Source organism: Natronosalvus sp. KLKA75, assembly GCF_059736265.1.
This window is the reverse complement of sequence record NZ_CM185522.1, coordinates 227262-450001: the sequence shown is the minus strand read 5'-3', so window position 1 is coordinate 450001 and position 222740 is coordinate 227262. Positions and strand designations below refer to the sequence as shown.

General features: G+C 63.8%; 227 protein-coding genes, 5 tRNA genes and 1 pseudogene (2 of these 233 cut by a window edge). 120 read left to right on the top strand and 113 right to left on the bottom strand.

Annotated features, from left to right (window positions below):
• The 4 genes from hisG to AC6I65_RS02250 all read left to right on the top strand — a co-directional run.
• On the top strand, positions 1-572 hold the 3' portion of the coding sequence (gene hisG, locus AC6I65_RS02265) for an ATP phosphoribosyltransferase (protein ID WP_497902472.1). Its footprint begins 283 nt before the window's first position; the window shows 572 of its 855 coding nt (coding positions 284-855); the start codon falls outside the window, past its left edge; the stop codon is at positions 570-572.
• 108 nt (positions 573-680) lie between these two features.
• On the top strand, positions 681-2336 hold the full coding sequence (locus AC6I65_RS02260) for an MATE family efflux transporter (RefSeq protein ID WP_497902471.1): 1656 nt from the start codon (positions 681-683) through the stop codon (positions 2334-2336).
• Positions 2337-2381: 45 nt separating this feature from the next.
• Positions 2382-2454: transfer RNA gene (locus AC6I65_RS02255), tRNA-Arg, on the top strand.
• 286 nt (positions 2455-2740) lie between these two features.
• Positions 2741-3937: a sensor histidine kinase gene (locus AC6I65_RS02250; protein ID WP_497902470.1), complete on the top strand. Its 1197-nt coding sequence runs from the start codon at positions 2741-2743 to the stop codon at positions 3935-3937.
• 111 nt (positions 3938-4048) lie between these two features.
• On the opposite strand, the gene AC6I65_RS02245 is transcribed toward AC6I65_RS02250, so the two are convergent.
• Together AC6I65_RS02245 and AC6I65_RS02240 are read right to left on the bottom strand one after the other, a co-directional pair.
• Entirely contained in the window at positions 4049-4366 is a 318-nt protein-coding gene (locus AC6I65_RS02245) for an AzlD family protein (RefSeq protein ID WP_497902469.1), read from the bottom strand.
• On the bottom strand, positions 4359-5093 hold the full coding sequence (locus tag AC6I65_RS02240) for an AzlC family ABC transporter permease (protein ID WP_497902468.1): 735 nt from the start codon (positions 5091-5093) through the stop codon (positions 4359-4361). Before AC6I65_RS02240 ends, AC6I65_RS02245 begins: the two co-directional genes overlap by 8 nt.
• A gap of 312 nt (positions 5094-5405) precedes the next feature.
• Here AC6I65_RS02240 and AC6I65_RS02235 point away from each other — a divergent pair, with 312 nt between their 5' ends.
• From AC6I65_RS02235 to AC6I65_RS02220, 4 genes are read left to right on the top strand one after another with little or no spacing between them, the layout of a single operon-like run.
• Positions 5406-6044 carry an Era-like GTP-binding protein gene (locus tag AC6I65_RS02235; protein ID WP_253432329.1) on the top strand — a complete coding sequence of 213 codons (639 nt, stop codon included), beginning with the start codon at positions 5406-5408 and terminating at the stop codon, positions 6042-6044.
• 2 nt (positions 6045-6046) lie between these two features.
• A complete protein-coding gene (locus tag AC6I65_RS02230; protein ID WP_312911337.1) occupies positions 6047-6445 on the top strand; it encodes a DUF2073 domain-containing protein in 399 nt (132 codons plus the stop codon).
• A gap of 9 nt (positions 6446-6454) precedes the next feature.
• Positions 6455-7342: an OapC/ArvC family zinc-ribbon domain-containing protein gene (locus AC6I65_RS02225; protein WP_497902467.1), complete on the top strand. Its 888-nt coding sequence runs from the start codon at positions 6455-6457 to the stop codon at positions 7340-7342.
• 45 nt (positions 7343-7387) lie between these two features.
• The gene (locus tag AC6I65_RS02220; protein ID WP_497902466.1) at positions 7388-8203 is read left to right on the top strand and encodes a CPBP family intramembrane glutamic endopeptidase; all 816 of its coding nucleotides are present in this window, start codon (positions 7388-7390) and stop codon (positions 8201-8203) included.
• Positions 8204-8269: 66 nt separating this feature from the next.
• Here AC6I65_RS02220 and AC6I65_RS02215 read toward each other — a convergent pair whose 3' ends face one another.
• From AC6I65_RS02215 to AC6I65_RS02205, 3 genes are all read right to left on the bottom strand, one after another.
• Positions 8270-8896, bottom strand: coding sequence for a DUF7411 family protein (locus tag AC6I65_RS02215; protein ID WP_497902465.1), 627 nt, complete (start codon positions 8894-8896; stop codon positions 8270-8272).
• 1 nt (position 8897) lies between these two features.
• Positions 8898-9269, bottom strand: a complete 372-nt coding sequence (locus AC6I65_RS02210) for a DNA-binding protein (protein ID WP_497902464.1) — start codon at positions 9267-9269, stop codon at positions 8898-8900.
• A 168-nt stretch (positions 9270-9437) separates the two neighbouring features.
• Positions 9438-9893 carry a 30S ribosomal protein S19e gene (locus AC6I65_RS02205; RefSeq protein WP_312911332.1) on the bottom strand — a complete coding sequence of 152 codons (456 nt, stop codon included), beginning with the start codon at positions 9891-9893 and terminating at the stop codon, positions 9438-9440.
• A gap of 150 nt (positions 9894-10043) precedes the next feature.
• Between AC6I65_RS02205 and thiL the strand changes: the two genes are divergently transcribed.
• Positions 10044-11021 (top strand): thiamine-phosphate kinase, encoded by a 978-nt coding sequence (gene thiL / locus AC6I65_RS02200; RefSeq protein WP_497902463.1) that lies wholly within the window; start codon positions 10044-10046, stop codon positions 11019-11021.
• 94 nt (positions 11022-11115) lie between these two features.
• Here thiL and AC6I65_RS02195 read toward each other — a convergent pair whose 3' ends face one another.
• The 3 genes from AC6I65_RS02195 to AC6I65_RS02185 form a co-directional block, all read right to left on the bottom strand.
• On the bottom strand, positions 11116-12240 hold the full coding sequence (locus AC6I65_RS02195) for a site-2 protease family protein (protein ID WP_497902462.1): 1125 nt from the start codon (positions 12238-12240) through the stop codon (positions 11116-11118).
• A 406-nt stretch (positions 12241-12646) separates the two neighbouring features.
• Positions 12647-12886, bottom strand: coding sequence for a DUF7123 family protein (locus AC6I65_RS02190; protein WP_253432306.1), 240 nt, complete (start codon positions 12884-12886; stop codon positions 12647-12649).
• Between the two features lie 236 nt (positions 12887-13122).
• Positions 13123-13956 (bottom strand): molybdopterin synthase, encoded by an 834-nt coding sequence (locus AC6I65_RS02185; protein WP_497902461.1) that lies wholly within the window; start codon positions 13954-13956, stop codon positions 13123-13125.
• A gap of 107 nt (positions 13957-14063) precedes the next feature.
• On the opposite strand from AC6I65_RS02185, the gene pyrH reads away from it, so the two are divergent.
• The 6 genes from pyrH (at position 14064) to upp (ending at position 23339) form a co-directional block, all read left to right on the top strand.
• Positions 14064-14795 (top strand): UMP kinase, encoded by a 732-nt coding sequence (pyrH, locus tag AC6I65_RS02180; RefSeq protein ID WP_497902460.1) that lies wholly within the window; start codon positions 14064-14066, stop codon positions 14793-14795.
• The gene (lysS, locus tag AC6I65_RS02175) at positions 14785-16530 is read left to right on the top strand and encodes a lysine--tRNA ligase (RefSeq protein WP_497902459.1); all 1746 of its coding nucleotides are present in this window, start codon (positions 14785-14787) and stop codon (positions 16528-16530) included. Before pyrH ends, lysS begins: the two co-directional genes overlap by 11 nt.
• 139 nt (positions 16531-16669) lie before the next feature.
• Entirely contained in the window at positions 16670-18499 is a 1830-nt protein-coding gene (locus AC6I65_RS02170; RefSeq protein WP_497902458.1) for a site-2 protease family protein, read from the top strand.
• A 452-nt stretch (positions 18500-18951) separates the two neighbouring features.
• Complete coding sequence (locus AC6I65_RS02165) at positions 18952-20694, top strand: nitrite/sulfite reductase (protein WP_497902457.1); 1743 nt, start codon at positions 18952-18954, stop codon at positions 20692-20694.
• Positions 20687-22357 carry a Coenzyme F420 hydrogenase/dehydrogenase, beta subunit C-terminal domain gene (locus AC6I65_RS02160; protein WP_497902456.1) on the top strand — a complete coding sequence of 557 codons (1671 nt, stop codon included), beginning with the start codon at positions 20687-20689 and terminating at the stop codon, positions 22355-22357. The genes AC6I65_RS02165 and AC6I65_RS02160 overlap by 8 nt, the downstream gene beginning before the upstream one ends.
• A gap of 304 nt (positions 22358-22661) precedes the next feature.
• On the top strand, positions 22662-23339 hold the full coding sequence (gene upp / locus AC6I65_RS02155; RefSeq protein WP_497902455.1) for a uracil phosphoribosyltransferase: 678 nt from the start codon (positions 22662-22664) through the stop codon (positions 23337-23339).
• 106 nt (positions 23340-23445) lie between these two features.
• Here upp and AC6I65_RS02150 read toward each other — a convergent pair whose 3' ends face one another.
• On the bottom strand, positions 23446-24045 hold the full coding sequence (locus AC6I65_RS02150) for an alpha/beta hydrolase (RefSeq protein ID WP_497902454.1): 600 nt from the start codon (positions 24043-24045) through the stop codon (positions 23446-23448).
• Positions 24046-24166: 121 nt separating this feature from the next.
• Here AC6I65_RS02150 and AC6I65_RS02145 point away from each other — a divergent pair, with 121 nt between their 5' ends.
• The gene (locus tag AC6I65_RS02145) at positions 24167-26032 is read left to right on the top strand and encodes a S9 family peptidase (RefSeq protein WP_497902453.1); all 1866 of its coding nucleotides are present in this window, start codon (positions 24167-24169) and stop codon (positions 26030-26032) included.
• A gap of 51 nt (positions 26033-26083) precedes the next feature.
• Here the strand turns inward: AC6I65_RS02145 and AC6I65_RS02140 are convergent, their stop codons facing one another.
• Complete coding sequence (locus AC6I65_RS02140) at positions 26084-26710, bottom strand: methyltransferase domain-containing protein (RefSeq protein ID WP_497902452.1); 627 nt, start codon at positions 26708-26710, stop codon at positions 26084-26086.
• Between the two features lie 217 nt (positions 26711-26927).
• Here AC6I65_RS02140 and ahaH point away from each other — a divergent pair, with 217 nt between their 5' ends.
• From ahaH to AC6I65_RS02095, 9 genes are all read left to right on the top strand, one after another.
• Positions 26928-27260, top strand: a complete 333-nt coding sequence (ahaH, locus tag AC6I65_RS02135) for an ATP synthase archaeal subunit H (protein ID WP_497902451.1) — start codon at positions 26928-26930, stop codon at positions 27258-27260.
• Positions 27247-29514, top strand: coding sequence for a V-type ATP synthase subunit I (locus tag AC6I65_RS02130; protein ID WP_497902450.1), 2268 nt, complete (start codon positions 27247-27249; stop codon positions 29512-29514). The genes ahaH and AC6I65_RS02130 overlap by 14 nt, the downstream gene beginning before the upstream one ends.
• A 6-nt stretch (positions 29515-29520) precedes the next feature.
• On the top strand, positions 29521-29760 hold the full coding sequence (locus AC6I65_RS02125; protein WP_253432253.1) for an ATP synthase subunit C-like protein: 240 nt from the start codon (positions 29521-29523) through the stop codon (positions 29758-29760).
• A gap of 22 nt (positions 29761-29782) precedes the next feature.
• Positions 29783-30364: a V-type ATP synthase subunit E gene (locus AC6I65_RS02120; RefSeq protein WP_497902449.1), complete on the top strand. Its 582-nt coding sequence runs from the start codon at positions 29783-29785 to the stop codon at positions 30362-30364.
• A 70-nt stretch (positions 30365-30434) separates the two neighbouring features.
• A complete protein-coding gene (locus AC6I65_RS02115; protein ID WP_497902448.1) occupies positions 30435-31511 on the top strand; it encodes a V-type ATP synthase subunit C in 1077 nt (358 codons plus the stop codon).
• Entirely contained in the window at positions 31508-31852 is a 345-nt protein-coding gene (locus tag AC6I65_RS02110) for a V-type ATP synthase subunit F (protein WP_497902447.1), read from the top strand. Before AC6I65_RS02115 ends, AC6I65_RS02110 begins: the two co-directional genes overlap by 4 nt.
• 3 nt (positions 31853-31855) lie before the next feature.
• Positions 31856-33613: an ATP synthase subunit A gene (locus AC6I65_RS02105; protein WP_497902446.1), complete on the top strand. Its 1758-nt coding sequence runs from the start codon at positions 31856-31858 to the stop codon at positions 33611-33613.
• Between the two features lie 6 nt (positions 33614-33619).
• On the top strand, positions 33620-35035 hold the full coding sequence (locus AC6I65_RS02100) for an ATP synthase subunit B (protein ID WP_254159239.1): 1416 nt from the start codon (positions 33620-33622) through the stop codon (positions 35033-35035).
• Positions 35036-35205: 170 nt separating this feature from the next.
• Entirely contained in the window at positions 35206-35406 is a 201-nt protein-coding gene (locus AC6I65_RS02095; RefSeq protein WP_497902445.1) for a hypothetical protein, read from the top strand.
• Positions 35407-35433: 27 nt separating this feature from the next.
• Here AC6I65_RS02095 and AC6I65_RS02090 read toward each other — a convergent pair whose 3' ends face one another.
• The 5 genes from AC6I65_RS02090 to AC6I65_RS02070 form a co-directional block, all read right to left on the bottom strand.
• Entirely contained in the window at positions 35434-36234 is an 801-nt protein-coding gene (locus AC6I65_RS02090; protein WP_497902444.1) for a hypothetical protein, read from the bottom strand.
• A gap of 114 nt (positions 36235-36348) precedes the next feature.
• A complete protein-coding gene (gene pdxS, locus AC6I65_RS02085; RefSeq protein ID WP_497902443.1) occupies positions 36349-37257 on the bottom strand; it encodes a pyridoxal 5'-phosphate synthase lyase subunit PdxS in 909 nt (302 codons plus the stop codon).
• Positions 37258-37335: 78 nt separating this feature from the next.
• Positions 37336-37992 carry a DUF6517 family protein gene (locus AC6I65_RS02080; RefSeq protein ID WP_497902442.1) on the bottom strand — a complete coding sequence of 219 codons (657 nt, stop codon included), beginning with the start codon at positions 37990-37992 and terminating at the stop codon, positions 37336-37338.
• 47 nt (positions 37993-38039) lie between these two features.
• The gene (locus AC6I65_RS02075) at positions 38040-39524 is read right to left on the bottom strand and encodes a sodium:solute symporter family protein (RefSeq protein ID WP_497902441.1); all 1485 of its coding nucleotides are present in this window, start codon (positions 39522-39524) and stop codon (positions 38040-38042) included.
• Positions 39521-39781 carry a DUF3311 domain-containing protein gene (locus AC6I65_RS02070; protein WP_497902440.1) on the bottom strand — a complete coding sequence of 87 codons (261 nt, stop codon included), beginning with the start codon at positions 39779-39781 and terminating at the stop codon, positions 39521-39523. Before AC6I65_RS02070 ends, AC6I65_RS02075 begins: the two co-directional genes overlap by 4 nt.
• 174 nt (positions 39782-39955) lie before the next feature.
• Here AC6I65_RS02070 and AC6I65_RS02065 point away from each other — a divergent pair, with 174 nt between their 5' ends.
• A complete protein-coding gene (locus tag AC6I65_RS02065; RefSeq protein WP_497902439.1) occupies positions 39956-41005 on the top strand; it encodes an ArsR/SmtB family transcription factor in 1050 nt (349 codons plus the stop codon).
• Positions 41006-41054: 49 nt separating this feature from the next.
• Here AC6I65_RS02065 and AC6I65_RS02060 read toward each other — a convergent pair whose 3' ends face one another.
• Together AC6I65_RS02060 and AC6I65_RS02055 are read right to left on the bottom strand one after the other, a co-directional pair.
• A complete protein-coding gene (locus AC6I65_RS02060; protein ID WP_497902438.1) occupies positions 41055-42167 on the bottom strand; it encodes a CPBP family intramembrane glutamic endopeptidase in 1113 nt (370 codons plus the stop codon).
• Positions 42168-42363: 196 nt separating this feature from the next.
• Positions 42364-43668: a phosphoglucose isomerase-related protein gene (locus tag AC6I65_RS02055; RefSeq protein WP_497902437.1), complete on the bottom strand. Its 1305-nt coding sequence runs from the start codon at positions 43666-43668 to the stop codon at positions 42364-42366.
• 124 nt (positions 43669-43792) lie between these two features.
• Here AC6I65_RS02055 and AC6I65_RS02050 point away from each other — a divergent pair, with 124 nt between their 5' ends.
• Together AC6I65_RS02050 and AC6I65_RS02045 are read left to right on the top strand one after the other, a co-directional pair.
• Positions 43793-44344 (top strand): DUF8056 family protein, encoded by a 552-nt coding sequence (locus AC6I65_RS02050; protein ID WP_497902436.1) that lies wholly within the window; start codon positions 43793-43795, stop codon positions 44342-44344.
• Between the two features lie 92 nt (positions 44345-44436).
• The gene (locus AC6I65_RS02045; protein ID WP_497902435.1) at positions 44437-44916 is read left to right on the top strand and encodes a DUF5812 family protein; all 480 of its coding nucleotides are present in this window, start codon (positions 44437-44439) and stop codon (positions 44914-44916) included.
• A 263-nt stretch (positions 44917-45179) separates the two neighbouring features.
• Here the strand turns inward: AC6I65_RS02045 and AC6I65_RS02040 are convergent, their stop codons facing one another.
• The gene (locus AC6I65_RS02040) at positions 45180-45980 is read right to left on the bottom strand and encodes an Ig-like domain-containing protein (RefSeq protein ID WP_497902434.1); all 801 of its coding nucleotides are present in this window, start codon (positions 45978-45980) and stop codon (positions 45180-45182) included.
• A 119-nt stretch (positions 45981-46099) separates the two neighbouring features.
• On the opposite strand from AC6I65_RS02040, the gene AC6I65_RS02035 reads away from it, so the two are divergent.
• On the top strand, positions 46100-46270 hold the full coding sequence (locus AC6I65_RS02035; protein WP_497902433.1) for a hypothetical protein: 171 nt from the start codon (positions 46100-46102) through the stop codon (positions 46268-46270).
• 142 nt (positions 46271-46412) lie between these two features.
• Positions 46413-47345, top strand: coding sequence for an HFX_2341 family transcriptional regulator (locus tag AC6I65_RS02030; RefSeq protein ID WP_497902432.1), 933 nt, complete (start codon positions 46413-46415; stop codon positions 47343-47345).
• A 16-nt stretch (positions 47346-47361) separates the two neighbouring features.
• Here the strand turns inward: AC6I65_RS02030 and AC6I65_RS02025 are convergent, their stop codons facing one another.
• The 3 genes and pseudogenes from AC6I65_RS02025 to AC6I65_RS02015 form a co-directional block, all read right to left on the bottom strand.
• Complete coding sequence (locus tag AC6I65_RS02025; protein ID WP_497902431.1) at positions 47362-48084, bottom strand: Yip1 family protein; 723 nt, start codon at positions 48082-48084, stop codon at positions 47362-47364.
• An 86-nt stretch (positions 48085-48170) separates the two neighbouring features.
• Positions 48171-48860, bottom strand: a complete 690-nt coding sequence (locus tag AC6I65_RS02020; RefSeq protein ID WP_497902430.1) for a hypothetical protein — start codon at positions 48858-48860, stop codon at positions 48171-48173.
• A gap of 26 nt (positions 48861-48886) precedes the next feature.
• Positions 48887-49264, bottom strand: a pseudogene (locus AC6I65_RS02015) (MMPL family transporter); the annotation flags it as partial.
• A gap of 27 nt (positions 49265-49291) precedes the next feature.
• On the opposite strand from AC6I65_RS02015, the gene AC6I65_RS02010 reads away from it, so the two are divergent.
• The 3 genes from AC6I65_RS02010 to AC6I65_RS02000 all read left to right on the top strand — a co-directional run bounded on the left by AC6I65_RS02010 (position 49292) and on the right by AC6I65_RS02000 (position 52915).
• Positions 49292-49570, top strand: a complete 279-nt coding sequence (locus tag AC6I65_RS02010; protein WP_497902429.1) for a DUF8102 family protein — start codon at positions 49292-49294, stop codon at positions 49568-49570.
• A gap of 176 nt (positions 49571-49746) precedes the next feature.
• Positions 49747-52548, top strand: a complete 2802-nt coding sequence (locus AC6I65_RS02005) for a valine--tRNA ligase (protein ID WP_497902428.1) — start codon at positions 49747-49749, stop codon at positions 52546-52548.
• Between the two features lie 70 nt (positions 52549-52618).
• Entirely contained in the window at positions 52619-52915 is a 297-nt protein-coding gene (locus AC6I65_RS02000) for a DUF7344 domain-containing protein (RefSeq protein ID WP_497903146.1), read from the top strand.
• 19 nt (positions 52916-52934) lie between these two features.
• On the opposite strand, the gene AC6I65_RS01995 is transcribed toward AC6I65_RS02000, so the two are convergent.
• Complete coding sequence (locus AC6I65_RS01995) at positions 52935-53630, bottom strand: DUF1405 domain-containing protein (protein WP_497902427.1); 696 nt, start codon at positions 53628-53630, stop codon at positions 52935-52937.
• 244 nt (positions 53631-53874) lie between these two features.
• Here AC6I65_RS01995 and AC6I65_RS01990 point away from each other — a divergent pair, with 244 nt between their 5' ends.
• A complete protein-coding gene (locus tag AC6I65_RS01990) occupies positions 53875-54021 on the top strand; it encodes a hypothetical protein (RefSeq protein ID WP_253432202.1) in 147 nt (48 codons plus the stop codon).
• Between the two features lie 102 nt (positions 54022-54123).
• On the opposite strand, the gene AC6I65_RS01985 is transcribed toward AC6I65_RS01990, so the two are convergent.
• The gene (locus AC6I65_RS01985; protein WP_497902426.1) at positions 54124-54276 is read right to left on the bottom strand and encodes a hypothetical protein; all 153 of its coding nucleotides are present in this window, start codon (positions 54274-54276) and stop codon (positions 54124-54126) included.
• Between the two features lie 196 nt (positions 54277-54472).
• On the opposite strand from AC6I65_RS01985, the gene AC6I65_RS01980 reads away from it, so the two are divergent.
• Positions 54473-55267 carry a YqcI/YcgG family protein gene (locus AC6I65_RS01980; RefSeq protein ID WP_497902425.1) on the top strand — a complete coding sequence of 265 codons (795 nt, stop codon included), beginning with the start codon at positions 54473-54475 and terminating at the stop codon, positions 55265-55267.
• Between the two features lie 105 nt (positions 55268-55372).
• On the opposite strand, the gene AC6I65_RS01975 is transcribed toward AC6I65_RS01980, so the two are convergent.
• The gene (locus AC6I65_RS01975) at positions 55373-55906 is read right to left on the bottom strand and encodes a hypothetical protein (RefSeq protein WP_497902424.1); all 534 of its coding nucleotides are present in this window, start codon (positions 55904-55906) and stop codon (positions 55373-55375) included.
• 68 nt (positions 55907-55974) lie between these two features.
• Between AC6I65_RS01975 and ileS the strand changes: the two genes are divergently transcribed.
• A complete protein-coding gene (gene ileS / locus AC6I65_RS01970; protein WP_497902423.1) occupies positions 55975-59184 on the top strand; it encodes an isoleucine--tRNA ligase in 3210 nt (1069 codons plus the stop codon).
• A 15-nt stretch (positions 59185-59199) separates the two neighbouring features.
• On the opposite strand, the gene AC6I65_RS01965 is transcribed toward ileS, so the two are convergent.
• A complete protein-coding gene (locus AC6I65_RS01965; RefSeq protein WP_497902422.1) occupies positions 59200-59988 on the bottom strand; it encodes a hypothetical protein in 789 nt (262 codons plus the stop codon).
• 177 nt (positions 59989-60165) lie between these two features.
• On the opposite strand from AC6I65_RS01965, the gene surE reads away from it, so the two are divergent.
• A complete protein-coding gene (gene surE / locus AC6I65_RS01960; RefSeq protein ID WP_497902421.1) occupies positions 60166-60966 on the top strand; it encodes a 5'/3'-nucleotidase SurE in 801 nt (266 codons plus the stop codon).
• 92 nt (positions 60967-61058) lie between these two features.
• Here the strand turns inward: surE and samp2 are convergent, their stop codons facing one another.
• Both samp2 and AC6I65_RS01950 read right to left on the bottom strand, forming a co-directional pair.
• Complete coding sequence (gene samp2, locus AC6I65_RS01955; protein WP_497902420.1) at positions 61059-61283, bottom strand: ubiquitin-like small modifier protein SAMP2; 225 nt, start codon at positions 61281-61283, stop codon at positions 61059-61061.
• A 61-nt stretch (positions 61284-61344) separates the two neighbouring features.
• Entirely contained in the window at positions 61345-62436 is a 1092-nt protein-coding gene (locus AC6I65_RS01950; protein WP_497902419.1) for a bactofilin family protein, read from the bottom strand.
• A 220-nt stretch (positions 62437-62656) separates the two neighbouring features.
• Between AC6I65_RS01950 and AC6I65_RS01945 the strand changes: the two genes are divergently transcribed.
• The 3 genes from AC6I65_RS01945 (at position 62657) to AC6I65_RS01935 (ending at position 65023) form a co-directional block, all read left to right on the top strand.
• Complete coding sequence (locus AC6I65_RS01945; RefSeq protein ID WP_497902418.1) at positions 62657-63673, top strand: replication factor C small subunit; 1017 nt, start codon at positions 62657-62659, stop codon at positions 63671-63673.
• Between the two features lie 192 nt (positions 63674-63865).
• Complete coding sequence (locus AC6I65_RS01940; RefSeq protein ID WP_497902417.1) at positions 63866-64393, top strand: hypothetical protein; 528 nt, start codon at positions 63866-63868, stop codon at positions 64391-64393.
• A gap of 138 nt (positions 64394-64531) precedes the next feature.
• Positions 64532-65023 (top strand): hypothetical protein, encoded by a 492-nt coding sequence (locus AC6I65_RS01935; RefSeq protein ID WP_497902416.1) that lies wholly within the window; start codon positions 64532-64534, stop codon positions 65021-65023.
• On the opposite strand, the gene AC6I65_RS01930 is transcribed toward AC6I65_RS01935, so the two are convergent.
• From AC6I65_RS01930 to AC6I65_RS01920, 3 genes are all read right to left on the bottom strand, one after another.
• Positions 65024-67606 carry a GAF domain-containing protein gene (locus tag AC6I65_RS01930; RefSeq protein ID WP_497902415.1) on the bottom strand — a complete coding sequence of 861 codons (2583 nt, stop codon included), beginning with the start codon at positions 67604-67606 and terminating at the stop codon, positions 65024-65026. It lies immediately after the preceding gene.
• A gap of 137 nt (positions 67607-67743) precedes the next feature.
• Positions 67744-68481 (bottom strand): hypothetical protein, encoded by a 738-nt coding sequence (locus tag AC6I65_RS01925; RefSeq protein WP_497902414.1) that lies wholly within the window; start codon positions 68479-68481, stop codon positions 67744-67746.
• On the bottom strand, positions 68478-69134 hold the full coding sequence (locus AC6I65_RS01920) for a hypothetical protein (protein WP_497902413.1): 657 nt from the start codon (positions 69132-69134) through the stop codon (positions 68478-68480). The genes AC6I65_RS01925 and AC6I65_RS01920 overlap by 4 nt, the downstream gene beginning before the upstream one ends.
• 342 nt (positions 69135-69476) lie before the next feature.
• Here AC6I65_RS01920 and alaS point away from each other — a divergent pair, with 342 nt between their 5' ends.
• Positions 69477-72248 (top strand): alanine--tRNA ligase, encoded by a 2772-nt coding sequence (gene alaS, locus AC6I65_RS01915; protein ID WP_497902412.1) that lies wholly within the window; start codon positions 69477-69479, stop codon positions 72246-72248.
• 107 nt (positions 72249-72355) lie between these two features.
• Positions 72356-73015: a helix-turn-helix domain-containing protein gene (locus AC6I65_RS01910; protein WP_497902411.1), complete on the top strand. Its 660-nt coding sequence runs from the start codon at positions 72356-72358 to the stop codon at positions 73013-73015.
• Between the two features lie 42 nt (positions 73016-73057).
• Here the strand turns inward: AC6I65_RS01910 and AC6I65_RS01905 are convergent, their stop codons facing one another.
• Entirely contained in the window at positions 73058-73447 is a 390-nt protein-coding gene (locus AC6I65_RS01905; RefSeq protein ID WP_425494450.1) for a hypothetical protein, read from the bottom strand.
• Between the two features lie 70 nt (positions 73448-73517).
• Here AC6I65_RS01905 and AC6I65_RS01900 point away from each other — a divergent pair, with 70 nt between their 5' ends.
• Positions 73518-74654: a tRNA (guanine(26)-N(2))-dimethyltransferase gene (locus tag AC6I65_RS01900; protein ID WP_497902410.1), complete on the top strand. Its 1137-nt coding sequence runs from the start codon at positions 73518-73520 to the stop codon at positions 74652-74654.
• 36 nt (positions 74655-74690) lie between these two features.
• Here AC6I65_RS01900 and AC6I65_RS01895 read toward each other — a convergent pair whose 3' ends face one another.
• The gene (locus AC6I65_RS01895) at positions 74691-74948 is read right to left on the bottom strand and encodes a hypothetical protein (protein WP_497902409.1); all 258 of its coding nucleotides are present in this window, start codon (positions 74946-74948) and stop codon (positions 74691-74693) included.
• A gap of 127 nt (positions 74949-75075) precedes the next feature.
• Here AC6I65_RS01895 and AC6I65_RS01890 point away from each other — a divergent pair, with 127 nt between their 5' ends.
• Entirely contained in the window at positions 75076-76389 is a 1314-nt protein-coding gene (locus tag AC6I65_RS01890) for a YihY/virulence factor BrkB family protein (RefSeq protein ID WP_497902408.1), read from the top strand.
• Between the two features lie 118 nt (positions 76390-76507).
• Here AC6I65_RS01890 and glnA read toward each other — a convergent pair whose 3' ends face one another.
• Complete coding sequence (glnA, locus tag AC6I65_RS01885; RefSeq protein WP_497903145.1) at positions 76508-77863, bottom strand: type I glutamate--ammonia ligase; 1356 nt, start codon at positions 77861-77863, stop codon at positions 76508-76510.
• Positions 77864-77988: 125 nt separating this feature from the next.
• On the opposite strand from glnA, the gene lrp reads away from it, so the two are divergent.
• A complete protein-coding gene (lrp, locus tag AC6I65_RS01880; protein ID WP_497902407.1) occupies positions 77989-78447 on the top strand; it encodes an HTH-type transcriptional regulator Lrp in 459 nt (152 codons plus the stop codon).
• Positions 78448-78459: 12 nt separating this feature from the next.
• On the opposite strand, the gene AC6I65_RS01875 is transcribed toward lrp, so the two are convergent.
• A complete protein-coding gene (locus AC6I65_RS01875) occupies positions 78460-79305 on the bottom strand; it encodes a hypothetical protein (RefSeq protein ID WP_497902406.1) in 846 nt (281 codons plus the stop codon).
• A 189-nt stretch (positions 79306-79494) separates the two neighbouring features.
• Here AC6I65_RS01875 and AC6I65_RS01870 point away from each other — a divergent pair, with 189 nt between their 5' ends.
• The 5 genes from AC6I65_RS01870 to AC6I65_RS01850 all read left to right on the top strand — a co-directional run bounded on the left by AC6I65_RS01870 (position 79495) and on the right by AC6I65_RS01850 (position 81957).
• Complete coding sequence (locus AC6I65_RS01870) at positions 79495-79875, top strand: Rid family detoxifying hydrolase (RefSeq protein ID WP_497902405.1); 381 nt, start codon at positions 79495-79497, stop codon at positions 79873-79875.
• A 25-nt stretch (positions 79876-79900) separates the two neighbouring features.
• Complete coding sequence (locus AC6I65_RS01865; protein ID WP_497903144.1) at positions 79901-80140, top strand: DUF7981 family protein; 240 nt, start codon at positions 79901-79903, stop codon at positions 80138-80140.
• A gap of 56 nt (positions 80141-80196) precedes the next feature.
• Positions 80197-80278: transfer RNA gene (locus AC6I65_RS01860), tRNA-Ser, on the top strand.
• 340 nt (positions 80279-80618) lie between these two features.
• Complete coding sequence (locus tag AC6I65_RS01855) at positions 80619-81401, top strand: SAM-dependent methyltransferase (RefSeq protein WP_497902404.1); 783 nt, start codon at positions 80619-80621, stop codon at positions 81399-81401.
• A 253-nt stretch (positions 81402-81654) separates the two neighbouring features.
• On the top strand, positions 81655-81957 hold the full coding sequence (locus AC6I65_RS01850) for a hypothetical protein (protein ID WP_497902403.1): 303 nt from the start codon (positions 81655-81657) through the stop codon (positions 81955-81957).
• A 48-nt stretch (positions 81958-82005) separates the two neighbouring features.
• Here the strand turns inward: AC6I65_RS01850 and AC6I65_RS01845 are convergent, their stop codons facing one another.
• Positions 82006-82998, bottom strand: coding sequence for an ornithine cyclodeaminase family protein (locus tag AC6I65_RS01845; protein ID WP_497902402.1), 993 nt, complete (start codon positions 82996-82998; stop codon positions 82006-82008).
• A gap of 123 nt (positions 82999-83121) precedes the next feature.
• On the opposite strand from AC6I65_RS01845, the gene AC6I65_RS01840 reads away from it, so the two are divergent.
• Positions 83122-83919 (top strand): tetratricopeptide repeat protein, encoded by a 798-nt coding sequence (locus AC6I65_RS01840; protein WP_254159184.1) that lies wholly within the window; start codon positions 83122-83124, stop codon positions 83917-83919.
• Positions 83920-84134: 215 nt separating this feature from the next.
• Positions 84135-84437, top strand: coding sequence for a DUF424 domain-containing protein (locus AC6I65_RS01835; RefSeq protein ID WP_497903143.1), 303 nt, complete (start codon positions 84135-84137; stop codon positions 84435-84437).
• Positions 84438-84493: 56 nt separating this feature from the next.
• On the opposite strand, the gene azf is transcribed toward AC6I65_RS01835, so the two are convergent.
• The 3 genes from azf to cofH form a co-directional block, all read right to left on the bottom strand.
• Positions 84494-85243 carry an NAD-dependent glucose-6-phosphate dehydrogenase Azf gene (gene azf, locus AC6I65_RS01830; protein ID WP_497902401.1) on the bottom strand — a complete coding sequence of 250 codons (750 nt, stop codon included), beginning with the start codon at positions 85241-85243 and terminating at the stop codon, positions 84494-84496.
• Between the two features lie 229 nt (positions 85244-85472).
• Complete coding sequence (locus tag AC6I65_RS01825) at positions 85473-85757, bottom strand: hypothetical protein (protein WP_497902400.1); 285 nt, start codon at positions 85755-85757, stop codon at positions 85473-85475.
• 250 nt (positions 85758-86007) lie between these two features.
• Positions 86008-87393: a 7,8-didemethyl-8-hydroxy-5-deazariboflavin synthase subunit CofH gene (gene cofH / locus AC6I65_RS01820; RefSeq protein ID WP_497902399.1), complete on the bottom strand. Its 1386-nt coding sequence runs from the start codon at positions 87391-87393 to the stop codon at positions 86008-86010.
• A gap of 197 nt (positions 87394-87590) precedes the next feature.
• Between cofH and AC6I65_RS01815 the strand changes: the two genes are divergently transcribed.
• From AC6I65_RS01815 to AC6I65_RS01785, 7 genes are all read left to right on the top strand, one after another.
• Positions 87591-89711: a hydantoinase/oxoprolinase family protein gene (locus AC6I65_RS01815; RefSeq protein WP_497902398.1), complete on the top strand. Its 2121-nt coding sequence runs from the start codon at positions 87591-87593 to the stop codon at positions 89709-89711.
• Complete coding sequence (locus AC6I65_RS01810; protein ID WP_497902397.1) at positions 89708-91309, top strand: hydantoinase B/oxoprolinase family protein; 1602 nt, start codon at positions 89708-89710, stop codon at positions 91307-91309. The genes AC6I65_RS01815 and AC6I65_RS01810 overlap by 4 nt, the downstream gene beginning before the upstream one ends.
• A 209-nt stretch (positions 91310-91518) precedes the next feature.
• Positions 91519-92538 carry a phosphoribosylaminoimidazolesuccinocarboxamide synthase gene (locus tag AC6I65_RS01805; RefSeq protein ID WP_497902396.1) on the top strand — a complete coding sequence of 340 codons (1020 nt, stop codon included), beginning with the start codon at positions 91519-91521 and terminating at the stop codon, positions 92536-92538.
• A gap of 194 nt (positions 92539-92732) precedes the next feature.
• On the top strand, positions 92733-92960 hold the full coding sequence (locus AC6I65_RS01800) for a hypothetical protein (RefSeq protein ID WP_497902395.1): 228 nt from the start codon (positions 92733-92735) through the stop codon (positions 92958-92960).
• A gap of 102 nt (positions 92961-93062) precedes the next feature.
• Positions 93063-93494, top strand: coding sequence for a DUF5807 family protein (locus AC6I65_RS01795; protein ID WP_497902394.1), 432 nt, complete (start codon positions 93063-93065; stop codon positions 93492-93494).
• 109 nt (positions 93495-93603) lie between these two features.
• Complete coding sequence (locus AC6I65_RS01790; protein WP_497902393.1) at positions 93604-94296, top strand: hypothetical protein; 693 nt, start codon at positions 93604-93606, stop codon at positions 94294-94296.
• A 164-nt stretch (positions 94297-94460) separates the two neighbouring features.
• Positions 94461-94853 carry a hypothetical protein gene (locus tag AC6I65_RS01785; RefSeq protein ID WP_497902392.1) on the top strand — a complete coding sequence of 131 codons (393 nt, stop codon included), beginning with the start codon at positions 94461-94463 and terminating at the stop codon, positions 94851-94853.
• A 39-nt stretch (positions 94854-94892) separates the two neighbouring features.
• On the opposite strand, the gene AC6I65_RS01780 is transcribed toward AC6I65_RS01785, so the two are convergent.
• Complete coding sequence (locus AC6I65_RS01780; protein ID WP_497902391.1) at positions 94893-96767, bottom strand: ATP-binding protein; 1875 nt, start codon at positions 96765-96767, stop codon at positions 94893-94895.
• A 338-nt stretch (positions 96768-97105) separates the two neighbouring features.
• On the opposite strand from AC6I65_RS01780, the gene AC6I65_RS01775 reads away from it, so the two are divergent.
• Positions 97106-98401: a tryptophan--tRNA ligase gene (locus AC6I65_RS01775; protein WP_497902390.1), complete on the top strand. Its 1296-nt coding sequence runs from the start codon at positions 97106-97108 to the stop codon at positions 98399-98401.
• Between the two features lies 1 nt (position 98402).
• Here AC6I65_RS01775 and AC6I65_RS01770 read toward each other — a convergent pair whose 3' ends face one another.
• Positions 98403-99302: an isoaspartyl peptidase/L-asparaginase gene (locus AC6I65_RS01770; protein ID WP_497903142.1), complete on the bottom strand. Its 900-nt coding sequence runs from the start codon at positions 99300-99302 to the stop codon at positions 98403-98405.
• Positions 99303-99442: 140 nt separating this feature from the next.
• Here AC6I65_RS01770 and AC6I65_RS01765 point away from each other — a divergent pair, with 140 nt between their 5' ends.
• Positions 99443-99742 carry a hypothetical protein gene (locus AC6I65_RS01765; RefSeq protein WP_497902389.1) on the top strand — a complete coding sequence of 100 codons (300 nt, stop codon included), beginning with the start codon at positions 99443-99445 and terminating at the stop codon, positions 99740-99742.
• Between the two features lie 59 nt (positions 99743-99801).
• Complete coding sequence (gene icd, locus AC6I65_RS01760; RefSeq protein WP_497902388.1) at positions 99802-101064, top strand: isocitrate dehydrogenase (NADP(+)); 1263 nt, start codon at positions 99802-99804, stop codon at positions 101062-101064.
• 150 nt (positions 101065-101214) lie between these two features.
• Here icd and AC6I65_RS01755 read toward each other — a convergent pair whose 3' ends face one another.
• The 4 genes from AC6I65_RS01755 to AC6I65_RS01740 all read right to left on the bottom strand — a co-directional run bounded on the left by AC6I65_RS01755 (position 101215) and on the right by AC6I65_RS01740 (position 104124).
• Positions 101215-101466, bottom strand: coding sequence for a lipoyl domain-containing protein (locus AC6I65_RS01755; protein WP_497902387.1), 252 nt, complete (start codon positions 101464-101466; stop codon positions 101215-101217).
• Entirely contained in the window at positions 101463-102497 is a 1035-nt protein-coding gene (locus AC6I65_RS01750) for an alpha-ketoacid dehydrogenase subunit beta (protein ID WP_497902386.1), read from the bottom strand. The genes AC6I65_RS01755 and AC6I65_RS01750 overlap by 4 nt, the downstream gene beginning before the upstream one ends.
• Positions 102497-103516 (bottom strand): thiamine pyrophosphate-dependent dehydrogenase E1 component subunit alpha, encoded by a 1020-nt coding sequence (locus AC6I65_RS01745; RefSeq protein WP_497903141.1) that lies wholly within the window; start codon positions 103514-103516, stop codon positions 102497-102499. The genes AC6I65_RS01750 and AC6I65_RS01745 overlap by 1 nt, the downstream gene beginning before the upstream one ends.
• 170 nt (positions 103517-103686) lie before the next feature.
• Positions 103687-104124 (bottom strand): ArsR/SmtB family transcription factor, encoded by a 438-nt coding sequence (locus AC6I65_RS01740; protein WP_497902385.1) that lies wholly within the window; start codon positions 104122-104124, stop codon positions 103687-103689.
• A gap of 97 nt (positions 104125-104221) precedes the next feature.
• On the opposite strand from AC6I65_RS01740, the gene AC6I65_RS01735 reads away from it, so the two are divergent.
• Positions 104222-104779 (top strand): DUF7509 family protein, encoded by a 558-nt coding sequence (locus tag AC6I65_RS01735; RefSeq protein ID WP_497902384.1) that lies wholly within the window; start codon positions 104222-104224, stop codon positions 104777-104779.
• A gap of 106 nt (positions 104780-104885) precedes the next feature.
• On the opposite strand, the gene AC6I65_RS01730 is transcribed toward AC6I65_RS01735, so the two are convergent.
• Together AC6I65_RS01730 and AC6I65_RS01725 are read right to left on the bottom strand one after the other, a co-directional pair.
• Complete coding sequence (locus tag AC6I65_RS01730; RefSeq protein WP_497902383.1) at positions 104886-105224, bottom strand: cupin domain-containing protein; 339 nt, start codon at positions 105222-105224, stop codon at positions 104886-104888.
• Between the two features lie 19 nt (positions 105225-105243).
• Entirely contained in the window at positions 105244-105738 is a 495-nt protein-coding gene (locus AC6I65_RS01725) for a hypothetical protein (RefSeq protein ID WP_497902382.1), read from the bottom strand.
• Between the two features lie 38 nt (positions 105739-105776).
• Here AC6I65_RS01725 and AC6I65_RS01720 point away from each other — a divergent pair, with 38 nt between their 5' ends.
• Together AC6I65_RS01720 and AC6I65_RS01715 are read left to right on the top strand one after the other, a co-directional pair.
• The gene (locus AC6I65_RS01720; protein ID WP_497902381.1) at positions 105777-106301 is read left to right on the top strand and encodes a DUF5817 domain-containing protein; all 525 of its coding nucleotides are present in this window, start codon (positions 105777-105779) and stop codon (positions 106299-106301) included.
• Positions 106298-106651, top strand: coding sequence for a hypothetical protein (locus tag AC6I65_RS01715; RefSeq protein ID WP_497902380.1), 354 nt, complete (start codon positions 106298-106300; stop codon positions 106649-106651). The genes AC6I65_RS01720 and AC6I65_RS01715 overlap by 4 nt, the downstream gene beginning before the upstream one ends.
• Positions 106652-106721: 70 nt before the next feature.
• On the opposite strand, the gene AC6I65_RS01710 is transcribed toward AC6I65_RS01715, so the two are convergent.
• The 3 genes from AC6I65_RS01710 to AC6I65_RS01700 form a co-directional block, all read right to left on the bottom strand.
• A complete protein-coding gene (locus tag AC6I65_RS01710; protein ID WP_497902379.1) occupies positions 106722-106850 on the bottom strand; it encodes a hypothetical protein in 129 nt (42 codons plus the stop codon).
• Between the two features lie 290 nt (positions 106851-107140).
• Positions 107141-107800 carry an ArsR/SmtB family transcription factor gene (locus AC6I65_RS01705; RefSeq protein ID WP_497902378.1) on the bottom strand — a complete coding sequence of 220 codons (660 nt, stop codon included), beginning with the start codon at positions 107798-107800 and terminating at the stop codon, positions 107141-107143.
• A gap of 165 nt (positions 107801-107965) precedes the next feature.
• Positions 107966-108886 (bottom strand): hypothetical protein, encoded by a 921-nt coding sequence (locus AC6I65_RS01700; protein WP_497902377.1) that lies wholly within the window; start codon positions 108884-108886, stop codon positions 107966-107968.
• Between the two features lie 271 nt (positions 108887-109157).
• Here AC6I65_RS01700 and AC6I65_RS01695 point away from each other — a divergent pair, with 271 nt between their 5' ends.
• The 5 genes from AC6I65_RS01695 to AC6I65_RS01675 all read left to right on the top strand — a co-directional run bounded on the left by AC6I65_RS01695 (position 109158) and on the right by AC6I65_RS01675 (position 113514).
• Positions 109158-109625 (top strand): DUF5802 family protein, encoded by a 468-nt coding sequence (locus AC6I65_RS01695; protein WP_497903140.1) that lies wholly within the window; start codon positions 109158-109160, stop codon positions 109623-109625.
• 28 nt (positions 109626-109653) lie between these two features.
• A complete protein-coding gene (locus AC6I65_RS01690) occupies positions 109654-110631 on the top strand; it encodes a Vms1/Ankzf1 family peptidyl-tRNA hydrolase (RefSeq protein WP_497902376.1) in 978 nt (325 codons plus the stop codon).
• A gap of 268 nt (positions 110632-110899) precedes the next feature.
• Positions 110900-111916 (top strand): N-acetyltransferase DgcN family protein, encoded by a 1017-nt coding sequence (locus tag AC6I65_RS01685; RefSeq protein ID WP_497902375.1) that lies wholly within the window; start codon positions 110900-110902, stop codon positions 111914-111916.
• A complete protein-coding gene (locus AC6I65_RS01680) occupies positions 111913-112953 on the top strand; it encodes a dipeptide epimerase (RefSeq protein WP_497902374.1) in 1041 nt (346 codons plus the stop codon). The genes AC6I65_RS01685 and AC6I65_RS01680 overlap by 4 nt, the downstream gene beginning before the upstream one ends.
• A gap of 138 nt (positions 112954-113091) precedes the next feature.
• Complete coding sequence (locus tag AC6I65_RS01675; RefSeq protein WP_497902373.1) at positions 113092-113514, top strand: hypothetical protein; 423 nt, start codon at positions 113092-113094, stop codon at positions 113512-113514.
• Positions 113515-113519: 5 nt separating this feature from the next.
• Here the strand turns inward: AC6I65_RS01675 and AC6I65_RS01670 are convergent, their stop codons facing one another.
• Positions 113520-114584, bottom strand: coding sequence for a DUF7972 family membrane protein (locus AC6I65_RS01670; RefSeq protein WP_497902372.1), 1065 nt, complete (start codon positions 114582-114584; stop codon positions 113520-113522).
• 252 nt (positions 114585-114836) lie between these two features.
• On the opposite strand from AC6I65_RS01670, the gene AC6I65_RS01665 reads away from it, so the two are divergent.
• The gene (locus tag AC6I65_RS01665; RefSeq protein WP_497902371.1) at positions 114837-115493 is read left to right on the top strand and encodes an FxLYD domain-containing protein; all 657 of its coding nucleotides are present in this window, start codon (positions 114837-114839) and stop codon (positions 115491-115493) included.
• 276 nt (positions 115494-115769) lie between these two features.
• On the opposite strand, the gene AC6I65_RS01660 is transcribed toward AC6I65_RS01665, so the two are convergent.
• A complete protein-coding gene (locus AC6I65_RS01660) occupies positions 115770-116609 on the bottom strand; it encodes a PspA/IM30 family protein (protein ID WP_497902370.1) in 840 nt (279 codons plus the stop codon).
• Positions 116610-116750: 141 nt separating this feature from the next.
• Here AC6I65_RS01660 and AC6I65_RS01655 point away from each other — a divergent pair, with 141 nt between their 5' ends.
• The 3 genes from AC6I65_RS01655 (at position 116751) to AC6I65_RS01645 (ending at position 118576) form a co-directional block, all read left to right on the top strand.
• Positions 116751-117128 carry a dihydroneopterin aldolase family protein gene (locus tag AC6I65_RS01655; protein ID WP_497903139.1) on the top strand — a complete coding sequence of 126 codons (378 nt, stop codon included), beginning with the start codon at positions 116751-116753 and terminating at the stop codon, positions 117126-117128.
• Between the two features lie 207 nt (positions 117129-117335).
• Positions 117336-117866 carry a hypothetical protein gene (locus tag AC6I65_RS01650; protein WP_497902369.1) on the top strand — a complete coding sequence of 177 codons (531 nt, stop codon included), beginning with the start codon at positions 117336-117338 and terminating at the stop codon, positions 117864-117866.
• Positions 117867-118135: 269 nt separating this feature from the next.
• Complete coding sequence (locus tag AC6I65_RS01645) at positions 118136-118576, top strand: DUF5790 family protein (RefSeq protein WP_497902368.1); 441 nt, start codon at positions 118136-118138, stop codon at positions 118574-118576.
• A gap of 58 nt (positions 118577-118634) precedes the next feature.
• Here AC6I65_RS01645 and AC6I65_RS01640 read toward each other — a convergent pair whose 3' ends face one another.
• Positions 118635-119372 carry a creatininase family protein gene (locus AC6I65_RS01640; RefSeq protein ID WP_497902367.1) on the bottom strand — a complete coding sequence of 246 codons (738 nt, stop codon included), beginning with the start codon at positions 119370-119372 and terminating at the stop codon, positions 118635-118637.
• 129 nt (positions 119373-119501) lie between these two features.
• Here AC6I65_RS01640 and AC6I65_RS01635 point away from each other — a divergent pair, with 129 nt between their 5' ends.
• Entirely contained in the window at positions 119502-119846 is a 345-nt protein-coding gene (locus AC6I65_RS01635) for a DUF5789 family protein (protein ID WP_497902366.1), read from the top strand.
• A 9-nt stretch (positions 119847-119855) separates the two neighbouring features.
• Here AC6I65_RS01635 and AC6I65_RS01630 read toward each other — a convergent pair whose 3' ends face one another.
• Positions 119856-121784 carry an ABC transporter ATP-binding protein gene (locus AC6I65_RS01630; RefSeq protein WP_497902365.1) on the bottom strand — a complete coding sequence of 643 codons (1929 nt, stop codon included), beginning with the start codon at positions 121782-121784 and terminating at the stop codon, positions 119856-119858.
• Positions 121785-121945: 161 nt separating this feature from the next.
• Positions 121946-122446 (bottom strand): DUF192 domain-containing protein, encoded by a 501-nt coding sequence (locus AC6I65_RS01625; RefSeq protein WP_497902364.1) that lies wholly within the window; start codon positions 122444-122446, stop codon positions 121946-121948.
• Positions 122447-122509: 63 nt separating this feature from the next.
• Between AC6I65_RS01625 and AC6I65_RS01620 the strand changes: the two genes are divergently transcribed.
• Positions 122510-122583 (top strand) — tRNA-Val (locus AC6I65_RS01620).
• A gap of 441 nt (positions 122584-123024) precedes the next feature.
• Here the strand turns inward: AC6I65_RS01620 and AC6I65_RS01615 are convergent.
• Together AC6I65_RS01615 and AC6I65_RS01610 are read right to left on the bottom strand one after the other, a co-directional pair.
• Complete coding sequence (locus tag AC6I65_RS01615; RefSeq protein ID WP_497902363.1) at positions 123025-123462, bottom strand: DUF7344 domain-containing protein; 438 nt, start codon at positions 123460-123462, stop codon at positions 123025-123027.
• 450 nt (positions 123463-123912) lie between these two features.
• The gene (locus AC6I65_RS01610) at positions 123913-124770 is read right to left on the bottom strand and encodes a DUF502 domain-containing protein (RefSeq protein WP_497902362.1); all 858 of its coding nucleotides are present in this window, start codon (positions 124768-124770) and stop codon (positions 123913-123915) included.
• A gap of 123 nt (positions 124771-124893) precedes the next feature.
• On the opposite strand from AC6I65_RS01610, the gene AC6I65_RS01605 reads away from it, so the two are divergent.
• The 3 genes from AC6I65_RS01605 to AC6I65_RS01595 all read left to right on the top strand — a co-directional run bounded on the left by AC6I65_RS01605 (position 124894) and on the right by AC6I65_RS01595 (position 127474).
• Positions 124894-124967, top strand: a tRNA-Phe gene (locus AC6I65_RS01605).
• Between the two features lie 282 nt (positions 124968-125249).
• The gene (locus AC6I65_RS01600) at positions 125250-126110 is read left to right on the top strand and encodes an aldo/keto reductase (RefSeq protein WP_497902361.1); all 861 of its coding nucleotides are present in this window, start codon (positions 125250-125252) and stop codon (positions 126108-126110) included.
• Positions 126111-126622: 512 nt separating this feature from the next.
• Complete coding sequence (locus tag AC6I65_RS01595; protein ID WP_497902360.1) at positions 126623-127474, top strand: hypothetical protein; 852 nt, start codon at positions 126623-126625, stop codon at positions 127472-127474.
• 333 nt (positions 127475-127807) lie between these two features.
• Here the strand turns inward: AC6I65_RS01595 and AC6I65_RS01590 are convergent, their stop codons facing one another.
• A complete protein-coding gene (locus AC6I65_RS01590; RefSeq protein ID WP_497902359.1) occupies positions 127808-128260 on the bottom strand; it encodes an RDD family protein in 453 nt (150 codons plus the stop codon).
• A 324-nt stretch (positions 128261-128584) separates the two neighbouring features.
• On the opposite strand from AC6I65_RS01590, the gene AC6I65_RS01585 reads away from it, so the two are divergent.
• A complete protein-coding gene (locus AC6I65_RS01585; RefSeq protein ID WP_497902358.1) occupies positions 128585-129166 on the top strand; it encodes an OB-like fold-containing membrane protein in 582 nt (193 codons plus the stop codon).
• Positions 129159-129677 (top strand): metal-dependent hydrolase, encoded by a 519-nt coding sequence (locus AC6I65_RS01580; protein WP_497902357.1) that lies wholly within the window; start codon positions 129159-129161, stop codon positions 129675-129677. The genes AC6I65_RS01585 and AC6I65_RS01580 overlap by 8 nt, the downstream gene beginning before the upstream one ends.
• On the opposite strand, the gene AC6I65_RS01575 is transcribed toward AC6I65_RS01580, so the two are convergent.
• The gene (locus AC6I65_RS01575; RefSeq protein ID WP_497902356.1) at positions 129589-131094 is read right to left on the bottom strand and encodes a PQQ-dependent sugar dehydrogenase; all 1506 of its coding nucleotides are present in this window, start codon (positions 131092-131094) and stop codon (positions 129589-129591) included. The two genes, AC6I65_RS01580 and AC6I65_RS01575, sit on opposite strands and share 89 nt — an antisense overlap.
• 147 nt (positions 131095-131241) lie before the next feature.
• A complete protein-coding gene (locus tag AC6I65_RS01570; protein ID WP_497902355.1) occupies positions 131242-132561 on the bottom strand; it encodes a DUF2238 domain-containing protein in 1320 nt (439 codons plus the stop codon).
• Positions 132562-132919: 358 nt separating this feature from the next.
• Here AC6I65_RS01570 and AC6I65_RS01565 point away from each other — a divergent pair, with 358 nt between their 5' ends.
• Both AC6I65_RS01565 and AC6I65_RS01560 read left to right on the top strand, forming a co-directional pair.
• Positions 132920-133462 (top strand): hypothetical protein, encoded by a 543-nt coding sequence (locus AC6I65_RS01565; RefSeq protein ID WP_497902354.1) that lies wholly within the window; start codon positions 132920-132922, stop codon positions 133460-133462.
• A 178-nt stretch (positions 133463-133640) separates the two neighbouring features.
• Positions 133641-134195: an NUDIX domain-containing protein gene (locus tag AC6I65_RS01560; RefSeq protein WP_497902353.1), complete on the top strand. Its 555-nt coding sequence runs from the start codon at positions 133641-133643 to the stop codon at positions 134193-134195.
• Positions 134196-134279: 84 nt separating this feature from the next.
• Here the strand turns inward: AC6I65_RS01560 and AC6I65_RS01555 are convergent, their stop codons facing one another.
• Positions 134280-135077 carry an alpha/beta fold hydrolase gene (locus AC6I65_RS01555; protein ID WP_497902352.1) on the bottom strand — a complete coding sequence of 266 codons (798 nt, stop codon included), beginning with the start codon at positions 135075-135077 and terminating at the stop codon, positions 134280-134282.
• A 539-nt stretch (positions 135078-135616) separates the two neighbouring features.
• Here AC6I65_RS01555 and AC6I65_RS01550 point away from each other — a divergent pair.
• Positions 135617-137188 carry a Cdc6/Cdc18 family protein gene (locus tag AC6I65_RS01550; protein ID WP_497902351.1) on the top strand — a complete coding sequence of 524 codons (1572 nt, stop codon included), beginning with the start codon at positions 135617-135619 and terminating at the stop codon, positions 137186-137188.
• 12 nt (positions 137189-137200) lie between these two features.
• Here the strand turns inward: AC6I65_RS01550 and AC6I65_RS01545 are convergent, their stop codons facing one another.
• The 3 genes from AC6I65_RS01545 to AC6I65_RS01535 form a co-directional block, all read right to left on the bottom strand.
• Positions 137201-137635 (bottom strand): hypothetical protein, encoded by a 435-nt coding sequence (locus tag AC6I65_RS01545; protein WP_497902350.1) that lies wholly within the window; start codon positions 137633-137635, stop codon positions 137201-137203.
• Between the two features lie 105 nt (positions 137636-137740).
• Positions 137741-138220: a copper resistance protein CopD gene (locus tag AC6I65_RS01540; RefSeq protein WP_497902349.1), complete on the bottom strand. Its 480-nt coding sequence runs from the start codon at positions 138218-138220 to the stop codon at positions 137741-137743.
• Positions 138221-138278: 58 nt separating this feature from the next.
• Complete coding sequence (locus AC6I65_RS01535) at positions 138279-138830, bottom strand: metal-dependent hydrolase (protein ID WP_497903138.1); 552 nt, start codon at positions 138828-138830, stop codon at positions 138279-138281.
• A gap of 142 nt (positions 138831-138972) precedes the next feature.
• Between AC6I65_RS01535 and AC6I65_RS01530 the strand changes: the two genes are divergently transcribed.
• Complete coding sequence (locus AC6I65_RS01530; RefSeq protein ID WP_497902348.1) at positions 138973-139854, top strand: hypothetical protein; 882 nt, start codon at positions 138973-138975, stop codon at positions 139852-139854.
• Positions 139855-139876: 22 nt separating this feature from the next.
• Here the strand turns inward: AC6I65_RS01530 and AC6I65_RS01525 are convergent, their stop codons facing one another.
• Both AC6I65_RS01525 and AC6I65_RS01520 read right to left on the bottom strand, forming a co-directional pair.
• Complete coding sequence (locus AC6I65_RS01525; RefSeq protein WP_497902347.1) at positions 139877-140458, bottom strand: deoxyuridine 5'-triphosphate nucleotidohydrolase; 582 nt, start codon at positions 140456-140458, stop codon at positions 139877-139879.
• A 43-nt stretch (positions 140459-140501) separates the two neighbouring features.
• Positions 140502-140708, bottom strand: a complete 207-nt coding sequence (locus tag AC6I65_RS01520; RefSeq protein ID WP_254159118.1) for a dodecin family protein — start codon at positions 140706-140708, stop codon at positions 140502-140504.
• A gap of 161 nt (positions 140709-140869) precedes the next feature.
• Here AC6I65_RS01520 and AC6I65_RS01515 point away from each other — a divergent pair, with 161 nt between their 5' ends.
• Positions 140870-141151, top strand: coding sequence for a hypothetical protein (locus AC6I65_RS01515; protein ID WP_497902346.1), 282 nt, complete (start codon positions 140870-140872; stop codon positions 141149-141151).
• Positions 141152-141392: 241 nt separating this feature from the next.
• On the opposite strand, the gene AC6I65_RS01510 is transcribed toward AC6I65_RS01515, so the two are convergent.
• Both AC6I65_RS01510 and AC6I65_RS01505 read right to left on the bottom strand, forming a co-directional pair.
• Positions 141393-141788, bottom strand: a complete 396-nt coding sequence (locus tag AC6I65_RS01510; protein WP_497902345.1) for a DUF7522 family protein — start codon at positions 141786-141788, stop codon at positions 141393-141395.
• Positions 141789-142131: 343 nt separating this feature from the next.
• The gene (locus AC6I65_RS01505) at positions 142132-143259 is read right to left on the bottom strand and encodes a tyrosine-type recombinase/integrase (RefSeq protein WP_497902344.1); all 1128 of its coding nucleotides are present in this window, start codon (positions 143257-143259) and stop codon (positions 142132-142134) included.
• 1056 nt (positions 143260-144315) lie between these two features.
• Between AC6I65_RS01505 and AC6I65_RS01500 the strand changes: the two genes are divergently transcribed.
• Together AC6I65_RS01500 and AC6I65_RS01495 are read left to right on the top strand one after the other, a co-directional pair.
• The gene (locus AC6I65_RS01500; protein ID WP_497902343.1) at positions 144316-144513 is read left to right on the top strand and encodes a hypothetical protein; all 198 of its coding nucleotides are present in this window, start codon (positions 144316-144318) and stop codon (positions 144511-144513) included.
• 162 nt (positions 144514-144675) lie between these two features.
• On the top strand, positions 144676-145554 hold the full coding sequence (locus tag AC6I65_RS01495) for a hypothetical protein (RefSeq protein WP_497902342.1): 879 nt from the start codon (positions 144676-144678) through the stop codon (positions 145552-145554).
• Positions 145555-145848: 294 nt separating this feature from the next.
• Here the strand turns inward: AC6I65_RS01495 and AC6I65_RS01490 are convergent, their stop codons facing one another.
• Complete coding sequence (locus AC6I65_RS01490) at positions 145849-146760, bottom strand: DUF7972 family membrane protein (protein WP_497902341.1); 912 nt, start codon at positions 146758-146760, stop codon at positions 145849-145851.
• A gap of 361 nt (positions 146761-147121) precedes the next feature.
• Between AC6I65_RS01490 and AC6I65_RS01485 the strand changes: the two genes are divergently transcribed.
• Together AC6I65_RS01485 and AC6I65_RS01480 are read left to right on the top strand one after the other, a co-directional pair.
• Positions 147122-147478, top strand: a complete 357-nt coding sequence (locus tag AC6I65_RS01485) for a hypothetical protein (protein WP_497902340.1) — start codon at positions 147122-147124, stop codon at positions 147476-147478.
• 698 nt (positions 147479-148176) lie between these two features.
• Positions 148177-148647 (top strand): DUF8162 family protein, encoded by a 471-nt coding sequence (locus AC6I65_RS01480; protein ID WP_497902339.1) that lies wholly within the window; start codon positions 148177-148179, stop codon positions 148645-148647.
• Positions 148648-148979: 332 nt separating this feature from the next.
• Here the strand turns inward: AC6I65_RS01480 and AC6I65_RS01475 are convergent, their stop codons facing one another.
• On the bottom strand, positions 148980-149537 hold the full coding sequence (locus tag AC6I65_RS01475) for a lamin tail domain-containing protein (RefSeq protein WP_497902338.1): 558 nt from the start codon (positions 149535-149537) through the stop codon (positions 148980-148982).
• A 452-nt stretch (positions 149538-149989) separates the two neighbouring features.
• Between AC6I65_RS01475 and AC6I65_RS01470 the strand changes: the two genes are divergently transcribed.
• On the top strand, positions 149990-150604 hold the full coding sequence (locus AC6I65_RS01470; protein ID WP_497902337.1) for a class I SAM-dependent methyltransferase: 615 nt from the start codon (positions 149990-149992) through the stop codon (positions 150602-150604).
• A 220-nt stretch (positions 150605-150824) separates the two neighbouring features.
• On the opposite strand, the gene AC6I65_RS01465 is transcribed toward AC6I65_RS01470, so the two are convergent.
• Positions 150825-151043: a hypothetical protein gene (locus tag AC6I65_RS01465; RefSeq protein ID WP_497902336.1), complete on the bottom strand. Its 219-nt coding sequence runs from the start codon at positions 151041-151043 to the stop codon at positions 150825-150827.
• A gap of 509 nt (positions 151044-151552) precedes the next feature.
• Here AC6I65_RS01465 and AC6I65_RS01460 point away from each other — a divergent pair.
• The 4 genes from AC6I65_RS01460 to AC6I65_RS01445 all read left to right on the top strand — a co-directional run bounded on the left by AC6I65_RS01460 (position 151553) and on the right by AC6I65_RS01445 (position 155610).
• Positions 151553-151960 carry a VOC family protein gene (locus AC6I65_RS01460; protein WP_497902335.1) on the top strand — a complete coding sequence of 136 codons (408 nt, stop codon included), beginning with the start codon at positions 151553-151555 and terminating at the stop codon, positions 151958-151960.
• Between the two features lie 223 nt (positions 151961-152183).
• Entirely contained in the window at positions 152184-153119 is a 936-nt protein-coding gene (locus tag AC6I65_RS01455) for an alpha/beta hydrolase (protein WP_497902334.1), read from the top strand.
• Between the two features lie 383 nt (positions 153120-153502).
• Positions 153503-154315 carry a helix-turn-helix transcriptional regulator gene (locus tag AC6I65_RS01450; protein ID WP_497902333.1) on the top strand — a complete coding sequence of 271 codons (813 nt, stop codon included), beginning with the start codon at positions 153503-153505 and terminating at the stop codon, positions 154313-154315.
• A 158-nt stretch (positions 154316-154473) separates the two neighbouring features.
• Complete coding sequence (locus AC6I65_RS01445; RefSeq protein ID WP_497902332.1) at positions 154474-155610, top strand: flavin-containing monooxygenase; 1137 nt, start codon at positions 154474-154476, stop codon at positions 155608-155610.
• Positions 155611-156032: 422 nt separating this feature from the next.
• On the opposite strand, the gene AC6I65_RS01440 is transcribed toward AC6I65_RS01445, so the two are convergent.
• Complete coding sequence (locus AC6I65_RS01440; protein WP_497902331.1) at positions 156033-156767, bottom strand: hypothetical protein; 735 nt, start codon at positions 156765-156767, stop codon at positions 156033-156035.
• Between the two features lie 442 nt (positions 156768-157209).
• Between AC6I65_RS01440 and AC6I65_RS01435 the strand changes: the two genes are divergently transcribed.
• The gene (locus AC6I65_RS01435; protein ID WP_497902330.1) at positions 157210-157938 is read left to right on the top strand and encodes a hypothetical protein; all 729 of its coding nucleotides are present in this window, start codon (positions 157210-157212) and stop codon (positions 157936-157938) included.
• A gap of 153 nt (positions 157939-158091) precedes the next feature.
• Here the strand turns inward: AC6I65_RS01435 and AC6I65_RS01430 are convergent, their stop codons facing one another.
• Both AC6I65_RS01430 and AC6I65_RS01425 read right to left on the bottom strand, forming a co-directional pair.
• Positions 158092-158895 carry an alpha/beta fold hydrolase gene (locus AC6I65_RS01430; protein ID WP_497902329.1) on the bottom strand — a complete coding sequence of 268 codons (804 nt, stop codon included), beginning with the start codon at positions 158893-158895 and terminating at the stop codon, positions 158092-158094.
• Between the two features lie 267 nt (positions 158896-159162).
• Positions 159163-159369, bottom strand: coding sequence for a cold-shock protein (locus AC6I65_RS01425; protein ID WP_004978121.1), 207 nt, complete (start codon positions 159367-159369; stop codon positions 159163-159165).
• 180 nt (positions 159370-159549) lie between these two features.
• Here AC6I65_RS01425 and AC6I65_RS01420 point away from each other — a divergent pair, with 180 nt between their 5' ends.
• The 3 genes from AC6I65_RS01420 (at position 159550) to AC6I65_RS01410 (ending at position 161230) form a co-directional block, all read left to right on the top strand.
• Positions 159550-159819, top strand: coding sequence for a DUF7571 family protein (locus AC6I65_RS01420; RefSeq protein ID WP_497902328.1), 270 nt, complete (start codon positions 159550-159552; stop codon positions 159817-159819).
• A gap of 316 nt (positions 159820-160135) precedes the next feature.
• Complete coding sequence (locus AC6I65_RS01415; RefSeq protein WP_497902327.1) at positions 160136-160801, top strand: helix-turn-helix domain-containing protein; 666 nt, start codon at positions 160136-160138, stop codon at positions 160799-160801.
• 75 nt (positions 160802-160876) lie between these two features.
• Positions 160877-161230, top strand: coding sequence for a DUF7344 domain-containing protein (locus AC6I65_RS01410; RefSeq protein WP_497902326.1), 354 nt, complete (start codon positions 160877-160879; stop codon positions 161228-161230).
• Between the two features lie 276 nt (positions 161231-161506).
• On the opposite strand, the gene AC6I65_RS01405 is transcribed toward AC6I65_RS01410, so the two are convergent.
• Entirely contained in the window at positions 161507-162061 is a 555-nt protein-coding gene (locus AC6I65_RS01405; RefSeq protein ID WP_497903137.1) for an OsmC family protein, read from the bottom strand.
• Positions 162062-162478: 417 nt separating this feature from the next.
• Between AC6I65_RS01405 and AC6I65_RS01400 the strand changes: the two genes are divergently transcribed.
• Positions 162479-162931 (top strand): methyltransferase family protein, encoded by a 453-nt coding sequence (locus tag AC6I65_RS01400; RefSeq protein ID WP_497902325.1) that lies wholly within the window; start codon positions 162479-162481, stop codon positions 162929-162931.
• Between the two features lie 369 nt (positions 162932-163300).
• Here the strand turns inward: AC6I65_RS01400 and AC6I65_RS01395 are convergent, their stop codons facing one another.
• Both AC6I65_RS01395 and AC6I65_RS01390 read right to left on the bottom strand, forming a co-directional pair.
• Positions 163301-164479: a calcium:cation antiporter family protein gene (locus AC6I65_RS01395; RefSeq protein ID WP_497902324.1), complete on the bottom strand. Its 1179-nt coding sequence runs from the start codon at positions 164477-164479 to the stop codon at positions 163301-163303.
• 347 nt (positions 164480-164826) lie between these two features.
• Positions 164827-165750, bottom strand: coding sequence for a DMT family transporter (locus tag AC6I65_RS01390; protein WP_497902323.1), 924 nt, complete (start codon positions 165748-165750; stop codon positions 164827-164829).
• Between the two features lie 352 nt (positions 165751-166102).
• Here AC6I65_RS01390 and AC6I65_RS01385 point away from each other — a divergent pair, with 352 nt between their 5' ends.
• Positions 166103-166810 carry a DUF2270 domain-containing protein gene (locus tag AC6I65_RS01385; RefSeq protein ID WP_497902322.1) on the top strand — a complete coding sequence of 236 codons (708 nt, stop codon included), beginning with the start codon at positions 166103-166105 and terminating at the stop codon, positions 166808-166810.
• Between the two features lie 13 nt (positions 166811-166823).
• On the opposite strand, the gene AC6I65_RS01380 is transcribed toward AC6I65_RS01385, so the two are convergent.
• Positions 166824-168119 carry a pentapeptide repeat-containing protein gene (locus AC6I65_RS01380; protein WP_497902321.1) on the bottom strand — a complete coding sequence of 432 codons (1296 nt, stop codon included), beginning with the start codon at positions 168117-168119 and terminating at the stop codon, positions 166824-166826.
• Positions 168120-168867: 748 nt separating this feature from the next.
• Between AC6I65_RS01380 and AC6I65_RS01375 the strand changes: the two genes are divergently transcribed.
• Positions 168868-169311, top strand: a complete 444-nt coding sequence (locus tag AC6I65_RS01375) for an SPW repeat domain-containing protein (protein WP_497902320.1) — start codon at positions 168868-168870, stop codon at positions 169309-169311.
• A 1059-nt stretch (positions 169312-170370) separates the two neighbouring features.
• On the opposite strand, the gene AC6I65_RS01370 is transcribed toward AC6I65_RS01375, so the two are convergent.
• The 4 genes from AC6I65_RS01370 to AC6I65_RS01355 all read right to left on the bottom strand — a co-directional run bounded on the left by AC6I65_RS01370 (position 170371) and on the right by AC6I65_RS01355 (position 175758).
• The gene (locus AC6I65_RS01370; RefSeq protein ID WP_497902319.1) at positions 170371-171702 is read right to left on the bottom strand and encodes a hemolysin family protein; all 1332 of its coding nucleotides are present in this window, start codon (positions 171700-171702) and stop codon (positions 170371-170373) included.
• Positions 171703-171817: 115 nt separating this feature from the next.
• Positions 171818-172537 carry a DUF2270 domain-containing protein gene (locus AC6I65_RS01365; protein ID WP_497902318.1) on the bottom strand — a complete coding sequence of 240 codons (720 nt, stop codon included), beginning with the start codon at positions 172535-172537 and terminating at the stop codon, positions 171818-171820.
• A gap of 499 nt (positions 172538-173036) precedes the next feature.
• Positions 173037-173222 (bottom strand): HalOD1 output domain-containing protein, encoded by a 186-nt coding sequence (locus AC6I65_RS01360; RefSeq protein WP_497902317.1) that lies wholly within the window; start codon positions 173220-173222, stop codon positions 173037-173039.
• Between the two features lie 196 nt (positions 173223-173418).
• Positions 173419-175758 (bottom strand): PAS domain S-box protein, encoded by a 2340-nt coding sequence (locus tag AC6I65_RS01355; protein WP_497902316.1) that lies wholly within the window; start codon positions 175756-175758, stop codon positions 173419-173421.
• A gap of 1174 nt (positions 175759-176932) precedes the next feature.
• Here AC6I65_RS01355 and AC6I65_RS01350 point away from each other — a divergent pair.
• Together AC6I65_RS01350 and AC6I65_RS01345 are read left to right on the top strand one after the other, a co-directional pair.
• Positions 176933-177280, top strand: coding sequence for a four-helix bundle copper-binding protein (locus AC6I65_RS01350; RefSeq protein ID WP_497902315.1), 348 nt, complete (start codon positions 176933-176935; stop codon positions 177278-177280).
• 94 nt (positions 177281-177374) lie between these two features.
• Positions 177375-177695, top strand: coding sequence for a hypothetical protein (locus tag AC6I65_RS01345; protein WP_497902314.1), 321 nt, complete (start codon positions 177375-177377; stop codon positions 177693-177695).
• Positions 177696-177865: 170 nt separating this feature from the next.
• Here the strand turns inward: AC6I65_RS01345 and AC6I65_RS01340 are convergent, their stop codons facing one another.
• Positions 177866-178087 (bottom strand): type II toxin-antitoxin system HicB family antitoxin, encoded by a 222-nt coding sequence (locus tag AC6I65_RS01340; RefSeq protein WP_497902313.1) that lies wholly within the window; start codon positions 178085-178087, stop codon positions 177866-177868.
• Between the two features lie 259 nt (positions 178088-178346).
• Complete coding sequence (locus AC6I65_RS01335) at positions 178347-180095, bottom strand: vWA domain-containing protein (RefSeq protein WP_497902312.1); 1749 nt, start codon at positions 180093-180095, stop codon at positions 178347-178349.
• A 146-nt stretch (positions 180096-180241) separates the two neighbouring features.
• On the opposite strand from AC6I65_RS01335, the gene AC6I65_RS01330 reads away from it, so the two are divergent.
• Positions 180242-180544 (top strand): helix-turn-helix domain-containing protein, encoded by a 303-nt coding sequence (locus AC6I65_RS01330; protein WP_497902311.1) that lies wholly within the window; start codon positions 180242-180244, stop codon positions 180542-180544.
• Between the two features lie 436 nt (positions 180545-180980).
• On the opposite strand, the gene AC6I65_RS01325 is transcribed toward AC6I65_RS01330, so the two are convergent.
• From AC6I65_RS01325 to AC6I65_RS01315, 3 genes are all read right to left on the bottom strand, one after another.
• Complete coding sequence (locus AC6I65_RS01325; protein ID WP_497902310.1) at positions 180981-181259, bottom strand: DUF3006 domain-containing protein; 279 nt, start codon at positions 181257-181259, stop codon at positions 180981-180983.
• A gap of 3 nt (positions 181260-181262) precedes the next feature.
• On the bottom strand, positions 181263-182966 hold the full coding sequence (locus AC6I65_RS01320; RefSeq protein ID WP_497902309.1) for a bifunctional DNA primase/polymerase: 1704 nt from the start codon (positions 182964-182966) through the stop codon (positions 181263-181265).
• A 194-nt stretch (positions 182967-183160) separates the two neighbouring features.
• Positions 183161-183233: transfer RNA gene (locus tag AC6I65_RS01315), tRNA-Pro, on the bottom strand.
• Between the two features lie 84 nt (positions 183234-183317).
• Between AC6I65_RS01315 and AC6I65_RS01310 the strand changes: the two genes are divergently transcribed.
• Positions 183318-183572 (top strand): pro-sigmaK processing inhibitor BofA family protein, encoded by a 255-nt coding sequence (locus tag AC6I65_RS01310; protein ID WP_253432005.1) that lies wholly within the window; start codon positions 183318-183320, stop codon positions 183570-183572.
• Positions 183573-183637: 65 nt separating this feature from the next.
• On the opposite strand, the gene AC6I65_RS01305 is transcribed toward AC6I65_RS01310, so the two are convergent.
• Positions 183638-184345: a DUF7504 family protein gene (locus tag AC6I65_RS01305; protein WP_497902308.1), complete on the bottom strand. Its 708-nt coding sequence runs from the start codon at positions 184343-184345 to the stop codon at positions 183638-183640.
• A gap of 155 nt (positions 184346-184500) precedes the next feature.
• On the opposite strand from AC6I65_RS01305, the gene AC6I65_RS01300 reads away from it, so the two are divergent.
• Positions 184501-185160, top strand: coding sequence for a metallophosphoesterase family protein (locus AC6I65_RS01300; protein WP_497902307.1), 660 nt, complete (start codon positions 184501-184503; stop codon positions 185158-185160).
• Positions 185161-185340: 180 nt separating this feature from the next.
• Here the strand turns inward: AC6I65_RS01300 and AC6I65_RS01295 are convergent, their stop codons facing one another.
• From AC6I65_RS01295 to AC6I65_RS01285, 3 genes are all read right to left on the bottom strand, one after another.
• A complete protein-coding gene (locus AC6I65_RS01295; RefSeq protein ID WP_497902306.1) occupies positions 185341-185703 on the bottom strand; it encodes a hypothetical protein in 363 nt (120 codons plus the stop codon).
• A 66-nt stretch (positions 185704-185769) separates the two neighbouring features.
• A complete protein-coding gene (locus AC6I65_RS01290; protein WP_497902305.1) occupies positions 185770-186021 on the bottom strand; it encodes an amphi-Trp domain-containing protein in 252 nt (83 codons plus the stop codon).
• 114 nt (positions 186022-186135) lie between these two features.
• Entirely contained in the window at positions 186136-187578 is a 1443-nt protein-coding gene (locus tag AC6I65_RS01285) for a phosphoglucomutase/phosphomannomutase family protein (protein WP_497902304.1), read from the bottom strand.
• Positions 187579-187822: 244 nt separating this feature from the next.
• On the opposite strand from AC6I65_RS01285, the gene AC6I65_RS01280 reads away from it, so the two are divergent.
• A complete protein-coding gene (locus AC6I65_RS01280) occupies positions 187823-188464 on the top strand; it encodes an NADPH-dependent FMN reductase (protein ID WP_497902303.1) in 642 nt (213 codons plus the stop codon).
• 26 nt (positions 188465-188490) lie between these two features.
• Here the strand turns inward: AC6I65_RS01280 and AC6I65_RS01275 are convergent, their stop codons facing one another.
• The 6 genes from AC6I65_RS01275 to glmM all read right to left on the bottom strand — a co-directional run bounded on the left by AC6I65_RS01275 (position 188491) and on the right by glmM (position 192183).
• A complete protein-coding gene (locus tag AC6I65_RS01275; RefSeq protein WP_497902302.1) occupies positions 188491-188664 on the bottom strand; it encodes a DUF1059 domain-containing protein in 174 nt (57 codons plus the stop codon).
• 30 nt (positions 188665-188694) lie between these two features.
• Positions 188695-189105, bottom strand: a complete 411-nt coding sequence (locus tag AC6I65_RS01270; RefSeq protein WP_497902301.1) for a carboxymuconolactone decarboxylase family protein — start codon at positions 189103-189105, stop codon at positions 188695-188697.
• A gap of 243 nt (positions 189106-189348) precedes the next feature.
• The gene (locus AC6I65_RS01265; RefSeq protein ID WP_497902300.1) at positions 189349-189615 is read right to left on the bottom strand and encodes a GIY-YIG nuclease family protein; all 267 of its coding nucleotides are present in this window, start codon (positions 189613-189615) and stop codon (positions 189349-189351) included.
• Between the two features lie 84 nt (positions 189616-189699).
• The gene (locus AC6I65_RS01260) at positions 189700-189849 is read right to left on the bottom strand and encodes a DUF7563 family protein (RefSeq protein WP_253431981.1); all 150 of its coding nucleotides are present in this window, start codon (positions 189847-189849) and stop codon (positions 189700-189702) included.
• A gap of 111 nt (positions 189850-189960) precedes the next feature.
• A complete protein-coding gene (gene larB / locus AC6I65_RS01255) occupies positions 189961-190728 on the bottom strand; it encodes a nickel pincer cofactor biosynthesis protein LarB (protein ID WP_497902299.1) in 768 nt (255 codons plus the stop codon).
• Positions 190729-190818: 90 nt separating this feature from the next.
• A complete protein-coding gene (gene glmM, locus AC6I65_RS01250; protein WP_497902298.1) occupies positions 190819-192183 on the bottom strand; it encodes a phosphoglucosamine mutase in 1365 nt (454 codons plus the stop codon).
• A 222-nt stretch (positions 192184-192405) separates the two neighbouring features.
• Between glmM and AC6I65_RS01245 the strand changes: the two genes are divergently transcribed.
• The 5 genes from AC6I65_RS01245 to AC6I65_RS01225 all read left to right on the top strand — a co-directional run bounded on the left by AC6I65_RS01245 (position 192406) and on the right by AC6I65_RS01225 (position 196337).
• The gene (locus AC6I65_RS01245) at positions 192406-193317 is read left to right on the top strand and encodes an HVO_0234 family beta-propeller protein (RefSeq protein ID WP_497902297.1); all 912 of its coding nucleotides are present in this window, start codon (positions 192406-192408) and stop codon (positions 193315-193317) included.
• A gap of 69 nt (positions 193318-193386) precedes the next feature.
• A complete protein-coding gene (locus AC6I65_RS01240; RefSeq protein ID WP_497902296.1) occupies positions 193387-193914 on the top strand; it encodes a hypothetical protein in 528 nt (175 codons plus the stop codon).
• A 95-nt stretch (positions 193915-194009) separates the two neighbouring features.
• Entirely contained in the window at positions 194010-194897 is an 888-nt protein-coding gene (locus AC6I65_RS01235) for a ribose-phosphate diphosphokinase (RefSeq protein WP_497902295.1), read from the top strand.
• A 195-nt stretch (positions 194898-195092) separates the two neighbouring features.
• Entirely contained in the window at positions 195093-195638 is a 546-nt protein-coding gene (locus AC6I65_RS01230) for a heme NO-binding domain-containing protein (RefSeq protein ID WP_497902294.1), read from the top strand.
• A gap of 135 nt (positions 195639-195773) precedes the next feature.
• The gene (locus AC6I65_RS01225; RefSeq protein WP_497902293.1) at positions 195774-196337 is read left to right on the top strand and encodes a hypothetical protein; all 564 of its coding nucleotides are present in this window, start codon (positions 195774-195776) and stop codon (positions 196335-196337) included.
• Positions 196338-196424: 87 nt separating this feature from the next.
• Here AC6I65_RS01225 and AC6I65_RS01220 read toward each other — a convergent pair whose 3' ends face one another.
• Positions 196425-197645, bottom strand: coding sequence for a S24/S26 family peptidase (locus tag AC6I65_RS01220; protein ID WP_497902292.1), 1221 nt, complete (start codon positions 197643-197645; stop codon positions 196425-196427).
• Positions 197646-197779: 134 nt separating this feature from the next.
• Here AC6I65_RS01220 and AC6I65_RS01215 point away from each other — a divergent pair, with 134 nt between their 5' ends.
• Positions 197780-199330, top strand: coding sequence for a DNA-directed DNA polymerase II small subunit (locus AC6I65_RS01215; RefSeq protein WP_497902291.1), 1551 nt, complete (start codon positions 197780-197782; stop codon positions 199328-199330).
• A 40-nt stretch (positions 199331-199370) separates the two neighbouring features.
• Here the strand turns inward: AC6I65_RS01215 and AC6I65_RS01210 are convergent, their stop codons facing one another.
• The 4 genes from AC6I65_RS01210 to serA all read right to left on the bottom strand — a co-directional run bounded on the left by AC6I65_RS01210 (position 199371) and on the right by serA (position 202626).
• Complete coding sequence (locus AC6I65_RS01210) at positions 199371-199877, bottom strand: hypothetical protein (protein ID WP_497902290.1); 507 nt, start codon at positions 199875-199877, stop codon at positions 199371-199373.
• Positions 199878-199954: 77 nt separating this feature from the next.
• Complete coding sequence (locus AC6I65_RS01205; RefSeq protein ID WP_497902289.1) at positions 199955-200119, bottom strand: hypothetical protein; 165 nt, start codon at positions 200117-200119, stop codon at positions 199955-199957.
• 70 nt (positions 200120-200189) lie between these two features.
• The gene (locus tag AC6I65_RS01200; RefSeq protein ID WP_497902288.1) at positions 200190-200957 is read right to left on the bottom strand and encodes a hypothetical protein; all 768 of its coding nucleotides are present in this window, start codon (positions 200955-200957) and stop codon (positions 200190-200192) included.
• A gap of 88 nt (positions 200958-201045) precedes the next feature.
• Complete coding sequence (gene serA / locus AC6I65_RS01195; protein WP_497902287.1) at positions 201046-202626, bottom strand: phosphoglycerate dehydrogenase; 1581 nt, start codon at positions 202624-202626, stop codon at positions 201046-201048.
• Positions 202627-202839: 213 nt separating this feature from the next.
• Here serA and AC6I65_RS01190 point away from each other — a divergent pair, with 213 nt between their 5' ends.
• Together AC6I65_RS01190 and AC6I65_RS01185 are read left to right on the top strand one after the other, a co-directional pair.
• Positions 202840-203313 (top strand): FlaD/FlaE family flagellar protein, encoded by a 474-nt coding sequence (locus AC6I65_RS01190; RefSeq protein ID WP_497902286.1) that lies wholly within the window; start codon positions 202840-202842, stop codon positions 203311-203313.
• 310 nt (positions 203314-203623) lie between these two features.
• Positions 203624-204124, top strand: a complete 501-nt coding sequence (locus AC6I65_RS01185; protein ID WP_497902285.1) for a helix-turn-helix transcriptional regulator — start codon at positions 203624-203626, stop codon at positions 204122-204124.
• Positions 204125-204231: 107 nt separating this feature from the next.
• Here the strand turns inward: AC6I65_RS01185 and AC6I65_RS01180 are convergent, their stop codons facing one another.
• The 6 genes from AC6I65_RS01180 to AC6I65_RS01155 form a co-directional block, all read right to left on the bottom strand.
• A complete protein-coding gene (locus AC6I65_RS01180) occupies positions 204232-204816 on the bottom strand; it encodes a hypothetical protein (protein ID WP_497902284.1) in 585 nt (194 codons plus the stop codon).
• A 90-nt stretch (positions 204817-204906) separates the two neighbouring features.
• A complete protein-coding gene (locus tag AC6I65_RS01175) occupies positions 204907-206460 on the bottom strand; it encodes a carboxypeptidase M32 (RefSeq protein WP_497902283.1) in 1554 nt (517 codons plus the stop codon).
• The gene (locus AC6I65_RS01170; RefSeq protein ID WP_497902282.1) at positions 206385-208955 is read right to left on the bottom strand and encodes a hypothetical protein; all 2571 of its coding nucleotides are present in this window, start codon (positions 208953-208955) and stop codon (positions 206385-206387) included. The genes AC6I65_RS01175 and AC6I65_RS01170 overlap by 76 nt, the downstream gene beginning before the upstream one ends.
• A 39-nt stretch (positions 208956-208994) precedes the next feature.
• Positions 208995-210059 carry a hypothetical protein gene (locus AC6I65_RS01165; protein ID WP_497902281.1) on the bottom strand — a complete coding sequence of 355 codons (1065 nt, stop codon included), beginning with the start codon at positions 210057-210059 and terminating at the stop codon, positions 208995-208997.
• Between the two features lie 217 nt (positions 210060-210276).
• Positions 210277-210879: a TIGR00296 family protein gene (locus AC6I65_RS01160; protein WP_253431914.1), complete on the bottom strand. Its 603-nt coding sequence runs from the start codon at positions 210877-210879 to the stop codon at positions 210277-210279.
• Positions 210880-211029: 150 nt separating this feature from the next.
• The gene (locus AC6I65_RS01155; protein ID WP_497902280.1) at positions 211030-212550 is read right to left on the bottom strand and encodes a carboxypeptidase M32; all 1521 of its coding nucleotides are present in this window, start codon (positions 212548-212550) and stop codon (positions 211030-211032) included.
• 163 nt (positions 212551-212713) lie between these two features.
• On the opposite strand from AC6I65_RS01155, the gene AC6I65_RS01150 reads away from it, so the two are divergent.
• A complete protein-coding gene (locus AC6I65_RS01150) occupies positions 212714-213256 on the top strand; it encodes a DoxX family protein (RefSeq protein ID WP_497902279.1) in 543 nt (180 codons plus the stop codon).
• Positions 213257-213308: 52 nt separating this feature from the next.
• On the opposite strand, the gene AC6I65_RS01145 is transcribed toward AC6I65_RS01150, so the two are convergent.
• Both AC6I65_RS01145 and AC6I65_RS01140 read right to left on the bottom strand, forming a co-directional pair.
• Positions 213309-214403: a M20 family metallopeptidase gene (locus AC6I65_RS01145; protein WP_497902278.1), complete on the bottom strand. Its 1095-nt coding sequence runs from the start codon at positions 214401-214403 to the stop codon at positions 213309-213311.
• Positions 214404-214539: 136 nt separating this feature from the next.
• On the bottom strand, positions 214540-215958 hold the full coding sequence (locus AC6I65_RS01140; protein WP_497902277.1) for an O-antigen ligase family protein: 1419 nt from the start codon (positions 215956-215958) through the stop codon (positions 214540-214542).
• 221 nt (positions 215959-216179) lie between these two features.
• Between AC6I65_RS01140 and AC6I65_RS01135 the strand changes: the two genes are divergently transcribed.
• Positions 216180-218066, top strand: a complete 1887-nt coding sequence (locus AC6I65_RS01135) for a PINc/VapC family ATPase (protein WP_497902276.1) — start codon at positions 216180-216182, stop codon at positions 218064-218066.
• A 105-nt stretch (positions 218067-218171) separates the two neighbouring features.
• On the opposite strand, the gene AC6I65_RS01130 is transcribed toward AC6I65_RS01135, so the two are convergent.
• A complete protein-coding gene (locus AC6I65_RS01130) occupies positions 218172-218489 on the bottom strand; it encodes a hypothetical protein (RefSeq protein ID WP_497902275.1) in 318 nt (105 codons plus the stop codon).
• On the opposite strand from AC6I65_RS01130, the gene AC6I65_RS01125 reads away from it, so the two are divergent.
• Complete coding sequence (locus AC6I65_RS01125) at positions 218473-218880, top strand: hypothetical protein (protein WP_497902274.1); 408 nt, start codon at positions 218473-218475, stop codon at positions 218878-218880. The two genes, AC6I65_RS01130 and AC6I65_RS01125, sit on opposite strands and share 17 nt — an antisense overlap.
• A gap of 139 nt (positions 218881-219019) precedes the next feature.
• Here AC6I65_RS01125 and AC6I65_RS01120 read toward each other — a convergent pair whose 3' ends face one another.
• Complete coding sequence (locus AC6I65_RS01120; RefSeq protein WP_497902273.1) at positions 219020-220894, bottom strand: PAS domain-containing protein; 1875 nt, start codon at positions 220892-220894, stop codon at positions 219020-219022.
• 358 nt (positions 220895-221252) lie between these two features.
• On the opposite strand from AC6I65_RS01120, the gene AC6I65_RS01115 reads away from it, so the two are divergent.
• Positions 221253-221996: a DNA polymerase sliding clamp gene (locus tag AC6I65_RS01115; protein WP_497902272.1), complete on the top strand. Its 744-nt coding sequence runs from the start codon at positions 221253-221255 to the stop codon at positions 221994-221996.
• 28 nt (positions 221997-222024) lie between these two features.
• Here AC6I65_RS01115 and AC6I65_RS01110 read toward each other — a convergent pair whose 3' ends face one another.
• Both AC6I65_RS01110 and AC6I65_RS01105 read right to left on the bottom strand, forming a co-directional pair.
• On the bottom strand, positions 222025-222732 hold the full coding sequence (locus AC6I65_RS01110; RefSeq protein WP_497902271.1) for a DUF2238 domain-containing protein: 708 nt from the start codon (positions 222730-222732) through the stop codon (positions 222025-222027).
• Positions 222725-222740, bottom strand: partial view of a hypothetical protein gene (locus tag AC6I65_RS01105; protein ID WP_497902270.1) — the final stretch only. The gene runs 599 nt beyond the window's last position; only the last 16 of its 615 coding nucleotides appear in the window; its start codon lies beyond the right edge, outside the window — the gene reads right to left on this strand; its stop codon occupies positions 222725-222727. The genes AC6I65_RS01110 and AC6I65_RS01105 overlap by 8 nt, the downstream gene beginning before the upstream one ends.

Sequence of the window (222740 nt, the reverse complement as noted above, 5' to 3'; positions counted from 1 at the left end):
TCGCGTCGCCCGAAGATGGCGACATCGACGCCGTCGAGGATCTGGCGGGCAAGACCGTCGCCACGGAGTTCCCGACCGTCACCCGGCAGTTCTTCGACGAGCGTGGACTCGAGCCCTCGATCGTCGAGGTCACGGGCGCGACGGAGTTGACGCCACACGTCGAGATGGCCGACGCCATCGTCGACATCACGAGCACGGGGACGACCCTGAAGATGAACCGCCTCGCCGTCATCGAGGAGGTCCTCTCGAGTTCCGTCCGCCTGTTCGCCCGCGACGACGTCCTCGAGGACCCCAAGGTTCAGGAGATTCGTACCGCGCTCTCGTCGGTGCTGGCCGCCGACGGCAAACGATACCTGATGATGAACGTTCCCAGCGATCGGCTCGAGGCCGTCCGCGAAGTCATCCCCGGCATGGGTGGCCCGACGATCATGGACATCGCCAACGGAGGCGGCGAGTCCGTCGCCGTCCACGCCGTCGTCGACGAGCGCGAGGTGTTCGAGACCATCACCGAAGTGAAGAACGCCGGTGCGAGCGACATCCTGGTCACCGAAATCGAGCGACTGGTCGAGTAGGGTTCCTCGAGCGAACCGATAGCGGGGACACCGCTCGAGGCGTGTGTCGACGGAGGATGCCGGGACAGGTTCAGAACGTTCATTGTCCCGCTCCTACATCCTCAACCAGTGAGCGACGAGTCAGACGCCTCGAGCGACCGGCCAGCCCCGGACGACGACGCTGGTGTGGACGGCGACGTCGATGGCAACGGCGACCCTCCAGCCGACTCCACGCCCGTCGACACCAGCGCCTCGATCACCGAGGGGAGCCTCGTCCGACCGCTCTTTCGCCTCGCCTGGCCCATCGTCGTCATCCAGTTGCTGCAGGTCACCTACAACGTCGTCGACACCCTCTACCTCGGGCGCCTCTCTGCCGAGGCCGTCGGCGCGATTAGCCTCGCCTTTCCGCTAATATTCTTGCTCATCGCCATCGCTGGCGGCTTCACCACCGCCGGTGCGATTCTCGTCGCCCAGTACACCGGCGCGAAAGGGAATCGATCCGCGGGCCTCGTCGCCGGCCAGACCCTCTCGTTCGTCGGCCTCCTCTCGGTGTTCATCGGCATCGGCGGCTACTTCTACACCCGCCCCGCCCTCGAGCTCCTGCCCAGCGACCAGGACACCGCCGCGACGGTGATTCCGCTGGCCGCCGACTACATGGAGGTCATCTTCCTGGGCATCCCCCTCATGTTCGGCTTCTTCGTCTTCTCGGCGCTCATGCGCGGCTACGGCGACACCCGAACCCCGATGCTCGTGATGGTCGTCTCCGTCTTCCTCAACGTCCTGCTCGACCCGTTCTTCATCTTCGGGTTCGCCGACAACCCCCTGTTCGTCTGGCTCAACCTCGAGGGCCTCGAAGCCGCCCTCTACGCCTGGACCGGCTTTTCTGGCCTGGGGATCCAGGGTGCCGCACTCGCGACGATCGCCGCCCGCGGCGTCGCGACCGTGATGGGCCTGTGGATCCTCTTCACCACCGCGAGCGGGCCGGCCGTGCGCCTCGAGCACCTCCCGCTCGACCTCGAGGTCATCGAGGACATCGTCCGCCTCGGCGTGCCGAGCACGGTCGAACAGACCACGAGCGCGATGGCGATGATCACGCTCACCGCCATGATCGTCACGTTCTCGCCGCCGGTGGTCGCCGCCTACGGGCTGGGCAACCGGCTGATCTCGCTCGTCTTCCTGCCCGCGATGGGGCTGGGTCGCGCCATCGACACCATGGTCGGCCAGAACCTCGGCGCCGACCGGAGCGACCGCGCCGAGCGCTCGGTCTGGCTCGCCGCCTCGACCGGCGCCGGGGTGATGCTCGTCGTCGCCGTGATCGCCGTCGCCTTCACCGAACCCATCGTCAGCGTCTTCCTCGGCGACGTCCCCGACGCTCCCGCGACCATCGCCTACGGCGTCGAGTACGTCCGCATCCGCTCCGTCGAGTTCGCCTTCATCGGCGTCTCGCAGGTCATCCTCGGCGCCTTCCGCGGCGCCGGAAACACGAAGACCGCGATGGTCATCTCGATGCTCACCCTCTGGGTCGGCCGCGTCGTGAGCGTCCTCGTGCTGGCGTTCTCCTGGTCGGTCACGATTCCCGGCGTCGAGATCACCCTCGCCGCCCTCGGCTGGGGCGAAACCGGCGTCTGGACCGGCATGGCCCTGGGGAACGTCCTCGGCGCCACCGTGGGGGTCGCCTGGTTCACTCGGGGTACCTGGAAGGAGAAGTACATCGACGACACGGACGTGGGCGATGTCGGAGAGGAACAGGACCTCGAGGCGCCGACCGCTCGAGGCGAAGACTAGCCACGACAGAAACGTTATACGGCCGTAGTCAATCTGTATCGACGAGGGCGCGTAGCTCAGTGGACAGAGTCCCTGGTTCCGGACCAGGATGTCGCGGGTTCAAATCCCGTCGCGCCCGCTACGTTTCGTCACGGTTCGAATCCACTAGCCGGCGGTATGGCATATATAAACCCACTGCCGCCACCTTGGCTGGAGCTCGTCACGATTCGTGTTCCAGTCGCCTCCGTCATGCGATTCGTTAGAGCCAATGATGCTTCGGGGCCAGCGTTCCTGATCCACACCATCATCTGCCAGTGTATCGAGAGCAGCGAAAAAGTAACAGTACGGATCACCGCCGGCCGTGAAATTGAACCCAATGTGTATTGGACAGAAACTTATGCGGGTTCAGAATAATGGCTGCCACGATGAGTTCATCGTCCGACTCGGAAACTGAACTTCACACCCGCATTCATCAGCAGAAAGTTATTTCTTCGCTGGGGAGACGGGCTCTCGAGACGGACGACATCGATCGACTCATGCACGACGCGGCGGCGACGGTCGCGGAGACCCTCGGCTGTGACTACTGCAAGGTACTCGAGTTGCTCCCCTCCGGGAACGTCTTCCTGCGACAGGGGGTCGGCTGGCAGGAGGGGATCGTCGGGGAGGCGGAGGTCCCGACGGATACGAACTCGCAAGCCGGGTACACGCTCCTCTCGGAGGAACCGGTCGTCGTCGACGACCTGCGGACCGAAGAGCGATTCAGTGGCCCGGACCTCCTCACCGATCACAACGTGGTGAGCGGCATCAGCGTCATCATCGGCACTGTCGACGATCCGTGGGGGATCCTGGGCGTCCATACGACGGACAAGATTGCGTTCACCGACCACGACGTCGACTTCGTCCAGAGCGTCGCCAACCTCCTCGCCGCGGCGATCGAGCGCCACACCTACCAGGACGAACTCGAGGAGACGGTCGCGGAACTCCAGGAGTTGAACACGCGCCTCGAGAAGTTCGCCAGCATGCTCGCCCACGAGCTCCGGAACCCGGTGACGATCGGCCAGATTTACGCCCAGCACCTGCCGGAGGAGGCCGCGCCGAAGGCGGTCGAAAACGTCGTGGAGTCGTTCGACCGGATCGAGAACATGATCGACGTGATGCTCGTGTTGACGCGCCGTGGGGACGCCGTCGGGGAGCGTGCACCCGTGTCACTCGCCGAGATGGCCCGAGACGTCTGGGAGGACGTGGAGACCCGAGAGGCAAGCCTGACGGTCGACGTCGACCTCGTGATCGAAGCGGACGAGGTGTACGTGCGACACCTCTTCAGGAACCTGTTCGAGAACGCGATTCGACACGGCGGGTCGGACGTGGTGATCGAGGTCGGAACGGTGGCGGGTGGGTTCTACGTGGCGGACGACGGGAACGGCATCCCACCCGAAGACAGGAAGCTGGTGTTCGAGCCGGGGTTCACGACGACTGCCGACACGGACGGGACCGGGCTGGGACTCGCGTTCGTCGACCGACTGGCCGGCATCTACGACTGGGACCTGCAGTTGACCGAGAGCGACGCCGGTGGGGCGCAATTTGAGTTTCGAAACGTGGCCGTGAGCGACCAGTCGGATTGACCGGCCTGGCTCGCGGGCGATGGGCCGTGAATCGGTGTGACTGCCCACTCACTGATGATAGTACTATGCTCGCAACTCGAGCGAGAAGCCTACACGTGTTTCGCCTCGACGCTACACCAATCCGCGAAACGCCACGACCGCGAGGATGCCACCACACAGCGCCAGGAGGATGTTCTCCGTTCGCCACGCGAGTGCCAGGACGACGGCTCCGGCGGCCCACTCGGGTGGCCCGCCCGACGCCAGTTCCGGGCCCAGGATCGCGATCACGATCGCCCCCGGGAGCACCGACAGTCCGGCCTCGAGGCGGTCGCTCACCTCGAGTCGGCTCAGGACCCAGAGCCCGCCGACTTTCGTGAGGTAGGTGAGGATGGCCATCGCGAGGACGAGGGCGACGACGAGCGGGTCGAGCGAGAGCCATCCCTCACGCATCGTAGCGGATCACCTCGAGGGCCGCCGCGGCGAGTCCGCCGAGGAGGATGTACCAGCGGCCAGGGAGTACCGACGAGGAGACCAGCGCCGTAGCGAGGGCGACAAGCCAGGGGACGAACGTCGACCGGCCGTCCCAGAGGTCGACCGCGAGCGCGAGGAAGACAGCGGCGAGGATGAAGTCGAAGCCGTACCTGGCTGGATCCCCGATGACGCCGCCGGCGAGGACGCCGACGACCGTCGAGGCGACCCAGAAGGTCCAGACCGCGATGCCGCTGCCGAGGAGGAAGGCGCCACGACCGCTTCCCGTTTTCAGGTCGCGAACGGTGAGCGCCCAGTTCTCGTCGGCCATCAAGAAGAGGCTACCGTAGACCTGGGTAGGCGAGAGGTGACGAAACCAGCGCTCGAGGGCGGCGCCCATGAGCGAGTACCGGAGGTTGACGGCGACGGTCGTTACGAGGATTGCGGTGACTGGAAGCGGATCAGCCCAGAGTTCGACCGCGATGAGCTGAGAAGCCCCGGCGACGACCGTCGCGCTCATCAGCGCGGCTTCCGCGACGCTGAGGCCGGCCTGGTTCGCGACGACGCCGAAGGCGACGCCGTAGCCGGCGACTCCGAGCGCGACCGGGATACAGGTCAGAAAGCCGGTTCGGACGCCCTCGAGGGAGAAACTGACGGTGGAATCGGGGGCGGGATCTGCCGATGTGGAGTGGTCGTGGGATGGAGCCATTGAGCAGTCTACTGTACGTTCGGGTAGAGGGTGCTGAGCGCGAAAACCGTCTCGGTTCCCCCAACAACTGACCGCTTTCTGTGAATCGGGAATCCGAACCGACGCCAGCGGTTCTCGAAGCGCCCAGACGTCCTCGAGCGGCTCGAGTCGACCCGAACTCGAGTCACCCACGGACAAAATCGCGGGAGAGGATACGGTCTCGTGGTCGAAACCGTCGCCCATGTGTGACAATCCCTCTGTCTGACGTAGACTTAAGTGAATTCGGTTCTGTAGTACGTTCAGACACACTCGCAAGTGTGGAGGATCTCCAGGATGGGATTGTTTACAGGACTCAAAGATAGCATCTCTCGCGCGACGGATCGGCTCTTCTCCGAGCAGGAGCCAAAGCGGATCGGCATCTACGGCCCTCCAAACGCCGGGAAGACGACCCTCGCGAACCGTATCGCCCGTGATTGGACCGGTGACGCCATCGGCACCGAAAGCCACATTCCTCACGAAACCCGGCGCGCTCGCCGGAAAGAAGACGTCGAAATCGAGCGCAACGGCAAGTCGGTGACCATCGACATCGTCGACACCCCCGGCGTGACGACGAAAGTCGACTACGAGGAGTTCACCGACGAGATGGAGAAAGACGACGCGATCAGGCGCTCTCGAGAGGCTACCGAGGGGGTCGCCGAGGCCATGCACTGGCTTCGCGAGGACGTCGACGGCGTCATCTACGTGCTCGACAGCGCCGAGGACCCGATTACGCAGGTCAACACGATGCTGATCGGTATCATCGAATCGCGCGACCTGCCCGTACTCATCTTCGCGAACAAGATCGACCTCCCCGAATCGAGCGTCAAACGGATCGAGGACGCCTTCCCCCAGCACAAGACGGTCCCGCTGTCGGCGAAAGAAGGAGAGAACATGGACGAAGTGTACGAGAACATCGCGGAGTACTTTGGATAACCATGCCTGAAGCAACCAAAGCCGACGACAACCGCCACGACGGCGTCCAGATCGACCTCATCAGCGGAGAGCGCATGGAGGGTCTGGCGAGCATGGAGAAGATCCGGATGATCCTCGACGGCGTCCACGACGGCAACATCGTCATTCTCGAGGAGGGACTCACCCCGGACGAGGAGAGTCGCCTGATCGAGGTGACGATGGCCGAGATCAGCCCCGACGAGTTCAACGGCATCGAAATCGAGACCTATCCGAAGTCCGGCACCCGCGACTCCTCGCTGCTCGGTCGGATCATGGGCAACGACGAGTCGCCGAAGAAACTCACCGTCATCGGGCCGGCGAACCAGATCGAGACCTTGCACAAAGACGAGACGCTCATCAGCGCACTCGTCTCCCGGAGCTAGCGACGACGAATGCCACACCAGTGTACCACCTGCGATCGGACGTTCCCCGACGGATCCAAAGAGATGCTCTCGGGGTGTCCGAACTGTGGCGGCAACAAGTTCCAGTTTGCGCCGGCGTCGTCCGACACCGCGACCTCGAGCGGGACCGATCCCAACACCGGGTCAGCCACCGGCGGTCAGTCCGGCGGTATCACGCGAGCGTCCGAGTCGGCGTCCTCGAGTGGGAGTGACGGCGATGGACGCGGTATTACGCAGTCGGGGCCGGGGTCAGTGTCCGAATCGGCATCCGGGCCCGAGTCCGGAGCCGAGTCCAGTTCTGGATCCAGGGCCACCTCGACGTCGGAATCGACGTCGACGAACCGCACCTGGCCCCAAACTGCGAGCGAACCCGCCTCGTCCGAGCAGGACGACGCGCCCGCAGAGTTCACCGAGTGGCCCGAGTCGGCACGACGACCCGACGACCGGGAGCGAGCGGAGAAACACACCGAACGATCCGCGCCTCGAGCAGACGACCCGACCGTCGAAGCCGGTGACACCCACACCGAACCCGAAGGAAGCGAGGGGGACGAGGACGCCGCCCAGGCGAGCGCGCGGAGCGACGTCGTCTCGAGCGACGAACTCCCCGCCTCGAGTGCGACCGATCCGGCCGACGAGAAGGCAGGCCCCGACGTCGATAACGGTCGCGTCGTCAGCGAACCGACCGACGACGACCGCCCCTCGCTCGAGGACCTCCGCGAGGAACTCAACGAGCAGTTCGAGAGCATCAAGATCCTCAAGCCCGGCCAGTACGAACTCAACCTGATGGAACTCTACGACCGCGAGGAGTACATCGTCTCCCTGCAGGAAGACGGCCGGTACGTGATCGACGTGCCGGACTCCTGGCGCGACGGCGAGTGAATCCGGGAAGGCAACGCCAAAGAGGTGGGACGCTAACACGTTACTATGGACACCGTGAATCGGACCAGCGGGTACACCCGATCCGTACTCGTCGCCGTTGGACTGATAATTGCCGGATTTATAGCACAAACGTTCGCTTCTCTACCGGCGGTACTCGTCGACCCACAGGTAGCCGAAGCGCCGCTGGAGACCTCCTACGAGGTCAGGGCGCTTTACCTGATCCCACAATTCATCGGATTCGTCGTCGTTGGTGGCGCGTATCTACAGTGGACTGGCCGCGGGCTGGGGTTCGTCGACCTCTCGATTCCGAGCATTCGCCAATCGATCATCGGCATCGTCGGCGTGGTCGGGAGCATCGCATTCGTGATGGTCGCAGGCGTCGTCATCCAGGTTATCGGAATTGAAGCGACGTCGAATCAAATTCTCCAGTTCGTCGGCGAAGATCCGACGATGGTACTCATCATGATCGTCATCGTCTTCCTGTTCAACGCTCCCGCCGAGGAGTTCCTCTTCCGGGGAATTATACAGAAGCGACTCTACGAAGCGTTCACGAAACCACAGGCGATCGTCGTGACGAGTGCCATCTTCGGCCTGGTCCACGTTCCAATCTACCTCGTCAGTGGACAGCCACTCGTGGGGACGTTCGCCTCGATACTGATCGTCGCCGGTGCGGCAGTCATCTTCGGCTACCTGTATGCGATCACCGACAATCTCTTCGTGCCGATCGCCGCCCACGCCGGGTACAACGCGTTCCAGTTCGGGCTCCTCTACCTCGCGCTCAAGTACGGTAACGAAGAACTGATCGAGGAGGCGACCTCGATCGTCGTAACCGTTCTCGAGACGGGCTCGATCCTCCTGTAACAGTCGAAACTCCTCTCCCGTCGATACGAAACGCCGCTCGAGTGACGCGCTCGAGTTGCTCGGGTTTCAGCGATCCCAGTCCTGGACACCCGTGACGTGCGTCTGTTCGTGAGCCGGGAAGATCGACCCGAGTGCCGCCTCACCGTCGCGCTCGGCGATGAGCGCTCGCAACTCGGCCTCGTAATCCGCCCGCGTGATCTCCTCGCTCGGCCCGACCGTCACGTCGAGGGTCGATTCGACCAGCCGGTCGACCGCCTGGCGACCGAACCCCGACAGCGGCGCGATGTAGTCGACGTCGTAGCGATCCTCGAGGCTCTGGGCCTGGGCACGCGAGACCGTCGGCACTCGATCGTCGCGTCGCGTTCCGTCGGCGATGGCGTCGAAGTCCATCCCCGCCAGGCGCTCGAGGGCGTGCTGGTGGACCCGCTGGATTCCGTTTCGCGGGAAGCCGTCGGTGCGAATCGTCTCGACGGCCTCGGTCGCGACGTCGGGATCGAGCTCGAGTTTCTCGAACGTAAAGCCGAGCGAGCGGGCGGTGTCTCGCGCGTAGGTCCAGTCGTCGGTGACGCCGAATGTGGCCGTCGTCAGCGTCACGTCGTAGAAGTCCTCGAGCAGCAGGGCGGCGAGCGTCGAGTCCTTGCCGCCGCTGTAGAGCAATCCGAGGCGGAGTGAGGCGGGCGTCAACTCGTCCATCCTAGCGGCGCTTGATGTCGAAGCTCTTCTTGTCGGGTTTGAGCTCCTTGAGCAACTGCTCCATCTTCTGGTCGTCGATCTTACCCTGGATGCGCCCGCTCTGGGCGAGGGCAACGACCTGGCGTTCGACCTGCTCGCCGAACTGCTGTTTGCTCATCTTGACGGTGTTCAGGCGCTTTCGCGCGTCGTCGGTGAGGTACTGGCGCAGGAGGGCCTGGCGCTGGGCGTCGGCCTGTTGCTGGGCGGCCTCCTGGGCCTCGGCGTTGGCCCGTCCCTGCCCCTGCCCACCCTGGGACTCGGCGCGGTCCTGTAGCTGCTCCAGTTTCTTCCGGCGCAGTTCCTCGAGGTCGTCGTCAGATTGTCCGCCGTTCATAGACGCGTGTTGTCGGCCGACGGAGAAAATGATTACGGACGCACGGTCTCGATTTCGAGTTTCGTCGGCCGTCGGCCGTCGGCCGTGGACCGTGGACCCGCTCACGAGCGACGGCCTCGTCACTCACCGTCTGAGATGGTGCAACGTCGAAGAACGTCGAAAACTGGTCTAGGCGTAGCGCTCGAGTTCCGGACGGTCGAGCTCCGAGAGGACCTCCCCGGCGGTTTCGTCGAGGCGGCTGCGTCCCTCGGCGGTGATACGGCGACCCTCGCCCTCGGCGGTCTCGACGAGGTCGAGCTCCTCGAGTTGCTGGAGGATCGTTCGAATCACGTTTCGCGAGCCGTCGGCGCGCTTGTCGGGGGCGACCTGGTAGCGGTTCGAGCCGCGTTTGGCGCCGCCGTACTCGGTCGCCAGGCGCTCGACGCCGATGGGACCGTTGTCGGCGATCTTGCGGAGCAGGCTTGCCGCGCGGACCGCCCAGAAGTTCTCCTGCTCTGGGGGAAGGTCTCGATTGACGCCGTTTTTCGCGAACGCTGCCCACTCCGGTTGCTCGAGGTCGTCTTCGAGGTCGTCGGCGAGCGCCTCGATGAGCGCTTCCGCCGGGACGTCGTACATCGTAGCCATTGGGTTCTGGTTCCCGCTTGCGCCATTTAAGCGCATCGTTGTCCCTTCGGCGGTTGACCGGCCAGCCTCGCCGGTTCCGGGTGTGAGAGCAACCCACGGGTCGAGCCAGGGATCCGGATGGTTTTTCGCCCCGCCGTCGAAAGGACCGGTATGGACGAACGGGCCGCGCTGGCGTTGCTCGAGAACCGGCTCGACCCGGTAGGCGACGACGCCGCCGTCGTGGACGATCTCATCATTACGACGGACATGCTCCACGAGACGACCGATTTTCCGCCGGGGACGACCCGGTACACCGTCGGCTGGCGGGCCGTCGGCGCCTCGCTCTCGGACGTCGCAGCCATGGGCGCTGAGGCGACGGCGGCCGTCGCCGCCTACGCGGCCCCCGAGTTCGACGCCGCAGACCTCGAGGCGTTCGTCGACGGCGCGAGTGCGGTCTGTGACCTCGTCGACGCGAAGTACGTCGGCGGGGACCTGGACACCCACCGGGAGTTTACGGTGGCGACGACCGCCGTCGGGCGAGCCGACGAGCCGGTGTTTCGCGACGGGGCCTCCCCCGGAGACGTCGTCTGCGTGACCGGCACGCTCGGACGGACCGCCGCCGCGTTGCAGTTGTTCGCGGAGGCTGGCGATGGCAAGGACGTCACCGGCAATGCTGGGGACGGCGCTGGTGGCAATGGAGGCGGCGATGATAGCGGAGACGGCGATACAGAGAGAAACAGCGCTCTCGAGCGAGCCAACGACCTCTTCCAGTTCGAGCCGCGCGTCCGTGAAGGGCGCGCCCTCGCCCCCCACGCGAGCGCGATGATGGACTCGAGCGACGGTCTCGCCCGATCGCTCCACCAGCTGGCCGAGGCCAGCGACTGCGGGTTCGCCATCGAACGCGAGTCGATCCCCGTCGCGCCCGAACTCGAGGCTGTGGTCGACGATCACGAAACCGCCCTCGAGCGAGCGATCACGACCGGCGAGGACTTCGAACTCGTCTGCACCCTGCCCGGGGCAGCCGTCGAACGCGTCCGGGACGACCTCGAGTGTTCGCTCACGGTCGTCGGACGGGTCGTGGACGCCGACGCGGGGGTCAGCCTCGACGACGAAGCGCTGGCCGATCGGGGGTACACACACGGCGAGTAGCCGTACGCACGGCGAGTGACCGCACACACAGTGATAAACGTACGGCGAGTGAGCGATCGTCTCCGGCGCCCTCGAGCCCGGCAGTCTCGAGCCGTCAGTTGATCACGGCGATCGGTGCCGGCATGAAACACAGCAACCCCAGCCCAAAGGTGACGACGCCGAGTGCGAACCGTTTGCGGTCGAGACGGTCGTCATCGATCGGGACCGCCGGTCCGACCGCCGCGAGCAACCCGGTGAATAGCCCCCAGAACACCCAGATGAACACCGAGTTTCCGCTGTAGTCGCCCACGTAATAGAGGTAGCCCGCGAGCGCGAACAGGACCCCTGGCACCAGCGCCGCGATGGTCTCCTGGAGGTCGCCGGCCATCGCCCGGAGAATGTGGCCGCCGTCGAGCTGGCCCACCGGGATCAGGTTCAGGAACGTGATGAACATCCCGACCCAGCCGCCGATGACGACCGGGTTGACGTTCCGCGTCGGATCGTCGGCGTACAGCGGCTGATCGACGGCGGCCGCGATCAGCTCGAGCATCGGCGGGAACCCCAGCCGAATCTGGGTCGCGTTCGGGTCGGTCGCCCCCTCGGGAACGGGCACCGGCGGGAGATGGAGGCCGACGACGGTGACGACGACGGTCGCGACGAGGCCGGCGATCGGGCCCGCGACGCCGATGTCGAACAGCGCCTTGCGGTCGGGCATCTGTCCTTTCATCTTGATCACGGCGCCCATCGTTCCGATGAGCGTCGGCACCGGCAGGAAGTACGGCAGTGAGGCGTCGACCCGGTGGTAGCGACTCAGTACGTAGTGCCCCATCTCGTGGACGCCGAGGACGCCGAGGATAGCGACGGTGAACGGCCAGGCGCGCCACATCTCGGCCGGGTTGGCGATCGGGTCGATGCCGTACCACATCGTCCCGGCGAACAGTGTCGAGACGACCGTGGCGAGCAGGAGAAAGACGTTCGTCCAGGGGACGCCGTCCGGGCCGAGCGAGAGCGGTTCCGCGACGAGCACGTACTCGCCGCGGCGAACCGTGAGTTGCACGTCGTAGCCGGCGTCTCGAAAGTCCCGCCAGAGTTCGCGCATCATCTGCTCGGGGGCCATTTGCGGCGTGCCGTAGTAGCGAATCTCATCGTCGTCGACAACGATCTCGTAGACCGAAAACGCCGGTTCGATCGACTTGAGGGGCGGGCCGTCGACGTGATCGGTCGGGTCCGCCGGATCCATTGCTGGTTCGTTGATCGCCTGTGCGTATAAATCGACTGTCGGCGGCGAGCGCTGGTGGGAATCGGGTGAATGGGAGTGGGAGTGGGAGTGGGAGAGGCTATTGCGGTCGTTTCTGACCCAGTCGACACTTCAGGTGTGGAGGCGATTGAACACCAGTCGCCACTCGAGACCTGGGGACAATGGAATGGAAACGCCCGGTACCGACGGGTACGACAGGGTCGGTGCCGGAACGTGTGTGCGTGTTGGGTGTCCGCTGTGCGTTCGATCACGCCCTCGTTCGGTCGGCGAGGGCGGCGGTTCGTGGGGGTGGGCGATACAGATCGCCCGGGTCCGATGGTGATCCGTGTGCGCCTTGGAGGAACGCACACGCGTCGGGGCCGTTCAGGGCGTCAATGGCACGACGCGATCAGGCGGGGGCGACGCGCCAGGTCGTCGCACTCGTGTACGACCACTTCTCGATCTCGAGGTCGGTCGCCGAGTCGGAGAGCTTGACCATCAGCGCGCCGATTTCCTTGGGGGAGAGGCCGACGTCGTCGGCGATGAACTTCCCTTTAAAGTACATCTCACCGTCTGCGGCACGGTCGCGCAGGTACTGCTTCAGGCGGAGTTCTTTGCGGTCGGTGGAGGGTTGGGCTGTCGTGCTCATCGACAACTCCCTCTACAGACCGGATACTGTTATAAAGGACAGTTACTTAGAACTGTTTCAAATCGCTTCAGGTAAACGAGGGGTAATCGTCGTTTTATCCGTGTTTTACGAACCGTTAAAGGCGCCACCAGATCCGATTAGACGTTTTAAAACAGCCGCTAACGTATTATTGGCCAAGCCTCATCGAGACCCGCGAACGGTCGCCCAAATGGCGTTTCAATGTCACTTTGAGAGTCTCACGAGCGTTCGTGAACCCAGAATTCGTCCTCGACCGTCACTTCCTTCTTGAACAGCGGCACTTCATCTTTGAGGCGATTGATCCCGTCCTCGACCGTCCGAAACGCCTCCTCGCGGTGGCCTGCGAGGACGACGACGTACACGATGTCCTCGCCGTCGCGAACGACGCCCGTCCGGTGGTGTAACTCGACGCCGAAGACCCCCTCGCGCGCCTCGAGTTCCGCCTGGATCGTCGCCATGCGCTGCTCGGCGACTCCTTCGTAGGTCTCGAACTCGAGGTACTCCGTTCGCTCGTCGTCCGGTGCGTCTTTCGCGCGGACGCGCCCGGTAAACGTCGCGATCGCTCCCGCCTGATCCGCTGCCGGCCGATCCCTGAGGCGATCCACGAGGGACTCGAGCGTCTCGTAGGGCTCGTGGGCCTCGAGTTCTGCAACGAGGGACTCGAGATCGAGGTCGCCGGGCGCGTCGACGCTCGCGAGAACCGGCGAGCGAGCGATCGCGGCGTCGCTGCCGACCACGACCGACGGGTGGCCGGGGATCTCGAGGCCGACGACGACCGCGAACGCGCAGTCGGTCGCGAGGGTGTCGAGGGCGTCGGTCACCGAGAGGCCAGTTCCCGTGGCCGTCCAGTCGCCGTCGGCGCCGAGGGCGTAGGTGACGTCGCCGCCGGGGGTGAGTCCCGAACCGTGGGCGTCCGCCAGTCCGTCCGCGATCGTCGCGTCGTAGCGGACGACGCCGACTCGGCCCGCCTGCGAGAGCCTGTCCACGGCCAGGTCGGCCGTTCGCTCGAGGACGTCGGCGGGCTCGTCGCCGATGATGCCGAGGACGTGCATACTCGATACTCGGCGTGGAGCGTTTTGTAGCTGTCGTCCGCGCGCGGAGCGGCCGCCGAACGGGGTTGACAACCCTTAAGATGGCAACCCGGTTAGACCGCGGTAGTATGAAAGTGGTCGTCTCAATCGGCGGGAGCGTGCTCGTGCCCGAGCCCGGCGCGGATCGGGTGCAGGCACACGCCGACGTCGTCGAAGACCTCGTCGAAGACGGGTGTCGAGTCGGGGCCGTCGTCGGGGGCGGCGGCGTCGCTCGCGAGTACATAAGCGCTGCCCGGGACCTGGGCGCCAACGAGATTGAACTCGACCAGCTGGGTATCGACGTCACCCGGCTCAACGCGCGCCTGCTCATCGCCGCCCTCGGCGAAGATGCCGTGACGGCGCCAGCTCGAGACTACGAGACCGCCGGCGACGCCCTCCGTCGCGGGGAGGTCTGCGTGATGGGTGGCGTCGCTCCAGCCCAGACGACCGACGCCGTGGGAGCGGCGCTGGCGGAGTACGTCGACGCCGACCTGCTCGTCTACGCTACGAGCGTCCCCGGCGTCTACTCCGACGACCCGAACGAGAACGATGGGGCGACGAAATACGGTGAACTGTCGGCCACGGAGCTAGTGGACGTCATCGCCGGCCTCGAGATGAACGCCGGCTCCTCGGCGCCCGTCGACTTGCTGGCCGCCAAGATCATCCAGCGCTCGGGCATGCGAACCATCGTCCTGGACGGGACGGACCCAGATCGGATCGCCCGGGCCGTTCGCTACGGCGACCACGACGGTACGGACGTCATTCCGGAGGGAGCGGGCGAGGAACCAACCTATTGGGCGGGCGAGACCGATGAGCACTGACGAGACGGACTCGAGTGGCGGCGAACGCGGTGAAGGCGGCGAGGCGGTAACGGGCGAAACGGAACACCCCTACACGCTCCAGCGCGAGCGCGACGAGGGGAGCGACGACGAGTACCACGTCTTCTGGGCCGACGAGATCGCCGATCGGATCGAGGCTCGAGACCCCGAGGAGCCGATCGTCGTCAAGGGCGGCATCTCCCCCTCCGGCGTCCCTCACCTCGGCAACATGAACGAGATCATGCGCGGCTACTACGTCGCCGAGGTCCTCCGCGAGCGCGGCCACGACGTCCACCAGGTGTTCACCAGCGACGACCGCGACCCCCTCAGAAAGCTTCCCCGCACGCTCTGTGACCTCGAGGGGAACCTCGTTGACCTCGGGGACATCGACGCGGGCGCGCTCGGTCGGAACCTGGGCGCCCCCTACACCGACATCCCGGATCCGTTCGGCTGCTGTGACTCCTACGGCGACCACTTCTCGACCATCATCCAGAACAGCGCGGACGCCCTCGAGGTGCCCATCGACCTCGTCTCGACGACCGACCTCTACCTCGACGGTGAGTTCGACGACATCGTCGAGTACGTCCTCGAGAACCGCGAACGCGCGGCCGAGGTGCTCTCGACCTACCAGGACAAGGTCGACAGCGATGGCGACTACGTCCCGTTCAATCCGATCTGCGAGGAGTGCGGCAAGGTGACCGAAACCGTCACCGGCGTCGACCTCGAAGCCGGCACCGTTGACTACGAGTGTACCGACATGGAGGCCGGCGACCAGACGATTTCGGGCTGTGGCCACGAGGGAACCGCCGAATTTAGCGAGGGCAAGATGCCCTGGCGCTTCGAGTGGCCCGGCCAGTGGCAGGTCCTGGGCGTCGACTTCGAGCCCTTCGGGAAGGACCACGCCGAGGGCTCCTGGCCCAGCGGGGAGGACATCGCTCGGAACGTCTTCGAGATCGAACCGCCCGTCCCGATGGTCTACGAGTGGTTCACCCTCGACGGCGAGCCCTTCTCGTCCTCGCAGGGCAACGTGATTCTGGTCTCGGACGTCCTCGAAGTGCTCGAGCCCGAAGTGCTGCGGTACTTCTTCGCGAAGGACCCGGCGAAAGCCCGGGACTTCAGCGTCGAGCGCCTCGACCTCCTGGTCGACGAGTTCGACCGATTCGAGGCGATCTACTTCGGCGACGTGGAGGCCAGCGAGGACGAGCAGGCGTTCGCCGAACGGGTGTATCCGCTGGTGGTCGGCGGTGTCGACGAACTCGAGGCCCGAGAAGATCGAATTCGCCTCCCCTACACCTTTGCCGCCGTCCTCGGCATGACCGAGGACCCCGAACTGCGCGAGGAGATTGCCCGTCGCGAGGGCCACATTTCGGACGACGCCCCCGAGTGGGCCGTCCAGGACGCCCTCGCCCGGGTCGAGCGCGCCCGCAACTGGGCCCGGCGCACCGAGAACGAGTTCGACTACGAACTCAAGCGCGAGGCGATCCCGGACCACGACTTCGACGCGGCGACGGAGGCGGCGCTCGAGGAACTGGCCGACTTCATCGAGGAAGGCCACGACCCCGACGAGATCCAGGGTGAGATCTACGAGACTGCGAAGCGCCACGACGTCGGCGTCGGCGACTTCTTCTCGGCTGGCTACCGCCTCTTCTTCGACGAGGAGCAGGGCCCGAAGCTCGGCCCGTTTCTCGCGAAGGTGGATCGAGCGTTCGTCGTGGATCGGCTTCGACGGGAGCGATAATCGGCTCGAGAAATGCTATAGAAAGTATAGTTATTGGGGCGCCAGCCGACGAGCCGACGGCTTCGAGTCGTTCGACCACCGTGGCGCTCGCTGTGACCAGACAAAACGCCTTTGGCCACGCCTCCCCCAGAGCATACCAATGCAGTCTTCCACGGTCGTCGCGTTCCTCCCCATCTCGGACACTCTCACGTGGATTCTCGCCGGGATCGCTGCCTACTGGCTCGCCATCATCGCCCTCCGCCAGCGCGGCCTCCTCCCAGACTACGTCAAGACCCAAGGGCCGATCCTGACGATTCACACGAAACGCGGGCGCGCCTTCCTCGACTGGCTCGCCGGGCCCAGACGGTTCTGGCGCGCCTGGGCGAACTTCGGCGTCGGCATCGCCATCGTCGTCATGGGCGCGATGTTCGTCTTCCTGCTCACCGCCGCGTTCGCCGCCGCGAACTCCCCCCAGCCCTCGAGCGTCCAGCAACCCTCGAACGTCCTCGTGATCCCGGGCGTCAACGAGTTCCTGCCGCTGTCGGCCACGCCGGGCATCGTCATCGGCCTCCTGGTCGGCCTGGTCGTCCACGAGGGCGGCCACGGCCTGCTCTGTCGCGTCGAGGACATCGACATCGACTCGATGGGCGTCGCCATGCTCGCCGTATTGCCCATCGGCGCGTTCGTCGAACCCGACCAGGAGAGCAGTCGAGCAGCCTCCCGCGGGGCGCAAACGCGGATGTTCGCTGCGGGCGTCACGTTCAACTTCGCGGTGACGATCCTCGCGTTCGCCCTGCTCTTCGGCCCGGTCGTCGGTTCGATCGGCGTCGCCCCAGGCGCCGCCGTCGGCGGGGTCGCCCCCGGTTCGCCCGCCGAAGCCGCGGGTATCCAGCCCAACGATCGCATCACCGCCATCGAGGGGCAGTCAGTCGAGTCGAACGACGACCTCTCGAAGACGCTCGAGGCCGCGGGGAGCGGCACCGTCACCGTCGAACTCAACGGCGACCGGACCGAGGAGATGGACCAGTCCCTGCCGGTGACCGCCGCGCTCGAAGACTCGCCGATCGACATCGAGCCCGGCGACCTCATCCTGGCCGTCGACGGCGACCCGGTCGTCACCGAGGCCGGCTTCCTCGAGGCCGTCGGCGACAGCGAAACGGTCGACCTGACGATCCAGCGCGACGGCGAGGAGCGAACGCTCGAGGCCGTCCCCATCGGGAGCGTCGTCCAGGTAGCCGACGACGGCCCGCTCACCGAGGCAGGAGCACCCGCCGGTGAGCGATTCGTCATCACCGAGTTCGACGGCGAGCGCACGCAGTCGTACGCCGACCTCGAGTCCCTGCTCGGCGACACCGATCCCGGCGACGAGGTGACCGTCGCGGGCTACCTCGGCGGCGAGCGCGTCAGCTACGACGTCACCCTCGGCGAACGCAGTCAGCTCACCGAGGGCGGAACCGTCGGCTTCTTCAGCGTCGGCGGCATCTCGGGCGTCCAGGTGAGCGACGCCGGCCTGGAGCTGTACCCGGTCGAGGAGTACCTGGCGGTCCTCGGTGGCGACGGCGACGCTCAGGGCAGTTACGGCCACATCACCGACAGCTTCCTCGGGAAGGTCGCGTTCGTGCTCTTCTTGCCGATCGTCTCCGTCGTCGGCCTCCTGCCGTACAACTTCGCCGGCTTCGCCGGCGGCATCGAGAACTTCTATCAGGCCCAGGGGCTGCTCGCCGGCCTGGGCGACTGGACCGTGTTCGCCATCGCCAACGCGCTGTTCTGGACCGGCTGGATCAACGTCCAGCTCGGCTTCTTCAACTGCATTCCGGCGTTCCCGCTCGACGGCGGGCACATCCTCCGGACGAGCACGGAGTCGGTCCTGTCGCGGCTCCCGCTCGAGGCGACCCGGGGGATGGTCCGGGTCGTGACGACGCTGGTCGGCGTCACGATGCTCGTGAGTTTCCTGTTCATGCTGTTCGGACCGCAGCTGTTGGCAGGCTGACCGACGAGGCTCGACTCGAGCGGGAGCCGCGAGAGGACGGCGTCGAGCGCTTACCGACGTTGCTTTTCGACCCGAATGCGGTCGGCCCAGTCGTCGCCACCGCTGACCGAAACCGGCAATTTTCACAACTTCGTGACGAACGACGAGTACCTGGCGCCGATCGGGACCGAGAGTGCGCCGGTCCAGACCGCTCGCGAGCGAAGGGACCGTCGGGCGGGCTCGGCCCCGGCGGGGTGGACGCTCGGGTAGGATCGACCTTTCGCTACTGATCTCGGTGGTGGACGCGTCACGGGTACCGGCAAGAATGTGAACGTTTCGCGCAGCGGGAGCAGTGTTGACCGTGATACCAAGAGGCATTGAACGGGACTCTGTAAGACATTCGCACGCTACTCGCGGCAGTGAATCACCATGAACGGTACAGACGATCCCCCGCACCAGAACCGGAGGACACGATGAACGCGGTCGAGGAGTGGAAACAGGAGAAACACCCGCTGGACGTGATCGAGGACGTCAAAGAGTACGCCGAAGAAGGACTGTCCTTCGACGAGATTGAGGAACGCGCCGGCGGCGGCGAGTGGGAACGGCTCAAGTGGGCCGGGATGTACAGCCACGGCGTCCAAGACGGCTACTTCATGATGCGGACGAAGGTTCCCGGCGGCTACCTCACGCCCGATCAGGCCGAGGTGATCGGCGAGGTCGTCGAGGAGTACGCCAGGGCACCCGAGGCGTACGGCGGCGAGAACCAGAACGAATGCTGGGGCGACGCCTACCTCGACATCACCACGCGTCAGGACGTCCAGAAACACTGGATCGAGGTCGAGGACGTCCCCGACGTCTGGGAGCGCTACGACGAGGTCGGCCTGACGACGATCCAGGGGTGCGGTGACGGCGCGCGGAACGTGCTCGGCTGTCCCGCCGCGGGGCTCGACGATCACGAGTGCTTCGACGCCCAGCCGGTCGTCGACGCCGTCTCCGACTACTTCACCGGCAATCGCGAGTACGCGAACCTCCCCCGGAAGTTCAAGATGACGATCACGGGGTGCAAACACGACTGCGCCCAGTCCCAGATCAACGACCTCGGACTGGTTCCCGCACGCAAGGAACTCGACGGTGAGGCGTACTACGGCTTCCACGTCCGCGTCGGCGGCGGCCTCTCGGACGGCCCGCGGATGGCCTCGAACCTCGACGTGTTCGTCCCGCCGGAGGACGCTGTCGAGTTCTGCCGGGCAGTCGCCCAGACGTTCAAGGAACTCGGCGACCGCAACAACCGCGGCGTCTGCCGGATGCGCTACCTCGTCGAGCAACTCGGCCCCGAGACGTTCGAGGAGGCGATCCGCGACCGCTGCACCGTCGACCTGCCCACCAGGGGCGTCGACCTCACCGAGGGGTACGCCGGCGACCACGTCGGCGTTCACGACCAGAAACAGGAGGGCCTGACCTACGTCGGCTTCAACGTGATCGCCGGGCGGATGGGCGGCGACGAGTTCGCCGAGGCGGCCCGCGCGGCCAGAACGTACGGCACCGAGGACGCCTCGATCCGGCTGGCGACCGACCAGAACTTCCTCATCACCCACGTTCCGGCGGAGAACGTCGAGGACCTGCTCGCAGAGCCGTTCGCCCGGAACCACCAGCCCGATCCGGGGCCGTTCTCGCGCGGCGCCGTCGGCTGCACCGGTTCGGAGTTCTGCAACTACGGCATCATCGAGACGAAAAAGCGCGTCAGGCGATGGGCCCGCGAACTCGACGAGCGCATCGACACGCCGGACGACCTCGAGGTCGTCCGGATGCACATGTCGGGCTGTTCCGCGTCGTGCGCCCAGCCCCAAATCGCGGACATCGGTTTCCGTGGCGAGACCGTCCAGGTCGAAACGGACGACGAGAGCGCGGAGCGAGGCTCCGCGGACGATTCGAGCGGGCAAAACCCGCGAGACGCTGACGACATCGTCGAGGGCATGGACTTCGGCCTCGGCGGCTCGCTCGGGTCCGACAACGAGTTCCTCGACTGGGTCGAGAACGCGGTCCCCGCCGAGGCGGTCATCCCCGCCCTCGAGCGGCTGTTCGAGGCCTACGCCGAGGGCCGGGCCGACGGCGAGCGGTTCTACGAGTGGTGTCGCCGGGTCGACAACGGGCGACTGCGCTCGATCATGAAGCGGGCCGACGCGCCCGTCACCGAGGGGGTGGCCGTCGATGACTGAGGAACACGACGAACGGACGACCGAGGAACGGGACAGCGACGTCGACGATACCCCCGCGTTCCCGGCAGTCCCCGAGACGGACGCCGACGATGACGAGGAGTCGGTCCCGATTGCCTCCGGCGCGCGGATCCACCGTCCCGACAGCGAACACGGCACGATTCCCGCCGACGGCGCCGGTCCCGGCGGCGAGGAACCCGAGTCGGCCACGGCGGCTACGGCGGAAATCGCCAACGAGGGCTCGTCGGAGATCCGTTCCGACGGCGTTCCCGTGAGTGAAACGAACAGGGGCAGGTCAGGGCTTCGCCCTGACGGTGGCGCTCGACCGGCCAACGTCGACGCCGACGGAACCCTCGGCGACGTGGAGTTCACCGAACCCGCCAAGGGGGTCAGCCAGGACGTCGACAGCGGCGCGCCCGACGAGCGCGTCGGCGTTCCCGAGGGCGTCGACCTCGAGACGCCGGGCTACGAGATCCGCTCGGAGATGAACGACATCGAGACGCCCGACGAGAAGACCTGGTTCATGGAACTGGACGAGGCCGTCATCGACGACGGCCGCTGTATCCAGTGTGGAACCTGCGTTTCGGCCTGTCCGTCGGACTCCATCGGCGTCGGTGACGACGACCTGCCGAAACTGGTCAAGATGTGCACCGGCTGTTCGCTCTGCTGGGACTTCTGTCCCCGCGGCGGCCTGCGCTACGAGCGCCAGTGGAAGATCACCGGCGGCGACGACAACGTCTCGGGCGCAGGCGACCCGATCACGGAGTTCTCCGCGAAGGTCGACGACGACTGGACCGGCGGGGCCCAGGACGGTGGCGTCGTCACCGGCATCCTCGCCACTCTGCTCGAGGCCGGCGAGATCGACGGCGCGCTCATCGCCACCGAGAGCGAGGAGGAGCCCTGGAAGGCCGAGAGCTACCTCGCCACCAGCCGCGAGGACCTGATCGAGAACGCGGGCACCATCTACAACCAGACGCTCGCGCTCGGCAACCTCGATCTCGGTCAGTGGGAGCACAAGCTTCCCGACGAGCCCTGGGAGGACATCTCGCTGGCGCTCGTGGGCACTCCCTGCGAGATCGAGGGCATCCGCGCCCTGCAGGACTTCGGCTGGGAGTACGGCGCCCAGGAGGAGGGCATCCGCGCGGTGGACTACACCATCGCGCTGATGTGCACCAAGAACTTCAACTACTACAGCCTCATGGGCGAACACCTCGAGGAACAACGGGGCATCTCGCCCGATGAGATCGGCAAGATGGACGTCCTCCACGGGAAGTTGATGGTCTACGACCACGACGGTCGGATGATGCTGGAGGAGGACATCGAGAACTTCCACGACGCCGCGCTCAAGGGCTGTGACGAGTGCGCCGACTTCACCGGCTACGCCGCCGACGTCACCGTCGGCTCCGTCGGCTCCGCCGACGAGTACTCGAGCGTCATCATCCGCACCGAGCAGGGACTGCAGGCGTGGGAACTCACCGAACCCGTTCTCGAGTACCACGACCTCGAGGACCGGTCGGCCATCGGCGGCCTCCAGAGCTGGGACAAGAAGAAGGCCTTCGAGAGCCTCGAGCGACCGTTTGACCCCGACGCGCCGCGGTTCATCGACTACGCCGACCACGCCGAAAACTACGGCACTGCGCTGAACCCGCACGACGCTGGGCACTGAATGGACTGATCCAAAACCGGACACCGGGCAGACGCCGAACGAACTTGCCCAAAACCGGACTGACGCCGGATGCCGAACGAACTTGGTCGGAACCGGACCAACGGCGGAAGACCAGCGAGCAGTCGGGCGGAATCTGCCTCTGTATCTGCACCTGCACCGGCCGCTGAAGCACCCCACCGACCGGCTCGAGGCACTGCCGCACGCGAACCGTTCGAGGCTCGAGTGGTGACGAGAGCGGGCGCTCGGAGGGAGGGTCGTCTCGAGCAATCGGTACAATAAATGTCACCGCCCGCGGAGTGCCGGTATGCCGATCGAAGACCGCGGTGACGCCTACCTCGTCACCCACGCGCTGGCGAAGGACACGCTCTCGCGCTTGCGAGACGTCAAAACCGAGCAGGTGAGCTTCCGGAAGGGACTCGTGAAACTCGGACGGATCTGTGGCTACGAGATCATCGACGGGCGCATGGAGACCGAGTACGTCGAGATCGAGACGCCCCTCGAGCCCACGATGGGCGAGCGGGTCAAGGGGCTCGACGACGTGGTCATCATCAATGTCCTCCGGGCCGCGACGCCGTTCGTCGAGGGATTGCTCAAGGCCTTCCCGCGCGCCCGCCAGGGCGTCATCAGTGCCAGTCGCGACGAGGAGGCCGGGCGCGACGAGAACGGCACCTTCCCGATCACCATCGACTACGTCAAACTCCCCGAGATCACCGAAGACGACACCGTCATCGTCGCGGATCCGATGCTCGCGACGGGCAGCACCATGAACGCCGTCCTCGAGCACGTGATCGCGAACTCGACCGATCCGGAACACCTGATCGTCCTCTCGGCAGTTTCGGCGCCAGAGGGGCTCCTCCGTGTGAGCGAGGCCGTCCCCGAGGCCGACCTCCTGACGGTGGCTATCGACGACCACCTCGACGAGAACGGGTTCATCGTCCCCGGCCTGGGCGATGCGGGCGATCGGGCGTTCCGGACGACCTGAGCGGTCGACGGGCCGTCTTTCTCTGGGCGTATTTCCACGAAAGGGTGTCGCTCGGGCGAGAGTCAGTGACCGAACCGGCGACTCAAGAGAGAGAGAGAGCGACACCTCACTCGAGCGTCTCGGCGAAGAACTCGGCAATCTCAGTCGCGACCGACTCGTGCTGGCCGACGAAGAAGTGGTCCGCCGAGAACTCGAGCACGCGGTCGCCCCGTTCCGTCGCCGCCTCGACGACCGGTTCCCAGTCGACGGTCGAATCCCGGGTCCCGTATCCGATCTGGACCGGAATCTCGAGCGACGCGAGCGCCGGCACCACCTCGAGATCCGGACCGAGGCTCGAGGGCGGCGCCAGCGCCGAGACCGCGTCGACGGCGGGGTCGTCAGCGCTCGCGAGCAGGGCCAGTCCGGAGCCGAAACTGAAGCCGAAGACGCCGACGCGGTCGTATCGTGGGCTCGCCCAGCGGATCGCGTTCCGGACGTCTTCACGCTCGCCATGGCCCTCGTCCCACTCCCCGTAGTCGATCCGCAGGCAGGCGATCCCTCGCTCGAGGAGGGCGTCGCTGACGGCGACCAGGCGGCGGTCCCCCCGGTTGCCGCCGTGCTGGGGGTGGGGCGGACAGGCGACGACGATGGCGGTCGGTTCCGTCGACGGTTCCTCGAGCGTGGCCCGGACGTCTCGCGCCCCGGGGACGACGATCGGCTGTGACACGGCCGGCGGTTCGGGCTCGAGAGGCTTGAAGCCACCATATCGCCCGCTGTCGATGGCATGGAAGGCGGAGAGACGTGACGCATTTCCAAGTATTGAAGAGCCCCCCGAGTCACGGTGTCGTATGGCACAATCTACCGACGCCGACGTTCTCGAGGAACTGGCGAGTCTGCCGACGATGGCCCACCCGACGGTGAGCCCGGACGGCGACGAGGTGGCGCTCTACTACGACGTGACGGGGCGAAACGAGCTCCACATCCTCGACGTCGAGAGCGGCGATCTCGAGCAGTGGTCCGACGGCGAAGTCCCCCGAAACGCCCGCTGGTACGTCACCTGGGGCGACGGCGACCGGGTGTTCTTCCACCTCGACGACGACGGCAACGAGCAGAACGACATCTACGCGCTCACCCGCGACGGCGAGGTCGAGTCCGTCCTCGAGATGGACGGCCAGGCCACGATTCAGGACGTGAGCGACGACGGCGAGACGCTGATCGTTGGCTCGACGCGAGACGGGCAGATGAACCTCTATCACCACGACCGCTCGAGTGGCGAGACGACCAAGGTTACCGACTACGAACGAGCCGCTGGCGGAGCGAAACTCTCGCCGGACGGTCAGCGGGTGGCGTTCTCGACGAACGAATCGGACGACCACAACAACAAGGACGTCTACGTGATGGACGTTGACGGCTCGAACCCCCGGAACCTCGAACTGGGCGAGGACGGCGCGGAGTCGATGCCCAACGACTGGAGCCCCGAGGGTGAACGCTTGCTCGTCAGCGACAACTCCGCGGACCTGGGGCGAATCGGCGTCTACGACCTCGAGTCGGACTCGGTCGAGTGGTACGACGACGGCGAGTACGAGGAACACGGCACCACCTTCCTCCCCGGCGGCGAGCGGGTACTCGCGATGCGGAGTCGCGACGCCGTCGCCGTCCCCGTCGTCTACGACCTCGAGACTGGCGAGAGCCGCGAGTTCGACGTCCCCGAGGGCGTCGCCGCCCTGGGCGGCTACGGTCCCGGCAGCGTCGTCATCGACGACGACCGGGTGCTCGTCCAGCACACGACGCCCACCCGACGCCCCGAACTGCTGGTCTACGACCTGTCCGAGGACAGCTACGAGACGCTGCTCGAGGCCGAGTACGGGCCGTTCGATCCCGAGGACTTCGCGGACGCGGAGTACCTCCGCGTGGACTCCGACGGCATCCCGGAGACGCCCCAGCGAGCCGTCGAACACGAGCCCTACGACGAACTCGAGATCGGCGCGCTCTTCTACGATTCGGGCGAGCGACCGTCGCCGCTGATCGTCAACCCCCACGGTGGCCCCCGCGCTCGAGACACCAAGTCGTTCAACCTCTACACCCAGGTGCTGGTCTCCCAGGGCTTCTCGGTGCTGCAGGTCAACTACCGCGGGTCCACCGGACGAGGCCGGGAGTTCGTCCGCGAACTCTACGACGACTGGGCGGGCGCCGAACAGGGCGACGTCGCCGTCGCGGCCGAGCACGTCCTCGAGACCTACGACTTCCTCGATTCGGATCGTGTCGTCGTCTTCGGCGGCTCCTACGGTGGCTACTCCGCCTACTGGCAGATGGTCCAGTACCCCGACCTCTACGCGGCGGGGGTCGCCTGGATCGGCCTCACCGACCTCGAGGACATGTTCGAGAACACGATGCCCCACTTCCGTACCGAGTTGATGGAGACCTACCTCGGGACGCCCGAGGAGAACCACGACCTCTACCGGGAACGCAGCCCCGTGACCCACGTCGAGAACGTCGAGGACCCGATCTTTCTCGTCCACGGCGTCAACGACCGCCGGGTACCGGTCTCGCAGGCTCGGATCTTCCGGGACGCCCTGCTCGAGAACGGCTACGAGGAGAGCGAGGACTTCGAGTACGAGGAACTCGGCGAGGAGGGCCACGCCTCCTCCGACCAGGCACAGAAACTGCGGATGTTCGAACTGCTGGCGGACTTCCTCGAGCGACGGGTGGAGTGACGGACTCGATATGGGCCAGCCAATGAATCGGCGTCAAACCGCGTCCCGAGGTTACTTCTCGGGCGCTCGAGCGACCGTCGTGATCGCCACCTCGGGTTCGTAGCTCGGCCCCTGGAACAGGTGCTTGACCTCCTCGAAGCCCGCCTCCTTGAACATGCGGTCGGCCTCGTACTCGTCGTAGAAGAGCATCATCGCGTCGGCCAGCACCTGGGCGATCCGGTTGTCCGGGTAGTTCGGCCCCACGACGAGCACCTGACCGCCCGGTTTCAGCACGCGGTTGAACTCCCGGAGGGCGAGGACGGGTTCGGGCCAGTACTCGATCGATCCCGACGACCAGATGATATCGAACGTGTCGGTCTTAAACGGGAGTCGCTCCGCGTCGCCCCGGTGAAAGTCGACCGGGCCGCCGGTCTTCCCGAACTTGGCGTAGGCCTTCTCGAGCTGGTGTTCGCTCTGGTCGAGTGCGTAGACGGTGTCGACGTGCTCGAGCAGACCCTCGGTCGCGAAGCCGGTTCCGCAGCCCACGTCGAGCACCATTTCGGCGTCCTCGAAGTCGAGCAGCGAGAGCGCCTCGGTTCGCATCTCCTCGTTCCAGATGAAGGGGTTGATCCGGTCGTAAATCGTCGAGAGGTACTTGTAGAACAGCCGCGCCCGCGCCTTGTTCTCGAGGATTCCCATTTGGCGCCGATTGGTCTTCTGCCGTGATAGGTCTGTCCATCCAGCGGGACTCGAGCGCCCCCGTTCGTCGGCAGGGCGGCTGTCGACACCGCTAGGGCAATTCGAGAGAGACCCTCTTCGGCAGTTCGTTCGCGACCGGAGCGAAACGCGAGGCCGCACGCCAGCCACTTTCGCAACTACCTTATACGCGCTCAAGCAAACGTCGGGTGCTTAGAGTATGCCGAGGCCACAGGTTCTACAAGAGATCAAGTCGGCAGAAGAGAAGGCCGACGAAATCGTCGCACAGGCGGAGAACGACCGCGACGAGCGCATCGCCGAGGCCCGGAAACGCGCCGAGGAGATACGCTCGGAAGCGGAAGCGGAGGCTCGAGACCTCAAGGAGCGCCGGCTCGAGGACGCTCGCGAGGAGATCGACGCCGAGTGTGAGCGCGTGCTCCGGGAGGGAACCGAGGATCGCGAGGCGCTCGAGAAACGCGCCACGACACGGGTCGACGAGGTGGCATCCCACGTCGTCGACCTGTTCCAGGAGGACGTCAATGCTCAGACCTGAACAGATGAGCAAGGTCTCGGTGACCGGCTCGAAGGGCGTTATGCCCACGGTCATCGAGGCAGTTTACGACCTGAACCTGGTACACCTCTCGGACTACGACGGCTCCTGGGCGGGCTTCGACAACGGCAACCCCATCGCGGGCGCCGACGAGGCCTCCGAGAAGCTCGTCACGGTCCGGGCCCTCGAGAGCACGCTCGACCTCGAGGACGACGACGTCGACGTCCAGTCCGGAAGGCTCGGCAAGGACTGGGAGCCCCGCCTCGAGTCCATCCGGACGCGGGTCAACGACCTCGACGACCGACGTACCGAGGTTCGCGACCAGTTGCGCCGCGTCAGGGAGCGACTCGACCGGATCGAACCCTTCGCGGACCTCGGGATCGACCTCGACTTGTTGTCGGGGTACGATACCGTCGAAGTCGTCGTCGGCGAGGGATCGCTGACTGAGGTCGAGGCTGTCCTCGATGCGTCCGACGACGTCCGCGCCTACGAGACGTTCACCGGCGACGGGGTCGTCGCAATCGTCGCGGCACCCGCCGACGGAGCCAACGAGGGATTCGTCGACGACGCCCTCGTCGGCGTCGACTTCAGCCGCTACCAGGTGCCCGAGACGGAGAAGGACCCCGAGTCCTACGTGTCCGATCTCGAGCGCGAGGAACGCGACCTCGAGGCCAAACTCGATGAGATCGACGCCGACCTCCAAACGATCAAGACCGAGGAGGGCGCGTTCCTGTTGCTCGCCGAGGAAAAGCTCACGGTCGAGGTCCAGCGCGCCGAGGCGCCGCTCCAGTTCGCGACGAGCGACCGGGCGTTCATCGCCGAGGGCTGGATTCCGACGACCGAGTACGACCGCCTCGTCGCCGCGCTGAACGACGCCGTCGGCGACAGCGTCGAGATCGAAGAACTCGAGCGCGCCGACTACGACCGTCACGGCGCCCACACGCACACCGAAGACGTCCAGAAGGGGGCGCCCGCCGCACAGGACGAGGACGGGCCGACCGCCAGCGAGGACGAGGAAGAGAGAGCCGAGCAGAAAGCCGTCACCGACGGCGGCTCGGCCGTCACGATGGACGACGAACCGCCGGTCATTCAGGACAACCCCGGGGTCGCGAAGCCGTTCGAGGCCCTGGTCAACGCGGTCAACAAACCGAAGTACAGCGAACTCGACCCGACGGTCTTCCTGTTCCTGACGTTCCCGGTCTTCTTCGGCTTCATGATCGGTGACGTCGGCTACGGGATCCTGTACGTCGCCATCGGCTACTACATGGCAACCAACTTCGAGAGCGACGGCATCTCGAGCCTGGGCGGCGTGGCCATCTGGGCCGGTGCGTTCACGATCATCTTCGGGTTCATCTACGGCGAGATATTCGGCCTACACGTTCTCGGCTCCATCGTCTGGGGCGACCTCCTGAACGTCGAACTGTTGCCGCTGAACAAGGGTCTCGAGCCCGGTGCGTCCGACTTCGCCATCGGCTGGATGGTCGTGAGCGTGCTCGCCGGCATCGTGCACCTGAACATCGGCTACCTGATCGACTTCGTCGAGAACCTGAGCCACGGCCTAAAAGATGCGCTCTTCCACAGCGGGTCGTGGATCCTGATGCTCAACGGCATTTGGATCTGGATCTTCTCGGCACAGGCCGAAGCGTCGAAGCCGGAGTTCCTGTTCACGACGTTCGCTAGCGATGGGCCGTTTCCCATCGGGTTCACCGGCTTCCCGGAGTGGGGACTGGTGACCATCCCGCTCCCTGCCGTCGGCGACTTCCTGTTGACGGCACCCCTGCTCGTCTTCCTGATCGGCCTCGTCATGCTGATCAGCAGCGAACCCGTCGAGGCCGTCGAAGCCCTCGACGTCGTCGTCAACGTCTTCTCGTACACCCGGATGGGCGCAGTGTTGCTCGCGAAGGCCGGCATGGCGTTCGTGGTCAACCTGCTGTTCTTCGGGGCCTACGAGGACCCCGACGGCGCGTTCCACTTCCTGGGCTCGGCCGGACACGACCCCAGCTACGTCGCCGAACACTACGACAGCGGGGCCACCGTAATCTTCGACGGCCTCATGCACATGGGCGGCATCGCCGGACTCGTCGGCGGGTTCGTCATTCTAGTCGTCGGACACGTCGTCGTGTTAGTCCTTGGCGTGACAAGCGCCGGCTTACAGGGAGTTCGACTCGAGTACGTCGAATTCTTTAACAAGTTTTATGAAGGCGGTGGAGCCAACTACGAACCGTTCGGACACGATCGAACCTACAGTCAGGAGTAATCAATAATGATGGAAACCCTCGAAGCCTCGAACGTTGCACTGCAGACCCTGAACGACCCCGGCGCGGCGGCCGCGATCGCAGTCGGTCTCGCAGCCCTCGCCTCTGGATACGCCGAGCGAGGTATCGGTGCGGCTGCCGTCGGCGCGATGGCCGAGGACGACGACATGTTCGTGCCAGGCCTGATCATGACCGTCCTCCCAGAGACGCTCGTGATCCTGGCACTGGTCGTCGTCTTCATCGCCTGAGCACCCCGTTCGCTTTTCCACAATGAGTTTGGATACAGTCGTAGAAGACATTCGAGAAGAAGCCCACGCGCGTGCGGAGGACATCCGCGCGGAAGGCGAGGCTCGCGCCGAGGAGATCGAGTCGGCGGCCGAGGACGACGCCGAGGACACCCTCGAGCGTGCCGAGACCGAGGTCGAACGCGAGATCGAGCAGTTGCGCGAACAGCGACTCTCCAGTGCGAAACTGGAGGCGAAACAGGAGCGCCTGGAGGCCCGACGGAACGTCCTCGGCGAGGTTCGCGAGCAGGTCGAAGCCGAACTGGTCGGCCTCGAGGGCGAGACCCGCGAGGACCTGACGCGGACGCTCATCGACGCGGCCGGCGAGGAGTTCGACGAGGGCGACGACGTCAGCGTCTACGGTCGTGCCGACGACCAGGTACTGATCGAGTCGATCCTCGCGGACTACGACGGCTACGCGTACGCTGGCGAGCGCGACTGCCTCGGCGGCGTCGTCGTCGAGAGCGAGCAGTCCCGCGTCCGGGTGAACAACACCTTCGACTCGGTGTTCGAGGACGTCTGGGAAGAGAACCTCCGGGAGATCAGTAACCGACTCTTCGAGCAATGAGCACGGTCGTTCCCACTCGCACGGCTCGCATCCCACTCTCTGCTCACACTCACCACACGGGGTGGTTCGCGTGAGCACGGGCGCCTCGAATCCGGAATACGTGAACGCTCGCGTGCGGTCGCGTCGAGCCTCGCTGTTCGCGGACGAAGACTATCGGAAGCTGGTCCGGATGGGGCCGAGCGAGATCGCGCGGTTCATGGAGGAGACGGAGTACGAACGCGAGATCAACGCCCTCGGCACCCGCTTTTCCGGCGTCGACCTGATCGAGTACGCGCTGAACCAGAACCTCGCCAGGCACTTCCACGACCTGCTGGACTGGTCGGACGGTCGCCTCTACGACCTCATCGCCCGCTACCTCCGGAAGTTCGACGTCTGGAACCTGAAGACGATCCTCCGGGGCATCTACACCGACTCCAACGCCGAGGAGGTTCGGACGGACCTGATCCGTGCCGGCGAACTCGACGAGCGAACCATCGACCGCTTACTCGAGGTCGACACCATCGAGGACGCAATCGAAGTGCTCGACCGGACGATCTACCACGACCCCCTCGAGGTCGCCTACGAGGAGTACGAGGAGAGCCACGCGCTGGTCCCCCTCGAGAACGCGCTCGATCGGGCGTTCTACGAACGGCTGCTGGCCGACATTCGGGGCCTCGACACGCCCGGGTCGGCCGGTCCACAGGAGGGCCCACGAGCGCTCTACGTCGAGTTCCTCCAGGCCGAGATCGACTTCCGGAACGCACGGAACGCCCTGCGACTCGCTCGCAGCGGCGCCGACCTCGACCCCGCGGCGTACTACATCGACGGCGGCGTGCTCTTCACCGAGAGCGAACTCCGCCAGCTGGTCAACCGCTACGACGACCTGGTCGATCACATCGCCGCCAACCGACGCTACGGTGACCGGCTCTCGAGCGCGCTCGACCGACTGCGCGACGCCGACAGCCTGATCCAGTTCGAGCACGCCGTCGACGCCGCGTTGCTCGAGTACGCGGACACGCTCTCGAGCATCTACCCGGTGTCGGTGTCGGCCGTGCTGTCGTACATCCTCGCGAAAGAGCGCGAGATTGAGAACATCCGCGCCATCGCCCGCGGTCGGGAGGTCGGTCTCTCGGAGAACGAAATCGAAGAGGAGCTGGTGATCCTATGAGCCAGGAAATCGCGGTCGTCGGCAGTCCGGAGTTCACCACGGGCTTTCGGCTCGCCGGCGTCAGACGGTTCGAGAACGTCCCCGACGACGAAAAGGCCGACACCCTCGACGACGCCGCTACGACCGTCCTCGAGGACGGCGACGTTGGCATCGTCATCATGCACGAGGGCGACCTCGAGTATCTCTCGCGAAACGTCCGCTCGGACGTCGAAACGAGCGTCGAACCGGTCGTCATCACCATCGGCGGCAGTGGCAGCGGTGGCGGCGGCCTTCGCGAGCAGATCAAACGCGCCATCGGGATCGACCTGATGGACGAGGACGAAGACCAAGACAGTGAGTAACCTATGAGCCAGGCACTAGAATCCGTCGACGAAGACGGTGTGATAGAAAGCGTGAGCGGTCCCGTCGTGACCGCCGCGGACCTCGACGCCCGAATGAACGACGTCGTCTACGTCGGCGACGAAGGGCTGATGGGCGAGGTCATCGAAATCGAAGGGAACCTGACCACGATTCAGGTCTACGAGGAGACCTCCGGCGTTAGCCCCGGCGAACCCGTCGAGAACACGGGCGAGCCCCTGAGCGTCGACCTTGGACCCGGCCTGCTGGACACCATCTACGACGGCGTCCAGCGCCCCCTCGACGAACTCGAGGAGAAGATGAACTCGGCGTTCCTCGACCGCGGGGTCGACGCGCCGGGCATCGACCTCGAGCGAACGTGGGAGTTTACCCCCACCGTCGAGGAGGGTGACGCGGTCGAACCCGGGGACGTCATCGGTGAGGTCCCCGAAACCGAGAGCATCACCCACAAGGTGATGGTCCCGCCGGACTACGAGGGCGGCGAGATCACCTCGATCGAGAGCGGCACGTTCACGGTCGACGAGGTCGTCGCCGAACTCGATTCCGACGAGGAGATCACGATGCACCAGGAGTGGCCGGTTCGATCGGCCCGCCCTGCCGATGAGAAGCAGACGCCAACGATTCCGCTCATCAGCGGCCAGCGCATCCTGGACGGCCTCTTCCCGATCGCCAAGGGCGGCACCGCGGCGATTCCGGGCCCCTTCGGCTCCGGAAAGACGGTCACCCAGCACCAGCTCGCGAAGTGGGCCGACGCGGACATCGTCGTCTACGTCGGCTGTGGCGAGCGTGGCAACGAGATGACCGAGGTCATCGAGGACTTCCCGGAACTGGAAGACCCCAAGACCGGGAAGCCGCTGATGAGCCGGACCTGCCTCATCGCGAACACCTCGAACATGCCCGTCGCAGCCCGCGAATCCTGCATTTACACGGGCATCACCATCGCGGAATACTTCCGCGACATGGGCTACGACGTCGCGCTGATGGCCGACTCCACCTCGCGGTGGGCAGAGGCCATGCGAGAGATTTCGAGCCGACTCGAGGAGATGCCCGGCGAGGAGGGCTACCCCGCCTACCTCGCCGCGTCGCTCTCCGAGTTCTACGAGCGCGCCGGCCTGTTCCAGAACGTCAACGGCACCCAGGGATCGGTGTCGGTCATCGGTGCAGTCTCGCCCCCGGGCGGCGACTTCTCCGAGCCCGTCACCCAGAACACCCTGCGTATCGTCAAGACGTTCTGGGCGCTGGACGCCGACCTCGCCGAGCGTCGGCACTTCCCCTCGATCAACTGGAACGAGTCGTACTCGCTGTACCGACAGCAACTCGACCCCTGGTACCGAGAGAACGTCGCAGAAGACTACCCCGAGATCCGCCAGTGGGCCGTCGACGTGCTCGACGAGGAAGACGAACTACAGGAGATCGTCCAGCTCGTCGGCAAGGACGCCCTGCCGGAAGACCAGCAGATGACTCTCGAGGTCGCACGCTACCTCCGGGAGGCGTGGCTCCAGCAGAACGCGTTCCACGACGTGGACACCTACTGCGAGCCCGAGAAGACCTACCGGATGCTCCAGGCGATTCGAACGTTCAACGACGAGGCCTTCGAGGCGCTCGACGCCGGCGTCCCGGTCGACGAGATCCAGGACGTCGACGCCGCGCCCCGACTCAACCGGATGGGCACCGCCGAGGACTGGCACGAATTTATCGACGAACTCGAGTCGGATCTCGAGTCCCAGATTAGGGCCCTATACTAGCCAATCATGAAAGAATATCAAACGATCACGGAAATCAGCGGTCCGCTGGTGTTTGCCGAGGTCGACGAACCCGTTGGCTACGACGAGATCGTCGAGATCGAAACGGAGGACGGCAAGACCCTGCGCGGACAGGTACTCGAATCGAGCGAAGGACTCGTCTCGATCCAGGTGTTCGAGGGGACGGGCGGCATCGACCGCAACGCCTCCGTTCGCTTCCTGGGCGAGACCATGAAGATGCCCGTCACGGAGGACCTGCTCGGTCGCGTCCTCGACGGGTCCGGGAACCCCATCGACGGCGGTCCCGAGATCGTTCCCGACGAGCGACTCGACATCGTCGGGGCGGCGATCAACCCCTACTCCCGGGAGTACCCCGAGGAGTTCATCCAGACGGGCGTCAGCTCCATCGACGGCATGAACACGCTCGTTCGCGGGCAGAAACTGCCGATTTTCTCCGGCTCCGGACTGCCGCACAACGATCTGGCGCTCCAGATTGCCCGGCAGGCGACGGTGCCGGAGGAAGAAGGAGAAAGCGACGAGGGCTCGGAGTTCGCCGTCATCTTCGGCGCGATGGGCATCACCCAGGAGGAAGCAAACGAGTTCATGCAGGACTTCGAACGCACCGGCGCGCTCGAGCGTTCGGTCGTCTTCATGAACCTGGCGGACGACCCCGCCGTCGAGCGGACGGTCACGCCGCGACTGGCCCTGACCACCGCTGAGTACCTCGCCTTCGAGAAGGACTACCACGTCCTCGTCATCCTCACGGACATCACGAACTACTGTGAGGCGCTGCGCGAGATCGGCGCGGCCCGCGAGGAGGTGCCGGGTCGACGTGGCTACCCCGGGTACATGTACACCGACCTGGCCCAGCTCTACGAGCGGGCGGGTCGAATCGAGGGCCGCGAGGGCTCGGTCACCCAGATTCCGATCCTGACGATGCCCTCCGACGACATCACCCACCCGATTCCGGACCTGACGGGCTACATTACCGAGGGTCAGATCATCGTCGACCGGTCCCTGAACAGTCAGGGGATCGAGCCTCCAATCAACGTCCTGCCCAGCCTGTCGCGGCTGATGGACGACGGGATCGGCGAGGGGCTAACCCGTGGAGACCACGCGGACGTCTCCGACCAGCTCTACGCCGCGTACGCAGAGGGTGAGGACCTGCGCGACCTCGTGAACATCGTCGGTCGCGAGGCGCTGACCGAACGGGACAACAAATTCCTCGACTTCGCCGACCGGTTCGAAAACGAGTTCGTCCAGCAGGGGTACGACACCGACCGGTCGATCGAGGACACCCTCGAGATTGGCTGGGACCTGCTCTCGACGCTGCCCAAAGAGGAACTCAACCGGATCGACGAGGACCTCATCGCGGAGCACTACCGCGAGTCCGAGGAGTCCGCGGAAGCCGTTCAGGCCGACTGATCGGTTCGATTCGACGATTTCTTCGATTTCGTGTGCTCGAGCGGTAGCTCCCTGGCTCGAGTTGTAATGGCTGGTGTTGTCGATTCGAGTTGTGGTGGACAGTCGGCTCGAGAGAGTCGTACTCAAGACAGTGATACAACATTTAATACACCAGGGTTATTTCACGTCGTATGGACAGAACCGAAATGTTCCTCGTCGTGATCGCGTGGGAGCTGGCGGCGATCGTGCTGACGACGGCCGGAGGAACGGAGTGGTTCATCATCCTGCCGTCGCTACTCCTGTTAATCGTACTGCCGATCTACCTGCTCGCGATGCTCGTCGTCGACAGCGTGTCTCAGCAGACACTCACCCGTCTGGTGCGTCTACGGTAACCCCTGGATCCCGGTGGACATTTCCGGCTACGAATGCCGGTTTCGAGCCAAATTGCGTCGCTTCTGCCAGCGGCGACCGTAGATCCGCGGAAGCGGGTCGATCGCCGCACCCCGGACGGCGGGCGGAACCGACGAATACCGCACGGAGGCACTGTCCGGCAGCGGACCGCCCGGGAGCAACGAGACGGCCGTCGGGTTTCGAGGCCCTTCTCGCCGTCTCTTGGAGGGGTTCGACCGATTCCCGGTGTACACCTCCTCGAGGGCCGCGTGTCCCTCGAGCACGCCACGTCGGGCCTGCTTCATCCGTTTCTTGGCCTGCTGCTGGAGCGCCACGTTGGGCGCCTCGGCCCGGATCTCGTCGCCGAACGCCTCGAGGTCGACTGCGACTCTCGAGTCGCCGTTCGAAGCCGCGGACAACCGATCGGGACCGACCACGTCCTCGATCTCTGCCCTGAGTCGGTGGCTCGCCTGCCGGAAGTCCACGAGGTCGACCGTATTCCAGAGTTCCCGCAACTTGATCGCGTGGCGGAGCTCGCTGAGATCGAGCCCCTCGCTCGCGTCGCGATCCCGGATCGTGTTTGGGAGGTTCTCGACGTCGATCAGGTCGGGGAGGTCGTCGGCGTCGACGGCGTCGGGCAGCCGTTCGAGGTCCACCGTCTCGAGCAGTCCTTCGGCCGCGTCGGTGATCTCCCACAGCTCCTTCGCCAGGCTCGACACCCGCTCGTCGGACGCGTCCCGTTCGATCGCCTGAAACAATCCGGTCGTTCCCCCAAGGACGCGTTCGGAGAGCTGCTCGAGTCCGTTCGTCTCGCTCGACGTACTGTTCATACCGTACAGAGGCGCCGAACGGAGAAAACGGGGCGCCTTACCAGGGAAAGGTCGCGAGGCAGGAATCGCGTTCGGGCCGCCGATTCGGTGACGAAGACGGGTTCGAGTCCTCGTTCAGACGCCTCGGCCCTGCATCCGCTCCTCCTCGGGCAGGTCGACGTTCGCGTCGCCCTTCATGCTCTTGCCCAGGTTCTTCGAGATTTCGGCGAGCGATTCGGGATCGTCCCAGTGATTGACCGCTTCGACGATGGCCTCGGCCATCTCCGGCGGGTTCTCCGCGCCGAAGATGCCGCTGCCGACGAAGATGCCGTCGCAGTCGTGGGTCATCATGAGCGCGGCGTCTGCCGGGGTGGCGATGCCGCCCGCGGCGAAGTTCACGACCGGGAGCCGCCCCATTTCCGCAGCCTCGTGGACCAGCTCGGCGTTCGCCTCGATCTCGCGGGCGTAGGCCTCTCGTTCCTCGTGGCTCATCCCCTCGAGTTTGCGAATCTCGCCCTTGATCGTGCGCTGGTGGTAGACCGCCTGGTTGACGTCGCCGGTGCCGGCCTCGCCCTTGGTGCGGATCATGGCCGCGCCCTCGTCGATTCGGCGCAGGGCCTCCCCGAGGTTGCGCGCGCCGCAGACGAACGGTGCGGTGAACGCGCGCTTGTCGATGTGGTAGTCGTTGTCCGCGGGCGTGAGCACCTCGCTCTCGTCGATCATGTCGACGCCAACGGCCTCGAGGATCTGTGCTTCGGTGCGGTGGCCGATACGGGCCTTTCCCATGACGGGGATCGAGACGGACTCGACGATTTCCTCGACGTCGGCGGGGTCAGCCATCCTGGCGACGCCGCCGCGCTTTCTGATGTCGGCGGGGACGGCCTCGAGCGCCATCACGGCGACGGCGCCGGCGTCCTCCGCAATCCGCGCCTGTTCGGGGTTCACGACATCCATGATGACGCCGCCTTTCTGCATACGGGCGAAGCCGCGCTTGACGAGATCGGTGCCGCGTCGGAGCTCCTCGAGATCGGTTGGCTCGGGCATGAGCGAGCGTTCGGAACCCCGGCACTTACGCGTGTCTGTTAGGCCTCGCGGCTCGAGTGTGTCTCGCGGATCGAACCGTCAGTCGAGGGCGGACTCGTTCGGTTCCGTCCCCGCGTCTATCCCCTCCAGACCTTCGATCGAGTCGACCGTCTCGCGAACGCGAGCGCGGACGAACGCGGCGATCGTCTCGCGGTCGGTCCCCGGATGGATCTCGATCTCTACCTCGTCGTCGACCCCGACCTCGAGGGCGTCCTCGAGCGGCGCCTCGAGCGGAATCGTGCCGCCCGCCATCGCGAACTGATCGCCCGCAGGCCAGACCGCGAGGTGCGTTTCGGTGTCGATCCGGGCGTCGCCGGCAGGATGGGTCGTCTCGAAGACGTACCACCGGCCGGCGGTACCGTCGCCGCGGTCAAACTCGGTGACCGAACGCTCGTCCTGAACGGTGATCCCCTCCTCGCCGAGCAGCGAGACGAACCGTTCTTTGGCCGGGTCCGCGGCCAGCGACATCACGTCCTCGACGGATTTTCCGAGCGCCGACAGCGACGGCGAGAGGTCGACGTCGATCCCGAGCAGCGACCGGGGCTGAATATCACAGTCGCCGATCGTCGGCGTCCCGGGGTGCTCGTAGACCGTCGTTTCGGCCGTGATCGACAGCAGCGAGATCGAAACGTCCTCGGTTCTCGAGCCGACGGACTCCCAGTTCTCGCGAAACGATGACGGCAACTCGGCGGGCATACCCCCCGCTTCGACGGCCGCCCTTTTTGCCGTAGCGGTCTCCCGACTCAGTCGGCCTCGAGCGCCTCGAAGTAGATCGCCCGCTGTTCGGCAGCCGCGGGGGCGGTGAGCCACGAGACGCCCACGGTGAGCGCGAGTCCGAGGCCCATTCCGACGAGGCCAGCCGACCAGCCGCCGTAGCTACCGGGGACGAACGGGAGAAAGACGCTCGCGAGGTAGAAGGCCTGGCTCCCCAGGATTCCTGCGATAATGCCGGCTCGAGTCGTCCCGCGCCAGTAGAGCGCGACCATCACGGGCAAGGCGAGCTGGGCGAATCCGCTGAATGCGGCGTTACCGAGTTCGAACAGCGTAGCCGCGTTGTAGAGGCTCGCGAGGAACGTCGAGACGGCGAAGACGACGACGCCGAGGCGAGCGATCGTGTCCTCACCGCGGTCCGAGAGCGTCGCGTCGACGAACGGGCGGTAGAGATCACGCGTGAAGTACGACGACCCCGACAGCAACATGGAATCTGAGGAAGACATCATCGCCGCCATCGCGCCCGCGATGACGAGCGCGGCGAACCACGTCGGAGTGAACTCGGCGAGAATCAGCGGGAGGACGTTCCCGCCGCCCTCGATTTCGGCGACCGCGATGCCGGTCTCGAGCCCGCGCGCCCAGGCGCCGAGCAGGAACGCGGGGACGAAGAGGAGCAGACAGAGGACGGGCCAGAGGGCGAACGACCGCTTGAGCACCGCTTTCGACCCTGCGGCGAAGAAGCGCTGGTTGACCTGCGGAAACATGGCGACGCCGAAGCCGATCGTGATCGCCGTCGAGAGTACGAACTGCGGGGTGTAGTAGGCCCCGCCCAGCGCGAGGTGACCGCTGGCGGCGGCCTCGAGTTCAGCCGTCGCCGCAGTCGGCCCACCGACGGCGGCGAGCACCCAGAGCAGGGCGACCCACGTGGTGACGAGCATGAACGCTCCCTGGAGCGTGTCGGTCCAGGCGATGCCTCGGAAGCCCGCGAGGACGACGTAGAGGATCATGAAGAGGGTGATGAGACCCGCGCCGCCGGCGTAGGGAATCGCACCGTCGGTCAGCGCCTCGAGGGCGGTCCCCGCGCCGACTTGCTGGAGCATGACGTACGGGAAGAGCCACATGAGGCTCACCCCGGCGACGAGGCCGCGGAGGCGTCTCGAGCCGAAGCGGTCGCCGAGCATCTCTCCGAGGGTGACGTAGCCGCGTTGCTGGCCGAGCAACCACTGTTTATAGCCGATGACGTACCAGAGAACGGCGAAGATGAGGCCGTCCATCACGCCCATGACGAGGATCCACTCGGGGCCGTGGAGGAAGGCCAGGTTCGGCCCGGCGAAGAAGGTGAACGCCGAGAGCAGGGTCGCGAAGGTGGTAAACAGCAGGACGACGGTTCCGAGCGTTCGGCTGGCGAGGTAGAAGTCCTCGGCCGTCCGCTCGGTGAGCCGGTAGGCGACGAGGCCGACGGCGAGCGCGAGCAGGAGGTAGCCGACGATGATGCCGAGCTGGAGCGCGAGGGTCACCGGCGATCACCCTCCGCTCGACCGCCCGACCGCGGCGACCGTGACTGCGGTCGGTCCGGTTCGATACCGACGCCCCAGGCGCGCTGGGCGAACGTCCAGAAGAGCGCGGAACACAGCGCCAACCAGCCGACGTGCCACCAGAGCCACAGCGGCAGGCCGAACGTTGTCGTCGCGTCCCCCCAGAGGAACCACGGGACCCCGAGGAGGCAGACGAGCACCGCCGCGAGGAGCCAGCCGATCCGTTCGAGTCGATTCATACGTCCCGTCGTCACTCGCCCTGGGTAATTGTTTCTATTCGACCCCGGTCTTTGAAGACGATCGTTCATCAATGGCGTTTCGGGCAGTTTCGAGCGGGTCTCCAGAAGGTAAAACGCCTCTTTTACGTAGGGAAAGGGGTATGTATGTCGGTGAGAATACCAGAATAGAGACCGATGGCCCGGCTGTTTCCCCTTCGCTCCGAGACGCCCGCCCAGGAGGGCCAGCCTCGAGTCGTCGACCTCGAGGACGAGGACGCCGACGCGGTGTTCGGTGCGCTGTCGTCGACGACGGCCCGCCGGATCTACAGTCACTTAAACGACGAACCCGGGACGCCGAGCGACGTCGCCGATGCAATCGACTCCTCGATCCAGAACGTCCGCTACCACCTCGAGAAACTCGAGGACGCGGGACTGGTCGAGGTCGTCGACACCTGGTACTCCTCGCGGGGCAACGAGATGAGCGTCTACGCGACGGCGGACGGGCCGCTGATCGTGACGAGCGACCGGTCAACGGCCGAGCGGTTGAAGACGGCGCTCTCGCGATTCATCGGGGGCGTCGCGGCCCTCGCCGGTGGAAGTTTGCTCGTCCAGTACGGGCTCTCGAGGTACGTGGGTCCGCAGGCGGGAACGGAAGGGACAGCGGGAACGGGCGGAACGACTGATGGTGGGGCTGCTGGGAACGGGAATGGAAACGGGAACGGGGCCAGCGACGAGGCTGGCAACGGAAACGGAGCGGCTACCGACGATAGCACAGACAGTTCCGAAACCGAAGATAGCGAGACGGCCGAAGAGGATACGGCCGACGGCGATGGGGCCGACGGAGCCGATAGCGGAGACAGTGGAACCGATGGCGGCGACGGCGGCGACATGGGTACCACCGACGTGGACGAAACCGACGATGCCCCGGAAGCCGACGACGACGCCTCGAGCGACGGCGGCGGTAACGACTCGGCCGCGGGAGACGACGACGCCGGCGCGGATGGCGCCAACTACAGCGACAACAGCACCGACGGCACCGACGGCGACGTCGCCACCGACGGCGGCAACGAATCGGTCGTCCCGTCGGGCGACGACAACGGTACCGTCGACGGCGTCACGGACGGCGCTGCAGAGGCTGCCGACGCCATCTTCGCGACGATTCCCCCAGGGGCGCTCTTCTTCCTCGGCGGTCTGGTCGTGCTGATCGCCGTCACCGTGTACTGGTACTGGGCGACCTCCTACTGAGCCGGTGTGTCCCCGGCTGGACTCGAGGGAGACATGGCGGGGTGCTTCGTTACAGGGCAATCGACGCGAAGATGACGGCGTTGTAGATGCCGTGGATGAGCGCCGGGACGACGAGGTTGTTCGTCACGAGATACACCGTTCCGAGCACGAGCGAGAGGCCGAAGACGATGGCCAGGCTGGCGATGAGCGCCTCCGGGCCTGCCGTTGCGTACGCAGCGGTGTGTATCGCCGTGAAGAGGACGCTCGAGACCAGGAGGGCCCCGACCGGGGAGAACACGTCGTACATCGACTTCTGGATAACGTTCCGGTACATCAGTTCCTCGAACGGGCCAGTGATGAGAATCGAGGCGGGGACCATTACGTAGAGCAGTTCGGGGTTTCGTTGTGCAGCCTGCGTCGCCGAGTGCTCGGCCCCTTCGATCCCGCCCGAGGAGAACAGTACCGAGATGGCGATATTGACGAGAAAGATGAGCGCCACGCCCCCGGCGATCCAGGCGACGGCCCGAAGACTCGGCTTCTCGAGGTCGAAATACGAGCGGTCGCGTCCCGTGTTGTAGACGTAGGCGACGGCGATCGCTGCCGTGCCGATGGCGACGCCAATCTGCATGACTGCCTGTCGCTGGATTTCAGACAACCCGCCGACGACGAGCACGACGGGAATCTCGAGGAGGATGCCGATCAACGGACTCACGATCCAGGCGACCAGTGCGAGCGCCGCGAGGCGGGCGGTTACGACGGTTCGCTGAAGCAGGCCGACGGTGGGAACCGATCCGTACTCGGCGAGTGCGATGCCGATAGCCGTTCCGGCCGCGAGAAACGACACGAAGACGGTCGGGATCCGCACGCCGAGGCCCGGGATATCTGTCCCGCCGGAGATGCCCTGCGTGAGGGCGTAGCCGGCCAGCAAGACGACGAGCAGGCTACCCAGCGCTCCAGCCAGGCTGTAGCGACGCTCGAGGAGGTCGTACCGGCGGCCGGCGAAGACGGCGAGGGTTCCGACGGCGAATAAGAGTCCGAACAGGACGGCGAGGTGGTCGGTACCGTCGCGAACGGGGACGGCGAGTCCGGTCGTCGCGAACGCCGCAACGACGAAGCCAATGCCGGCGACTGCCCCGGTTTCGTCGCTCGATCGAGCGCGGTCCTCCCGCGCGGTCTCGTTCATATCTCTCCGTTCGCCCGAACGATAATAGGCGCTCTGCAATCGGGACCTGGTCGCGTTCATCGAGGGCGCTCGAGGGTTCGGATCAATGGTCGATGAGGTCGTCGCCTGGTCACAGTCACCTCGACGGCGAACCCTTCTCGGAGTACCGCTCGTTCCTGGAGTACCGCTCGTTCCCGGAATACCGTTCGGTCTCGAATTACCGCTCGACGCGCAACGTCGTCTTCTCGGCGACTGCCTCGGCCTCTTCGAACTCCCCACCGCCGAGCAGCCCCCGGGTGGCGTTTTTGGCCCACTCGACGGCCGGCTGGGTGAACGTGCTCACCTCGTAGAGTTCGCCCGCGAGGACGCAGGCAGCCTCCATACCGTAGAGGAGGCCACCGAATTCGAAGGCGTCGACCGACTCGAGTTCGACCCGAACGTTAGGGCGGCCGGCCGCCGCCAGACTCGCCTCGGTGGCCTCGAACTCCGCCTCGAGCAACTCGCCGAGGGTGGCGTCGCCGAGATAGGCGAGTTCGTCGACGTCGGTCCCGGGAATCTCGCGGTCGGCGGTCTCACGCGGTGTGACGAACGTCACCAGCTTGTCGCGGGGGCCGGCCCGATAGAGCTGAAGCTGTGAGTGCTGGTCGGTCACCCCCAGCGCGCGGACGGGCGTCTGGCCCAGGTCGTCCTTCCCGAGGCTCTCGGCCCACAGCTGGGCGAACCACTCGGCGTAGGTCTCGAGCGACTCCGCGTAGGGGACCATCGCGTTCATCGAGGCGCCCCGGGCGTCGAGCGCGTAGGCCGTCGCACCGTAGGCGTAGGCGGGACATTCGAACAGCGATCCAGTCAGCGAGTCGGCTTCGGCCGCCGCCCCCTCGAGGATGGCCTCCAGGCCGTGCCCACAGACGGCCGCGGCGACCAGGCCGACCGCCGAGAGCGCCGAGAAGCGACCGGGGACGCCGTCGGGCACGGAGACCGCGGCGAGGTCGTGGCGATCCGCGAGCGAGCGAAGCGGGCCGGACCCGCCGGTTGTCACGACCGTGCGCTCGGTCCAGTCGACGCCGGCGTCCTCGAAAGCCTCGCGGACGACCAGGAAGTTCGCGAGCGTCTCGGCGGTCGTCCCCGAGCGGGAGACGACGTTAATCGCGGTCGACTCGAGGGGCAGAGTCTCGAGGCGGCGGGTGATCCAGGCGGGGTCGACGTTGTCGAGATATACTGCCTCGGTGCCGTCCCCCGCGTCCACGAGCGCGTCTGTGATCGTCGCCGCGCCGAGCGCGCTCCCGCCGATGCCGATGGTGACGAGCGCGTCCGCGTCGGCCACGGGCTCGACCGCTGCGCGAATCGCGTCTGGATCCGTCCGCTCGGGGAGATTCAGGGCGGCGTAGCCGTGTTCGTCGTTCGCCCGTCCCGCCTCGATTCGCTCGTGCGCCGTCGCGACGCGTTCGTCCAGGCGCTCGAGGCCCTCCCGCGAGATGCCGGGAGAAGCGACCGACGCGAGCGCGTTGCCGATGTCGACGTCCATATCGGAGAGGCGATAGCGACCGATAAAGGCGTTCCGTCACGCCTCGAAGCGGCGTTGGCTCCGAGCGGGGACTGGGCGCTCGAGCATCGTATCCCTTATTCGCCTCGACTGCCAATCGCGGTCAATGAGCGCGTCTGACGAGTCGGTCGACTCCGGAGCCACACCCGGCGACGAGACGACCGACTCGAGGACGTACGGCGGAGTGCTCGGGGCGTTCCCGTACGCGATTCGCCAGAGCAACTCGCGGCTGTTCAGGAGCTACGTCCTCGTCGGCGGGGCCATTGCGGCAATTCTCGTGTTCGCGTTCGCCCTCTCCCTGGTTCGCGTGATCGGGGAAACGGTCGGCACGACGGCGACGCTGTCGTTCTCCCGATCGTTCGTCATCGTCGTCGGCATGGCCGTCGTCGCGCCGATCCTCGCGCCCGTGTTGCTCGTCGCCCGTCGCCACCGTCGACAGGTGGGCGACGACGTTCGGTACGACCGGCGACTCGCCGCCAGCGGCTACCTCTTTCTCGCCGCGCTGTACGTCGGCCTGATTCCGACGGTCCCCGCGGAGTTTCAGACCGAGGGCGGTCCAGTGGTGGCCTTTCTGTACGGCCTCCCGCCCGCCGTCGGACTCGCGATCCCCGCACTCGCCGGGGCTGGGATCTACGTGGTCCACCGGCTCTCCCGGTAGCCAAGAGCAGAGCAGCGCACTCGAGTCGGCTCGCGAGCGCATACCCGCGACGAGTCGAAACCCCGAAAGCCGTCGCGCTCCTCTCATCCACTATGACCGAGAAGACGGGCACCTTCGTCGTCACCCACGCCGAGGACGAGTCGGTCGTCCTCCGGGACGTCGACTCCGCGCAGGTGCACACGCTCGCCGCGAACGACGGCCTCGAGACACACGACGTACTCGAGGCGACGATCGCCCCCGAACCGCCCCTCGAGGTCGCCTGGACACTGATCGACGTCGAGGATCGGCGCTGGGTCGAACTCGTCGACAGCGACCTCGAGCCGACGACCCACTCGAAGGAGTTGGCCGCCGAGGCCGACGTCGGCAACCTCGAACAGCACGAACGGGCCGGAACGGGCGAGATTCACGTCTTTCGGGTTCCCGCCGCGCGCGTCGAGGAGGCAGCCCGCGACGTCCTCGAGGACGAGGAGACCATCGCACGGGCGGCCCGCCTCGAGGCCGTCCGCGTCGAGGTTCGTCGAGCGGTGGACGGTGAGGACGGCGTGTTGAGCGTCAGGTACCTGCCGGACTGACTCGAGTGTAAAACTACAGATTTTGAAGTAATGGTGAGTGTGAGTGTTCGGGTCGAAAGCGAATGCTGGCATTGAGGGCGCTGTCGAGAGGAAAAAGGGCTGTCCATAGGGCAAAACGCTGTTGGCGAGGGTGCTGCCGGTGAAGGCATCGTCACGAGGACAGAACCCCCGGGGCGACGTCGAGGCCACAGCGCCCGGATCTCGAGTCCAATCCCCCACGTCCGGCGCCTTTGACGTTCGTCACGAGCCGGGTCTAGTTGTGCTCAGAACTCGCCGTACGGGTCGCGCCGTTCGATCGACACCTCGCCGGTGGCGAGGACGCGGAACACCCAGCTCGCGTTCCGGTTCGGGTCGGCAGTCCACGTGTCGGAGGCCGTCGCCCCTTCGTCCGTCTCGACCGACACCTTCTGGTCGCCGGGAGCGGCGCTCACGTTTCGAACGTGGATGGCCGTTCGCGGCTCGAGGGCGACGGTTTCTTCGTACGCTGTGTCGCCCTCGTGGGTCACGGTGACGGTGACGTCGTGAGCGAGGTGGTCGAAGTTGGTGACGGCAAATCTCGACGCGGGTTCGTCCATGTGGTCGGTCCCGAACGTTCGGTCGGCATTCCGGTACCTGGTGGCGTCGTCACGGATCCGAACGGCGTACCCCTCGCCAACGGCCCATTCGATGGGTGGCGGTCCGTAGTCGCGGTGTTCGGGTTCCGAATCCGCCCCACACCGCGAGTAGCCGGTCGCCACAGCGAACGCGTAGACGCCGTGATCGGTTTCGGCCTCAAGGACGGCATCGGATGCGACGTCAATCTCCTGCAGATTGCGGCACTCGAGCGTGTTGTACGTGAACGCGTGTTCGTATCCAGAGACGTACGCAGAGACGTGCTCGGCCGTCACCTCGGCAGGTCGTTCGGGTGGTTCTTCCGGACCTGGCGGGAGTGCGGGCGGCTCGGTCGGCGCGGGTGGGTGCGGATCGAACGTCGCCGAACTCGGCCCGTTCCCGAGACGGCCCGTCGGCGAAATCGGAAGTGTACCCCCGATTCCGGTTGCCGCGAGGAAGTGGCGTCGATTCACGTCGTTTGGAGAGACAGTCGCTCGATAAATAACTTCTCGCCGTTCGAGAGGTCTAGTACTACGAGCCGAAGACGCCGTCTCCGGGCAAGGTACTTGGCTACGGAGGCGAATAACGGAGCATGGACGAAGAGAGCGAGACGACGACCGAGAACGCCAGCGACGAACCGGACGAGAACACCACGGACGAGGCCGAACTGGTAGCCTGGGTCGAACAGCAACGTGGTCGGGAACTCACCGAGGAAGAGGAGAATCTGTCTCTCGCCCAGGCTCGTTTGATCGGCGAGCTCTGAGGCGTACCAGTCGTTCGGAAGAACGTACGGCCGATTCGGTTTCGCAGGCACTGACGACAGCCAGGACGACAGCGACTGACGAAGGCGTCGCAGCGGTCGAGAGTCTGGTGGTTTTTATACTATCCGGCCACCTCTACCGCGTATGCAAACCCACATCGTCCCGGTCGGCTTCGACTACGACCGGTTGATCGCCCCACTGGTGCGCGATCAGTACGGCGTCGACCGCGTCATCCTCCTCGAGGGGGCCGTCGGGAGCGAGGCCAACGTCGAGTACTCCCGGCACCTCTCCCAGAAACTCGAGACCGACTTCCAGAACCTGCTGGGGGCGACCACCGAGCGGTTCGTCCTCGAGGACGTTTACGACTACGACGAGGCGTTCGAGCAGGCCTACGACCTGATCAACGACGAGCTCGACGAGGGCAACGAGGTCTGGGTCAACATCGCCGCCATGCCCCGGACGGTGAGTTTCGCGTTCGCGACCGCCGCCCACTCCCTGATGGTCGAGCGCCAGGACGACCGCGAGCAGATCCACACCTACTACACGGCCCCGGAGAAGTATCTCGAGACGGAACTGGCCGAGGAGCTACGCGAACAGTCGGCCTTGCTCGAGGATCTGCTTGCGGGGGAGCGAGAACTCGGCGAGCCAGCGACCGAAATTGAGACCGAACGCGTGGCCAGTCGTCTCGAGAGCGCCCGACAACTCCTCGCGGAGTTCGACGAGCGCGGGACGACCATCGGTGCGAAGGAAATCGACGGCGAACACATCGTCGAATTACCGGTCGCCTCCTTCTCGAACGTCAAGCCGTTCGAGGAACTCATCCTCTATAAACTCGGCGAGGACGGCGAGTTCGAGTCCGTTTCAGAACTCGCGGAGGCCCTCTCGCGCGAACTCAACGAGGAGTACACCGACAGCTTCCGCTCGAAGGTGATCTACAACGTCGACCGACTGGGGCCGGGCGGCAAGGGCTACATCGAGCGCGAGGAGCACGGAAAGTCCTACCGAACGCGGCTGTCGCGGATCGGCGAACTGTGGGTGCGGGCACACTCGGATTCGGCTGCGATGCCCGAACGGTGAACGACTCAGAAGAGCGTCACGAGCGAGAAGAGACCAGGGGGATGCCTACGCCGAGCGCTGCCATCCCTTTCGGAATGTCGGCTTCGCTGGCGAGTCCACTGGTGAGCAGGTACCACTGCCAGCCCATCGTCGCCAGGGAGGCGACCAGTAACAACGGATCGATCGGCGCCATCGCTGCCTCCAGCGCGTCGACGCTCCGGTCGACATCGGTGATGATCACGTCCGAGAGCGCGACTCGAAGTCCAACGAGGCCGATTACGAGTCGAACGAACTCCGGTAGCGCGGCCCACCCCGCGAGCGACAGTACACCGGTGAACGACGGCGTCCCGCCCGCGAGACGTCCGACGGCGTAGAGAGTTCCCGTCCCGAGCGCCCAGAGGAGGAGCGGAGCGAAGACGGCGAAGCCGAGATAATCGTGGACCGCCTTCTGGACAAGTTCACCCGCGTCGCGCTCGACCGTCTCGGGTTCACTACAGCCCTCGGTGACGAGCGAGTCGGCATCGTCCTCGTACATCTCACAGACCATTTCGGGCGGTCGATCCGGATTGTCCATCGTGACGGTGGCGTCGATCGCGCCGGCGAGCATCGATCCGACGAGCGAGACGGCGAGGACGAGCGCAATCGTGTACAGAACCACGATTCCAACCGCGATTGGGAGGGTCGTCTTCGGCGGTCGTTCGTCGAAGAACGCAACCGGCGACAGGAGGAGTTGTGCGAGCGGGCGGAGGGCAGGAATCATTGCGCCCCCGAATAATTAGATAAACAACAAATAAATTCCCCTTCGAGCTATCCGACTATCGGAGGAGACGGACTCGAGGGAGACGATCAACGTCCCTGTCCACCACGTCCTCGGTCGCCCTCGTCGTCGCCATCGAAGGACGACTCACCTGGGCCTGCGTGGTCCGGCGGGCCGCCACTGTCGGGCGTTCCTGCGTGCGGCGGCGGGCCGTTGCCGGATGGGTCCCCATTGCCTCGTCGGCCATTCCTGCTGTCGTGATCCTCGTTCTCTCCAACGTCTTCGCTCCTGTCCGAGTTCGCGGCTGACCGACGCTCACCACGGTCGATTTCACGGCGTTCGTCTTCCGTGGTTCCGGATTCGTGGCGTTCGTCGTCGCTCGAGAGGGAGGCATCGTCGGTTCCACGTTCGCGTCCAGTTGAATCGTCAGGTTCGTCCGAGTCACCCTGGTCGTCTGAGCCATCCGGGTCGTCAAATTCGTTCGAGTCGTCCGAACTACCGTTCGAATCAGGTCCCGCGTCGGTACCATCGTCGACCAGCGGCGACGTCGTCCACGAAAACGGGTCCGGGGTGGGACTGTCGTCGGGAACGTCGTCGCTCGAATCGATCGCGTCCGGCTCGAGGGCCGGGCCGAGCAGGAGGGCGAGTCCGACGAAGGTGACGGCGGCGAGCACGATCGGGACGACGAGACCGAGCGTCGAGAGGTCACCGCCGTGTTCCGGCGAATCGTCGGCCATCGTGTCCGTCGAAACGGGGGCGACGACCTTCGTTACGCACACCAAACTGGCGGCTTCACCGTCTCCTTTTATACGTTCGACCTGCCCAATCGATCGAGAACCCGTTCTCGAACGACGAGCAACGACGGGAGGACCGTCAGGCAGGCGACGAACGCGAACGCGATCGCCAGCCCGGTCACCAACCCGAATCGCTGGAGCGGCGGCGCGAGTGCGAGCGCGAGCACCCCGAACCCGGCGGCGGTCGTCGCGGCACTGCCGAGCAAGGCGCTACCCGTTCCCGTCACCGTCGCCGAGAGGGCGGCCTCGAGAGTCGGGCGCTCGCGCCGCTCGGCGACGAAGCGCTCCCCGAGGTGGATACTGTAGTCGACCCCGAGACCGATAGCGAGGCTCGTGATGACGGCGGTCTCGCTGTTGAACGGAATCTCGAGGAGCGCCATCGCGGCCAAACAGGCGGGCAGAACGTCTCCGTCGACGTGACCTTCGACGTCGAGACGACCGTCGAGGACTCGCTCGAGGGAATCGCCGGGCGACTCGAGGCCGGCGACCCGGTGACGCCGCGACAGCTGTTCGCGCTGGTGATGGAGGGCGAGCACGATCCGACCGATCACGACGAGATCGTTCTCGTGCGAGGAGGAGGGGAGTCGCCCCACGACGACGGCGTCGACGACCAGTTCCTCGAGCGCCTGGCGGCGTACCTCGAGACCGACCTGGACCTCGAAACGGAGAGGCGAGCGGTGATCCGGCCCCGGTGAATCGAAGGCGAACGGTCACGTTCGCGAGAAGCACGGGAAGACGCGAAAAGGCTAACACGCTGTAGCGAACAGTAAACGTATGGACGAGTTCGTCACGCCCGGTGACGCCGGTCCTCGAACCGCCGTGTTCGTAGGGGCCTTCTAGCCCCATCTCTTTCCCCGTTTCGACGGATGTATTGTCCCGGACTGGAATACAGCGAACAACGACCAGTAACACCAATGACGAGATACCGCGAACGCGACCGATTGACGAACCGACGACGCCCCACACGGGCGGTGAGAGCATGAGTGCTGACGGCGACCTCGAGGCGGAGACCGAAGCACAGGGCCGCGGCCTCGAGGGAACCTACGACCCCGAAGCCATCGAGAGCCGGTGGCAGGACGCCTGGGTCGACGCGAAGACCTACGCCTACGAGGGCGAACCCGGCCAGGATCCGAACACCACCTACGCCATCGACACGCCGCCGCCGACGGTGTCGGGGAGCTTGCACATCGGCCACCTCTACGGCTCGACGCTGCAAGACTTTGCGGCCCGCTACCAGCGAATGGCCGATGGGGACGTCCTCTTCCCGTTCGGCTACGACGACAACGGCATCGCCTCCGAGCGCCTGACCGAGGAGGATCTCGACATCCGCCACCAGGACTACGAGCGCCGGGAGTTCCAGCAGCTCTGTCGCGAGGTCTGTGCGGAGTACGAGGCCGAGTTCACCGAGAAGATGCAGGCGCTCGGAACCTCGATCGACTGGGACCATACCTACAAGACCATCGAACCGCGCGTCCAGCGGATCTCCCAGCTCTCCTTTATCGACCTCTACGAGAAGGGACGAGAGTACCGCAAGAAGGCGCCCGCGATCTGGTGTCCCGAGTGCGAGACGGCCATCTCACAGGTCGAGACGGAGGACGACGAGCGGAACTCGCACTTCAACGACATCGCGTTCGAGATGGCTGGCGATAATCCGCCTCGAGAGGAGTTCGTCATCTCGACGACGCGCCCCGAACTCCTGCCGGCCTGCGTTTCGGTGTTCGTCCACCCCGACGACGAGGAGAACCAGGATCTCGTGGGTGAATCGGCCAGGATCCCAATCTTCGGCCACGAGGTGCCGATCATCGAAGACGACCGCGTCGACATGGAGAAAGGCAGCGGCGTCGTCATGTGCTGTACCTTCGGCGACCAGAACGACATCGAGTGGTACCAGGCCCACGATCTCCCACTACGGGTGGCCATCGACGAGACCGCGACGATGACCGACCTCGCGGGCGACTACGAGGGGATGGGTACCGAGGACGCTCGAGAAGCCATCGTCGAGGACCTCGAAGACGAGGGATACCTCCGTGATCGCCGCGAAATCGTCCACGACGTCGGCGTCCACGAGCGCTGTGACACCCCCGTCGAGTACCGCGTCTCCAAGCAGTGGTACGTCGAAATTCTGGACCACAAAGAGGAATACCTCGAGGCCGGCGAGGCCATGGACTGGTACCCCGAAAAGATGTTTACCAGGTACCGTCACTGGATCGAGGGCCTCGAGTGGGACTGGCTGATCTCGCGCCAGCGCGACTCGGGGATTCCGTTCCCGGTCTGGTACTGTGGCGAGTGCGATCACCCGATCATCGCGGAAAAGGAGGATCTACCAGTCGATCCCCTGAGCGACGACCCGCCGGTCGAGAGCTGCCCGGAGTGCGGTCACGACGGCTTCGAGGCCGAGGAGGACGTCTTCGACACCTGGGCGACCTCCTCGCTGACGCCGCTGATCAACGCCGGCTGGGACTGGGACGCAGAGGCCGAGGAGTTCGCGATGGCGAACCCGGAACTCTACCCCTTCGACCTGCGCCCGCAAGGCCACGACATCATCTCGTTCTGGCTGTTCCACACCGTCGTTAAGTGCTACGAGCACACCGGCGAGGTGCCCTTCGACGCGACGCTGATCAACGGCCACGTCCTCGACGAAAACCGCGAGAAGATGTCCAAATCGCGGGGCAACGTCGTTCAACCCGCCGAGGTGATCGCGGAGTACCCGGTCGACGCGATTCGCTTCTGGGCGGCCAGCGCCGCCGTCGGCGACGACTTCCCCTACCAAGACCAGGACATCGTCGCCGGGGAGAAGCTCCTCCGGAAGCTCTGGAACGCCTCGAAGCTGGTCGACAACCTGGCGCCCGCCAATCCAGAGGAGCCCGCGGAACTCGAGGCGATCGACCGCTGGCTGCTGGCGGAACTCGACGCCACCGTCGAGACGCTCACCGAGCACTTCGAAAACTACGAGTTTGCCAAGGCCCGCAACCACCTCCGGACGTTCTTCTGGAACACGTTCTGCGACGACTACCTCGAGATCTCCAAGACCCGCGAGGACAGCGCCTCGACGCAGTACGCGCTGCGAACGGCTCACCGAACCTTCCTCCTGCTGTGGGCGCCCATCCTCCCCCACGTCACCGAGGAGATCTGGCAGGCGGTGTACGTTGAGAACACCGAGACCACAGACGAGGACGACTTCGACAGCGTCCACACCGAAACCTGGCCCGTTCCACAGGGCTACGAGGCCGACCTCGAGGCCGGCGAGACCGCGATGGAGGTCATCTCCGCGCTGCGCCGGTACAAGTCCGAACGCCAGCTGCCCCTGAACGCCAGCCTCGACAGCGTGGCCGTCTACGGCCCAATCGAGGGCTTCGCGGACGCGATCCAGGACGTAAGCCACGTCCGGAATCTCGAGTCGCTCGAGGAGCCGCCGGAGATCACCACCGAGGTGGCGTCGATCGACCTCGATTACGCAACCCTCGGACCGAAGTACGGGGCGAAAGTCGGCGAGATCGACGCGGCCATCGACGCGGGCGAGTACGAGATCGAAGACGAGACGCTCGCCGTCGCCGGCGAGGAACTCGAAGCCGACCTGTTCGAGGTCGAGCTCGAGCGAACCTACTCGGGCGACGGTGAGATGATCGAGACGGAGTCGGCGGTCGTCATCGTCGACGACGAGCGGGCGGACTGAGTCCGTCGGATTTCTCGCGCTCCGTCCGAGTTCCCGCGAGTCGTTCGACGCCCAGGACTTCCGGACGGTCCTGGAAAACGAGCACGTTGTATATATACGTTCACTGACAAGAGCGACGAGAGCGACGGGTGCACACACTGCGCCGTTCGAGGAACTCACCGACGCCGTCCACGAGGTCGCCGTCCACGAGGGCAATCGATCGCCGGATCGACTCGAGCGCGTCGCCACCGCGTTACACCACGTCCACCTGCCGAAACTGGCCGACGCCGACATCGTCGCGTACGACCACGAACTCGGCCGGGTGGAGCGACTGCCGGCTGCCGCACAGCTCGACCCGTCCCTCGAGTTGGTCGACGACGAGAACTAGCTGACTGCCGTTTTTCCGTTCACTGGGCCGCGGCCTGCTGCACCGTTTCGCACAGTTTCGCCCGCGTCGCCAGCGCCAGAAACAGCGCCAGCAGCGTGACGGTTACTTCACCAGCGCCGATGACGCCCAGCGCGTCGGCCCCGAGGTACATCGGTTCGGTTCGCTCGAGCGGGATGGCCGTGTGGTGGAGGTCGCCGACGACGGGAACGAAGTAATCCAGGACGAGGTTGACGCCGTAGTACGCGAGCGCGACGGCGACGGCCCAGACGGGAAAGTCGGAGATCCGGTGGAGGACGAACGCCTGGACGACCATCGCGAGGTGGCTCCAGAAGAGGAAGTGGAACATCAGCGGATCGAGGTAGCTGTAAGCGTCCCAGAAGGCGAGCAGCGTGTAGGGCGTCCAGAGTCCGAGGATGATGTTTCCGAAGAAGGCGATGGCGGTGAGCCAGGGCTGTTCGTGACCGAGTTTCCAGGCGGCGATAGCCAGCGCGATGGCCAGGGTCGCCAGCGGGCTGTCGGGAACGAACGGCCACATCACTGGCGACGTCGACAGGAGTTGGGCCTGGTAGTACCAGAATCCGAAGATCGTCCCCGCGAGGTTGATCGCGACCACGAGCCACGCGAACCGGAGCCCCAGGTCCTCGAGCGCCGTCGGCACTGGCGCCAGGTATCGCGGGAGCGGCTGGCGGTCGGCCGCTCGCGTGTGTGCTGTCATCGCTACCGACCACGAAGACGGGATGCAAAACGATAGCGGTCCGTCCTTTCGGTGTCCAAAACCGACGGCTGCTCGCTCGAGTCGAGCGCCAGGTCGTCGAACGGGGGCATCGCTCCGTCGAACGGACGGCACGGTAGGACGGAGAGGCGGTCACGGAGACGGTGGAGCGATGGTACGGTGGGGCGGCTGAGACGACGGAAGCGCGTGCGAGTCCTTTATGTGCCCGCCGTCTGAATATCAACCAATGAAATCCGATGGATCGTCAATGGCCGGCGAGGATCGAACGTTCACCCGCGAGATCATGTTCGTCATGCTCCTGTGGATCGTCGCCGTCGTCGCCGCCGGCATCGTCCTGATCCTCTTCCGGGACGTGCTGACCGGGCTGTTCTGAGTCGACTCGCATCCGGCACGACGACCTCGAGGGCGATGAACCGAGGGCCCTGCCACCGGCTTTCCTTGTCGATTCGGCCCTCGAGATTCAACCCTCGAGCGATCAGAGCATTCGATACCGGAACGAGAGGTAGACGATTACGAAGACGAACGTGCTCGCGAAGAGGTACTCGCCGATCGTGATCGCGTAGACGAGTGCCCCCGCGTTGAGCACGATGCCGAAGAGGTAGACCGGTCCCAGCCGATCGGTGTTCATACGGCTCTCTCCCGACGGGGTAACTCAAGTCGATCGGTCACCAGACTGTCGACAGCCATTGTCGTTCTCTCGAGGGGCCAGAGACCTCAATCCGTCGGTCGGCAGCCACTGGGATCGCCGGACCAGCCGGGGTAGTCGGGTCCGTCGTCGTGATCAGATCCGAAACGAATAGCACCACCGCGCCCCAGAAACCGGTATGAACGAGCCCGGCGCGGGATCCCTCCTGGACCAGGCGACGCTCGAGGCGCGCGTCGAATCGGGCGCAGTCCCCGACTGGGTCGTGGCGCACTACGAGAACTTCACCGACGGACTCCTCGGGAGCCACGACGGCAGCCCCTTCCCCTGTTACTTCGGCGTCGAATCCGTCCAGAAGGGATGGCCGCTGTACACCACCGTCGAGTCGATGACCGACAGGGACGCCCTCTTCGCGCTGGGCGAAGCCATCCTCGAGTACCTCGAGGTGTACGAAAGTCACAGTGAACTGGCCTCGCTGGTGACGTTCTTCAGGCCGCCCGAATGCGAGTTGCGAGAGCGGGAGTACCACGAAGCTCTCTGGCACATTTTGCAAGTGCTCCACGCCCACGATCCCGAGCCCTGGCCCGAGGACATCCCGACCGATCCCGACACCAGCGCCTGGGAGTTCTGCTTCGGCGGCGAGCCCATGTTTCCGACCTGCCGCGCGCCGTTCTACGACGTCCGGCAGAGTCGCTACTGTCCGGTCGGCCTCGAGATTACCTTCCAGCCCCGCGCGCTGTTCGAGGGGATCACCGCCGACACGGCTGCCGGCCAGCGCGCCCGGGAGGTCATCCAGGGCCGCCTCGAGGACTACGACGGCGTCTGCCCCCACGCCGATCTCGGAGACTGGGGCGTCGAGGGCGACCGCGAGTGGGTGCAGTACATGCTCTCCTCTGACGAGTCGCAGTTCCCCGACGCTTGCCCCATGCAGGTGAGCCGCGAGCACCCGAAGGGATCGGTCGTCATCGGCGATTGACTGGGACTCGAGACAGCGGCGTTCGAGGCGGCAGGGAAACGCGGAACTGGCACACTCAGCCCGACGGTGCCTCCGACGAGCAAGCGGATACTCGACCGTCCGTGGTCAGCGATCGGCCGTTCGATTCGAGAACAGGGAAACCTCGAAGACGCCGGCGATCAGGCCCGCCAGCCCCAGTAGAAGCAGGCCGGCGAGGGCGGTGACGACGACGGGTTCGCGTTGTGACGTCGTCAGGAGAATCGAAACGGCGAGGAGCGTAGAGAGTGCGCCCACGACGCCGAGAGTGCCGGCGACGCCGGGGCGCACCCACGCGAGGCCGGAATCGGGAACCCGCCCGCGAGCGAGAGACGCGACCGCCGCCCCCGCGAGTCCGAGCACGAGAACGTAGGCGGCGAACAGGATCGAGGGAGTGGTGTCCGCGAACTCGACGGCGACTATCTCCTCGAGGACGCCGAACCCCACCAAGACGAGGTAGCCTGGGATCTGCAGGGGCTGAAACGACGTCGAGAGGGCGAGGGCGTACAGACCGCCGAAGACGACCGTCGCGAACGAACGTACGTTGGCGTGCGTGCATCGGTTACGTGTACGTTCTCCGACAGCAAAGGTGTACTGTCCGCTGCTCGCCCGAGCGTCCCTCACGGTTCCGATCCGGCAGATCCGTCTGCCCAACCGATTCCTCTTTACTCCCGGAGTGATTCACCACGGGTATGAGCCGGTTCGAGGAGGTGGACGACCAGTACGATCCCCACGCACTCGAGGAGCGCGTGTTCGACTACTGGGAGGAGGTCGACGCCTACGAGCGAACGAAGCAGCATCGCGCCGACGGCGAGTCGTTCTTCTTCGTCGACGGCCCGCCGTACACCTCCGGGGCGGCCCACATGGGCACGACCTGGAACAAGAGTCTCAAGGACCTCTACATTCGCTTCAAGCGGATGCAGGGGTACGACGTCACCGACCGGCCGGGCTACGACATGCACGGCCTGCCCATCGAGACGAAAGTCGAGGAGGAACTCGGGTTCGAGAACAAAAAGGACATCGAAGAGTTCGGCGAGGAGAACTTCATCCAGGCGTGCAAGGAGTACGCCGACGAGCAACTCGAGGGCCTGCAGTCGGACTTCAAGTCCTTCGGCGTCTGGATGGACTGGGACGACCCGTACAAGACGGTGAACCCGGAGTACATGGAGGCCGCCTGGTGGGGCTTCTCGAAGGCCGCCGAGCGTGGGCTGGTCGAGCAGGGGCAGCGGAGCATCAGCCAGTGTCCCCGATGTGAAACCGGCCTCGCGAACAACGAGGTCGAGTACGAGGACGTCGAGGATCCCTCGATCTACGTGAAATTCGACCTCGTCGATCGCGAGGGATCGATCGTCATCTGGACGACCACCCCGTGGACCATCCCCGCGAACGCCTTCACGGCGGTCGATCCGGACCTCGAGTACGTGGGCGTTCGCGCCGAAAAGGATGGGAAAGAAGAAGTGCTCTACGTCGCCGAGGCCTGCCTCGAGGGCGTCCTGAAGAAGGGACGCTACGAGGACTACGAGGTCCTCGAGGAACTCACCGGCGAGGAGATGATCGGCTGGGAGTACGAGCACCCCCTCGCGGAGGAGGTGCCCGACCACGCGAGCCACGAGGGCGCCCACCAGGTGTACGCCGCGGACTACGTCGAGGCCGACCGCACGGGCCTCGTCCACTCCGCGCCCGGCCACGGTGAGGAGGACTTTACCCGAGGACGGGAACTCGGGTTCCCGATCTTCTGTCCCGTCGGCAGCGACGGCGTCTACACCGAAGAAGGCGGGAAGTACGAAGGGCAGTTCGTCAAAGAGGCCGACGAGGAGATTACCGCCGACCTCGAGGCAAACGGCGCTCTCCTCGCCTCGGAGACGGTCACCCACAGCTACGGCCACTGCTGGCGCTGTGACACCGGCATCATCCAGATCGTCACTGACCAGTGGTTCATCACGATCACGGACGTCAAGGACGAACTCCTCGAGAACATCGAGGACAGCGAGTGGTTCCCGGACTGGGCCCGCGACAACCGGTTCCGTGACTTCGTCGAGGACGCCCCCGACTGGAACGTCTCCCGCCAGCGCTACTGGGGCATCCCGATCCCGATCTGGACGCCCGAGGGACGGGACGACGGCGAAGACATGATCGTCGTCAGCACCCGCGAGGAACTCGCCGAGCGCGTCGACCAGGACGTCGATTCCGAAACGGTAGACCTCCACAAGGACGTCGTCGATGACCTCACGATTACCGAGGACGGGACGACCTACACCCGCGTGCCCGACGTCTTCGACGTTTGGCTCGACTCCTCGGTGGCGTCGTGGGGAACCCTCAACTTCCCCGGCGAGCAGGAGCAATTCGACGAACTCTGGCCCGCCGACTTCATCCTCGAGGCCCACGACCAGACCCGCGGCTGGTTCTGGTCCCAGCTGGGGATGGGAACCGCCGCGATGGGCGAAGTACCCTACGACAAGGTGCTGATGCACGGCCACGCGCTGGACGAGGACGGCCGGAAGATGTCCAAGTCGGTCGGCAACGTCGTGGAGCCTCACGAGGCGATCGAGCGCCACGGATCCGACGCCATGCGGATGTTCCTGCTCTCGGCGAACCCGCAGGGCGAGGACATGCGCTTCTCGTGGGACGGCATGCGGACGATGGAAAACCACCTCCGGACGCTCTGGAACGTGTTCCGGTTCCCGCTGCCGTACATGCGACTGGACGGGTTCGATCCGAGCGAGACGGGGCTGGACGAGGTCGATTCGGACCTCGAGCTGGTCGACGAGTGGGTCCTCGCCCGCCTCCAGTCCACGAAGGCCGAGATGACCGAGCACCTTGAGCAGTTCCGCCAGGACCGGGCACTCGAGACGCTGCTCGAGTTCCTCGTCGAGGACGTCTCCCGGTTCTACGTCCAGGCGGTCCGCGAGCGCATGTGGGACGAATCGGACAGCCCCTCGAAGGTGGCCGCGTACGCGACGATCTACCGCGTCCTCCGCGAGGTCGTGGTACTTCTCGCACCCTACGCGCCGTTCGTCTCCGAGGAGATCTACGGGACCCTCACCGGCGACGACGGCCACCCGACGGTCCACATGGAGGACTGGCCCGCAGTCGAGGAGTACTGGGCCGATCCCGAACTCGAGACTGACGTGGCCTACGTCCGCGCCATCGAGGAGGCGGGGGCGAACGCCCGCCAGCAGGCCGGACGAAAGCTCCGCTGGCCCGTCCCGCGCGTGGTCGTCGCCGCAGACGACGAACGCGCCGTCGAGGCCGTCGAGCGCCACGAGTCCCTCGTGGCCGATCGACTCAACGCCCGCGCAGTCGAACTCGTCGGCCCCGGCCAGCAGTGGGGCGAACTCGCCTACAGCGCCGAGGCGGACATGAGCGAACTCGGTCCCGCCTTCGGCGGCCGCGCCGGCGAGGTCATGAACGCCCTCAACGCGGCCCGGATCGAGGAACCGAGCCTCGAGGCGCTCGAGGCGGCCGTCTCCGACGCGCTGGAGGGTGAGGAACTCACCGACGAGATGGTTTCGTTCGTCACCCAGACGCCCGACGACGTCGCCGGCACCGCGTTCGGGCTCGACGGCGACGACAGGGGCGTCGTCTACGTCGACGCCTCGCTCACCGACGACATCGAGAGCGAGGGCTACGCCCGTGAGGTCATCCGCCGCGTCCAGGAGATGCGCAAGGAACTCGACCTGGATGTCGAGGAACGCATCGCGCTCGAGATCCAGATTGAGGACGACCGCGTGTCCGACCTCGTCCGCCAGCGCGAGGACCTGATCCGCGAGGAGGTCCGCGCCGAGGCGCTTCGAGCCGTCGACGCGGACAGCTCCGACGCCTACCGGAAGACGTGGGACGTCGAGGGTGTGACGATGGAGTTGGCGCTCGAGCCGATTGCGGCGGCGGAAGCGTCGGACTGATCGGCTCGAGGTCGGCTAACGACGTCGCAACTCGAACGTGATTTCGTACCGGAGTACTTCCTTTCGACAGTCGTCCGGGAAGTACTGGAGGTAGTCGGTGATTCGATATCTTCCGGGCTCGGCGTCGACAGGGATCGGGAGGAGGTATTCCCTTCGTATGGTCTCCCCAACCAGGATTCGTCCCGGTCGACGGCGGTCCACGCCAGGATGTGCGTACAGAGAATCGAATCGCGACGCGCCGTAGGCATCGATGTACCGGTCGTTCCAGAGCTGTATCCCCTCCTTTTCCTGGGGGAGTAGATGTGCAACCGGGACGCCGAACGGCCACGGACGGACGTGGTCGAACATCATCGACTCGGTGTTCCGGTTGATCAGTGAGAACGAGATTTTCGCGGGGTCGTCCGACGTGATCCGGTCCCGAACGAGCGTGGCCTCGACGGCGAGGAGCGGCGGTCGCTCGAGATCGTTCTCGAACGCCTCGAATTCCACGACTACCGGCGTCCCGTTGTACGTCGTTCGAACGTAATCGTACTCCTCGGCGATTCGGACGACGGCATCGGAAGGGGACTCGGTCCCGTAGGCCGGCGTGCCGATACCATCCCTGCTCCCCTCGACGGCGGTTTCGACGACCGACCGAACTCGAGGCGAAAGGGTCGACGCGTCGATCACCGTCTCGTCCGCCGTGAGTCGAGACGCCGGCTTCCCCCCGAGAAGGTCGATTTCGTAGGGATGACGTGGAAGCACTCGAACGCAGTCCGCAGAAAAGTCGGCGACGACGTACGAAGTCGGACCAGCGCTTCCCATGGCGGTCGTACGCCGTCAAGACTAAAGAGGTTGTGTCCTCGACAGGTTCCCATACGGCGAGCAGTCTCGAACCATCCGACCGAACGACCGTGAGAACGGCGCACGCAAGAGACGAAACCGACGGCCGTATCCGACGGCTAACGAAAGCTGATAGTCGTGGCGAGCGAAGGATCGTTCATGTCCGCCCGACCGGCCGTATTGCTGACGAACGACGACGGGATCGACGCGACGGGAATCCGGGCGCTCTACGACGCCCTCGAGCCAGTCGCGGACGTGACGGTGGTCGCACCCGCCACCGACCGGAGCGGCATGTCCAGGAGCGACTCCAATGCATTCACCGTCGAGGAGCGAGCGGAGGGCTACGCCGTCGACGGAACCCCGGTCGACTGCGTCCACTTCGCCCGGGGCAAACTCGAGCGAGAGTTCGACGTCGTCGTCTCCGGCTGTAACGACAGCCCCAACCTCGGCGCGCACAAGATCGAGCGCTCGGGGACGGTCTGTGCGGCCATCGAGGCCGGCTTCCTCGGCCTGCCGGGGATCGCCCTCTCGCTGTACGATTCCGTGACGGGGAGCCGCGAGTTCGGGCGGGACGAGTACGCCGACGCCGAGCGGATTACCCGGTACCTGGTCCGGGAAACCCTCGAGCTCGGCGATCGGCGGCCGTTCGACTACCTCAACGTCAACGTGCCCGCCGGCGAGTCCGACCCGCGGATCAGGATCACGGAGCCGACCTACCACTTCGACGTGCGGATCGACGAGCGACCGGACGGCACCTACCGCGCCTGGGATCACTTCTACGACCCATTGGATCCCAGCGTGGACGTCGATCTGACCGATCCCGTCGGCACTGACCGACGGGCCGTCGCCGACGGCGAGGTGTCGATCACGCCGCTGTTCGTCGACCACCGGACGCCCGAACTCGACGTGCTCGAGTCGCTGGCGAGCGGCTACTCGAGCGACGGTGAGGGGCGTCGCTAGGCGATTCGATCGATCGCCTGATCCTCGCAAGAAATGCTATAGAAAGTATAGTGATACAGCAAGAGACCGAGCTCTCGAGCCAGTGATCCAAGCTACCCGCCCTTGATCAACCGCAGGACGGTCATCCTCTCGGCGTCGATCGGCTGATCCTCGGGCACCGGACGACCGTCGACCAGGACGCTCACCTCGTGAGGGCTGAGGTCCACGGCGGCGAGGGCGTCGGCGTAGGTGGGGACGTCGCCGTCGTACTCGAGGGCCGCGAACTCGAGTTCTCTCGTCTCCTCGCCTTTGACGTCGACGGTTACGCGGTCGGGCATTCGTGTTCGGCTCGAGGTTGCCGTCGGGAGCACTTGAGCGCGTCGCTCGCGGTCTACACGTTCACGCGGCAGCGTCGCCGGATTCCGGGCGACCGGCGTCGGTGGCCGACTGTCTGACCCGGCGGCGGTGAGCGAGCAGCCCCCCGACGAGCGCCCCGAGGCCGAGGAGCGTGATCAGCAGGTTCAGGAACCAGCCGACGAACGGCACCAGCCCAACGAGGGCGCCGGCGACCAGGCCGACCACCAGTGCGAGCCAGCGGTTGTAGACGTCCGCGAACGAGAGCGCCCACGCGGCGACGGCGAATCGGCCGTAGACCACCCCGACCCAGACGAGGAAGACGAACGCCAGCGCCCCCACGAGCGAGAGCGGGATGCCGATTACGGTCAGCGCGATGGCGACCAGGAGGATGGGGATGCCGATCAGCACGACCGCACCCACCAGCCCCGTTCGAACCGGATTCGACGCGACTCGAGCGGCGACTCCGTCCGAAAACCGGGGGAAGAGCATCAACAGGACCGCCCCTAGCAGCAGGTTCGCCGCGAGCGCGTAAGCGGCTGCGATCCACGAGGCCAGGGGGAGGACCACGGGGGCTAGATCGACGCCGAGGCTCGAGTCCTGGGTGATCTCACCCGCGACGGCGCCGGTGTTGCCTTGCAGGTCACCGTCGTACCGAAGGTTCCCCTTGATTGCCGCCGACTCTCCGAGAGTGATCGTTTCGGCGCCGATCGTCGCGTCGCCCGCGATCGTCCCGTCGATGGTTACCGTCCCGGCACCGGCCTCGAGCGCGCCGTCGACGGTACCGCCCTCGCCGACCTCGAGGGTTCCGGCGGCGGCCGCGACGTCGCCGGCGACGCGGCCGTCGATCTGGACCGTCCCGCCGACGGCGTTGACGTCCCCGCGAACCTCGCCGCCCTCGGCAACGATCACGTTTCCGGAGACAGCGTTCACGTCGCCGGTGACGGTTCCCTCGACGATCACGTTCCCCGAGACGGCATTGACCTCGTCGACGGTTTCGTCCTCACTGACGACGATGTTGCCGCCGACGCCGGTTCCCGACTGTGCCAGCGCCACGCCAGGAACGAGCGCGAGGACGAGCAGCGTCGCGACGGCGATTACGACGAGACGAGTCGAGAATTGTGATTCTGTTGACATTCTACCAGTGAATAGTACGCCGTGCTCGACGATAAAACGCCACGGTGGGGTTCGCCGGGGGCGGAACCGATGGGCGCCACCGTGGCCTTCGCCTTCGAGTGACGTGGTCCGTCGGTGGCACGATAAAGTCGGTGGCGCGGCCACGTCGGTAGTACAATTACGCTGATGGCACGAACGCCGCTTCGGTCGTTTTATTGCCGGCGCTCCCCTCGTCGGGGACATGAGCGAAGACGAGTCCGAGCCGTCGCCTGGCGACGCCGAGTCGACCGGCCAAGCGGAGTCGGTCGCCGGGCGAACCGAGGTCTGGATCGAGAAGTACCGGCCCGAGACGTTAGACGAGATCAAGGGCCACGAGAACATCGTCCCCAGACTGGTGAGCTACGTCGAGCAGAACGACCTCCCCAACCTCATGTTCTCGGGGCCCGCCGGCACCGGCAAGACCACCGCAGCACAGGCCGTCGCCCGCGAACTCTACGGCGAGGACTGGCGAGAGAATTTCCTCGAGCTGAACGCCTCCGACGAGCGCGGCATCGACGTCGTCAGGGACCGAATCAAGAACTTCGCACGCTCGAGTTTCGGCGGCCACAACTACCGCATCATCTTTCTGGACGAGGCCGACGCGCTGACGAGCGACGCCCAGTCCGCCCTGCGCCGGACCATGGAGCAGTTCTCCCACAACACGCGCTTCATCCTCTCGTGTAACTACTCGAGCCAGATCATCGATCCGATCCAGTCTCGCTGCGCCGTCTTCCGGTTCACGGAACTCTCCGACGACGCCGTCGAGGCACAGGTGCGCGAGATCGCCGACGCCGAGGGCATCGAAGTGACCGACGATGGCGTCGACGCGCTCGTCTACGCCGCCGCGGGCGACATGCGCAAGGCGATCAATGGCCTGCAGGCCGCAGCCGTCATGGGCGACGCCGTCGACGAGGAGGGCGTCTTCGCGATCACCGCGACCGCCCGCCCCGAGGAGGTCGAGGAGATGGTCGAGAAGGCCATCGCGGGCGACTTCACGGCGGCCAGGGCGACCCTCGACTCGCTGCTCACCGACCGCGGGCTGGCCGGCGGCGACGTGATCGACCAGCTCCACCGGTCGGCCTGGGAGTTCGACCTCGAGGAACTCGCTACGGTTCGCTTACTCGAGCGTCTGGGCGAAGTGGACTACCGGATCACAGAGGGGGCGAACGAGCGGCTACAACTCGAGGCGATGTTGGCGTCGCTGGCGCTCGAGGAGTGATTACCGTTCCCCGGAACATCTTCGTCGGAACCGACCTGCTCAGCGGAGGGAAGTTCAGGACGATGCTCTCGACGATCCGTGGGTGAACGCCGTATCGACTGTCGGACTCGGTCGCTGGTCGGATGCGGGAGACGAACGGCGAATTCGATTCGTGGATAAATTAACGAGAGGTGCTACCCCGCCATTTTGTGCGTGAGTGAGGAGAAAGTACTTGAATATACAATTTCGAGTGAGCGTATGGATCGTAGACAGGTACTGGCAGTCTGTTGCAGCGGCGCATTAACGCCGGTCGTCGGTTGTCTCGATCGGGATACCAGTACCGCCAGCGACGATCCTCAAGAGACGGATACTAACACAGTGGGTGCTCTCGAGAGCGACCAGATGAGAGCAGTGTACGCGCTTCTCGTTACTGAGGCCCCATCTGAAACAGACGTTACACAATCGACGCACGAAGCAATCGCAGACGATCCGGTGCTGGACGAGATCCTCTCACGGTCAGTGGAGTCAGAGAGAGACTTTCCAACCGAAAAGCGAGCGAGCGGGGAGTACGAAGTCGTGACGATCGATACCGATGAGATGGACCGAGAGAAACTGTACGACGTCGTTGTCTCTCTCGAGAGACTTCCCACGTACGACGAGGATTCGACAGAACACCCGTTGGGAAGGTACGTCGAGCACGAAGGTCAGCTACTCGTGTTCGGGTACGGGGTCGACGATTAGGTCCGTTCCCGGAATCCCGAATATCGGAGCGGCCAGTGCTGGCGTCGCTGGCGCTCGAGGAAACGTTCGTGAGGAGAGCGAACGAGAACGAGGAAACGCCACGAAACGATTTTGTCGACGACAGTTCTCGTTTCGAGCATGATGGTCGATCCCGGCGCCGCAATCGTCGGCCTCGTCGGCGTCGGCTGTCTCGCCCTCGCCCTGGCGAGCCTGCGCCACGGCAGCTGGATCCGTCGCGCGTACAGGACGGATCCCGCGGACGACGGGGGCGCTCGAGCGAACGCGCTCGTGATGAGCGTCGTCGGAGCGTCGATGCTCGCGCTCGCGGTCGCGATCGACCTCGAGCTATCCGAACGCGTCGTCGGAACCACTGTGGTCCTCGGGACGAGCGCGCTCTGTATCGGGCTGGGGTGGGCAGTCCGGCGCTACGACCGCCGAGACCTGCTGACGACGCCAAACGTCGATCGCGAAACCGGAAAGCGACTCGGAACCGCCGCGATGCTCTGTGGCGTGTTGGTCCTCCCACTCGCGGGGGCCATCTGGCTCGAGGTTGGTGCCGGACTCGTGGTTCTGCTGGTTACAGGCGCGGGTCTCGCGTCGTTGCTGTCGATCGGGATTGCCTACCGATAACTACGCCGATGGGTCACCGCCGTCGGCCGGTGGCTCGAGGTCGGGGTGGCGGTGGTCGGTACCGCCAGTGGACTCGGGAACCGGTTCCGACGCAGCGTCCTTGGGCGACCCTTCCCGGAACTCGAATCGCGCACCACCCGCGTCGCTCTCGGTAACCTCGACGGTCCAACCGTGCGCCCGGGCGATTTGATCGACGATGTTCAGTCCGAACCCGGTGCCGCCACTGGTGGTCGTATATCCGGTTTCGAACACGGACTGGCGCTCGTCCGACGGAATGCCGACGCCGTCGTCGGCGACGAAGAAGCCGTCCTCGAGGGCACCGACGGTGATGGTCAGGTCGCTCGCGTCGCCGTTTCGATCCCTGCCGGATTCGCTCGAGCCGTGTTCCACCGAATTTCGAAACAGGTTCTCGAGCGCTTCCCGAAGTCGCGCCCGGTCGGCCTCGAGCGGCTGGTTCTCGCCGAGTTGCAGCGTCGCCCCGGCGGTGTCGACTGCCGACCAGGCCTCCGTCGCGACGGCGTGGATCTCGAGGGGTTCGGTGTCGTCGATCACGTCGCCGCGTCGCGAGAGCGTGAGCAGGCGTTCGATGAGTTCGTCCATCCGATCGAGTGCGTCGTCGATTTCCCCGAGATGAGACTGATCGCCAGTCTCGTCGAGCAACTCGAGGTAGCCCTGGGCGACGTTGAGCGGGTTCCGGAGGTCGTGGCTGACGATGCTGGCGAACTCGTCCAAGCGCTCGTTCTTCGCCGTGAGCGCGCGTTCGTGGCGCTTCTGGTCGGTGATGTCAGTGTAGATGGCGTACCCCTCGACGCTTCGTTCGCCGGCGGTGAGGGGGACGACGTTGACCAGGAAGTCCCGAACGTCGGTCGCGGTTCGCCGCCGCGTGACCACGCGCAGGGTTTCGCCGGCGAACAGCGCCTCGTTGAGCCGACGTGCTTCGTCCTCGTACCCCGGCGGGATGATGTAGTCGTCGACGTCCTCGTGCAGAACAGTCTCGGTGTCGAATCCGAAGACCTCCTCGAATCGGTCGTTGACCGCCCGAACGGTCGGTTCGCCGTCCGAGAGGTAATACTGGACGGCGGGGTCGGGGACGTTGTCGAACAGCGCCGAGAGTCGATCCCGTTCCTCGACGAGGCTGGCTTCGGCCCGCGCCCTGCCGATGGCTTCGGTCACGTGCGCACACAGGAGTTCCGCCAGTTCGAGGTCGACGTCGTTGAAGGCGTGTGATTGCTCGGAGACTGCCTGGAAGACGCCGTACTCCCCGAGGGGCACGGTCATAGCCGACTTGAATCGTTCCAGGCCCTCGATTTCCGGGTCCTCGATCACGACTTCGTCGATGATCGACGGCTCACCCTGTTGGTAGGTCTCACCGACGATTCCGTGGTCGAGGGGCACCCTCCTGGCCAATCGCTCGTCCATCGTGTCCGAGTAGGCCTCGGGGACGAGTTCCTCGGACTCGAGGTCCGCCGAGAGGAAGACGCAGATGTCGAGTTCGAGCACCGTCTCCGTCGTCTCGAGCGCGCGCTCGTAGACCGTCGCCTCGTCGGTCGAGCCGACGATTTTGGTCGTCCCCTCGTGGAGCCTGGTCAGGCGCTCGCGCCGTTCGCGCATCGTCTCCGCGACGCGGAGGCGACTGAGCGTCTGGGCGACGTACGTCACGAGCAACTCGGCGAACTCGAGGTCCGATTCGTCGTAGGCGCGTTCCTCGGTCGAGATTGCCTGAAAGACGCCGAACTCCTCGATCGGGACGCTGATCGCCGATCGGTAGCCGTCCTCGTGCGGACGGGCGTCGGGGTGATCCGCCACCTCCTCGAGCAGGAACGAGCGTTGTTCCCGGTATGTCTTGCCGAGGATTCCCTCCGAGAGATCGTGGGCTCGCGAGATGTCGTCGAACTCGTCCGAGCCGGCGCGAATCACCAGTTTCGTCTCGCCGTCTCGCTCTTCGGCGAGCGAGATCGACGACGCGTCGAATCCGAGGATGTCTTCGGCCGACTCGATGGCGAGGTCGAGGAGACGTTCCTCGGAGCGACACGCGACGAGGCGAGTCGTCATCTGGTGGAGGCGAGCGACCTTCGGGCGGTCGTCATTTTCGTCCGACGTGGCGGTCGCCGTCGATTGTCGCGGCTGCCGTCCGCACTGCCAGGCAATCTCGTCGGCCAGGTGAACCGCCGAGTCGTCGGTCCGGCGAACGAACCCGTCGACGCCCTCGAAGGCGCGGATCGAGGTGGAATCGACGTGCGAGTCGGTGGTGAGGTCGTGGTTGGGATCGGCGTCGGGCTCGTGGTCTGGATCGGCAACAGAGGCACGGTCGGGATTACCGTAATAGATGAGCGGCGTTCCAGTACAGGCAACGGCGACGGCTTCGATCGGCGGCGCGTCACCGGTCGCGTCCTCCTCGAAGACGACGCAGTCCGCAGCGGCGACGCGCTCGTCGATGGCCTCGATCGAGTCGACGCACTCGACGGACGACCGCGGGGCCACCCGCTCGAGTTCGCGTTCGAGTTCGAGAACGCCTTCGGACCTGGTCGTATCGGCCGACGGCCCGGCATCGGGAGCAGTTACGTAGAGGACGGTATCGGTCATAGCTGGTGAGGCGGAACGCTGGAAACGACGCTCGAGTTACCGTAGAATGGGCGATATCTAACATATATCTGTGGGTTGTTCAGTGCCGGAATTCTTCGGAGCCATCCAGGTGAGTTCAGTCGAGACCGCGCTCGCCGTCAGACCGACTCGCGCGAGCGGGCGCGATCCGCCGACAGCGACCACGCCCACCGTACCCAGTAGAACCCGAGGATCGCGGCGGTGACGAACCAGAGGCCGCCGAACGGGGCGTACCACTCGAGCACGTACGCCGGCGCGACGGCGACGAACCGACCGACGCCCACGGCCGCCACGATCGCGAGCGACGTGACGAACAGGAGTCGATCACTATCGGTGTCGACCTCGCTCGAGCGCCACACCTGAACCGAGCCGAGTTGCCGAACGTCGACGGACACGAGCGCGACGGCGGCCGCGCTCGCGCCGACGGTCAACGCGAGCGCGACGGCGGCCGCGCTCGCGCCGACGGTCAACGCGAGCGCGACGTCCAGGTCGAGGACGTACCCGCCGGCGAGGAGGTCCCCGATGGTCACCGGTACGAGCGGCAGCGTGAACGAGAGCGCCGGGCCACCGTTCCAGGCCGCGTAACAGAACGGAATCAGCAGGATCGTCGGGGTGACGAGCGCGATGGCGATCATTCTGACGGAATCGAAGCCGACCGTCAGCGAGTCGAGGACGACGTCGTCGATCCTCACGTGTCCACCGAAGTAGCCGATCAAAAACAGTGCGAGGAGGCCACACAGGTACACCCCCACGGCGACCGTCCGCCGGCGCTCGAGGCCGATCCAGGGGTGGTCCAGGAGCTCGAGGACGGTGCCGGGTGTCGCTCGCTCGGGGAGGGAGGGGACGTCGGTACTCACGAGTCCTCCACGATGAGCGTCGTGCGTCCGTCGTGATCCGGGCCGGATTCGTTGGTCAGATCGATCGTCCCGGGGGAGACCCGCCAGCCAGCGGCGTCGAAGATCGCCTCGATGGTCTCTCGTCCCCGCCGGTAGGAGGCGATGCCGTGTTTTGGGCGGGCGCCGGTATCCTCGTGAGCCTGCATCGAGACGACGTTCTCGAACGACCAGCACCGGACGTGGCGCCGACCGCTGGCCCCCCAGTAGGTTTGAGCGGCGGTCGCCTGCTGGCGGACGTACGAGTCGGTCGTTCGATCCCAGCCGAATCGCGTGTATTCCACCGGATTTCGGACCCAGCCCTCCTCGTCCAGAACGGTCATGACGCGCTCGAGGCCCGCCTCACCGTCCGCAGCGGGTATCAGCACGACGTTGAACGGCGCCGTGGGGACGAACCCGTCGCGCGTCGGTGCATAGTGGTAGCGGCCGACAGGCGTCTCGTTCTCGGTAGTGATTTCCGTGCCGATCCAGTCGGCGGCGGCCGCGGGCGGTTCAGCGCCCTCGACCGTGCCGTGGAGTGCGGTCGAGTGCGGGGGTGTCGGGAGGAGGGCGATGCCAGTGGCCGTGCCGAGACCGGTCAGGCCGATTTTCCGCAGCAGGGATCGTCGCGACGTCATCGTCGATACTCGACCTCGTTTGCTATTGCAGCCGTAGCCGTGGCTGAGACTGCGACCGTAGCCACAGCCGTGGCCGCGACCGTCGTCGACGGACGGAGGAGGGTCGGCCCGTCGCGTCCTCGAGAGGGCCGTCGCCCGAGTCGAGATACATATTCGATCTCTAATATTATAACGGAAAATACAACTGAGAGTACTTATTTATTTCGTGATCTGTTCGTCCCGCAATAGTCGATTCGAGCGACACGCGGGTCGGACAGATGGGCGTTCCAGGCGCCCAGAGAATGAGCCGTGAGACCCGTTGCGCAACTGTTTTACCGCCTGCACGGCCAGTATGAGGTACGAATGAGTGAACTGGAGGAGGAGTACCGACTCGAGTATTTCGAGGAGGAGGGGTTCGAGCGAAAGGAGTGTCCCTCCTGTGGGGCACATTTCTGGACGCGCGATCACGATCGCCAGACCTGCGGGGAACCGCCCTGTGAGCAATACGACTTCATCGACGAACCGGGGTTCGCCGAGGAGTACACCCTCGAGGAGATGCGCGAGGCGTTCCTCTCGTTCTTCGAGGACCACGACCACGAGCGCATCGATCCGTACCCGGTAGCGGCCAATCGCTGGCGCGACGACGTCCTGTTGACCCAGGCGTCGATCTACGACTTCCAGCCGCTGGTCACCTCGGGGAAGACGCCGCCGCCGGCGAACCCGCTGACCGTCAGCCAGCCCTGCATCCGGATGCAGGACATCGACAACGTGGGCAAGACGGGCCGGCACACGATGGCCTTCGAGATGATGGCCCACCACGCGTTCAACGTCCGCGAGGACGCCGAGGAGGAGTACGCCTACGAGGGCGAGGTCTACTGGAAGGACCGCACCGTCGAACTCTGTGACGAACTGCTCGACTCCCTGGGCGCGGACATCACCGACGTCACCTACATCGAGGACCCGTGGGTCGGCGGCGGCAACGCCGGGCCCGCCATCGAGGTCATCTACAAGGGCCTCGAGCTGGCCACGCTGGTCTTCATGTGCATGGAGCAGGACCCCGACGGCGAGTACGAACTCAAGGACGGGAACACCTACTCCTTCATGGATACCTACATCGTCGACACGGGCTACGGCCTCGAGCGCTGGACCTGGATGAGCCAGGGGACGGCGACGGTCTACGAAGCGATCTACCCCGAGATGATCGACTTCCTGAAGGACAACGCGGGCCTCGAGTACACCGACGAAGAAGCCGACCTCGTCGCCCGGGCGGCGCGGCTCTCGGGCCAGCTCGACATCGACGACGTCGACGACGTCGAGGCCGCCCGCGGTGACATTGCCGACGAACTCGGCGTCGACGTCGGCGACCTCCGCGACCTCGTCGAGCCCCTCGAGCGAATCTACGCCATCGCCGACCACTGCCGGACCCTCGCGTACATGTTCGGCGACGGCATCGTCCCCTCGAACGTCGGCACGGGCTACCTCGCGCGGATGGTGCTCCGGCGAACGAAGCGGCTGTGCGATACGGTCGGCGTCGATGCGCCCCTCGACGAACTCGTCGACATGCAGGCCGAACGCCTGGGGTACGAGAACCGCGACACCGTCCGGGATATCGTCCGCACCGAGGTCGAGAAGTACCGCGAGACGCTCGAGCGCGGCGGCCGGCGGGTCGAAGCCCTCGCTGCGGAGTACGCGAAGAAAGGCGAGTCGATCCCCCTCGAGGAACTGATCGAACTCTACGACAGCCACGGCATCCAGCCCGACATGGTCGAGGAGATTGCCGCCGACGCCGGCGCCGACGTGGACGTGCCCGACGACTTCTACAGTCTCGTCGCCGACCGCCACGACACGACGACGGTCGAGGAAGTCACCGAGGAGGGCGACGAGCGATTCGCCGACCTCCCCGAGACGGAGAAACTGTACTACGACGACCAGCAGCGAACCCAGTTCGAGGCGGTCGTCCTCGACGTGTTCGACCGCGAGGAGGGCTTCGACGTCGTGCTCGACCAGACGATGTTCTACCCCGAGGGTGGCGGCCAGCCCGCGGATCGGGGCACGCTCTCGAGCGAGGAGAAGACCGTCGACGTGCTCGACGTCCAGATCGATGACGGCGTCGTCACCCACCGGACCGACGAGGATCCGGGGAAGGGCGAGTTCGTCAAGGGGCAACTCGACGCCCCCCGTCGGCGCCAGTTGATGCGCCACCACACGGCGACCCACATCGTCATGCACGCCGCCCGACAGGTGCTGGGCGAGCACGTCCGCCAGGCGGGCGCCCAGAAGGGCGTCGAGTCCTCGCGGGTCGACATCCGTCACTACAACCGGATCTCCCGGGAGGCCGTCAAACGCATCGAGCGCGTCGCCAACGGCATGGTGATGGACAACGTCTCCGTCGACCAGGAGTGGCCCCACCGGCACGAGGCCGAGGCCGAACACGGCTTCGACCTCTACCAGGGCGGGATTCCGCCGGGAACGAACATCCGACTCATCCACGTCGCCGAGGACGTCCAGGCCTGCGGCGGCACCCACGTCGCCCGCACGGGCGACATCGGCGCGATCAAGATCCTGACCACCGAGCGCGTCCAGGACGGCGTCGAGCGACTCGTCTTCGCCGCCGGCGACGCGGCCGTCAAGTCCACTCAGCGGACCGAGGACGCCCTCTACGGGGCCGCCGAGGCCCTCGACGTCTCCCCCGAGAACGTCCCGGATACTGCCGAGCGCTTCTTCGAGGAGTGGAAGGCTCGCGGCAAGGAGATCGAAGCCCTGAAAGAACAGCTCGCGAGCGCCCGCGCCAGCGGTGGTGGCGGCGGCGAGGAGGTCGAGGTCGGCGAGACGACCGCCGTCGTCCAGCGGATCGACGCTGACATGGACGAACTCCGGGCGACGGCCAACGCCCTCGCGGACGAGGGCAAGATCGCCGTCATCGGCTCCGGCGAGAGCGGCGCACAGTTCGTCGTCGCGGTCCCCGACGGCGCCGACGTCAACGCCGGCGAGGTCGTCGGCGAACTCGCCTCGCGAGTCGGCGGTGGCGGCGGCGGCCCGGCCGACTTCGCCCAGGGTGGCGGACCGAACGTCGACGCCCTCGACGAGGCGCTCGAGGACGCGCCCGACGTGCTTCGACAGGTACTGGACGCCTGAGTCGGGCTCGACGACCGTCCCTGCGATTCCCGACGGGGCTGTCCCCGCGATTGCCGTCCCAGGGAGGCCAGGGGTTTTTAGCGCCGCTCGTCCCATGACCGACGACGATGGCGCTATTCGCGGAGTTTTCCGTCCCAACAGAGGCGTTCGCCCTCCACGAGACGCTCGAGGCCGAGTCGAGCGCCGTCGTCGAAATCGAGCGCGTCGCCGCCACTGAGGAACTCATCACGCCGTACTTCCGGGTCAGCGGCGTCGATCTTGGCGCCTTCGAGGCCGCCGCCGCGGACGACCCGTCGGTCCGGGGACTCACGCGAATCGATCGGTTCCGGGAAGCGACCCTGTACCGGGCCGACCTGGTCCGGGACGTCGATGCAATCGTCTACGCGTACACGTCGACGGACGCGACGATTCTCGAGGCCTCGGCCCAGCACGACCGCTGGGAGCTTCGGATGCGGTTTCCCGACGGCGACGCCCTCTCGCAGTTCAGCGCCTACTGCGAGGACCGGGGGATCCCGTTCGAGCTCACGCGGCTGTACGACCGGGCCAACCCCCAGTCTAGGGCGAAGTTCGGTGTCACGGCCAAGCAACACGAGGCGCTGTTGACGGCGTGGAAACGCGGGTACTTCTCCTCGCCAGAGGTCACGCTCGAGGACGTCGCGAGCGAGATGGACATCACGCCACAGGCGCTCTCGAATCGGTTGCGACGTGGCTACGAGTCGCTGATCGAGCACACGATTGCGGTGACGGGGCCCGATGAGGGCGAGTAACGACGTTTACGCCTCGAATCGGTCGTTTCGCTCACCCGGTGTCTACAGAAACTCACGCACGTCCGAGTACCACATGTCGTGGTAGTCGACGTGGCCGACGCGACGCCCGATCGAGACGGCCAGGACGTGCCAGCACAGCGCCGTGGGGTCCTCAGGATCGAGGTTGAACTCGCTGTCCTTACAGGTACAGCCGCCGTCCTCAACGACGTACTCGTCCTCGTAGCCCACGACGACGGTGAAATCCCGGTAGACCTTGACCCGCCCCTCCGCGACGGCCTCGATGGCGCGCACCCCGCGGTCGCCGTGCAGGCGGGAGATGCGCTCGACGATCGAGGGGGAGAGTTCGCCGGCCTCCTCGAGGTCGGCCTGCCAGCGCTCGACGGGATCGGCGTTCGACTCGGGCACGTCCGGTACTCTCTGTCGGACCGTCATATCGGTTTGGGTGTCCGGGCGGGAACGTGGAAATCACACCGCTTTTCGCCCCCCGCCGCCGAGAACGGGTATGCGCGTGACGGAGGGTGGCGTCGAGTTCGAGGTTCCCGGCGAACAGACCGAAGGCGTCGAGGAGTCGGTGTTCTACAACCCCCGCCAGGAGCTGAATCGGGACCTGACGATAGCGACGCTGCGAGCGTTTCGCGAACGCCAGCCACGGGCCCGACGCTACCTGGACGCGATGACCGCCAGCGGCGTCCGCGGCCTCCGGGCGGCCGTCGACGGCTGGGACGTCACCTGCTGTGATCGCGAGCCGGACGCCGTGGCCCTCGCGAGCGAGAACCTCGAGCGCGCCGGCTTCGAACTCGGGGTCGACGCCGAGGTCGTCCATCGGAACGTCAACGCCCTGATGCACGACGCCGTGTTCGACGTGATCGACCTCGACCCCTACGGGACGCCGATGCCCTTTTCCGACGCGGCATTCGCCCGGTGTCGCCACCTCGTCTGCGTCACCGCGACCGACACCGCGCCGCTGTGTGGCGCCCACTTCAGGAGCGGGATTCGCTCCTACGGCGCCGTGCCGCGAAATACCGAGTACCACACCGAAATGGGCGTCCGGACCCTGCTCTCGGGGCTCGCCCGGAGCGCCGCCCGGTTCGACGTCGGCGTCACCCCACTCCTCACGCACGCGACCAGCCACTACGTCCGCACGTTCCTCGAACTCGACCGAAAGCCGACCGCCGCGGACGCCAGCCTCGAGGAGCTGGGCTTTCTGGTTCACTGTGAGGACTGCCTGTACCGCGAGTACGCGTTCGGGCTGGCGCCCTCGGCCGACCTACCGCTCGATACGTGCCCCAACTGCGACGGCGCCCGGCTGCTGGCGGCCGGCCCGCTCTGGCTCGGCCCCGTTCGCGATCGCGAGTTCGTCGCCGACGTTCGCGACCGAATCCCGGACGAGTTCGGGACCGCCGAGACGGGACGAGCGCTCCTCGAGGCGCTCGAGGCCGAACTCGACGAACCGACCTACTACGACCAGCACAAGCTCTGCAAGAACTGGGGATTGCCCGCCAACGCGATGGCCGACTTCCTGGCCGACCTCGAGGCGGTGGGGTACGCGACCTCGAAGACCCACTACGGCGGGACGACGTTCAAGACAGATGCTCACGTGGGCGAGATTCTCGAGGCGACGAGGGCGAACCTGGAGTGAGCGTCGGGCCTCCCGATTCGCAGCCGCGCGTGGTCGTCAGGGCTCGAGATTCTCATCCCCGTCTCCGTCCCCGTTCGCGTTCGCGTCTCCGTCTGCATCCACATCTGCGTACAGCCGAACGAGCCCACACTCCGGACAGCACACCGCCTCGAGTTTCGTCGTCGTCTCGAGACCGAGTTTGCCGAGCACGCCGTCGTGCTTGCCGCCGTCGATCCGGAGCCCGTAGCCGCTTCCGGTCCAGACCGTCGTCTCCTCCATCGTCACGGCACAGTCGGGACATCGACGCTGGATCATGTCGCTTCCTTTTGGAGTTCGAACGATAGGTCTGGTGGATACCAACGGTGAATCGACCGCTCGAAAGGCAGTAGGTTACGGCCCACTCGTCCGCAGGGCTATTACCCTCGCTGCAGAAGACACACCCGTGATCGACCGTCGCCGCACGATTCAGCTCACCTATCGCATCCTCTCGCTCGCACGGGCCGAACAACTGACGCTGCTGTCGGCAGCCGTCGCGTTCTACGCCTTCCTCTCCCTCGTGCCGCTGTCGCTGCTGTCCCTCGGCGTGGCAGCGTCCATCGGCGGCGAGCCGCTGGCAACCCGGGTGGCCGCAGTCTCAGAAGACATACTAACGCCTACCGCCCGGCAGATCCTCGCGGAGACGCTCCTCGACGAAACGGGTCGACAGGGGGCGACGGCCATCGGCGCCGTCGGCCTCATCTGGGGCGCCAGTCGCGTCCTTCACGGCCTCGACCAGATGTTCTCGGCCGTTTACGGCACCGTGCGATCGTCCTCGCTACTGAACACCCTCTGGGACTCGATGATCGTCCTGCTGGCCGCCACGCTCGGCTTCAGCGCGGTCACCGTCCTCGAGTTCGCCGTCGAGTTCGTTCCCGGGTTCTCCGTCGGTGCCCTCACGACGGTGTTCGTCCTGATCAGCCTCCTCGCGGCGTTCTTCCCCATGTACGTCGTCTTCCCGGACGTCCCGGTGAGCCTCCGGGAAGCCGCACCGGGGGCGATCATCGCCACGGTCGGCTGGTTCGCGCTCGGGCAGGTGTTCTCGCTCTACACCGCGTTCGTGGGCGGGTACAGCGTCTACGGCGTCCTCGGCGCCGTCTTGCTCGTGCTCATCTGGCTCTACGTCGGCGCCGCAATCGTCGTCTTCGGCGTCGTGGTCAATGCCGTCCTCGCCGGAATTGACGTGGATCGGCAGCTACAAAGTCACGGGCCACGACAGGTATCCACAGAAGCGATGTCCGAGGACGCCACTGGAGCCGACGAGCGAGACGGGCCAGCACGGGGGGCGAGCGAGCCGCAGTCACGATCACGCTCACGACAGCGCGAGGGGTCCAGAACCCGCGACCGAGCGGACGATCCCGCCGCTCTCCGCGAGGAACTCCGCCAGCTCGAGGATCGGCTCGAGTCCTTCGAGACTTCCGTCGAGGACCGAACCGTCAGGCGCCAGTCCCTCGAGGCCGACCTCAAGCGGTACGTCCGTCGCCGCGTTCGCCGGGGGCACGCCCACGGCTGGGGGCCATACCTCGTCTTGCTGTACGGCACCGCGATGACCCTGGGCGCGTTCTACTTCCTCGAGGGGCCGTGGGCCGTCCTTGCGATGCTCGTCGTCTGGACGTCGACGCTCGGCGTCTACGTGCTGATGGTGCTGTTCGGCGCCGGCATCTCCGCGCTCGGTCTTCCAGGACGGCTCCGTAATCGGGTCTCGGAGTGGCGCTCCTAAGCGAAGACGGCTCGAGGAGGAACCGATGGACGACCGTGCGCTCCTCTTGTCGGCACCAACCGACAGCATGAAGAAGAACGAAACCAGCGAGCGACGTGGGCGGTGATCCGGTGAAGCGCTAGAACGTCTCGAGATACCGATCGAGTTCCCACTCGGAGACGTCGACCAGGTACTCCTGGAACTCCTGGCGCTTCGCCTCGACGAACTTCGGGCCGACGTGCTCGCCGAGAGCGTCGTAGATGACCTCGTCGTCCTCGAGGGCGTCGACCGCCTCGCCGAGGTTCGTCGGCAGCGTCTCGATGCCGTACTCTTCGCGTTTCTTCCCGTCGAACTCGTAGATGTTCTCCCGGACTGGGTCGGGCGCCTCGAGGTCCTTCTCGATACCATCGAGACCCGCGTGGATCATGACCGCCAGCGCGAGGTAGGGGTTACACGAGGGGTCGGGCGAGCGCAGTTCGATACGAGAGGCCGCCGGCACGCGAGCGGCCGGCCTGCGGATGAGCGCCGAGCGGTTGCGGTCGGACCAGGCCACGTAGACGGGCGCCTCGTAGCCGGGCACCAGTCGCTTGTAGCTGTTGACGATCGGGTTCGCAATGGCCGTGATCGCCGGGGCGTGCTCGAGGACGCCCGCGAGGAACGACTTCGCCGTACTCGAGAGGTTGAACTCGTCGTCGCCGTCGTGGAACGCATTCTCGCCGTCCTCGGTGAACAGCGAGATGTGCGTGTGCATCCCGGAGCCGTTGATCCGCGGGATCGGCTTCGGCATGAACGTCGCGTGGTAGCCGTGCTGGGCCGCGATGGCGCGCACGACCGTCCGGAAGGTGCCGACGTTGTCGGCAGTGGTGAGCGCGTCGTCGTACTCGAAGTTGATCTCGTGTTGTCCCTCGGCGACCTCGTGGTGGCTCGCCTCGACCTCGAAGCCCATGTTCTCGAGGCCGTAGATGATGTCCCGGCGGACGTCGCTCGCGAGGTCCTTCGGCGCGAGGTCGAAGTAGCCGCCAGCATCGTTGGTCTCGGTCGTCGCGCCACCCTCCTCGTCCTCCTCGAACAGGAAGAACTCGGGTTCGGGCGCGGCGTTGATCGAGTAGCCGAGGTCCTGGGCGCGGTCGATCGCCTGCTTCAGAATATAGCGCGGGTCGCCCTCGAAGGGCTCGCCGGTAGAGGTGTTGTAGACGTCACAGATCATCCGGGCCGAGGCGCTCTCGCCGCTCTGTCTCCACGGGAGGATGGCGAACGTGTCCGGGTCGGGCACGAGGCGCATGTCCGACTCCTGGATCCGCACGAAGCCTTCGATCGAGGAGCCGTCGAAGTAGATTCCCTCGGTGAACGCCTTCTCGGCCTGGCGGGCCGGGACGGCGACGTTTTTGACGACGCCGAGGATGTCGGTGAACTGGAGCCGGAGGAAATCGACGCCTTTCTCCTCGATTTCGTCCAGCACCGCCTGTTCGGTCGGGGTGATGTTTCCGCTTGTCATCTTCTCATCGTCCTCCTCAACGATGTCCACTACTAAAATCCTGCTGTTGTGAGCAAATCTCCCGTCTCTCGATCGAAAGTGGATATTCGTAAAGTTCTAATGGTGGGAGTGAGTTGGTAGACGTGATGACGTACGAAAATCTCGACGCAAAGTTAGTGAATGCACTTCTGGGCGACGGCCGGGCGAGCCTCCGGAGCCTCGCCGAGGACCTCGACGTCTCCGTGACCACCATCTCGAACCACCTCTCTGCCCTCGAGGACGACGGCGTTATTCACGGCTACACCCCGAAGATCGACTACGATGCCCTCGACTACGACGTTACGGCCGTCATCCAACTGAAAGTCGAGGGGAACGCCCTCCCCGACATCACCGAGACGCTCAAGGAGCACAAGCAGATGATCTCCGTCTACGAGGTCACCGGCGACTACGACGTCATCGCCGTCGGCAAGTTCACCGACACCGACGGGATGAACGACCAGATCAAGGCCCTCCTCACCGATCCCGACATCAAGGAGTCGAACACGAGCGTCGTCCTCAACGCCGTCTCCGAGAACGAGCAGTTCGAACTCGAGATCGACGAGTAGCGCCTCGAGGCGCTACCGCGAGTCGCGCTCTCGCGCCTCGATCACGTATTCTATCGTCAGAAACTGTCGACCGAAGAGCCACATCTCGTGGCTGGCGTGCAGTCGGTCGTGGCCGCCGCCCGCGACCGGCCAGACGCGAAACCGCTGCTCCATCGGCAGGCGAACCGCTCCAAGCGGCGTCACCAGAAAGAGGCCGCCGTCACCCGGGCCCCGGGTGGTGAAAGTCACCCCGTCCTCGCCGGACTCGAGCGAACACTGCTCCGGCCGGAGCACCGTCGAGAGGTTACTCCCCGGCAGGGGAACGGCGACGTTCGCGTACGTGACGCCCGCTCGCTCGTGGGTCGCGTAGATCGCGACGAACACCGCCTCGCCGGAGTCGGGATCGGTTCGCGTCCAGACGCGGGCATCGCGCGGGTCCGCCGACGTCGGAACCCGTGCCAGTCGACTCTCGAGGCGACGCGTCCGCCCGTCGCTCCGTCCGGGGAGGTTGAGCTGCTCCAGGCGAGCGGTCGCGAACGAGGCGAGCCACGCGCCGAGGCGGAAGCCGCGGTGCCAGCGCGTTTCGTAGGCGAGGTCGTAGTCGCTCGTCCGTTCGTAGAATCGACGGACATCGGTGTGGACGTCGTCAGGATCGAACGCAACGACTCGGCCGGACTCGAGGTCGGTTCCTGGACGCTCGTAGACGTCGAAATCCTCGAGTTCGCCTGCGACCGGGTCGGCCTCGAGTCCGTTCCGGGCTGCCCAGTCGGGGCCGATGTAGCGGCCACCGAACTGCGGCGAGAACGGCCGGTCGGCGACGAAACGCACTCGAACGACGCGCCAGCAGACGACGAGAGCGAAGGCGAGCGTAAAGAGCACGACGGCGGCGAGGAACCAGCGCGGCCGTGACCGTGATCGCGAGCGTGAGCAAGCACCGCCATGACGCCACCTCGAGGGTCCCATCGGTGAGCCATCGGGTCGCGGGCGGCTTATACTGTCGGCCTCGTTCGCGAACCCCGCCCGGACGTTTCGCCGGTTTTTAAGTCACCCTGTCGAGTTGCCTCGCACATGAAGCGCATCATCAGCACGGACGACGCGCCAGCGGCCGTCGGCGCCTACAGCCAGGGAACGACCGACGACTCGATCGTCTTCACTGCGGGCCAGATTCCGCTCACGCCCGATGGCGACCTGCTCGACGACGAGCCGATCGACGTCCAGACCGAGCAGGCCCTCGACAACGTCGAGGCCGTCCTCGAGGAAGCGGGCGCAAGCATGAGCGACGTGCTCAAGATGACCGTCCTCCTCGACGACATCGAGGAGTTCGAGGCGATGAACGAGGTCTACGCGAGCTACTTCGACGACGAGCCGCCGGCCCGGAGCGCCTTCGAGGTCGCGAACCTGCCGAAGGGCGTCGGGATCGAGATTGAAGCAATCGCCAGCCTCGAGTAGTGGAGTCGTGGTCGGAGCCGTAAACGTGGACGCCCGCCTGAAATCCGCCGTCCTCTGGGGTGCCGTCGGCGCGATGACGTTCCTCGTGCTCGTCCAGGGGTACGCCCTCGCCGTCGAGCCGCTGGTGTCACTGACTCGAGCGGGACTGGTCGCACTAGTGGTCGGCATCGGGACTGCGACGGCGGCGTACCGACTCGAGCCTCGCGTGGCACGGTGGGCGACGGGACGGGCCGGTGACGACGGCGTGGACGGGAAACGGAAGTGACGCCCGTCGTCTCCTTACGTAACAGTTAAACGACCCACCCGGCTATGCTCGAGTGAGCCAGGATGGCCGAACGGTAAGGCGCACGCCTGGAAAGCGTGTTCCCTTTCGGGATTCAGGGTTCAAATCCCTGTCCTGGCGTTTCTCGCGTCACAACCCCCGCGAGCGGCGCGTAGCGACGCGAGCGATCGTGACGCGAGAAACACAAACGAAGGGATTTGAATCAGGGAGGTCGCGCACAGCAAGCGAAGCGAGCGAGCACGTCCGACCGTGGTTCAAATCCCTGTCCTGGCGTCTATTGCCTCGGGTAGGCGTTCCAGGGGAGTCGGACTCGCGCCCTTCATGCTGCTCGAGGTGGAATCGATTGCGTCAAGCCTTACCGCCTCGAGCGCGTCTGCCAGGACATGACCAACTATCGCGCCCACCGTCCGGCGTTCGGACGCGCGGCGAACAGAGGAGTCGAGACTCGAGGTGGGGATTGATGGGACGAGGGAAAGACGACTACTACAATCGCGCAAAACAGCAGGGGTATCGCTCGAGAGCGGCATACAAGCTCAAGCAACTCGACGACCTCGAGTCGCTGATCGAGGGCGGCGACACGGTCGTCGACCTCGGCGCGGCCCCCGGTGGCTGGCTCCAGGTGGCCGCCGAGAAGGTCGGCCCCCGCGGGCGGGTGATCGGCGTCGACCTCCAGCGAATCAAGGATCTCGAGGATCCCGAACTCGCCGACCGCACGGAGACGCTCCGAGGGGACATGACCCAGGAGAAGACCCTGAAGCGGGTCCTCGACGCCGCGGACGGCCCCGTCGACTGCGTCGTCTCGGACATGGCGCCGAACATGTCCGGGGAGTACTCGCTAGACCAGGCGCGCTCGCTTCACCTCGCCCGAATGGCCTTCGAGACGGCCCTCGAGTTGCTCGACACGGGTGGTGACTTCGCGGTGAAGGTGTTCGAGGGGGCGGACGTGGACGCCCTCCGGGCGGACATCGAGGACGAGTTCCAGTACGTCAGAGCGACCAGTCCCGACGCTTCGCGGCAATCCTCCTCCGAAATCTACCTCCTCGCCAAGGGACGCCTGACCGCCCCGATCGAGGTGGGCGAGGAACTCGAGGTCGAGATAATCGACACGGGGTCGGAGGGCGACGGTATCGCCTCGGTGGAGGGCTACCGCCTGTTCGTCGCCGACGTCGAAGAGGGAGAGACGGTCCGGGTTCGCGTCGAGGACGTGAAGCCGAACTTCGGGTTCGCGGAACTGCTCGAGTAGACCCGTTTTAACCTATTCGAGAAAATAGCCCTGCTACCGTACTAAGTTATTTAATGACGGCGACATAACCAATTCCATGGGTCGGCCTGCACTTCTATTTGTCGTGACCATAGTTGCTTTTTTGGGATGTCTTGCCGGTGTTTCTCCGACGAACGGCGGGTCCGATCTGTCGGACGAAGTTTGCTATACCGACGACACGAAGGGAGATCCAACACCGACGTATTGTCTGGTTGAAGAAAAACCGCCGGACCTGTTGGTCGAGAACCGACACGATCGCGAGCACGACGTGACCGTCCAGGTTATCGAGAACTCGAGCGTGACCTACGCTGAGAATATTTCGATCGCCGCCTCCTCAGATCGACCTGCCCGACACGTTTTGCAGGACGTGATACAGTCACCTGGCGAATACACGATTCGAGGAACCGTCGATTCCGAAACGAGTGATGAGTACGTCGAATCGCTCGATAAAAGGTACGTGGAAACGGCCGATGAGCAGTGGGTCATCAGAATCACCGAAGACGGCGACGTAGTGGTCGATCGGATTCATTCACAGTGACGTTCTCCGACTCTATTGTTCGAGGAAATCTCCAGGAACGATTCGAGCCTACTTCTGGACGCCGACGAGGTCGAACGGCGAGCCGTTCTCGTTGCTCGCGGCCTGTTCGTAGACGACGTGAGCAGCCGCGACGTCCTGGATCGCGAGGCCGGTCGAGTCGAAGACGGTGACGCCGGTGTCGGCGTCGCGGCCCGTCTTCTCGCCGACGACGATCTGGCCGATCTCGCCGTAGATGTCGTCGTCGGTGAGGACGCCCTCGTTGTAGGGGACGTTGATCTCGCCGGAGTGGGTGCACTGCTTGTGGTCGTCGATGACGATCCGGGCGCCCCGGAGGAGGTCGTCGGCCAGTTCGTGCTTGCCCTCGGCGTCAGCCCCCATCGCGTTGATATGGGTGTGCTCGCCGACGTCGTCGGGGCCGACGATGGGCGTCTCGACGGGCGTCACCGTCGAGAGCACGTCGCAGTGGCCGGCCTCGCTGATCGATCCCTCGCGCACGTCGAAGTCGTCGCCGTAGGTGTCGATAAATCGCCGGACGCGCTCGTCGTCCAGGTCGCTGACGACGACCTCCTCGATGGGGCGAATCTGGGCAATTGCGTCGAGCTGGGTGTACGACTGGACGCCGGCGCCGACGATACCGAGGCTCGTGGCGTCCTCAACGGCCAGGTAGTCCGTCGCGACGGCGGCCGCCGCGCCGGTGCGTTTCATCGTGAGTTCGGTGCCGTCCATTACGGCGAGCGGAAACGCGGTCTCGGGGTCGGAGTAGATCATCGTCCCCATCACGGTCGGCAGGTCGTGGTCGGCGGGGTTATCGGGGTGGACGTTGACCCACTTCAGCCCGGCGGCGTCCCAGTCCCCAGCATCGAGGTAGGCGGGCATCGACCGGAAGTCCCCGTTGTACTGGGGGAGGTCGATGTAGGACTTTGCCGGCATCTGTGCGTCCCCGCGCTCGTAGGCGGCGAAGGCGTCCTCGACCGCGCCGATGACGTCCGCCATCATCGCGTTCTCGTCGACGTCCTCGCTGTCCAGCAGGAGCGTTTGCATACCCGCGAATATTGCGGGCCTGTACTTAATACATGAGAATTCCTCGCCCCCGCTCGAGACGACCTACTGATCGGTTGTCACCCGAACGCAGGCCTTAACCCGCCAGCTAGCCAACTCGAGGACATGACCGACCGTCAGGAGGATTCAGACCGCAGGCACCGCTTCTCGGAGGGAGCCGGCTTCGACGAGTCCTACGAGGAGTTCGACCTCGATCCGCCCGAACTCGACGTCGACCCCTCGAGGGTCGACCCCATCGACTCGCGGGCGCTCGCCGACATGCTCGACGAGCGCCAGATCGGGAGCGAGGACGTCGACGCCCAGGAACTGATCGACGTCGGCCTCAGCTACACGCAGATCAACCGCTACGAGCAGGCCACCGAGGCCTTCGAGCGCGCCGCGCAGTTCACCGACGACCCCGCCACGGAACAGGAGGCCTGGGTCAACAAGGGGGTCGCCCACGCCGAACTCGAGGAGTACGACGAGGCCATCGGCGCCCACCGTGAGGCCCTCCGGATCGCTCGCGAGGCCGAAGAGGACGCCGGGGAGTACGACCGGGCCTCACCCGAGCACACCGCGACCGCCCACACCAACCTCGCCTACGCGCTCTGGGAGTTCGGCGAGACGGCCGAAGCCCTCGACCACGCTGAGCGGGCCGTCGAGGTCGACGACCGATTCGCCGAGGGCTGGTACAACCGGGCGTTCTTCCTGGCCGACCGGGGGCTCACCGAGGACGCGCTCCACTCCATCGACAACGCGATCAGGCTGGGACTCCGCAACGCGCCGGTTCTCGAGGAGAAAGCCCGGATTCTCGAGGAGCTAGGCGAGGACGAGCAGGCCGAGGCGCTCGCCGAAGAGGCGAACGAACTGCGCGAGCAGGCCGAACAGCAACTGGTCGAAGAGCGCGAGCAGATGCGTGAGTGATCGTGACGTCGACGAACGCCGACGCGGACGATGACTTCGAATCGGGCGAGGACGCGCTCGAGGGGAGCGCCGACTCGAGCGGAGACGCCGAGGTTGGGGCCAGCGAGAACGTCAGCGAAGTGAACGCGAATATTGACGCTTCGACTGACGAGGACGTCGACGAAGTGAACGCGGATGTCGGCGCTGGGGTTGACGAGGATACCGACGATGGCCCGATGTTACTCGTCGAGCGCCAGACACCCAAAGGTCTGCTCGTCTCAGTCTGCGATCGGAACGTCCTCGGCGAGTCCTTCGAGGCCCCGGACGGTCGCGCCTCGCTGACCGTCACCGAGGACTTCTACGGCGAGGGGGCCGACGCGGTCGATGAGGAGGCGGTCGTCGACAGTCTCTCGCGCGCGAGTGTCGCCAACCTGGTCGGCGAAGAAACCGTGTCGGTGGCGATCGACTCCGGGTTCGTCGAGGCCGAGCACGTCCTCGAGCTCGAGGGGACGCGGCACGCCCAGTTCCTGCGGATGTAAGTGCTGCAGAAGGTGAACGTGAGCGCTACAGAAGCTGACGTCTCGCAACCGCCGCCTCACTCGTGAGCCGCCGAGTTGTCTCGCGGCTCGTACCCGAGCACCTCGCGAGCGCGCTCGAGCGAGTAGTACTTGCGGTCGTTGTCGGAGATGCCGTAGACGATCTCGTAGCCGTAATCGGCCTCGATCGCCCGGTCGAAGAGGTGAGCACAGTCCCGGTAGGAGAGCCACATCGCCTGCCCGCGCTCGTAATCGACGGGCGGGTGGTCCTTCGTGAGGTTCCCGATTCGGACGCAACACACCGAGAGCCCGTACTCGTCGTGGTAGTACCGGCCGAGGGTCTCCCCAGCGGCTTTCGAGACGCCATAGAGGTTGCCAGGGCGGGGGAGTTCCGTCCCGTCGAGGCGGAACTCGTCGTGGACGCGGTAGAGATCAGGGGTCCGCTCGTCGGTCTCGAAGGCGCCGACGGCGTGGTTCGAGGAGGCGAAGACGACCTTCTCGACGTCGGTGTCGACGGCGGCCTCGAGGACCGTCTGGGTGCCGTCGATGTTGTTTCGCAAGACGCTGTCCCACGGGGCTTCCGGACGCGGATCGCCCGCGAGGTGGATGACGACGTCGACGCCCTCCATGGCCTCGCGGACGGCCGTCTCGTCGACGATGTCGGCGACGACGGAGTCGTGGGTCTCGGCGTACTCGCCGGTCAGCGGCTCGCGGTCGAGCAGCCGCCAGTCGTAGTCGTCGGCGAGGTCGTCGAGGATCGCGGTCCCGACGCGGCCTCCAGCCCCCGTGAGCAGGACTGACTGTTCCATTCGTTCGGGTGGTAGTGCAGGGGTGATAAGAAACGTGCGGTTCGTGATTCGGGTTCGTTATTCGTTGTTCGTGATTCGGGTTCGTTATTCGTTGTTCGTGATTCAGATTCGTTATTCGTTGTTCGTGATTCAGATTCGTTATTCGTTGTTCGTGATTCAGATTCGTTATTCGTTATTCGTAATTTCTGGCTGCCCTCGCTGCCGACTCGAGGTCGCCCCAGATCGTCTCTTATCGTCGCCGAATGCGATACCTGTCGCCGTCGAGGGCCTCGAGCACGCCCGGCTCGCGTAGGCTGACGACTCGGCCCGTCGGCGTGTCCTCGAGTTTGGCGCGTGCGTCTACGGCCTCGAGCGTTCCGAGCAACTGGGCCGAGGGCGGTTTCTGGGCTGCCCCGCAGTCGTAGATCGTGAGCAACCCGCGTTCGTCGGAGCCCCGCTCGTAGACGACGACGTGGGCGTGGTTCGGCAGGTGCCAGCGGTTCTCGGCGCCGGTGGCGGGTGCGAGGTGGTTCATACGTGCCACTTCAGGCGCTTCCGTGATAGACCTCCCGGCGTTCGATGTCCCGACCGTTGGACTCGTGTACGGGCCCGGGTGTCCGCTCGCGGGAGACTGCCGCTCGAGCGTCGTACCCGCTCACTTACTATAGGTTTTATAGTTTGAATGCTGGCCACGTGTCTCGACCTCATCGTTGAATAGCAAACCTGTGAGTCTCGAGTCAGAAATCCTGTACGATCGATTTCACCCGTGGCCCGGTCGCTGTGGCCTACTCCGGGATCGATTCCACGCCGGTTGTGGCCCGTTCGTCCTCGAGCAGCGGCGTCCCGTCGGCCTTCGGCCCCAGTCGTGGCCCGAACGGCGGGTCGTCGGGGTCGATCACGCGCCGCTCCCGGTAGTCCGTCGAGCGCTCGACTGGTTCGCGACCGATCGAGGTGATGAGGTCGACGTAGTCCTCGAAAGATCGGAACTCACCGTGCTCGCCCCCGGCGCGGGTCGTGATCTCCTCGGAGAGGATCGTGCCCATGAAGTCGTCGGCGCCGCAGGCGAGCATCTTCAGGCCGCCCTCGTTGCCGTACTTGACCCACGAGGACTGGACGTGGTCGATGTTGTCGAGAAAGAGACGCGAGACGGCGATCATGAGTTCGTCCTCGTCGCGGCTGGCCCCGCCCGAGACGACGCCGTGTTCGTACAGCGGCGTGTTCTGGTGGACGAACGAGAGGGGCACGAACTCGGTGATAGCGCCGTCGACGCGCTCCTGGAGGTCGCGAACTTCCTTCAGGTGCATCGCGCGGTGGGCCTCGTTCTCTACGTGACCGTACATGATCGTCGCGGTCAGGCCGAGACCGACGTTCGCGGCGGCCTCCATGGCCTCGAGCCAGTCGCCGGTTCGGATCTTCCCGGGGCAGATGACGTCGCGAACCTCGTCGACGAGGATTTCGGCGGCCGTTCCTGGGACCGTATCCAATCCGGCGTCCTGCAGTCGGCCGTACACCTCCTCGTAAGACCAGTCGGTTCCCCGCCGGGCGTGGTATCCCTCCTCGGGGGTCATCGAGTGGACGTGAACGCCGTCGACGCTCATCGCCTCGAGCTGGTCGGCGTAGGTGCCGGGGTCCGTCTCGTAGGTCTCGGGCGGTTTGTAGTTGACTGCCTTCGGATCGGAGTGGGCCTCGAGGATCTCGAGGTGTTCGTCGTCGAGGGCGAACCCAGGGTGGAGGCCCGAGACCGAGGTCACCTCGTAGATCCCTCGCTCGACGGCGTCGGCCACGATCTCGCGCGATTCGGCGGGCGTCTTCGTGAAGCCAGCCGTCTCGAGGCCGTCGTAGTCGCGCTCGAACGTGTGGGCGGCGTCCTTGAAGTTGCAGAAGAGGCAGCCGACGTTGCACGCGGTCGTGACGTTATTGTTGAGGTTGGCGACGAACGTGACCTCGTCGCCGACGACGTCCTGGCGGCGGTGGTCGGCCGCCTCGAGCACCCGCTCCTTGCGCCGGCGGTCGATCTCCTCGCGGTCGGTCCCCGTCGTCAGCAACTCGACGGCGTCGTCGACCGTGAGCCGCGTCCCGTTCCGGGCCTTCTCGAGGGCGTTCTCGAACGACTGATCGGTCTCGGGAACGTGCTCGAAGGCGAGGTCGGCGTCGGTGACGGGGGGTTCCATCGTCGGTACGATGGACGCAGAGCAGGAAAAACGTGGTGAAAGTGGCCGATTCCGCTGTCCACTGTCTTTCACTTCGGCTGCCACCGTCGACGTGGGTCGAGGGGGCTGCCAACACTTTTTGGGACCGTCACGTATAGACCGGATGTGAATCCGAACGAGCCCTTCGCGAGACCAGCCGAGACGACGGGGGCGCGGTGATGGGCGCGACGACGCACGTCGGCGTCGACGTCGGCGGCACGTTCACCGACGTCGTCCTGGCGACCGAGGACGGCCTGACGACCGCGAAGGTCCCCTCGACGGCTGACCAGAGCGAGGGCGTCCTCGGGGGAATCGAAAAAGTCTGTGAGAAGGCGGCTTTCCCGCCCGAATCCATCGAGACGTTCACCCACGCGATGACGGTCTCGGTGAACGCGCTCCTCGAGGGCGACGGCGCGACGACCGCACTGGTCACGACGGAAGGCTTTCGCGATGTCCTCGAGATCGGTCGCCAGAACCGCCCGTCGCTGTACGACCTCTCGGTCGAGCGGGTCGACCCGCTCGTCCCTCGCCGCCGTCGGTTCGAACTCGCGGAACGAGCGACGACCGAGGGCGTCGTCGATCCGGTCGACCCCGAGGACGTGGACGACCTGGTCGACCGCCTCGCCGGGGCGGCCGAGAACGAGGACGGGAGCGAAGTTGAGAGCGTGGCAGTTTCGTTCCTCCACGCGTACGCGGATCCCGCGAACGAGGCCGCCGTCGCGGACCGACTACGGGAGCGACTCGAGCTGCCCGTGTCGGCCTCCCACGAGGTGCTCCCTGCCTTCCGGGAGTACGAGCGGACCTCGACGACGGTCGCGAACGCCTACGTCCGTCCGGCGATCGACGCCTACCTCGGACGGCTCGTCGAACGGGCTCGAGCCGTCGGTCTCCCGGAACCGCGGGTGATGCAGTCCAACGGCGGCATCGCGGACCTCGACGCAGTCCGCGAACGGGCGGTGACGACGGTGCTCTCGGGGCCGCCGGCGGGCGTCGTCGGGGCGGCCGCGACCGCCGAGGCCGCGATCACGGACGCGGACCTCGAGGGACTCGTCACCTTCGACATGGGCGGCACCTCGAGCGACGTGAGTCTCGTCCGCGACGGCGAGGTCGCCCGAACGAACTCCACTACGATCGCCGGTCACCCCATCGCGACGCCGATGGTCGACGTGACGACCGTCGGCTCCGGCGGCGGCTCGATCGCGTGGGTCGACGCCGGTGGCGCCCTTCGGGTGGGCCCCGAGTCGGCGGGCGCCGACCCCGGCCCCGCGTGTTACGGTCGCGGGGGGACCGAGCCGACCGTCACCGACGCCGCCGTCGTCCTCGGGTATCTCGGCCCGGACGCAACCCTCGGCGGCGAAGTCTCCCTCGACGTCGACGCCGCCCAGAACGCGCTCGAGGAACTGGCAAAGGAGGCGGGCCTTGAGTCCGCCCGCGAGGCCGCCGCCGGGGTCTATCGCGTCGCGAACGCAACGATGACTCGCGCCATCCGATCGGTGACCGTCGAGCGCGGCCACGACCCCCGCGAGTTCGGACTCGTGGCCTTCGGCGGTGCCGGACCGATGCACGCCGCCGCCGTGGCCGACCGGCTCGGGATGGATCGCGTCGTGATCCCCCTCGCCGGCGGGGTGCTCTCGGCGTACGGCCTGCTCGACGCCGACGAGAAACACGACCGGGTGCGAACCCACCGGACGCCGCTCGAGGCGGCCGACCGCGAGGTCCTGGAAGAGACCTACGCCGAGCTGACGGCCGGCGCGCTCGAGGACGTCGGCTCCGGCGACGACCCCGTCGTCGAGCGACGCGCCGACCTCCGGTACGCCGGCCAGAGCTTCGAACTCGAGGTGCGCATCGACGATCCGGTCGACCTCGTGACCATCCGCGAGCGCTTCGACGCGGCCCACGAACGCGCCTACGGCTACCGGATGGACGAACCGATCGAACTGGTCGCGCTCGGGGTGACGGTCCGCGCGGCCCGCGAAGCGCCGTCGATACGGTACGAAGGACGAGGCGAGGGGGAGGACGAGAACGTACTCGGATCGCGACCCGTCTTCTTCGATGGGGAGCGTCGTGAGGCGGCGGTTCTGGCCAGAGACGCCGTCGCTCCTGGAACGACGATCGAAGGGCCGTCGATCCTCGAGGGCGAGGAGAGCACGACGGTCGTCCCGCCAGGGTGGTCCGGTTCAGTGGGTGAGAACGGGGAACTCGTCCTCGAGCGGGGGCGGACGAACGCCCCCGGCCAGAAATCCGGACGGATGAACGAGCGCGGCCAGAAAACCGGGACCAACGGAGGTGAGCGCCCGTGACCCTCGACGCCGTCACCCTCGAGGTGCTCAGAAATCGGCTCGAAGGCATCGCCGAGGAGATGGGGCACGTGTTGATCCACGGGGCCTACTCCCCGAACATCAAGGAGCGGCGGGACTGCTCGACGGCGCTATTCGACGCCGAGGGTCGGATGGTCGCCCAGGCCGAGCACATCCCGGTCCACCTCGGGGCGATGCCGGAGGCGGTGCAGGCGGTTCGTGAACGTGACCCTAAACCAGGCGAGGCGTACGTCCTGAACGATCCGTTTACCGGCGGAACCCACCTCCCTGACGTGACGATCGTCGCACCGATCGACGTCGGCGGCGATATTGTTGGCTACGGAGTCACGCGAGCCCACCACGGCGACGTCGGCGGGATGACCCCGGGGAGCATGCCCGCGGGGGCGACCGAGATCTACCAGGAGGGGCTGCGATTGCCGCCGACGCGGCTCGTCGTCGACGGCGAGATCGATTCGAACGTACTGTCGCTCGTGCTGGCGAACGTCCGCAACCCCGCCGAACGCCGGGCGGACCTCCGGGCCCAGCTCGCTGCGACCGACCGGGCCCGCGACCGGGTTCGCGAACTCGTCGCCGAACGCGGCCGGGCGACCCTCGAGGCGGCCTTCGACGGCGTCATCGAGTACTCTCGAGAGCGGATCGAGGCCGAACTCGAGACGATTCCCGATGGTACCTATCGGGGACGCGACTGGCTCGAGGGAGACGGCGTCGAGGAGTCGACGATTCCACTCGAGGTGGCGGTCACGATCGATGGGACGACGGTGGACGTCGACTTCGCGGGGACGGCCGACCAGGTGGCCGGCAACATGAACGCGCCGCTGGCGGTCGCCAGGAGCGCGGTGTACTTCGTCCTCAGAGCCGTGACGGACCCGGACATTCCGCCGAACGACGGCTGTTACCAGCCGGTAACCGTGCGTGCGCCAGCTGGATCCGTTCTGAACCCGAACCGGCCGGCGGCCGTCGTCGGCGGCAACGTCGAAACGAGTCAGCGGGTGACGGACGTGGTGCTCTCGGCGTTCGCCGAAGCCATCCCCGGGCGCGTGCCCGCCCAGAGCCAGGGCACGATGAACAACCTGATTATCGGAAGCAGGGGCGCCGAAGGCTTCACCTACTACGAGACCATCGGCGGTGGGTTCGGCGCCCGACCCGACCGCGACGGCGTCGACGGCGTCCAGGTCGGGATGACCAACACGCTGAACACGCCGATCGAAGCCCTCGAGGCGGCCTACCCGATGCGCGTCGAGCGCTACGCGCTCCGGGAAGGAAGCGGCGGCGATGGGCGCTATCGCGGCGGCCTCGGCCTCGAGCGCTCGATCACCGTCGAGGCTGACGCGACGGTCTCCCTGCTCACGGAGCGACGGCGGTTCGCCCCCCGGGGCACGAGCGGCGGCGAGGACGGCGCCACGGGCGAGAACCGGATCGACGGGGCGGCCGTCCCCGCGAAGACGACGGTCGACGTCGAGGCCAGCACCACCGTCACCGTCGAAACGCCCGGCGGTGGCGGGTACGGCGACCCGGGCGAGCGCGATTCGAGTGCGCGCGAACGTGACGCCCTCGACGGGAAGTCGGTCGACGGGAAGTAAGCGGAGTCGGGGGAGCGGGGTCGAAGATAGCCGAGACGACGGAACTCGAATCGATACTGAAACCTTTTAGGCGCCCGTACTGGCATCTCGAGTATGCACGGCGGCCCAGTGGCTCCCTCCGGATCCACATCCACGTTCGCGACGACGGCACCGACGAGCACCCGGAAATCCAGCCCGACGAACCGGTCCACGGTTCGGGGGTGGCTCGCGTGACGAGCGTCAAGGAGTTTCGCATCGACGAGGAAGCGACCGCCGACGAACTGGGCTCGGGCGCGTTCGTCTTCACGGACGATTATTCGGTGTTCGACTGGGGAAAGATGCCCGACCAGATCCCCGACAAGGGTGCGAGCCTCTGTACGATGGGCGCATACAACTTCGAACTGCTCCAGGACGCCGGCGTCCCGACTCACTACCAGGGCGTCGTCGAGGATGGGTCGGTGGTCCCACTCGAAGAGGCCACTCGCCCGCCGTTCGAGATGGCGATCGACCTCACCCAGGTCCCCGATCTGCCTCACGAGGGGCGCACCTACGACTACGACGCCTACCACGCCGCGGCCGGCGAGAACTACCTGATCCCCCTCGAGATCGTCTTCCGAAACGAGGTCCCGATCGGCTCGAGCCTTCGCCGACGAACCGATCCCGAAGACCACGGCCTCGAATTCGACGCCTGGCCCGAGGGTGCGGTCGACCTCGAGACACCGATCATCGAGTTCTCCACGAAGTACGAGGAGGGCGACCGCTACCTCTCCCGGGAGGAGGCCGACGCCATCGCCGGGAAAGCGGACATCGAGGCCCTCGAAGCGGTCGCCCGCGAGGTCAATCACGCCATCACCGAGCAGGCCGAGACGGCCGGACTCGTCCACCAGGACGGCAAGATCGAGTGTCTCTACTACCGGGGCGAGATTCGCGTCGCGGACGTCGTCGGCACGTTCGACGAGAACCGCTTCAGCTACGAGGGGGTGCAACTCTCGAAGGAGGTCATCCGCCAGCACCACAAGCGAACCCAGCCGGACTGGGTCGACGCCGTCACCGACGCGAAAGAACGCGCCAGGGCCGAAGACGTCGCCGACTGGAAGTCCCTCTGCGATCGGGAGCCCCAGCCACTCGACGAAGACGTGATCGACATCGCTCGAGCAATCTACTGTGCCGGGACGAACGCCTACGTCGGCCGCGAAATCTTCGAGGCGCCGTCGCTGTCGGCCGCGATTGGGGCCGTCCAGCGGCTGTAGGCCTGGTTGGGCCGTCCAGCGGCTGTCCGTCGCCGTCGATATCCTCCTGTAGCGTCGGTTGGACCGATGCCGTCCAGCCGTCGGAGGCCCCAATAGGACTGGGGCGGTACCCCTCGAGTCGCTCTCCCACGTTCTTCGTCACCATTCCACAATCACAATTATTAACGAAGGTTTCCGGACAAAGTAACGCTCATATGGGTCGATTCCGTACGATCGATCGATACCTGATCACCATGTTGGCCTTCCTGTCCGCCGATCCAACGACCGCAATCGCCATCGTCGCGAGCATCGCCCTCGTCTTGCTCGTGTCCATCGTCACGTTCTTCGCGCTAGCCCCGACCGTCTCCCCGACGTGGGCCGAGCGACTCGACGCCGGCTCGAGCGCACGTTCGTTCGAACACGAACCGCAACACGGCGACTGATCGACGAACGACCAGTTTTCGTTTTTATCGCACCCGGCTCGAGTTCACCGACCCTGGCTCGAGTGCGCGCCATTTTTCACCCGTGACCTCCTCGAACGTGGTATGACCGAGGCACGCGAGGCATTTCTCGCCGGCGAACGACCGGAGGACGTAGCGCTCTTTCTCGCCGACTCCTACGTCTCCGACGACCGACTCGCCGAGTACGGCGACCCCGTCGAGGGTGGCGTCCTGATCGTCATCGACGGCGAACGTGGCCGAAACGCGTTCAAAGCGGCGACCGGCACCGGCGCGATGGAGTTCGCCAGGCTGGCGATGGAACACGAGGGGATCATCGACGACGACTTAGCTGGCGGCACCTGCCCGGACAAGCCCGAGGGCGAGGAGGGCGACCACGGCGCCCAGTTCGTCTTCGCGTTCGCCGAGGAACAGAACGAGGAGGTCGGCGGCATCTACGCCGAGGGCGACGTCGTCCACGCCTACGCCCAGTGTACGTGCGGGACGGCGTACTCCGACCGCTGGGCGGTCCAGGACTGAGGCGGGACGCGACTCGCCGTCAGAACGAGCACAGGCGCTCGAATCTACCGACACCTCGCTCGAGTGTTCCGGACGCAACGTTTTCCGTCCAGACGACGTAGCCGCACCCATGAGCGTCGATTCGCCGTACGAAACCGACACCGGAACCGGCTTTTCGAGCAGAGAACTGCAGGTCATCGGTGGTGCCACCATCCTGATGGCGATCAACGTCGCGCTGATGTACGCCGTCGTCCTCACGCCGCTCCAGGAAGCCAACGCGTACCTCTTCCAGTTCCCCATCGTCGGCGTGCTCGTCTACGGGGCCGCGATCACGGGCGGCGAGATCGTCGCGGAGCGCGGCGTCACGGGAGGGAACCTCGGCATCGCCTTCGTCGGCATGGTGATCCTGCAACTCGCTTTCGGCGTCTTCGGCGCCGGCGTACTGGGTTTCGTGCCTCGAGCCCAGCAACCACAGATTCTCGCCGTCACGGCGGTCATCGTCGCCGTCGTGACCGCGGTGATCGCCACCTACGTCTACGCCCGCTCGAAGACGTTCGAGTCCTGGGGTCGCTTCGCCACGTACGCCTTCATCGGCGGCGTGGTGGCCATCCTGATCGGGACGTTCGTCGAACCCGTCTTGCTGGCCGGCTTCGTCCTGATCTTCCTCGGCTTCCTGCTCCGACTCGGCTACGAAATCTGGCAGGTTCGGGACAAACGCAACGCCTCGGTCGCCCTCCAGACCATCGGCGTCTACATCGCCGTGGCCGGGGTCTTCGTCCACGTGCTCCAGCTCGTGATTCGGCTCCTGGCCTCGAGGGGGTAATGGACGATCATCGTCCGTGCCCAGAGATTGCCACCGATCGTTCCCGCTCGCGTATCGACCGGGGTCGATGCTCTACCGGAGGCCGAGTGACCGCCACTCGTCGGACGTGTCTGACGGGCGACTGACTGACCTTTTTGGCGGGGTGTGTGGTAGCAGGAGACCCAATGGCTGTCACGTTCCGTGAGCTCGAAGCGGACGGGTCGAAAGCAGGTGACGAGGAGCCGGCGAGAGGGACCGAGACCAGAACTGAAAGTGAAAGCGAAGTCAGCGTCGACATCGACGCGGCGTACATGCGCCAGAGTATCGACGGCGACGCGTCGGCCGATCAGGCCTCCGACCAGCGGGAACTCGACGAGCGCACCCTCCGACAGCAGGTCGCGATTCTCGAGCGTCTGGTGCGCGCCGAACGACGGCGAAACCAGGCCGTGATCGACCACTACGAGCGGGTGCTTGAGGAGCGGGAAACGGGCGGCGAGCGAGCGGGCCAGGAGTCTGAAATGGAGACGCAGGCGGAGACGAAGTCACTACTCGAGCGCGTGCTCTCGAGGCTCGGGTGAAAACGACAGTTCGAGAGGCAGCGACAGCGGCCGGCACCGCTACGAGTCGAACTCGAGTCCCGTGATTTCGAATCGGGCGCCGCCGTCCTCGCCGTCGGTAACCCGGATCGACCAGTCGTGGCCAGTGACGATCTGTTCGACGATGTAGAGACCGTATCCGGTGCCGTCGACCGATCCGGTGTACCCGAGGTCGAACACCTCGTCCTTTCGGCTGTCGGGAATTCCTGGCCCGTCGTCCTCGACGGCGAAGCCGCGGGGGATTCGCTCGACCCTGATTCGACGCTCACCCACCGTTCGCTCGAGACCGTGTTCCACGGAATTTCGAAACAGATTCTCGAGGGCTTCCTGGACGCGCACCGAATCGCCGTAGGTCACGCCCTCGAGATAATTCTCGAGGACGGCGTCGTCGGTCGGGACGTTTCGCCAGGCTCGATCCACGACGGCGGCGAGTTCGACCGGTTCGACCGAGTCGACGATCCGTCCGTGACGAGCGAGTTCGAGCATCTCGCCCGTGAGCCGTTCCATTCGATCGAGAGCGTGTTCGATCTCGTCGGCATGATCGGGGTTGCCGCTGTCGCGATAGGCCTCGAGGTAGCCCCGCGCGGTGCTCATCGGGTTCCGGAGGTCGTGGCTGACGATACTCGCGAACTGCTCGAGTCGTTCGTTCTGGGACTGCAGTCGGGCCTCGCGTTCGGCTCGATCGAGGGCGACCTCGACGTTTGCTGCGAGGATCTGCGCGAGGTCGACGCTGAACGGTTCGAGCGTCCCGCTGGTCGTCTCGAAGCCCAGCACGCCGTGAGAACCGAGCGGGAGTACCGCGACGACGGCACCGTCCTCGAGGGTGGTTTCGACCCCGTCGGCGTCGAGATACCGCGCCCCGTCCTCGAGCACGGATCGATCGAACGCGTCGCCGTAGCGGTCGAAGACCGCCCGATCGTCACAGGCCGGTTCGAGATGGCCGTCCTCGAGGAGCGCGATACAGATTCGCGGCAAATCGGGAATGTCCTCGGCGATGGTGACGGCGACGTGGGCGACGTCGGCGCGGTTCGAGGCCGAGACGAGGTCGCGACTCGCCTCGTGGAGGACGTCGAGCAGCTGTTCCTGTCGCTGTTGTTCGGTGACGTCCCGGGTGCTCCCCAGGACGCCGATGGCCTCGCCACCGTCGTACCTGGCGGCCTTGCTGGTGCTCACCCAGCGGTCGCGACCCTGTCGATCGACGTAGTGTTCGATCTTGTTGATGATCGGCTCGCCGGTTTCCATGATCCGGCGCTCCTCGGCGAAGAGCTCCTCGGCCACCTCGGGCTGGAGGAGTTCGAAGTCGGTCAGGCCGATCATCTGTTCGCGCGTGAGCCCGTACTCGTCGGCGGCGACGCGGCTCGCGTCGACGATTCGGTGGTGGTCGTCCTTGAGAAAGACCTGGTGAGGGAGGTACTCGAGCAGGGACTCGAGTCGGCGGGCGGGCGATTGCGACGGCGGTCCGTCGCCCGCCGCAGCGCGGAGTCGTCGCTCGAGCAGAGCCGGGTCATCGGCACCCGGACAGATGACGTCGGCCGCACCGGCGGTGATCGACGCGGTGACGAGCTCGAGTTCGTGGACGAGCGAGTAGACGACGACCGGGGTCGACTCACCGATCCGGTCGAGTACCGCCTCGAGCTGGGTGAGGCCGTCGACGTCGCTGGCGTGACAGACGACGATGCAGTCGGCTGGCCTCGCGTCCGTGTCTGTCTCTACGTGCCTTCCATCGGTGTCCGCGCCCACGTCCACCTCCACCTCCGCGCCCGGGAGGTCCTCTGGCCGGTCGACGACGGTCACGTCGATGGTAGAACAGTCTCGTCGCAGCGTTTTCGCGAGCGCCTCGAGCGAGCCGTTCGGGCTCACGAGGGTGACGTCGATGTGGGGTCGCGTTCGTTCCATACTGGTCTGTCGCTCGTGGTATAACTAGATTGTACGTTCATCACTCGGCGACAGTCAAAACCCTATTGGCCCGTTCAGATTTCGCCGCCGGCCACCAGACCACCGAAACGCTCTTTGTCGGTTCGTCCGGAGAGTGAGTATGGCGTTCGCTCTCGAGTGGCGGTGGCGCGTGCGGTTCTCGAGAGCGGACAGTGCTGTCGTCGGTCGCATCGATTGAACCGGCCCCGGACTCCCCGGGCGCGGCAGTCGGTGGCGCTCCCTTCGCTCCTCGCTTCTGGCGGCTTCCAGCCGTCGTGATTTCGCTTCCGATAGCACTGCAGTTCCGTTTCAGTTCCGAGATGACACCGACACCATCACCACCCACCGACGACTCGACGAATAGCCAGTCAGCAACCGACGAATCGACGCAAAGCCAGTCACCGGCCGACGGCGACGAAACCGGCGCCCCCACCGGCACCGGAAGCGGAACCGAAGCCAGACCCGACGGCGCCCTCGTCACCCCCTACGCCGTCCGCGGCGAGGTCGACTACGACCGCCTGCTCGAGCAATTCGGCGCCGACCCCCTCACCGACGCCCAGCGCGACCGCTTCCCCGATCACCCGACGATCCGTCGAGGAACGTTCTACGCCGGCCGTGACGTCGACGCCTTCCTCGAGGCCGCCGAGTCGGGCGACCCGCACGCCATCGTCACCGGTCGCGGCCCGTCGGGGCCGATGCACCTGGGTCACGTCCTCCCCTTTTACCTCGCGCGGACGATCCAGCGCGAGACCGGCGCCACGGTGTACCTGCCAGTCTCGGACGACGAGAAGTTCCTCGCGAAGGACCAGTCCTTTGCGTCCATCGGCGAGGCCACGCGCGAGAACCTGCGCGATCTACTGGCCGTCGGCTTCGATCCCGAACGGACTCGAATCGTGATCGACACGGCAGACGCGGACGTGATCTACCCGATTGCCGTTCGCCTGTCGAAACACCTCACCCCGGCGACCGTCGAGGCCGTCTACGGCGAGCAAGACACCGTCGGCCTGCAGTTCTACCCCGCCGTCCAGGCATCCCACCTCCTGCTCCCGCAACTCGTCTCGGGTCGCCAGCCGGCGCTCGTTCCTATCGCCGTCGACCAGGATCCTCACGTCCGCGTCTGCCGGGACGTCGCCGCCAGAGAGGCGCTGCCGGTCGAGAAGCCGGGCGCTCTGCTGGGGCGGTTCCTCCCCGGCCTCGAGGGGCCCGGAAAGATGAGTTCCTCGGGCGCGGCGCCGTCGATTGAGCTGACCGACCGTCCGGAAACCATCGCCGACACCATCCGCGAGCACGCCTACAGCGGCGGCCGCTCGAGCCTCGCAGCCCATCGCGAACACGGCGGCGATCCGACGGTCGACGTGGCCTTCCAGTACCTGCGCTACGGGTTCGAACCGGACGACGACCGCCTCACGAAGATTGCGGCCGACTACCGCGACGGGCGCCTCCTCAGCGGCGAACTCAAGGAACTCGCCGCCGACCGAATTTCGGAATTCCTGGCCGACCACCAGCGTCGCCGGGCGGCCCTCGGCGACCTCGAGGACGAACTCGCGCCATTTCGACTGACGGAAGAGGAGCGACTGACGGCGCTCGAGGCGGCGGGCGTTCCGCGGCTGGACTAACCTACTCCTCGAGCGAGCGACGCGAGACGCGGGCCGTCTGCATCGCGTCGCTGTTGTACGCCGCGCCGATCCCTCCGCGGGAGTCGATGGCGATCACGCCAGCGCTCGAGCCCGTCAGTTCGCCAAACTCCTCGATGGCGAGGTCCGTAGCTGCCTGCGCGTCGAGACCGCGCTCGACGTGGCGGGCGACGCGCCGTGAGAGGGTGACCCGGGCGATATCCTCGCCGGCACCCGTCGCGCTCACGCCGGCGGCGGGGCAGGCGTAAAAGCCCGAACCCACCTGCGGGACGTCGCCGACGCGGCCGGCGAGGGCGAGCCAGCGCCCGCCCGTGGAGGTGGCCGCCGCGATCCGCTCGCCGTCGAAGGCGACCGCGCCGACGGTGTCGTGATCCTTCGGGTCGTCCCGGCCGTCGGGGTCGGATTGCCCGTACTGGTCGCGAATCCACTCGAGCTGGGCTTTCGGGCCGCCCTCGGGCGCCTCGAGGTCGGCCCACTTCTCCCGGGTGCGTTCCGAGCGGAGATACACGCCCGTCTCGATTCCATACTCCGCGGCGAGCGCGACCGCGTGCTCGCCCGAGACGAATCCGTGGGGTGTCTCGTCCATGACCAGGCGGGCGACGCTGACGGCGTGCTCGACGCCGGGCATCGAGCAGGCCGCGCCCACGCGTCGGTCGTCGGTCATGATCCCCGCGTCCGTTCGGACGACGCCGTCGCTCTGGATGGCTCCGCCGACGCCTGCGTTGAACCGGGGCGAGGACTCGAGGACGTGAATCGCGCTCTCGACGGCGTCGACCGGCGTCTCACTCTCGGCGCCCGCGTTCGCGGCTGTCTCGAGGACAGTCTGCCTGGATTCGGGCGCTTCGGGAGCGGTTCCGGCGCCACCGTGGACGACGACCTGCAGCTGTGACCGTGAGGACATACTGTGAGGCGGTTTCGGAACCCAAATGATTCTTGCCATCCCGCCGGCGGTCCAGTGGCGACGAACCTCCAACCTGAGACAATCCCACACACTTAGGAGGGCACCGCTTGTACGGACCGGCGATGAGCCCGGTCGCGTTTCTGGTCCTCTTCTGTGCGACGATGACCGCCATTGCCGCCAGTCGTATCGACTGGACCGCCAGCGACGAGTTCGGCGAACCGGAGGGAACGGCCGGCGTCGTCCTCGGGTTTACGATCCTCGCCATCCGTTGGTTCGGCCTCGCGGAAGGATGGCTCTCCTCGAGGTGGCTCTCGCTCGCGCTCGCGCTCCTCGGGGCGGTCGCCGTCGTCCTTGGGCTGGTCGTACTGGCCGGCGACTCGAACGCGGACGACGCCCAGGACGCGAACGCGCTCGAGAAGTGAGCGCTAGCCAGCCCAAATGGGAGGTCTTTTACCCCCGAGCAAACCACCTACGAACGATCATGAGCTACGAGCAAGTCGAGGTCCCCGAGGACGGGGAGAAAATTACGCTCGCCGACGAGGAGACCGGCGAACTCGACGTACCGGCAAACCCGATTATCCCGATTATTCACGGCGACGGCATCGGCACCGACGTCGGCCCCGCCGCCCAGAAAGTACTCGACGCCGCCGCGGAAGCGACCGGCCGATCGATCTCCTGGATGCGCGTCTACGCCGGCGAGAGCGCCCGCGAGCGCTACGACGAGAACCTCCCCGAGGACACCGTCAGCGCGATCCGCGAACACCGCGTCGCGATCAAGGGCCCGCTGACAACGCCCGTCGGGGCCGGCTTCCGCTCGCTCAACGTCGCCCTGCGCCAGACGCTCGACATGTACGCGAACGTCCGTCCGACCTACCACATCGACGGCGTCCCCTCGCCCGTCAAAGAACCCGAGAAGATGGACATGATCACCTTCCGGGAGAACACCGAGGACGTCTACGCTGGCGTCGAGTGGGAAGCCGGCACCGACGAAGTCGAGCAGGTTCGCACGTTCCTCGAGGAGGACATGGAGATTGCGGACGTCATCCACGACGGCCCGGTCGGCATCGGCGTCAAGCCCATTTCGGAGTTCGGTTCTAAGCGTCTGATTCGTGAAGCAATCGACTACGCCATCGCCAACGAGCGCGACTCGGTCACCCTGGTCCACAAGGGCAACATCATGAAGTTCACCGAGGGCGCCTTCCGCGACTGGGGCTACGAACTCGTCGAGGAGGAATACGGCGACGACGTCATCACCGAGGACGAACTCTGGGACGAACACGACGGCGACCAGCCCGAGGGCACCGTGGTCGTCAAAGACCGCATCGCCGACAACATGCTCCAGCAGCTGCTGACCCGCACCGACGAGTACTCGGTCATCGCCACGATGAACCTCAACGGCGACTACATGTCCGACGCCGCGGGCGCCCAGATCGGCGGCCTCGGCATCGCCCCCGGCGCCAACTTCGGCCACGGCCGCTGTCTCGCCGAACCCGTCCACGGCTCCGCGCCGAAGTACGCCGGTGAGGACAAGGTCAACCCGACCGCGATGATCCTCTCGGGCCGCGAGATGCTCGACTACCTCGGCTGGAAGGACGCCGCCGACCTCGTGCGCGACGCCGTCGAGGAGACCATCTCCTCCGGAACCGTGACCTACGACCTCCACCGCCAGATCGACGGTGGCACCAAGGTCGCCACGAGCGAGTTCGCCGACGCCGTCATCGAGAATATCGAGAAACTCGCGTAGGCCCGTTTCTCGAACTCTGGCGGCTTTGCCGCCAGAACGTCGAAAAACTGTCGTAGACACCCTCTCGAGCGCGGAACCCGGCTCTATCTATCGGTTTTTATAGTCGAACTCCGCAGGTACGGATTTCGAAGGGATCGCTCGAGTCGCCGCTCACCCGCTCTCGATCCGGCCCAGCGAGTCCCCGCGGCGGAACTCCTCGTTCTCGCCGACGCTGATCTCCGCGAGCGTTCCCGCAGCGGGTGACGACACGTCGATACTGACCTTCTCGATCTGGATTTCACAGAGGGTGTCTCCCTCCTCGACGGACGCGCCCTCGCGGACGAACCACGTCGCGACGACGGCCTCGTCCACGTCTTCGGCGTCGTCCGGCCAGAACGACTCGGAGTCGATCTCGGCGGTCATTCTCGAACCGACTCGACGGCCGCGACGATGTCGTCCGCGCTCGGCTGGAACTCCTCCTCGAGCGGGCGCGCGTACGGCACTGGCGTGTCCGGCGCGGTTACCCGTTCGACCGCCTCGAGGTCCTCGAGCGCGCCTTCGGTCGCCCTGGCGATCAACTCGCCGCTGACACCGTAGGAGCGGTAGTCCTCGTCGACGACGACCAGCCGTCCCGTCTTTCGGACGGACTCGAGGACAGTTTCGGTATCGAGGGGAACGAGCGTCCGGAGGTCGATCACCTCGGCTTCAATGCCGTCGTCGGCGAGGTCTCCGGCGGCCTCGAGGGCCCGGTGGACGTGCAGGCCGAGGGTGACGATGGTGGCGTCGTCGCCCTTGCGCTTGACGTCGGCTTCCCCGAACGGAATCTCGTAGGGCTCCTCGGGAACACCGGTCCTCGGCCCCTCGGGGGCGGGCATCCAGGCCAGGCCCATCAACCGCTTGTGGAACAGGTAGATCACGGGGTCGTCGTCGCGAATCGCGGCGTGCATGAGCCCCTTCGCATCGTAGGCGGTCGACGGCACGACGACTTTCATCCCCGGAAGGTGCGCGAAGGTGCCGTACAGCGTCTGAGAGTGCTGGGCGGCGTCGTTGTAGGTCCCGCCGACGGCCGTCATGAGGACCATCGGCGCCGACACCGAGCCCCCGGACATGTAGGCCGTCTTCGCCATGTTGTTGTAGATCTGGTCCATCGCGACGCCGAAGAAGTCGGCGAACATCAGTTCGACGATGGGGCGCATCCCCTGCATGGCCGCGCCGAGGCCCGCGCCGATGAACCCCGTCTCGGAGATCGGGACGTCCATGATTCGGTCGTGTCCGAACTCCTCGAGGAGCCCCTGGGTCGAGTCGAAGATGCCGCCGTAGTCGGCGACGTCCTCACCCATAACAAAGACGTCCTCGCTCTCGTTCATCTCGTGGGCGATGGCCTCGACCATCGCTCGGCTCATCGTCAGTTCGCGCTCGGCCGCGTCAGGGTCGGGCGCCTCGGCTTGCGCCATCACCGCTCACCTCCGTCGGTCGCGGCGAGTTCCCGCTCCGGGCGCTCGGGCCAGCCCTCGAGGTCGTCCGTGAAGACGTCCTCGTAGGTCTCCTCGGGGTCGGGCTTTGGCTGCTCTTTTGCCCACTCGATCGCCTCCTCGACCCGGTCGTGGGCACGCTCACGAATCTCCTCGAGGTCGTCGTCCTCGACGCCGTGCTCGCGGAGTCGGTCCGCGAGCCGTTCGATCGAGTCGCGCTCTTGTGCTGCCTCCACGTCCGCGTCGGATCGGTAGGCCTCGGGGTCGCCCATGAAGTGGCCCATCCGGCGGTGGACCTGCACCTCGAGGAGCGTCGGCCCGTTGCCGTCTCGCGCACGACCGACCGCCGTCTCCGCGGCCTCGTAGACGGCGACGGCGTCGTCGCTATCGATGCGTTCGCCACGGACGTCGAAGCCTCCGGCCCGCCTCGAGCCGTCCTCGACGTCGGTGACACGCGCTTTGGGCATGCTGATCGCCCAGTCGTTGTCCTCGATGACGAACACGACCGGGAGGTCCTGGACGGCTGCGAGGTTGAGCGACTCCAGGAAGCCGCCCTGGCTGATCGCGCCCTCGCCGAGGAAGGCAACGGCCACGTCGTCGGTGTTGCGCTTTTTCGATGCGAGGGCGGCCCCGACCGCCGGCGGACAGCCCTGGGCGATGATGCCGCTACAGGCGAAGTTCACGTCGGGGTCGTACAGGTGCATGTGTCCGCCTTTTCCCTTCGACAGCCCCGTCTCCCGACCGAAAATCTCGGCGGTCATGCGCTTCAGGTCGACGCCTTTCGAGATCGCCACGTGGTGGGGTCTGTGCGGAGCCGTCACCGTGTCTGTGTCCCGGAGGTGGGCACAGACGCCCGCAGCCGACGCCTCCTGACCCGCCGCGAGGTGTAGTTCGCCTGGAATCGGCCCCGCGGAGATGTCGAAGGCAGGTTGTTTCCCCTCGAGGTACTCCTCCTGTAAGCGTTCCTCGTAGTATCTCGCAGTTACCATCTCCTCGTACATCTGCCGGAGCGTGGGTGTTCCTGGCATGCTCAGGTGACACACACCACGGGCAAGCGCTTAAACGTAGAGAGACGCCCGTGAAGTGAACAGTCCGGAAGACGGATACTCCATCTAGGGGTACTCGAGCGAAAATCGTCGTGCGAGTGATTCCAGATCGCTCGAGTGTGACGCTAGGGGCCGGCTGGTTCGTCTGGCTCGTGCGACTCGGCTGATTCGTCCGAACCGTACGTCTCGAGCGATTCCCACTCCAGGCGAAGCAGTTCGCGAATGCCGTGTTCGAGAATCGCCTCGCCCATCCCGCTCGCTCGGTAATAGGAGTGGAGGCCACGGCTGTCGGGCGTCTTCCGCTTCCGGTTCTCGACCAGTCCTACGTCGACCAGTTCGTCGAGGTGGTAGTGCAAGGTGTTCCCGCGCAAGTCGAGGGCCTCCCGGAGTTCGGTCGCGCTCATAGCACCGCCCTCGACGAGGGTGTTGAGGATTCGAAATCGGTACTCGTTCCCGATCGCCCGCTGCATCTCGAGGTACGCCTCGAGCGGGAGGACGCTGTGTTCGGGAAGGAGCCCCTCGTCGTCCGAATGTCCGACGTCGCCGCGGGGTGCGCCTGCCATTACCGGAACGTAGTCTCGCCACCGTCTTAACAGTTCTCGAGTCGAGAGATGCTGATAACGCGTATATTTAAATAGTGTCCGTTCGTCGGTCGGTTCGATGCGCGATCGCCTCCGCAACGCTCTCGATCCGGTTCCCCGCGAACGCTTTCTCGTCTATCTGATGGGACCGTACAAGTCGATCGATTCCGGTTCCGAAGCCGACGGCGACGGTGACGGCGACGACGAACTCTTCGACCTGCTCGTCACGCTTCGCGATCGGCTCCGGACCGAGTCCGGCGTGAACGCGTTTCTGGCTGTCGACCCGGAGATCCCGCTCGAGGAGGTCGACGCGGCGACCCAGAGCATCGCGTTCGCCCGGGCGAGCAACGCCGTCGTCTTCGTCCTCCCGTTCTCCGGGGAGAACCTCGGAGTCGGTATCGAGGTCGGGTCGGTGCTCGAGGACATTTACCAGTCGGACGACCCGGAGCGAGCGGAGCGAACGCTGGTCGTCCACGAGACGGGCGTCCGGAGCGCTATGCTCGGTGGGGTCACCCGTCGCTGGGACGCGACGGTCTACGACTACGAGGACGCGGACGAACTCGTCTTCCGGACGAAGGAGTTCGTCGGAAACGTCATCGCCCGGGAAGCGACCGGGTCGCTGTCGAGTCTCGAGTGACGATCGTCGACGCTCGCGACGGCGTGGGCTCTCCGCCGGTAGGGAGGCGACGTTCGCATGGCGGGACGAGAGCGGCCCAATCACGACTCGAGCGATGGCTGAGCCGCTACTCCTGCCAGGTCGGATTCTCACGGGGTGGGTCGAAGATGTCCACGCCGCGAACCGTCTCCTCGCCGCGGTTCTCGGCGGCGTGGGGCTGATCCCCGGGAATGCCGTAGGCGTCGCCCGGCCCGCAGACGACCTCCTCGCCGTCGGTCAGGAACGTCAACTCGCCCTCGTAGATGAACCCCGTCTGCTCGTGGGGGTGGCTGTGCTCCTCGACGGCCGCACCGGGCTCGATTTCGAAGTGCTGGACGTTCATCGAGTCGGTCCCGGCCATGATCGCGAGGTGGACGCCATCGGCGGCTTCTGTCGTCTCGAGGTCGGACAGCGATACGTGATCCATGCGTCCGAATGGACGGCCACTACCGTAACGATTTGTGCCGCGGCAGTACGACCGATCGAACTATGGCAAAGGGCGGGCCTGAAACGGTATGTCTCCGATCGACGACGATCGAACCGGCCACCTCCACCACGTCGAGTTGTAGGCCTCCGACTTCGACGCGTCGCTCGAGTTCTGGTCGTGGCTGCTGGAGGAACTGGGCTACGAGTCGTACCAATCGTGGGACGACGGACGGTCGTGGCGGCTCGGACCCACCTACCTCGTACTGGTTGCTGTCGAAGAGCGGTTCCGAGAAGCAACCTACCACCGGTGCCATCCGGGGCTCAACCACCTCGCGTTTCACGCCGAATCCCGCGAACATGTCGACGATCTCACCCGCCGCTTTCGCGACCGAGACGTCCCCGTCCTGTACGAGGACGGCCATCCGTTCGCCGGCGGACCGGATCACTACGCCGTCTACGTCGAGGATCCCGAACGAATCAAAGTCGAAATCGTCGCCCCCGGAAACTGATCGCATCCGAAACCTACACACGAGACGACGGCCAATAGCGGGACATGTACGCCGTCGTCGGGTGCAGCGAGTGTTCGAACCTCTGGTTGCTCGAGGGGCGCTCCGAGACCACGAAGTGTCCCCGCTGTGGCTCTCGTAAGCCCTACGAGCGCCGCAAGAAGTTCGTCGAGACCGACGACCCCGACCACGCCCGCGAGGTGCGCGCCTCGATGCTCGCCAACCGGCAGGGCCAGGGCGAGGCCTTCGCCCGCGTCGACTCCTTCGCCGACCTCGAGAGCCGAGTCGCAGACGGCGTCGTCAGCGACGAGGACTACCTCGAGGAGTCGGGTCTCGATGTCGAGGAGGTCGCCGCCGCGGGCGAACGCGACCCGCGCCAGCCAACGAGAAGCGGGAGCAAGAAGGAGGTCGTCGAGCAGGCGTTGGCGGACCTCGAGGAGCCGACCGAAGACGAGGTGATCGCCTACGCGGGCGACCGGGGGGTCGATGCAGGATACGTCCGGAAGGCCCTCGAGAAACTCGTTCGGGCCGGCGAGGTCAGCGAGAGCCGCGGGCGATATCGATCGCTATGAGCGAGTCAATCGAGGTCCAGCGGACGATCATCGGGCTCGGACTCCTCCTGGCGGTGCTCGTGCTCGGGTACGGCGCGGTCGTCTCCGAAACGGTGCTCGGAATCGACGCGACGACGGCCGCGATGTGGGTCCTGGCTGGAACGTTCGCCGTCAGTTCGATCGTTCACGCCTGGATCGGCCAGTACGGCTTCGCGCTGGGCCACGCGGGTGGCGCCTTCGGCTGGGGAGCCGTCTTGCTCGGCTCGAGCGCCGCAGAGGTCGGCATCGGTCTGGTTTTGCTCGTCCTGTCTGGAGTCTACCTCGCTCTGATGGGGCGGCGCGGGGCGCGGACCGATGCGGCGTCGACCTAGCGCTCGGTCTCGCACGCCAATTCCTGCTCGACTACTCGCTCACCCTCGTACTCGACCTCGCGGACGGGCCTCAGAGGAGGCCGACCGCGGCACCGATCGACAACGCGAGGACGACGATCGTCAACATCAGTTCGACCAGTAGCAGGTACTGGTAGAAGCGATACCGCTGCAGCCGGAGGGATGGGAAGTCTCGAGTCATGGGGTGGAGCGCCCGCCGGTGCTCGCCGAACGGACGCACTCACAGCTACCGGACGACGCGAAAAGTATCGTCGCCTTGGCACCACAGTGAAAGTAAAAGTGGATTACCGCGGTTAAAACGCCGCGGAGATAGCTCGTCGCGCAGTCTATGGATAGATGTGGGGTCGGTGCTCGAGTCGACGACGAGTGAAAGTGGTTCAGGCTCGACCACGGTTCCAGTCGCGGTCACAGTTTCTGTTCCGGTCCCGATCCAGGTCCAGGTCCCGCCACCGTCCCCACTTCGGGCGCCACTCACGACTCCGTCTTGAGTTCCCACCCACGCTCGGTTCGCTGGACGACGCCCTCGTCGGCCAACCGCTCGAGTAACTCGGCGATAACCTCCCGCGGCGCGCCAACCTCGTGGCCGAGTTCGTCGATCCCTTTGGGTTCCTGGCGAACGCTCGAGAGTACGTCGGCGTGGATGCGACTGTCCTGGCCCACACCGACCTCCTCCGAGAGGCGGTCGAGCGTCTCGCTGAGTCGCCCCTGCACCCACCGCTGGGCGAGCGAGAGTTCGTTCTCCAGGTGCTCGAGGTCCTCGAGCGTCGAGAGGAGGCCGTCGAGGCCGTCCGACGACGCCCCGGAGACGTCGAGAGAGAGGTGCCGGCAAGTCGTGATGTCGAAGGAGTTGTTCTCGGGATAGGCGCTCTTGCTGGCGAAGCCGTACGGCGAGACGTTCACCTCGAGGCGGACGTTGCGAGCGATGTGGAAGTACTTCCGTCGCTGATCGTCGACGCGGCTCTCGACGAGGCCGGCCTCCTCGAGTTTTCTGAGGTGGTCGATGACGGCCTTCGGACTGACGCCGAGGTACTCGGAGATCTCGGTCACGTAGCAGGGTTTTCGCGAGAGGAGTCGCAGAATCCGTCGCCGGTTCTCGTTCCCGAGCAGATCCAGCAACGCAGCAGAGTCCATCTATCCGGTGTTGGCGATGGGTACTGAAAAGCGTGTCTCTCGTTTTGCAGCGTTTTCGAGCCTTTTCGAGCGTTTCGAAGTGAGGCCCGAGAGCGAATTCACTCGAGCGACGGAAATTCGAAACAGAGAGTGGTGTTCGACCTGGAGTCGCGACGAGCCGGTCGATCAGTCGTCGGTGGTGTTGGCGTCCTGGTCCTCATCAGAGTCGTCGGTCGTCGATTCTTCGTCAGAGTCGTCGGTCGTCACGTCCTCGCCGGAGTCGTCGGTCGTCACGTCCTCATCGGACGCCGATTCCTCGTCGTCGGCGCGTTTGTCGGGCGTATCGGGCGGCGACTCGTCACCGGAACCGGCGCCTGGATCATCTGGGGCACCGGTACCCTGTCCTTTCTCCTCGCCGTTACCCTGTTCCCTCTCCTCGCCGTTGCCTTCGTTCTGGTTCCCATCTGGCCCAGCTCCCTGACCGGCATCACTCCCCTTCTCCTGACCGTTTCCCGGCGAACCGTTCTGTCCGCCAGCGTGGTCGGGCGGTCCCCGAGGCGGGTCGATACCGGCGATCTGCTTCGCTCGCTCGGCGACTTCGGGACCAGCCAATTCGGACGCGTTCGCTCGCAACGTCTGAATAGCCGTCGTATTGACGCCGGCGTCCGCCGCTCGGCGTTCGGTGCGGTTGATCGAGTCGTCGACACTCGCGAGTTCGACGGTCAGGCGCGCCATTCGAACGTTGTACTCGCCCGGATGGAGTTCGCCTTTCTGCTCCTGGAGGGTCCGATACTCCTCCTTCAACTCGGCGATCGTCGAGTTATGCTCCTCGGTTCGTTCGGCGATCAGTGCGGCGCGTCGCTCCTCGCTGGCGTTCTGGAAGGCTGCCTCGAACATACCATCGTCAACGGCGTGAGTGGTACTCACCGAACTGGTTTGCATGAACGTCGACACTTCCTCCCCCATCGTCGAGCTATTCTCGGCCGTGGTCGACTCGCCCTCGCTGGCGAGCGACACGAGCCCCCCGGTGGCGGCCACGGCTGGGGCGACGAGGAGGCCGACGACGGCCACAGCGACGAGACACACCACGGTACGGGTCGCAGTCATTACTCGAGGCTTCCCCAAACACGACTAAAAAGACGGAGTTTCGTTCGGACCGTTTTTGCGTTCACCAGAATCGTTCGAACCGTTTCGAGCGTTCAAATCGCCCGTGGGCGCCGTCGTCTGCCGACTGGAAATTCGGACGTCGTTACCAGACCAGTCGCCTGTGTTCGCGTGCTCGAGCGGCGTTGGACCCGTTCGGAAGGACACTGAAAGCGCTCACTGATAAGGTATTCGCACAATAGTTATACGACATCGTGCCATGGTACCAGGTAGCATGTTCGAAATCTTCTCTCGAAGCTACTACCTCGGTCGGCTCTACGTGACGCCTGCGAGCGGCGATCAGGCCATCATGGAACGAACACAACACGAACGGATCAACGAGGCCGTCTACACGACCGGCGAGGGAGTCGAACCGCTCGACGCCCCGCTCGTGATGAAACTCGAGTCGGGCCACTTCGCCGTCCACGGTGACGACTCGGTCCCGGCGAACACTCTCGCCGTTCCCGAGTCGATGCTCGAAGGATCTCAGATTCGGAACCCGCCGAGTCTCCGAGAGGTGTTCCTGGCGCGACGCGATCGGGCCGAACAGTTGCTCGGACTCGGCCTGGGCGACTACCAGGAGAGCTACCCGTCGATGGGCAAGGGCGTCGATGGCGCCGACGGCACCGACGGCACCGATGGGTCCGATACTGGACGCGGACCGGGTCCGGGGCACGGGTCGGGACCAGGAACCGGGACCTAGAAGTAACCTCCGTTCGCCTATCCGGTCGATGATCGACGAGTTGCTCGGGCGGGCGACGCTCAAGGACCGCATCGCCGACCTCAAGGAGGAAAACGAGCGGCTGCGTCGACGGTACGAGGCCGAGTCCGATCGCCGGTCGAAGGCCGTCACGGCACGGCAGACGGCCGAGCGCGAGCAAAATCAGCTCGAGGATCGGATCGCCCAACTCGAGGGTGAACTCGAGCGGCTTCGAGTCGACCAGGCGGACGCGGACGGCGGCGACGGAATCGACCCACGACGACGAGATCGCATCCGCGGAGCGGAATTGTCGTCGGTCCTCGAACGCCTCGGGTCGTTTCGAACGGGACCGGAAGGGGCGTTGACGGCAGTGGTGCCGACAGACGACGGTCTCGATTCCGCGCCCGATGCCCTGACGGAGGTACTTGGCGAGCGGGTTGCCCTACTCGAAACGCTCGACCCCGCCGTCGTGTGCGTCGACGACGCCGAACTGATCGCGGTCGCCCTCTCGCCGCCCGTCGATCCCCGCGCCGCCGAACGCGACGCGAGACGCTCGAGCGACGGCGCCGCCGCTGGCTCGCACCTCGAGTGGGACGATCGATTCCGATTCGACCGCTCCTGGTTCCTGCCGCACGGGCGGTTCACGCTCGCGCTCGTTCGCGCGGACCTGTTCGCCCTCGGCGTCTACGACGGCGACGACCGCCTCGACTATCGCGGGTTCGAGAGCGACGTCAAGGGAAGCCACTCGAAGGGGGGCTTCTCGCAGGGACGCTTCGAACGCATCCGCGACGGCCAGATCGCCGACCACCTCGAGCGCTGTCGGAGCGAAATCGCCGACCGACGGGACGGCCCGCTGTTCCTCGTCGGCCAGGACGAGGTCGTCTCGCGGCTGGTCGAACACGGCCTCGAACCGACGGCGACGGCCACCGTCGACGCGACGGGGAAGCCGAAGGCGGCGCTCGAGGACGCGTTCCGGTCGTTCTTCACGACGGAACTGGTCGTTCTATAGCTATAACACATATAGTATAGGTTGCGGGGGTGAAAAACGAAATTACCGGGCGGGTAGAACGCTTTCGGGACGCGAAATCGGTAGCGGACTCGAGGTCGTCTCCCTCCCGGACCGAGCGGGCGCGGGTTCGGGTCGCCTCGAGAAGACGCGCGTCCGAGTCGTCTCGAGCGGGCGCGCATCCAAACCGTCAATCGAGTGGGCGCCTACCGACGCTGGCCGAGTCGCCGGTGACGACAGAATAAGGTGCCCCCTCGCCGTCTATCCGCGTATGCGCGTCGCTATCCTCGCTCACGAAAAGTTTCCCGACCACGCCAAAACGGCCCTCGGCGTGCTCCGCTACGCGGACTACGACGTCGTCGGCGTCCTCGATCGCGAGACGGCTGGCAGCCGCGTCGCCGACTTCGTCCCGGACGTCCAGGACGCCCCTATCGTCTCGAGCATGGCTGACCTCGAGGCCGAGAGCGTCGGCGCCTTGCTCATCGGCATCGCGCCAGTCGGCGGCGGGTTCGACCCCAGCTGGCGCGAGGACGTGCGGACGGCCCTCGAGTACGGCTGCGACCTCATCTCGGGGCTGCACTACTTCCTCGAGGACGACGAGGAGTTCGCCACGCTCGCCGACGAGTACGACGCCGACGTCTGGGACGTCAGGAAACCCCACGACGAGCTAACGGTCGCCGAAGGCGTCGCCAATACGGTCGACGCGGAAGTAATCTTGACCGTCGGCACCGACTGCTCGGTCGGCAAGATGACGGCGACGATGGAACTGGCCCGCGACGCCCGCGAGGCGGGCCACGACGCCGCCGTTATCCCCACAGGCCAGACGGGAATCATGATCGAGGGGTGGGGCAACCCCGTCGACCGGGTCGTCAGCGACTTTACGGCCGGATCGGTCGAAGAGATGATCCTCGAGAAGGGCGACGACCACGACTACCTGTTCGTCGAGGGACAGGGGAGCATCATCCACCCCGCCTACTCCGCCGTGACCTGTGGCATCCTCCACGGCGCGATGGCCGACAAACTGGTCCTCTGTCACGCAGCCGAACGGGAGATGCTCGCGTACGACTACGACGTGGCGGTCCCGTCCATGCAAACCTACGTCGATCTCTACGAGAGTCTCGCCGAGCCGGTCTATCCGACATCGGTCGTCGCCGGCGCGCTCAACACCTACGGGCTCGAGGCCGACGCCGCTCGGGAGGCCGTCGACGCCTTCGAGGCCGACCTGGGGAAACTCGCCACGGACGTCATCAGGTACGGCACCGAAGACCTGCTGGAGGTGTTGCTGTGAGCCTCGAGACCGGGTTCGAGCGCGTGACGATGCCACTCGAGTTCCCGTTTACGATCGCCCGCGGGACGCAGACGACCGCCGAGAACGTGATCGTCCGGATCGAGGACGAGGACGGAACCGTCGGTATCGGCGGGGCGGCGCCCTCGTCACACTACGGCGAGACGGCGGCAACGGTCGAGGCGGTCCTGCCCGACCTGCTGGCGGTCGTCGAGGACGTCGGCGATCCCCACCAGCTCGAGCGAATCGAGCGCCGGATGCGCCAGACGATCGAACGCAACCCCGCGGCCCGGTGTGCCGTCAGCATCGCCCTCCACGACCTCGTGACGAAGCGTCTCGACGTCCCGCTCTATCGCTACTGGGGACTCGATCCGGCCGAGACGGTCGAGAGTTCCTACACCATCGGCATCGACGACACCGAACGAATGCGCGAGAAAACCGAGACCGCCCTGGAGCGCGGCTTCGAGACGCTGAAGGTCAAACTCGGCACCGACCGCGACCTCGAGATCATCGAGGCGATCCGGGACGTCGCTCCCGACGTTCGCCTCTACGTCGACGCGAACGAGGCCTGGACGCCCCGCGAGGCGGTCTCGCGGATTGAGGCGCTGGCGAATTACGGCCTCGAGTTCGTCGAACAGCCCGTTTCGGCGGACGACCCCGAAGGCCTTCGGTACGTCTACGAACGAGCGGCGCTGCCGATCGCCGCCGACGAGTCCTGTCTCACCGCGAGCGACGTGCCCCAGATCGCCGAGCGGTGTGACGTGGCCAACCTGAAACTGATGAAGTGCGGGGGCCTTCGCGAGGCACGCCGGATCGTCCACGCTGCCCGCGCACACGGCCTCCAGGTGATGTGTGGCTGCATGACCGAATCAAACGCCTCGATCGCCGCGGCGTGTCACCTGGCGCCGCTACTCGACTACGCCGACCTCGACGGGTCGCTGTTGCTCGCGGACGACCCCTACGACGGCGTGTCGATGCCGGGCGGTCGCATCGACCTCGAGGATCTCGAACGACCCGGGACCGGCGTCGTTCGATCCTGAGATTCGATACCAGTGTCCTCCGTTCCCGGCGTCCGGGACCGGCGACGTTCTCGAACACAGTCGAAACGAACCGATAAATCGCGTTGTGTGTCAACAATCCACAAACTATTTATGCCAGCAGGTAGAAACAACGAGACCATGGCATTCGAGCGGCCTCGAACCGAAACACGGGTCGTCGAGCGGTGGAATCGAGTATTCGAGGCACTTTCGGCGGCGTCGAGGCGTCGGCTCGTGGCGTCGCTGCTCGAGGCTGGGCCAACCGAATTCGTGGCCCTTCCGGAGGCCGCCCAGTGTCCCGGGGATGAAGACGACCAGCGCGCCGTCACGATCCGGCTTTACCACCGGGACTTGCCGTTACTCGCCGACGGGAACTACGTCGACTGGAGCCGCGAGCCGTTCTGTGCGAGCCGCGGCGACAACTTCGACGAACTCGCGGCCGTAATCGAGGCGATCGAGGCGGCTGCTCCCACTTTCCCCGAGCAACTCGCCGGGGGCGGGGACGGGAACGGACAGGGGGACGGTGACCGACTCGAGTACGAACGCGCCCCAGTCGACCAGTAACGGTCTCACCGGGAGTCCGGTTCGGGTTCGGGTTCGGGTTCGGGTGCACGTCGATCCGGCGTCGATTCCGACTCGGACTCGAGAACCAGCGGTCCGATAGAGACCGTCCGCCGCGTGATCGTCGCCGTCCGAAGAATGTACGTCGTCAGCAACGCGAGCGGCACGAAGACCACGGCGAGGAGGCCGCTCACCACCCACGGAAGCGCTGGCAAGGCGATGACCGCCCCCGTCCGACCGGCGTACAGAAACCCGATCAACAACGCCGACGTGATCGCCGGAACCCCGGTCAGGATCGTGAGCTGTGAAAAGCGGGTCAGCTCTCGTTGAAGGTACGTCGTTTTGATGTGTTCGCGGGCGACCGTGAACAACTCGAGATCCGCAACGATCTGGTCGAGAGCCTCTCGAGCCGGTCGCGAGAGCGCTCCCTCGTGACGTTGCCCGAGTCGCTTGGCAGTGTAGAGGTGTCTCGAGACGTCGTACTTTACGGCGACCGACACCGCGTCGAACGTTTCGGTACCCGGCCCCGAGAGAATTTCCAGGGCGCGTTCCGTGCTCGATTCGACGGCTCGGACGTGTCGCCGAACGTCCTCCTGGGTATCGCCTTCGAGGGTGTCCGTCTCGTCCTCGAGGGCAGTCGCTCCCTCGTGAATGGACGCGAACAGTTCCTCGAGAATGCGAGCCGGCGACGCCGGGGCGACCGGATCACCGATCGTCTTCGCGACCTCGGACCTGAAAGATTCGACGCCCTCGAGTCTGTCCTCCGCCGCTCCGGCGGACGTAAACTCCTGTGAGAGGATCAGCTGGTTGATCGAGACGACGAGCGTGACCAGCGAGAACGTCCCGGCGACCATCCCGCTGGCCAGTCGGGTGATCGAGTTGGCATTGGCGAACGAGATGACGCCAAGCCAGTCCAGTCCCAGAAAGAACACGAACGTGCCGACCGAAATACACGCGGCGACGAGCAGCCGGTCGCCGTCCACGAGCACCCATCGCTGGAAGCGGTCGAAAACGTTCGGGCGTCGTCTCGAGGCCGATGCCTCGTCGGCTGTGCTCGTCTCGTCACCGACCATAGTCGGCGTTCACCGGCCACGAGCAAAAGCGTCGTCGTTGCAAACGGATGTCGTGATCGATCGACGGCTAAAGCCGTGGGCTTCCGCCTCGAGAGCTATGTGAGTGATCGATGCCCGCAAACGTGATCTCGGGGGACTGGCGGCACCCATCTGGGAATCGCCTCGAGCGCCAGTCGAGGTCGTCCTGAGGTCTACACCCGTTCAGGTGCATGCCACAGACTAAACCCGGTTGGCATCGACGTGAAACGTGCGATGGCGACTAGCGACCAGGACGGAGAGCGAACGAACTCGACGTCGGCGAGGAGCACGTATAGCACGGACAGTCCAGACGACGAGCGATCGCACGGCCAGCACCCGGACTGGCGGGACCCACCGACCGGAGGAAGGGAGGCGCCCGAATCCTTGACGACCCGCCGTGAGGCCCTCGCTGCCGTCGGATCGGTCGGCGGACTGGCGATCGCCGGGTGCCTCGGAACGGGAACGACCCCGTCCTACGGCGGGGCGGACGACGAGCAGGGAGCGGAGACGGAGCGCGTCCCCGTCGACGTGGACGGCGAGGGTCGAACGGCCGAGGAAATGACCGCCGCCGCGGCACTCGCCGACGACGGCCCCGCCGATGGCGTCTCGCCGCTCGACGCGATCACCCTCGTCGATCACGAGTTCGTCCTGGAAGACGGTTACCAGGGCTCGACCGTCCAGGGAACGCTCGAGAACGCGGGTAACGATCGGCTGGCACTCGTCGAGATCCGCGTCCGGGTCTACGACGACGCCGACAACCTGCTCGGCACCTACTTCAAGCACACGAGCGACCTCGATGCCGGCGACACGTGGGCGTTTACCGCGTACGTCCTCGTGTCACCAGCTGACATCGCGGCGTACGACATTGCCGCGCTCGGGACGCCCACCTGACGAGGGGAGCGGCCGTACGCTCTGTCGCCCGCCGCTTCGCTCTCGGTACGTTCCACGCCACCGCCGAGAACGCTTCCTCGCTCGCTACGCGAGCGTCTATTTACGACCCTCGCTCGAGGGTTGTGGCGCTCGCTCGAGGCGAACACGACGACTATGTAGCAGTACCGGCGCCCGGTCCCTCGACTCCGCAACCGCCGTTGGTATCCGGGCGAACTCGAAACAACTCGATCGGAGCCAGTCAACGCGACCAGGCAACTCGAGGAACGGCGCTCGCGATCAGTTCTCCTCTTCTTCTTTGAGTTCGGCCAGTTCCGATTCGACCTCGGCGTCGTTCACGTCGGCCTCGGCGTCGGCCTCAGTTTCGGTTTCGACCTCCGCCTCCAGGTCCGCTGTGTCCGCCTCGGATTCCGTCGCCTCCTCGCCGCCCATCTCGGCCTTGAGCGTCTCGAGTTCGGCGTCGACGCCGCTGTCGGTCGACAGGGACTCGAGTTCGCGGTCGATGCTGTCCTTGTCCGAGAGGACGTCCTCGAACGCGCCCGACTCGTGGAGTTCGTCCATCGCGGCGGCACGAGCCTCCATGTCCTCGGTCTTCTCCTCGGCGCGCTCGATCGCCCGGCCGACGTCCTCGAACTCCTCTCCCGTGGCGGTCATCGCCTCCGAGACCGTGGAACTCGCCTCGGCGGCCTCGTACCGGGCCTTCATCGTCTCCTTCTTCGTGCGGAACTCCTCGATGCGCCCCTGGAGTTCGTCTTTCTGCTCGATCAGCCGGTCCTGCTGGTTCTGCAGGTCCGAGACCTGGCGCTCGAGTTCCTCGATCTGGTTCATCTTGGCCTTCTTTTTCTCGAGGGCCTTCCGAGCGAGGTCCTCACGGCCCTGCTGGACCGCCGTTCGAGCCTGCCCGTTGTGTTTCTCGACGTTCTCCTCGAGGCGGCGTTTCTGCATCTCGAGGCGCTTTTTCTGCGTCGTCAGGTCGGCGATGCCGCGTTTGACCTGCTGGAGCTGGTCGCGCATCTGTTCGTAGGAGTAATCGAGCGTCTGCGTCGGATCCTCCGAGCGGTCGAGGATCGCGTTGAGCTTCGACCGGATGATGTACGACGTCCGAGAGAGGATACCCATACGTACTACGTGTCGCTCCCGACTCTTAAAAACTTCACATCGGTTACTCTTCGTGTGAATCTCGAGAGAGTCGCCAATTACGGCGCTCCGCTCGTCGTCGCGGACCGCAACGACCACGAGTCCGGAAGCGAAAGTGGACCTATGCCCACCGACGAATCCGACAGCCAGAGCACGGCCCCAACGGACGCCCAGCAGGCCTGCTTCGAGGCCGGCATCAAGTTCGGCTCGCTCTACCACCAGTTCGCCGGCACGCCCATCAGCCTCGAGAGCGCCGACAGCCTCGCGCGAGCGATGGAGGAAGCGATCGAGAACCAGCCCCACTGCACCGACGTGACCGTTGACGTGCAGAGGGACACCCTCGAGGCCGCGCTCGAGGAGGGAGCCGCCGAATACACGGAACTCACGGGTCGGTTCCTCGAGGTCGAAATCGACGTCGCCTACGAGGGCGTCGAAGTCGTCACCAGGATGGCAATGGAGGACGGCTACCCGTTGATGGCCCTCGAGTCGGTGCGTCGGTGAGTCTCGAGTCGGCGCATTTCGAGCGGATGGGCCTCGGCTCAATACGTTTCGAGCGGACGCACCTCGAGTCGATGAACAGATAACGCGTCCGATCGCTATAGACCCGTTAAATCCTGTGAACGGTCCCAAACGAGGAGAACGGTCGCGAACCCCGCGGACGATGGTCGGCGTTTTTTACCCACACCGTGGTCGCCATCGACTGCAGTCATGTATCCAGACGAATTCGGTCGTTCGACGCTCGACCCGCGAATGGTGCAGCGAGTGACGAAGCTGGGACTCGCCTCGGCCGCGGTGGTCGTCGTGCTGTGGGTAGCGACGCTGTTGCCAGGTGCGGGCTGGCTCGTCCCCGGGACCCCGCTCACCGTCGCCGCCCTCGTGAGCGCCATCGCGACGCTCGCCGTCGTCGGGCTCCTCCTGTTGCTCGCCCCGGCGCTGGCCGATCTCGTGAAGACGGGACTGCAGGACGCTCCCGAGGTCGCCGAGCGCGTCGCGTCCGTAACCCGGGTCGCGACCGTCCTCGCGGCCGTCCTCGTCGCCCATCGAGGACTGGCCGCGGCGGTCACGCCGCTGCTGGGTGGGTTCGGGTGGCTGTACGACGTGGTCTTCCTCCTCCTGGCGCTGCCGCTGCTCGTCGCCCTCGCGGTCGTCCTCTACGGTTCGTTCGAGCCGGCGGCCGACCTCTTCGCGACGAAACTGGTCGGTTCGCACGACGAGCGGTCGGGCCTCGAGTCATCGTAGCGTCTCGAGGCGGCTCAGTATCGGCGTCACGACGGCCGATCTGACGTGCCATACCGGCCAATCGCACGAGCCACCCCGGTCAACTGCACGTACCACCCGGCCGATCGCAGAGCCACCCCAACTAACCGCACGACCCACCCCGGGTATCGACGCCGGTGTCAACCGTTTCGAAACCGGGACGCCATTTTCCCTCGAGAGCCCTCGTTCACCGGATGTTCACTTTCACTTTCGGGCTATCTTTTAACCCCGGTGCCCGTGAAGTGGGCGCCATGAGCCAAGCCTCACTGGACGACGACGAACTGTTCGGGGAAGCCGCCTCCGAGATGCGCTCGGACGTCGAATCCTCCCTCGCGGACGCCTGGGACGCCCTCCCCGACGCCGAGGATATCTGGGAGACCGACGCCGAGAACGTCCTCGGCGTGCTCAACGGCCTCAAGTCCGCCCTCGACGTCGGCGACGCCGAGGACCACCTCCGCGACGCCAAGAAGTGGTACACGATGGGCGAACGCGCCGACGCGTTCGAGGATGCCGACGACCTCGAGGAAGAGATCGCCGACCTTGAGGAGGCCCTCGAGAACATCACCGACGCAGGCGATCAGGTCGGCGAACTCACGGCGACGATTCCGGCGCTTCGGGGAACGCTCGAGGATGCGGGGAGCGAGGAGGCTGACGACGAAGACGAGGACGAAGCAGAAGAAGACGACGAATAACCCGACACCAGTCCACGTCCGAAACCCGAACCTCGAAACTCGACAGCTACTACCGACGCTACCGTCGGTCGGGACCCGACACGTCCCGCTCCGCAACCGCCTCGAGCAATCGCTCGAGGGCCGCCGTGGCTAACTCGAGCAGTTCCGCGCCCAGTTTTTCGTCGCCCGCCGTCGGATCGCCGACGACCCCGTTCTCGGTGAACTCAGCCGAATCGACCGCCAGGTTCGCGTAACTAACCCATTCGCCCCAGCGCTCGGCGGCGCCAGCCTTCGCGTCCTCGAGTCGGTCCTCGCGGACGAGGTCGGGATAGCACTGGCGCAAGAGCGCCGTCTCCAGGGGCCCGCCGTGACCCATCTCGCTCGCGTGCTCGCCCACGGCCTCGAACCAGGTGAACGGGACCGCGTACGCGTCGTCGTGGCGGGTGATCGTCGCCGCGACCTCTCGCAGCGCGTCGACGTTCCCGCCGTGGCCGTTCACGATCACGACGCGGTCGAACCCGTGGTGGGCGAGGCTCGCGACGGACTCACGAACGTACGCCCGGAAGGTGTCGGGCGATACCCACATCGTCCCCGGGAAGTGGCGGTGCTCCTCGGCGACGCCGACCGGAATCGCCGGTGCCCGGATCACTTCCCGGTCGATTCGCTCGAGTGCAGCGTCTGCGACGGCTTCGGCAGTGAATACGTCCGTCCCGAGCGGCGCGTGGGGGCCGTGCTGTTCAGTGCTTCCGACCGGGAGGACGACAAGGTCGGTCTCGCAGTCGGCAACGTCGGTCCAGGTGGCCTCCTCGAGGTGCATGGTCGCCACGAGGAGCGGTCGGGCCTTGTAGCCACCGCAACGTACGCATCGCGCTCTCCCACCAGCCCTTCAACGAACCACGCGATGGCAGGGAAAACTGGTTTCCCGCACGGTGGTGGACAGTCACCCATGAGCGAAGATTCCCGCGAACTCGGCATCGAACTGGGGGCGCTCCAAGACGAACTCAAGGACCACGACTACCCCGTTTCACAGGACGAACTGCTCGAGAATCACGGAGACGTCGAACTCGAGATGGGCGAGGAGACTGCGACGCTCGAGGAACTCATCGAACCGCTGAACGAGGACGAGTACCAGTCCTACGAGGAGGTCGAACAGGCCGTCATGAACATGGTCGGCGACGAGGCGATCGGACGGAAAAATTACAGCGACCGGACGCCCCCGGCGCCCGGCGAGGAGCGACAGAAGGACAACCCCTCTGGTGAGGACGTCCAGTCCGAAGACGAATCCTTCTAACGCGACCGCTCAATCCCCGCCGCGACGCGCCTGCGTCCGTGCCGTCCGCTTCTGGGCACGCTCGATGAACTCCTGGGGGAGTTCGTCGATCTCTCCCGCCTGCACGCCCCAGAGGTGGGCGTACAGTCCGTCATTTTCGATCAACTCGTCGTGGGAACCCCGTTCGACGATTTCGCCGCCCTCGAGGACGACGATCTGGTCGGCGTCCTTGATCGTCGAGAGGCGGTGAGCGATGGCGAATGTCGTCCGCTCTTCCGTGAGGTGATCGATCGACCGCTGGATGAGCATCTCGGTCTCGGTGTCGACGTCGCTCGTCGCCTCGTCCAGGATGAGGATCTCGGGATCTTTGAGGATCGCTCGCGCGATACACAGCCGCTGGCGCTGCCCGCCGGAGAGTTTGACGCCACGCTCGCCGACCATCGTATCGTAGCCGTCGGGCAGGTTCTGGATGAAGTCGTGTGCCTCGGCAGCTTTCGCGGCCTCGACGATCTCCTCCTCGCTGGCGTCGAAGGTTCCGTAGGTGACGTTCTCCTCGACGGTCCCGTAGAAGAGGTACGACTGCTGGCCGACGTACCCCATCGACTGGCGTAAGCTGGGAAGGGAGACCTCGCGGATGTCCTGGCCGTCGATCCGGATGGCCCCGTCGTCGACGTCGTGGAGGCGCAACAGGAGTTTGAGGACGGTCGACTTCCCGGCCCCGGTCGGACCAACGAGAGCGATGGTCTCGCCGCCAGGGACGTCGAACGAGATGTCGTCCACGATGACCTCCTCATCGCCGTAGCTGAACGTCACGTCGTCGTACTCGACGCGGCCCTCGTCGATCTCGAGGTCGGGCGCGTGGACGTCGGTCTCGATGCGCCCCTGTTCGTCCATCAGCCCGAAGATGCGTTCGGCGGACGCCTCCGCGCGCTGGTACATGTTGATGATCTGTCCGAACTGGGCCATCGGCCAGACGAGCTGCTGGGTGAGCAGGATGAACGTCGCGAACTCGCCGACGCCGAGTTCTCCGGAGAAGGGGCCCGGCGCGCCGTTGAATACCCAGTAACCGCCCACGAGGAACGTCAGAACGAACCCGATACCCGAGATAATCTGGAGACCGGGGAAGAACTTGATCCGGATGGTAATCGCCCCCCAGTTCGTGTCGTAGTACTTCCGGGAGACGTCCTCGACGCGCCCAGATTCGTAGTTCTCGGTATTGTCGGCCTTGATCACCTGGATGCCCCCGAGGTTGTTCTCGAGGCGAGAGTTGACCTCCCCGACGCTCGAGCGCACCGCGGCGTACTTCGGCTGGATCTTCTTGACGAAGATGTACGTGAAGACGGCGATCAGGGGCACGGGGGCCATCGAGACGAGGGCCAGTTGCGGATTGATCGTCAGCAGCACCGCAGCGATTCCGAGGACCATCACCCCGAGCCGGAACGCCGAGTTGAGCCCGTCGTTGAGAAATCGCTCGAGCTGGTTGACGTCGTTCGAGAGAATGGACATCATCTCGCCGGTTTGCTTGTCGGCGAAGAACTCCATGTCGAGACGCTGCATCTTGTCGTAGGTGTCCGTTCGCACGTCGTGCTGGATGTCCTGTGCGAACGCGTTGAACCCCCAGTTGCGAAGCCAGTGAAACGCCGCGCCGATCGTAAACGAGAGCGCAATAATGACGACCGTCAGGGTGAACTGATCGGCCTGTTCGGTCGGCAACCACTCGCTCGGAACGAACCGTAGGTTGAAGGGGCGGTCCTGCAGAAATATCGCGTCGATCGCCAGTCCGAGCAAAATCGGTGGAATCAGATCGAGCAAACGGGCGAAAACGCTCGCGGTAATCCCGGACGTAACTGAGAACCAGTACGGCCGGCCATACTCGAACACCAGACGTTGCATGGGATTGTCGATCTTCTCCCGTTGTTCCTCGAACGGGTCGTCTTCATCCCAATCAGCACTACTCATTGCACTGGCTGAGTGGACGGTCAGCAATAAACGTTGCCTACGAATCGAAATATATCCCGGCCGCAACCAGTTAGCTCCGGAACGTGTTGCCGGAAGACAGCGTTCACGTTCGAGGCAATCCTTCGTTACCGCCGATTTTGCGTGTCGAAAACGCGAGCGCGTCAGTCCTCGAGGTCGATCTCGACCTCGTCACCGACCTCGAGATTCGACTCGTTGGCCGTTCCTCGTGGAACTTCGAGGACCCACTTCGCCTCGCCGGAGTACCGGAGGTCCTCGCCGTCCTCGCCGGCCTCTGGCGCTCGAGCGTGGTGAATTGCAGTGATCTCGCGGTCGGCCCCGATGAAGATGATGTCGATGTCGAAGTCCATCTCGCGCATGACGAAGGTGCGGTCGTCCTCGTCGCTGTAGACGAACAGCATTCCCGTGCTGTTCTCGAGGGAATCGTGTTCGCTGAGGCCGGTGTAGCGCTGTTCGTAGGTGTCGGCCACCTCGACGTCGACGGCGAGTTTGGTAGTCCCGTCCTCGTCCACGACGCGCACGTCGCCGCTGTCGTGTGTCCACGGCGCGGGGAGAATCGAGAGCTGGACGAGCCCGTAGCCGACCGCGAGCACGACGACCACGACGACGAGCGCAGACCAGACGCGCCTGTAGGACTGTCGCATTCGGATTCGTCTTCGACTCGAGAAAGTAAAGGTTATTCGCACGGGCCCGCTCTGGTCGGATACGGGCTCGTGGTCTAGCTGGTTATGACGCGGCCTTTACAAGGCCGAGGTCGGTGGTTCGAACCCGCCCGAGCCCACTACTCCTGCTGCTCACGGATTGTTCGCAGCAGGATTGTGACGGGAGGGCGGTTCGAACGAGAGAAGTCGCAGCGCTCGAGCGAACGCGAGAGCGACCGTCTTCGCGTTGTTCGAACCCGCTCGAGCCCATCTTAGCGACCACCAATACCGCGAGCCACAGAACGACCTTCGTGCGGCGGTACGAACGACACATCCCGTGAGAACGCACACCTCGAGCAACGGCAAAATCCAACACGTAAGCGATCTCCGTTACCGGCCGGGAGTCACTTGAGTAGAGGATGGACGTCGAGACCACGCACGAGAAAGCGACGAACGGATCGAAGCGACTCGAGTTCGATTCGTCTCCAGGCCCAGGAGAATCACCGAAGCGGCGCGAGAAAGAACGTCCTACTCCAGAACTCCCCTCGAGAGGCCGCTCTGGACGCCGGAACCACGCACAGTCAGGACTTGAGCCGCTGGCGAAGCGACCCGAGCAACCCGTCGCCACGTTCGACCTCGAGCGCGTCGTGGAGCCGCGAGTTCTCGGGTTCGTCCTTGATCACCACCCTGAGATACGGCTCGAGCTGTTCGAAGTTGTCGGCGAGGATGACCGTGTGGTTGTCCTCGTCGTGGTCAACCACACCGGCGTCGGCAAGTTTCGGGACGTGGCACTGAACCGACGAGACGTACACGCTCTTGTACTCGTTTTTCGCGACCTCGTCGGGGTGCACGTCGTGCTCCCAGCCAGCGACTTCTTCGGCCAGTTTCGATAACTCGATGGGCTCCGTGCGGCCGCGAAGCGCGTAGAGGAGGTATCGACGACGACGGTTGGCGAGCAACTCGAGAATCACGTCCGCTGTGAGCTGCTCGTCTGCCTCACTCGAGGGAAGCGCTTCCATACCATATCATAAGCGAGCGGCGCTGAAAAGGGTGTCTTGAATATCCGAAATTCCAACATACGCCGGCGTAATGGTCGACTATCGGGTTCGATGACTCTACCGACACTCGAGGGGTCGAACGCTCGAGCGGTGGGGTGACGAAATTGGCCGGTTCGGCCATCAGCGATCCGGTCGCTACACGAGCGACCGGAGTAACCGCAGCGGAAACGTGATGATCGCGATGACGAGGCTAATCGCTTCCCGGACGAACGAGCGAAGGGTGCCAAGCATTGCTATTGCGCGTACCACGGCCCTCGACCTACGAACGAGGGTTGTGTGTGCAAGGTGTTCAGGTCCCTCCGGCGTCCTCACGTCGTCGATTCTCAGAGGGGGCGAACGTCGACGATCCATTGCAATTGTCGCCGAATACGGGGATGACCACCAGCGCAGTGGCACCGATTTTGCCATCAGTTATCGCGATTCGTCGGCGGAGTCGGCATCGGCGGAGTCGGCGTCGGTGGTAATCGCATCTTGGAGCCGATCGATGTCCGTGACCTTCTCGAGGTCGCCCATGGTAACCGGGGTCGGGTCGCTGGCGGATTCACCAGTAGCGACGCCGCTCGTGAGGATGCTCCGGACGCCCTCCTCAATCGTCATGTCGATGTCCATAACGCGGCTTTTCGGGACGTGCGTCAGGAACCCGCCGGTGACCGGATTCGGCGCGAGTGGGATGAACAGCGTGACCATCTCGTCGTGGCCGGTCACGTTCGCGATCGTCTCCGGCGACGTGCTCGTCTCGAACCCAATCACGTAGATGTCGTCGTCGAAACACTGGACGAGTTTGATCTCCTGGAAGTTCTCCGCCTCGTTGTCGAGCATGACGTCGCCCATGCGACGAAAGCTCTTGTAGACGGTTCCGAACCCGGGAATAGCGGCGATTGCGAGGTCGACCATCTCGATGGCTCGCTCGCCGTAGCGGTGGCGGCCGATCGAGCCGACGACGATGACGATTCCCAGCAAGAGCGCGAGGGTGATTAGTTCCGTGAGAAAGCCGATGAGATAGGGGTAGAGCCCCATCTGGACGAGCGCACCGACGAGTTCCGTGCGCCGGAACCAGTCGATGATCCCGAACCACTGGAGGAGTTCGATGAACGGAACCAGCGCGTTGGTGATGAACTCGAGGACGATCTGCAAAACGTAGAGAGTGATGACGAGCGGAACGATGATCGCGATGCCAGTCATCAATACGTCGAGCGTTCCTTCGTAGAGGGACTTGCCGGCTTCTCTGGGAGAGGCCGGAGCCCCATCGGGCGAGTCTGGAATCGCCATTGCGTTTCGAAAGAATAGCTCGGTGAAAGATGTTGTCGTTCGTAACGGCTATCCAACTCCCTCCGCCGTCGCTCGAGCGGCATTCGAAATCCTTTTTTATATCATCGCCGGAGGTAGGAGTGAGCCGCCTTAGCTCAGACTGGGAGAGCACTCGACTGAAGATCGAGCTGTCCCCGGTTCAAATCCGGGAGGCGGCACTTTTGTGACGCACAAGACGGCGAGCGTAGCGAGCCGTCCGTACGGAGCAGAAGTGCGACCCGACTGGATTTGAACCCTGGAAGTCGCAGCGCTCGAGCGAAGCGAGAGCGACCGTCTTCCTTCGGTTCAAATCCGGGAGGCGGCATGGCTTTTTCACTCGTATCAGAAGCAATTCTCGCTCGAGCAGCCCCGAGTTCGGCAGTTCATGACACAATCCCGGCGCCGAGAACACGGCAAATGACCGCCCAACGGTTATCCCGCCGTGGACCAGAGACACCGACGTGAGTAGTGACTCGATCGCAAACGAGAGCGATACGTTCGAGATTGGCGATACGACCGTCCACCGCCTCGGGTTCGGAGCGATGCGTCTCTGCGGCGACGACATCATTGGCCCGCCGGCGGACGAGGAGGCCGCCCGCGACGTCGTCCAGCGCGCCGTCGACTGCGGCGTCGACTTCATCGATACGGCGGACTCTTACGGCCCCGGCGTCAGCGAGCGACTCGTCGGTGAGGTACTCGGCGACCGCGACGACGTACTCGTCGCGACCAAAGCGGGGCTGCTCCGCAACCGCGAGGGCGACTGGATCGCCCACGGTGATCCGGATTACGTTCGCAACCAGGTGCTCACGTCGCTCGATCGACTGAGGGCCGACGCCATCGACCTCTACCAGTTCCATCGACCGGACGACGACACGCCGTTCGAAGACTCCGTGGCGGCCTTCGCCGAACTCAAAGACGAGGGGCTCGTTCGCGAGGTCGGCCTCAGTAACATCTCCACGGAACAGCTCGACCAGGCCCGCGAACAGGTCGAGGTCGCCACCGTCCAGAACCGATACAACGTGAACGACCGCTCGTCGGCGGACGTCATCGAGGTCTGTGTCGAGAACGACATCGGGTTCATCCCGTGGGCGCCGATCGACGGCGACGACCTCGAGGCACACGGCGACCTCCTCGACGAAATCGCGGCCGAGCACGATGCCACGCGGCGCCATGTCGCACTGGCGTGGTTGCTCGAGCGGGCCGACGTCATCCTGCCGATTCCCGGCACGTCGGACCCGGATCACGTCGAGTCGAACGTCGCGGCCTCGCAGCTCTCGCTCGCGGACGACGAAATCCAGCGACTGACCGAGGTGGCCGGTTGAGGGCTCGAGGAGTTCTGGCGGAACGGCTGCTGGCGAGCGTCCGGCCACGACAGTGACTGGCGCGTCTCTGGATACCGAAATCCGCCATTGGGTGACGGGCCGTCGGTTGCCGAAGACGACGTCATCGAGGCCGGGGCGGGGTACGGGGCCGCCGGCCACTCCCTCGAATCGAACGCGCGCCAGCTGGTCGACACAGATGACGTCTCGAGTTCGGTCAGGTCTCTCGGGCCGGGGAGACGGACAGTTTCGATAATGGATCGTTTTGTGAGATGAAATCATCAGAGACACCGCGTAGAGCGGCTCTCTATTGGCGATACGGCCAGTTGATAGATCGGAAAACGAGCGGGAAGTAGTGAAATTCATGCCGTGCAACGGTATGTCGATTCCTTAATTCTCCGATAGTAAATACTCAAAATCTGATAGCAAGAGGTACGTCCTCACGATGTGGGGGACGATGCGGCTCGTATCGGCAAACAGGAACTCACAGACGAACCCTACGTTCAACACAACTCATGACTGACGAACCCAAGCAACGCCGAACGGTCCTGAAAGCGCTCGCGGCATCGGGTACGATTGCTGCCATCGGCGGCGTAACGAACGCACAGATCAACGGCGACGACGAGAACGAGACCGACGAAGATTACGACGAGGACGGCGAGACGATCGAGGACGGCGAAGAGGTCGACGAAGAGGAAAGCGATAGCGATAGCGACGATACTGGCGACGGCGACGAAGAAACGACTGACGACACGACAACTGGCGACGCGACACTGTCCGTCGACTCCTCGAAGCCGGGTGCGACGACGACGTACACGTTCCGCGTGACGGTCGGCGACGATACCGACGGGGATTCCCTGAACGACCTGGTCTGTGACCTGGAGGGAACCGGCGTCGGGTTGTTCAACGTCAACGACGCGAAGGTAGACGTCACACACAACGGCGATAGCGTCGTCGACGACCTGGACGAGATCGCCGCCGACGACAGCAAGACTGTCGCGCTCAACTTCGGCGGCAGCTACTCGCTCGAGGCGGGCGACCGGATCTGTGTCACGGTCGAGTGCGTCGTGAACCCCGACGAGGAGGGGACCTACGAGGCGTCTGTTATCGTGAACAGCCAGAGTGCGGCCGAGACGTACTCGGTGTCGGTTACGATCGGCGACGAGTGTCCTGACGACGACGAGGGAGATTCCGGTGGCGATAGCGACGACGGAGACGACGATGACAGCGACGATAGCGGTGACGACGACAGCGACGACGCCAACGAAGACTACGACGAGGACGGCGAGACGATCGAAGGCGGCGAAGAGGTAGACGAAGACGACGATGACGACGATAGCGATGACGACGACAACGACAGCGACTAATCCATTCTAGCTCGAGCGGACGATCGGACGGTAACCGAAGAACGCACGCCGTCGCCGCGACCGATGACGGAGGTGGCGAACCTGAAACCGCCGGAATCGAGCGGCGCATGGCTTTGCTCACCAGTTTTTTGACGAGCGTACGGAAGACGCTATCTGAACCCACCCACGGTTCGAAGACCGCTTGGTCTCCCAACGCTCGAGAATCCTCGCCCGGTAGGTGGAGTAGGTGCAAACTCCGTTCTGCGTCGAGAAAGAAAACGATCACCAAAGGTGGCTCTCGACACTCGGTTGAGGCGGACTACGTTCGACGCGCGATCACGCCGATAACCGCGCTTAATCGGCCCCGACGACGACTGTCTTGGCTGCGAGATCTCCAATACGCTGGTGGTCGCCCGTCGCGTACGCTGAAATCACGCCGACGACGTAAAGCACTGGAAGGACGTCGATTATTCGCAGAAGATTTCGCAGTACCGCCGCCGTCCACGTGCACCGCGTACCGTCTTTTCTGACGACGACGATGCCTCGAGCGCGCTTGCCGATCGTCTGTCCGAAGTACCCCTCGAACGAGGTTTGATAGAGCACCAGCACGACCGGTGCGCCGAACTGTAAGGAGACCAAGAGTCCACCAAAACCACCGAGTGGCCCGTCGAGAAATACCGTTCCGGCGACGTAGCCGAGGATTCCGACGATCACCGCGACGAGAATCCCATCGATGAGAAGCGCTTCGAACCGTCTGTCTAACACGCCGACCCGCTCGTTCATATCAGGTGATGGATATCTATCCATACTGTACCGATCCTACGTATATTATTTAAATATTATGGCAGCGCCCGGTTTCAAGAATGCAGACGGACCGGTACGGAGCGCCCGACCAGGGTCGCCCGGTTCCGAGAGATGGCGTTCGCACCAAGTTCACTCCCCGGCGGAATACGGTCGGTTCACATCGATAGCGCTGGGCCGTTCTGCTCAGTTCGTATTTTCAACGGGGTTACGTCGTTTCCACCGTCCTCTCGTTTCGTTCCACCGTTCACCCCTCGTCGCGAATCCTGCGAAAAGCGCTGAGAGGGACGGAGGGAAGACACTTATCGACGCTCGAGCGAAATGGGTACCATGGCAGAGCTACACGGCCAGCCCGGTCGCGTTCTCGCCGGGCTCGTTCTCCTCGCCCTCCTGGTCGGTTGTTTGCTCGTAGCGGGTACGACGTCCGACGAACTCCTGGAAAGTGAGTCACCAGACCAGATGGACGTGCGCCAGGACCGGGCGGCCTACGTCGGCGAGCAGGTCGTTATCGGCGGCTTCGTCGTCGAAACCGACCCGGTCGTCGTCGCGACGCTCGCCAGCGGTCACGGCCGCTTCACGCTCGTCGACGTCGACGACCGGGTCCTGGACGCCGACGAGCCGCTCGAGGTGAACGACCGCGTGAACGCGTTCGGACGCCTCGAGGACGAATCGACCCTCGTGGTCGAGCGGGCGGTGACGCGCAAATCGTCCGACAACGGTTACCTGTATAGCGTTTCGGTGGTGGGCGGGCTTTGGATCGTTGGCCGACTCGTTCGGCAGTGGCGTTTCGACCCGGCGGCGATCGCGTTCGTACCGCGAGGAAACTCGTCCGACGCGCAATCGTCGGACGGCCATCACGAGCACGAGCAAACCGCCCGACTCGTTGGGGACGACGGTGATCACCGTGGCTGATCTGCTCACGCACCTGCTGGTCGGGTACAGCATCGGAACGCTCCTCTCGTTTCGATACGAGCGGCTCCGTCCGGCACACGTCTCGCTCGTCATGGTCGGCGCCGCGAGCCCGGATCTGAACCGGATCGAACTGGTCGTTTCGGACGGGTTCGTCGCGCGCGTGTTCGGACTCCCGTTTTCGTGGGAGCCGTTGCACACCCTTGTCGGATCCGCGCTCGTGACCGGCCTTCTCGTCCTGCTAGTGACGCCGGAGCAGCGCAAATGGGCCGTCGCGCTGGTGGCCGTCGGCGTCGTTTCACACCACGTTCTCGACCTGCTGCTGATCACTCCGGCGGGTCAGTCCTACGCCGTCTTCTGGCCGATCCTCGAGTACCGGGTTCCGTCTGGGGATCTCTATCAGAGTACCGACCGGTGGCCGGCACTCACGTCCGGGTCGTGTGCTGCACTCCTGTGGGCGGTTCGTCGGCGCCGCGACAGTGCCGCTTCGGAGTCGGAGACGCCACCCGACTGAGGTGTCGGTACGCGCACGATTCGAGACGTGGTCGGCCGCCGTGAGAGGGGTCGGGCGTGGCTCGAGGCGACGAGAGCCGAGGAAACCGGCGGGGAGGCCGATTACGCGGCCGGGACGATCCGAAAGAGTCCACCGCCTTCGGATCCCGTCCCCAGCACGTATACCTCGCCGTCCTCGTCACGGCCGAACGAGAGCGCTCGCGTGAGTTTCTCCGCGTCGGCGATCTCGAGGGCGGCGGTCGGCCACAGTCCGTCGGCGTCAGTGTCGGCGTCGTCGGGGAGACCGGCGACGAACAACCGGCCCTCGGGGATGAAATCGCCGAAGACGTAGCGTCTGTCGAGTTCTGGCAGCGTCGACCCGCGGTAGACGTAGCCGCCAACAACCGAGACACCGCTGATCGGGTCGCCTTCGTGTGGTATTCGACGATGGGGTCGCGAAGCGGTTCGCCGCCCCGGACGTCATCCGGCGTTCGATCCGGGCAGTCGTCCGTTTTGTAGCAGTGGGTCCCCTCTTTGACGTTCCAGCCGTAGTTACCGCCCTTCTCGACGAGGTTCACCTCCTCGAACCGGTTCTGGCCGACGTCCGCGACGTAGAGGTCCTCCCCGTCGAACGACAGGCGCCAGGGGTTCCGGAATCCCCACGCGTAGTGCTCGTCGAGTCCATCTCGTCCGACGAGCGGGTTGTCTTCCGGGACGACGTAGCCCTGATCGCCCGTCCGGGTATCGACGTCGAGACGCAGAACGCTCCCCAGCAAGTTCTCGGTCACGTCCTGCCCATTCCCGCCGCCTGGACCGTCGTACCAGACATCCTCGGGGGATTCGCCGCTGTCACCGACCGAGACGTAGAGATACCCGTCGGGGCCGAACGCGAGGTCGCCGCCGTTGTGGAGGTCTCTCGGCTGCGGAATCTCGAGAATCGATCGTTCCGAGTCGCTCCGCGCTCGCGTCCCGTTCTCGGTCACCTCGAACGCGGCCAGGACGAACGTGTGGCTGTAGTCCTCGGGCATCCCCTCCCGGAGCGGCGCGCTGTACCGGACGAACAGCCGACGGTCGTCCGGGAAGTCCGGGTGTAGCGCAATCCCGAGCAACCCTTTCTCTCCCTCTGTCTCGACCGTGTCGCGGAGGTCGAGAAAGAGCTCGTCCTGCAAACCGCTCGGCCCGTGACGCAGAACGCGACCGTCGCGCTCGGCGATGTACCGCTGGTCGGTGCCGGAGACGAACGCGACGGCGAGCGGCGCGTCCAGTCCACCGACCGTCGTCTGGAGACCGAGCGCGTCCGGTAACTGGGCGGTCGCGTCGAGTGTCGTGCTCGATCCGGGCGATTCGGTAGCGGACGGTGATGCACATCCGGCGATTCCAGTCGCCGCACAGATGGCTGCACCCGTGAGGAATTCGCGTCTGGCAGTGAGGGGACCCATAGAACGTTCGTACGGTTTCGAGGGAGAAATACGCCTATTCGAGAGACGATGAACTAAATGGCCACTTGACTGTTAGCAAATCCGACTGATAGCGACTTCGATCAGATAAGTCGGCGCGAGACAGCCGGGCAATTTCGGTCGGTCCGATCATCGTTCCGTTTCCCGCCCCGAGCCCCCTGACTCGAGGCGGTCGGCGAGCCGATACGAGACATCGGTGAGATACACCCACCCCCAGGCAGCGACGAGGACGGCGCCGACGAGGTCGTAGAACAGGTCCCCGACCGTGTCGGTGATCCCGTGCTGGGCGAGGATCACCTCGTAGCCCGACCACCCGCCGACCAGGCCGAGGGCGAACTCCATGAGTTCCCAGACGACGCCGAACGCCAGGACGAAGATGAGGATGAAGACGAACAGCATCCGATTGGGCAGGTACACCGAGTCCGTGTGGAGGTCGATCGCTCGAACGACGGCGTAACCCGTGCCGGCGACGATAGACGCCGAGAGGGCGTGCGTCAGGCTGTCCCACTGCCCGAGAAGCCCGTAGAGCCCCGCCGATCCGAGCGCGTGGAGCAAGACCGCTCCCGTGATCCAGACCACGAGTTCCGGCTCGAGCGGCGTGCGGTAGTTTCGCTCGAGGATCGCCGGGAGGGTGGTGATCGCGAGGGCAATGCCCGCGTTGGCGATGGTCGTCACATCGCGCGCGAAGAGACCGTAGAGGAGAACGGCAACCAGGGCCGCCTGGAGGAGCCAGGCCACGCTCCTGACCGTCCGTTCGGGGACGTCGAATCGACCTCGAATCAGCGACGGCGTGCTGTCGGGTTCCTCGTCACGACCGGGGCTCGAGCGGTCGTCTGGCGCTCCAGAGGAGTCCCCATCGCCCGACAGCGGCGACGCCTGCACCGGGTATCGATTGAACAGGACGCCGGCGAGCAATCCGGCGACCGCGGCGTAGACGAAGTCCATCATCATCGCGTGGTTGGCCGCGTCCTCGGAGCGCCCGGTGAGAATGTACGACGTCTCGAGCATAACGTCGGAGAGCCAGAGCACGACGTTCCAGGTCGCGGCGACCGCGAGCGTCGTGAGGACGACCAGTGCAGTCGCGAACGTGTGAGTCATCCGAACGGCCGTGAATCGGTCGATTTCGGCGACGGCCACGAGCGCGACGGCGGCGACGGCGACGTACGTGGCGATCGACGTCAGAAACGTCTCCTCGAGAACCGTCGCGTCGACGACGGGAATCGCGACGAGTACCAGCAGTTCCCAGGACGGCATCGCGAACGGGTTCCGGCGCGCCGCGGCGGGCAGGAGGACGATCACGATTGCGAGTCCCGTGAAGACGAACCACCGGTACGACGACTCGAGGGCGTGAACGGTGGCGAGTACGGCGAGGAGGCCGACGACGAGCCAGCCGATCGCCGCGTTTCGACGAGAGGCCTCTGAGGGGTCGCCGGATCGATTCTCCTGCATAGCACTCCGTACGTGACCGACCGACAAAACGTCGCATCCGGAATAGTATGTGTGGTCGTCTGGCGACTCGGTACGCCTACGCTGTTTGTACCGGATCGGTTCGGTGTACCGACATCGCCGGGCGCGCTGGCGTCGTCGTTCCTCTGATTGCAGGAAGTGGGCGTACGACCGCTCGAGGGACACCGTCGGTGGATCGTCTCGATTGAAGTAAAATCCGAACGAGCCTCGAGCGGCACCCACCCTGGCGGAAGACGGCATCCTCGCAGCCACGTCTCGACGGGACACCTCGACATCTTCCGGAGTCAAAATTGTCACTGTAAGGGTCTCCTGCCATCCGTCTCGAGCCCCAATAGGGAGCATGAAGCTCGCACATGTCACGCTCTTCGAGGACTTCGGCACCCGTTCGGTCACGATTCACGGGCTCATGGTCGTCGCGTTCGTCAACACGGTCCTGGCTGGCCTGTTCCTCGAGGGACAGGTGGGGCTCGTTTCGTTCGTCGCGCTCCTCAACGTCACCGCCGGGTTGTGGGTCGCCCACTCGATTCACTCGCTCGGCAACGTCGCGGCCGGCGACGAGTACAACGGCGTCCTGAACGAGCTTTTCGAGGTCGGGGACAGTGACTCAGGCCAGGGATTCGACACCGGCCGATTCGGTCGGCTGCTCGGACTGATCGCGGTGGTGACGGCCGTCTCCTTGCTGACGTCGGCGCAGGCCCTCTCGGGAACGGTGCTCTCGATCGCCGTCGTCGCCCTCGGCGGGATCGCACTCGTGACCGCGATTATCGGCTTCCTCATCGCACTCGGGGCGTCCTACGACGGTGCCCAGCGGCAGACGGCCGCGAACGTGGAACGGTACGCGGAGACGACTGACGTCGACGGTGGACGAACCACCGACCAGTGAGACCCCCCGTGTCGCGTGGTCGGGTACCACAGATGCAGAGTTGAGACGAGAGTGCTCATGTTCCACGTCACGTTCCACGCATTGTTCTCGCCCGTGTACGGCGCTCGAGACAACCCCCTCGGTGAAATGCTCGTCGTCCGGCAAACACTCTTGTCGCCACCCCATCATTCGCGTTCGTATGGGCAACGAGCCGCCGACGTTCTGTCACTACTGCGGTGGAGAACTGACGCCAGTCGACCCGCCGACGGTCCATCGCTGTGCCGCCTGCGGGGAGCACGTCTTCTACAACCCCAGCCCCTGTTCGCGGGTCGCGGTCGTCGACGGTGAATCGATCCTGCTCGTGAAAGTCGACCTCCCGGAGCGCGACATGTGGGGGACGCCGGGTGGCATGGTCGAGGCGGACGAGGATCCGGACGAAGCGGGGGCTCGAGAACTGGCGGAGGAGACGACACTCACCGTCGATCCGAACGACCTCGTGTTGTTCGACGTTCGGACGTTCGCGAAGTTCGAGACGGTCCACAAGACGTACCTCGTCTACGCGGTCGACGTCGCGGACGTCCACGGAACGCCACGAGCCGACGACGAGGTGGCCGCCGCCCGGTTCTGGACGCCGGCCGAACTCGAGGCTGCTCGAGACGAACTCCTCACCAGCTGGCCGACCGAGTACCGGGACCTGCGGTGGTGGGTGGACAGTGCGCGGACGGCCCTGGACCGGGGCCGGAACCAGTCGTAGATGGACGGACGACGAGACAGGGTGGCGAGGGCGGACAGCGAGGCAAAGTGGGGAGACGGAACGGCGAAACTGGACGACTGACGATCAACCGTGCTGGGAACAAAACGTCCGTAGCTCCGCGAATGCCGCCTCGTACTCGTCGCGAAAGATGCAGTGGCCGGCGTCGGGAACGTGGACCAGTCGCCCGTTCGACAGCGCCGCGGCCGCCTCGAGGTCGCGTACTCGACGGGACGTCTCGGCGTCGGCCTTCAGCACCAGCGTCGGACAGGTGATCTCCGCGAACGTGTCCTCGAGGAGCGGGTACCCGGCACGGGCGATTTCGGCGCTGTGGGGGTCGAATTCGGCCCTGGCGACGGCAAGGCGCCGGGCGAGTGATTCGTCGCGGTCGTCGAACGCCGACATACGCTCCTCGAGGGACTGGGCCGCCCACTCGGCACACCGCTCCTCGACGACGGCGGCCCGTTCGTCCGGTCCGAGGTCGGGGTCGCCGTACATCCCGGCCGGGTCCTCCAGGGCGATGGCTCGCGCCAGGTCGGGGTGGGTTGCGGCCGCCCACGCGACGGTCGAGCCACCCATGGAGTGGCCGAGCAAGAGTGGGCGCTCGAGGCCGAGTTCGTCGACCAGGCCGCGAAGGTCGGCCACCCGGTCCTCGATCCCGTACCCGGTTTCGGGCGCGTCAGATCGGCCGTGACCGCGCGCGTCGTACGTGAGTACCTCGTAGCCATCGGCGGCGAGCCCCGCCGCGAGCCGTTCCCAGCAGCGGCCGGTGTCGTAGAAGCCGTGCGCCAGCACTATCGGCTCGCCCTCGCCGGTTCGATAGTACTGGAGGTCGACACCGTTCGTCCGAACAGTTCCCGTTGACCAGCCGTCGGGAAGCTCCATAGAAACCCCAATAGGTGGCAACGAGAAAAACGGTCCGACCGGCGGCACGCGAACAGGTGTCTCGACGCTATTGAAGGTCGGCCGTCCGATCGATACCGGGTCGAGATTCGTCCCAGTCGAACGGCCTCACCAAGGACCCTTCCGGGACCGAACGTCGGTTCCACGGGAAGAAGGGGTATCAGCGATCGATTTAGACGAAAAATCGATCCGAACTGGTCGCTCGAGATCGAGCGAGGTCGACATCACGGAGCAACGGTCGAGACAAAACCGGCCCAAATAGCCCTTTATTGCCCGAAAAGAGCAGTCAGAGATTTTAGTCACGTGTCGGTCGTCGAGACAGAAAGTGCCACGCCGAGGAACGTCACCTGGATTGAAGGGAAGCGTTTATTAGGTATGTGTTCCTTTGGTTCGTTTGCATCAACTGGACGCCGGAGAATACGCGCTGTACTCAAATCGCCACTTGATCGGGGATTTATGCCATCTACAGGCCGTTTTGGGTCGAGCGCTCCACACGAAATGAGGGGGTATGCGTACGACGAATGTCAGACGAGAAATCAGATACCACGAATTCGGGCCGTTCGGGCGATCGAGAGTTGCCGGCTGGCTTCATGGCAGACCTCGAGAGCGCCACCGAGGGCGAGGAGTCGAATCAGGGGCTGTTCGACGACCTGCTCAGCGGCGAACCGATTTTCGAGAACAAGGAAGTGCTGCGACCGTCGTACACGCCCCACGAACTGCCCCATCGAAGCGACCAGATCAACAAAATGGCGACGATTCTCGTCGCGGCCCTTCGGGGAGAGACCCCGTCGAACATTCTGATCTACGGCAAGACCGGGACCGGCAAGACCGCGAGCGCGAAGTTCGTCAGCAAGGAACTCGAGAGCACCTCCCAGAAGTACAGCGTCCCGTGTGACGTCGAGTACATCAACTGCGAAGTCACCGACACGCAGTACCGCGTGCTCGCCCAGCTCGCCAACAAGTTCATCGAGGAGAACGAGGCGCGAATCGACGAGCGAATCGAGGAACTGGAGTCGATTCGAGAGGCTCTCGAGGAGACGAACGATGACGGCGTCGACGTGACGGACGAAGACGACGTCGACTGGACGAACGAGAACTCGAGCGAGACGGGAGACGAAGCGTCACCAGCCCTCGAGGACGAACCGTTCGACTCCATCGAAGACGTGAACGAGGAGATCGACTCGCTCGAGGCCGACCGCGAGGAGTTCGAGGAGGTTCCGATGACCGGCTGGCCGACCGACCGCGTCTACAGTGTCTTCTTCGACGCCGTCGACTACTCCGAACGCGTCGTCGTCATCATGCTCGACGAGATCGACAAACTGGTCGAGAAGTCGGGCGACGACACGCTCTACAACCTCTCCCGGATGAACTCCGAACTCGTCAACTCGCGAGTGTCGATCATCGGCATCTCGAACGACCTGAAGTTCACGGACTTCCTCGACCCCCGCGTCAAGTCCAGTCTCGGGGAAGAGGAAATCGTCTTCCCGCCCTACGACGCCAACCAGCTTCGAGACATCCTCCAGCACCGCTCGGAGGTCGCGTTCAAGGGAGACGCCCTGTCGACGGACGTCATCCCGCTGTGTGCGGCCTTCGCCGCCCAGGAACACGGCGACGCCCGACGCGCGCTCGACTTGCTTCGGACCGCGGGCGAACTCGCCGAGCGCTCCCAGGCCGAAACCATCGTCGAGGAACACGTCCGCCAGGCCCAGGACAAGATCGAACTCGACCGCGTCGTCGAGGTCGTCCGCACCCTCCCGACCCAGAGCAAACTCGTCCTCTTCGCGATCATCTCCCTCGAGAAAAACGGCGTCCACAGCATCAACACCGGCGAGGTGTTCAACATTTACAAGCGCCTGTGCGACGAGATCGACGCCGACATCCTGACCCAGCGGCGGGTCACCGACCTCATCAGCGAACTCGACATGCTCGGCATCGTCAACGCTGTCGTCGTCTCGAAGGGGCGGTACGGCCGCACCAAAGAAATTAGCCTCTCGGTCCCGCTCGAGGAGACCGAGGCGGTCCTCATTTCGGACTCTCGACTCTCCGACATCGACGACGTCCAGCCGTTCGTGCAGGCGCGCTTCGAAAACTAGTACTGGCTCACGCTACTGTACCGGTTCTTGCCCTTCGATACGCGCCCAGCCGATCGCGTCGAGGACGATCACGTGGTCGCCGTGTCTGACGTAGACGCCGTTGTACTCGCCATCGCGCCCATCGTAGTACGGGAACGAACGGCGAATCGCGTCGACGATTTCCCAGGAGCCGTCGCGCTCGAGCGTGACGTGTTCCCACTCCTCGCGGGCGTCGTTACGGACCGCGCGACGAATCGCTCGCGAGACGCCGGGCAGGCGACGGAGTTGGCGGCTCGAGCTATCGACGACGGTCGCGTTTCGGGGAACGTTGTCGACGATTCGCGCTCCGACGTCGGCCTTCGACCGGGCTTCGGGGTCGCGTCTCCCGGCGGATCGAAGGAGATAGCCAGCGGCGGCCGCGGAGCCAACGAAGAGAAGCGACACGGCCACGTCCTTTCCTCTAATCATTATGAAGCTACCTAACAGTAACTGACTAAGTATCTTTCGGCAAGAACTCACGCGGTTGACATATTTAGAAGAAGCCGTATCAGGGATAGACGGCGGTAGACGGTGCTACAGGACGTAGACAGCGCCCGAGGTGATGACGCCACCGATGACGAGCAAGAGCAGACCGACGACCGCTCCAGCCCGGAACAGCGGAAGCGCGCGCTGGGCCGGCTCGCGGAGCTTCTTGCCGTTGAGTCCCGATTCGAGGCGCTTCGTACCCACCTCGACCAGCGCAGTGAGGAGCAGCCAGCAGACGACCATGAGCACGACGAGTCGCCCGTTCGGCGAGGAGAACAGGCTCGGTTTACCGACACCGTCGAACGAGTAACCGGTCCCAGCGAGGTGCCCGCCAGTGAGCAAGAGTGCGACCGTGCTCACGCGCGAGATCGTCGTGAGTCGGGTCGTGATTCCCTCGAGAGGCTTCGTCGTGTTGAACGCGCCGTCTCGAGCCAGCGGCAACACCACGAACGCGACGTAGAAGACGCTCCCGGCCCAGATTGCGGCGAACAGCAGGTGGGCGATCCGGGAGGTGATGTCCACGAGCATATTCGCTCGGTCGGCGACCGAGCGTATCAGCGTTGCGACTCGTCGGCGCCGCGGACAGTCACTCGATCCAATCCGGGACCCAGTCGACCAGTCGGCGTCTGCAGAGCGTGTACGCGAGGGAGACGACCACACTGGCGACGATTAGCCATCGAACCGGGCCCGAGAAGGCGACGAGCGCGGGAACGGCCAGCACCGTCGCGAGGAGGGCGTCCTCCGGTGCACCGTCGTACCGGATCAGCCGTCGCGGCCGAATCCACGTCCCTCGAGCGTGGTCATAGACGGCGCGGTCGCTCGGATTCTGCCAAGGGTCCATCTCCGGGCCCCCACCCAGGGCGTCGCTGGCGGCGTGGACCCAGGCGCTGACGATACTGGCAGCGATACCCGCCGTTATCGCGGAAGGCGCGACCGCCGCGAGTCCGACGGCCAAACCGGCGGCGAGGAATCCGAAGACGGGGAAGTGAAACGTCTTCCGGTGGGTCAACACGAGGTCGACGTCCGGGAGAAGGCCGCCGACGACTGCGCCGAGAGCGAGTGGCGTCGCGAGTTCAGGGACCGCGACGGCCGCAGGGGCCACGAGGGCGAGTCCAACGAAAACGTGGGTCGTGGCCATCATGCTCGGACGGAAGGAGTCGGTGCGTAAAAAGGGCGGCCACCGTTGCCCCGCTCGTTCGCCCGGAACGGAGACCATACGCTCACCTGACGTGAGAGTAGTGTGTCGATAATTATCACGGGGAAGAAAGTATCGCCAGAACATGAGCCTCATTGGAGACGGACAGTTCGTCGTTCGGGACTTTACGTTCGATGCGTACGAACGGCTGCTCCAGACCCTGAACGAACGGGGGTACGAGACGTACTCCGTAGCGTCGGTCCTCGAGACGGGGACGGTCCCCGAACGGTGCGCAATCGTTCGCCACGACGTCGACCGACGGCCAAGCATCGCCCGGTCGATGGCTCACCTCGAGTCCGAGTACGGCATCGAGGCGACCTACTACCTCCGCACGTCGACGTTCAGTCCCGAGTTCGCGCGTACCCTCGTCGACCTCGGCCACGAGGTCGGCTACCACTACGAGGACCTCGCACGGGCGAGGGGAAATCGGAAGCTCGCCTACGAGGCGTTCGAGCGGAACCTCGAGCAATTTCGCGCCCACGTCGACGTGACGACGGCGTGTTCTCACGGCAGTCCGCTCTCGCCCCACCTCAACACCGACATGTGGGACGAGGCGCGCCCGCCCGAGCAGTACGGACTCGTCGGGACCGCCTACGGCTCGATCGAAACGGACGACACGGATTCGCGGAAGCCGACGTACGTCTCGGATACCGGTCGCCACTGGGGTGTCGTCGACCCGACTATGGGCCGCATCGACACTACCGAGGATCTCATCGAGCTGCTCGAGTCGGGTGCCTGTCCACGGCTGTACGTCCTCGCACACCCGAGCCGGTGGGCGCGCTCGCGCGGCGAGTTCGTCGAGCGAGTGAGCTGGGACGTCGCCGCCGAGGCCGGAAAACGAGCCGTGGTGCCGCTCCACCGGGCACAGGGGCGCGTTCGCTCGGCCGCCGACGAAGTGGTTCGAGCGATGAGTCGGCCGGTGGCGATGTCGAGAAACGCGCTCGGAATGACGACCAGGAAACGGTGATTGGTGCCGAAGACGCTCTCAATCAGAGATTCTCGCCCTGGTAGCTCCCGTCGTAGGTCTCGTCGTGGTCGGCCTGTGCGAAGACGAGCTGGGCGATCCGCGCCCCGCGCTCGAGTTCGACGTCGTGGTGAACCTGCAACAGCCCCTCGCCGCGACCCTCGTAGCCCGCGTCCCAGACGGCCGTGTTGAGCATACACGAGTTTCGCATGAGCGACGAACGCGGGTAGACGAACCCGACGTGTCCCTCCGGGATCCGAATTCGCTCACCATATCGGACGATGTAGGAACCGACCGGCAGGTAGTACTTGTCGGGGTCCTTGCGCTCGAGTTCCTCGAGCGGGCGGGCGACCCGATCACCGATCTCCTTGTCGTCACGGGTGATCCGGCCCGGCTCGAGCTGGTCGAAGACGACGTCGACGGTGAGGTCGACGCCGTTGGGCTGTACCTGTTCGTCGATCGCCGGCGAGACGTGCTCGGCGACGAACGCGCCAGAACGGAACATAGTATCGAAGAGGCGGTGGCGGTGAGAAAAACGTGTCGCGTCGCGATGGCCGGTCGCTCGGCTCCCATCGGCGTTCGAGCCGACTAGACACCAACGGGCCATCTCGCCTCGAGGCGTCGGCGGACGACGCACCCCTCGAGTCCGACTACGAGTGCTCGACCGGGAACGCGATCTCCGTCGTCGCCTTGTACTCCACGATTTCGCCGTCCTCGACGTTTGCCGTCCAGTTTTCGACGTTGATTCCGGAGATGTCGTCGACCGTCTGACTCGCCTCACGGAACGCTTCTCGAGCGGCTTCTTCCCAGGACTCCTCTGACGTACCCATCACGCGGATGACTTTGACTGCTGTCATGGCACCCGTCGTACCACCGTCGCACTGATAATGCCTACTCGCCCTCGCGATGACGTTCACGCCAGGTGACTCGTCCGTGGAAGGTGACGACGCGGGCGGTGGACGATACGACGGTGACAGCTAGGTAGCGGATTCAACACGCTCGGGGGAGTAGTTCGTTTATGCCAATTGACACCGAACCTCAACTGCGGGCGGACGGAGGCTCAGATTCCGTCGACAGCGACGACAGTCCGGTCACCTCACAGGCAATCGTCGATTCGATCCGGGCCGCACCTGTGCCCGTCGTCAACACGCAGTACCTGGCCGGCCAGTATTCGGTTCCGGTCGAGGAGATGCACGAACAGCTATCGGCCATGGTCGAGGACGGAACGCTCGAGCACCTGTACGTGGAGGGGCGGTGGCACCTCTGGTGGCTCTCGCTCGAGGCGGAGCTAACGGAGTGACGCGACTCGTCCTCGACACAGGAGTTGCACAGGGGGCGCCACCTGGTGATGATCGTCGCATCGGTCCACGATCGATTGCGTTGTAGTCCGGTGAAGGGAGAACTCGCACTAGCGGGTTGAGGACAGGACCACCCATCGGGAATTACGGCCGGGTCGGACGTTCTCCTTCCTTCAAATTCGGACTCATTACGCCGCGTCGTTCGCGGGTTTGTTCGCGACGAGACGAAATAAGGAGGGTCACTCACTCCTCAGTAGTGTCACCCGTATGCGTTACCAGGACCGATTTGAGAGCAGTGGTGAGTTCTTCGAACCGATCCATCGACATTGAGTCAGTCGTCACCCAGGCACCATAGCGGTCGTGAATAACGCGTGTCAGATACCCGTATTCGAACATTCGAACAGTGGCCTGGTACTCTCCCAACTGCGTATCTCGGTATAGCTCGTCCGCTCGAAAGCCGTTCCGTTCCAACTCGGCGAACCCAATGAGATCAGCCGTCCGACCGAGATCAGACCGGAGGTATATTTGTTCAACCTGATCCTCGGTGAAATACGTGATACTTCGTAATTCATCCCCGACTGCCGTCCGACACACGCTGAGTATTGCATCTGCGAACGCTGACTCAAGTCCGTCGCCCATGGTAATATATAACACGACATCTCGCGCTATAAGTGCTAGTGGTAGAGAGTACAACTTCGAGGTCATCTCCGGGTTAGCCTGGCGAAGCATCCGCTGGGCTCGCTGGGCGCCACGAGTTTGACGGGAAGGGCCACCAATACCGCCCCGGTCGGTTGAGGGCCGACGCTGGTGGAGGTGAAAGTAAGAGTGTGATGACTCGATCTGAATTCAGAGGATTGGACCGCCCGGATTGTGAACCACGGTCGGAGCGGAGCTCCTCCCTTGTTCAAATCCGGCTTTTCACGTTGGCGTCGCTCGCGAGATTGCTCGCGACGACAGAAATGGGACCGCCCGGGTTTCAACCTCATCGGTCATCACCTCCCTCGTCGTCGAATGAGAGGCGACCCAGGTATGGCCGGCGACGCTCGCGCATCTCCTCCATCCTGGTCGGTTGATCGTAATGTCGGAGGAGGACCTCGATCGAGGTGTTCACCCGTTCGGCGACGCGTTCTGGGGGGGGGATTTTCCGATTGAGTTGCCACGTGATCGAGCCAGTGCGAACCTGGTGAGGACTCCGCGACGAGGGACACTTGCTCGCCTCCGAGTAATCCAGAAAATCACACGTGTCCGGGTTGTTTCCGTGCGGGCACGGCGAGTGGAGACACGGGACAGTGGCCAGGTACATCCAGGCCCGAACGGCATTCGTCGAGGGGCGACCCTGCTCACTCGTCAGCAACGGCTGCCGACCGTAGTCGTCGTACTTTTCGAGGCGGTGATTCTGAATGTACGCGTCGACAACGTCACACGTTTGCTCCGGGAGACCAACGATGCGTTCACCATCGGCTCCATTTTTCAGTGGGGTCTCTTCGCGCGGGCGGTGGGCGAACTCGAGGCACTGTTGCTTTCGGTCGTAGTCCTCGAGATTGAGGCCGCGAAGTGCGCCCAAACGTGCGCCGGTATACCACGCCAGCGCGAGCAACGTATGCGCGCGTGAACCGTACTCGGTGGCCTCGTAGTGGGTGAGTAATGCGTGGGCGCGGTCGGTGTGGAGCCGCACCTTGCTCACCTGGTCGCCGGCGGGAACGATCGGTGGATCAACCTTGTCTGGGAGTCCCTCGTCGACGAGTTCCACCCGAACGCAGTACTCGAAGAATTTTTTCAGGGTCCCCAACTCGTTGTTGAGGGAAATCGGCTCTAACCCCTGTTCCCGCCGGGTGGTTTCGTAGGACTCGATGTCCCACCCGTTCACCTGGCCAATCTCGGAGATGCCCACCTCCTCACACCACTCGATGAAATGTTTCAATCGGTAGTGGTACGACGAAACGGTGGACTCGCGGTTGGACACTCGGAGTTTGTTGAGCCATCGCTTAAGGGCTTCCCGCGGAGAGAGGTCGGGGACGCGGTCGCCCCCATCCGTTGTTCCCTCGATGGGGACTTCGTACCTGGGTGGCTCGTCCGGGGATGCCTCAGCGTTGTCTGAAGTCGAACTCATAGCTCCCACCCATTCTGGGGCCTGCTCTGTTGGCTTGGGTGGTCCCAACTGTTCGAGGCACCTGGCTCTGAAATAGCCTCGAGAGATGAGGCATGGATCCCACACACCAGCATAGGGTCACACCCATCTGAGCTGATTGTGGTTGTCGCGGGACGTGGGCAGAGTTCGCAACTGAATGCGGTCGTTTCGTGCGGATTGGGGGTTTTCGAATCGGTTGTCATTGGTCGGATGTCAATCCCGAACCCGCCGAACTGACGAAACGGCTATACTCTCTCGAATTGTAGAGTATAGATGACACCAACTCGGTGTCGGTCTCGTCCGTCGGAAGGCGGTCGGGATAGCGTTGATTCGGCCCTGCGCGGGGTGTGTTTCCACCACGCCCCATTTCATGCGCGGGTCGTCCGATACCTCATGAGTGATCAGAGCCATGGTTAGTACCCAGATTCCTCGAGTAACAGCTCCACGGCCTCATGCATACTGCCGAGGTCGTGATCGTCACGGTAGTGGGTGAGTCGGGTTCGGATATTTGAGCCCGCATGCAGCCCTATTGTTGTATACCTAACCATTTCCTGCTGACCCTGATTCTCGAACATTATAACCGAGGGGTGTACTTGAAGGTCGCGCTGAATTACCGACCCCACATAATGTGTACCTAATCACGTACGCATTATATACCCCTGATTGAGAGGTTTTAGAGGTATTCAATAATAAAAATATATTTTATCCGTTATATAGAGAGAGTGGATCAGATACTCAATCTAATCTGCGGTCCGCCCATGTCATTGAATTCGCTACCCGCGCCGAGATGAGGGTCTGGTCAACGGGTGATGGCTGGATAGCTTACCGCACATATTCGGCCGTTCCGGGCGAATGCAGACTTATCTGGAGCGGTCACAACCCCTTCTGGTATGGGGTCAGAACGTGGGTTGCGTGAGCTGGGATCGAGGTAGAACGCCGTGTGTTGCGCTACGAACTCGGCGAGCGCCTGCTCAGTCTCCGAGACGGTGACGTCCGGGCGATGGTGAACTACACCCTCGAGAGCATCTTGAACCACGAATGGTCGTCGTCCTCCGGAGTGGCGGACGCGAAGTGCTGGTCAACTGGCGCACACAACAATCGATCGTCGTTTACGAACTGCCGCGCACCGGGTTTCTCGAGCCCACTGAGGTGAGCTACGACGCACCTGATGGCCCAGGGGCGTGGCTCGAGACCAATCACAACGAACTGGAGTGGGTTCACCCCGACTTGCGGTAACAGAATCTGGCGCCATCGACTCCTCAAACTGCGAGAGGTGCCTCAATGCGCTTGAATGAGCAATAATCACGGCACATGAGACCCGCAGTAGTACCCTGAATAAGCGGCCCGGCCGACCTATATGAGGAATGTCTTTTTAATGTTTCACATACATATCATCTTATGGTACGGCAGCTTAAGGAGGATTTGTGGGAAGAACTAATTGGAGAGATCTGGTACCGAACTAAGAGCCAGACCTCGTTTGGAGAGCGAACCACTATCTTCGTTTTCGTTCCAATTGTTTTCCTCATGATTGCCACACTTCCTCAAAATATTCAAGAATCGTGGACGTTGCATCTTGGTTCCCCGTCTTTTTGGGATGCATATCTGACGAATTTTATCCACAGTAGCGTCTCGCATCTTAGTGGTAATCTCCAAGCATACGTATTCCTGATGGCTATCCTTCTCCCTCTCGCCATCTTCGCGGATTGGAAGCGCGAGCTGTATATTACAATTTTCTTCTACATTACCGTTGTCCCATTTGTTGTATCCTACTACTCCGTGTGGACGCTACACGGAACGGGTGTTGAGACAACGGTGGGGTTCTCAGGTGTCGTCGTGGCATTTCTCGGCCTCTTTCCCATCCTCCTGTTCGCATTCTTTCAGAGGGAGGTCAGCCCATCTATTCGAATCCACTATAGTCTCGCCCTCGTTGCTCTCGAACTGGCGGTCATCCTCTTTTCGTGGTCTGGGGTTTCTATCTCAGTAATTGCCCTCGTTATCCTCGGCACTCTCGGGCTCGGGGTGATGCTATGGGATACCCGTGGTGATTGGGGGGCACTTGTATCGTCCAGCACGAACCTGTTCCTCGTGCTCATCACAACCTTTACATTCATCTTCATGTCGTACAGGATCCTCGTTAACGTTGGCCCTCACGTCAACGTATACGCCCACTTTATCGGATACGTCTCCGGATTCATGTTTCCCGGGATCCTCTCGTTGGTTCTGGATCTCCGTGACCGGTTCGCCTGGGTTGATGACCGCTTTACCCTTACAATTTGATGATTTGCATATACGAGACAACCGTAGACCAGCGACGGTTTTGCTATCCTGTTGGCCTTTTTGGAACCCTCATTAGGTGATAGATTTCAGCAGTCGTGCTGCATACAGAGGATGGATGCGGCACGATGGTGCTATTTATATCACGCACTCAGACTGGAACCAACCGCTACATACGGCTGCTTACTGATCGAAATCTGCGCTATTAACCAACTGATGTTTTCTCTCTTGGTAAGCGTGATACACCTAACTCGTCCTCCCGTACGGCGGCGAAATCAATCCCAGTCGCGGTTGTTGCTACGTCATAAATGGGGTGATTGACGCAATATGCTGGGCCACTGTTGCTACCCGGAGGATAAACGCTATCAGGAGCGCAAGAGGGATGAGACCAACCACAACCGTCAGGAGAATGAAAGCGAATACCGTTGGCATAGGGGTAGCTGCCGTGGGAAAGGTAGCAAGCTGGATGAGTAACGCGACTGGGAGAGAAATAGCCAGCACACCGACATACAGAAGCGAGCGAGAGAGCTTCGCGAGTTCCTCCTTCATGAACGCGGTCGTAAAGTATTGTCGAGCAATGTCGAGATTCTTCAAATCCGCGCTCAAAGCATCGAGCGTGGAGAGCAGTTTTTCATGCTCACCCCCCTCGTAAGCCGATTCAAGCTGATGACATTCATGAATGTGGGTCGCGTATTCGATACCGAGAAGGGGAACGATCACCGAAGAGAGCTTATCCGTTCCTGTCCCGAGTTGCTCGCTAATCTGGGCACATTCCTCCGGTAGTTCATCGATAAGGTGGGTATCCGGTTCACTGGTCGAGTCGGGGAGAAATTCCGCGAGCGAACCGGCGTGTTCTTGAGTTTGCTGAAGGAGCTGTTGCAGAAAGTCGACTGGATCGGTCGGTGGTGCTGGCTGGTCGAGTGCTGCCTGCCGATAGTCGGCTGATTGGTCAATCTCGTCTCGGAGCGATCCCGGTGACTCCAGTTCCTGGGAGAGAATCACCTGGTTGATCGCGACCACAAGGGTGATGAGCGTAATATTTCCCCCGATCAACGCGCTCGCGATATAGATCAACGGCGTGAGATTGCGGATGGCGAATTGGGAGAAGAGAGGGATAAGTACCACCACAGCCATGGTGAAGAGTATCCCAGTCGCGACGCTGAATCGATTCCCTGAGAGGAGGAGCCATTGACTGAATCGGTCGTCCATTCGTTGATTGGTACTTCGTCGGTCAGCCAGAAAAGGTGTGGTGCCTCTCTTCACTTCTCTCTGTATCCGGATTTGATTCTCCGATTACGAACGATCCTTGTGCCCCCTGTACTGAGCGTTTGGTCTTCCGTGTTAATCGTTCCTCGGACAATGCCACATTCGCGCTCTGTATCCAGCACGGCCCTCTTGACAGTGGTTCGGTAGTTCGACCAGATCTTGCTGAATACAGAGCGTAAATGTGGCACGGATAGTCTCCACCCGATGTGCAGGCTGGATTGCTCCCCAGAGGAGAGGTAGTTGACGCAGACATTGATTTCAAGTAGAGAACAGCCTCTTCCGTCTCACGCTCCAAGCAGGATTCATGATTGGTGCTTATACGATCGGCAAGAAAGCGTTGAAGTTCGGGTACAAACGCTATGGCATCCCTGGGGCAGTCGCGTCGGGTGGGGTCGCGCTCGCTGGATACGTCGTCGTGCGGCGCGCTCTCAAATCGTCCACGGACTCCAATAACGTCACGTCAGCTATCGACGCACAGGAGATTAAGCGCACGGTCGACGAAAAGGGCATCGATGCGGTGAAAGACAGAGGAACACTTGACGATGCCATAAACGAGGACGCGTTGGATACGCCGGTCGACATGGATGAGGTCCAATCATCGGCGGCGGCGGAATCCGACAAGGTAACCGAATCGCAGGACGAGACTGATGACGGAGAGTAAGCTCCATTGGTGACGTTGACCGTCCGTTTCGGCTGAGTTCTCATGTGCAATAGCCGCTCGGTATGCGGAGCTACCGTGCGCCTGATTCAGCACGAATCGATCGAAACAAACGAGATTGGTTCGCTGAATTCATCCTCTGTATGTAGCAGCCCCGAACTGACAGTGTCACGATAGTCTGTTGAATTGGTGCTGCATACACAGCGCGAATGTCGTATTGCCTGAGAAGTATTCAACACGGGAGCACAAACGCTCAGTACAGAGCAAAGCGTTACATTAGTACTGTTATTCACATCGCGTCTCAGCCAATCCAATTAGGCATCCCGCCATCCCAGAATAATCGAACGAACGAGTAACTTACACCGATGACGAACAGTATAGCGATAACAGAGAGTAAAGTTTTCATAGTGACAGCTTGGAGTTTGATACTATATAACATTTGGTCAATACGCATTCGTATGTATCGGCTGGCCCCTCCCGAGAGAGTGGAATAAACTCTCTCCGCTATGCTGCATACAACTTCCGTCTCTTGTAACCGTTCCTGAAAATAATCCGATAATTGGTCAAGTCTTTGCAAGATATAGGATGTTTGTGTATCGGTTAGGCCTGTACGGCAGGAATACGACCTACGAGGCGATCGATACTGATACGGCCAGAATATTTACCAGAAGATAGTTACCTCACTGCTCACCTTTTCCGCTATGGTCCTCGAGCGCCTCCTCGGCTGGCTGTTCACCATCGGTCTATTGCTCATCCCCGGCGCCGTCGCGACGGTCGCCTGGACGCCCCTGCTCGCCTCGAGTCGTTTCCGCTCGCTCTTCGAGCACCTGCCACCGTTCGATTCACTTGTGGTGACCTACCCGTTGTACGGGCTCGCGGGATCGGTGCCCTACGTCGTCGGTGTCGGAGTAGTGATCGCCCTCGCCGGCGAGAACGGCATCTGGGGCCCGCCGATCCTCGGGATGACGTTGCTGGTGTCGGTCGCCTACGTGATCGGCCTACCGATCCTGGGGGCGCTCGTCTTGCCGCGCGTTGGTGTCGATTGGGACCCGAACGGCTACGGGCTCGGGACGTGGGCGCTGTTGGCCATCGGCGGGTTCTGGTACGCGCTGATCTTTGCAATTCCGCTGGTCGTCCTGGGAATCGTGCTCTCGCTTCCAGGCGGCTGGTAGAACAGTTGGTGAAGTGGGGCGCTAAGGTGAAAAACCGGGCTTCTACAGAGTCTCGTGCCGTCGAATCAGCCACTTCTCGCGACGTTCTCTCGAGGCAGAGGCATGTGCCGATAGCGGGTGAACACGAGAACTGACTGTCTAGAACCAGACCGGTCTACCCACCACTTATGGATTTTTACGGTTCCACAGCCACGTGTAGCAATGCGCTGCTCCTCCTCGCAGTTGATACTCAACTAATTCTACGTCTTTCACAGGCGAAGGACTGGACGACAAATCAGGTATTTAGACGGAGAGCCTTCTCAGGAGTATTTCAGTCAATTACACAGCTATTCTTAATGAAGACAGTCGACCTCGTCATCTGATCTAGTGGTAACGGTACCACCATCACAGCCAAAATTCTCATAGTCAGCGCTAATAACAATAGATTCCTGAGTATCTCTCACGCGTACAGTACCGTTCTCATCGAGTACTGATGTGGCGACTCCCTCATCAAATCCTGCATACCGAAGATAGACCGGTGGACTTGACTGCAGAGTCGCATTTTCGCCGCTTCGGCTTAAAAGAGCGAGCTGTGCACCCGGCTCAACCACGAGTTCATCTATCTGATACGTATGATCAGAAGGATACTCAATAGTGTATTCTGCCACATCCAGGGAATTTTCAGATTCGTTTTGGAGAAGGATATACTCACCGTCAATAAACTCCCGGTCTGCTTCATCAGCGTAGATGCCGACAAAACGTAATCCGACAGTTGCGTCGCCGTTCTCAGTATCTTCAGACTCGTTCTCATCCGGATTGGATAAATTACCCCGCTCAGTGGCATTGAGGCAACCGGTGAGTCCTACAGCTATCCCCGCAAAACTCAACGCAAGGAGTTCACGTCGGTTCATACCCGATCATCATCAACCATGGGCAAAACACCTGTCTAAGGTCAAGTGATTATTTTACCCACCAATGATACTCCCGTGATCGCTCTGGAAAGGCCACTAAACAATCAGGTAGGAAAACCGTTCAGTGAGTGGATTTCGACCGTTAAACCAGGGTAAGACTCAAAGAATAAAGAAGACTGTCGTGCTGTATCCATTCTCTGAGCCGATCACATCATTCTTGACAGAAACCGAGTAGTTCGAACAACCAATGCTGAACTCATAGCCCGAATCGGGTACTGAACACCGGCAGAAGGGTAGTGGTTGGTTCGACTAACTCAGAGACGTGATTAGCAAAGCAACGAGAGTCCTGTATGAGTCCGACTGAGAAACGGGAGTCCACGCCCACAGCAACACAGTCACCTCCGTTTTATTTCAACAGAATTATTGTCTGTGGTTGAATTGAATACCAGTCCATGTCGGACCAATCGGATTCTGAAACAGGTGGTCCAGCGGAGTGGTGGAACGGCGTATACGAGAGCGAGACCGCCCCTCCCTGGGATATTGGCAAGCCACAGCCAGCTCTCGTGAACGCCGTCGGGAGTGACGGATTATCCGGTCGCGTCCTTGATGTTGGATGCGGAACTGGAATACATGCACTCTGGGCAGCAACCGAGGGACACACAGCTGTGGGCATAGATTTCTCTAAAAAGGGAATCGAGCAAGCACAGAGGAACGCCGAAGAACGAGGTCTCAATGCGACGTTCCGAGTCGCAAATGCACTGGACTTTCCCCACGACATCGGAACGTTCGATACCGTGCTGGACAGTGGTCTGTTCCACGCGTTCGAGAGCGAAGAGCGCGAGAACTACGCTCGCGAACTCGCCAATATCGTCTCCGTGGGGGGTCGTGTGTTCCTTGTCGGATTTGGTGCAGGTGCTCCGGAGGATGGAGGACCGAACCCGCTCACTCCTGATGACGTATCCACCGCCTTTGCAAGAGAGTGGAACGTCCTGGAAACGCGGGAAGTAGCGTTCGAAACACGCGAAACCTCGTTCCCAGGTTTACTCGCGATTGTCGAGCGAGTCTGAGCGTTGGTGACCGGCGTGCACTTTGTCTGTCAGCGTATTCACCCACCCGAAGGCGAAACAAACGAGGTTACTGACCGCAACCTCTGAATCGGTCATGTCGTTTTTGCCAAGACCCGCGTAGTTCATTTAGTGTGTGCTGAACTCAGGATACGAATGTGGAACGAGGCTTGGCTCAACTTGCGAAGACAGTGGTCGCTCAGTACAGGTGACAACAGGCTGTTTACACTGGTATCTCCTGTACCTGTTCTTTGCGCCTATCGAAGTAGATAGCCAGCCCAACTAAGCCCGGTACGAACCCTGTGAGGAACAGGAAGAATACACCCACAGCCCACTGCCACGCCCACGTACTTCCTCTCGATCTGGCATCACGGTAGATCCACCCGCCGATTACAACCCCGAATACACCAAAAATAAAGAGGAGGATCATCAACTCATCCATAGCGGGTGCACCAGAGTACGACAGCGGAATCGAGTACATAGCCCGACATATTGGCATATAGATTTATAGTACTTTCCCCATTGATATGTTTGCAGAGGTACTGGTCGGGACGGACTGATCGTTTGCTGAAATCCCTTTACGAACGTGCATTTTTATGCCGTGGGACACTATAGCACAGCGGCCGCTCCACAATGTGGTTGGAGCCTAAGGAGTTATTTGGGACAACGGTCCTACGTTATTTCAGTGGCATCCGATCTTCCTTTTGGTACAAATGCGGTGTTCAGTTCGCAGCCGTATGTGGCGATTGGTTCTGGGATGAGTGTGTGAAATAAACAGTGCTACCGTGCTGCATCCATCCTCTGTATGCAGCAGCCTCGAGATGCCAGAAAAACGAAAGTCTGCTGAGCTGGTGTTGAATACAAAGCGCGAATGTTGCAGCGTTTCTAACAGATTTTACCTCAAAACCATCCGGCATGAACAGTTAGCGAGGAGCGCGCCGTCTAGAGCTCATGGCGTCTATCAGCAACATTACGTTTGCGTGTGAGGACCCTGGTCGCCTCGCCACGTTTTGGACCGCAGCAATCGACTACGAGCTGCAGGAGGCCCCGCCAGGGCTTCTCGAGGCAATAGAGGCTGAGGGTGGCGATCCAAACGCAGCTGCGGCAGCAATCGATCCGGAGGGGCATGGTCCCCGACTGTTTTTCAAGAAAATACCCCGCTCGTCGCCTGAACATATTCCGATCCACCTCGACCTCAACGCTGCTGACCGCGAGGGAGAGGTCGAACGACTCGCTGAACTCGGCGCGTCTATTGTAGAAACCAAGACCGAAACCACTGGTCCGTACACTGAGACCTGGACAGTTATGCGCGACCCCGAGGGGAACGGCTTTTGCGTGCAGTCACCGCCAGAACAATAAACGGTATTCGAAATGGGGTTGGTTTGCTGCATCCATCCTCTGTATCTCGCACGACGGTCATCGCAATTCAAGCGGACCCTCTGCTTCGGGAACGTAGACATCTCGTCGGATAGTGGGAAAGGTTAACACCCCTCATGGTGTATGGGGCTCCAACATTCGTCGGTATCAAGCGGGAGGTGCGGTGGCTGTACCGACGAATTTACAGCAATAGGGAGGACTAACTATGGCAAATCCAACACAGCAGGATGTAAGCCAAGTCGTCTCGGAGGAGTTACGCTTCCGCTCAGACGACGAGGAGTGCGCTGCCACGCTGTATCGTCCTGACGGCATCGAGGACGTCACCCCCTGTGTTGTGATGGGTAACGGCTTCAGTCTGACCCGCCGCGACGGGTTGCCCCGCTTCGCCGAACGCTTCGTGGACGCGGGAATCGCGACACTGACGTTCGACTTCCGTCACCTCGGGGACAGCGACGGTGAGCCCCGCCAACTGGTCGACTACCAGCGCCAGCGCACCGATCTCGCCGCCGCGGTAGACTTCGCACGAACGCTCGAGGGAATCGGCGCCGACCGGATCGCGGTGTGGGGATTCTCGTTCGCCGGCGGGCACGTCGTCCATGTCGCGGCGCACGACGACTGGCTGGCGGCGGCTGTCTCGATGTTCCCGATTCTCGATGGCCTAGCGCTGGCGCGGGAGTACGGCCTACGCAACAACGCGCGGTACATGGCCGCTGCGGTCCGCGCCAGTGTAGGCCGACGGCCAATCCAGATGGCCGTGACGGGACCGCCCGGGGCACCGGCGATGCTGACGCAGCCGGAGGCGGAGCCCGGATTCGACGCCGTGTGTGCCGAGGACTCGCGCTGGCGCAACGAGTTCCTCGCCAAGCCGAGCCAACCCATCGTGGAGATTCGCCCGATACGCGAGGCATCCAACGTCCGCTGCCCGCTGTTACTCTGTCTTGGGACCGAGGACACGATAGCGCCAGTCGGGCCGATTGAGCGAGCCGCCGACCGTGCACCGCAGAGCGACTTGCGTCGCTACCCTATCGGACACTTCGACGGGTTCCGCGATGCGTTCGAAGAAGTGGTCAGCGACCAGGTTGATTTCCTCGACCGCCACCTTGTACCGTCTCCTCGGCCTGATCGATCGCGTATACAGTAACACTTCGGCAAGAACGACCGAGCGTGCTCCGTATCGATGATTGACGTGGTGACCGCGATAGATTCGCGAGGATACTGAGCCTGGTTCACTGCCATCAGCGAGAACCGAACGAAACTGGCGTGGTGAACCCATTCTCTGGATTCAGCAGCCTCGAGCTATCAGAAAAACGATAGCATGCTGAGATGGTGCTGCATACAGAGCGCGATTGCAGCAAATGGCGACTGCCACGGTAGCACCGCGACCGAGATGTGTCGCCATCACTGGGGCGGGCCGGGAAGCAGGTGTAGGACACGCCACTCGATTCTCCCGAGGCCCCCCAATGGAGAGTCGCCTGTTTCTCCCCACGGTAGAAACGCTAAGCTCTTCGCCCGCCTACATAGTCTATGACTGCGAGAATCGACAACATCCAGTTCTTGGCCGTATCGGCCCACCGAATCGGTGTCCTCGAAACGTTGCGTGACGGACCGACCGACCGTCGAGAGCTGTGTGAGGCCACTGGCGCCTCCTCGCCGACCGTCGGGCGGGTGCTCGCCGACTTCGAAGAGCGGAAGTGGCTCGTTAGAGACGGTTCCACGTACGGACTGACCCCCCTCGGCGAGTACGTCGCCGACCGGTTTCTGGCTCTCCGGGACGCGATGGAGATCGAGGAGAAGCTCCGCGACGTCTGGCAGTGGCTGCCGGTCGAGATGCCGGACTTCTCCGTCGACCTCTTCGCCGACGCGGTGATTTCCTACCCCGGACCGGGTTACCCCTATGAGCCCGTCGAGCGTCTCAGTCAACTCATCGCGTCGACCTCGTCGTTGCGCGGGTTCGACAACATCGTCTTCAAGTCGAGCAACCTCGAGACGGCCTGCGGTGCGGTCCTCGAGGGAATGGCACTCGAGTACGTGTTCACGCCCGAGGCCCTGGAGGGGACGTTCGCCTGGAATCCGGACCGGATCGTGGAGATCGCCTCCTGCGAGAACGCGACTGTCCTCGTCCACGACCACCTCCCCGACGGTGATCGCTGTGGCCTCGGCATTGTGGACGACCGGACCGGCATCTGCTGCCACGACGTCGAAACCGGGGCACTGACGGCGATCATCGACACCGACGCCCCAGAGGCCCGCGAGTGGGCCATCTCGGCCTTCGAGCAGGTTCGAGCGGAGGCGACCCAGGTAGACCCCGCCGCCTTCGGATCCCTTGCGCCGTCGTGACGCCCTCGCGACGACCACTACCATCGGACTGGCAAACCGGTAAGCCGAGAGCCGCTGGCGTCGCAGGCACCCGGCTTACCCAAGATTTCAGGGCGTGAAATCCTGCACGCGGCATCATCACGTCCCTCCGGCGCGTACGTTTACTGAGGAATGAAGACATGAGCGAACAATACGACACCGTCGTCATCGGCGGCGGCCAGGCCGGACTGGCGACCGGGTACTACCTGCAGCAGCACGACCAGGACTTCGTCATCCTCGACGCGAGCGATCGCGTCGGCGACGCGTGGCGGGCCCGCTGGGATTCCCTCCGGGTGTTCACGCCCGCCCGCTACTCGAGCTTGCCGGGGATGGACGTCCCGGACTCACCGTACGCCTTCCCCACGAAGGACGAGGTGGCCGACTACCTGGAGACCTACGCTCAGCGGTTCGACCTGCCCGTCGAACTCGGCGTCCGCGTGGACGGGTTGGAACGGAGCGGCGATAGATTCCTCGTGAGCGCTGGCGACCGACGGATCGAGGCGGACAACGTCGTGGTGGCAATGGCGAGCTATCAGATCCCGATGGTCCCGGATTTCGCGGCGGAACTCTCCGACGATACCGTCCAGTTGCACACGAGCGAGTACCGCAATCCCGATCAGCTCCAGGACGGGGACGTGCTCGTCGTCGGGGCGGGCAACTCCGGTGCCGAGATCGCCCTCGATGTCGCAGACGGACACGAGACGTGGCTATCGGGTCGGGACGTTGGCCACGTACCGTTCCAGATCGACTCGTGGGTCGGCCGTCACCTAGGGGTCCCGTTCGTGATGCGCGTGCTCTTTCACCGGATCTTCACGACGGGGACGCCCATCGGTCGCCGGAAGCGCCCGAAGATGCTGTCCCAGGGCATCCAGTTGGTCCGGGTCAAACCGAGCGACTTAGCCGCTGCTGGCGTCGAACGGGTGCCTCGAACGACCGGCGTCCGCGACGGTCTCCCCGTCATCGGGGACGACGACGTCCTCGACGTCGAGAACGTCATCTGGTGCACCGGTTTCCGCCCGGATTTCTCGTGGATAGACCTCCCGATCTTCGACGGGAAGGAACAGCCCAAAGAGCCCGTCCACGAACGCGGCGTCGTCCCGAACGAGCCAGGCCTGTACTTCGTCGGCCTATTCTTCCTGTACGCGATGACGTCGGGACTGTTCACCGGCGTCGGACGGGACGCGGAGTACGCCGTCGATCACCTGACGTCGAGGACACGGCAGCCACCTCGTCCGAGCTACAGTGAATCGGTGGACGGACTTCCACAGCAGACGTAGTCGAGTTCGGCGTCGGACCGGTTTCGGTCCCGAATCGAGTCGCGAGCAGACAGGTCGGTTCGGTGGGTTCGCCCTGAACACTTGCAGGGGTCTCGCGATCGAACCGAACGGTGAGTGGCCGAGCCTCACGATTGCTCGCCGGTGCCTATTGACAACAATCACTAGTCCCCGTCCATTGAGACAAGTAACCCTACTTTCAGCAGGCGATCAGCGATCTACTAACGGACTGCCAGAAGCGCTCTACTGAATGCAGGCATGCAAATTTAGAGTGAATTGCACTCAACGCCCGCCGTCAGCCGGTTTTGTGAATATTAGGACTCGTTAAAACCCTCACGCGGTGATAGGTTTTAGCAGCCGCGCTGAATACAAAGCCCAGGGCGCGTATTCAGCATCGACCAGCACCGAGAGTTCGTGGGTGGTGCTCAGTGAACGGGCCCGTGTCCGCCGACTTTTGGTTCCTCGGACATGGTCCACGCGCCGGCCTCGGATCGCGCCAGGGTGACGCCGAACCAGACCAGCCACAGGCTCATCACGACCGTGGAAACCACCCAGACGAGGCCGCCCAGAGCGATCCCGAGTCCGAACACGAGGACCATCCCACCGAAGGCTGTAACTCCCGCGATGGCACCGACCCACGATGCCCACCCGGGTGTCGTCTGGTACACGCTCCGGGCCTCGTTGCCGGCGATCACGGCGATCGCCAGGACAAAGAAGAGGAACGCAGCACTATGTGCTTCGGCGAAGTTCGACCACGCCTCGAACATTGCCGTGTCTCCGGCAATGGCGGCCTCGGTAATCACGGTTGCCTCGACTACGGCGGCCGTCGTGACCCAGAGTGCACTCACGATTAAAACGGCCCACGCCGTTGTCGTCCACCAAGTTTGGGTGAGCCGTGATCCGGCCGTCAGCATGATCAATCCTGCTATCGTGAACATGGAAAGTGCAATCGCGGTTGCTGCGTGTGCAGCTACCCACTGGGTCGGCGCGTCGGCGATAGTCGCCATGAACTCGGCCGGATCGGGAGAGGGCGGTGGGTGAAGAGCGAATCCGACCGCCAACAGCAGGGCGCCGATCGCAAGTCCGGCTCCTCCCACCCGTATACTCGTATCTGTGTTCGACGTCAACTGGTTGACTGTTCCTTCATTTGTTGTTGCCATAGTCTCCTCCAGCGCGTTCATCTCGACCCCTCGTTTCCAGCAGGGGTTCGCAGAGAACGCCGAGTAATACTTGGGTATGTGGGATGTTAACAATTGCCATTCCATTAGCCAAAAATGAATAGTTACTGGTTTTACGTACAAACCCTGGTAGAATCGTATCGTCTACTACAGGCCTGTCTTGAGTGAGCGGGAATACAGAGAACGCAGTCGTTGTGATGGTTACATTCTCTGTATCTTGCACGACGCTTCTAGCAACAGTTCGGTAGTTAGTCGGGTCTCTGCAAGAAACAAGGCGTGAACGTCGCAGGGTCTATCGCAATTTACGAGGGGTAGCGAACGGTCAGTATAGGTGAGATACGTATCGATTAGTTGTGGCTCAAATCACTCCTTGAGGTTGGAGTATCTATTTAAGACACCTTATCGTACTGACAGACAATACAGTATGAATCGTCGGGAACTCCTCGTTGCGGGTGCTGTGAGTGTCCTCCTCGGGACGGGTGGCTGCATCGCCAACCTCAATCCACAGGGTGAAAATTCAGCCAATTTGGACGATAAAAACTCCCCCGATGAGAACGCTGTCCCGGGCTGTACGTCGAAAGCGGAGTGGATAGATGACAATACCAACGGGCCGTTTCCCGATCCAGACTCGATCGCCGGTCGTCGCAACTGTGCGAACGCGGATCGCCCCGAACCTACCGGGGATGTTTGTGAGACGTTCGAGTTAGAGAAGCCGAACGGTGAAATCGACGAGTTACACAGCGTGGGTATCAAGCCGTATCCGGAGCCACCGAGTACGTTCGACGAGGAGTCGCTGACGGAGTACGTGTACGAGTACGAAGATGCCTACCAGCAAAATAAGGCCGTATCGGAGTACGGGAACCGAGTAATTGGTGCTGGAGCAGAGACCCTTGACAATTGGGGAGATCCGACACGAGTTCTTGAGCTCTACGATGAGATTACGGTCATCGGCATCCGTTTCGCTCCACCCGTAAATTACAGATCACACGACGGGAATTTCGTCGGTGATGATAATTTCAGCGACGAGGCAGTCTACGGGGTCGATGAGACCGGAGTCGTCCGCCTCCATGAACGGTATTTCGGCGATGAGAGAGCGGTCGTAAAAGAGACGCCCGATCCAGTCGAAGACGGCGACCTCCTCGAATGCTTTTGATCAATTCGCCGTTCTACCAAACGGCTAGTTCACTGACTTCAAAGTGGGAGAGGCAACGCTGTCGCGCTGGATTATCCTCTGTATCTCGTACGCTATTTCTGACAACAGTTCGGTAGTTCGTCAAGTGTCTGCTGAATACAGAGCGCGTATCGGTCACAGTGAGTTGATGAACTGGCTCACTACCCGGTTGAACCGCTCGGGTTGCTCTATAGGCGGACAGTGGCCACAGTTTTCGAAGAGTTCGAACGTGGCGTCCGGGACGAGGTCTGTGACGTGTCTCACCGCTTCGACGGTTCCCGTTCCCCGTGTTTCGTCCCCGCCGGCGCACACCAACATCGGAACATCAATCTCGGGGAGGACTGCTCGGTAATCACGTGTGAGCGCATCGGACAGGATGGCGCTTTTGATGGGGGTCGGAGTCCGAGACGTCTCGTCGACCTGCAACGTTCTCATCTCCGTGGTGGGGTTTGAGAAGACTTGCTCCGTGAGGCGTTGGATGAAACTCGTCTGATCTTCCTGGACCAGTGCGAGCGTATCTTTCAGTCCCACCAAATCGGTGAGTCCGTAGTCGTAATCATCCCACTGAAAACGCGATGCCTCGATATCGACATCAACTAGTCCCCGTATCCGCTCTGTGCCGAATTGATTCACGTAGTCCCACGAGACGAACGCACCCATCGACCACCCCACCATGACAACTTCTTCGAGGGCTCGCTGTTTGAGGAACGTGTGAAGATCACGGGCGTACTGTGCGACTGTGTGTCCGAGTTCCGTCTTCTCAGATCGGCCATGCCCTCTGAAATCGACGGCGACTGTGCGGTACTCGTTCGAGAGACTGGCTAACTGCGGCTCGAAAAACCTGAGACCACACATCACGCCGTGAAGAAAAATGATCGGTTGGCCCTCGCCGTGGTCCTCGTAATAGAGGTCTGCCCCGTTACACTGGACGTACGGCATAACGATGATTGTACGCTTCACTCGATGATAAGCCTACGCCACAGGCTAATGAGAGGTGGTGAATACATCCTCTGTATCTTGCACGCTATTTCTGACAGCAGTTCGGCGGTTCGTTGTGTCTCTGTAAGAGACAAAGCGCGAATCGGTCACGCAACGTTTTTGATGTCGGTGTTTCTGGGCTGTACAGACAGCCTCAGCTGGGACGTGTGACTGTCTGAAAAATCGAGAATATTGTTTGCCGCTGTGAGCGACGAGTGTGTCTCGGTGTTATTGCCGGACGACGTTCGCCGCGCGAGGCCCCTTCGGTGAGGACTCGATATCGAACTCTACCTCAGTTCCTTCCGTCAGGTCCTCTCCGCCGACATCTTCCATGTGGAAGAAAACGTCTTCGTCGTCGTCGAGGTCGCCGTCGTCAGTCGAAATGAAACCGTAGCCGCCAGTGTCGTTGAAGAAATCAACTTTTCCGTGTGCCATTGCAAACAAACATTGTCTCCGGTAACTGATAACACTTCCGAGCGTCGCGGTACCACGACTCTGTTTTAATACAGACGTGGAACGGTTCGGTCGGCGTCCAGTTCGTTCGGATTCTGGCAGTCAGCATGGTTTCGGAGGCAGATATTTACCGTGTGGTCACAAGGCATAACATGCATCGCCATGAAACCGTGCCAGAACTGCCAGACGGTCATCAACGAGTATCTCCTCGATAAACAACTCGAACCCCTGCGCGACCTCACGGCTGACGACTTCAACGTCTGTGCGGATTGTGCGACTATCGTCGCGGATGCGTGCGTGAAGTGTGACGGCGCGGTGTACGTTCCCCGAAGCGAATCCGTTACCCCTGACTACTGTCCAGCGTGTCGGTCCGATCTCATAGACCGCACCGGTCACGACCCTGGTTGGACGTGTGGCCACGTGTCCACCTGAACAGCAGTTGCTCTCGAACACTATTTTCGTCAAGGTGATCGTTCGATAGGTATGCATACTGAGCGTTGGTTCGGTGGGAAATGTCTGAAGGAGATGGAGTCGTCGTGCTGAACTCACCCTCTGTATTCAGCACGCCACTTTTGACAGCGCCTCGGTAGTTTGATCACGATCGGCTGAATACAGGGCGCGAATGCTGCACAACATGAGAGACGATCCACGAGAATCGGAGAACGGTCAACTCAGGTGAATCAGTTACCACGCTCGAGGTAGTTGTTCGTGCCCGCGAACTTATTCCTCTCGGGACCGCAGTCACCCCATGAGCGTCATCGGAGAGTTCTCCATCAAATCGGATGATTTCGCTCTGCACCATTCATTGACGGCTGCGCCGGAGATGGTCGTCGAGATTGAACGTGTCGTCGCCACGCTCGAAGATCAAGTCATGCCCTACTTCTGGGTCAGTGGCGGTGATCACGCAGAGTTCGAAGACGCCTTTCACCACGACGAGTCCGTTCAGAACATCGCCGCGATCGACGAGATCGAGGGAGCCAGACTGTATCGGGCTGAGTGGACTGAAAACATCGAAACAATCGTCTATGCGTACATCGAGATCGGCGCAACGATCCTCCGCGCGGTCGGTCGAGACAAAAACTGGGAAATTCGAATGCGGTTCGACGATCAGGACAAACTCTCCGAATTTCGCGCCTACTGTGAAGACAGAGGCATCTCGTTCGACCTCACCAGTCTCAAAGAACAGGAACAGCCGATGGCGAGCGCCCAGTACGAACTCACCTCGAAACAACGCGAGACACTGGTCACAGGGCTCGAAATGGGGTACTACGACGTCCCACAGGCAGTGACAATGAGCGACTTAGCAGGCCAGATGGAGATTTCACAACAGGCACTCTCGAAGCGTTTCCACGACGGGCACCGCAATCTTATTACGAGTACGCTGACTGTAAGTCATCCCGACGACGAGAGCTAACCAAGACCCGCCATATATAATAGATCGGTATATACAACCCTCTTCTCTATCCAAAACGAAAGAGTAGTTGGTAGTATGTCTGAGTGCGAACAGGCACATCTAACTGCTGATACGGTGTTGAGGATGCTCGCGAATCGCCACCGTCGGCACGCCCTCCGCAGTCTGTCGACCACCGAAAAGCCAATGGCGCTGGCTGATCTGGCCAACGAAGTCGCCGTTCGAGAGACGGGGTCGTCCTCTTCGGACGTTTCGGCGGATGCAGTAACGCGAATCTATCTTGAACTCTTCCACGCACAAATCCCGAAATTAGCGGATGAGCAACTCGTTTGCTACGATCGAGACCGGAATGTCGTCTCGCTCTCAAAGCGTGCTTCGCACCACGAGCAGTTGCACGAACTGCTCACAGTCGATTCCTATGGCCGGGAGTGACGAACGCGAGAAAGTGGCGGCGATGTGTGATGAGTGTGGAGGTGTGTATTCGGCGTGGAGACTGCTCGATGGCACCATCCACGTCATCGGACGGAAAGATGGCTGCCGATGTGGGGCGTCATCGTTCAAGGCCCTCCGATGAATAGCCGAGTCGTTCCGCCAACGGGCGGCCCATCTCGAAATGATACCTTTCGGTCGGCGCCTCTGCGACATCTCAATAGACGGATTTAACCTCTCGTTCGAGTTTGCTAACATCGAGTGATTTTGACATGATATTCATCCCTGTACCGAGACCAGATCAGTTTCGACCTGGACAGCGTTCATGAGGTTGTCCATCAACGGTGACGTGGTTTCGACCCGGTCACGCAGCTCGGCGAGTTCCTCATCCGATGCGTCAGCGTCGATGTACGCTGTGTAGGTCACTGTGTTGTACCCGGCACGGACATCGTCGGAGATACCGAGGAATCTCCGAAGGTCAACGTCTCCTTCAAGCTCGAACCGGAGTTCATTGAGTTCGATACCCATGGCTGCGGCATTCGCTGCATACCCGACGCTCAGGCACGATCCGAGAGCGGCGAGCAGGAGTTCCACCGCGTTGGGTGCCGCTCGCTTCCCGAGGATTTGTTCCGGCTCGTCACCCTCGATTTTGAATTCCTGGGTATGAATTTGCTCGCCCGCCTGATCGAAATCGTTGATCGACGTGACACACTGCAGGCCATCAGTCCATTCGGTTTCCGCTCGGAATCTGAATTGGCCGGCCGCTGATTCCGCTGTAATTGCTTCGACTGCTTGGCCGAGTTGCTCTACATCTACGCCATTATTGATTGACATTTTGAAGTATCTCTCTTTGCACTTTCTCACCCCCTGCCAGGTTGGGTAAAATTGCGTACAACTACTATGACTCGCACGTATAAAGCCCCATACTACTGATAATATTATATGAGGGATTGGGCAGGTATTCCTGTTGAACCCTTTCTTCCCACAGCGAATGACCGAGTGTTTTCGCTGTGTTTTCTCAATAAGTAAGTCAATGATGAATACAGCCTCTATATCTTGCATGTCGCTTCTGACAACAGTCCAGTAGTTAGTCGAGTCTCTGCTAGGATACAAGGCGCGAATCTTTCACGTCGAATCGTCGAAAAGGTCGAACTCAACCTACTCCAGTTGTATAGTACCGGTGACCAATATCGGGTCGTATGGCCTGGCAGGCGGAAGCGACTTGCGGACCGAATACGTGGATACCGATTGATGTACCAAATTATTCGGCAATATTGGGAGTACACTCCGTTGCCGGAGCCTCACGTTGCTGGGATCGTTGTGGGGAGTGCGCTGCATGCTCGCCGGCCGTGGCGAATAACTCGTTATCGGTTAATTACCCGGATTTGTGGACTCGCACTGATCGGATGGGGGGTGTTCGTCAATGGGTGGGCCTTCTATTCGATCGCCAAGACTATCGGTCGTGGGGAGCGACAGCTCGTCACGACTGGTCCGTATTCATTCAGCCGAAATCCCATCTACGTTGGGTGGACGATGCTCTACGCAGGCTTCGCGTTGCTCAAGAACAACGGGTGGATTGCTCTTTTTCTTCCAGCGGTGATTGCCATAACTCACTGGGCTACTCATCGGGAGGAGCAGTGGTTAGAACAGGAATTCGGCGAGGAATATCGTGCGTACCGTCGACGCGTTCCCCCGTATCTATAAGCAAATCGAGATTTGCCTGACTTTCCTGATAGCCACTTCAATTTCGGCGCGAATTGAGGAAGCAGTCGAGATGCGAACACTACTGGTGCATACATCCTCTGTATTCAGCACGCTATTTTTGACAGTGCCCCGATAATTCAATCACGATTTGCTGAATACAGAGCGCGAATGCAGCACGAGATTTAACTCGATCTCCGAAGAGGTAATCGATCAGTACAGGCGAAGTAGTGATCGTGGCGATCAACCGCGGTGACCTCGAATAAAACGAAGCCTCACAATCTATATCGAGTCGCCTTAGGCCTCTCGAAGAGGGTGGCTAGAATAGCATGGGAAGCGTTGACTTCGACCGCTGAACACCGAAGATGTACCCTACCCGCTAATTGGTACGCCACCAAATATGAGGATCGCGATCAGCCAATAGGCGACGTAAAGCCCGCCGAGTAGATACCCGTGCCACCGCTTCAGTTCGCCCGCATAGAGGAAGTACGCGGCGAGTGCCGTCATGAGAATTACCGACGGCAGGTGGAACGTCAGCACCGACCGGGAGATTTCGAGATCGCTCACAAACATGATCACCCCCACGTTGGCGGTCACCGAGAAGAGAACGCTCCCGATAACGTTCCCGACGCCGATCTCGGGGACCCCTCGACGAACCGGTTCGACCGTCAGCATTACGTCCTCGAAGGTGAGGATCACCGTTAGCACGGTCGCTCCGAAAACGGTCTCTTCGATGCCGAATCCGTCAATCACGACTTCCGATCCCGCCTCCAGCATCATCGACGCCACTACGATGCCCGCCAACGCGAGGATAGAAAGAGCAAGCCAGATCCAGCCCGCGGCAGATCGACCGCCAAAGAGGCGATCCTCGGGGATTGTCGAGACTGCTGACGGGAGGGCTATGCCACCATCGGCCTGTATCTCCTTGCCCAGTTCGGTGTTCCGGAACACGGGCATGTCGCGCTGATATTCGCGGACGATGATATAGCCGAAGAGCGCGACAAATGCGCTGAGTAGTAAGAGTCCGTGAACGAGGGTCAGTGTCCCGGCAAGGACGAACGGAAGTAACAGAAGGGGTGCCAGTGCAAAGAGGGCGACGTAATCAGGCGGGAGATCGACCGGGAACGGCTTGATGATCGCCGCGAGTGCGAGCGTTACGCCGATAATCGCTAAGCCGGTTCCGAGCGCCGTCCCGAGCGCCGCTCCCTCGAGACCACCGCCAGACAGAACGAGCGCGAGGATCGTATCGTCGAATTCGAATCCCGTGAAAAGAATCGCGAGGGCGAACAACGAGATTTTCAAGCCGAACGCCGTGCGCGTGAGATAGCTGATGAGTTTCTCGACGCAAACCGTCAGCAAGATCCCACCGCCAGCGAGGACGAGTAATGCACCCAGTAGTCCTTGACCTTCGACGAAGCCCTCGATGAGCCCTTCAATACCGCCCACTTCTTCTGCGTCTTCGCCCTGTTCCTGCGCGAGTACTGGGGTGACGATTAGGCAGACGGCGAGTAGTACGATGAACCCCGTGGTTAGTACCCGTGTTCGATCCATAGGAGACACACGCGGGGCCCGAATATGAAACTACAGATGCATGTATACTCTCCCGTTGGAAAAGTCTACATGCACGCTCTTTAGAGGGCGAAATTCTTTATAATTATCGTATACAGGTGCAGGGATTGCGTCGAAAGTAAGCATCCGTATGTATCGGTTGGTTCCTCCCAGAGATGGCGAAATAATTGAACTGGCTGTGCTGCATACATCCTCTGAGTCGCTCACGTCGTTTCTGAAAGGAGCCGGGCAATTCATTTGGTGTGTGCTGAACTCAGGGCGTGTATCCAGCACTCATCCGCCGCATTATCACCTACATACTGGTACTCTATCGAATGGCCGGATCAGCGTCAGGCGTGCTGGGCCCGCGCTCTGATCCAGGCGGACTGGACGCTCCGGGACAGTTCGGACCACTTGACCACGAGGAAGCCCCCGAAGATCACCAAGAACCCGGCTAACGTGACCGCAGGCAGGTGCTCGCCCAGCCAGGCCCACCCGACGATGGTGGCGACGACGGGGACGACATAGACGACGAGGTTCGCCTGGTGGGGCCCGACCCGGTCTAGCAGCGAGAAGTACGCCACGAAACCCATCGTGGTGGCGACTATCGCGAGGTAGAGGTACGATCCGATGAACGTCGGGGTGAGGGCGACCGCCTGGGGTTCGCCCGACAGGAGACTCCCGACGTGGAGCACTGCGCCGCCCAGCGCCAGCGAGAGGCCCGTAGTCGTCGCTGCGGGCATGTGCGACCCGCTCTTGCGGATCCCGATCGATCCGAGCGTGACGCCCGTGATGGCCGTCAACACCAGCAGCTTGCCCCGGAAGCCGTCGCTGAACAGCGCTTCAGGAGTCGGGCGAACGACGAGGACGACCCCCACTAGGCCGATGAGGACGCCGACCAGCGCCCGTCGGGAGAGACGCTCGGCGGGCAATAGCACCCACGCGAGGACGACCGTCAGGATGGGGCCGAGACTGTAGATGATCGCCGCGACGCCGGCGGTCGTGTACTGCTGACCGAGGTAGAGAAAGCCTGATGACCCGAAGAACAGCACACCTCCCGCGAGAACGGCCAGCCAGTCGGCGCGCCGGTGGGGCCGCCAGTCCCGCAGAACGAACGCAGCGTAGGCGAGCAGCAGCAGCGCCGCCAGGTCGTACCGCAGAGCCGCGAACAGCAGTGGCGGCGCGTCGGCTAATCCAGCCTTGATCGCCGGGAAGGCGGCGCCGAACGCCACCCCCATGAACAGAAAGAGCCCAGCAGCTCTCTGGGCAGACATAGGCACGGTATGCTCCCCGAGGAGATACCCCTGTCGGCGCGATGAAGGGAACGTGGAGCGATCCTGAACTCGTCCTCTGTATTCAGTAATCTCTCTCTTTGACAGATTCTCGGTAGATGATTCGGGTCGTGCAAGATACACAGCGCAAATGCAGCAGTGAGAGAGCCGCTTAGTGTAGTGATACAGATCAATCAGTATACTAAGCAGAGGTGGCTATCAGTTAACGAAAGCAGGAGTGCTTGCCCTGCAGAAGGACCAGAGACCACCATTTCTCTATTTACGCCGAAAAAGGCGCATCATACCCTCTAGTGTAGGCGTGCGCGTTATCTCCTCACTGACTGTATCTGTTCCAATGACTCAAGAGGACCGTGAATTCGACCCAGAAGCACCTGAACAACGGGAAATCGGTCGGGAAATGGTCGACCAGAGCACCGGCCTCGGCTCGGTGGCTGCACACCTCTATCGGGGCGAGGTTGAGCGCGTCACGACCTGGCGCGAGCGACTCGACGAGACGACCAACTGGGCGGTCACCGTTATGGCAGCAATCCTCGTCTACGCGTTCTCGAGCGATGGGACCTCTCACGCCATTCTGCTCGTCGGAATGCTCGTGATGACTGTGTTTCTCTGCATCGAGGCACGGCGCTACCAGAGCTACGACGTGTGGCGCTCACGCGCCCGTCTATTACAGGAGAATCTCTTCGCGAACGCGCTTGACCCGTCAGCCGGCGTCGAGCGACCGCGGTGGCGGGCGGAACTGAGCGATGACTACCGAAATCCGTCGATAAAAATCCCGTATCACGAAGCGCTCGGGCGAAGGCTTCGACGGGTGTACCTTCCACTACTAGCCATTATGCTAGTCAGCTGGGTTTTCCGGATTGGTGCCTACTCTGATCAGGCATTCGTACATGCTGCATCGCTACCTCGAATCCCAGGAGCGGTCGTACTGAGTTTCGTCGGCTTGGTCTATGCGTTCGCAGCGGGCCTTGCCGTCTGGCCTCGCAAGCGGCGAGCCAAAGGCGAAGTCAACGAAACCGCGTACGGCGAATGGAAGGAAATGTAATTGGCGCTTCAAATCACCGCACGGATCGTGTGAGCACAAATACAAGAAGGGCCATTAATAGAGACCCAGTTAGCGACTCGAATCCAGCCAGAAGCCTTGCCCAGGTCCCAACCGGTTGAATATCTCCGTACCCTAACGTCGCGAACGTGACGATGCTGAAGTAGAGGCTCTCAAGAAACACTGTAACAATCGTTTCGACCGATGCCCTGCTCGGGTCGTCAAGCGTATACGTGATCGCCTGATTAACCCCGACTGCCTGAATACCCCCCGTCAACGGATACAGCAGGGCACAGACCAGTATTAGTACCAGCGAACTCGCGACGACGCGCCAGGGACTCGTCCCGTAACGCATGATCCAGTGGGAGCCGGCCAGCGTAAACGCCCGAGCCCAGTCTTTTGTGGCCCAGGCGACCCGACGTCGAAGATCCATCTCCTGTCGGTAATAGTGGAGCGATCGCTCCGGGATGGCGTTGTCGTCGAAAAGCTGTTGAAGTTCACGGTACGACCACGCCGCTGCCTCGACGAGATCAGTCCAGCGCTGTCGGTCACCCACGTCGCCGAGCCGTTGTTCATAGACGACGCGTTCGCCGAACCTCGTCTTCCGGTCCACCGGCGTGTTTGAGAAGATCGCGCGGTCGAGGCGTGCTTCGAGGAAGCTCCCCTCCCGGAGGTCGGCATTGACGAACTGCGCGTCCTCGATCGTCGATCGATCGAAAGAGGCGCGCCGTGCGTCCGTGTCACGGAACGTCGCTCGCCGGAGGTCCGCGCCGGAGAAGTCGGCGTCCCGAACGATGGCCCCGGCGAAGTCCGCACCGATGAATCGACATGCCGAGAATTCCGCGCCGGCGAGCGACGCGCCCCGAAGGATTGCTCCGTCGAGCCGTTCCCCGGGTTCAGGCCAAGCCGTCTCGAACGCATCGCGGGGCTTTGCGTCCTCGTCGGCGTGCCAGATACAGCGCCCTGTGTGGTTCCAGGCCGGCCGCCAGCAACACACGGCGCCGACGTTTTCCCGGGTCAGCTCTTCCTGGAGGTGTCCGCACCGAGACTCGGGACCGATACTCATGAGAGTCAGAGGCGCTCGACCGTATAGAAGCGTCCCGGTGCTACTGAGACCGAGAGTGTTGGTGAGGCCATCAGGTCCCAGACGCAGAGCGCACCGTAGGAAAGCCGTAAAAGCCCACCTGAGCGGAACAGCCAAGAGCGAGTCGCGCGTCCATAGTGACGTCGCAGTGTTTGGATGTCCTTCTCCGGCTGTGATCACTGTTCCCGAGGTGCCGCTCGAGGAGCCGGTGCTCGTGTTCACGCTCACACTAACCGTCTTTCTGGTCGGCCGTTCCTGATCAGGAGACTCGGTCTGCTTGGCATCGTCGGTTTCGTCGTTCGGCTCGTCTTGGACTCAATCGGCCCCGATCCGATCAACACTCCGGTGGTGGTCGTGGGTTGACACACGGCCGCTTCCCAGCTCCGATGCTTTGTCCCAAATCAGACGGATAGCCGAGTCCGATTCAGGTATCGGATTGTTTGAGATTCAGGAGAGCTGGCTCCGGATTGTTTTCGACGATATCTTCGAACGTCGATCGAGTCTCTACTGCCGAATCGGCCTCATACGTTGGACCGCCGGAAGCAAATCGATCATCGAACATCCCGGGATCATACTCTGGCGTGGTGATAATCGTCTCTGTCCTCTCTTTGTGTGACCTTATAAAAGTAGGATTAAGATCGATCCGTTTCTCTACTGTATGTGGTACTTTCTCAAACAATCGCGTATGAAATTGATACATTGCATAGCGGACAGATATTGATCAAAACTTCCAACCAAACTCTTATTATGCCTTTCTCCGTCTTTGGAGTATATAGCGGAGACGGTTTCCTCCGATTCGTCTGTTTTCCCGAAATTGGTCCACTCATAGCACCCCCATCCCCTTCTCCGAAGTAGTGAGCGCTCAGTACAGGTGATATGGTGACCACCAAACGAGAAAAAGATGCATCCGACCTTCCCGACGGGTGCAGGCACCATCGTTTTCCGCATATGAGGGGTACGAGCGGCGAGGAAAATCATGAGCAATACACCGACCGACACCGGAACGGACTCCGACGCTGGGTCAGCCCGGAACAGAGAGACACTGAACACGGACGTGATGCAGTGGTTGAGCGCCCTTGTCGCCCTGATCGGGTTATACCTCGTCGCCTCGCCGTTTATCTTTGAGGCGACAGACGCAGCAACGTGGAACGATACGCTCGTTGGAACAGGTATCTTTCTGCTTGCCGGGTACAACTTCTACCGACTGTCGAAGGATCGATTGGCAAGTGTCGCCGTTGCATCGCTGACTATCTTGCTCGGCCTTTGGACAGCGATCGCACCATACGTCATGGAGATGGGGAGCAACGAACTTGCAATCGGGACCACGCTCTCCGGCCTGGCTGTCGCTGCCCTTTCGGCCTACAACGCATACGCGAACGGGAAAGCCGACGCACCAGACCCCGTCCGCACTCGCGCCTAACTCACCTCTTGATGGCTCTTTTCGAGTTCCTGGCGCGCATCGTAGCCCGAGTACGATCCGGACCAGACAGTTCTCCTTCTGACAGGGAGAGCTGAGTGTTCCATACGCATGTATTCATAACTCTTCTAATCAGTGTATAATTCGAATTAAAGAATTTCGAACCCAATTGTGACTGATCCAGATCGATACTTGGTATCGCACTCACCTCCTGGAAATAGTGTCTAACAAATAGGGACATTTCCTTCTAAAGGACTTTCGGGGTATGCAGGAACGGGCTTGAACATGCATGGTCGGGTGGTACTCCTATGTCTCGAGAGACAGGTGGTGAGAACCGCGTGGTCGCGATCTGTACTGAGTGCGGAACAGCCCACGCAGCAGTAGTCTGTGCAAACAATAGAATTCGACCGATCGGTACAGACGACTGTCCCTGCGGCAGCCAGAATTTTAAAATAATGGATTGATCAGTACCGCCCATACAGTGAGCACTATAGCTTAGACTTAGAGCGTGTTGCCATTCACGCGAAGCCACCCACGCCTGTCTTTCCAATCGAGAATTGAGAATTATTCGTGCTCATTCTCGGAGGTCGCAATCTTTTGCGTTCGGGCAAGAGATGATATTTTAGGCCGTACAGTGGACATTGAGGATAGTTTGTGTGGCTGTATCAACGAGCGCAGTCAGTTAGTCAATCTTAGTCGATCCTCGACCCGCCGAAACGCCAGATCACGAAGGCGCTCGAAACTCACGAACGCGAATTTCGTGGCGAACCAGTCAATTCATTAGCCAAAACTACGAACGCTCAGACGGTTTTGTCCGAACAAGACACACTGCTGTCAGTGGCACCATCGACCTCCCGTATCGATTCGCCTGACTCGGGAATCCTCGTCCTTCAGGGCAGAGAGGATGTCAAACCGTAGATCTGATTCCATCGCTGGAATCCAAGACTCATCAATTGTTGATCCGATTGATGAACGACTACGAGTCAGACCGGTAGAGAACAAAACACCAATTAGACGGCGGCGCGAAGCCGAACGGACCTAAACGAGCAAGTCCATACCCATTTAGTCCACCGCTGGATCATCGATATCTCTTTCGTGGACCCATACCGTCGAAATTCGGGCCCCCTCGATGCTCGTTACCTCAACGACGTGACCGGCGACCTCGACGCGGTCGCCAGGTTCTGGTGCGCGGTTGAGTTGTTCGAGTACCAGTCCACCGATCGTTTCGACCGCCTCGCTTTCGAAGTCCCCAGCGAGGGCCTCATTCACTTTCGACAATTGGACTCCGCCGTCAATGTCGTACCCCTCATCGTCGCGCCGCCGTATCGACGGTTCGCGCTTATCGAGATCAAACCCGTCTCGAAGGTCTCCAACGAGGGCCTCAACGACGTCTTCAACCGTTGCAATCCCCTCGAATGCTCCCCACTCGTCGATGACTGCGGCCATCTGCTGTCGATCCTCCCTGAACTGTAACAGGAGATCGCTAATTGCCATCGTCTCCGGGACGATGCGAATCTCGCGGACGAGGTCACCAACTCTCTCGGCATCCCCATCGGTCACCTCTGCTCGCAGCACGTCCTTGACATCGACGAATCCAACTACTTGATTACCGTCGTTGGCCTCGAGAACCGGATAGCGCGTGTGTCCGGCCTCTAAGACGATCGAATGCAGTTCGGATAGTGTGGCATCCGCCGGAACGCTCACCACGTCCGGTCGTGGGACCATGACCTCCCGCACTACGATATCGTCAAGGTCGAAGACGCGCTCGATCATCGTCACTTCTGCCAGGTCAATGCCCCCTCCCTCACCGGATTGTGTTAGTACCCGAAGGAGCTCCCGCTCACCGAGTGTCTCATCCGTTTCGGAAGCGGGCGGCACACCGAGCGACCGCGTGAACGCGTTGGCCGCCCCGTTGAAGACGACAATGCCCGGATAGAGTAGGTAATAGAAGGCCTTCATTGGCGGGGCGAGGAACAGCGAGAGTCGCTCGGTCTGGGCGATTGCGAGCGTCTTCGGTGTGAGTTCACCGAAGACGACGTGGAGAAACGTGATGATACTAAAGCCGATTGCGAACGCGACGACATGGATGAGAGTCGCCGGGAGAACCGATTCCAGGATGGGCTCGATGAGCGCCGCCACTGCGGGTTCGCCGACCCATCCCAATCCGAGCGAGGCGATGGTGATGCCGAGTTGTGTCGTGGCGAGGTAGTTGTCGAGATTCGTCATCACCTCCTGGAGCGTCCCCGAGCCGGGCCGCCCCTCTTCGACGAGCTGGTCGACCGATGTCCCCCGAATTCGAACGAAGGCGAACTCTGCAGCGACAAAAAAGCCGTTTAAGACCACGAGAATCAGCGCTAAGACGAGTTGTGCCGCCGAGAGCGCAACGTCTACCATCGGCCCTCCCAGAAAGTACTGCCGTTCAATTGTGGTGTGTCCATAGCTATACATCTCGCCCCAATGACTAAAATCCTCTAAGTGGTTCGCGGGTGACCGACTGGTGTCAATGTATTTATCGGTCTGTTTCTTTCCAATCGCCCGGGTCCCCTTCACGGAATTCACCCTTGGCATGGCGTTCACGGGGCCAGAAGGTGACACCCAGCAGTACGACGTAGAACACGCCCACAACGACAACCACAGCAATCCCGGGGATACGGGCGATTCCAGCGGTTGTCAGCCAGTCCTGGCGCGGCGCGAACGCTGTAATCCTGAAGACCCACGCGACCAATAGGACACTGAGCAGAGCAAGGTACACACGCCGGAGTCGGTTTGCGAGTGCTTCGTAGAACGAGACTTTCAGCGTCGGCCGGCGATAGTCCTTACTCAGTTCCGCTCGCCAGTCGTGGCTTTCAGTGCCCTGGGACGGATCGAGGGCGTTTGCGAACAGGTTCTCCTGGATGACTCGAGTGCGAGAGCGAAAGACATCGTAGTCCCGGTACCGCCGTGCTTCGATGCCCAGAAAGACGGTGACGACAACGATACCGATCAGCACGATATAGTGTGGGTTATCGGTACTCGAAAACGCCCACGTCAAGATTGCTGCCATCAGCGTTACCGCCCACGTCGTCGTCTCGTCGAGGCGCTGGCGCCACGTCCCCACTCGGTCGATCTCTCCGCGGTAGGCGTGGGCCATCACCGAACCGAGTCCCGTGCTGTCGTCAACCATTTTGCGGCCGACCTCCCGTTGGTCTGGTGCTGTTGGGTCGAACTCGTCTCTACTCGAATCGGTCATAGAGGAGAGACAACTCCTCGTTCCATAAGCAGCTATGGTGACGGCGTAATCTGAGTGTCATGTACTGGAGAACATCGAACAGTACGCATCTGTATGTATCGGTTGGTTCCGGCCAGAGGTTGTGAAACAAACGGATCTGCTGTGCTGCATCCAGCCTCTGTATCTTGCATGCATCTCTTGACAACGATTCGGCAGCTCGTCCAGAGTCTGCTGGGTACATTCAAGGGGGAAAGTATGTGATTCGGTAGGCATCTGTTGCTACCCACGCATACGGCACTCGGCGATGGGTATCTACAAAATTTAATCACGCTCGTTCCAGTCGAGGCCAGAAGAGAGAAGAGTCGTTGGTCCGCCGGGAAGCGGCTCGAGGGGGTGAGACAGTGTCCGAGACACTAAGTTAGGCGTCGGAGTCAGCGTAAACGCGAACCACCCCATCACCGAAGACAGCGATTTCGAATCCGGCGTATTGAAATTGAACCTGATCGAGTGCTGAGGATGATTACGACGTAAACAGGGCGTTCAGCGCGTCGGGGTCGATTGCTGTCTGGAGTGGCGGCAAGTCGATTGGGTCCGTGCCAGTTGCCTCTGCAACCGCAGAGACGACAGCATAGACTGGTGTGTTTGTACTGTCCTCTCCCCACGTCGTACTGGCTAAGACTCTCTTGTTAGATGAAGACTCGCTCATGGTTACCTGTGTGCTATCAGTTGACACAAACCCTCGTATACCGATTTGTCGTAAAAGGTTTGCCAAAGCAGAATGGGTTGTACACAATCAATTGTTCGTGCCCTTGGTAGAAATCCAGACAGTGCAGCCAGTCAACGGTTCGATAACCCAGTCGTGAGGTCACAGCCCGTACCCGGATAGCTGGCCCATCATATGCCTACTCAGTCGCCGGCAGCGTAAATCGGAAAGTCGCCCCCTTGCCGGACTCGGAGTCGACCCAGATCTCGCCGCCGTGACGCTCGACGATCCGCTGGCACAAGGCGAGTCCGATCCCCGTTCCCGCGTGCTCGTCGTGGCTGTGAAGACGCTGGAACACCTCAAAGATACGGTCCGTCTCCTCGGAGTCGATGCCGATGCCCTCGTCGCGAACGGAGATTATCCACTCATGACCAGCCTCTTTGGCGTCGACATGGATTCGCGGAGGCTCATCGCCGCTGTACTCGACCGCATTGCTCAGGAGGTTCTGGAAGACCTGCTGGAGCTGGCGTTCGTCACCCCGTACACGAGGGAGAGAGGCAACTGTGAGTTCGGCATTACTCTCTTCGAGTTTCACGTGCAGGTTGTCGGTTGCATCGTCAAGGACATCTTCCAGTGCAACCGGCTCGAGCGGCTCACCCTGCGTGTCGATCCGCGAGTACTCGAGAAGGCCGTCGATCATCTCGCGCATCCGCTCAGCCCCGTCAACAGCGAACGCGAGAAATTCTTCACCATCTTCGTCAAATGCGTCTTCATACCGTCGCTCGAGCAACGAGAGATAACTCGAGATCATTCGAAGCGGTTCCTGGAGGTCGTGGGAGGCGGCATAGGCGAACTGCTCGAGGCGCTCGTTCGATTCCTCGAGTTGCCGACGGTACTCTGTGCGTTCGGTGATGTCCTGGATCAGCAACATTCCTGCGTAGATGTCGTCGGCGCCGTCTCGAACGGGAAGCGTGTGCGCCAGCAGGTAGCGGTCGTGGTACTCCACTTCGAACGTTCGCGAGTCGCCGTCGAACACGGCGCGGAAATGGGGTTTGATCTCTTCGACCAGGTCGTCGGGGTAGCGCTCGTAGATCGAGACGCCGACGATCTCGTCCGGTGGAATCTCCAGTTCGCTCATTAGCTCGCCGCCGGCGACGGTGTAGGTAAGGTCCTCGTCATAGAGACCGACCGCCCCGTTCGGGAAGTTCTTGACAAGCGTCCGGTAGCGGCGCTCGCTCTCGGCAAGAGCTCGCTCACGTTCCTTGCGCTCGGTGATATCTCGGACCACGCCGACGCGGTTCTCCCCCTCGTCGGCGGTGAATGACGCAAACGTCACTTCGACGGGGACGTGGTCGCCGTCTGCCGTCTCGACGGTCGTTTCCAGCGTCGGATTGGCTGTCTCGTCGGTGGCCATCGCCGCCCGCATTTCAGCGGCCTCCTCGATAGCCGCCTCGTCGATAAGACGAGTGGCGTGGGCGCCGCGTAGTTCCTCGCGAGTGTAGCCGGTCAACGCGGCGAACGCGTCGTTGACCATCGTGTACCGCAAGTCGTCGTCGGCCACGTAGATGCCGTCGTTGATCGTTTCAACAATGCGCTCGTACTTGGCGAGCTCCCGGGTCCGTTCCTTTCGCTCCGTGACGTCGCGGCCGATCCCGGCCAGCACCGGCGTTCCGTCGGGGTCCTCGAGTCTTGTCGCGACGAACTCGTACGGGATCCGGTCACCCGCTTTGGTCAGGATTCCTGCCTCGACGCGAGTACGCCCGGTTTCGAACACTTCGTCAATCGCGGCCGCGGTCGACTCGTGATCCTCCTGGCTAAAAAACTCCACCGAATGCATAGATCCGATCTCTGCGTCCGAATAACCGGTCACTTCGGTCAGGGCCTCGTTCCAGCGCTGGAACGTGCCGGATTCGTCGATGACGTAGAATACGTCGTCAACAGCGGCGAGGATGCCGTCGGTGTACTCCTTGTATCGCCCGAGCCGTCGTTCGCGCTCACGCAGTCGACGTTCCGTCTCAGTACGATCGATCGCCGCGGCGAGGACGTTTGCGATGTTCGTGACGAAAGCAACGTCACTGTCGGTAAACTCGCGGTGGCTTGTCGTGTGGACGCCAAAGACACCCCACGGATCGTCGACAGTCCCGATAATGACGCTGATTCCGCTCACGACGTCGTGTTCGGTCAGCAGCTCAGGGCCGGAAAAGCGCTCATCCGTACGGAGGTCGTCGACGATAACCGGCGCTTCGGAAAGCAAGGTATAGCCCGCCTGTGAATCCAGATTGGTGGTGGCGGTCGCTGAACCTACGAGACCATCGTGCCAGCCGACACCCTCCTTAAGCAGGACAGCATCGCCGTCGGGGTACAGCTCGAGTACTTTCGCATACTCGGCCTCGAGGGTCTCGGCGACGGCGACCGCGATGTCGTGCATCAACTGGTCAAGGTCGTTCGTCCGGAGGGCCTGTTGTCCGAGTTCGGCGACGACTTCCTGTTGGCGGACCTGCGGGTCGGGTCCCGTATCGGTCTCGGAAGTCGAATCCATTTGGAGTGTGTTACTCAGGTGTCAGGGGTAAAGCCTTCTATATTGCTCTGCGAATTCTTCATTAAATCATTTTGATACTACATCACCTTTTTGGATGGCTTCCCGCCATTTTCGTGATGGGAGCCACCGTGTATCTCCTCGGGAAACTGTACGAGTAAGCCGGTGACTCGAGGATTCCGATACGTAGATCGATGACAGAGGACGGCCACCTGGGGAGTGGCCGGGTTATGGTGGTGCGATTTCCGTCCGCTTCGATGCCTAACGGTCTGTATCCTCTGGCATAGGAGGGTATCAGACCGGGCTGACCTCCACCGATAAGTGACAAGGCTGTTGGCCCGTCGTATTCATGCCCGTGCGCTCACGATGTTACGGCCTCAATTCAGTACGGAGAAGCAGTTTTACTCACGTAGCTAACGTCCGCTGCACGTCGATCGCTCGAAAATAGAAGTGTTGTAGCCGCTACGTGCGGTTTGAATATTCGGGGATACGTTATCGCCGAGCCATAGGCGCGACACTGATTCCGGAGGTGTTCGGAGTGGTGGAACTGGGTCATTGGAACCGATCTTCACTTCTGGGCCGGGATACCGTCATCTCGAGTTTCGATCGAGGTCGAGTCCATGTATCGACCGCCGAATAAATGTCGATAGTCGTAGAATTGGATGACACATGCGTCATTCGCCTTCCGTAATTGTCAGACCTCCCTACAGCAAGCGCCGTTAAGGGGCAAGGTAACCTTGTGGCGCAAGGAACGCGCGCCACGCTCAAGAGTTGGTTGATAGATTGAAAACGGACGTTTCGTACCCTCAGCCCTTCTGTTGATGGCAGTGGAACCCTTGATAACGGAGATTAGTGAGTTTGGGTAAGGCGGGTCGAGACGGCCAATACGGTTACGTTCACTGAGACCAATTCACTACCAGCGCGGGGGAGGGGGTTAGTCGTTGCCAACGTCGCCCTCATAGCCAATCAGCTACCACATCATTGTTTCCTCCGCGCTATTCCTATCCACTGGCTCTGTTGAAATCCTTAACCGATGATAGGTTTCAACGACCGTGCTGAATACAGCACGAGATTTAGTTCAATCTCCGAAGTGGTGAGCGCTCAGTACAGGGTGTTCAGTGACCGGTTGCCTATTCCAGCCCCGGTTTTACGCCGTTGAGTGCTGGAAGAGTGAGTGATGGCTCTAACTCAAATCGACCACATGAACGACCAGATGGGAGAGTGCATCGACATCTGTCTCGAAGCCGCTCAAGCGTGTGAATGGTGCGCTGATGAATGTGCTGGTGAAGGCGAAGGGATGGCCAAGTGCCTTCGTCTCTGTCGGGATGTCGCCGATCTCACGACGCTACACGCACGCTTCATGGCACGGAACTCGAACTACAGCACGCAACTTGCAGAAGCCTGTGCTAGTGCATGTGATGAGTGTGCGGACGAGTGCGAACAACACGATGAAGAACACTGTCAGGTGTGTGCTGAAGTGCTTCGCGAGTGTGCCGAATCCTGCCGGGAGATGACGTCAACGTAGAACCCGCAACCAATTCTGCCCATCCACAAACCTTTTTCGTCACCAGCGTATTGTCGGCTTGAATAACCCTGTACGATGCTAGAAATCATACGCTATGGCTCGTGAGACAGCCCCCTCCCGAGAGGAGATTGAAAGACGAATCCAACAGGTCGGAAAATACTCCCACGCGGTCCGTATAGGATTGATAATCATCCTCACTGCGTTTCTGTTAGCCGTTGGTGCCGTCCTTCCCGCAAATCTTGACAGTCCCTCACAGGCAATCGAGTCGATACTTATGCCGCTTACGTTCGTCGGACTGGGGACCATCCTGTACGGAATTGGAATGCACCTTCACTTGATGCATTTGAATCTCGTCCGCCAGTTACAGCCCGAATCGACGGACGACCAACGGTCAGCTCCTGACTCAAAGGACTGATTTCAAGCGACACGCAGTACCGAGTATGCTCAGTTCGCACTTCTACTGAGCGAGCCGTTCACTGGGTTTGGCGTGAAACAAACGAAGCCGTTGTGCTGAACTCATTCTCTGTATTCAGCACCCGATTCCTATCAACGGCTGAGGATTTCAACAGAGTCAGAAAAGTGAAATCAGTCGATCCACAGTGCCGAAGACGGCTCCAGGTCCTCAGCGTCCTCCGGCACTGGACGCCCATAAAGCTCGAGCGCCTCGGCCAGGTTCTCGAGGGCCTTTGCTTTCGTCTCGCCCTGGCTGGCGATCCCAGTCGTCTCGTCAGTTGCAACGTACCAGTCGCCCTCGTGGGTGAGCGTGACCGTCTCGTCGCCTGACTCCCGCCGTGGTCGCGTCCCCATACCTGTGATGACTGTACTCAACGGAAAGTCCTGCGACGCGAGGGAGTCCGACCTCGAGCGCGTGGAGGCAGCTGGGGCGGTTCGCGGCGTTACTCGATCTGGCGGACGGCGTCCTCGAGGTGGTCAGTGATGGCGTAGGACTTCTCGAGGCGCCGGCACTCGGCCTCCTCGTCGGGCTCTAATTCCTCGATATAATCGTCGAGGTGCATTCACTCGAAGTAGGGATGGCAAGGGTTTGAATGCTCGTGAACGCCAGCCGCTACTCGCGTTCGTCGGCCTCGAGGATCGTGGTCAGCAGCTCGAGTTCTCGCTCGAGGTCCTCGTCGCCGATGGCTTCGGCCTCGGTTGCGAAGTGGTCACGGAACGTCCGCAATCGAGCGGCGTACCGCGCGGAGACGGTGAGTGGCGTTGACCGCTGCTCCCACTTGCCGAGACGCCCTGGCGCCGGCGGATCGGCGATACCGTCGTCCGTGGCGACGAGCGTCTCGTCTCGCTCGTGTATCGTCCAGTTCTTCAGCAGGTCGGCGTACCGCGCGAGGAGGATAGCCTTGCGGACCGCGTCGGTGTCGTACATCTCCGCGCTGTCGTCCGGAAACGTGACGCGCTCGGTCGTCGACCTGGTCTCACCCGTTCGCGTCTCCCAGCTCGCCCGCAAAACAGGATTGGCCGCGTCCTCATTCCCGTCGTCGCCGTTCACTTCGTCGGTTCCGACGTCGGTTCGCTCGAGCTGGACGAGGACGACGCCGCCCTTCGCTGCCCCGTCCGTCCGCGGGGAGGGAAACAGCGTGTGGACGTGCATGACCGGTCCGTCCCCTTCGTCGGCGCCGGTCGTTCCGTACACTCGCGCGACCTCGTAGTCATCCGCCTCGAGTTCGAGCGAAAGGTCGTACACGAGCGGCGTCACCATGTACTCGAACTCCTCCCCGAGGCGGCGCTCGAACTCGTCCGTGGAGTGGACGCTGTAGTAGTTCGCGCCTCGAACGCGCGTAAGCTGGTCGACCAGCTCCGCGTTGAAGTCGACGCCGATGCCAACCACCGTCATGTGGTGGCCGGCTTCGGCGTTCTCTTCGAGCCCGGCACGAAGTTCGTCGGCGTCGGTCTCTCCCGCGTTGATCTGGGCGTCGGTCAGCAGGATCGACCGGGTCTCATACTCATCGGCTGTCGGGCCGGAATCGTCGGCCGCGCCGTCACTCCGGTAGTCGGCGAGCAGCTGCTCGCTCGACTCGATTCCCGCCGATACGCTGGTTCCGCCCCCGGCCTCGACGTCCGCCCGGATGTGTTCGCGGATGGCGTCCATGTCGGTCGTATCGACCGATCGGAGTGGTTTCGCCACGTGCGCTTCGGTATTGAAGAGCACGACGCCCAGTCGATCCTCGGGCCGGAGCTGTCGCGTCAGATCGACCAGCGCCTCTTTGGCGACGTCGATCTTCGGGCGTGACGTGTCGCCCTCGGCGCGCTTTCGGTTGCCGTACGAGTCGTAGTAGTACTCCTCGAAGCTCGAGCGCATCGACCCCGAGATGTCGAGCACGATCACCAGGTTCAGCGCGGGCCGTTCGAACGCGGACTGGGAGCGCCCGGACTCGAGCCCAACCGAGAGGAACCGTTCGGCTTCCCCGGAGAGCGGGTCCGGGGAGACGGCGGCGGAGTGGGTCGGACAGAACAGCGAGTCGCACGATCCGTCACCCCCGGTGTCGAAGTAGTAGTCGTGAAACAGGCCCTCGTAGGCCATGCTCTCGGGGACCGGAAGGTAGCCCTCGGAGACGTTCCGTCTGAACGTTTCTACGTCGGCGGCACCACCGGCGGCGAGGCCGATACTATCGTCGGCTTCGGTCGTAACGGCCGAAGCGCCGTTGGCGCTCGCGTTGCCGTTCCCCCCAGAGTCAGACGGATCGTACTGCCAGTCGTCTATCCCGTTGCGATCGTCGCTCAGTGAGCGAGCCGAACAACCGGCGAGCGCGGCAGCACCACCGACGCCGAACAACCGAACAAATTGTCTCCTGGAAGGCATGTCGTCTCTATCGATCGTTCGCGGAGTCCCGTATAAAAGGTAATCCAAGCTGAAATTTCGACTGTAGCGTTCCGCGAGCCCGAGCGTGTTTCGAGCCAGAAAAACCGGACTGCTTCTGATACTCATGGGGAAACGACCCATCACCCGTGAGTGAAGGCGCCGAACCCCCCGAATTACTGGCTCTCCTCGACGACGAGTACGCTCGAGCGATCCTCACCAAAACCAGCGTCAAACCAATGTCCGCCAGCACCCTGAGCGACCGCTGTGACGCGTCGCTCCCGACGATCTACCGTCACCTCGAGCGACTCCGGGAGTATGACCTGCTCAGCGAACAGACCGAACTCGTACCGGACGGCAACCACTACAGCGTCTACGCGGCCCGCCTCGAGCGACTTGAAGTGACCCTCGAGGACGTCGACCAACCAACGATGGCCTTCTCGAGAACGTGAGTCGATTGCTCGGACTGGGAGCGATCACATACTCGCTGTACGGAACGAAGTAGGGACTGGGGGCGGTGTCGACGGGTAGGAACGGTACGACCTGGGTGCTGTTGACACCTATTTTGCAGCAGTATTTGAGCGCGAACCACACAATCACACGTACCTTTTCTCGTCGGGTTCGCTCGCGTTGCTCGTTCATCGCTCCTCCAAAAATCTACGCTAAAAAGCCGCTCGCTCCCGCTGGTCGTTCGCGGGTGCAGCGCTTGTACCTCGAGTGTAATGGTACATCCACCACCTATACTTATCGGTCATTACCTTCGCAAATCGAGCCAGCCCTCGTGCGACATTCGCACTTTGTATTCAGCACAACTACCATAACCTGTCACAACCAAAGAGTTTTAACAAATCCAAAATGGCAGTATGTCTATTTCGCAACCTCACAAACTCATTCCTCGCGGTCAGATAACCGCGAAGAGAGACGATCCAATTTCGCCCGTACGGACTCACGACGCTCGTGTGTCGTGTTCGGTTGATAGGCTATCGAGACCACGTTTCCGTCCTCGAGAGAGATTGTGAGGGCACTTCCGCTCGTCTGAGCGGGCGCTGGTAAGCGGTCAACGGCCACCGTTTTCTCGTCAACCACCTGGTTGTCTTCCTCGAGCAGGATCACGGCGGTTTCGTCATCCTCGATTCGGTCCACGATCCCAGTGTAGGTCTCGGTCATGTCTTACCCCAGAGCAGGGGCGACAGCCTCATCAAATCCACTGGCATCGATCGCTGTGCCAACTGGGCGCGGTGCCCTGGCGCTCGTCTCACTTTCATCAGACTCGGGTTTTGCCTCGCGGATATCCGCTGCATTGGTCGAGAACGACTCGCTCGTCTGGACTTCGAACGACGTCCCATCAGTTCGAACGACAATATCCCCATGGACGGGCGTCCAGTACGTGCTAATTCCACGGTCGGCAAACCGCTCGAGGACCACGTCACTCGGGTGGCCGTACTGGGAGTCGTACGCGCTCGAGATGATTGCAACCTCGGGATCAATGGCGTTCACGAACGCCTCGCTCGAAGAGGTCGCCGACCCGTGGTGGCCGGCCTGATACACGTCGGCCTCAAGGGTGTCTCCCCACTCGTCGAGCATTCGAGATTCGGCTGTGGATTCGGCGTCACCAGTCGTCACGTACCGGAACTCACCGAATTCGATGGCCAACACCACATCGTTGTTTACAATTTCGTCTCGATCCGCACCCGCTGGTGGATTCAACACTCGAGCAGAGACGTCGCCCTCGATCTTCTCGTACTGCTCGTTGTTGCCCCGGCAGGTGAGGGTTGTGGTGGGCTCGCCCGCCCGGGCGGTGCCGGCGACCGCGCCGTAGGTCTTGCCCATCGTGGGCTGGGCCTCGATCAGCACGTCGTCACGCTGCTCGATGGCGTTAGTGATGGCGTCGGTGGTCCGGTCGCGGGCGGCCTCGATCGTGAGGGCGTCCTCGCCACGGTAGCCGTCGGAGGTCCAGTCCCAGCCGTCGGTGACCGCGCGGTGACGGAGTGCGTTCGGGAGGATGGCGTGGTGTTCGACGTCCTCGGGTTCGACGGCCTCGATCGGGGCGGGGAGCTGGTCGGCGTAGCCGCGTTCACGCGCCGTGTCGAACACCTCGCGCCAGGTGTCCGTCGAGAGCCCGCCGGGCACCCAGTCACCGCACGAGATCACGCCCAGTTCCATCCCGAGTAGGTGGAGGCCGTTGCCCGTGGCGCCGTGGCGCCAGCAGCGGAAGGTCTCGCCGTCCTCGCTTACCATGAAGTTCGAGCCGGTGCTCGAGCCGTGGAACGGGTGTTCGCGTCGCTTGCCTTCGGGGTAGCGTCGCCGCGAGAGGACGTCGTACACTCCGACGTCGGCGTCCCGATCTCGGTCACCGTGGGTGCACCGCCCGGTCCCGTGGGCGTAGCCGTGGTCGGGCTCGTCGTCGTCGGTCATCCAGGGTTCGATGAGGTCGCGGAGGTCATCCTCGTCGATGGTGGCGAGTTCGTCGGGGCCGCGCAGCGGGCCGTAGTAGTTGCCCGACGGGTGGCGCGAGCCGGGGCCGACGACGTAGGACTGCGGGGCCGCCTTGATGTGGCCCAGGTTCTCGCCCGTCTCGGGGTCGTCGAGTGGGATGTCGTTTTCGAGGCCGGGCACCAGCAGGAATCGGTGGTTGCTTGAGCGCGAGCCCGACGCCTGCCACGGCGTCTCGGGGAGGCGATCGACGAGGTCGGCCAGGGCGCCGGGTTCGTCCTCGTCGAGGATCGCGAGGTCGCCCCGGGCGGCGATGCCGTAATTGTGACCGGCCTCGAGGAGCGTCTCCTCGGTACGCTCGCGATCGGTTCCCTTCTCCCCCGGCGGGATCGGGATGAACACCTTCCCGAGGTCGGCGAGCGGCGCTGGGACGCCCGTCATGGCGCACACCTCCCGTCATCGAGGGCAGGGCACGGCTGGTCGTCCTCGAGGATGTAGCACCCGCAAAACTCGCACACGGGTGGCTCGAGTTCGACGGTGAGGCTCACCGCGACCACCCCTGGCGACGGCTACTGAGAGGGTGTTTGTAAACCCCGTCTATGGACGGATTTTCCGCGAATTTCCTTATAAGAGGATGGGACCGCCCGGATTTGAACCGGGGTCACGGGCACCCAAGGCCCGAAGTATACCAGGCTAACCCACGGTCCCGTGTCCGTACTTCTGGGCGCGGTGCGTAAAGGCTTTCGTTTGTGAATGGACGCGCTTTTCACCTCTGGTGGTGTGTCAGCCGACATGGTCACCGGTCTCGAGATCCTGATCCTCGTCGTCGCTCTCGCGTTCGTCTTCGGCGCCTCTCGACTCATCGACACCGTTCGACCGCTCTTCGCCAACGCGGTCGCCGGGTTGCTCGTCCTCCTGGCCGTGCAGTGGCTGTTCGTCTTCGAGATTACCATCACCCCGATCGTGCTCGTGATCGTCGCCCTCGGCGGCGTTCCCGGAGCGCTGCTAATCGTGTTACTGTCGATTACCGGCGTCGCGTTCGTCTAGGGCGCCTCGAGACGACGTGGTCGCCGCTCGAGTGTTGCTTCGAGCGACGAACCGGATAGGCAAAATCAGTTCTCGAGCACGCGAGCGACGTCGTCGTCGGTCGCTTCGTCGAAGTCCGCCGGGTCGACCGTCGGCCAGGTCTCGTACTCGTGATCGTCGTCCCAGTTCGACAGCAACGCCGCGACATCCTCGTCGGTCGCTTCCGGCAGGTCGTCCTGGACGCTTTCGTCGACGACCACCTCGTCGAAAATCGAGCCGAACGTCGCGACGATGCGGTCCTCGTGTGCCGTCGGGTCGAGGTGGAAGTGAGCGATCGCGTCGACGCTCGAGAGTCGTTTGGTAAGGACGTACGCGAAGTGAAACACCTGCTTCGGCGGGGCGTAGCGCAGGAGCATGTCCAGGGAGTGAAAGCAGATCCGGACGTGGTACTGCTCGCCCCACTGCTCGCAGAATTCGCTGATTGTGACGCCGAGGGCCGACAGATCGGTCGGGTCGTCGATCGCATCGACGACGAACGGGGCGGAGTAATCCGGCCCCGTGGTAGCCTCGGCTGCACGCAGGACGTCGCCCACGGAGATGATGCCGAGTTTTGCTGGACCGTCGCTGGCCGTCGGCCGACAGTCCGTCTGGGCCCCGGCGAACGAGACGCGCAACTCGGCGACCTCCGAACACGACTGACAGAGGTCGTGGCAGGCGTCTACTGGCTGGTTCGTTTCGTGAACGAGGAGCACGTTCGACGGTGCCTCGATCGATTCGGGGATACTCGGTTCCATGGTGGCGACGTCGAGTCGACGTTAGGCGAAGGATCACAGGCCCCGCTCATTACTGTTCTGGCCGCTGACAGCCGCGACATAACCGTTGTGGCCGGTTTCGACCGGAACGTTCGCTCGCCCGCACATACATGTATCTCACGTCAGTAGTGCCAGCCATGCAGATCGGACTCTGCTCTGACGTGCATGGGAACCTCGTCGCGCTCGAGGCCGTCCTCGCGGACCTCCCCGACGTCGACGCGCTGGTCTGTGCGGGCGACGTCGTGGGTTACAACCCCTGGCCGGCCGAGTGCGTCGACCGGCTACGGGACCTCGAGGTGCCGACGGTGATGGGGAACCACGACCGGGCGGTCGCTCGAGAGACGACGTTTCGGTTCAACGCGATGGCCGCGGCGGGGGTCGAACTCGCTCGCGAACGCCTGACCAACGACCAGCGGGAGTGGCTCGCCGAGTTACCCGACGAGCGCCTCGCGTTCGATGGCCAGGTGAAAATCGTCCACGGCCACCCCGCGGATCCGGACCGGTACACGTACCCGCGGGACTTCTCGCCGCGGCTGCTCGAGGACGAGTCGGTGCTGGTGCTCGGTCACACCCACGTCCAGCACGTCGAACGCTATGCCGAGGGGATCATTGTGAATCCGGGCAGCGTCGGCCAACCGCGAGACGGCGACCCCCGGGCAGCCTACGCCATCCTCGATCTCGACGCGCTCGAGGTAGAAACGCGTCGCGTCGCCTACGACGTCGAGCGCGTCCAGCAGGCCGTGGCCGAGGCGGGCCTCCCCGAGAAGATCGGGACGCGGTTGGCTCGAGGCGAGTGAAGCGAGCCGGCGTGAATTGAGCGCGAGCAGTGCGCGAACGGTGCGGTAGAGGTCACTCGGGACAAGAGGTCGGTCTATCTGGCCCGGGACGACCGACCGTTCCGGCTGGCTCGAGGGGAGCGACCGATCCGACCAACTCGAGGCGAGTCCTGGCCCCATCCAGCGACGACGGCTCGTCGCTCACCCGCGCTGGGACTCGTCGACCGTGCCGTCGGTGCCCGCCGGACTGTCGTGCTTGTCCTCGACGTCGTCGTCCTCCGCCGTCGTGGTCGCGGTCGACTCGGTCGCGCTCTCGTCCGAGGATGGCGGTTCCTCGCTGTAGCCCAGTTCGAACCACAGCTTCGCCGTACAGTCCGTTCCCTCCGATTCGCCCTCGGAGTGGCGAGCGAGGAACCCGTTACACCGGTTGTGCTCGATGACGTTCGAGAGCGACGCCAACGACCCACACTCCGGGCAGTCGATGGCGTAGCTGCCGTCGTGCTGGTGCCAGCTATCGGGCGTCAGATCCATATAGGCCGCGTCCTCGGTGTCGTGTTTCGTCATAGCGGATAAACGGGTTCTCGAGGGATAATCATCAACCCGGCGAGAGCAACCCCGGGCTCGAGACGCTCACTCTGTTTCCTTCTTTACGCCCCAGGCCAGCGTCAGATCGATCTCTTCGCGGCGGCCGCCGAGCATCGGGGACCGTTCCTCGACTTCGAGGTCGTAGGTGACCTGGGCGTCCGGCGAGAGCGTCACCACCTTGTTCCCGACGGAGATGTTGGCGTCGCCACCGCTTCGAATTTCGCGGGCGAGTTCCTGTAGCCGGTCGGCCACTTCCTCTCTCGTGAGTTCGTCCTTGTAGGTCGTCGTGTCGGCCATGGGCTACGGGCCACGACCGGTCGCAAAAACCTTGGCCCCGAATCGCGTCGTAAGGGTTCGGTTACCGGGGGAAGAGAACGATTACCGCGGGAGAGGGAGCATTCGCGCACCGCTTCAGACGAGCGGCTCGAGCAGTTCCTCACCTGCCTCGAGTAGATCCCGAACGCGCTCGTCGCGCTCGGCTTCGGCGTAGACGCGCAGAACCGGTTCGGTCCCGCTCGGGCGGACGAGCACCCAGGAGCCGTCCTCGAGGGTCAGTTTGAACCCGTCGGCCGTGTTGACGGTCGCGACCGGCGTTCCCGCGACCGTGTCGGGGATTTCGTCCTCGAGCGCCGCCAGAACAGCGGCCTTCTCGTCGTCGGGACAGGCAACGCTGACTTTCCTCTGAGTGACGTCGCCGTGGGTCTCGAGCAGGCGGTCGACCCGGTCGTCGATCGGTTCCGCAGCGTGCACGACGGCCGCGAGCAGGCCCATCAGGACGCCGTCTTTCTCGCGGACGTGGCCGCGGACGGTGAACCCGCCCGACTCCTCGCCGCCGACGAGGGCGTCGTGATCGGCCATCGCCTCGGCGACCCACTTGAAGCCGACGGGCACCTCGTGGACCGACTCACCGTGGGCCTCGGCAATCCGGTCGATCAGGAAGGTCGTCGACACCGTCCGAATCGCCGGTCCGTCGTTCGACTCGAGCAGGAAATCGTAGAGCGCGGCGAAGAAGAGATTCTCGTCGAGGAGACCGCGATCGGGCGTGACGACCGCCACGCGGTCGGCGTCGCCGTCGTTGGCGATTCCGAGCGCTGCGTCCCCCTCGGTGACCGCCTCGACCAGTTCCTCGAGGTTCTCCGCCGCGGGTTCGGGCGAGCCACCGCCGAATTCCGGATCTCGAGAGCACCGAAGGCGCTCGACGCTCGCCCCGACACGTTCCAGGAGGGCGTCGGTCGTCCCCCGGCCGCTGCCGTGCATCGCGTCGTAGGCGATGGGCAGTCCCTCGAGTGCGTCTTCGGGGTCGATATCCCCGGCAATTGAGCGAACGACCTCGAGACAGGCCTCGGCGTGTGCGTCGACGAGGTCGACCTCGCGAACCGACCCGTGTTCCGCCTCGGGCAGTGGATCGGGGACGCCGAGCGAGTCCGCGATGGCGTCCATGACCGGGGGGAGCGCCGGGGCGCCGTCGTCGGGGATGAACTTGATGCCGTTGTACGACGGCGGGTTGTGCGAGGCCGTGATCACGACCGCCGCCGAGAGGTTCCGGTCGACGACCGCGTGGGCATACAGCGGCGTCGGCCGGTCGCGGTCGCTCAACAGGACGTCGAAACCGTTGGCACACAGGACGCGGCTGACCTCCTCGGCGAACCCGCGGGAGGTCTCGCGGGCGTCGTAGCCGACGACGACCGGCGCCGTCTTCCCCTCCTCGCGGAGCGTCGTCGCGATAGCCTGGGCGACCATCCGCACACGCGGTGCGGTGAACTCCTCGAGCGTGGCTCGCCAGCCGTCGGTGCCGAAGGAGATCGCTGCCCTGTCGTCGGCCGCCGTCGCGTCCGTTTCCGTCTCCGGATCCATACGCGAACCGTCGTCGCCCTGATCGAAAAAACCGACGCACGCACACGAGGTGACGGTAACGGCGTGACGTCCGGGTAGTCCAGGACTGACGGCCTCGAGCACCGAACCGCGGTTGTTTTGAGACACCGTCAAACTACGGTCATTCCAGAACGCAGTCGAACCACGGTCGATCCGAGACGCGGCCGGAAGAAGTAACGACTGGCTGTATCGAGTCCGTTTTACCGCGCGACCCGGTAGAGCGCGTATGGATGCCGCTCCACACGTCGTCGCCGTCTCGGGGAGCCTCCGCGAGGAGAGTACGACCCGGACGGCCCTCCAGTACGTCCTCGAGGCTGCAGCGGACGCCGGCGCCGAAACGACGCTGCTCGACCTCCGCGAGTACGACCTCCCCGTCTACGACCCCGACGTCGACGGCCAGGGGGACGGAGACGCCGCGAAGCAGCTCGTCCGCGACGCCGACGCGGTCGTCCTCGGGACTCCCGTCTACCACGGATCGTACTCCGGGGCCCTGAAGAACTTCCACGACTACTGCGGCTGGGACGAGTACGAGGACACCACTGTCGGCCTGCTAGCGACCGCCGGCGGCGGAACCTACGGGTCGACCCTGGACCACCTCCGGATCACCGTCCGGGGCGTTCACGGCTGGGTCCTCCCACACCAGGTCGGCATCCGGAACGCGTCCAGTCAGTTCGAGGCCGACCCGAACGCCATCGACGGCCGGGCGTTCGTCGACCCCGACCTCGAGGAGCGCGTCGAGAAACTCGGCCGGCTGCTGGTCGAGTACGCGTTCATCTCACCCGAGGTGACGACACCGAGAGCGTCGGACTCGAGTTCGGGTTCGGGTGCAGGTACAGAGTCGAGTTCGGGCTCGGGTACCAGCGACTGAGTGAAAATCGAACCGCCGGACGGAACTCAGACCGATTGCAGGTATTCGGTCTGCAGTTCCTCGTCCGTATAGTCCTTCCCGTGGACCTCCTTCATGTGATTTCTCGCCAGTTCGATCGCCTCTCTCTCGTCTTCGGACTGGACGACGAATCGGCAATCGTTTGCCGCCGATTCGCAGTCGAGTTTGTGTGCTGTCGTCATGTGTGTGTTCGTTGCCGCCAGTCGCCTCCCTCAGTCGTCGCCAGCCGCCCCGTCCTGGACGTGGGCGGCGATTTGCTCGGCCTCCCCGTAGAAGGTCTCGAGATCGTAGTCCTGTGCCTGGATCATCGCGCTGTATCGCGGCGTGTAACTCGCGAGGAACGACAGTTCCGCGAGTTCTGCCTCGGTCGCGCCGTGGAGCTGTGCCACCCCCCGGTGGAAGTGTCGGCAGTACTCACAGCCGATGGCGGCCGCCACCGCGAGGCCGACCAGTTCGCGCGTCTTCGGATCGAGTGCCGTCTCGCCGAAGAGGAAACGCTTCATGGTGGGCCACTCGTTGTCGAGGGCCTCCTCCGGGAGCGTATCGAGAAAGCCCGGAACGATGCCGAGCGTCTCCTCAATGTCGCTCCTCGTGTCGTCGTGTGCGTGTGTTTCTGTTGCCATGGTCCCCCTCTCGCTCGTGTGGTTCGAACGGTAACCGGCGTTCGGCAGCGTGCTGGGTGCTACCAAACACCACTGTTCGTACCTCCGCAAGTGAGTTAATGGTTTTCGACAGAAAGTCTGTACACGCACACCGGAGCGTCCGGGATGGAATCCAGTCGTCCGGTCGAAGACGAAATGGTTTTCGGCGCCGTTCTCGCCCTACTTGCCCTACTCGCTCTACTCGATATACTTACCCTACTCATCCTACTCGACTTGCTCACTCTCGAGGCCGACCAACCGCTCCTTCCGCGAGCGCGCGAACTGCTTGATCTCGTACTCCCTGCTCATGGCAGCCGACCTCGAGGAGTAGCGTTCGACGTGGACGACCTCGACGGGGCCGCGACCACGGGTGTACTTCGCCCCCGTTCCCGCGTTGTGTTCGTCGACGCGTCGCTCGAGGTCAGTCGTGTAGCCGGTGTAGAGGCTGCCGTCGGCGCACTCGAGGACGTACACCGTGTGTCGCTCGGTCATCGAACTCGCCGATCAGTAAGGTGGGCGATATCAAAAAGCCTCGCTACGGCGTGGGGTCCGCCGGTGTTCGTCTGGGCTTACCGCTCAGGAACTGGTGGCGCGCTCTCTCGCCGCTTCCGCGATCCCAGCGTTGGCCGAACAGCTGATACACGCGTGGATCTTCCCGTCTTCGTCGGCAAAGACGCGTGCGAAGCGCTCGGAGACGTGCGCGCCGCAGTGGGTACACGTTGGCATGGTATGCCGGGACGATGCCGGCATCTCGAATTAGTGCCCGATCGATAAATAGCCTTTGCCAAACGCTGTCAAGTTTTTACAGAAAGGGACATTATCTTTCGTTACTGCGACTTACGACTCGCTGGTTCGGGCGTCGTCGATCGCTCGAGCGATCAGCGTCGCCTGCGCGCCGGCGATGAAGCCGGCGTCGACGTTCACGACCGAGAGGACGGTACACGACTGGAGCATTCCCGCCAGGGCGGCCTCGCCGTCGCCGCCGTGGCCGTAGCCGCTCGAGACCGGCACGCCGATCACGGGGGTATCGACGAGACCCGCGACGACCGTCGGGAGCGCCCCCTCGCGGCCGGCCGCGACGATCGCCACGTCGGCCGCGCGCACTCGGTCGACCTGGTCGATCAGTCGCGTGAGCGCGGCGACGCCCACGTCGTCGACCCGGTCGACCGCGAGGCCGGCGTCGACACAGACCAGGGCGGCTTCGTCGGCGACCGGCCCGTCGACCGTGCCCGCGGTGACGATGGCCACGGTCGCCTCCAGCGCCGGTCGGTCGTGATCCGCCGCGGTCGCGAGGAGGGTCGTTCCCCGGCGGTCGACCGCGGCATCCGGGACGGTTTCCTCCAGGCGTTCCTCGAGTGCGTCGACGTGGGCGTCCTCGAGCCGGGTCACGAGCGCCCGGCCCGTCGTCTCGAGGGCGGTCGTTGCCAGGCTCGCGACCTGTTCCGGTGTCTTTCCCTCCGCGAGGATCGCCTCGGGAATCCCTCGACGGGTGTCTCTGGCGGCATCGAAGCGGCCCGCTTCGCCCGTGACGTATCCGCTGAGCTGGGCCTCGGCCTCGGCGGGCGAACACTTCCCCGCGGCTACGGCCTCGAGTAACTCGCGCATACGCTTCGTTCGGGCTCGAGCGTACACGAATGCGTCGTTCTCGAACGTGCACGAATGCGTCACCTCGAGCGTCCGAAGGAAAAATTCCGATCAGGCGCGCTCTTTCGCCTCGACCAGCGCCTCGTGCATCTCGGTGACGAGCGCCTCGGCCCGCTCTCGCTCGCGTGCCTCGGCGTAGATCCGGACGAGCGGTTCGGTCCCCGAGGGCCGGGCGAGCACCCAGGCGTCGCCGTAATCCAGCCGGTAGCCGTCGCGCGTGTTGAGCTCGGCGTCGGACGACTGGGCCTGGTTGGCCGCCGCGTCGAGCATCGCGTCGCGCTCGGCGGTCGACTCGTAGGCGACGTTCCGGCGAACGTTCGCGTAGCCGTCGTAGGGCGCCACGATCCCGCTCACCGGGCGGTCGGCGACGAGTTCGAGGAACCGCGCGGCGGTGTAGCCGCCGTCCCTGGCCAGCCGGAAGTCGGGGAAGAAGATCCCGCCGTTGCCCTCGCCCGCGATCGGGACGTGGCGGTCGTTCAACTCGAGTTCCTCGATCCGGGTGATGATGTTCGTCGAGCCGATCGGCGTCAACTCGAGATCGGCGCCGACGTCGTTGGCCACGTCGACCAGCCGCTGGGAGACGTTGACCGCGGAGACGGTGACGTCGTCTGGCTCGAGTTCCGCGGCGGCGAGGGCGGCCAGGGTGGCGTCGCCCTCGACGTAGGTGCCGGTCTCGTCGAAGAAGATGGCGCGGTCGGCGTCTCCGTCGTGGGCGATCCCGAGATCCGCGTCGGTCGCGCGGACGAGTCGACCGAGATCGGTGAGGTTCTGGCTGACCGGCTCCGGGTCCCGGCCGGGGAAGTGGCCGTCGGCCTGGGCGTTAACCGTGACGACGCGACAGCCGAGCGCCCGGAAGAAGCCGGGGCTCGTGAGCGAGCCGGCGCCGTGACCGGGATCGAGCGCGACCGTCAATCCGGCGTCGGCGATCTTCTCGCGGTCGACGTTCGCCAGCAACTCGTCGACGTAGTCCTCACGCACGCCGTCGACCTCACGGACGCGGCCCGTCTCGTCCCACGACGCGACCGAAAACGTCTCCCCGAGCAGGGTCTGTTCGATCTCCTCGAGGTCGGCTACCGCGAGTTCGACCCCGTCGCTCCCCACGAGTTTGACGCCGTTGTACTGGGGCGGGTTGTGCGAGGCCGTGATGACGATGGTCGGCACTCCCTCGCGCTCGGCGTAGAACTGCGCACCGGGCGTGGGGACGATTCCGAGGCGGTCGACGTCCGTCCCCGTGCTCGCCAGTCCGCTCGTGGCCGCGTCGGCCATCATCCGGCCCGTGTACCGGGTGTCTCGAGCGACTGCGACCCGGTCGACCCCCCAGGCGGTCCCCGCCGCTTTGGCGACCCGGAGCACGAACGCCGGCGTCAGTTCCTCGTTGGCGACGCCGCGGGTCCCGCTCGATCCGAATACCTTCATTGCCGGGAACTCTAGCGGGCGAGGTCAAAGTGGTTCCGAAGCGGTCTGGTCGGCTTCGAGCACGCTCGAGTGCTCCAGACGGCCGCACGTTCACGGGCTGTCCCCAGTCCGCCGGCTATCCACCCCTCCCCCTTCCTCACTATGATTTTTATAGTATTCGGACAGCCTTGGAGAATGACAGTAGACAGCAAGCCTTTCGGCCCACGCCGCCCGACTCGAGGTATGGTCTCGATCGACGAAAAACGCGTCTACGGCGCTCGCGAGGGAACGACGGCGGCCTACGTCGCGGCCGAGATGGGCGTCGTCCGCGTGCTGATTTCAGGGGACGCCGTCGGCGAGTTCTCGCTGCTCGAGCGCAGTACCGCCCGCGACCTCGCGGCGGGCGTCGGCTGGCTGGCCGTCGCGACCGACGAGGACGTCCTTGTCTGCGACCTGTCGAGCGAGTCCGAGGAGCCCGCGTTCGCTCGAACCGACTTCGGTCCCGCCGACGCCGTCGGAATACGCGACGAGACGCTGCTGGCCGCGGAAGCGTACGGCCGGGCGGGCAGTCTGGACCTCGAGGTCTTCGCGGCGGGCGACTGGCGCGACCTCGCGTTTGCCGACGCAAAGGCGCCCGAGGAACCGACTGTCCGGGCCGCAGACGGCGACCTCCTCGCGACGGACGCAGGCGTTTACCGGCACTCGGGAACCCGGCTCGCACACGCCGGACTCTCGGCGGTCCGCGACGTCTCCGCCGCCGGCGTCCCCCTGGCGGCGACCGCAGACGGCCTCTACCGCCTCGGTAACGGCTGGATGCGCGATCTCGAGGGACCGTTCGATCGGGTCGCGGCGGATCCGCTGAGCGACCCCGGATCGCTCGCTCGCGCCCACGCGCTGGGCGACGCAGTGTACGAACACGGCACGGGCGGGGCGGACCCCGAAACGGAGAGCGAGAACGGCTGGCAGCGCCTCGAAGCGCCGGACCCCGACCTCGTAGACGTCGCCTACGGCGAGGGCGTCTACGCGGTTACCGAGGACGGAACCGTTCTGGTGGCCGACCCTGGTCGGGGACCTGAAACCGAGTCCCGCTGGCGGCCTCACGCGATCGGCGTCCGCGGCATCGCCGCGATGGTCGTTCCGCTCGAGCGAGCCTGAGTGGCCGCGGACGGCGTCAGACGAGCGTCTGACGGGGAGTTATCAGTAGGGCACCCCATTCGCTCGAATATGACCGGATTGACACGCAGACGGGTGCTCGCGGCATCAGGGATCGCCGGTGCAATGGCGACCGCTGGCTGTCTGGGATCGGCCGACGAAGGTGACGGGAACGGAAACGGGGACGAACCGGACGACGGCGAGGAACCGGCACCGACCGGAACGCGCCTCGGCGAAATCACCGTCGAGAACCTCGACGACGTAGACCACACAGTCGACGTCCTCGTCGAGTACGACGGCGAAATCTCCCACTGGTCGACCCACGAGTTCGACGACGAAACCGGCGGCGCCACGCTAGAGGCCGACTGGCCCGACGAACGGGGCGACTTCCGGGTGACCGCCCGCATCGACGGCGGAGACTTCACGCAGGTGACGCCGGCGAACTGGAGCGAGCCCGACTGCCTCAACCTCATCGTCCTGGTCCGCCGGGACGGCACGGTTCGCATCGCCGGCGTCACTGAAGGCGGCCCCTGCGGATCGGGCGACGTGGACATCGAGGCCGCCCAAGACGCCGAGAAAGGGAACGAGAGCGACGAGTAGGAACTCGAGTCGACGACCGCGGGAAGAAGCGAAGACGAGGACGACGGGAGCGACGAACGAAAACGGGTTTTACCACGGGCGCGCTTTCCACGCGTATGACCACCATCGTCAGCGCCTCGAGTTCCCAGGCGCTCGCGGCTGCCCTGGCCCGCGAACGCGACGCGACGCTCGCCAGCGTCGCCTACGACCGCTTCCCCGACGGCGAACTGTTCGTCAGCCTCGAGGGCGAGTCGACGGACCTGGCGGGTGAGCGCGTCGTCGTCGTCGCCGCGACAGCCTCGAGCGACGCCCACGTCGAACTGCTCTGTCTCCAAGACGCCGCCCGGGAGGCCGGCGCGTCCGAGGTCGTCACCGTCGTCCCGTACATGGGCTACGGCCGCCAGGACAGGGCGTTCGAGCCCGGCCAGCCGATCTCGGCGCGCGCCGTCGCCCGGTCGATTTCGACCGGCGCCGACGCGACGTTCGTCGTCACCCCGCACGAGAAATCCGTCTGTGGATTCTTCGAACCGACGGCGACGCCCGTCGACGCCGCGAGCGTCCTCGCCGACCCGCTTCCGGCCGATCTCGAGGAGCCGGTCTTTCTCTCCCCCGACTCTGGGGCGATCGAGCTGGCCGAAACCGTCTGCGATGCCTACGGTCGCGGGGAGACTGACTACTTCGAGAAGACCCGCCGCTCCGGCACCGACGTCGAGATCTCCCCGAGCGACGTCGACGTCGCGAATCGAGATGTCGTCGTCGTCGACGACATCATCGCCACCGGGGGCACGATGAGCGAAGCCGTCGCCGTCCTCGGCGAGCGCGGCGTCGGGCGCGTCTTCGTCACCTGCGTCCACCCGCTACTCGTCCGGAACGCCTACACGCGGCTCTCGAACGCCGGGGTCGAGGCCGTCTACGGCACCGACACCCTCGAGCGACCGGCGAGTGCCGTCTCCGTCGCGCCAGTCGTCGCCGAGGCGCTCGAGAGCGCGGGCTACCTCGACTGATCTCGGATCACCGGGAAAATTGCCGCGAACGGACGGTCGAAGACCCATGAGTCGAACGACATATTACGGTTGGGTCGAATCATCGATTCGAACGGGAGATTCGGCGGAGGTTCACCAGAGACTCACTGGAGATTCACCAGAGACACGCCGGGGGTACCGACGAATCATCGACTACGCGACACACACTCGTCTCAGATGCACGGACTCGTCCACCAGACGCTGAAGACCTACGTCGTCGAGAAGACCGACGAAGCGAGCTGGGCGGTCGTCCTCGAGCGCTCGGGGATCGATCCCCGGCTCTACCTGCCGGTCTCGCACTACCCCGACGAGGAGATCGCGACGATTCTCGAGACCGTCGCCGAGTTGTCGGGTCACGAGGTGGCCGCCGTCGAGCGCGACTTCGGCCGAACGCTTGCTCCCGCGTTGCTCCAGAACTTCCGCGCGCACTGGCGAGACGACTGGTCGCTCGTCGACCTCCTCGAGGCGCTCGAAGAGATTGGCGCCGCACTCGCAGCGAAGTCGGCCGAGAACCGACCGCCGACGGTGTCATGCGAGTCGACCGAATCGGGTCTCCAGGTCACGTACCGCTCACACCGCGATCACCCGGCGATGGCCCACGGCATCCTCGAGGGACTGGCCCGCGAGTTCGAGGTTGACGCGACGGTAACCCGGGTCGAGACCGATCGGACCGACGAGAAGACGCGGGCCGTGTTTCGGCTGGACGGCGACGGACTCGAGTAATCGACGGGGAGAAATCGGCCTGGGCGCCACCACGTTAGGCACTGGCAAACGAAACGGAGAGCGCCCGCAGTCGCGTCGAAACAGTGGTTAACAGGAGACTAACCAATAGGGGCGGGGTAGAGCGCTCGAGTAGCTATGAGCGACTACCCCAGGGACGAGCCGGACGCCTCTGACGCCTCGGACGTCTTCGACGACGTCACGCCCGATCCGGACGCTGTACTCGACGCCTTCGACGTCGACTCGCCAGACGACCTGCTCGCCGACGCCGCCATCGGTGACGGTGCTCACGACCCCACGACCGACGACGCCATCGACGCCGACGACACCATCGCGAGCGAACTCTTCGACGAACTCGGGCGCGTCGCCCGCGAACTCGAGGCGACCGATACGGTCGAACGCGAACCCGAGGGGTCGCTCACGACGGAACTCACGGCGGAACGCACGACCGAACGAACGCAACTGGGCTACGAGGAAGCCGACGGCGTTGGAGAAACGACCGTCGAAAAGCGCGTTCGCGAGCTGCCGTCGTCCTGGCAGGCGGCCTTCGGCCGCGAGTCGGACCGAAGCGAGGGCCGAACCGAACGCCGACAGCGGCGAACCGGGAGACGGCTCCGCGTCCGGACCGAATCCGACCTCACGCTCTCGGGGCCGACACCGTCGCCGGTGCGTATCTCGAACGAGACGTTCGGGCGAGTTTGAGTCTGAAGGTGATACACAATACGAAACACGAATCGAGGCGGCGCACGAATCGGCCGGTCAGCGTCGGGACGATCTGCGTCGAGACGGTCAGCGCCGCCTCGAACGAGGCGGATACGCGAATCCAATTGCGCCGATCATTCCGAGAAGCGTCGGTGAAAGGAGGGAGAGGCTGCTCGAGACGTCCGGAATCACCGCGAACGGGAAGAGTTTCTCGAAGCTCAGCCGAACGTGCCCGAGCCACGGGATACGGAACATGCCCTTGCCGGTGGTCCACTCGGGCTTGACGACCGACGTATCGGCGCCGACGTTCGCCGTCTGGTCGTAGCCGCTGTTGGCGTCGCCCTTCGTGACGAACCCGTCGTGGGGGGCCGGGCAGGCCCGAACACGCTCGCAACTGGCGCCGTTGACGAACTCCGGATTCGCTTGCCCGTCGACCCAGTTCTCGTCGGCCTCGACCCAGAAGTGGGCGCGGTGGATCACCGGCGTCTCGCGTGCGTTGCCGTTCGGCCGGAAGATGATCACGTCGCCGGCCCCACCGAACTTCTCGTGGCCGTTCTCGAGACCAGCCTCGCGGGTGACGATTCCAGTTCCGTCGACCGGATCGTCGCCGGCGAACCGATCCTCGGCGACGACGAAGATCATGTCCCCGCGTTCCATGTTGGGTTCCATGCTCCCGCTCTCGACGGCGACCAGCGGCGGCCAGATGCCGCTGATGCCAAAGAGCACCAGGCCGATGACGGCCACGAGCGCGACGCTGCTCAGCACGTCGCGGACGGCGACGACGGTGCCGTTGTTGGTCCGGAGGAACCAGCGGATCGGGCCGTCGTCTTCGATCGTCACCCGGTCGTCGTCCGGCCGCGCCCGTTGTGGCGGTGGCGGTGTCCGGTCGCGCTCCCGGGTCGTCTGGCTGGCGAGCGTCGACTGGCCTTCGGACACGTCGACACCGCCATCGCTGTCACCGCCTGCGTTACCGACGTCGTCGTCACCACTACCGCTACCAATGTCGCCGTAGCCGCTACCGCCGCCGCCATCGGCACCGCCACCGCTACCGCCGCTACCAACGTTGTCACCACCGCTATGGACACCGTCTCTATCGCCACCATCGCCGGACGCCTGCCCCGGCGACGGAGATTCGCCTCGGCCCGCACTCGAGTCGTCTTCTGCAGGTAGTCGACCCGAGTCGGCCCGTTCGGTACCATCGTCCCTCGACTGATCGCCGTCCGCCCGGTCGTTCGGGCGTTCCGGCCCGGTGCGGTCGGCGCGCTCACTCGAGTTCTCGCGTTCGTCGTCGCCGCCGTCACCGCTCATCGACTCCCGGTTTGGGGGACGCGGCAATCAATTTTCTGTTCGAGGGTGAGTCGCGTTCCCACGCCGACAGGTCGTCGCTCGAACGGACGGTCGTATCCGCCATCCTTTTATCGTCACTCGCGAATACGCAGGACGTGCCACTCGAGGGGCCGGCCCGGATCGTCAGCGAACTCACCAGCCGCGGCTACAACGCCGACCGCGAGGCGGTGACGCTCATCGCCACCGCGGACGATCCCGCCGGCGTCCTCGAACGCGCTATCGACGCCGCCCCCGAGAACGCGCTCGTCCTTCGGACCGAGGACGTCAGGACGGTGCTCGACGGCGCAATCGACCAGCCTGCCTCGAGCGAGGCGACGTCCGCTCGCCAGGACCCCCCTATTTCGACTGGAACCACCGCCGACGTATCGCCACAGGGCGAGGGTAGCGCTCCAGTCGAAACGAAGGGGGATTCCGCTCCGAGAACACCGCTCGACCCGAGTCGGCAGTCGATCGACGTCGCCAACGACATGACCGGCCAAAGTACCGGCACCGGCGAGTACGAGGACTTCGTGGCAGTCTTTCGCGACCGCCTCGAGCGCCTCGGCGGCAAACTCCAGGGTCGGGTCAACCACCGTCCAGCGACCGCCATCCAGTCGATGCCCGGCGGCGGCGAGGTCGGGATGGTCGGGCTGGTCAACGACATTCGCTCGACGGCCAGCGGCCACTGGCTGATCGAACTCGAGGACGCCACCGGGACCTTCCCGTGGCTGGTGATGAAAGACCGCGACTACGCCGACCTGGTCGACGAGTTGCTCTGTGACGAGGTGCTCGCGATGGAGGGAACGCTCTCGGACGACGCGGGTATCGCCTTCGTCGACTCGATGTACTTCCCGGACGTCCCCCGCACCCACCAGCCCTCGACGGCCGACCGCCACGTCCAGGCGGCGCTCATCAGCGACGTCCACGTCGGCAGCCAGGAGTTCATGCACGACGCCTGGAACCGCTTTACCGACTGGCTCCACACCGAAGACGCCCAGCACGTCGAGTACCTGCTCATCGCCGGCGACATGGTCGAGGGCGTCGGGATCTACCCGAACCAGGACGAGGAACTCGACATCATCGACATCTACGACCAGTACGAGCGCTTCAGCGAGTACCTCAAGCAGGTCCCGGGCGACCTCGAGATCGTGATGATCCCGGGCAACCACGACGCGGTTCGCCTGGCCGAGCCCCAGCCCGGCTTCGACGAGAACCTGCGCGAGATCATGACCGCCCACGACGCACAGATCGTGAGCAACCCCGCGATGGTCACCGTCGAGGGCGTCTCCGTCCTGATGTACCACGGCGTCAGTCTGGACGAGGTCATCGCCGAGCTTCCTGCGGAGAAAGCGAGCTACGACGACCCACACAAGGCGATGTACCACCTCCTGAAAAAACGCCACGTCGCGCCTCAGTTCGGGGGCCACACCCGCCTCGCCCCAGAGGAGAAGGACCACCTGATCATCGACGAGGTACCCGACATCTTCCACACCGGCCACGTCCACAAACTCGGGTTCGGAAAGTACCACAACGTGCTCGCGATCAACTCCGGGTGCTGGCAGGCCCAGACGGATTTCCAGAAGAGCGTCAACATCGACCCCGACTCCGGCTACGCGCCCATCGTGGATCTCGATACGCTCGAGGTCACCGTGCAGAAGTTCGCGTAGGTGTGCTACCCGTCGCCGACGTCGTAATCTCCATAGAGGTCTAGATGTATCCCTCGATAGCCACCGAAACCGACTCGAGGGCGTCGTCTCGTTCGTCAGTGACCCTGACGAGCAGCGAGTGGATTCCCAAATCGTCGTTCACGCCCCGCCACCACGGGTGTTTGACGGTTACGTCGAGGTGAAGTCCGCCGTCGGTGCGGGAGATCGCCTCGAGTGCGAGATCGGGCTCTGTTTGCATTCCCGTCTGGACGAGTATGAGAGACGAGGCGTCGAAGTCGGTTTCTTCGGCAAATGCGATCGCAGAATCGTCGAAGGAAATCTCGTCCGTTCCCATATCCTCATCTCGGATAATCCTGTATCGCTCTTCTCTCCAGCCGAGATCGCGATCAGGCGGTGCTGGCTCGCCGAACACGTCTCCGCTAACGTACAGCGTTTCGACGTCCATTCCGTCCGGCAGGGACGGCGCTTGATACCAGTTCCACGCGACGTATCCGCCCGAAACACTGGCGCTCGCTCCGACGAGAGCGAGTACGCGCCTTCGGTTCATTGAAGACGTGTCGTATGCAAAAACCATGACTCTTCGGGAGGTATCCAGAGCATGATTGATAGAGTGCTACTCTCTTGCTACGTTTCTCGTACATTTCGTCGGTCGGTCTCGTACGCCCACACTGCACTCACCCCCGCACCGACGACGATACCCGCACCGAGTCCGAGAATTCCACCGACCGTGCCCCCGAGAACGCCGCCCAAAAAGGCGGACGCGGTCACGACCAAATCCTTGTAGTCCATGCAATTAATTAGCTATCGGATGCAATAATTGTGGCGGTGGCCGAAGACACGGTCCAGGAAACCCGACGAGCTAGCGGGAAGAACCATCGATAGCCGTAATATCGGTAATACGCTCGAGGACGTCCCGCGCCGACTCGAACGACTCCAGCGACGAGAACCGGAGTTCGTGGGGGCGGGGCTCCCCGATGAGACCGATCGTTTTCTCGAGGACGCGCCCGGGAACACCCGCTGACGGCTCGTGCCAGGAGAGCGCGATCACGCGCTGATCCCGATCGGGTTCGATTCTGGCCAGCATTCGCACGCCGAAGTACGTATTCCCGATACAGAGCGACGGCGGCGCGATGCGGTACGACGTCTCGCCGTGCTCCCACTCGACGAGCGATTCCGTCGAGAACACGCCCGCCGGATGAGGCTCGAGTGCCGCGCGAACGACCGAAATCACAGCGGGGTTCGCGTCCTCGTCGAGGGTGAGCGACGTGTGTTCCGGAACGTACTCGAGACAGCACCGACCGTCGCGAGAGAGCCGAATCGACCTGAGCGCGTGCACTCGCTGCCAGGAGTCGATCGTGAGCAGTGCTGTCAGTTCGTCGCCAATCTCGCGGTCGGTGGCTCCCTCGTAGACGATCTCGTCACCGTCAGACCGTGCGCCGAATCGATCCTCGAGCAGGGAAATCACGTCGTCGTAGTCGTCTTCGAAGTGCGGCCGCTCGAGACGGATCGCTATCGACTCCGAGACCGCCGCTGTCGCGACGATGGCGTCGACCAGGAGTCGATCGTGCGCGTCGGTACCGATCACGGGGTCGCCGACGAGCACGGCATGGCTCGACTGGTGTTGCACTGTATACACCACCAAGCGCGGCATAAATGAGTATTTCTGACAGCTCGAGCGACGATGACCGAAGACGAGCGAAATCGCCGGCGAACGACTACCCGTTCAGCGTGAGGTACCGAACACCGATGATCCGTTCGTCGGCCTCGAGTTCCTCCCTCGCCTCGTCGGGTACCTCGCCGTCGACGTTGTAGACGGTCAGCGCCTCCCCGCCGTGGGCCTCCCGGGCGTTGAACATCCCCGCAATGTTGACGCCGTGGGCACCCATCACGGTCCCGATGAGGCCGATGACGCCGGGTTCGTCCGTGTTCCGGGTGACGACCATCTTCCCGTGGGGGATGGCGTCGACGCGGTAGTCGTCGATGCGGACGATCCGCGGGTCGTTGCCCGCGAACAGGGTACCGTCGACCGTGATCGCGTCGTCGCCGCTCGAGACCGTCACCGAGATCAGGCTCTGGAAGTCCTCGCTCTGGCGACTCTTCGACTCGGTCACGTCGACGCCCCGGTCCTCGGCGATCTGGGGGGCGTTGACGGCGTTGACCTGCCACTCGAGCGGTTCGAAAACGCCCTTCAGCGCCGAGGCGGTGACGAACTCGACGTCCTCCTCAGCGATGTCGCCCTCGTAGCGCACCTCGATGGACTCGATGCGGGCATCGAGCACCTGGGCCGCGATCTTGCCTGCCGTCTCGGCGATGTTGATGTAGGGCTCGAGGCGCGGGAACGCGCTCTCGTCGATCGACGGCGCGTTGAGCGCGTTCGCGACTGGCTCCTCCGCGAGGGCGGCGACGACCTGTTCGGCCGTCGAGGTCGCGACGTTCTCCTGGGCGGCCTCGGTCGAGGCCCCGAGGTGGGGCGTGACGATGACGTCCTCGACGAACAGCAGCGGCGAGTCCGCGGGGAGCGGTTCCTCGCGGAAGACGTCGAGCGCCGCACCCGCCACCACTCCCTGCTCGACCTTCGCCGCGAGTGCGTCCTCGTCGACGATGCCCCCGCGACCGACGTTCACGAGGTAGCCGTGACCGAAACGCTCGAGTTCGGCGTCGCCGATCAACCCTTCCGTCTCCGGGGTCAGCGGGGTGTGTATCGTCAGGAAGTCGCCGCGCTCGAGGCAGGTCTCGAGGTCGACGAGTTCGGCGCCGAGGCGGTCGGCGCGCTCCTCGGAGATGTACGGGTCGTAGGCGACGAGGTCCATCCCGAGCGCGTCGAGTTTCTTCGCGACCTCCTGGCCGACCCGACCGAGGCCGACGATGCCGAGGGTCTTGCCGTTGAGTTCGGTCCCCAGGAACTCGCTCTTGGCCCACTCACCGTCCTTCAGGCGGGCGTGTGCCTGCGGGATCGAGCGAGCGGCGGCGAACGTCATTGCGACCGTGTGCTCGGCGGCCGCGCGGACGTTCCCCTCCGGCGCGTTGGCGACGATGACCCCCTCGTCGGTGGCCGCCTCGATGTCGATGTTGTCGACCCCGATACCCGCCCGCCCGACGATCACGAGGTTCTCGCCCGCTTCAAGGACCCCGCGCGTGACCTCCGTTCCCGAGCGTACGATCAGCCCGTGTGCCGTCGAAACCGCCTCGAGGAGCGCCTCGCCCTCGAGTTCGTAGGCCGTCTCGACCTCGTGGCCAGCGTCGCGGAGTACGTCCAGACCCGCGTCGTCGATGGGGTCCGTGACCAGAATCTTCATGCGCGAGTCAATCGCGTGCAACGGGTAAACCCTTCCGAACCCTGCAGATGTTGGGCCTGTGTGTGAGGCCCTCACAAAGACGCGAAAACGAGCACCGCTGTCCGCGACTCATCGCTCGACTCACCGCTCGAAATGACGGGAATGTTCATGCCTGCTCCGGCGAAGAACCCAACAGACACGCAGCCAGACGGCCAGGCACCCCACACCCCCATCATGTCATCCCCCACCCCCACCCCGTACCTCGAATCGCTCGAACAGTCCTCGGCCCACGCCGACGCGACGATCAAGTGGGCTCGCTACCTCGGTGAGACTTTCGGCACCACCGGCGCGCTCAACTGCCTGCGGTACTACGAAACCCTCGGGTGGATCAGCCCGTTGGTCCGCAAGCAGATGACCTCCTACCTCCGCGGCCTTTCGCTCGGCGAGATCCACAACCGTCGCTACGACGAACCCGCAAGCCTCGAGTACCCCCTCGAGTCGCTGTCGGGGACGCTCTTTGGCGCCCACGCTCAGAGCCTCGAGTACATCTCGAAGATCAGCGGCGACGACCTCGAGGAACACGTGATGATCGCGCGGATGGCCGAACGTCGCGTCGAGCGTCGACTGGACGACGAGGAGGAGAAGGACTCGAGTCAGCCGAGTGAGATGGTGAGCATCATCCGGGACGAGGCGACGAGCCTCTCCTGACGGCGAACCACCATCTTCTCGACGACGCCGACCATCCAGATTCGGCCGTCGAGATGGACGACATGTATTATTTCGTATATGAGTTTGAGATTCTCCCGTAAACCCCCTCAGTCGGAGCCTGAGTGCTGAAAACGCAACTTTCAATCTCGGACAATCGGTTTTCATACCGGCAAGAATCGGCCACGTTCTTTATTACGTGGTAGTTCATCCTCTTGAGTAATTCACGATCGGAAATGGAATCAATCCAACCGTTCTCCCGTGCGTGGGGAAGGGTGGTGCGTTCGGTCGTGAACCCCCCAGGTGTTCGAAAATGCGTGAGCAACCCCCCAATACGAAGTCCGTCCTCGAACAGTTCTCGAGCGCGGCGACTGCGGCAGGGCAGTCAGCACAGTACGATATCACGATCGGGACGACCAAAGAAGACAGTCGTGCCGTTGAGCGCGAACTCGACGAACTCATGGCGGAGGTCACGAGTGCGCTTCCGACCGACGACGTCCAGTTCGACGACGCCATCATCAAGGAGAACCTCGACGAGATTCTCCTCATGCTCATCTCGCTCCACGGCGAAACCCACGGCAAGGAGCTCCTCTCGGACCTGACGCACCTCTTCGGTGCCCAACTCAGTCCCGGGACGGTCTATCCGAGCCTCCACGCGCTGGAGGACGAGGGTGTGCTCTCGATGCACGCGAAGGTCCGTACGAAGGAGTACGCCATCGCCGACGAGGACTACGTCCGAGCGACCGTCGAGCAAACGATGCTCCAGCACCTCGCGTTCGGGTTGCTGTTGTACGCGTTCTTGCCGCGGCTGTAGGTGTAGACGATTTTCTCGTCAGAACGTTCGACGGCAGCCGATACTCGTGGATTCTCTCTGGCGAAGTCATCCGAACAGTGATTACGAGCAGTGGCTACGAACAGTGACTACGCTCGAGGGTCGGAGTCCGGGTCGTGGCTGGTGTCGGGATCGACGTCGGCGTCAGCGTCGGCGTCGGTGTCGGGTCCGGGTTCGATGACGTCGTCTCCGAACTCGTCGGCGCGAGGTCGTTTCGCACGCTGATCCTGGCCCTGGTCTTGACCTCGACCTCGATTCTGGTCTCGATCGCGGCCCCCGGACTCACCGGACTCGATCTCGATCGTCGTCCCTCGAGTCTCCTCCTCGCGCCGTTTGCCGATCAACTGCTCGATGCCCCGCTCCGTCTCCTCGTTGATCGCCCACAGCACTCGCCCGAGTCGATCGGCGTCGCCCGCCAGCCGCTCGAGGTTCTCGTCTGGCGCGAACTCCTGGATGCTCCGGGCGCCGTCCGGGTGGAGATACTGTAGCGGGTGGTCCGGCGGCACGTCGTTGAGGTCGACGTCGAAGCCCCAGAGGTACGGGAGCGCCTGTACGGCGTACCCGTGCGGTTTCGGCGCTCGGCGGCCCGCCGCAGTGAGCGCGAGAGTGACCGCGGTCGATTCGGCGTCGGTGTCGTAGTAGATGCCCGGCATCCCCGGTATCGAGAGGCGCATACTCGAGCCAGGGTACCAGGAGAAAGAAGCACTCGCCCGGCATACACAGGGTCGCTCGCGGCGCCCGCTCGAAACCGGGCCGATCCAGCGCTACAGTCCGTACAGCGCCCGGAACTTCTCGTCGACGTACTCGAGGAAGTACTCGGCGGTGAGCGGTTCGCCTGTCGCCACCTCGATCAACTCCTCGGTCGGGTAGCGCTGGCCGTGGCGGTGGACGTGCTCGGTCATCCACTCGCGCAGGGGGTCGAACTCCCCCTCCCGGACGAGCGCGTCTACCTCGAGGTCCTCGCGCATCGCGGCGTCGAGCTGGGCTGCGAGCACGCTCCCGATGGTGTACCCCTGGAAGCCGGCGAAGCCGTACGACCAGTGGGTGTCCTGGAGACAGCCCTCGGCGTCGGTCTCCGGTCGGACGCCGAGGTAGTCGTCCATCTTGTCGTTCCAGACCTGCGGGACGTCGACGACCTCGAGGTCCCCCTCGACGAACGCCCGGTCGATCTCACACCGGAGGATGACGTGCAGGTGGTAGGTGAGTTCGTCCGCCTCGACCCGGATCAGGTTGTCGGGGTAGATCCGGTTGACCGCCGCGTACGCCTCGTCGACGGTCACGTCCTCCAGGTGGGGGAAGTGCTCTTTTACGGTGGGGAGAATCAACTCCCAGAACGCTCTCGTCCGGCCCACGTGGTTCTCCCAGAAGCGAGACTGGGACTCGTGGACGCCCGAGGAGAGCGAGGAGCCGAGCGGGGTTCCGTACTGGTCTTTTGGGAGGCCGAGCTGGTAGGTCGCGTGGCCGAACTCGTGAATCGTCGCCGTCAGCGCGTCGAGCGGGTCGTCCTCCCGAAAGCGAGTCGTGATCCGGGCGTCGAACTGGTTGCCGGACATGAACGGGTGAGGAGCCGTGTCGAGACGGCCGTGGGTTCGGTCGTAGCCCAGCACGTCTAGGACGGCCTCCGAGAGCGCCATCTGGGTCTCCTCGTCGTAAGTGTGGCCCGCGAACGGCGTCGGCAACTCGCGGCCCCGCTCTTGAATCTCGTCGATCAGCGGAACGAGATGCTCGCGCAACTCGTCGAAGATGCGCTCGACCGTCTCGAGCGGCAGGTACGGCAAACTATCCTCGTAGAGCACTCGATAGGGGTTTTCCGCGGGGTCGATCGCCGCGGCGCGCTCGCGATGGAGGGCGATCAGTTCCTCGAGCGCCGGTGCGAACCGCTCGAAGTCGTCGGCCGCTTTCGCCTCCTGCCAGACCTGCTGAGTCTCGGCCTGGTGGGCCGTCAGCCGCTCGATCAGGTCGGCCGGGACGTCGACCGCCCGGTCGTGCTCCCGGCGGAGTTCGCGGACGACCGCCGCCTGCTCGTCGGTGAGGCCGTCCGCAGAATCGGCGTTACCCGTATCCCGCGTCACCCCATCGGACTCGAGCGCCTCGAGCCACGTCGCCACCTCGTCAGCGGTCAGCAGTTCGTGTGCGAGCGACGAGAGCGTCGACAGTTGCCCCGCTCGCGCCGGCGTTCCCCCTTCGGGCATCATCACCCGTTGATCCCACCCCAGCGCCATCGACGCCATCCGGACGTTCGTCAGCTTCTCGGATCGCTCGAGAAGCCGATCGTAGGCGTCCGACGGGTCGATGGCAGTCTCGTCAACAGTTGCCATATTTCGTCTCGAAAGGTTCGAGTGGGTGATAGTAAATCCTCGGGTCGATCCGACCATCGTATGTAGAGAAGCGAGTTCTTCAGCGGCGAAGGCTTACAGCCACTCGGCGGTCCGGATCGACGTGATTGAACTATCGCTAACTGAGGAAGATCGACGTTATACTTGCTGAAAATGCGTTCCAGCCATTTTGAGTTCCCTATCGAACAGACCGAGATCGGAGTCCCCGGGCGTTGGAGTGGTGGCACTAGATGCCTGGCAATCGACGAGAAACACGACGTTCCCATGACTACTGATACGACTTCGAGTGCGGCGCCTCGAGTCTGACCCGTCGTGCGATATTTGTTCGCGTGGAGGTCGACCAGCCGGTTCGTCGTTGCCAGTTCCTCGTCGAGGAAATACCGCACGTCGCTCGCGCGCTCGAGGTCGTTGACGAACCGGACCGCGGCGTCTCCGTCGGCACTGTTCGCCAGCCGGGCTGCCAGTGCAGTCTGCTCGCTCGTCGAGAGCTGCTGCAGATGCGGTCCGGAGATTTCATCGAGTCGTGAGACTCCCGTCTTTTGTTTGTAGGGCGAGAAGCCCCGCTCCTGTAATCCGGTCCTGACCGCCGGCGTATCGATGTGCGGGTTCCCTCCGTCAGGAACGAGCCGGTGACTGATCTGGGTCGTCCGCGTCGACTGCCCCGACCGGACCGCCGGCAACACGCTCTCGAGGTCGTCCGAGGCCCGCCGCAGCTGGGTGGCCACGTCGCTCGCACTCGTCGCCCCTTTCGAGAACCCTTTGTCGCCGACGAGCGTCTCGATGACGAGAAACGCGCTGTACCCCGAATACCAGCCGTTGGCGAACTGGCAGTGGGTAAACTCCTCGTCGCTGAGCCCCAGGTGGTCGCCGTCAGAGTAGCCGAGCGTTCCCAGACACGTCGAGAACGACTCGAGTGGATCGCTCGAGGGAGCTGGATACGGATTCGCCTGCTGTTGATCGTGATAGATGCTCGGTGGCAGATCCTTCGCAATCTCGACCCAGGGATTCCGCATCGGATCCACAGAGGCACGTCCCATCTCCTCGATGAACTCGGTCATCGCCGTCGCCATCTCTCGCGGCTCCTCCCGAACCAGGCGGATGAAATCCGGCAACTCGGCCGCACCCATCGTAACACCGGTCAGAACCCCTGCTTCCTCGGGCGAGTTGAGTTCGGTCGCTAATTTGACCGCGTAAGGGTGTTTGTAGTACAGCGTCTCGGTCCCTATGTTCTCGTGGACGTCTTCGACGGTGATCGTCGTCAGCGAGCCTCGCCACGGAGTGAGAGCGATCTCGAGGGTCGACTCGAACGTCGAGGTGTCGAATTCTGATTTCTTCCCAGGATACGTGTTCTTGTCAAATCTCGCACCATCACGCCTGAGTTCAGCACTCGCCACGCCAGCGGAATCACTGAGTTCATACCCATAGGTCACCCAGTATTTCGGCAATTCGAACTTTTCATTATTTATCCCCTCGTTGATCGACGACAGGCTCACCGCTGGCGGCGTCACCGTGAACATCGTCGGATCCTCCCTGTCGAGTTCGAGAGCGTCTCGATCCGAAATCCCGTCACCGGTCGTATCCCGAAGCTCGGGATCGGTTCCCAGCTCGAACTCCTCGGCGTCGCTCAATCCGTCGCCGTCGGTGTCGTCGATCAGCGGGTTCGAGTACACCCTCCGTTCGGTGAAAAACTGCCCCAAGTCGCGGTCGCCGTCCGGATCGACGAGCGCCTCCATCATCGCTTCGGCGTCGCTGTGCTCGTCGACGACGTGGATCTTCCAGCCCTCGAGTTGCTGGCGGTCGGTCAATCCGTCGCCGGTCGAATCGATACGAGCGGGATGGGCAGTAGCACCGTTGACCACGGCTTTGAGGTCCCAGGCACCGTCGCCTCGATCGGACCTGACGAAATCCCACTCGAGGTCGATGACCTCGGCGTCGGTCAGCCCGTCGCCGCTCATGTCCGCAACCGTCGGATCCAGGTCGAGAGGGGACCAGAAAACGCCCGGTGAACCATGACGCATCCTGAGGGGCATCGTCTGGACTTCGTCGGGGATACCGGTGTCCGCAGTATCCTCGAGGAAACTCACGTAGTCGACCTCGAGTTCGTCGTCGTTCTCGGCCCGGAGCTGGACGGTCACCTCCTGGCCGGCGAAATCAGAGACGATGAGCGATGTGTTGTGCCAGTCCGTATGAGCAGAGACCGTTCTCGTCCGGTCGTCACTGATCAGCCTGAGTTCGGCGTCTCCGGTTCCGCGCAACCGCGTGTCGAAGTGGATCGTTTCCGCCTCGGACAGCGATACCGTTCGCTCGAGGGTCGAAATTGTCGGAACAGGCTCGTGGTCGTCGTCATCACTGCCATTTCCACTATCATCGCCACTGCTATCACCGTCGTCGCCACTACTATCACCGTCGTCGCTGTCATCATCGTTGCCACCACTATCACCGTCGCTGTCGTCGTCATCGTCCCCACCGGTCGGCACACAATTCTCCATGTTGGGGTACTTATCACACGTCGGGATTTACAGGATACCGACGTTTTCCGATGAACTGTGGTCACTATCGTGGACCTCGTACCCGCTTCCCACCTTGGCGACACCGTTAACCTGATCGACGTCGCCGTCGGCCGTCCACCCCTCGAGTGTCTGGAAATCTTCGAGGACCGGCCAGCCCGGCGATTCGGTGACCCGCCAACTACCAATCCCGGTGCCGCCCCCGTAAATTGGCACTATGTACGAGAACGAGCCAACGGTTGCTGTCGCGGTTCGATTCGTTTCGTCGACCGTCGTGTCGACGGGCCTCCATCCCTCGTCAGTCGACGGATCCCACTTGATGACCGTGATATTTTCAGCGTCGGCGATCGATTCCTCGATCGGGAGTTCGACCGTCGCACTTTCAAAGGCGGTATCGTTCGTAATCCGAACCATCGGCCCCGCGACTGGATCGGCCGCGTCCAATCCGTCACTGACGTTCGTCACTCGAATTCCGTCGGCAACGACACCCTTACCAGTCGCTGCAACGGTCACCCCGCTGTCCTCGTCGGTCGTCTCCGTCGTGAACGTCCGCTCGCTCGCGGGCGTCCCGTCCGGGGCCGTGTCGTTCGCCAGCGGATCGAGCTCGAGGCGAATCTTTTCGCCGTCCGTGAGTCCGTCGCCGCTCGTGTCTCGGACCAGTGGATCGGTTCCGTGGACGTGTATCTCCGCGTAATCCGTCAATCCGTCACGGTCGGTATCCGGAACGTGCGGATTCGTTCCGTGGGCTTGCTCCTCGAGCAGCGTTAACCCGTCGCCGCTGAGGTCCCGGTCGCGGTTGAGAACGCCGTCGTCGAACGAGTCGTTCACCAGCGGGTCGGTTCCCGACACGTAGACCTGCCAGCCGTCCTCGAGCCCGTCACCGCTCGTATCCGGGTCCAGGGGATCGGTGCCGATCCAGTACTCTTCGTACGATACCAGCCCATAGCGGTCGAGGTCTTTCTGCCCGTCAAGCAGTCCCCGGTCCGACTCGTTTGCATCCGTGAACGTCGAGTTGCTGTCCGGGTCGAGCGGAGCCGTCCCCCTTACCTCGAGTTCGCACCAGTCGAAATTCACCTCACCTCACCCGCCAGCCGTCCCTACTCACTGCCGACTTGAGGCGCCAGGCGACGCGTCAAATGCTGTTCGTCGATGCGCCGCTCGCTATAAAAAGTGTAGTGTCCCCCTCCCCTGGTGGACGCCTCCCGAAGGCGCCACCTCCGACGTGCGTCTGTCCGGCGATTGGGCACCGAGCGCGGGCCACATCGAGCCAGGACCGACGCGACGGGAGACGTTACAGTTCCTCGATGCTCCCGTCGCTCGAGCGCTCGCGGAAGACCTGTCCCTCGAAGAGGGTGACGACGACGTCGTCGTCCTGCCAGGCCGTCGGGGGGAGTCCGGCCTTGCGACACGTTCGGTCGAGGTACTCGCGGGCGCTCCAGCCGTTCTCGACCGGAATCGTCGGGTAGAGCCACCCCGCGTTGCCGCCGCCGTCGATGGCGACGCCGTGGGTTCCGAGTTCGAGGTCCTCGAGCGGGTCGTCGGTGAGCAGGATGTTCCGAACCGTACAGACCGAGACGGTCAGGTTCGAGAGTTCCGAGGGCGTCACCTCCGAGCCACAGGAATCGCCGCTCGCGGCTTCGATCGCCGCGTCGACGATGACGTGACCGAGCTGTTCACCCGAGCGATAGCCGCCGGCACAGCCCCGGAGGCTGCCCCGACCGCGGGTCGATTCAAGCCGGACGAACGCGCCGGTGCGCTCGTAAAAGGTCTCGCGCATGCTTCCCGGGTGTTCTCGTTGGCCGTGCCGTACGTAGGATTCGACGGATTCGCGTGCGAGTTCGACTGCACGCGCCCCGTCCTCGTAGGAGAGGTCTGCGCCCTGTCGCTGGGACATACAGACGTACAAGGAGTTACGTCCCCTAAAGCGCTTCTATTGGAAAAGGGGTATAGTAGCCCCGGCTTACGGGGACGAAAAATCGCCTTGCGTCGGGCACAATACGGGATTACTGGCGCCCGTTCGGCCGGCCTCGAGAGTGGCTCAGCCTCAGTAGCTCTCGAGATCGTACAGGTCGCCGTACTTGTGCTTCGCGTACTCGAGGAAGTAATCGGCCGTGTAGGCCTCGCCGGTGGCTTCCTCGACCAGGTCCGGCGTGGTGTAGCGCTTGCCGTGGGCGTGAATCTCCTCGCGAAGCCAGCCGTTGAGGTCCGCGAAGTCGCCCTCGTGGACGCGGTCGTCGAGCTCTCCGAGGCCGTCCTCGGCGGCGGCGTACAGTTGCGCGGCGAGCACCGATCCCAACGAGTACGTCGGGAAGTACCCGAACGAGCCGTGGCTCCAGTGGATGTCCTGGAGACAGCCCTCGGCGTCGGTTTCGGGGCGGACGCCGAGGTACTCCTCGTACTTGTCGTTCCAGGCTTCGGGCACGTCCGACACCTCGAGGTCGCCCGAGATTAGGTCGCGTTCGATCTCGAAGCGAACGACGATGTGGAGGTGGTAGGTGAGTTCGTCCGCCTCGACCCGGATCAGGTTGTCGTCGTAGACCTGGTTGGCCGCCTGGTAGGCCGCCTCCGGGGAGACGTCCTCGAGTTCGGGGAAGCGCTCGCGGGCGATCGGCAGGAAGTGCTCCCAGAATGGACGGGAACGACCGACGTGATTCTCCCAGAGGCGGGACTGGGACTCGTGGACGGTCAGGTCTCGCGCTTCACCGAGCGGGGTGCCGTATCCCTCGTCGGGGAGCCCGAGGGTGTAGTTGGCGTGGCCGAACTCGTGGATGGTCGACGTGATCGAGCCCAGCAGGTCGTTCTCGTCGAAGCGAGTCGTCACGCGCGCGTCGAACTGAGTGCCCGTCGAGAACGGGTGCGGCGCGGTGTCGAGGCGACCGCGGTCCCAGTCGTAGCCTAGCGAGTCCAGGACGTCGCGCGCCAGCGCCTCCTGATCGTCGTCGTCGAACGTCCCCGCGAACGCGTCGGTTTCGACGTCGGCCTCGGAGTCGTCGATGGCCTCAAGCAGCGGCACGAGTTCGTCGCGCAAGCGCTCGAGGACTCGCTCGGCGGTTTCGAGGTCGAGGTAGGGTTCGTAGTCGGCAAAGAGGACCTCGTAAGGATCGGCGTCCGGATCGATGTGGTTCGCGTACTCCTTTTGCAGGTCGACCAGTTTCTCGAGCGTCGGTTCGAAAATCGAGAAGTCGTCTTCTTCTTTGGCCTCGACCCACGTCGGGTGGGCGTTCGCGGTCGTCTCCGAGATCTCTTCGACGAGGTCCTGGGGAACGCTCGTCGCCCGGTCGTACCGCCGTCGGATTTCGCGGACGACGGCTTCTTCTTCCCCGTCGAGTTCGGTATCCTCGAGTGCCTCGAGCAACTCGCCGGTTCGCTCGTCGGTCAGCAGTTCGTGGCCGAGCGCCGAGAGCGTCGAGAGCTGTTTCGCCCGCGCGGGCGTACCGCCCTCGGGCATCACGACCTCCTGGTCCCACCGGAGGATTCCGGCGGCGTTGCCGACGTTCGAAATGCGCTCGATGCGCGTGAGAAGTTCGTCGTACGCGTCCGTTTCCGTCTCCGAGACTGTCGCCATGTCACTGCAATACTTGCGGCGGGCTATCAACCTCGTGGTTTCGGTGAACGCCTCGAGATGGTGCTGGCAACGCCTCGAACGGAGCGAAACGAGTTGCGAGACGAATACCACATGCTGGGAATTGCTCCCCCTGTTTAATGGTTCAGCAGACGACTGTTCAACCATGACAACAGAAGAAGTACGACTGCAAAGCACAGTTGCAGGATACACGGCGACCGGAAAGCTTCACACCCTCAGCGTCTGGTTCATCCTCGCGCTGCGACTGATGATGGGACTCGCCTTCTTTCAGAGCGGATTCGACAAGGTCCTCGGAGACTTCAGTGCCGGCGGCTACCTCGGCAGTCGAGAGGCGGGGCCCGCCGCGGACCTGTTCGTCTCGATGGCCGAAACCGGCTGGTTCGTCGACTTCGTGAACATCGCCGTCCCGTGGGGCGAGGTCTTCATCGGCCTCGGGCTCATCTTCGGCGTCCTGACGCGCCTGGCGGCCTTCTGGGGCGCGTTCATGATGCTCATGTTCTACCTGGGCAACTGGGACATCTCCCACGGCTACATCAACGGCGACTTCGCGTACATGCTCGTCTTCCTGTCGGTCGCCGCCTTCGGCGCCGGCCGCATCCTCGGGCTCGACGCCTACATTGAGCAGTACGAGGTCGGCGGCCAGCCGCTCGTCGAGCGCTATCCGTGGACGCGGTACTTCCTCGGGTAGGCGGGCGCTCTCGAGACCTTTTCTCCGATCAGGAGTCGCGTCGGCCAGCGATTTACCCGTCCCGCTTCCAGCCCGTAGACGCGAGCCGTCGGTACGTCTCGCGGCAGCGCTCGAGCGCCCGGATTGAGACGCTCTCGGTTGCCGTGTGCGCCTCGCCGGGTTCGGACGGGCCGTAGACGACGCACTCGGTGCCGGCCTGGGCGAGCCAGCCGGCGTCGGTGGCGTGGGGTTTCGTCACGAGTTCCGGCGGGTTCGACGCGTCCGACTGGACTGCTCGAGCCACCTCGAGCACCCGTTCGGCGAATCCGTCGTCCCCACAGCGCATCGGCGGCAGGTCCTGGTCGACCGCCCACTCGATCCCTGGCAGGTCCGCGACGGACTCGAGGTCGACCCGCTCGCCCGGGACGGTTCGTTCGTCGACCGTCAGCGTACACGACTCGGGAACGACGTTGATCCCCGACCCGCCGTTGATTTCGGTGACGGTGGCCTGCCCCTCGAGCGGTTCGCCCGCGACTTCGACCGTCGGGGCCTCGAGGTCGCGAATCGCCTCGACGGCGTCGGCCGCGCGGTAGATGGCGTTCTCGCCCGCGTCGGGTTCGCTGGCGTGGGCCGCCGTTCCGCGGGCGGTGATCGTGCTCCCGCGGCGACCCCGGTGGGCCACGGCAACGTCGGTCACGCCTGGGCCGGAGTAGTTCGTCGACCCCTCCCCGACGACCGCGTAGTCGGGGACGAAGCCGTGTTCGATGGCGTGGCGGGCGCCGACGCCGCCGACTTCCTCGCCGACGAAGCTCGAAAAGACGAGTTCTCCGGGAGGCTCGGCGTCTCGAAACGCGATCATCGCCGCCGCGACGGCCCCCTTCATGTCGGCCGCGCCGCGACCGTAGAGGCGCCCCGCTCGTTCGTCGACGACGTACCCGCCGTTGTCCTCGAGCTGTGAGGGGGCCGGGTCGACGACGTCGTGGTGACCGACGAGTGCCAACGACGCTCCGCCCGCCCCTCGTCGGGCGATCACGTTCCCCACCTCGTCTCGCGTGACGTCGGCATCGGTTTCGCGTCGCAGCCAGTCCTCGACGTAGTCGCCCGCGGCCGTCTCGTCCTCGTGGCTGGGAATCGAGACGAGGTCGCGAGTCAATTCGCGAACGTGCATGGCGACGGGTACGACGGCGGAGGTGTTGGGTCCACCGGGTTCGGCTCTCGAGCGTGGATCTGACCACACCCAGATCGAGCGTGGAACCGATCACCTCCGGATCGAACGTGGGTCTGACCGCCGCCGGCTCGAGCGCTCAGTCCCCGAACAGGAGGTACCCGATGACGAGCGACCCGATCACCGCACCGGGCGACCACCAGAACAGAGTGTAGGACTCGAATAGCTGGTGGACGGCCCAGCCGGCGGCGAACGCGAGCATCGCGACGTCGACCTCGCGGTACTCGATCGCCCCGGCGACGACGCTGCCGACGACGAGACCGAGGTACGCGAGGCCGCCGACCAGTCCGAACCGGACGAACACCGAGAGGTACGAGTTGTGCGGCGACGCGGACAGTCCGCCGTCGAGGTAGGGCTCAATGACGTGGCTCGCCGGAGCGCCGTAGCCGAACAGGAACGGCCCGTCCCGGATCGCCGCCAGGCTCCCGGCCCAGAGGTCGAAGCGGTTCGAGTCGGAGATGCCGATGACGTCGACGTACATTCCGAGGAGAAATCCGGTAATCGTGAGGGCGGTCGCGACGAGTACCGCTGGAACGGCGCGTCGACCGAAGACGACGTACCCGGCGTAGATCACGACGGCGGTCGCCGCGGCGAGCATCGACGCCCGGGCGTTCGACAGAAACAACCCGAGGCCGCAGATTCCGGCGAGGGCGGCGGTGACGGCCCCACCGAGGGGGCGCCTGGTGGCGACCGCCCAATGAAACTCTACCGCGGCGGCGACGAACCCGGCGAAGGTGACCACGCCGAGGGAGTTCGGGTTCACAAAGATCGATCGCATGATCGTGACGTCGGTCTCGATTCCCGGGAGCGACGGGGAGCCGGACCACTGGCGAACCTCGAAGATCCACAGCGAGTAGTCGCCGACGAGGTACGTGAACAGGCCCAGCAGGACGACGGCCGCGGCCAGGCGAGCGAGGATCCAGAGGAACACCCGTTCGGGAACGAGGCGTGGAATCACGGCGAGGCTGCTCCCCATCACGACCAGGGCCCACACGGGCCAGCGCGACTGCGAACTCGAGGGGACGAACGCCAGCGTGTGTGCGAGCGAGACGGCGGCGAGTGCCGCGAAACAACCCACCGCGACCCACTCGCCGACCGAGTACTGCCTCGCGTCGGTGACGAGGAGGAAGAACGAGACGATGGCGACGAAGACGACGACGACCGAGAGCGGTCGGATCGACCCGAATCCGAATCCCGGCGAGCGGCTGCGATAGACGACGGCGAGGACGGCCGCGGCCGCGGCGAGAATGACGACGAGACCGAGTCCACGGCGGACGGCCGCTCGAGATGAGGCCACGGCGAGTCGACAGCCGAGGACTGCCCCGGGGACGACCGCGACGGCGGCGAGGTGCCACGCATGTACCGAGTCGGTCGCGTTTGCGACGACGACCAGTCCCAGGTAGCACGCGAACAGGAGGCCGGTCGCGCCGGTCGTGAGCCAGCCGTCGCTCCGGTCGAAGACGAGCGGCGACGCCGGTTGCTGGTCGATCGTAGCCACAGTCGTGGCAATCACAACGAGTGATAAATAGCTGTTCCAATCGACAATCTGCCAGGTACAGGTCGAGCGACCACCCTCCAGACGCGTTCTGTCTCGCTGACTGTTCGCGACTGGACGATTTCCGCGTACTCGCCCGTCCGGCAACCAGCACGCGTCCGGCAGCCGCACACCTGGTATCGCCGGTGGACACGCTTATACGCCTCCGTCGAGCAGTTACCGTTATGCACGTCGTGCCGGACACGAGCGTGGCCATTGACGGCCGCGTCTCCGCTGCGATCGAAGACGGGCAGTTCGAGGGAGCGACGGTCTCGGTACCGGAAGCCGTCGTCGCCGAACTCGAGGCGCAGGCCAACGACGGCCTCGACAGCGGCTGGGACGGCCTGGGCGAACTCAAACGGCTGGCCGAGTTCGCCGACGAGGGCCGCATCGACCTCGAGTACGTCGGCGAGCGGCCCTCCGCCATCGAGCGCGGCCACGCCGCCGAGGGCGAGATCGACGCCGTCATCCGCGACCTGGCCGAGGACCTCGAGGCCACCTTCGTCACGAGCGACATCGTTCAGGCCGAGGTGGCCCAGGCGAAGGGCCTCGAGGTGGATTATCTCTCCCCCGAAGTGCGGCGAGTCGGGACTCTAGCCATCGAGGAGTACTTCGACGACCAGACGATGAGCGTCCACCTCAAGACGGACACGCGGCCGAAGGCCAAACGCGGGGAGATCGGCGACATGCACTACCAGGAAATCGCCGACGAGCCCCTCGACGAGGACACGATGGACGAATACGCCCGCGAGGTCGTCGACGGCGCCCGCGAGGCTACCGGCGGCTTCATCGAACTCTCGGAACCGGGGATGAAGATCGTCCAGTTCCGGGACTACCGGATCGCCATCGCTCGGCCGCCGTTCGCCGACGGTATCGAGATCACCGCCGTCAGACCGATCGTCCAGACCGACATCGAGGACTACGAACACGCCGACGAACTGAAGGAGCGTCTGCTCGAGCACCAGCGCGGCGTCCTCATCTCCGGATCGCCCGGAGCCGGGAAGTCGACGTTCGCCCAGTCGATCGCCCGCTACCTGAACGACCACGACTACGCGGTCAAGACGATGGAGAAGCCCCGCGACCTCCAGGTCGGCCCCGAGATTACCCAGTACACCGAACTCGGCGGGCGGATGGACAAGACCGCGGACGCCCTGTTGATGGTCCGGCCCGACTACACGATCTACGACGAGGTCCGCAAGACCGACGACTTCGAGGTCTTCGCGGACATGCGCCTCGCCGGCGTCGGCATGATCGGGGTCGTCCACGCGACCCGTCCGATCGACGCCCTCCAGCGACTGGTTGGTCGGGTGGAACTGGGGATGATCCCGCAGGTCGTCGACACCGTCGTCTACATCGACGCCGGGGAGGTCTCGACCGTCTATGACGTCAAGACGGAGGTGAAGGTCCCCGCGGGGCTCACCGAGGAGGACCTCGCTCGCCCCGTGATCCAGGTAACGGACTTCCAGACGGGCAAACCCGCCTACGAGATTTATACCTTTAACCGCCAGGTCGTCACGGTCCCACTCGAGGACGGCGGCGAAACTGCAGAGAGTGGCGTCGACCGCATCGCCAAGTCCGAGATCGAACGCGAGATCCGGTCGATCGCCCGTGGCTACGTCGACGTCCAGTTGAAGAGCCAGAACCGCGCCGTCGTCTACGTCGAGGAAGATGACATCTCGACGGTAATTGGCAAGGGTGGCGGGCGAATTACCGACGTCGAGAACCGGCTTGGGATCGATATCGACGTACGAACGCACGACGAGAATCCCCACGGGTCGGGCTCGGGCGGTGGAGGTAATGGCCGAGGTGGCCACGGCAGCGCGGGCAGAAACAGCGGCAACGCACAGCCAGCCGGCCAGATCGTGACCCCCGAGATCACCTCGAGACACGTCATCGTCCCCGTCGACGGCAACCACGGCGAAACGGTCGAGGTGCAAGCCGGTGGCGAGTACCTCTTCACGGCGACGGTGAGCCGCGGGGGCGAAATCCAGGTTTCGAGAGGGAGTGCGATCGCGGACGATCTCGAGGACGCGATCGATCGCAAGCGGCCGATTACGGTCGTCCCGTCGTAGCCATCGTCCCTGTTGTACTGCGGCGAGCGAAGCGAGTCGCGGCTTTTTGGTGGAGATTTTTGCGCGAGCGATGGGTGGATCGAGGTGACGCGCGATCGTTGCCGGTCAAAGACGGTCGTTGATGTCCTCGTCCGTCGATTCTCCCGGAAGGATGTCACCCAGTGCGGCGCCGAACGCGGCGACCGTCCAGATTACCGTCACGCGACTCACCTGCTCCATCGTCGTCGGATTCCCCGCGGAGAGTTGCCCCCACATGAACAGCATCCCAGTGGACGCCAGAAACGAAACGAGGAGGACTCCCGCGTACCGTCGCGGGATCACGCCGAGGATTGGCTTTCGAACCTCGACCTGCCTGAAGTCAGCGTAGTAGAGCAATCCCGCGGTCATCGCCAGGAGAAAGCCGAGATTGGCGACGAAGAACACGGGAACGCCGCCGAGGGTAGCCGTCAGGAACCACTACGCGATGGTGAAAACGCCGTCCCCGACGAGGAGTGGGAGCGCGAAGATGACGGAGCCCACGAACGCCTGCGCGATGTCCTTCGTCGTGTACTTCGTGATCCGCTTCGTAAACGCCTCGCTTCTCGAGCATTCGATTGACGAGCCTGATCGTCTCCTCGACTCGCCGACGTTCTCCAGGATCGTCAGCGGCGTCTTTCAACTCGTCCAGTTTGTCCAGCAGATCCTCGATGTCCGGATCCGAAACGTTGCCCGAGGCACCGCTCGAGTGCGTACCGGCGGTCATCTATCCGAATGTGGATCGGTTATCGACAAAAGTGTCGGTGTCGGTGTCTCCAGCCGGTCCAGCCCTGCGTAGTGAGCAACTCATCGAGGCCAGCGGACGGATTACAGTGGAGACGTGGACGAAGACCCCGACGACGGCGACGTAGACGCCGATGGTCTGAAGCGCGACGGACGAGTGCTCGCTAATCGGCATCCGAACACGAAACGCAGAATTACGGGTCAGGTTCAGAACTCGAGAAGTCGACGTCCAGAAAGTCGATCCGCGCGCCGCCTTCGTCGCTCTCGCCGATCGCACACGTCCACCCGTACACCTCGGCCAGTTCCCGAACGAACGCCAGGCCCAGTCCGGTTCCGCCGTGTTCCTCGGCGGTCGTAAAGCCGGCCTCGAACGCAGTCTCCGGATCGTCCACCGAAAACCCTGGTCCGTCGTCGGCGACGAAAAAGCCCTCCGGCGTTCGCTCGACCCGGACGGTGACGTCCGGGCCACCGTGAAGGACGGCGTTTTCGAAGAGGTTTCTGAACAGGTGTTGGATGTACGTCTCGTCGCCCCTGATCTCGCCTTCGAGTGAGATGTGGGTCGTCGCGTCGGGAGCGTCCACCTCGCCCCAGGCGTCTCGTGCGGCGGTCGCGAGCGGGACCGGCTCCCGGTCGCCGACCGACGTTCGTCCGTGGGTCAAGACCAGCAGAACGTCGATCATGGTTTCGATTCGGTCGAACGCCTCGTCTACGTACTCGACCGCGTCCGAGTCCGCCTCGGCCGGCAACTGGTTCGCGTATATCTGACCGATCGCGACCGGATTTCGAAGTTCGTGAGCGATCATACTGGCCAGACTCTCGAGTCGGTCGTTAGATTGCTCGAGCTTTTCGATCGTCTCCTCGAGCTTTCGTTCGCGTTCTTTGAGGGCGGTGACGTCTTTGGCGGTGCCGACGATCCTGTTCAGGTCGTCGTCGGCGGTGCGGACGCTGCCGCCCTGTGCGTGAACCCATCGCACCTCGCCGTCCGGCTGTACGACCCGGTACTCCTCGTCGTACGCTTCCCCCGGGAGGGCCGCGAACGCCTCGCGGACGCGCTCGCGGTCGTCGGGATGAATTGCCTCGAGGAACGACAGCGGGTCGTTGTACAGCGACTCCCGATCGCGCCCCCACACGTCCTCGTAGGCTGGGTTGATGTAGACGAACTCGGAGCCGTCCGCGCTGGCCATCCAGACGACCTCGTCGACGTTCTCCGCGAGGACTCTGAGTTTCGCCTCGCTCTCGCGGAGTTCACGCTGGGCCGCTCGACGCTCGGTGATGTCGATGAGAGCACCAGGGAATGTCGTGGGATTGCCCTCCTCGTCGGAATCGACGTGTCCGCGAGCGACGACCCACCGGAGTTCACCGTCGGCGTTCCAGACGCGGTACTCTTCTTCGTACTCGCCACGGGCCTCGATGGCCGCTTCGATCGCGTTCTCGACTCGCTCGCGGTCGTCCTCGTGGATCCCTGCAACGATGTCGTCGAGGGAGACTCCCTCCTGGACGGCGTCGGGGTCGGCGCCAAACTTCTCAGCGAACCAGGAACTCGTGGTGAACTCGTCTTCGGGGATGTTCCACTCCCACGTGCCGACGGCCCCGGCCTCGGTCGCGGCCTCGAGTTGCGATTTCGCGTCGTCGAGGAAGCGCTCACGTTCTCGCTGTTCGGTCACGTCACGAACGATTCCGACGATGCCCTCTACGGTGTCGTCCTCGACGATCGGGTTGACTCGCACTTCACACAACAGCCGGTTTCCGGAATCGGTCTCGACGGTACACTCGAGAAGGTCGTTCCGTGGGCCAGACGGCGGCGCTGTCCGAAGCCGTTCGATCTCTCGTTCGAGCGTCGACGCGCCCTCGTCGAAGAGCGTCGAGACGTGCTCGTCGCGGATGTCGGCACGGTCGCAACCGATCGTCTCGAGGAAGTCGTCGTCGCCGCCGACGACGTGGCCCTCGGCGTCGAGGTGAAACAGTCCGTCGTCGATTGCGTCCAGGATCGTTCGATACCGTCGCAGTGACGTGTCGACGTCTGTAGAGTCGAGAAAGGAAGTTTCAGCTGTCAACCCACGCTCACCCATGCGTTCGGTATTGAGAGTTCTATCAGATAAACGTTCACCGTTGCCGTCTCGACGAGGCGTCACGACTTTCCCGTCTATACGGTGCATCACGACCGGGCGTTCGACGACAGTTCAGGGGATCGCCCCCCCCCCAACCCCTCGAGTCTCCTCGATTCGCAGAGTTCACCGACTCGTTTCTCGAGGACGCGAACTCGTAGAGACGCGATCGACGTGCGACTCGGGATCCGCCGTGCGACTCGAAGTGCTGCCTATCGGAACACCGTCGACGGCCACGAGCAATGGACGCCAGGCGGTGGACGCGAACGGGGTCAGCGCCAAAGGGTGCCTTTTTGTACCGACCGTCCGTAGCCCGATCCATATGTTCAAGGCCATCGTGAGCGCGGAAACGCTCACCAGCGCGCTCGACTCGGTGAGCGTGCTGGTCGACGAGTGCAAGATCCACCTCGAGGAGGAGGGGCTCTCAATCCGGGCCGTCGACCCCGCCAACGTCGGCATGGTCGACCTCTCGCTCGAGGCGGCCGCGTTCGAATCGTACGAGGCCGACGGCGGCCTGATCGGCGTCGACCTCTCCCGACTCGAGGACATCGCCGGCATGGCCGAATCCGGCCAGCTGATCCAGCTCGAACTCGACGAAGAGACTCGCAAACTCCACATCCAGATCGACGGCCTGGAGTACACCCTCGCGCTGATCGACCCAGACTCGATCCGCCAGGAGCCGGACATTCCGGATCTGGACCTGCCCGCCCGCGTCGTCCTCGAGGGCAAGGACGTCAACCGGTCGGTCAAGGCGGCGGACATGGTCTCCGATCACATCGCGCTGGGCGTCGACGACGCCGAGGAGTTCTTCTACGTCAACGCCGAGGGCGACACCGACGACGTCCACCTCGAGTTGACCCAGGACGACCTCATCGACCTCCAGGTCGGGCCGGCGCACTCGCTGTTCTCGCTGGATTACCTCAAAGACATGAACAAGGCGATCCCGAGCGACACCGAGGTCACGCTGGACCTGGGCGAGGAGTTCCCCATCAAGTGTTACTTCGGGTTTGCGGAGGGACAGGGCCAGGTCACGTACATGCTGGCGCCGCGGATTCAGAGCGACTAATCGACTGATCGACTCGAGTCGACATCGCTCACTTCTTCTGTTCTTCCGTTTCCCCTCGCTCGAGGTGCTCCAGTCCCCCGGCGTTCCGGGCCTCGAGTCGCTCGCGAATCGCCCCGCTCACGTCCCCGAGGTAGGCCCCACCCCAGATGGCGACGATCAACGCCCCGATCGAGTTGAAGACGAAGTCGAGCATCGTATCCTCGAGGCCGTACTGGGTGAGCACGCGTGGCAGCCCCAGGGCCTCGGCGGTGAGAGCGATGGCGAACTCGAGGATCTCCCAGAGGACGCCGAACGCGAGGACGAACAGCAGGATGAACAGCGCGATGAACCGGCCGGGGAAGTGGATGCCCTCGGCGTGTTCGTCGAGGGCACGGACGGTGGCGTAGCCCGCGGCGGCGACAACCGACGCCGAGAGCGCGTGGGTCATGTGGTCCCACCACCAGACCTGACTGTAGAGCGTGCTCGTGGCACCTGGCAGGCCGACAGTGCCGAAGGCGTGGAGGAAGACGGCGGTCGTAATCCAGAGGGTGAGCCGCGGGTCCATCGGAATGCCGTAGTCGCGCTCCAGGATCGGTGGGAGCTGGGTCACGGCGAGGGCCACTGCGGTGTTGATGACGATGCCGCCGTTGCCGCGGTCGACGCCCACGAAGAGCATGCCGACGAGCGACAGTTCCATCAGGTACGAGAGCTGTCGCTGGCGCTCGGTCGAGAGTGTGAACGCGGCGAGATCAATCATCGTCCACC

Excerpts from the sequence above, each read along its gene's own strand:
- AC6I65_RS02240 (WP_497902468.1), bottom strand. The coding sequence starts at position 5,093 with ATGGCTCCATCCCACGACCACTCCACATCGGCAGATCCCGCCCCCGAT.
- AC6I65_RS01695 (WP_497903140.1), top strand. The coding sequence starts at position 109,158 with ATGTTCGAAATCTTCTCTCGAAGCTACTACCTCGGTCGGCTCTACGTG.
- AC6I65_RS01525 (WP_497902347.1), bottom strand. The coding sequence starts at position 140,458 with ATGGCCCGTTGGTGTCTAGTCGGCTCGAACGCCGATGGGAGCCGAGCG.
- AC6I65_RS02205 (WP_312911332.1), bottom strand. The coding sequence starts at position 9,893 with ATGGCTACGATGTACGACGTCCCGGCGGAAGCGCTCATCGAGGCGCTC.
- AC6I65_RS01515 (WP_497902346.1), top strand. The coding sequence starts at position 140,870 with ATGCCAATTGACACCGAACCTCAACTGCGGGCGGACGGAGGCTCAGAT.
- AC6I65_RS01755 (WP_497902387.1), bottom strand. The coding sequence starts at position 101,466 with ATGACCGCCGAGATCGACTCCGAGTCGTTCTGGCCGGACGACGCCGAA.
- AC6I65_RS01765 (WP_497902389.1), top strand. The coding sequence starts at position 99,443 with ATGAGCCCGGTCGCGTTTCTGGTCCTCTTCTGTGCGACGATGACCGCC.
- AC6I65_RS01290 (WP_497902305.1), bottom strand. The coding sequence starts at position 186,021 with ATGGCCGACACGACGACCTACAAGGACGAACTCACGAGAGAGGAAGTG.
- AC6I65_RS01835 (WP_497903143.1), top strand. The coding sequence starts at position 84,135 with ATGTTACTCGTCGAGCGCCAGACACCCAAAGGTCTGCTCGTCTCAGTC.
- AC6I65_RS01585 (WP_497902358.1), top strand. The coding sequence starts at position 128,585 with ATGGCAGAGCTACACGGCCAGCCCGGTCGCGTTCTCGCCGGGCTCGTT.
- AC6I65_RS01640 (WP_497902367.1), bottom strand. The coding sequence starts at position 119,372 with ATGCACCTCGAGGAGGCCACCTGGACCGACGTTGCCGACTGCGAGACC.
- AC6I65_RS01520 (WP_254159118.1), bottom strand. The coding sequence starts at position 140,708 with ATGACAGCAGTCAAAGTCATCCGCGTGATGGGTACGTCAGAGGAGTCC.
- AC6I65_RS01825 (WP_497902400.1), bottom strand. The coding sequence starts at position 85,757 with ATGAACCACCTCGCACCCGCCACCGGCGCCGAGAACCGCTGGCACCTG.
- AC6I65_RS02235 (WP_253432329.1), top strand. The coding sequence starts at position 5,406 with ATGGGATTGTTTACAGGACTCAAAGATAGCATCTCTCGCGCGACGGAT.
- AC6I65_RS01425 (WP_004978121.1), bottom strand. The coding sequence starts at position 159,369 with ATGGCACACGGAAAAGTTGATTTCTTCAACGACACTGGCGGCTACGGT.
- AC6I65_RS01710 (WP_497902379.1), bottom strand. The coding sequence starts at position 106,850 with ATGACTCGAGACTTCCCATCCCTCCGGCTGCAGCGGTATCGCTTCTAC.
- AC6I65_RS01725 (WP_497902382.1), bottom strand. The coding sequence starts at position 105,738 with ATGCGATCAGTTTCCGGGGGCGACGATTTCGACTTTGATTCGTTCGGG.
- AC6I65_RS01645 (WP_497902368.1), top strand. The coding sequence starts at position 118,136 with ATGAGCCAAGCCTCACTGGACGACGACGAACTGTTCGGGGAAGCCGCC.
- AC6I65_RS01405 (WP_497903137.1), bottom strand. The coding sequence starts at position 162,061 with ATGTCAATCAATAATGGCGTAGATGTAGAGCAACTCGGCCAAGCAGTC.
- AC6I65_RS01795 (WP_497902394.1), top strand. The coding sequence starts at position 93,063 with ATGACCGAGGCACGCGAGGCATTTCTCGCCGGCGAACGACCGGAGGAC.
- AC6I65_RS01750 (WP_497902386.1), bottom strand. The coding sequence starts at position 102,497 with ATGGCGCAAGCCGAGGCGCCCGACCCTGACGCGGCCGAGCGCGAACTG.
- AC6I65_RS01210 (WP_497902290.1), bottom strand. The coding sequence starts at position 199,877 with ATGAACCGAAGGCGCGTACTCGCTCTCGTCGGAGCGAGCGCCAGTGTT.
- AC6I65_RS01705 (WP_497902378.1), bottom strand. The coding sequence starts at position 107,800 with ATGGACTCTGCTGCGTTGCTGGATCTGCTCGGGAACGAGAACCGGCGA.
- AC6I65_RS01995 (WP_497902427.1), bottom strand. The coding sequence starts at position 53,630 with ATGACAGCACACACGCGAGCGGCCGACCGCCAGCCGCTCCCGCGATAC.
- AC6I65_RS01240 (WP_497902296.1), top strand. The coding sequence starts at position 193,387 with ATGACCGGATTGACACGCAGACGGGTGCTCGCGGCATCAGGGATCGCC.
- AC6I65_RS02125 (WP_253432253.1), top strand. The coding sequence starts at position 29,521 with ATGATGGAAACCCTCGAAGCCTCGAACGTTGCACTGCAGACCCTGAAC.
- AC6I65_RS01390 (WP_497902323.1), bottom strand. The coding sequence starts at position 165,750 with ATGTCTGCCCAGAGAGCTGCTGGGCTCTTTCTGTTCATGGGGGTGGCG.
- pdxS (WP_497902443.1), bottom strand. The coding sequence starts at position 37,257 with ATGCCCGAGCCAACCGATCTCGAGGAGCTCCGACGCGGCACCGATCTC.
- AC6I65_RS01660 (WP_497902370.1), bottom strand. The coding sequence starts at position 116,609 with ATGGGTATCCTCTCTCGGACGTCGTACATCATCCGGTCGAAGCTCAAC.
- AC6I65_RS01870 (WP_497902405.1), top strand. The coding sequence starts at position 79,495 with ATGAAGCGCATCATCAGCACGGACGACGCGCCAGCGGCCGTCGGCGCC.
- AC6I65_RS01555 (WP_497902352.1), bottom strand. The coding sequence starts at position 135,077 with ATGGAGCTTCCCGACGGCTGGTCAACGGGAACTGTTCGGACGAACGGT.
- alaS (WP_497902412.1), top strand. The coding sequence starts at position 69,477 with ATGAGTGAACTGGAGGAGGAGTACCGACTCGAGTATTTCGAGGAGGAG.
- AC6I65_RS02045 (WP_497902435.1), top strand. The coding sequence starts at position 44,437 with ATGACCGAGAAGACGGGCACCTTCGTCGTCACCCACGCCGAGGACGAG.
- AC6I65_RS01460 (WP_497902335.1), top strand. The coding sequence starts at position 151,553 with ATGGCGTCTATCAGCAACATTACGTTTGCGTGTGAGGACCCTGGTCGC.
- AC6I65_RS02145 (WP_497902453.1), top strand. The coding sequence starts at position 24,167 with ATGGCACAATCTACCGACGCCGACGTTCTCGAGGAACTGGCGAGTCTG.
- AC6I65_RS01160 (WP_253431914.1), bottom strand. The coding sequence starts at position 210,879 with ATGTCCCAGCGACAGGGCGCAGACCTCTCCTACGAGGACGGGGCGCGT.
- AC6I65_RS01625 (WP_497902364.1), bottom strand. The coding sequence starts at position 122,446 with ATGCGACAGTCCTACAGGCGCGTCTGGTCTGCGCTCGTCGTCGTGGTC.
- AC6I65_RS01350 (WP_497902315.1), top strand. The coding sequence starts at position 176,933 with ATGGCTCTAACTCAAATCGACCACATGAACGACCAGATGGGAGAGTGC.
- AC6I65_RS01285 (WP_497902304.1), bottom strand. The coding sequence starts at position 187,578 with ATGGATCCGGAGACGGAAACGGACGCGACGGCGGCCGACGACAGGGCA.
- AC6I65_RS01530 (WP_497902348.1), top strand. The coding sequence starts at position 138,973 with ATGAGCCTCATTGGAGACGGACAGTTCGTCGTTCGGGACTTTACGTTC.
- AC6I65_RS01950 (WP_497902419.1), bottom strand. The coding sequence starts at position 62,436 with ATGTCAACAGAATCACAATTCTCGACTCGTCTCGTCGTAATCGCCGTC.
- AC6I65_RS01475 (WP_497902338.1), bottom strand. The coding sequence starts at position 149,537 with ATGAACCGACGTGAACTCCTTGCGTTGAGTTTTGCGGGGATAGCTGTA.
- AC6I65_RS01690 (WP_497902376.1), top strand. The coding sequence starts at position 109,654 with ATGATCGACGAGTTGCTCGGGCGGGCGACGCTCAAGGACCGCATCGCC.
- AC6I65_RS01185 (WP_497902285.1), top strand. The coding sequence starts at position 203,624 with ATGCGTGAGCAACCCCCCAATACGAAGTCCGTCCTCGAACAGTTCTCG.
- AC6I65_RS01540 (WP_497902349.1), bottom strand. The coding sequence starts at position 138,220 with ATGCTCGTGGACATCACCTCCCGGATCGCCCACCTGCTGTTCGCCGCA.
- AC6I65_RS01650 (WP_497902369.1), top strand. The coding sequence starts at position 117,336 with ATGTATCCAGACGAATTCGGTCGTTCGACGCTCGACCCGCGAATGGTG.
- AC6I65_RS01335 (WP_497902312.1), bottom strand. The coding sequence starts at position 180,095 with ATGCCTTCCAGGAGACAATTTGTTCGGTTGTTCGGCGTCGGTGGTGCT.
- AC6I65_RS01430 (WP_497902329.1), bottom strand. The coding sequence starts at position 158,895 with ATGCCGTACGTCCAGTGTAACGGGGCAGACCTCTATTACGAGGACCAC.
- AC6I65_RS01920 (WP_497902413.1), bottom strand. The coding sequence starts at position 69,134 with ATGACGTCGCGACGATCCCTGCTGCGGAAAATCGGCCTGACCGGTCTC.
- AC6I65_RS02185 (WP_497902461.1), bottom strand. The coding sequence starts at position 13,956 with ATGCACGTCCTCGGCATCATCGGCGACGAGCCCGCCGACGTCCTCGAG.
- AC6I65_RS01735 (WP_497902384.1), top strand. The coding sequence starts at position 104,222 with ATGCGCGATCGCCTCCGCAACGCTCTCGATCCGGTTCCCCGCGAACGC.
- AC6I65_RS01370 (WP_497902319.1), bottom strand. The coding sequence starts at position 171,702 with ATGGTAGACGTTGCGCTCTCGGCGGCACAACTCGTCTTAGCGCTGATT.
- AC6I65_RS01790 (WP_497902393.1), top strand. The coding sequence starts at position 93,604 with ATGAGCGTCGATTCGCCGTACGAAACCGACACCGGAACCGGCTTTTCG.
- AC6I65_RS01260 (WP_253431981.1), bottom strand. The coding sequence starts at position 189,849 with ATGCCAACGTGTACCCACTGCGGCGCGCACGTCTCCGAGCGCTTCGCA.
- AC6I65_RS02220 (WP_497902466.1), top strand. The coding sequence starts at position 7,388 with ATGGACACCGTGAATCGGACCAGCGGGTACACCCGATCCGTACTCGTC.
- AC6I65_RS01930 (WP_497902415.1), bottom strand. The coding sequence starts at position 67,606 with ATGACCGATACCGTCCTCTACGTAACTGCTCCCGATGCCGGGCCGTCG.
- AC6I65_RS02165 (WP_497902457.1), top strand. The coding sequence starts at position 18,952 with ATGAACGCGGTCGAGGAGTGGAAACAGGAGAAACACCCGCTGGACGTG.
- AC6I65_RS01670 (WP_497902372.1), bottom strand. The coding sequence starts at position 114,584 with ATGGTCGGTGACGAGACGAGCACAGCCGACGAGGCATCGGCCTCGAGA.
- AC6I65_RS01450 (WP_497902333.1), top strand. The coding sequence starts at position 153,503 with ATGACTGCGAGAATCGACAACATCCAGTTCTTGGCCGTATCGGCCCAC.
- AC6I65_RS01300 (WP_497902307.1), top strand. The coding sequence starts at position 184,501 with ATGCAGATCGGACTCTGCTCTGACGTGCATGGGAACCTCGTCGCGCTC.
- pyrH (WP_497902460.1), top strand. The coding sequence starts at position 14,064 with ATGAAAGTGGTCGTCTCAATCGGCGGGAGCGTGCTCGTGCCCGAGCCC.
- upp (WP_497902455.1), top strand. The coding sequence starts at position 22,662 with ATGCCGATCGAAGACCGCGGTGACGCCTACCTCGTCACCCACGCGCTG.
- AC6I65_RS02080 (WP_497902442.1), bottom strand. The coding sequence starts at position 37,992 with ATGCCCGCCGAGTTGCCGTCATCGTTTCGCGAGAACTGGGAGTCCGTC.
- AC6I65_RS01535 (WP_497903138.1), bottom strand. The coding sequence starts at position 138,830 with ATGGCCACGACCCACGTTTTCGTTGGACTCGCCCTCGTGGCCCCTGCG.
- AC6I65_RS01205 (WP_497902289.1), bottom strand. The coding sequence starts at position 200,119 with ATGGACTACAAGGATTTGGTCGTGACCGCGTCCGCCTTTTTGGGCGGC.
- AC6I65_RS01230 (WP_497902294.1), top strand. The coding sequence starts at position 195,093 with ATGCACGGACTCGTCCACCAGACGCTGAAGACCTACGTCGTCGAGAAG.
- lrp (WP_497902407.1), top strand. The coding sequence starts at position 77,989 with ATGACGTACGAAAATCTCGACGCAAAGTTAGTGAATGCACTTCTGGGC.
- AC6I65_RS01685 (WP_497902375.1), top strand. The coding sequence starts at position 110,900 with ATGCGCGTCGCTATCCTCGCTCACGAAAAGTTTCCCGACCACGCCAAA.
- larB (WP_497902299.1), bottom strand. The coding sequence starts at position 190,728 with ATGCGCGAGTTACTCGAGGCCGTAGCCGCGGGGAAGTGTTCGCCCGCC.
- AC6I65_RS01420 (WP_497902328.1), top strand. The coding sequence starts at position 159,550 with ATGAAACCGTGCCAGAACTGCCAGACGGTCATCAACGAGTATCTCCTC.
- AC6I65_RS01575 (WP_497902356.1), bottom strand. The coding sequence starts at position 131,094 with ATGGGTCCCCTCACTGCCAGACGCGAATTCCTCACGGGTGCAGCCATC.
- AC6I65_RS02050 (WP_497902436.1), top strand. The coding sequence starts at position 43,793 with ATGAGCGCGTCTGACGAGTCGGTCGACTCCGGAGCCACACCCGGCGAC.
- AC6I65_RS01480 (WP_497902339.1), top strand. The coding sequence starts at position 148,177 with ATGGTCCTCGAGCGCCTCCTCGGCTGGCTGTTCACCATCGGTCTATTG.
- AC6I65_RS01485 (WP_497902340.1), top strand. The coding sequence starts at position 147,122 with ATGATTGGTGCTTATACGATCGGCAAGAAAGCGTTGAAGTTCGGGTAC.
- AC6I65_RS02035 (WP_497902433.1), top strand. The coding sequence starts at position 46,100 with ATGGACGAAGAGAGCGAGACGACGACCGAGAACGCCAGCGACGAACCG.
- surE (WP_497902421.1), top strand. The coding sequence starts at position 60,166 with ATGTCCGCCCGACCGGCCGTATTGCTGACGAACGACGACGGGATCGAC.
- AC6I65_RS01615 (WP_497902363.1), bottom strand. The coding sequence starts at position 123,462 with ATGGAAGCGCTTCCCTCGAGTGAGGCAGACGAGCAGCTCACAGCGGAC.
- thiL (WP_497902463.1), top strand. The coding sequence starts at position 10,044 with ATGGACGAACGGGCCGCGCTGGCGTTGCTCGAGAACCGGCTCGACCCG.
- AC6I65_RS01715 (WP_497902380.1), top strand. The coding sequence starts at position 106,298 with ATGAGCGAGTCAATCGAGGTCCAGCGGACGATCATCGGGCTCGGACTC.
- AC6I65_RS01945 (WP_497902418.1), top strand. The coding sequence starts at position 62,657 with ATGAGCGAAGACGAGTCCGAGCCGTCGCCTGGCGACGCCGAGTCGACC.
- AC6I65_RS02225 (WP_497902467.1), top strand. The coding sequence starts at position 6,455 with ATGCCACACCAGTGTACCACCTGCGATCGGACGTTCCCCGACGGATCC.
- ahaH (WP_497902451.1), top strand. The coding sequence starts at position 26,928 with ATGCCGAGGCCACAGGTTCTACAAGAGATCAAGTCGGCAGAAGAGAAG.
- AC6I65_RS01895 (WP_497902409.1), bottom strand. The coding sequence starts at position 74,948 with ATGATCCAGCGTCGATGTCCCGACTGTGCCGTGACGATGGAGGAGACG.
- AC6I65_RS01445 (WP_497902332.1), top strand. The coding sequence starts at position 154,474 with ATGAGCGAACAATACGACACCGTCGTCATCGGCGGCGGCCAGGCCGGA.
- AC6I65_RS02030 (WP_497902432.1), top strand. The coding sequence starts at position 46,413 with ATGCAAACCCACATCGTCCCGGTCGGCTTCGACTACGACCGGTTGATC.
- AC6I65_RS01595 (WP_497902360.1), top strand. The coding sequence starts at position 126,623 with ATGACTGACGAACCCAAGCAACGCCGAACGGTCCTGAAAGCGCTCGCG.
- AC6I65_RS01560 (WP_497902353.1), top strand. The coding sequence starts at position 133,641 with ATGGGCAACGAGCCGCCGACGTTCTGTCACTACTGCGGTGGAGAACTG.
- AC6I65_RS01470 (WP_497902337.1), top strand. The coding sequence starts at position 149,990 with ATGTCGGACCAATCGGATTCTGAAACAGGTGGTCCAGCGGAGTGGTGG.
- AC6I65_RS01375 (WP_497902320.1), top strand. The coding sequence starts at position 168,868 with ATGAGCAATACACCGACCGACACCGGAACGGACTCCGACGCTGGGTCA.
- AC6I65_RS02025 (WP_497902431.1), bottom strand. The coding sequence starts at position 48,084 with ATGATTCCTGCCCTCCGCCCGCTCGCACAACTCCTCCTGTCGCCGGTT.
- AC6I65_RS01800 (WP_497902395.1), top strand. The coding sequence starts at position 92,733 with ATGGGTCGATTCCGTACGATCGATCGATACCTGATCACCATGTTGGCC.
- AC6I65_RS01175 (WP_497902283.1), bottom strand. The coding sequence starts at position 206,460 with ATGGCAACTGTTGACGAGACTGCCATCGACCCGTCGGACGCCTACGAT.
- AC6I65_RS01985 (WP_497902426.1), bottom strand. The coding sequence starts at position 54,276 with ATGAACACCGATCGGCTGGGACCGGTCTACCTCTTCGGCATCGTGCTC.
- AC6I65_RS02140 (WP_497902452.1), bottom strand. The coding sequence starts at position 26,710 with ATGGGAATCCTCGAGAACAAGGCGCGGGCGCGGCTGTTCTACAAGTAC.
- AC6I65_RS01505 (WP_497902344.1), bottom strand. The coding sequence starts at position 143,259 with ATGAGTTCGACTTCAGACAACGCTGAGGCATCCCCGGACGAGCCACCC.
- AC6I65_RS01270 (WP_497902301.1), bottom strand. The coding sequence starts at position 189,105 with ATGGCAACAGAAACACACGCACACGACGACACGAGGAGCGACATTGAG.
- AC6I65_RS01295 (WP_497902306.1), bottom strand. The coding sequence starts at position 185,703 with ATGACGAAACACGACACCGAGGACGCGGCCTATATGGATCTGACGCCC.
- AC6I65_RS01225 (WP_497902293.1), top strand. The coding sequence starts at position 195,774 with ATGAGCGACTACCCCAGGGACGAGCCGGACGCCTCTGACGCCTCGGAC.
- AC6I65_RS02100 (WP_254159239.1), top strand. The coding sequence starts at position 33,620 with ATGAAAGAATATCAAACGATCACGGAAATCAGCGGTCCGCTGGTGTTT.
- AC6I65_RS01590 (WP_497902359.1), bottom strand. The coding sequence starts at position 128,260 with ATGGATAGATATCCATCACCTGATATGAACGAGCGGGTCGGCGTGTTA.
- AC6I65_RS01545 (WP_497902350.1), bottom strand. The coding sequence starts at position 137,635 with ATGATTAGAGGAAAGGACGTGGCCGTGTCGCTTCTCTTCGTTGGCTCC.
- AC6I65_RS01980 (WP_497902425.1), top strand. The coding sequence starts at position 54,473 with ATGAACGAGCCCGGCGCGGGATCCCTCCTGGACCAGGCGACGCTCGAG.
- AC6I65_RS02195 (WP_497902462.1), bottom strand. The coding sequence starts at position 12,240 with ATGGATCCGGCGGACCCGACCGATCACGTCGACGGCCCGCCCCTCAAG.
- AC6I65_RS01120 (WP_497902273.1), bottom strand. The coding sequence starts at position 220,894 with ATGGGTGAGCGTGGGTTGACAGCTGAAACTTCCTTTCTCGACTCTACA.
- AC6I65_RS01785 (WP_497902392.1), top strand. The coding sequence starts at position 94,461 with ATGGCTGTCACGTTCCGTGAGCTCGAAGCGGACGGGTCGAAAGCAGGT.
- AC6I65_RS01720 (WP_497902381.1), top strand. The coding sequence starts at position 105,777 with ATGTACGCCGTCGTCGGGTGCAGCGAGTGTTCGAACCTCTGGTTGCTC.
- AC6I65_RS02090 (WP_497902444.1), bottom strand. The coding sequence starts at position 36,234 with ATGAACAGTACGTCGAGCGAGACGAACGGACTCGAGCAGCTCTCCGAA.
- azf (WP_497902401.1), bottom strand. The coding sequence starts at position 85,243 with ATGGAACAGTCAGTCCTGCTCACGGGGGCTGGAGGCCGCGTCGGGACC.
- AC6I65_RS01220 (WP_497902292.1), bottom strand. The coding sequence starts at position 197,645 with ATGAGCGGTGACGGCGGCGACGACGAACGCGAGAACTCGAGTGAGCGC.
- AC6I65_RS02210 (WP_497902464.1), bottom strand. The coding sequence starts at position 9,269 with ATGAACGGCGGACAATCTGACGACGACCTCGAGGAACTGCGCCGGAAG.
- AC6I65_RS01570 (WP_497902355.1), bottom strand. The coding sequence starts at position 132,561 with ATGCAGGAGAATCGATCCGGCGACCCCTCAGAGGCCTCTCGTCGAAAC.
- AC6I65_RS01115 (WP_497902272.1), top strand. The coding sequence starts at position 221,253 with ATGTTCAAGGCCATCGTGAGCGCGGAAACGCTCACCAGCGCGCTCGAC.
- ileS (WP_497902423.1), top strand. The coding sequence starts at position 55,975 with ATGAGCCGGTTCGAGGAGGTGGACGACCAGTACGATCCCCACGCACTC.
- AC6I65_RS01190 (WP_497902286.1), top strand. The coding sequence starts at position 202,840 with ATGTCATCCCCCACCCCCACCCCGTACCTCGAATCGCTCGAACAGTCC.
- AC6I65_RS01455 (WP_497902334.1), top strand. The coding sequence starts at position 152,184 with ATGGCAAATCCAACACAGCAGGATGTAAGCCAAGTCGTCTCGGAGGAG.
- AC6I65_RS01150 (WP_497902279.1), top strand. The coding sequence starts at position 212,714 with ATGACAACAGAAGAAGTACGACTGCAAAGCACAGTTGCAGGATACACG.
- AC6I65_RS01385 (WP_497902322.1), top strand. The coding sequence starts at position 166,103 with ATGACTCAAGAGGACCGTGAATTCGACCCAGAAGCACCTGAACAACGG.
- AC6I65_RS01110 (WP_497902271.1), bottom strand. The coding sequence starts at position 222,732 with ATGATTGATCTCGCCGCGTTCACACTCTCGACCGAGCGCCAGCGACAG.
- AC6I65_RS01135 (WP_497902276.1), top strand. The coding sequence starts at position 216,180 with ATGCACGTCGTGCCGGACACGAGCGTGGCCATTGACGGCCGCGTCTCC.
- AC6I65_RS01565 (WP_497902354.1), top strand. The coding sequence starts at position 132,920 with ATGAAGCTCGCACATGTCACGCTCTTCGAGGACTTCGGCACCCGTTCG.
- AC6I65_RS02095 (WP_497902445.1), top strand. The coding sequence starts at position 35,206 with ATGGACAGAACCGAAATGTTCCTCGTCGTGATCGCGTGGGAGCTGGCG.
- AC6I65_RS01355 (WP_497902316.1), bottom strand. The coding sequence starts at position 175,758 with ATGGATTCGACTTCCGAGACCGATACGGGACCCGACCCGCAGGTCCGC.
- AC6I65_RS01855 (WP_497902404.1), top strand. The coding sequence starts at position 80,619 with ATGGGACGAGGGAAAGACGACTACTACAATCGCGCAAAACAGCAGGGG.
- AC6I65_RS01360 (WP_497902317.1), bottom strand. The coding sequence starts at position 173,222 with ATGAGCGAGTCTTCATCTAACAAGAGAGTCTTAGCCAGTACGACGTGG.
- AC6I65_RS01465 (WP_497902336.1), bottom strand. The coding sequence starts at position 151,043 with ATGGATGAGTTGATGATCCTCCTCTTTATTTTTGGTGTATTCGGGGTT.
- AC6I65_RS01265 (WP_497902300.1), bottom strand. The coding sequence starts at position 189,615 with ATGACCGAGCGACACACGGTGTACGTCCTCGAGTGCGCCGACGGCAGC.
- AC6I65_RS01655 (WP_497903139.1), top strand. The coding sequence starts at position 116,751 with ATGCCCACCGACGAATCCGACAGCCAGAGCACGGCCCCAACGGACGCC.
- AC6I65_RS02120 (WP_497902449.1), top strand. The coding sequence starts at position 29,783 with ATGAGTTTGGATACAGTCGTAGAAGACATTCGAGAAGAAGCCCACGCG.
- samp2 (WP_497902420.1), bottom strand. The coding sequence starts at position 61,283 with ATGCCCGACCGCGTAACCGTCGACGTCAAAGGCGAGGAGACGAGAGAA.
- AC6I65_RS01435 (WP_497902330.1), top strand. The coding sequence starts at position 157,210 with ATGAATCGTCGGGAACTCCTCGTTGCGGGTGCTGTGAGTGTCCTCCTC.
- AC6I65_RS01145 (WP_497902278.1), bottom strand. The coding sequence starts at position 214,403 with ATGCACGTTCGCGAATTGACTCGCGACCTCGTCTCGATTCCCAGCCAC.
- AC6I65_RS01775 (WP_497902390.1), top strand. The coding sequence starts at position 97,106 with ATGACACCGACACCATCACCACCCACCGACGACTCGACGAATAGCCAG.
- AC6I65_RS01610 (WP_497902362.1), bottom strand. The coding sequence starts at position 124,770 with ATGGCGATTCCAGACTCGCCCGATGGGGCTCCGGCCTCTCCCAGAGAA.
- AC6I65_RS01340 (WP_497902313.1), bottom strand. The coding sequence starts at position 178,087 with ATGGGGACGCGACCACGGCGGGAGTCAGGCGACGAGACGGTCACGCTC.
- AC6I65_RS02160 (WP_497902456.1), top strand. The coding sequence starts at position 20,687 with ATGACTGAGGAACACGACGAACGGACGACCGAGGAACGGGACAGCGAC.
- AC6I65_RS01325 (WP_497902310.1), bottom strand. The coding sequence starts at position 181,259 with ATGACCGAGACCTACACTGGGATCGTGGACCGAATCGAGGATGACGAA.
- AC6I65_RS01400 (WP_497902325.1), top strand. The coding sequence starts at position 162,479 with ATGTACCAAATTATTCGGCAATATTGGGAGTACACTCCGTTGCCGGAG.
- AC6I65_RS01635 (WP_497902366.1), top strand. The coding sequence starts at position 119,502 with ATGAGCGAAGATTCCCGCGAACTCGGCATCGAACTGGGGGCGCTCCAA.
- AC6I65_RS01990 (WP_253432202.1), top strand. The coding sequence starts at position 53,875 with ATGAAATCCGATGGATCGTCAATGGCCGGCGAGGATCGAACGTTCACC.
- AC6I65_RS01440 (WP_497902331.1), bottom strand. The coding sequence starts at position 156,767 with ATGGCAACAACAAATGAAGGAACAGTCAACCAGTTGACGTCGAACACA.
- AC6I65_RS01840 (WP_254159184.1), top strand. The coding sequence starts at position 83,122 with ATGACCGACCGTCAGGAGGATTCAGACCGCAGGCACCGCTTCTCGGAG.
- AC6I65_RS01905 (WP_425494450.1), bottom strand. The coding sequence starts at position 73,447 with ATGACGGTCCGACAGAGAGTACCGGACGTGCCCGAGTCGAACGCCGAT.
- AC6I65_RS01665 (WP_497902371.1), top strand. The coding sequence starts at position 114,837 with ATGGCGACTAGCGACCAGGACGGAGAGCGAACGAACTCGACGTCGGCG.
- AC6I65_RS01510 (WP_497902345.1), bottom strand. The coding sequence starts at position 141,788 with ATGGGCGACGGACTTGAGTCAGCGTTCGCAGATGCAATACTCAGCGTG.
- glmM (WP_497902298.1), bottom strand. The coding sequence starts at position 192,183 with ATGAAGGTATTCGGATCGAGCGGGACCCGCGGCGTCGCCAACGAGGAA.
- AC6I65_RS02105 (WP_497902446.1), top strand. The coding sequence starts at position 31,856 with ATGAGCCAGGCACTAGAATCCGTCGACGAAGACGGTGTGATAGAAAGC.
- AC6I65_RS01965 (WP_497902422.1), bottom strand. The coding sequence starts at position 59,988 with ATGGGAAGCGCTGGTCCGACTTCGTACGTCGTCGCCGACTTTTCTGCG.
- serA (WP_497902287.1), bottom strand. The coding sequence starts at position 202,626 with ATGAAGATTCTGGTCACGGACCCCATCGACGACGCGGGTCTGGACGTA.
- AC6I65_RS01320 (WP_497902309.1), bottom strand. The coding sequence starts at position 182,966 with ATGACGGGCGTCCCAGCGCCGCTCGCCGACCTCGGGAAGGTGTTCATC.
- AC6I65_RS01630 (WP_497902365.1), bottom strand. The coding sequence starts at position 121,784 with ATGAGTAGTGCTGATTGGGATGAAGACGACCCGTTCGAGGAACAACGG.
- AC6I65_RS02215 (WP_497902465.1), bottom strand. The coding sequence starts at position 8,896 with ATGGACGAGTTGACGCCCGCCTCACTCCGCCTCGGATTGCTCTACAGC.
- AC6I65_RS01900 (WP_497902410.1), top strand. The coding sequence starts at position 73,518 with ATGCGCGTGACGGAGGGTGGCGTCGAGTTCGAGGTTCCCGGCGAACAG.
- AC6I65_RS01500 (WP_497902343.1), top strand. The coding sequence starts at position 144,316 with ATGGTCGTCGTCCTCCGGAGTGGCGGACGCGAAGTGCTGGTCAACTGG.
- AC6I65_RS01845 (WP_497902402.1), bottom strand. The coding sequence starts at position 82,998 with ATGCAAACGCTCCTGCTGGACAGCGAGGACGTCGACGAGAACGCGATG.
- AC6I65_RS01365 (WP_497902318.1), bottom strand. The coding sequence starts at position 172,537 with ATGACCGATTCGAGTAGAGACGAGTTCGACCCAACAGCACCAGACCAA.
- icd (WP_497902388.1), top strand. The coding sequence starts at position 99,802 with ATGAGCTACGAGCAAGTCGAGGTCCCCGAGGACGGGGAGAAAATTACG.
- AC6I65_RS02110 (WP_497902447.1), top strand. The coding sequence starts at position 31,508 with ATGAGCCAGGAAATCGCGGTCGTCGGCAGTCCGGAGTTCACCACGGGC.
- AC6I65_RS01780 (WP_497902391.1), bottom strand. The coding sequence starts at position 96,767 with ATGGAACGAACGCGACCCCACATCGACGTCACCCTCGTGAGCCCGAAC.
- AC6I65_RS01730 (WP_497902383.1), bottom strand. The coding sequence starts at position 105,224 with ATGGATCACGTATCGCTGTCCGACCTCGAGACGACAGAAGCCGCCGAT.
- AC6I65_RS01415 (WP_497902327.1), top strand. The coding sequence starts at position 160,136 with ATGAGCGTCATCGGAGAGTTCTCCATCAAATCGGATGATTTCGCTCTG.
- cofH (WP_497902399.1), bottom strand. The coding sequence starts at position 87,393 with ATGGAACCCCCCGTCACCGACGCCGACCTCGCCTTCGAGCACGTTCCC.
- AC6I65_RS01910 (WP_497902411.1), top strand. The coding sequence starts at position 72,356 with ATGGCGCTATTCGCGGAGTTTTCCGTCCCAACAGAGGCGTTCGCCCTC.
- AC6I65_RS02065 (WP_497902439.1), top strand. The coding sequence starts at position 39,956 with ATGGCCCGGCTGTTTCCCCTTCGCTCCGAGACGCCCGCCCAGGAGGGC.
- AC6I65_RS01815 (WP_497902398.1), top strand. The coding sequence starts at position 87,591 with ATGGGCGCGACGACGCACGTCGGCGTCGACGTCGGCGGCACGTTCACC.
- AC6I65_RS01235 (WP_497902295.1), top strand. The coding sequence starts at position 194,010 with ATGACCACCATCGTCAGCGCCTCGAGTTCCCAGGCGCTCGCGGCTGCC.
- AC6I65_RS02190 (WP_253432306.1), bottom strand. The coding sequence starts at position 12,886 with ATGAGCACGACAGCCCAACCCTCCACCGACCGCAAAGAACTCCGCCTG.
- AC6I65_RS02060 (WP_497902438.1), bottom strand. The coding sequence starts at position 42,167 with ATGAACGAGACCGCGCGGGAGGACCGCGCTCGATCGAGCGACGAAACC.
- AC6I65_RS01550 (WP_497902351.1), top strand. The coding sequence starts at position 135,617 with ATGTCAGACGAGAAATCAGATACCACGAATTCGGGCCGTTCGGGCGAT.
- AC6I65_RS01310 (WP_253432005.1), top strand. The coding sequence starts at position 183,318 with ATGGTCACCGGTCTCGAGATCCTGATCCTCGTCGTCGCTCTCGCGTTC.
- AC6I65_RS01740 (WP_497902385.1), bottom strand. The coding sequence starts at position 104,124 with ATGGCAGGCGCACCCCGCGGCGACGTCGGACATTCGGACGACGAGGGG.
- AC6I65_RS01675 (WP_497902373.1), top strand. The coding sequence starts at position 113,092 with ATGGCATTCGAGCGGCCTCGAACCGAAACACGGGTCGTCGAGCGGTGG.
- AC6I65_RS01245 (WP_497902297.1), top strand. The coding sequence starts at position 192,406 with ATGGTCTCGATCGACGAAAAACGCGTCTACGGCGCTCGCGAGGGAACG.
- AC6I65_RS01155 (WP_497902280.1), bottom strand. The coding sequence starts at position 212,550 with ATGGCGACAGTCTCGGAGACGGAAACGGACGCGTACGACGAACTTCTC.
- AC6I65_RS02055 (WP_497902437.1), bottom strand. The coding sequence starts at position 43,668 with ATGGACGTCGACATCGGCAACGCGCTCGCGTCGGTCGCTTCTCCCGGC.
- AC6I65_RS01345 (WP_497902314.1), top strand. The coding sequence starts at position 177,375 with ATGGCTCGTGAGACAGCCCCCTCCCGAGAGGAGATTGAAAGACGAATC.
- glnA (WP_497903145.1), bottom strand. The coding sequence starts at position 77,863 with ATGACAAGCGGAAACATCACCCCGACCGAACAGGCGGTGCTGGACGAA.
- AC6I65_RS02245 (WP_497902469.1), bottom strand. The coding sequence starts at position 4,366 with ATGCGTGAGGGATGGCTCTCGCTCGACCCGCTCGTCGTCGCCCTCGTC.
- AC6I65_RS01935 (WP_497902416.1), top strand. The coding sequence starts at position 64,532 with ATGATGGTCGATCCCGGCGCCGCAATCGTCGGCCTCGTCGGCGTCGGC.
- AC6I65_RS01700 (WP_497902377.1), bottom strand. The coding sequence starts at position 108,886 with ATGACTGCGACCCGTACCGTGGTGTGTCTCGTCGCTGTGGCCGTCGTC.
- AC6I65_RS02250 (WP_497902470.1), top strand. The coding sequence starts at position 2,741 with ATGAGTTCATCGTCCGACTCGGAAACTGAACTTCACACCCGCATTCAT.
- AC6I65_RS01395 (WP_497902324.1), bottom strand. The coding sequence starts at position 164,479 with ATGGATCGAACACGGGTACTAACCACGGGGTTCATCGTACTACTCGCC.
- AC6I65_RS01305 (WP_497902308.1), bottom strand. The coding sequence starts at position 184,345 with ATGGAACCGAGTATCCCCGAATCGATCGAGGCACCGTCGAACGTGCTC.
- AC6I65_RS02230 (WP_312911337.1), top strand. The coding sequence starts at position 6,047 with ATGCCTGAAGCAACCAAAGCCGACGACAACCGCCACGACGGCGTCCAG.
- lysS (WP_497902459.1), top strand. The coding sequence starts at position 14,785 with ATGAGCACTGACGAGACGGACTCGAGTGGCGGCGAACGCGGTGAAGGC.
- AC6I65_RS01280 (WP_497902303.1), top strand. The coding sequence starts at position 187,823 with ATGGATGCCGCTCCACACGTCGTCGCCGTCTCGGGGAGCCTCCGCGAG.
- AC6I65_RS01490 (WP_497902341.1), bottom strand. The coding sequence starts at position 146,760 with ATGGACGACCGATTCAGTCAATGGCTCCTCCTCTCAGGGAATCGATTC.
- AC6I65_RS01275 (WP_497902302.1), bottom strand. The coding sequence starts at position 188,664 with ATGACGACAGCACACAAACTCGACTGCGAATCGGCGGCAAACGATTGC.
- AC6I65_RS01180 (WP_497902284.1), bottom strand. The coding sequence starts at position 204,816 with ATGCGCCTCTCGATACCGGGGATGCCGGGCATCTACTACGACACCGAC.
- AC6I65_RS01495 (WP_497902342.1), top strand. The coding sequence starts at position 144,676 with ATGGTACGGCAGCTTAAGGAGGATTTGTGGGAAGAACTAATTGGAGAG.
- AC6I65_RS02130 (WP_497902450.1), top strand. The coding sequence starts at position 27,247 with ATGCTCAGACCTGAACAGATGAGCAAGGTCTCGGTGACCGGCTCGAAG.
- AC6I65_RS02170 (WP_497902458.1), top strand. The coding sequence starts at position 16,670 with ATGCAGTCTTCCACGGTCGTCGCGTTCCTCCCCATCTCGGACACTCTC.
- AC6I65_RS01410 (WP_497902326.1), top strand. The coding sequence starts at position 160,877 with ATGTCTGAGTGCGAACAGGCACATCTAACTGCTGATACGGTGTTGAGG.
- AC6I65_RS01745 (WP_497903141.1), bottom strand. The coding sequence starts at position 103,516 with ATGTACGAGGAGATGGTAACTGCGAGATACTACGAGGAACGCTTACAG.
- AC6I65_RS02070 (WP_497902440.1), bottom strand. The coding sequence starts at position 39,781 with ATGAATCGACTCGAACGGATCGGCTGGCTCCTCGCGGCGGTGCTCGTC.